The sequence below is a fragment of the Nonomuraea sp. B12E4 genome (assembly GCF_039871825.1).
GTDB lineage: Bacteria > Actinomycetota > Actinomycetes > Streptosporangiales > Streptosporangiaceae > Nonomuraea.
This window is the reverse complement of the sequence record NZ_JBDPME010000001.1, coordinates 792,813-1,019,374: the sequence shown is the minus strand read 5'-3', so window position 1 is coordinate 1,019,374 and position 226,562 is coordinate 792,813. Positions and strand designations below refer to the sequence as shown.

At 72.5% G+C, this 226,562-nt stretch carries 215 protein-coding genes and 1 pseudogene (2 of these 216 cut by a window edge); 109 read left to right on the top strand and 107 right to left on the bottom strand.

The window, feature by feature from the left end; genetic code table 11:
• From ABGB18_RS04725 to ABGB18_RS04715, 3 genes are all read left to right on the top strand, one after another.
• Positions 1-2,241: the 3' portion of a S8 family serine peptidase gene (locus tag ABGB18_RS04725; RefSeq protein WP_347694075.1), read on the top strand. 1,263 nt of this gene lie to the left of the window's left edge; only the last 2,241 of its 3,504 coding nucleotides appear in the window; its start codon lies off the left edge, out of view; the stop codon is at positions 2,239-2,241.
• A 158-nt stretch (positions 2,242-2,399) separates the two neighbouring features.
• Positions 2,400-3,962, top strand: a complete 1,563-nt coding sequence (locus tag ABGB18_RS04720) for a CocE/NonD family hydrolase (protein WP_347694074.1) — start codon at positions 2,400-2,402, stop codon at positions 3,960-3,962.
• Positions 3,944-4,903, top strand: a complete 960-nt coding sequence (locus tag ABGB18_RS04715; protein ID WP_347694073.1) for a WYL domain-containing protein — start codon at positions 3,944-3,946, stop codon at positions 4,901-4,903. Before ABGB18_RS04720 ends, ABGB18_RS04715 begins: the two co-directional genes overlap by 19 nt.
• On the opposite strand, the gene ABGB18_RS04710 is transcribed toward ABGB18_RS04715, so the two are convergent.
• Complete coding sequence (locus ABGB18_RS04710; protein WP_347694072.1) at positions 4,904-5,806, bottom strand: SDR family oxidoreductase; 903 nt, start codon at positions 5,804-5,806, stop codon at positions 4,904-4,906. It lies immediately after the preceding gene.
• 70 nt (positions 5,807-5,876) lie between these two features.
• Between ABGB18_RS04710 and ABGB18_RS04705 the strand changes: the two genes are divergently transcribed.
• The 5 genes from ABGB18_RS04705 to ABGB18_RS04685 all read left to right on the top strand — a co-directional run bounded on the left by ABGB18_RS04705 (position 5,877) and on the right by ABGB18_RS04685 (position 9,321).
• A complete protein-coding gene (locus ABGB18_RS04705) occupies positions 5,877-6,065 on the top strand; it encodes a hypothetical protein (protein ID WP_347694071.1) in 189 nt (62 codons plus the stop codon).
• 233 nt (positions 6,066-6,298) lie between these two features.
• On the top strand, positions 6,299-6,508 hold the full coding sequence (locus ABGB18_RS04700; protein WP_347694070.1) for a DUF3311 domain-containing protein: 210 nt from the start codon (positions 6,299-6,301) through the stop codon (positions 6,506-6,508).
• Positions 6,505-8,115, top strand: a complete 1,611-nt coding sequence (locus tag ABGB18_RS04695; RefSeq protein ID WP_347694069.1) for a sodium:solute symporter — start codon at positions 6,505-6,507, stop codon at positions 8,113-8,115. Before ABGB18_RS04700 ends, ABGB18_RS04695 begins: the two co-directional genes overlap by 4 nt.
• A 192-nt stretch (positions 8,116-8,307) precedes the next feature.
• Positions 8,308-9,090: a CPBP family intramembrane glutamic endopeptidase gene (locus ABGB18_RS04690; protein WP_347694068.1), complete on the top strand. Its 783-nt coding sequence runs from the start codon at positions 8,308-8,310 to the stop codon at positions 9,088-9,090.
• 42 nt (positions 9,091-9,132) lie between these two features.
• Positions 9,133-9,321, top strand: coding sequence for a hypothetical protein (locus tag ABGB18_RS04685; protein WP_347694067.1), 189 nt, complete (start codon positions 9,133-9,135; stop codon positions 9,319-9,321).
• Here ABGB18_RS04685 and ABGB18_RS04680 read toward each other — a convergent pair.
• Positions 9,275-9,883 carry a TetR/AcrR family transcriptional regulator gene (locus ABGB18_RS04680; protein ID WP_347694066.1) on the bottom strand — a complete coding sequence of 203 codons (609 nt, stop codon included), beginning with the start codon at positions 9,881-9,883 and terminating at the stop codon, positions 9,275-9,277. The genes ABGB18_RS04685 and ABGB18_RS04680 overlap by 47 nt on opposite strands.
• Before the next feature lie 131 nt (positions 9,884-10,014).
• Between ABGB18_RS04680 and ABGB18_RS04675 the strand changes: the two genes are divergently transcribed.
• The gene (locus ABGB18_RS04675; RefSeq protein WP_347694065.1) at positions 10,015-10,209 is read left to right on the top strand and encodes a zinc ribbon domain-containing protein; all 195 of its coding nucleotides are present in this window, start codon (positions 10,015-10,017) and stop codon (positions 10,207-10,209) included.
• A 40-nt stretch (positions 10,210-10,249) separates the two neighbouring features.
• On the opposite strand, the gene ABGB18_RS04670 is transcribed toward ABGB18_RS04675, so the two are convergent.
• Positions 10,250-10,705 (bottom strand): hypothetical protein, encoded by a 456-nt coding sequence (locus tag ABGB18_RS04670; RefSeq protein ID WP_347694064.1) that lies wholly within the window; start codon positions 10,703-10,705, stop codon positions 10,250-10,252.
• A 99-nt stretch (positions 10,706-10,804) separates the two neighbouring features.
• Here ABGB18_RS04670 and ABGB18_RS04665 point away from each other — a divergent pair, with 99 nt between their 5' ends.
• The 5 genes from ABGB18_RS04665 (at position 10,805) to ABGB18_RS04645 (ending at position 16,286) form a co-directional block, all read left to right on the top strand.
• The gene (locus tag ABGB18_RS04665) at positions 10,805-11,482 is read left to right on the top strand and encodes a class I SAM-dependent methyltransferase (protein WP_347694063.1); all 678 of its coding nucleotides are present in this window, start codon (positions 10,805-10,807) and stop codon (positions 11,480-11,482) included.
• A 155-nt stretch (positions 11,483-11,637) separates the two neighbouring features.
• Positions 11,638-12,408: a hypothetical protein gene (locus ABGB18_RS04660; protein ID WP_347694062.1), complete on the top strand. Its 771-nt coding sequence runs from the start codon at positions 11,638-11,640 to the stop codon at positions 12,406-12,408.
• Positions 12,409-12,445: 37 nt separating this feature from the next.
• A complete protein-coding gene (locus ABGB18_RS04655; RefSeq protein ID WP_347694061.1) occupies positions 12,446-13,555 on the top strand; it encodes a hypothetical protein in 1,110 nt (369 codons plus the stop codon).
• Positions 13,552-14,979 (top strand): hypothetical protein, encoded by a 1,428-nt coding sequence (locus ABGB18_RS04650; RefSeq protein ID WP_347694060.1) that lies wholly within the window; start codon positions 13,552-13,554, stop codon positions 14,977-14,979. Before ABGB18_RS04655 ends, ABGB18_RS04650 begins: the two co-directional genes overlap by 4 nt.
• A complete protein-coding gene (locus ABGB18_RS04645; protein WP_347694059.1) occupies positions 14,976-16,286 on the top strand; it encodes an AAA family ATPase in 1,311 nt (436 codons plus the stop codon). Before ABGB18_RS04650 ends, ABGB18_RS04645 begins: the two co-directional genes overlap by 4 nt.
• A gap of 234 nt (positions 16,287-16,520) precedes the next feature.
• On the opposite strand, the gene ABGB18_RS04640 is transcribed toward ABGB18_RS04645, so the two are convergent.
• On the bottom strand, positions 16,521-18,092 hold the full coding sequence (locus tag ABGB18_RS04640; RefSeq protein WP_347694058.1) for an MDR family MFS transporter: 1,572 nt from the start codon (positions 18,090-18,092) through the stop codon (positions 16,521-16,523).
• Between the two features lie 99 nt (positions 18,093-18,191).
• Here ABGB18_RS04640 and ABGB18_RS04635 point away from each other — a divergent pair, with 99 nt between their 5' ends.
• Positions 18,192-18,737 carry a helix-turn-helix domain-containing protein gene (locus tag ABGB18_RS04635; protein WP_347694057.1) on the top strand — a complete coding sequence of 182 codons (546 nt, stop codon included), beginning with the start codon at positions 18,192-18,194 and terminating at the stop codon, positions 18,735-18,737.
• 96 nt (positions 18,738-18,833) lie between these two features.
• A complete protein-coding gene (locus tag ABGB18_RS04630) occupies positions 18,834-19,271 on the top strand; it encodes an ATP-binding protein (RefSeq protein ID WP_347694056.1) in 438 nt (145 codons plus the stop codon).
• Positions 19,272-19,374: 103 nt separating this feature from the next.
• Here the strand turns inward: ABGB18_RS04630 and ABGB18_RS04625 are convergent, their stop codons facing one another.
• The 3 genes from ABGB18_RS04625 to ABGB18_RS04615 all read right to left on the bottom strand — a co-directional run bounded on the left by ABGB18_RS04625 (position 19,375) and on the right by ABGB18_RS04615 (position 22,022).
• Positions 19,375-19,752 carry a hypothetical protein gene (locus ABGB18_RS04625; protein ID WP_347694055.1) on the bottom strand — a complete coding sequence of 126 codons (378 nt, stop codon included), beginning with the start codon at positions 19,750-19,752 and terminating at the stop codon, positions 19,375-19,377.
• 68 nt (positions 19,753-19,820) lie between these two features.
• Positions 19,821-20,777 (bottom strand): Ppx/GppA phosphatase family protein, encoded by a 957-nt coding sequence (locus ABGB18_RS04620; RefSeq protein ID WP_347694054.1) that lies wholly within the window; start codon positions 20,775-20,777, stop codon positions 19,821-19,823.
• Between the two features lie 9 nt (positions 20,778-20,786).
• Positions 20,787-22,022, bottom strand: coding sequence for a cytochrome P450 (locus ABGB18_RS04615; protein WP_347694053.1), 1,236 nt, complete (start codon positions 22,020-22,022; stop codon positions 20,787-20,789).
• Positions 22,023-22,134: 112 nt separating this feature from the next.
• On the opposite strand from ABGB18_RS04615, the gene ABGB18_RS04610 reads away from it, so the two are divergent.
• Together ABGB18_RS04610 and ABGB18_RS04605 are read left to right on the top strand one after the other, a co-directional pair.
• On the top strand, positions 22,135-22,980 hold the full coding sequence (locus ABGB18_RS04610) for a formylglycine-generating enzyme family protein (protein ID WP_347694052.1): 846 nt from the start codon (positions 22,135-22,137) through the stop codon (positions 22,978-22,980).
• A gap of 4 nt (positions 22,981-22,984) precedes the next feature.
• Entirely contained in the window at positions 22,985-24,115 is a 1,131-nt protein-coding gene (locus ABGB18_RS04605; protein WP_347694051.1) for a UDP-N-acetylglucosamine--N-acetylmuramyl-(pentapeptide) pyrophosphoryl-undecaprenol N-acetylglucosamine transferase, read from the top strand.
• Positions 24,116-24,146: 31 nt separating this feature from the next.
• On the opposite strand, the gene ABGB18_RS04600 is transcribed toward ABGB18_RS04605, so the two are convergent.
• From ABGB18_RS04600 to ABGB18_RS04580, 5 genes are all read right to left on the bottom strand, one after another.
• The gene (locus ABGB18_RS04600; protein WP_347694050.1) at positions 24,147-24,893 is read right to left on the bottom strand and encodes a hypothetical protein; all 747 of its coding nucleotides are present in this window, start codon (positions 24,891-24,893) and stop codon (positions 24,147-24,149) included.
• 159 nt (positions 24,894-25,052) lie between these two features.
• Entirely contained in the window at positions 25,053-25,961 is a 909-nt protein-coding gene (locus tag ABGB18_RS04595; protein ID WP_347694049.1) for a hypothetical protein, read from the bottom strand.
• A gap of 33 nt (positions 25,962-25,994) precedes the next feature.
• The gene (locus tag ABGB18_RS04590) at positions 25,995-26,882 is read right to left on the bottom strand and encodes a hypothetical protein (protein WP_347694048.1); all 888 of its coding nucleotides are present in this window, start codon (positions 26,880-26,882) and stop codon (positions 25,995-25,997) included.
• 48 nt (positions 26,883-26,930) lie between these two features.
• Positions 26,931-27,218 carry an MMPL family transporter gene (locus ABGB18_RS04585; protein WP_347694299.1) on the bottom strand — a complete coding sequence of 96 codons (288 nt, stop codon included), beginning with the start codon at positions 27,216-27,218 and terminating at the stop codon, positions 26,931-26,933.
• Between the two features lie 71 nt (positions 27,219-27,289).
• Positions 27,290-28,087 (bottom strand): LLM class flavin-dependent oxidoreductase, encoded by a 798-nt coding sequence (locus tag ABGB18_RS04580; RefSeq protein WP_347694047.1) that lies wholly within the window; start codon positions 28,085-28,087, stop codon positions 27,290-27,292.
• Positions 28,088-28,141: 54 nt separating this feature from the next.
• Here ABGB18_RS04580 and ABGB18_RS04575 point away from each other — a divergent pair, with 54 nt between their 5' ends.
• Positions 28,142-28,372 carry a hypothetical protein gene (locus tag ABGB18_RS04575; protein WP_347694046.1) on the top strand — a complete coding sequence of 77 codons (231 nt, stop codon included), beginning with the start codon at positions 28,142-28,144 and terminating at the stop codon, positions 28,370-28,372.
• Positions 28,373-28,393: 21 nt separating this feature from the next.
• Here ABGB18_RS04575 and ABGB18_RS04570 read toward each other — a convergent pair whose 3' ends face one another.
• Both ABGB18_RS04570 and ABGB18_RS04565 read right to left on the bottom strand, forming a co-directional pair.
• On the bottom strand, positions 28,394-31,204 hold the full coding sequence (locus ABGB18_RS04570; protein WP_347694045.1) for an AAA family ATPase: 2,811 nt from the start codon (positions 31,202-31,204) through the stop codon (positions 28,394-28,396).
• 93 nt (positions 31,205-31,297) lie between these two features.
• Positions 31,298-33,163 (bottom strand): propionyl-CoA synthetase, encoded by a 1,866-nt coding sequence (locus ABGB18_RS04565; protein WP_347694044.1) that lies wholly within the window; start codon positions 33,161-33,163, stop codon positions 31,298-31,300.
• A 45-nt stretch (positions 33,164-33,208) separates the two neighbouring features.
• Here ABGB18_RS04565 and ABGB18_RS04560 point away from each other — a divergent pair, with 45 nt between their 5' ends.
• Positions 33,209-33,859, top strand: a complete 651-nt coding sequence (locus ABGB18_RS04560; protein ID WP_347694043.1) for a nucleotidyltransferase domain-containing protein — start codon at positions 33,209-33,211, stop codon at positions 33,857-33,859.
• A 28-nt stretch (positions 33,860-33,887) separates the two neighbouring features.
• Here the strand turns inward: ABGB18_RS04560 and ABGB18_RS04555 are convergent, their stop codons facing one another.
• Entirely contained in the window at positions 33,888-34,832 is a 945-nt protein-coding gene (locus ABGB18_RS04555) for a GNAT family N-acetyltransferase (RefSeq protein ID WP_347694042.1), read from the bottom strand.
• A 129-nt stretch (positions 34,833-34,961) separates the two neighbouring features.
• Between ABGB18_RS04555 and ABGB18_RS04550 the strand changes: the two genes are divergently transcribed.
• Together ABGB18_RS04550 and ABGB18_RS04545 are read left to right on the top strand one after the other, a co-directional pair.
• A complete protein-coding gene (locus ABGB18_RS04550; RefSeq protein WP_347694041.1) occupies positions 34,962-35,903 on the top strand; it encodes a hypothetical protein in 942 nt (313 codons plus the stop codon).
• Positions 35,904-35,997: 94 nt separating this feature from the next.
• On the top strand, positions 35,998-36,513 hold the full coding sequence (locus ABGB18_RS04545) for a hypothetical protein (protein WP_347694040.1): 516 nt from the start codon (positions 35,998-36,000) through the stop codon (positions 36,511-36,513).
• Between the two features lie 119 nt (positions 36,514-36,632).
• On the opposite strand, the gene ABGB18_RS04540 is transcribed toward ABGB18_RS04545, so the two are convergent.
• The gene (locus ABGB18_RS04540) at positions 36,633-37,427 is read right to left on the bottom strand and encodes a methyltransferase domain-containing protein (RefSeq protein ID WP_347694039.1); all 795 of its coding nucleotides are present in this window, start codon (positions 37,425-37,427) and stop codon (positions 36,633-36,635) included.
• Positions 37,428-37,563: 136 nt separating this feature from the next.
• On the opposite strand from ABGB18_RS04540, the gene def reads away from it, so the two are divergent.
• From def to ABGB18_RS04525, 3 genes are all read left to right on the top strand, one after another.
• Positions 37,564-38,175 (top strand): peptide deformylase, encoded by a 612-nt coding sequence (gene def, locus ABGB18_RS04535; protein ID WP_347694298.1) that lies wholly within the window; start codon positions 37,564-37,566, stop codon positions 38,173-38,175.
• Positions 38,176-38,305: 130 nt separating this feature from the next.
• Positions 38,306-38,734: a CBS domain-containing protein gene (locus tag ABGB18_RS04530; protein ID WP_347694038.1), complete on the top strand. Its 429-nt coding sequence runs from the start codon at positions 38,306-38,308 to the stop codon at positions 38,732-38,734.
• Positions 38,735-38,827: 93 nt separating this feature from the next.
• Positions 38,828-39,184 (top strand): MmcQ/YjbR family DNA-binding protein, encoded by a 357-nt coding sequence (locus ABGB18_RS04525; RefSeq protein ID WP_347694037.1) that lies wholly within the window; start codon positions 38,828-38,830, stop codon positions 39,182-39,184.
• A gap of 33 nt (positions 39,185-39,217) precedes the next feature.
• Here the strand turns inward: ABGB18_RS04525 and ABGB18_RS04520 are convergent, their stop codons facing one another.
• A complete protein-coding gene (locus ABGB18_RS04520) occupies positions 39,218-40,120 on the bottom strand; it encodes a hypothetical protein (protein WP_347694036.1) in 903 nt (300 codons plus the stop codon).
• Positions 40,121-40,228: 108 nt separating this feature from the next.
• Here ABGB18_RS04520 and ABGB18_RS04515 point away from each other — a divergent pair, with 108 nt between their 5' ends.
• The 8 genes from ABGB18_RS04515 to ABGB18_RS04480 all read left to right on the top strand — a co-directional run bounded on the left by ABGB18_RS04515 (position 40,229) and on the right by ABGB18_RS04480 (position 47,040).
• Complete coding sequence (locus tag ABGB18_RS04515) at positions 40,229-40,990, top strand: DeoR/GlpR family DNA-binding transcription regulator (protein WP_347694035.1); 762 nt, start codon at positions 40,229-40,231, stop codon at positions 40,988-40,990.
• The gene (pfkB, locus tag ABGB18_RS04510) at positions 40,987-41,943 is read left to right on the top strand and encodes a 1-phosphofructokinase (RefSeq protein ID WP_347694034.1); all 957 of its coding nucleotides are present in this window, start codon (positions 40,987-40,989) and stop codon (positions 41,941-41,943) included. Before ABGB18_RS04515 ends, pfkB begins: the two co-directional genes overlap by 4 nt.
• Positions 41,944-41,977: 34 nt before the next feature.
• A complete protein-coding gene (locus ABGB18_RS04505) occupies positions 41,978-43,168 on the top strand; it encodes a PTS mannitol transporter subunit IICB (protein WP_347694033.1) in 1,191 nt (396 codons plus the stop codon).
• Positions 43,169-43,170: 2 nt separating this feature from the next.
• Entirely contained in the window at positions 43,171-43,479 is a 309-nt protein-coding gene (locus ABGB18_RS04500) for a PTS lactose transporter subunit IIB (protein ID WP_347694032.1), read from the top strand.
• Positions 43,472-43,897 (top strand): PTS sugar transporter subunit IIA, encoded by a 426-nt coding sequence (locus ABGB18_RS04495; RefSeq protein ID WP_347694031.1) that lies wholly within the window; start codon positions 43,472-43,474, stop codon positions 43,895-43,897. The genes ABGB18_RS04500 and ABGB18_RS04495 overlap by 8 nt, the downstream gene beginning before the upstream one ends.
• Entirely contained in the window at positions 43,894-44,898 is a 1,005-nt protein-coding gene (locus ABGB18_RS04490) for a zinc-dependent dehydrogenase (RefSeq protein ID WP_347694030.1), read from the top strand. The genes ABGB18_RS04495 and ABGB18_RS04490 overlap by 4 nt, the downstream gene beginning before the upstream one ends.
• A 23-nt stretch (positions 44,899-44,921) precedes the next feature.
• Positions 44,922-45,203 (top strand): HPr family phosphocarrier protein, encoded by a 282-nt coding sequence (locus tag ABGB18_RS04485; protein ID WP_347694029.1) that lies wholly within the window; start codon positions 44,922-44,924, stop codon positions 45,201-45,203.
• A 265-nt stretch (positions 45,204-45,468) separates the two neighbouring features.
• On the top strand, positions 45,469-47,040 hold the full coding sequence (locus tag ABGB18_RS04480) for a putative PEP-binding protein (protein ID WP_347694028.1): 1,572 nt from the start codon (positions 45,469-45,471) through the stop codon (positions 47,038-47,040).
• 6 nt (positions 47,041-47,046) lie between these two features.
• Here ABGB18_RS04480 and ABGB18_RS04475 read toward each other — a convergent pair whose 3' ends face one another.
• Both ABGB18_RS04475 and ABGB18_RS04470 read right to left on the bottom strand, forming a co-directional pair.
• On the bottom strand, positions 47,047-48,081 hold the full coding sequence (locus ABGB18_RS04475; protein ID WP_347694027.1) for an aldo/keto reductase: 1,035 nt from the start codon (positions 48,079-48,081) through the stop codon (positions 47,047-47,049).
• A gap of 5 nt (positions 48,082-48,086) precedes the next feature.
• Complete coding sequence (locus ABGB18_RS04470; protein WP_347694026.1) at positions 48,087-48,728, bottom strand: NAD(P)H-binding protein; 642 nt, start codon at positions 48,726-48,728, stop codon at positions 48,087-48,089.
• 24 nt (positions 48,729-48,752) lie between these two features.
• On the opposite strand from ABGB18_RS04470, the gene ABGB18_RS04465 reads away from it, so the two are divergent.
• The 3 genes from ABGB18_RS04465 to ABGB18_RS04455 all read left to right on the top strand — a co-directional run bounded on the left by ABGB18_RS04465 (position 48,753) and on the right by ABGB18_RS04455 (position 52,569).
• Entirely contained in the window at positions 48,753-49,391 is a 639-nt protein-coding gene (locus tag ABGB18_RS04465) for an HAD family hydrolase (protein ID WP_347694025.1), read from the top strand.
• A 166-nt stretch (positions 49,392-49,557) separates the two neighbouring features.
• Entirely contained in the window at positions 49,558-50,982 is a 1,425-nt protein-coding gene (gndA, locus tag ABGB18_RS04460; RefSeq protein ID WP_347694024.1) for an NADP-dependent phosphogluconate dehydrogenase, read from the top strand.
• A 294-nt stretch (positions 50,983-51,276) separates the two neighbouring features.
• On the top strand, positions 51,277-52,569 hold the full coding sequence (locus ABGB18_RS04455; protein WP_347694023.1) for a HAMP domain-containing sensor histidine kinase: 1,293 nt from the start codon (positions 51,277-51,279) through the stop codon (positions 52,567-52,569).
• Between the two features lie 66 nt (positions 52,570-52,635).
• Here ABGB18_RS04455 and ABGB18_RS04450 read toward each other — a convergent pair whose 3' ends face one another.
• Positions 52,636-53,409: an acyl-CoA thioesterase domain-containing protein gene (locus ABGB18_RS04450; RefSeq protein ID WP_347694022.1), complete on the bottom strand. Its 774-nt coding sequence runs from the start codon at positions 53,407-53,409 to the stop codon at positions 52,636-52,638.
• Positions 53,410-53,420: 11 nt separating this feature from the next.
• Positions 53,421-54,359 (bottom strand): YafY family protein, encoded by a 939-nt coding sequence (locus tag ABGB18_RS04445; protein ID WP_347694021.1) that lies wholly within the window; start codon positions 54,357-54,359, stop codon positions 53,421-53,423.
• A 51-nt stretch (positions 54,360-54,410) separates the two neighbouring features.
• On the opposite strand from ABGB18_RS04445, the gene ABGB18_RS04440 reads away from it, so the two are divergent.
• The 4 genes from ABGB18_RS04440 (at position 54,411) to ABGB18_RS04425 (ending at position 58,179) form a co-directional block, all read left to right on the top strand.
• A complete protein-coding gene (locus tag ABGB18_RS04440) occupies positions 54,411-55,487 on the top strand; it encodes an epoxide hydrolase family protein (RefSeq protein ID WP_347694020.1) in 1,077 nt (358 codons plus the stop codon).
• Positions 55,488-55,569: 82 nt separating this feature from the next.
• A complete protein-coding gene (locus ABGB18_RS04435; RefSeq protein WP_347694019.1) occupies positions 55,570-55,998 on the top strand; it encodes a type II toxin-antitoxin system PemK/MazF family toxin in 429 nt (142 codons plus the stop codon).
• 189 nt (positions 55,999-56,187) lie between these two features.
• Positions 56,188-57,312, top strand: a complete 1,125-nt coding sequence (locus tag ABGB18_RS04430; RefSeq protein ID WP_347694018.1) for an FAD-dependent oxidoreductase — start codon at positions 56,188-56,190, stop codon at positions 57,310-57,312.
• Positions 57,313-57,390: 78 nt separating this feature from the next.
• Positions 57,391-58,179 carry a DUF3152 domain-containing protein gene (locus tag ABGB18_RS04425; protein ID WP_347694017.1) on the top strand — a complete coding sequence of 263 codons (789 nt, stop codon included), beginning with the start codon at positions 57,391-57,393 and terminating at the stop codon, positions 58,177-58,179.
• 98 nt (positions 58,180-58,277) lie between these two features.
• Here ABGB18_RS04425 and ABGB18_RS04420 read toward each other — a convergent pair whose 3' ends face one another.
• Positions 58,278-58,853, bottom strand: a complete 576-nt coding sequence (locus ABGB18_RS04420) for a helix-turn-helix domain-containing protein (RefSeq protein WP_347694016.1) — start codon at positions 58,851-58,853, stop codon at positions 58,278-58,280.
• A gap of 120 nt (positions 58,854-58,973) precedes the next feature.
• Between ABGB18_RS04420 and ABGB18_RS04415 the strand changes: the two genes are divergently transcribed.
• The 4 genes from ABGB18_RS04415 (at position 58,974) to ABGB18_RS04400 (ending at position 62,500) form a co-directional block, all read left to right on the top strand.
• Positions 58,974-59,762, top strand: a complete 789-nt coding sequence (locus tag ABGB18_RS04415; RefSeq protein WP_347694015.1) for an SDR family oxidoreductase — start codon at positions 58,974-58,976, stop codon at positions 59,760-59,762.
• 87 nt (positions 59,763-59,849) lie between these two features.
• Positions 59,850-60,971, top strand: coding sequence for an MBL fold metallo-hydrolase (locus tag ABGB18_RS04410; RefSeq protein WP_347694014.1), 1,122 nt, complete (start codon positions 59,850-59,852; stop codon positions 60,969-60,971).
• Positions 60,972-61,039: 68 nt separating this feature from the next.
• Entirely contained in the window at positions 61,040-61,966 is a 927-nt protein-coding gene (locus ABGB18_RS04405) for a pirin family protein (protein WP_347694013.1), read from the top strand.
• 201 nt (positions 61,967-62,167) lie between these two features.
• Complete coding sequence (locus ABGB18_RS04400) at positions 62,168-62,500, top strand: hypothetical protein (RefSeq protein WP_347694012.1); 333 nt, start codon at positions 62,168-62,170, stop codon at positions 62,498-62,500.
• A 102-nt stretch (positions 62,501-62,602) separates the two neighbouring features.
• Here ABGB18_RS04400 and ABGB18_RS04395 read toward each other — a convergent pair whose 3' ends face one another.
• Both ABGB18_RS04395 and ABGB18_RS04390 read right to left on the bottom strand, forming a co-directional pair.
• Complete coding sequence (locus tag ABGB18_RS04395) at positions 62,603-63,604, bottom strand: hypothetical protein (protein ID WP_347694011.1); 1,002 nt, start codon at positions 63,602-63,604, stop codon at positions 62,603-62,605.
• An 89-nt stretch (positions 63,605-63,693) separates the two neighbouring features.
• Complete coding sequence (locus ABGB18_RS04390) at positions 63,694-65,382, bottom strand: serine/threonine-protein kinase (protein WP_347694010.1); 1,689 nt, start codon at positions 65,380-65,382, stop codon at positions 63,694-63,696.
• 134 nt (positions 65,383-65,516) lie between these two features.
• Here ABGB18_RS04390 and ABGB18_RS04385 point away from each other — a divergent pair, with 134 nt between their 5' ends.
• The gene (locus ABGB18_RS04385) at positions 65,517-66,155 is read left to right on the top strand and encodes a GNAT family N-acetyltransferase (RefSeq protein ID WP_347694009.1); all 639 of its coding nucleotides are present in this window, start codon (positions 65,517-65,519) and stop codon (positions 66,153-66,155) included.
• A gap of 115 nt (positions 66,156-66,270) precedes the next feature.
• Here ABGB18_RS04385 and ABGB18_RS04380 read toward each other — a convergent pair whose 3' ends face one another.
• Positions 66,271-67,509 (bottom strand): substrate-binding domain-containing protein, encoded by a 1,239-nt coding sequence (locus ABGB18_RS04380; RefSeq protein ID WP_347694008.1) that lies wholly within the window; start codon positions 67,507-67,509, stop codon positions 66,271-66,273.
• Positions 67,493-69,931, bottom strand: a complete 2,439-nt coding sequence (locus ABGB18_RS04375) for a glycoside hydrolase family 3 N-terminal domain-containing protein (RefSeq protein WP_347694007.1) — start codon at positions 69,929-69,931, stop codon at positions 67,493-67,495. Before ABGB18_RS04375 ends, ABGB18_RS04380 begins: the two co-directional genes overlap by 17 nt.
• A 302-nt stretch (positions 69,932-70,233) precedes the next feature.
• On the opposite strand from ABGB18_RS04375, the gene ABGB18_RS04370 reads away from it, so the two are divergent.
• Genes ABGB18_RS04370 through ABGB18_RS04360 form a run of 3 tightly spaced genes read left to right on the top strand, consistent with a single transcriptional unit; the run spans position 70,234 to position 73,441 of the window.
• Complete coding sequence (locus tag ABGB18_RS04370) at positions 70,234-71,634, top strand: extracellular solute-binding protein (RefSeq protein ID WP_347694006.1); 1,401 nt, start codon at positions 70,234-70,236, stop codon at positions 71,632-71,634.
• The gene (locus ABGB18_RS04365; RefSeq protein ID WP_347694005.1) at positions 71,631-72,536 is read left to right on the top strand and encodes a sugar ABC transporter permease; all 906 of its coding nucleotides are present in this window, start codon (positions 71,631-71,633) and stop codon (positions 72,534-72,536) included. Before ABGB18_RS04370 ends, ABGB18_RS04365 begins: the two co-directional genes overlap by 4 nt.
• Before the next feature lie 5 nt (positions 72,537-72,541).
• Entirely contained in the window at positions 72,542-73,441 is a 900-nt protein-coding gene (locus tag ABGB18_RS04360) for a carbohydrate ABC transporter permease (protein WP_347694004.1), read from the top strand.
• Positions 73,442-73,465: 24 nt separating this feature from the next.
• Here the strand turns inward: ABGB18_RS04360 and ABGB18_RS04355 are convergent, their stop codons facing one another.
• From ABGB18_RS04355 to ABGB18_RS04340, 4 genes are all read right to left on the bottom strand, one after another.
• A complete protein-coding gene (locus ABGB18_RS04355) occupies positions 73,466-74,248 on the bottom strand; it encodes an aminoglycoside phosphotransferase family protein (protein ID WP_347694003.1) in 783 nt (260 codons plus the stop codon).
• A 92-nt stretch (positions 74,249-74,340) separates the two neighbouring features.
• Positions 74,341-74,901: a hypothetical protein gene (locus ABGB18_RS04350; RefSeq protein ID WP_347694002.1), complete on the bottom strand. Its 561-nt coding sequence runs from the start codon at positions 74,899-74,901 to the stop codon at positions 74,341-74,343.
• Between the two features lie 2 nt (positions 74,902-74,903).
• Positions 74,904-75,671: a hypothetical protein gene (locus ABGB18_RS04345; RefSeq protein ID WP_347694001.1), complete on the bottom strand. Its 768-nt coding sequence runs from the start codon at positions 75,669-75,671 to the stop codon at positions 74,904-74,906.
• A gap of 273 nt (positions 75,672-75,944) precedes the next feature.
• On the bottom strand, positions 75,945-76,979 hold the full coding sequence (locus ABGB18_RS04340; protein WP_347694000.1) for a sialidase family protein: 1,035 nt from the start codon (positions 76,977-76,979) through the stop codon (positions 75,945-75,947).
• Here ABGB18_RS04340 and ABGB18_RS04335 point away from each other — a divergent pair.
• A complete protein-coding gene (locus tag ABGB18_RS04335; RefSeq protein ID WP_347693999.1) occupies positions 76,963-77,349 on the top strand; it encodes a hypothetical protein in 387 nt (128 codons plus the stop codon). The two genes, ABGB18_RS04340 and ABGB18_RS04335, sit on opposite strands and share 17 nt — an antisense overlap.
• Before the next feature lie 245 nt (positions 77,350-77,594).
• Here the strand turns inward: ABGB18_RS04335 and ABGB18_RS04330 are convergent, their stop codons facing one another.
• Complete coding sequence (locus ABGB18_RS04330; RefSeq protein WP_347693998.1) at positions 77,595-77,912, bottom strand: hypothetical protein; 318 nt, start codon at positions 77,910-77,912, stop codon at positions 77,595-77,597.
• Positions 77,913-78,201: 289 nt separating this feature from the next.
• On the opposite strand from ABGB18_RS04330, the gene tuf reads away from it, so the two are divergent.
• Positions 78,202-79,368 (top strand): elongation factor Tu, encoded by a 1,167-nt coding sequence (gene tuf, locus ABGB18_RS04325; RefSeq protein ID WP_347693997.1) that lies wholly within the window; start codon positions 78,202-78,204, stop codon positions 79,366-79,368.
• A gap of 54 nt (positions 79,369-79,422) precedes the next feature.
• Here the strand turns inward: tuf and ABGB18_RS04320 are convergent, their stop codons facing one another.
• From ABGB18_RS04320 to ABGB18_RS04285, 8 genes are all read right to left on the bottom strand, one after another.
• Positions 79,423-82,296: a glycoside hydrolase family 2 TIM barrel-domain containing protein gene (locus tag ABGB18_RS04320; RefSeq protein WP_347693996.1), complete on the bottom strand. Its 2,874-nt coding sequence runs from the start codon at positions 82,294-82,296 to the stop codon at positions 79,423-79,425.
• A gap of 102 nt (positions 82,297-82,398) precedes the next feature.
• A complete protein-coding gene (locus tag ABGB18_RS04315; RefSeq protein WP_347693995.1) occupies positions 82,399-83,547 on the bottom strand; it encodes an amidohydrolase family protein in 1,149 nt (382 codons plus the stop codon).
• Positions 83,548-83,686: 139 nt separating this feature from the next.
• A complete protein-coding gene (locus ABGB18_RS04310) occupies positions 83,687-87,076 on the bottom strand; it encodes a phosphodiester glycosidase family protein (RefSeq protein ID WP_347693994.1) in 3,390 nt (1,129 codons plus the stop codon).
• 62 nt (positions 87,077-87,138) lie between these two features.
• On the bottom strand, positions 87,139-89,346 hold the full coding sequence (locus ABGB18_RS04305; protein ID WP_347693993.1) for a hypothetical protein: 2,208 nt from the start codon (positions 89,344-89,346) through the stop codon (positions 87,139-87,141).
• Between the two features lie 64 nt (positions 89,347-89,410).
• Entirely contained in the window at positions 89,411-91,783 is a 2,373-nt protein-coding gene (locus tag ABGB18_RS04300) for a hypothetical protein (protein ID WP_347693992.1), read from the bottom strand.
• Between the two features lie 65 nt (positions 91,784-91,848).
• Complete coding sequence (locus tag ABGB18_RS04295) at positions 91,849-92,724, bottom strand: carbohydrate ABC transporter permease (RefSeq protein WP_347693991.1); 876 nt, start codon at positions 92,722-92,724, stop codon at positions 91,849-91,851.
• Positions 92,721-93,710, bottom strand: coding sequence for a sugar ABC transporter permease (locus tag ABGB18_RS04290; RefSeq protein ID WP_347693990.1), 990 nt, complete (start codon positions 93,708-93,710; stop codon positions 92,721-92,723). The genes ABGB18_RS04295 and ABGB18_RS04290 overlap by 4 nt, the downstream gene beginning before the upstream one ends.
• A gap of 3 nt (positions 93,711-93,713) precedes the next feature.
• On the bottom strand, positions 93,714-95,000 hold the full coding sequence (locus ABGB18_RS04285) for an extracellular solute-binding protein (protein ID WP_347693989.1): 1,287 nt from the start codon (positions 94,998-95,000) through the stop codon (positions 93,714-93,716).
• A gap of 412 nt (positions 95,001-95,412) precedes the next feature.
• Here ABGB18_RS04285 and pulA point away from each other — a divergent pair, with 412 nt between their 5' ends.
• Entirely contained in the window at positions 95,413-98,223 is a 2,811-nt protein-coding gene (gene pulA, locus ABGB18_RS04280) for a pullulanase-type alpha-1,6-glucosidase (RefSeq protein WP_347693988.1), read from the top strand.
• 120 nt (positions 98,224-98,343) lie between these two features.
• Positions 98,344-98,988, top strand: a complete 645-nt coding sequence (locus tag ABGB18_RS04275) for a hypothetical protein (RefSeq protein WP_347693987.1) — start codon at positions 98,344-98,346, stop codon at positions 98,986-98,988.
• 12 nt (positions 98,989-99,000) lie between these two features.
• Here the strand turns inward: ABGB18_RS04275 and ABGB18_RS04270 are convergent, their stop codons facing one another.
• Positions 99,001-99,630 carry a Uma2 family endonuclease gene (locus ABGB18_RS04270; protein ID WP_347693986.1) on the bottom strand — a complete coding sequence of 210 codons (630 nt, stop codon included), beginning with the start codon at positions 99,628-99,630 and terminating at the stop codon, positions 99,001-99,003.
• A gap of 219 nt (positions 99,631-99,849) precedes the next feature.
• Between ABGB18_RS04270 and ABGB18_RS04265 the strand changes: the two genes are divergently transcribed.
• Positions 99,850-100,572: a VIT1/CCC1 transporter family protein gene (locus ABGB18_RS04265; protein WP_347693985.1), complete on the top strand. Its 723-nt coding sequence runs from the start codon at positions 99,850-99,852 to the stop codon at positions 100,570-100,572.
• Positions 100,573-100,590: 18 nt separating this feature from the next.
• On the opposite strand, the gene ABGB18_RS04260 is transcribed toward ABGB18_RS04265, so the two are convergent.
• From ABGB18_RS04260 to ABGB18_RS04240, 5 genes are all read right to left on the bottom strand, one after another.
• Positions 100,591-100,896: a LysE family transporter gene (locus ABGB18_RS04260; RefSeq protein ID WP_347693984.1), complete on the bottom strand. Its 306-nt coding sequence runs from the start codon at positions 100,894-100,896 to the stop codon at positions 100,591-100,593.
• 32 nt (positions 100,897-100,928) lie between these two features.
• Positions 100,929-101,279: a spore germination protein GerW family protein gene (locus tag ABGB18_RS04255; protein WP_347693983.1), complete on the bottom strand. Its 351-nt coding sequence runs from the start codon at positions 101,277-101,279 to the stop codon at positions 100,929-100,931.
• A 63-nt stretch (positions 101,280-101,342) separates the two neighbouring features.
• Complete coding sequence (gene zwf / locus ABGB18_RS04250) at positions 101,343-102,734, bottom strand: glucose-6-phosphate dehydrogenase (protein WP_347693982.1); 1,392 nt, start codon at positions 102,732-102,734, stop codon at positions 101,343-101,345.
• Between the two features lies 1 nt (position 102,735).
• A complete protein-coding gene (gene pgi, locus ABGB18_RS04245) occupies positions 102,736-104,367 on the bottom strand; it encodes a glucose-6-phosphate isomerase (RefSeq protein ID WP_347693981.1) in 1,632 nt (543 codons plus the stop codon).
• 97 nt (positions 104,368-104,464) lie between these two features.
• Positions 104,465-106,171, bottom strand: a complete 1,707-nt coding sequence (locus ABGB18_RS04240) for an IlvD/Edd family dehydratase (protein WP_347693980.1) — start codon at positions 106,169-106,171, stop codon at positions 104,465-104,467.
• 61 nt (positions 106,172-106,232) lie between these two features.
• Between ABGB18_RS04240 and ABGB18_RS04235 the strand changes: the two genes are divergently transcribed.
• The 12 genes from ABGB18_RS04235 (at position 106,233) to ABGB18_RS04180 (ending at position 120,522) form a co-directional block, all read left to right on the top strand.
• Positions 106,233-108,536 (top strand): phosphoketolase family protein, encoded by a 2,304-nt coding sequence (locus ABGB18_RS04235; protein WP_347693979.1) that lies wholly within the window; start codon positions 106,233-106,235, stop codon positions 108,534-108,536.
• The gene (locus ABGB18_RS04230; RefSeq protein ID WP_347693978.1) at positions 108,512-109,693 is read left to right on the top strand and encodes an acetate kinase; all 1,182 of its coding nucleotides are present in this window, start codon (positions 108,512-108,514) and stop codon (positions 109,691-109,693) included. Before ABGB18_RS04235 ends, ABGB18_RS04230 begins: the two co-directional genes overlap by 25 nt.
• Positions 109,694-109,939: 246 nt before the next feature.
• Positions 109,940-110,785: a PRC and DUF2382 domain-containing protein gene (locus ABGB18_RS04225; RefSeq protein ID WP_347693977.1), complete on the top strand. Its 846-nt coding sequence runs from the start codon at positions 109,940-109,942 to the stop codon at positions 110,783-110,785.
• 468 nt (positions 110,786-111,253) lie between these two features.
• On the top strand, positions 111,254-112,150 hold the full coding sequence (locus tag ABGB18_RS04220) for a hypothetical protein (protein ID WP_347693976.1): 897 nt from the start codon (positions 111,254-111,256) through the stop codon (positions 112,148-112,150).
• 85 nt (positions 112,151-112,235) lie between these two features.
• Positions 112,236-112,496, top strand: coding sequence for a hypothetical protein (locus tag ABGB18_RS04215; protein ID WP_347693975.1), 261 nt, complete (start codon positions 112,236-112,238; stop codon positions 112,494-112,496).
• Positions 112,497-112,554: 58 nt separating this feature from the next.
• Positions 112,555-113,955: an FAD-binding oxidoreductase gene (locus tag ABGB18_RS04210; RefSeq protein ID WP_347693974.1), complete on the top strand. Its 1,401-nt coding sequence runs from the start codon at positions 112,555-112,557 to the stop codon at positions 113,953-113,955.
• A gap of 195 nt (positions 113,956-114,150) precedes the next feature.
• Positions 114,151-115,677 carry an MFS transporter gene (locus ABGB18_RS04205; protein ID WP_347693973.1) on the top strand — a complete coding sequence of 509 codons (1,527 nt, stop codon included), beginning with the start codon at positions 114,151-114,153 and terminating at the stop codon, positions 115,675-115,677.
• A gap of 26 nt (positions 115,678-115,703) precedes the next feature.
• A complete protein-coding gene (locus tag ABGB18_RS04200) occupies positions 115,704-116,843 on the top strand; it encodes an FAD-dependent monooxygenase (RefSeq protein ID WP_347693972.1) in 1,140 nt (379 codons plus the stop codon).
• Positions 116,844-117,063: 220 nt separating this feature from the next.
• Positions 117,064-118,095 carry an acyl-CoA desaturase gene (locus tag ABGB18_RS04195; protein WP_347693971.1) on the top strand — a complete coding sequence of 344 codons (1,032 nt, stop codon included), beginning with the start codon at positions 117,064-117,066 and terminating at the stop codon, positions 118,093-118,095.
• A 151-nt stretch (positions 118,096-118,246) separates the two neighbouring features.
• A complete protein-coding gene (locus ABGB18_RS04190; protein WP_347693970.1) occupies positions 118,247-118,828 on the top strand; it encodes a hypothetical protein in 582 nt (193 codons plus the stop codon).
• A 97-nt stretch (positions 118,829-118,925) separates the two neighbouring features.
• Positions 118,926-119,540 carry a copper resistance protein CopC gene (locus tag ABGB18_RS04185; RefSeq protein ID WP_347693969.1) on the top strand — a complete coding sequence of 205 codons (615 nt, stop codon included), beginning with the start codon at positions 118,926-118,928 and terminating at the stop codon, positions 119,538-119,540.
• Positions 119,530-120,522 carry a hypothetical protein gene (locus ABGB18_RS04180; protein WP_347693967.1) on the top strand — a complete coding sequence of 331 codons (993 nt, stop codon included), beginning with the start codon at positions 119,530-119,532 and terminating at the stop codon, positions 120,520-120,522. The genes ABGB18_RS04185 and ABGB18_RS04180 overlap by 11 nt, the downstream gene beginning before the upstream one ends.
• 136 nt (positions 120,523-120,658) lie before the next feature.
• Here the strand turns inward: ABGB18_RS04180 and ABGB18_RS04175 are convergent, their stop codons facing one another.
• The 4 genes from ABGB18_RS04175 to fxlM form a co-directional block, all read right to left on the bottom strand.
• Positions 120,659-121,252, bottom strand: a complete 594-nt coding sequence (locus tag ABGB18_RS04175; RefSeq protein WP_347693966.1) for a pentapeptide repeat-containing protein — start codon at positions 121,250-121,252, stop codon at positions 120,659-120,661.
• A gap of 17 nt (positions 121,253-121,269) precedes the next feature.
• Positions 121,270-122,430, bottom strand: coding sequence for a cation:proton antiporter (locus ABGB18_RS04170; RefSeq protein WP_347693965.1), 1,161 nt, complete (start codon positions 122,428-122,430; stop codon positions 121,270-121,272).
• A gap of 9 nt (positions 122,431-122,439) precedes the next feature.
• Positions 122,440-122,922 carry a cation:proton antiporter regulatory subunit gene (locus ABGB18_RS04165; protein WP_347693964.1) on the bottom strand — a complete coding sequence of 161 codons (483 nt, stop codon included), beginning with the start codon at positions 122,920-122,922 and terminating at the stop codon, positions 122,440-122,442.
• A gap of 188 nt (positions 122,923-123,110) precedes the next feature.
• Positions 123,111-124,298, bottom strand: coding sequence for a methyltransferase, FxLD system (fxlM, locus tag ABGB18_RS04160; protein ID WP_347693963.1), 1,188 nt, complete (start codon positions 124,296-124,298; stop codon positions 123,111-123,113).
• Between the two features lie 149 nt (positions 124,299-124,447).
• On the opposite strand from fxlM, the gene ABGB18_RS04155 reads away from it, so the two are divergent.
• Positions 124,448-124,735 carry a Fe-S cluster assembly protein HesB gene (locus ABGB18_RS04155; protein ID WP_347693962.1) on the top strand — a complete coding sequence of 96 codons (288 nt, stop codon included), beginning with the start codon at positions 124,448-124,450 and terminating at the stop codon, positions 124,733-124,735.
• A gap of 46 nt (positions 124,736-124,781) precedes the next feature.
• On the opposite strand, the gene ABGB18_RS04150 is transcribed toward ABGB18_RS04155, so the two are convergent.
• Positions 124,782-125,762 carry an acetylxylan esterase gene (locus ABGB18_RS04150; RefSeq protein WP_347693961.1) on the bottom strand — a complete coding sequence of 327 codons (981 nt, stop codon included), beginning with the start codon at positions 125,760-125,762 and terminating at the stop codon, positions 124,782-124,784.
• 113 nt (positions 125,763-125,875) lie between these two features.
• Between ABGB18_RS04150 and ABGB18_RS04145 the strand changes: the two genes are divergently transcribed.
• Positions 125,876-126,166 (top strand): hypothetical protein, encoded by a 291-nt coding sequence (locus tag ABGB18_RS04145; protein ID WP_347693960.1) that lies wholly within the window; start codon positions 125,876-125,878, stop codon positions 126,164-126,166.
• Positions 126,167-126,270: 104 nt separating this feature from the next.
• Here the strand turns inward: ABGB18_RS04145 and ABGB18_RS04140 are convergent, their stop codons facing one another.
• The 3 genes from ABGB18_RS04140 to ABGB18_RS04130 all read right to left on the bottom strand — a co-directional run bounded on the left by ABGB18_RS04140 (position 126,271) and on the right by ABGB18_RS04130 (position 132,023).
• Positions 126,271-130,305: a hypothetical protein gene (locus tag ABGB18_RS04140; RefSeq protein ID WP_347693959.1), complete on the bottom strand. Its 4,035-nt coding sequence runs from the start codon at positions 130,303-130,305 to the stop codon at positions 126,271-126,273.
• 250 nt (positions 130,306-130,555) lie between these two features.
• Positions 130,556-130,888, bottom strand: coding sequence for a YnfA family protein (locus tag ABGB18_RS04135; RefSeq protein WP_347693958.1), 333 nt, complete (start codon positions 130,886-130,888; stop codon positions 130,556-130,558).
• A gap of 58 nt (positions 130,889-130,946) precedes the next feature.
• Positions 130,947-132,023, bottom strand: a complete 1,077-nt coding sequence (locus ABGB18_RS04130; protein WP_347693957.1) for an alcohol dehydrogenase catalytic domain-containing protein — start codon at positions 132,021-132,023, stop codon at positions 130,947-130,949.
• An 88-nt stretch (positions 132,024-132,111) separates the two neighbouring features.
• On the opposite strand from ABGB18_RS04130, the gene ABGB18_RS04125 reads away from it, so the two are divergent.
• Positions 132,112-132,684 (top strand): amino acid transporter, encoded by a 573-nt coding sequence (locus ABGB18_RS04125; protein ID WP_347693955.1) that lies wholly within the window; start codon positions 132,112-132,114, stop codon positions 132,682-132,684.
• A gap of 371 nt (positions 132,685-133,055) precedes the next feature.
• Positions 133,056-133,247 carry a DUF1918 domain-containing protein gene (locus tag ABGB18_RS04120; RefSeq protein WP_347693954.1) on the top strand — a complete coding sequence of 64 codons (192 nt, stop codon included), beginning with the start codon at positions 133,056-133,058 and terminating at the stop codon, positions 133,245-133,247.
• A gap of 185 nt (positions 133,248-133,432) precedes the next feature.
• Here ABGB18_RS04120 and ABGB18_RS04115 read toward each other — a convergent pair whose 3' ends face one another.
• Entirely contained in the window at positions 133,433-133,990 is a 558-nt protein-coding gene (locus ABGB18_RS04115; protein WP_347693953.1) for a hypothetical protein, read from the bottom strand.
• Between the two features lie 70 nt (positions 133,991-134,060).
• Here ABGB18_RS04115 and ABGB18_RS04110 point away from each other — a divergent pair, with 70 nt between their 5' ends.
• A complete protein-coding gene (locus tag ABGB18_RS04110; protein WP_347693952.1) occupies positions 134,061-134,789 on the top strand; it encodes an SDR family NAD(P)-dependent oxidoreductase in 729 nt (242 codons plus the stop codon).
• An 85-nt stretch (positions 134,790-134,874) separates the two neighbouring features.
• Positions 134,875-135,123, top strand: coding sequence for a hypothetical protein (locus ABGB18_RS04105; protein ID WP_347693951.1), 249 nt, complete (start codon positions 134,875-134,877; stop codon positions 135,121-135,123).
• A 139-nt stretch (positions 135,124-135,262) separates the two neighbouring features.
• On the opposite strand, the gene ABGB18_RS04100 is transcribed toward ABGB18_RS04105, so the two are convergent.
• The 5 genes from ABGB18_RS04100 to ABGB18_RS04080 all read right to left on the bottom strand — a co-directional run bounded on the left by ABGB18_RS04100 (position 135,263) and on the right by ABGB18_RS04080 (position 138,801).
• A complete protein-coding gene (locus ABGB18_RS04100) occupies positions 135,263-135,496 on the bottom strand; it encodes a hypothetical protein (protein WP_347693950.1) in 234 nt (77 codons plus the stop codon).
• A 396-nt stretch (positions 135,497-135,892) separates the two neighbouring features.
• On the bottom strand, positions 135,893-136,486 hold the full coding sequence (locus ABGB18_RS04095; protein WP_347693949.1) for a methyltransferase domain-containing protein: 594 nt from the start codon (positions 136,484-136,486) through the stop codon (positions 135,893-135,895).
• Positions 136,377-138,023, bottom strand: a complete 1,647-nt coding sequence (locus tag ABGB18_RS04090) for an IS200/IS605 family accessory protein TnpB-related protein (protein WP_347693948.1) — start codon at positions 138,021-138,023, stop codon at positions 136,377-136,379. The genes ABGB18_RS04095 and ABGB18_RS04090 overlap by 110 nt, the downstream gene beginning before the upstream one ends.
• Complete coding sequence (locus ABGB18_RS04085) at positions 138,016-138,594, bottom strand: IS607 family transposase (protein ID WP_347693947.1); 579 nt, start codon at positions 138,592-138,594, stop codon at positions 138,016-138,018. The genes ABGB18_RS04090 and ABGB18_RS04085 overlap by 8 nt, the downstream gene beginning before the upstream one ends.
• A gap of 33 nt (positions 138,595-138,627) precedes the next feature.
• Entirely contained in the window at positions 138,628-138,801 is a 174-nt protein-coding gene (locus tag ABGB18_RS04080; RefSeq protein WP_347693946.1) for a hypothetical protein, read from the bottom strand.
• Between the two features lie 85 nt (positions 138,802-138,886).
• Between ABGB18_RS04080 and ABGB18_RS04075 the strand changes: the two genes are divergently transcribed.
• Positions 138,887-139,648, top strand: coding sequence for an SDR family NAD(P)-dependent oxidoreductase (locus ABGB18_RS04075; protein ID WP_347693945.1), 762 nt, complete (start codon positions 138,887-138,889; stop codon positions 139,646-139,648).
• Positions 139,649-139,729: 81 nt separating this feature from the next.
• Here the strand turns inward: ABGB18_RS04075 and ABGB18_RS04070 are convergent, their stop codons facing one another.
• The 8 genes from ABGB18_RS04070 to ABGB18_RS04035 are packed head-to-tail and all read right to left on the bottom strand — an operon-like array spanning position 139,730 to position 148,339.
• On the bottom strand, positions 139,730-141,151 hold the full coding sequence (locus ABGB18_RS04070; RefSeq protein WP_347693944.1) for an aldehyde dehydrogenase family protein: 1,422 nt from the start codon (positions 141,149-141,151) through the stop codon (positions 139,730-139,732).
• On the bottom strand, positions 141,148-142,182 hold the full coding sequence (locus tag ABGB18_RS04065; protein WP_347693943.1) for a P1 family peptidase: 1,035 nt from the start codon (positions 142,180-142,182) through the stop codon (positions 141,148-141,150). Before ABGB18_RS04065 ends, ABGB18_RS04070 begins: the two co-directional genes overlap by 4 nt.
• Positions 142,182-143,360 (bottom strand): M20 family metallopeptidase, encoded by a 1,179-nt coding sequence (locus tag ABGB18_RS04060; protein WP_347693942.1) that lies wholly within the window; start codon positions 143,358-143,360, stop codon positions 142,182-142,184. The genes ABGB18_RS04065 and ABGB18_RS04060 overlap by 1 nt, the downstream gene beginning before the upstream one ends.
• Positions 143,357-144,157: an ATP-binding cassette domain-containing protein gene (locus ABGB18_RS04055; protein WP_347693941.1), complete on the bottom strand. Its 801-nt coding sequence runs from the start codon at positions 144,155-144,157 to the stop codon at positions 143,357-143,359. Before ABGB18_RS04055 ends, ABGB18_RS04060 begins: the two co-directional genes overlap by 4 nt.
• Complete coding sequence (locus tag ABGB18_RS04050) at positions 144,126-145,040, bottom strand: ABC transporter ATP-binding protein (RefSeq protein ID WP_347694297.1); 915 nt, start codon at positions 145,038-145,040, stop codon at positions 144,126-144,128. Before ABGB18_RS04050 ends, ABGB18_RS04055 begins: the two co-directional genes overlap by 32 nt.
• Before the next feature lie 2 nt (positions 145,041-145,042).
• Positions 145,043-145,903 (bottom strand): ABC transporter permease, encoded by an 861-nt coding sequence (locus ABGB18_RS04045; protein WP_347693940.1) that lies wholly within the window; start codon positions 145,901-145,903, stop codon positions 145,043-145,045.
• On the bottom strand, positions 145,900-146,838 hold the full coding sequence (locus ABGB18_RS04040; protein WP_347693939.1) for an ABC transporter permease: 939 nt from the start codon (positions 146,836-146,838) through the stop codon (positions 145,900-145,902). The genes ABGB18_RS04045 and ABGB18_RS04040 overlap by 4 nt, the downstream gene beginning before the upstream one ends.
• Positions 146,839-146,845: 7 nt before the next feature.
• Positions 146,846-148,339 (bottom strand): ABC transporter substrate-binding protein, encoded by a 1,494-nt coding sequence (locus ABGB18_RS04035; RefSeq protein WP_347693938.1) that lies wholly within the window; start codon positions 148,337-148,339, stop codon positions 146,846-146,848.
• 88 nt (positions 148,340-148,427) lie between these two features.
• Between ABGB18_RS04035 and ABGB18_RS04030 the strand changes: the two genes are divergently transcribed.
• From ABGB18_RS04030 to ABGB18_RS04015, 4 genes are all read left to right on the top strand, one after another.
• Positions 148,428-149,180 (top strand): FadR/GntR family transcriptional regulator, encoded by a 753-nt coding sequence (locus ABGB18_RS04030; RefSeq protein ID WP_347693937.1) that lies wholly within the window; start codon positions 148,428-148,430, stop codon positions 149,178-149,180.
• A gap of 30 nt (positions 149,181-149,210) precedes the next feature.
• A complete protein-coding gene (locus ABGB18_RS04025) occupies positions 149,211-150,167 on the top strand; it encodes an adenylate/guanylate cyclase domain-containing protein (protein ID WP_347694296.1) in 957 nt (318 codons plus the stop codon).
• A 161-nt stretch (positions 150,168-150,328) separates the two neighbouring features.
• Positions 150,329-151,846: an acyl-CoA synthetase gene (locus ABGB18_RS04020; protein WP_347693936.1), complete on the top strand. Its 1,518-nt coding sequence runs from the start codon at positions 150,329-150,331 to the stop codon at positions 151,844-151,846.
• Positions 151,847-151,972: 126 nt separating this feature from the next.
• The gene (locus tag ABGB18_RS04015; RefSeq protein WP_347693935.1) at positions 151,973-152,614 is read left to right on the top strand and encodes an SAM-dependent methyltransferase; all 642 of its coding nucleotides are present in this window, start codon (positions 151,973-151,975) and stop codon (positions 152,612-152,614) included.
• Here ABGB18_RS04015 and ABGB18_RS04010 read toward each other — a convergent pair.
• A complete protein-coding gene (locus ABGB18_RS04010) occupies positions 152,611-152,925 on the bottom strand; it encodes a DUF6596 domain-containing protein (RefSeq protein ID WP_347693934.1) in 315 nt (104 codons plus the stop codon). The genes ABGB18_RS04015 and ABGB18_RS04010 overlap by 4 nt on opposite strands.
• Positions 152,926-153,082: 157 nt before the next feature.
• Here ABGB18_RS04010 and ABGB18_RS04005 point away from each other — a divergent pair, with 157 nt between their 5' ends.
• Positions 153,083-153,619, top strand: a complete 537-nt coding sequence (locus ABGB18_RS04005) for a hypothetical protein (protein WP_347693933.1) — start codon at positions 153,083-153,085, stop codon at positions 153,617-153,619.
• Here the strand turns inward: ABGB18_RS04005 and ABGB18_RS04000 are convergent.
• From ABGB18_RS04000 to ABGB18_RS03980, 5 genes are all read right to left on the bottom strand, one after another.
• The gene (locus ABGB18_RS04000; protein WP_347693932.1) at positions 153,603-155,249 is read right to left on the bottom strand and encodes a benzoate-CoA ligase family protein; all 1,647 of its coding nucleotides are present in this window, start codon (positions 155,247-155,249) and stop codon (positions 153,603-153,605) included. The genes ABGB18_RS04005 and ABGB18_RS04000 overlap by 17 nt on opposite strands.
• Positions 155,250-155,356: 107 nt before the next feature.
• Positions 155,357-156,193 (bottom strand): NUDIX domain-containing protein, encoded by an 837-nt coding sequence (locus ABGB18_RS03995; RefSeq protein WP_347693931.1) that lies wholly within the window; start codon positions 156,191-156,193, stop codon positions 155,357-155,359.
• 78 nt (positions 156,194-156,271) lie between these two features.
• Positions 156,272-157,903: an anibiotic ABC transporter efflux pump gene (locus ABGB18_RS03990; RefSeq protein ID WP_347693930.1), complete on the bottom strand. Its 1,632-nt coding sequence runs from the start codon at positions 157,901-157,903 to the stop codon at positions 156,272-156,274.
• Positions 157,900-158,793 (bottom strand): ABC transporter ATP-binding protein, encoded by an 894-nt coding sequence (locus ABGB18_RS03985; protein ID WP_347693929.1) that lies wholly within the window; start codon positions 158,791-158,793, stop codon positions 157,900-157,902. The genes ABGB18_RS03990 and ABGB18_RS03985 overlap by 4 nt, the downstream gene beginning before the upstream one ends.
• Before the next feature lie 35 nt (positions 158,794-158,828).
• The gene (locus ABGB18_RS03980; protein ID WP_347693928.1) at positions 158,829-159,665 is read right to left on the bottom strand and encodes an oxidoreductase; all 837 of its coding nucleotides are present in this window, start codon (positions 159,663-159,665) and stop codon (positions 158,829-158,831) included.
• On the opposite strand from ABGB18_RS03980, the pseudogene ABGB18_RS03975 reads away from it, so the two are divergent.
• Positions 159,622-160,083, top strand: a pseudogene (locus tag ABGB18_RS03975) (helix-turn-helix domain-containing protein); the annotation flags it as partial. The gene ABGB18_RS03980 and the pseudogene ABGB18_RS03975 sit on opposite strands and share 44 nt — an antisense overlap.
• Positions 160,084-160,724: 641 nt before the next feature.
• The gene (locus tag ABGB18_RS03970; RefSeq protein WP_347693927.1) at positions 160,725-161,909 is read left to right on the top strand and encodes a glycosyltransferase; all 1,185 of its coding nucleotides are present in this window, start codon (positions 160,725-160,727) and stop codon (positions 161,907-161,909) included.
• A gap of 76 nt (positions 161,910-161,985) precedes the next feature.
• Here the strand turns inward: ABGB18_RS03970 and ABGB18_RS03965 are convergent, their stop codons facing one another.
• Positions 161,986-162,714 carry an SDR family NAD(P)-dependent oxidoreductase gene (locus ABGB18_RS03965; RefSeq protein WP_347693926.1) on the bottom strand — a complete coding sequence of 243 codons (729 nt, stop codon included), beginning with the start codon at positions 162,712-162,714 and terminating at the stop codon, positions 161,986-161,988.
• 131 nt (positions 162,715-162,845) lie between these two features.
• Between ABGB18_RS03965 and ABGB18_RS03960 the strand changes: the two genes are divergently transcribed.
• The 4 genes from ABGB18_RS03960 (at position 162,846) to ABGB18_RS03945 (ending at position 165,608) form a co-directional block, all read left to right on the top strand.
• Complete coding sequence (locus tag ABGB18_RS03960; RefSeq protein ID WP_347693925.1) at positions 162,846-163,121, top strand: glycerophosphodiester phosphodiesterase family protein; 276 nt, start codon at positions 162,846-162,848, stop codon at positions 163,119-163,121.
• Positions 163,122-163,191: 70 nt separating this feature from the next.
• Positions 163,192-164,595, top strand: coding sequence for a tetratricopeptide repeat protein (locus ABGB18_RS03955; protein ID WP_347693924.1), 1,404 nt, complete (start codon positions 163,192-163,194; stop codon positions 164,593-164,595).
• Between the two features lie 50 nt (positions 164,596-164,645).
• Positions 164,646-165,212, top strand: a complete 567-nt coding sequence (locus tag ABGB18_RS03950; protein WP_347693923.1) for a TetR/AcrR family transcriptional regulator — start codon at positions 164,646-164,648, stop codon at positions 165,210-165,212.
• Between the two features lie 3 nt (positions 165,213-165,215).
• Complete coding sequence (locus ABGB18_RS03945) at positions 165,216-165,608, top strand: tautomerase family protein (protein WP_347693922.1); 393 nt, start codon at positions 165,216-165,218, stop codon at positions 165,606-165,608.
• Here the strand turns inward: ABGB18_RS03945 and ABGB18_RS03940 are convergent.
• Entirely contained in the window at positions 165,605-166,063 is a 459-nt protein-coding gene (locus tag ABGB18_RS03940; protein ID WP_347693921.1) for an SRPBCC family protein, read from the bottom strand. The two genes, ABGB18_RS03945 and ABGB18_RS03940, sit on opposite strands and share 4 nt — an antisense overlap.
• Before the next feature lie 149 nt (positions 166,064-166,212).
• On the opposite strand from ABGB18_RS03940, the gene ABGB18_RS03935 reads away from it, so the two are divergent.
• A complete protein-coding gene (locus tag ABGB18_RS03935; RefSeq protein WP_347693920.1) occupies positions 166,213-167,046 on the top strand; it encodes a PIG-L family deacetylase in 834 nt (277 codons plus the stop codon).
• A 91-nt stretch (positions 167,047-167,137) separates the two neighbouring features.
• Here ABGB18_RS03935 and ABGB18_RS03930 read toward each other — a convergent pair whose 3' ends face one another.
• The gene (locus tag ABGB18_RS03930) at positions 167,138-168,103 is read right to left on the bottom strand and encodes a helix-turn-helix domain-containing protein (protein ID WP_347693919.1); all 966 of its coding nucleotides are present in this window, start codon (positions 168,101-168,103) and stop codon (positions 167,138-167,140) included.
• A gap of 133 nt (positions 168,104-168,236) precedes the next feature.
• Between ABGB18_RS03930 and ABGB18_RS03925 the strand changes: the two genes are divergently transcribed.
• Entirely contained in the window at positions 168,237-171,680 is a 3,444-nt protein-coding gene (locus ABGB18_RS03925; RefSeq protein ID WP_347693918.1) for a S8 family serine peptidase, read from the top strand.
• 162 nt (positions 171,681-171,842) lie between these two features.
• Here ABGB18_RS03925 and ABGB18_RS03920 read toward each other — a convergent pair whose 3' ends face one another.
• From ABGB18_RS03920 to ABGB18_RS03905, 4 genes are all read right to left on the bottom strand, one after another.
• Positions 171,843-172,865: a LacI family DNA-binding transcriptional regulator gene (locus ABGB18_RS03920; RefSeq protein ID WP_347693917.1), complete on the bottom strand. Its 1,023-nt coding sequence runs from the start codon at positions 172,863-172,865 to the stop codon at positions 171,843-171,845.
• Between the two features lie 168 nt (positions 172,866-173,033).
• Positions 173,034-173,861, bottom strand: a complete 828-nt coding sequence (locus ABGB18_RS03915; RefSeq protein ID WP_347693916.1) for an ATP-binding cassette domain-containing protein — start codon at positions 173,859-173,861, stop codon at positions 173,034-173,036.
• The gene (locus ABGB18_RS03910; RefSeq protein WP_347693915.1) at positions 173,858-174,820 is read right to left on the bottom strand and encodes an ABC transporter permease; all 963 of its coding nucleotides are present in this window, start codon (positions 174,818-174,820) and stop codon (positions 173,858-173,860) included. Before ABGB18_RS03910 ends, ABGB18_RS03915 begins: the two co-directional genes overlap by 4 nt.
• Before the next feature lie 14 nt (positions 174,821-174,834).
• Positions 174,835-175,833, bottom strand: coding sequence for a sugar ABC transporter substrate-binding protein (locus tag ABGB18_RS03905; protein ID WP_347693914.1), 999 nt, complete (start codon positions 175,831-175,833; stop codon positions 174,835-174,837).
• Positions 175,834-175,985: 152 nt separating this feature from the next.
• Between ABGB18_RS03905 and ABGB18_RS03900 the strand changes: the two genes are divergently transcribed.
• On the top strand, positions 175,986-176,960 hold the full coding sequence (locus ABGB18_RS03900) for a carbohydrate kinase (protein WP_347693912.1): 975 nt from the start codon (positions 175,986-175,988) through the stop codon (positions 176,958-176,960).
• A gap of 74 nt (positions 176,961-177,034) precedes the next feature.
• Here ABGB18_RS03900 and ABGB18_RS03895 read toward each other — a convergent pair whose 3' ends face one another.
• Genes ABGB18_RS03895 through ABGB18_RS03880 form a run of 4 tightly spaced genes read right to left on the bottom strand, consistent with a single transcriptional unit; the run spans position 177,035 to position 185,035 of the window.
• The gene (locus ABGB18_RS03895) at positions 177,035-178,213 is read right to left on the bottom strand and encodes a TIGR02679 family protein (RefSeq protein ID WP_347693911.1); all 1,179 of its coding nucleotides are present in this window, start codon (positions 178,211-178,213) and stop codon (positions 177,035-177,037) included.
• Positions 178,210-182,283: a TIGR02680 family protein gene (locus ABGB18_RS03890; protein WP_347693910.1), complete on the bottom strand. Its 4,074-nt coding sequence runs from the start codon at positions 182,281-182,283 to the stop codon at positions 178,210-178,212. The genes ABGB18_RS03895 and ABGB18_RS03890 overlap by 4 nt, the downstream gene beginning before the upstream one ends.
• Positions 182,283-183,497 carry a TIGR02678 family protein gene (locus ABGB18_RS03885; RefSeq protein ID WP_347693909.1) on the bottom strand — a complete coding sequence of 405 codons (1,215 nt, stop codon included), beginning with the start codon at positions 183,495-183,497 and terminating at the stop codon, positions 182,283-182,285. The genes ABGB18_RS03890 and ABGB18_RS03885 overlap by 1 nt, the downstream gene beginning before the upstream one ends.
• Positions 183,494-185,035, bottom strand: coding sequence for a TIGR02677 family protein (locus tag ABGB18_RS03880; RefSeq protein WP_347693908.1), 1,542 nt, complete (start codon positions 185,033-185,035; stop codon positions 183,494-183,496). Before ABGB18_RS03880 ends, ABGB18_RS03885 begins: the two co-directional genes overlap by 4 nt.
• Positions 185,036-185,160: 125 nt before the next feature.
• Between ABGB18_RS03880 and ABGB18_RS03875 the strand changes: the two genes are divergently transcribed.
• Positions 185,161-185,580 (top strand): SRPBCC family protein, encoded by a 420-nt coding sequence (locus tag ABGB18_RS03875; protein ID WP_347693907.1) that lies wholly within the window; start codon positions 185,161-185,163, stop codon positions 185,578-185,580.
• A 5-nt stretch (positions 185,581-185,585) separates the two neighbouring features.
• On the opposite strand, the gene ABGB18_RS03870 is transcribed toward ABGB18_RS03875, so the two are convergent.
• The 3 genes from ABGB18_RS03870 to ABGB18_RS03860 are packed head-to-tail and all read right to left on the bottom strand — an operon-like array spanning position 185,586 to position 187,374.
• The gene (locus ABGB18_RS03870) at positions 185,586-186,083 is read right to left on the bottom strand and encodes an NUDIX hydrolase (RefSeq protein WP_347693906.1); all 498 of its coding nucleotides are present in this window, start codon (positions 186,081-186,083) and stop codon (positions 185,586-185,588) included.
• Positions 186,084-186,139: 56 nt separating this feature from the next.
• Positions 186,140-186,823 carry a hypothetical protein gene (locus ABGB18_RS03865; RefSeq protein ID WP_347693905.1) on the bottom strand — a complete coding sequence of 228 codons (684 nt, stop codon included), beginning with the start codon at positions 186,821-186,823 and terminating at the stop codon, positions 186,140-186,142.
• A gap of 2 nt (positions 186,824-186,825) precedes the next feature.
• Positions 186,826-187,374 carry an RNA polymerase sigma factor gene (locus ABGB18_RS03860; RefSeq protein ID WP_347693904.1) on the bottom strand — a complete coding sequence of 183 codons (549 nt, stop codon included), beginning with the start codon at positions 187,372-187,374 and terminating at the stop codon, positions 186,826-186,828.
• A gap of 90 nt (positions 187,375-187,464) precedes the next feature.
• Here ABGB18_RS03860 and ABGB18_RS03855 point away from each other — a divergent pair, with 90 nt between their 5' ends.
• Entirely contained in the window at positions 187,465-187,689 is a 225-nt protein-coding gene (locus ABGB18_RS03855) for a type II toxin-antitoxin system VapB family antitoxin (protein ID WP_347693903.1), read from the top strand.
• Positions 187,686-188,087, top strand: a complete 402-nt coding sequence (locus tag ABGB18_RS03850; RefSeq protein WP_347693902.1) for a PIN domain nuclease — start codon at positions 187,686-187,688, stop codon at positions 188,085-188,087. Before ABGB18_RS03855 ends, ABGB18_RS03850 begins: the two co-directional genes overlap by 4 nt.
• 172 nt (positions 188,088-188,259) lie before the next feature.
• On the opposite strand, the gene ABGB18_RS03845 is transcribed toward ABGB18_RS03850, so the two are convergent.
• Genes ABGB18_RS03845 through ABGB18_RS03830 form a run of 4 tightly spaced genes read right to left on the bottom strand, consistent with a single transcriptional unit; the run spans position 188,260 to position 192,352 of the window.
• Complete coding sequence (locus ABGB18_RS03845) at positions 188,260-188,826, bottom strand: DUF6328 family protein (protein ID WP_347693901.1); 567 nt, start codon at positions 188,824-188,826, stop codon at positions 188,260-188,262.
• A 45-nt stretch (positions 188,827-188,871) separates the two neighbouring features.
• The gene (locus tag ABGB18_RS03840) at positions 188,872-190,902 is read right to left on the bottom strand and encodes a xanthine dehydrogenase family protein molybdopterin-binding subunit (protein WP_347693900.1); all 2,031 of its coding nucleotides are present in this window, start codon (positions 190,900-190,902) and stop codon (positions 188,872-188,874) included.
• Positions 190,899-191,867, bottom strand: a complete 969-nt coding sequence (locus ABGB18_RS03835; RefSeq protein WP_347693899.1) for a xanthine dehydrogenase family protein subunit M — start codon at positions 191,865-191,867, stop codon at positions 190,899-190,901. The genes ABGB18_RS03840 and ABGB18_RS03835 overlap by 4 nt, the downstream gene beginning before the upstream one ends.
• Complete coding sequence (locus tag ABGB18_RS03830) at positions 191,864-192,352, bottom strand: 2Fe-2S iron-sulfur cluster-binding protein (RefSeq protein WP_347693898.1); 489 nt, start codon at positions 192,350-192,352, stop codon at positions 191,864-191,866. Before ABGB18_RS03830 ends, ABGB18_RS03835 begins: the two co-directional genes overlap by 4 nt.
• Before the next feature lie 125 nt (positions 192,353-192,477).
• On the opposite strand from ABGB18_RS03830, the gene ABGB18_RS03825 reads away from it, so the two are divergent.
• From ABGB18_RS03825 to ABGB18_RS03810, 4 genes are all read left to right on the top strand, one after another.
• A complete protein-coding gene (locus tag ABGB18_RS03825) occupies positions 192,478-193,623 on the top strand; it encodes an acetate/propionate family kinase (protein ID WP_347693896.1) in 1,146 nt (381 codons plus the stop codon).
• Positions 193,620-194,882 carry an erythromycin esterase family protein gene (locus ABGB18_RS03820; protein ID WP_347693895.1) on the top strand — a complete coding sequence of 421 codons (1,263 nt, stop codon included), beginning with the start codon at positions 193,620-193,622 and terminating at the stop codon, positions 194,880-194,882. Before ABGB18_RS03825 ends, ABGB18_RS03820 begins: the two co-directional genes overlap by 4 nt.
• Before the next feature lie 34 nt (positions 194,883-194,916).
• Entirely contained in the window at positions 194,917-197,070 is a 2,154-nt protein-coding gene (locus tag ABGB18_RS03815; RefSeq protein ID WP_347693894.1) for an ATP-dependent RecD-like DNA helicase, read from the top strand.
• A gap of 103 nt (positions 197,071-197,173) precedes the next feature.
• Positions 197,174-198,154, top strand: coding sequence for a pyridoxal-phosphate dependent enzyme (locus tag ABGB18_RS03810; protein WP_347693893.1), 981 nt, complete (start codon positions 197,174-197,176; stop codon positions 198,152-198,154).
• 92 nt (positions 198,155-198,246) lie between these two features.
• Here the strand turns inward: ABGB18_RS03810 and ABGB18_RS03805 are convergent, their stop codons facing one another.
• A complete protein-coding gene (locus ABGB18_RS03805) occupies positions 198,247-198,480 on the bottom strand; it encodes a hypothetical protein (protein WP_347693892.1) in 234 nt (77 codons plus the stop codon).
• A 127-nt stretch (positions 198,481-198,607) separates the two neighbouring features.
• Here ABGB18_RS03805 and ABGB18_RS03800 point away from each other — a divergent pair, with 127 nt between their 5' ends.
• The 3 genes from ABGB18_RS03800 to ABGB18_RS03790 all read left to right on the top strand — a co-directional run bounded on the left by ABGB18_RS03800 (position 198,608) and on the right by ABGB18_RS03790 (position 200,400).
• The gene (locus ABGB18_RS03800; RefSeq protein WP_347693891.1) at positions 198,608-199,495 is read left to right on the top strand and encodes an ADP-ribosylglycohydrolase family protein; all 888 of its coding nucleotides are present in this window, start codon (positions 198,608-198,610) and stop codon (positions 199,493-199,495) included.
• Between the two features lie 44 nt (positions 199,496-199,539).
• On the top strand, positions 199,540-200,082 hold the full coding sequence (locus tag ABGB18_RS03795; protein WP_347693890.1) for an RNA 2'-phosphotransferase: 543 nt from the start codon (positions 199,540-199,542) through the stop codon (positions 200,080-200,082).
• A 69-nt stretch (positions 200,083-200,151) separates the two neighbouring features.
• Entirely contained in the window at positions 200,152-200,400 is a 249-nt protein-coding gene (locus ABGB18_RS03790) for a hypothetical protein (RefSeq protein ID WP_347693889.1), read from the top strand.
• A gap of 32 nt (positions 200,401-200,432) precedes the next feature.
• Here ABGB18_RS03790 and ABGB18_RS03785 read toward each other — a convergent pair whose 3' ends face one another.
• The gene (locus ABGB18_RS03785; protein WP_347693888.1) at positions 200,433-201,014 is read right to left on the bottom strand and encodes an NADAR family protein; all 582 of its coding nucleotides are present in this window, start codon (positions 201,012-201,014) and stop codon (positions 200,433-200,435) included.
• Positions 201,015-201,144: 130 nt separating this feature from the next.
• Here ABGB18_RS03785 and ABGB18_RS03780 point away from each other — a divergent pair, with 130 nt between their 5' ends.
• The 5 genes from ABGB18_RS03780 to ABGB18_RS03760 all read left to right on the top strand — a co-directional run bounded on the left by ABGB18_RS03780 (position 201,145) and on the right by ABGB18_RS03760 (position 204,387).
• Positions 201,145-201,369: a DUF2945 domain-containing protein gene (locus ABGB18_RS03780; RefSeq protein ID WP_347693887.1), complete on the top strand. Its 225-nt coding sequence runs from the start codon at positions 201,145-201,147 to the stop codon at positions 201,367-201,369.
• Entirely contained in the window at positions 201,366-201,692 is a 327-nt protein-coding gene (locus tag ABGB18_RS03775) for a DUF3140 domain-containing protein (RefSeq protein ID WP_347693886.1), read from the top strand. The genes ABGB18_RS03780 and ABGB18_RS03775 overlap by 4 nt, the downstream gene beginning before the upstream one ends.
• A gap of 231 nt (positions 201,693-201,923) precedes the next feature.
• Complete coding sequence (locus ABGB18_RS03770; protein WP_347693885.1) at positions 201,924-203,273, top strand: potassium transporter TrkG; 1,350 nt, start codon at positions 201,924-201,926, stop codon at positions 203,271-203,273.
• Positions 203,266-203,922, top strand: coding sequence for a TrkA family potassium uptake protein (locus tag ABGB18_RS03765; protein ID WP_347693884.1), 657 nt, complete (start codon positions 203,266-203,268; stop codon positions 203,920-203,922). The genes ABGB18_RS03770 and ABGB18_RS03765 overlap by 8 nt, the downstream gene beginning before the upstream one ends.
• Before the next feature lie 63 nt (positions 203,923-203,985).
• A complete protein-coding gene (locus ABGB18_RS03760) occupies positions 203,986-204,387 on the top strand; it encodes an STAS domain-containing protein (RefSeq protein WP_347693883.1) in 402 nt (133 codons plus the stop codon).
• A 171-nt stretch (positions 204,388-204,558) separates the two neighbouring features.
• Here the strand turns inward: ABGB18_RS03760 and ABGB18_RS03755 are convergent, their stop codons facing one another.
• The 5 genes from ABGB18_RS03755 to ABGB18_RS03735 all read right to left on the bottom strand — a co-directional run bounded on the left by ABGB18_RS03755 (position 204,559) and on the right by ABGB18_RS03735 (position 210,628).
• Positions 204,559-205,266 (bottom strand): hypothetical protein, encoded by a 708-nt coding sequence (locus ABGB18_RS03755; protein WP_347693882.1) that lies wholly within the window; start codon positions 205,264-205,266, stop codon positions 204,559-204,561.
• Between the two features lie 92 nt (positions 205,267-205,358).
• On the bottom strand, positions 205,359-207,911 hold the full coding sequence (locus ABGB18_RS03750; RefSeq protein WP_347693881.1) for a CHAT domain-containing protein: 2,553 nt from the start codon (positions 207,909-207,911) through the stop codon (positions 205,359-205,361).
• A 16-nt stretch (positions 207,912-207,927) separates the two neighbouring features.
• A complete protein-coding gene (locus ABGB18_RS03745; RefSeq protein WP_347693880.1) occupies positions 207,928-208,425 on the bottom strand; it encodes a hypothetical protein in 498 nt (165 codons plus the stop codon).
• Positions 208,425-209,012 carry a sigma-70 family RNA polymerase sigma factor gene (locus tag ABGB18_RS03740; RefSeq protein WP_347693879.1) on the bottom strand — a complete coding sequence of 196 codons (588 nt, stop codon included), beginning with the start codon at positions 209,010-209,012 and terminating at the stop codon, positions 208,425-208,427. Before ABGB18_RS03740 ends, ABGB18_RS03745 begins: the two co-directional genes overlap by 1 nt.
• 17 nt (positions 209,013-209,029) lie before the next feature.
• Positions 209,030-210,628 (bottom strand): S8/S53 family peptidase, encoded by a 1,599-nt coding sequence (locus ABGB18_RS03735; protein WP_347693878.1) that lies wholly within the window; start codon positions 210,626-210,628, stop codon positions 209,030-209,032.
• On the opposite strand from ABGB18_RS03735, the gene ABGB18_RS03730 reads away from it, so the two are divergent.
• Positions 210,555-210,986 (top strand): carbohydrate binding domain-containing protein, encoded by a 432-nt coding sequence (locus ABGB18_RS03730; protein WP_347693877.1) that lies wholly within the window; start codon positions 210,555-210,557, stop codon positions 210,984-210,986. The genes ABGB18_RS03735 and ABGB18_RS03730 overlap by 74 nt on opposite strands.
• On the opposite strand, the gene ABGB18_RS03725 is transcribed toward ABGB18_RS03730, so the two are convergent.
• Complete coding sequence (locus ABGB18_RS03725; protein WP_347693876.1) at positions 210,983-211,159, bottom strand: hypothetical protein; 177 nt, start codon at positions 211,157-211,159, stop codon at positions 210,983-210,985. The two genes, ABGB18_RS03730 and ABGB18_RS03725, sit on opposite strands and share 4 nt — an antisense overlap.
• On the opposite strand from ABGB18_RS03725, the gene ABGB18_RS03720 reads away from it, so the two are divergent.
• From ABGB18_RS03720 to ABGB18_RS03700, 5 genes are all read left to right on the top strand, one after another.
• The gene (locus ABGB18_RS03720) at positions 211,130-211,579 is read left to right on the top strand and encodes a hypothetical protein (protein WP_347693875.1); all 450 of its coding nucleotides are present in this window, start codon (positions 211,130-211,132) and stop codon (positions 211,577-211,579) included. The two genes, ABGB18_RS03725 and ABGB18_RS03720, sit on opposite strands and share 30 nt — an antisense overlap.
• A gap of 38 nt (positions 211,580-211,617) precedes the next feature.
• Complete coding sequence (locus tag ABGB18_RS03715) at positions 211,618-212,058, top strand: helix-turn-helix domain-containing protein (RefSeq protein WP_347693874.1); 441 nt, start codon at positions 211,618-211,620, stop codon at positions 212,056-212,058.
• Positions 212,059-212,146: 88 nt separating this feature from the next.
• On the top strand, positions 212,147-212,593 hold the full coding sequence (locus tag ABGB18_RS03710; protein WP_347693873.1) for a hypothetical protein: 447 nt from the start codon (positions 212,147-212,149) through the stop codon (positions 212,591-212,593).
• 121 nt (positions 212,594-212,714) lie between these two features.
• Entirely contained in the window at positions 212,715-213,689 is a 975-nt protein-coding gene (locus ABGB18_RS03705; protein WP_347693872.1) for an aldo/keto reductase, read from the top strand.
• 123 nt (positions 213,690-213,812) lie between these two features.
• Positions 213,813-214,823: an ABC transporter permease gene (locus tag ABGB18_RS03700; protein ID WP_347693871.1), complete on the top strand. Its 1,011-nt coding sequence runs from the start codon at positions 213,813-213,815 to the stop codon at positions 214,821-214,823.
• A 196-nt stretch (positions 214,824-215,019) separates the two neighbouring features.
• Here the strand turns inward: ABGB18_RS03700 and ABGB18_RS03695 are convergent, their stop codons facing one another.
• Positions 215,020-216,138 (bottom strand): epoxide hydrolase family protein, encoded by a 1,119-nt coding sequence (locus ABGB18_RS03695; protein ID WP_347693870.1) that lies wholly within the window; start codon positions 216,136-216,138, stop codon positions 215,020-215,022.
• Between the two features lie 457 nt (positions 216,139-216,595).
• Here ABGB18_RS03695 and ABGB18_RS03690 point away from each other — a divergent pair, with 457 nt between their 5' ends.
• Together ABGB18_RS03690 and ABGB18_RS03685 are read left to right on the top strand one after the other, a co-directional pair.
• Positions 216,596-217,438, top strand: coding sequence for a hypothetical protein (locus tag ABGB18_RS03690; RefSeq protein WP_347693869.1), 843 nt, complete (start codon positions 216,596-216,598; stop codon positions 217,436-217,438).
• Positions 217,439-217,486: 48 nt separating this feature from the next.
• Entirely contained in the window at positions 217,487-217,684 is a 198-nt protein-coding gene (locus tag ABGB18_RS03685) for a hypothetical protein (protein ID WP_347693868.1), read from the top strand.
• 63 nt (positions 217,685-217,747) lie between these two features.
• Here the strand turns inward: ABGB18_RS03685 and ABGB18_RS03680 are convergent, their stop codons facing one another.
• The 7 genes from ABGB18_RS03680 to kdpB all read right to left on the bottom strand — a co-directional run.
• Entirely contained in the window at positions 217,748-219,112 is a 1,365-nt protein-coding gene (locus tag ABGB18_RS03680; protein WP_347693867.1) for an acyltransferase, read from the bottom strand.
• 186 nt (positions 219,113-219,298) lie between these two features.
• Positions 219,299-219,718 (bottom strand): hypothetical protein, encoded by a 420-nt coding sequence (locus ABGB18_RS03675; protein WP_347693866.1) that lies wholly within the window; start codon positions 219,716-219,718, stop codon positions 219,299-219,301.
• A gap of 156 nt (positions 219,719-219,874) precedes the next feature.
• Complete coding sequence (locus tag ABGB18_RS03670; protein WP_347693865.1) at positions 219,875-220,441, bottom strand: hypothetical protein; 567 nt, start codon at positions 220,439-220,441, stop codon at positions 219,875-219,877.
• A complete protein-coding gene (locus ABGB18_RS03665; RefSeq protein ID WP_347693864.1) occupies positions 220,438-221,106 on the bottom strand; it encodes a response regulator in 669 nt (222 codons plus the stop codon). Before ABGB18_RS03665 ends, ABGB18_RS03670 begins: the two co-directional genes overlap by 4 nt.
• Before the next feature lie 4 nt (positions 221,107-221,110).
• Positions 221,111-223,648 (bottom strand): ATP-binding protein, encoded by a 2,538-nt coding sequence (locus ABGB18_RS03660; protein WP_347693863.1) that lies wholly within the window; start codon positions 223,646-223,648, stop codon positions 221,111-221,113.
• On the bottom strand, positions 223,645-224,505 hold the full coding sequence (locus ABGB18_RS03655) for a potassium-transporting ATPase subunit C (protein WP_347693862.1): 861 nt from the start codon (positions 224,503-224,505) through the stop codon (positions 223,645-223,647). Before ABGB18_RS03655 ends, ABGB18_RS03660 begins: the two co-directional genes overlap by 4 nt.
• Positions 224,506-226,562, bottom strand: the 3' portion of a protein-coding gene (kdpB, locus tag ABGB18_RS03650; protein WP_347693861.1) for a potassium-transporting ATPase subunit KdpB. The gene runs 58 nt beyond the window's last position; the window shows 2,057 of its 2,115 coding nt (coding positions 59-2,115); the start codon falls outside the window, past its right edge — the gene reads right to left on this strand; the stop codon is at positions 224,506-224,508.

The window sequence follows — 226,562 nt, the reverse complement described above, 5'->3', positions numbered from 1 at the left end:
CCCGGCCTGCAGAACCAGGTGGAGGCCACCCGGCCGCTGCTGGACACCACCGCCATCGACGTCAACGACACGAGCTGCGGCGGCACCGCCACCGACAACAACGTCTGGGGCGAGGGCAGACTCGACACCTACGCCGCCGTCCAGGCGGCCCCCGACGAGGGGCTGGGCGACCTGGCCGGCACCGTGACGGCGGGCGGCGCGCCGCTGGCCGGGGCGACGATCACGGTGTCGGGCCCGCTGAGCCGCACCGTGGAGACCGGCGCGGACGGCACGTACGCCATCCCGCGCCTGCTGCCCGGCGCGTACGAGGTCAGCGCCGGGAAGTTCGGCTACGACCGGGCCACCGCGATCGCCACGATCACCGCGGAGCAGTCCACGACCTCCGACCTGACCATGACCGTACAGCCGAGCGGTGTGGTCACGGGCACGGTCAGCACGGCCGGCACGCCGGAGCCCGGCGCGGCGGTCGAGGCGGCCGGCACGCCGGTGCGGGCGGTCACCGACGCCGCCGGCCGCTACCGCCTGACGCTGCCGCACGGCTCCTACGACCTGCGCGTCTCGCCCGGGTCACGCTGCTCCAGCGGCACCACGGCGGCCGTCGCGGTCGCCGGTGACGTGACCAGGGACATCGAGCTGCCGCTGCGCGGCGACGGCTTCGGCTACACCTGCCGGAGCGGCACGCAGGCCTACGTGGCCGGCACCGAGAAGCTGGCGCTGACCGGCGACGACGAGGCCGTGCAGGTGACGCTGCCGTTCCAGGTCCCCTTCTACGGCGCCGGCCAGGGCCGGGCGTGGATCGCCACGAACGGCTTCGTCACGTTCGCCAACGACCGGGTCGTCACGGCCAGCAACGGCCGGCTCCCGACCACCGGCACCCCCAACAACGCGGTCTACCCGTACTGGGACGACCTCGTGGTGGACTCCCAGGCCGGAATCTACACGGCGGTGACGGGCACCGCGCCGCACCGCACGTACGTCGTCGAGTGGCGCAACGTCCTCTTCTACAACACCACCGACCAGCGGGTGTCGTTCGCGGCGCTGCTGGGCGAGGACGGCTCGGTCGGCTTCCGGTACAAGGACATCGAGACCGAGCGCGAGCAGGGCACCAGCGCCACGATCGGCGTGGAGAACGCGGCCGGCGACGACGCGCTGCTCTACTCCTACGAGGAGCCGGTGATGTCCACCGGGCAGAGCCTGGCGTTCACCGCCAGCCGGCACGGCCTGGTGACCGGCGTGGTCACCGACGCCAACGACGGCCGGCCGCTGGCCGGGGCGACGGTGAAGGTGGGCGACGTGGCCACCTTGACCACCGCCGAGGACGGCACGTTCTACGGCCAGGTGCTGGCGGGCGACTACGAGGTCGTGGTGTCCAAGGAGCACTACGGCACCTTCACCCAGGACGCCACGGTCGCGCCCACCACGGTGACGCGCATCGACACGGCGCTGGTCACCGGCCAGGTGAGCGCGTCGGTCGCGGAGCTGACCGTGGTGATGCCGGCCGGCGCGACCCGCACCAGGACGCTGCGGCTGACGAACCTGGGCTCGCCCACGCCGTACACGGTGACCGCCGAGCCGTGGTTCGCCGTGACCCCGACGGCCGGCGAGCTGGCCAAGGGGCAGGGGGTGACGCTGACGGCGACGGTCTCCAGCGCCGGCGTCGCGCCCGGCACGACGCGCCAGGGCACGCTGCTGGTAGAATCGGCCAGCGGCCGGCAGCCGGCCATCGAGATCAAGGTGACGGTCGTGGTGCCCAAGCATCAGGTGGCCATCGACGTCGGCGCGACCAGGAACGTGACCGACTCCGCCGGTGACACCTGGACGCCGGACCGCAGGTACACCACGGGCGGGTACGGCTACATCACCAACCAGAACCGGACGGCGAGCACGTCCAGGACGATCCGCGGCACCGAGGACCAGACGCTGTTCAGGACGGCCCGGGAGAGCATGCTCGAATACCGGTTCGACAACGTGCCCGCCGGGACGTACACGGTCGAGCTTGACTTCGCCGACATCAAGAGCACGAAGCCGGGCAGGCGCGTCTTCGACGTGCTGGCCGAGGGACAACTGGCCATCCCGGCGCTCGACCTCGCCCTGGAGGCGGGCACCTACACGGCCGTGAGCAGGCAGTACACGGTCAAGGTGACCGACGGGCAGCTCAACGTGCGTTTCGCCACCCGGCAGGGCGAGACGATCGTCAACGCGGTACGCATCTCGGAGCGCCCCGACCGGGCGATCCCGTAACGACCGGTGCCCGCCCCTCGGTGGGGCGGGCACGCCGGTTCGCCGTCCGGCTCGGCCGATGCCTTTAGGGGTGCCCCCGGGCTACCGCACCCCGGGAGGCATCTGTTACTGGTTAGTACATGAGACGTGTGCGGCGCCAGCGTGATATCCCCGTGCCGATGCCTGACGGCGTGACGCTGCTGGCCGATCACTACGCTCCGGCCGGTGGCGAGCGGGCCCCCGTCATCCTGATGCGCTCCCCGTACGGCCGGCGTGGCCTGCTCGGCCTGGTCCACGGGCGCGCCTTCGCCCGGCAGGGCTTCCACGTGGTGATCCAGAGCTGCCGCGGCGGCTTCGGCTCGGGCGGCCTGCTCGACCCGCTCGGCGACGAGCACGACGACGGCCTGGCCACCATCGCCTGGATGCGCGAGCAGCCCTGGTACGGCGGCTCGTTCGCGATGTTCGGCCCCTCCTACCTCGGCTACACGCAGTGGTCCGTCGCGCCCTACGCCGGGCCGGAGCTGAAGGCCCTGGCCACGCAGATCACCGCGTCGCAGTTCAGGGACGCGGCCTACGTGGGCGGCGCGTTCGCGCTGGAGTCGGCGCTGAGCTGGACCACGCTGACCGACGTCATGTCCCGCCCCCTCGTCGGCGGGGCGGCGGCATGGACGGCGCCGCGGCTCACCCGCAAGGCGGTCCTGTCCGGCCGCCCGGTGGCCGAGCTGGACCTGGTCTCGGCCGGGCGCCCGCTCCCCTTCTACCAGAACCTGCTCGCCCATCACACCGACCCCGCTGTGCCGTACTGGGACAAGCGTGACTTCTCACCGATGGTGGGCGAGGTGGACGCCGCGGTCACGATGCTGGGCGGCTGGTACGACGTGTTCCTGCCCTGGCAGCTCAAGGACTACGCGGCGATGCGGGCGGCGGGGCGGCGACCTTACCTGACGATCGGGCCCTGGTACCACGTGGACACCCGGCACGGGCGGCCCGCGCTGGCCGAGGCGATCGCCTGGTTCCGCGCCCACCTGCTGGGCGACCACTCCGGGCTGCGGCCGGACCCCGTGCGGCTCTACGTGACGGGGGCCGAGGAGTGGCGCGACTACCCCGACTGGCCGGTGCCAGGCATGCGGGAGCAGCGCTGGCACCTGCAGCACGGGTTCGGGCTCGGGACGCGGGCACCGCACGCGGCCGAGCCGGACCGCTTCCGCTACCACCCCGACCATCCGACGCCGGTGCTCGGCGGTCCCGTGCTGCTCGGCGACTCCCGGCCGCGTGACCAGCGGCGCCTGGAACAGCGCCGTGACGTGCTGGTCTACAGCTCGGCCGCGCTGGAGTCGGACGTGGAGATGATCGGCCCGGTACGCGCCGAGCTGTTCGTACGGTCCAGCACCCCGTACGTGGACGTGGTGGTCCGGGTGTGCGACGTGCTCCCGGACGGGCACTCCTACAACGTGTGCGAGGGCGTGCGGCGGCTCGGCCCCCAGGATGGGATCATGGGCACCATGGGAGACGGCGTGCGCCGGGTCGAGGTGGACCTGTGGCCGATCGGGCACCGGTTCAGGCGGGACCACCGGATCAGGGTGCACGTGGCGGCGGGGGCCTACCCGACGATCGCCCGCAACCACGGCACCGGCGACCCGCTCGGCGCGGGCGGCGCGATGGTGCCCGCCGACGTCGAGGTGTTCCACTCGCCCGACCGCCCCTCCGCGGTGGTGCTGCCGCTGTGCGCGCCTCGCGGCTGATGTCGCTGGTCCTGCTGCTGCAGGGCCGCGGCGGGATGACGGCGGGAGAGCTGGCCAAGGAGCTGGAGGTGTCCGAGCGCACGGTGCACCGCGACGTGCTCGCGCTGTCGGAGGCGGGCGTGCCCGTCTACGCCGACCGGGGGCGGGGCGGCGGCTACCGGCTGCTGGACGGCTACCGTACGCGGCTGACCGGGCTCGGCCGGGCCGAGGCCGAGGCGCTGTTCCTGTCGGGGGTGCCGGCGGCGCTGCGCGAGATGGGGCTGGAGGAGGTGGCGGCCACGGCCCGGCTGAAGGCCGCCGCCGCGCTCTCCCCCGCCCTGCGGGACGCGCCCGCGGTCGCCGCGCAGCGCTTCCACCTGGACGCGCCCGGCTGGTGCGCGGCCGACGATCCGCCGCCGGCCGCGCTGGCGCCGCTGGCCGCGCTGGCGCCGCTGGCCAGGGCCGTGTGGAACGACCAGCGTGTCTCGGCGCTCTACCGGGACAAGCGGCGCGCGCTGGAGCCGTACGGGCTGGTGCTCAAGGCGGGCGCCTGGTATCTGGCGGCCCGGCTCGGGACCCGGTTCCTGATCTTCCGGGTGCACCGGTTCGGCGAGATCTCCGTACTCGCCGAGTCCTTCGACCGCGATCCGGGCTTCGACCTGGCCGCCTTCTGGGCCGGGCAGTCGGCGGAGTTCTCGCGCTCGCTGCTGCGGGACGTGATCACTTTACGGCTCAGCGAGTCCGGGCTGCGGATGCTGCGGCACGTCGCCGACCCGGCGGCGCTCGACGACGCGCTGGCCTCGGCGCAGCCGGACGGCACCGTACGGCTGGCGGTGGAGTCGCTGCCCGTGGCCTACTCGCAGGTGCTGCGGTTCGGGCCGGAGGCCGAGGTGCTCGGCCCGCCGGAGCTGCGGGCGATGGTCACCGAGGCCGCCGCCCGCATGTCCGCGCTCTACAAATGACTACCGGTAGCTTTGCGGGGCGGCCTCCCCACCTGCTTCCAGGACTTCGCGGATGTAGCGCCACACCTGCGGGCGGCTGCCGTCCACGTCCGTGAGCCCGTATGCCTCGGCCACGTCACCGCTCTCCACCGACCGGCCCGACCAGCGCCGCCTGTCCGGGTCGGCGGCGATGGCGGCCACCCCGCGGCCGACGTAGGCGGGGGTCTCGGAGACCATCCAGGCCCTGGCGTGCTCGGGGTCCAGCTTGGCCTCCCGCCAGTTGTCCTCGGTGACGCCGAAGTTCTCCAGCATGGCCTCCGAGCGCAGGAAGCCCGGCGTGATCGCCAGCCCCGTGCCGCCGTACGGGCGCAGCTCCTTCGACCAGGCGAAGCCGAGGCGGTTCACCGCCACCTTGGCCAGGTCGTAGTAGACGTTCTCGCGGTAGTGGGTCTCGTTGTGGGACCAGGTGCCGTCGGTGACCTCCACCACCAGCCCGCCCTCGTGCTCGATGAGCAGCGGGAGCAGGTGGCGGCTGGTGATGATGTGGGTGTCGACGGCCAGCCTGAGCAGCCTGAAGCCCTTGTCCATGTCGTGTTTCCAGACGGGGGTGTCCCACTCCCACAGGTGGTCGCCGCCCCACACGTCGTTGACCAGCACGTCGAGCCGGCCCTGCTCGCTCCGTACGCGCCCGGCCAGCGCCGCGACCTGGCCGGGGTCCAGGTGGTCGGTCTGGACCGCGATGCCCGTGCCCCCGGCCGCCGTCACCAGGTCGGCCGTCTCCTCGATGGTCTCGGGCCGGTTCATCTCCGAGCGCCGCTCGCGTGTGCTCCTGCCCGTGCAGTAGACCGTCGCGCCGGCCGCTCCCAGCGCGACCGCAATGCCTCGTCCCGTTCCGCGGGTCGCCCCCGCCACCACAGCAATCATGGGACCGATCGTCTCCCGGATACCGGACACCTCATGTCATGTTTTCCAGGGGGCCCTGTGAGACGTCGGCGTGCCGCTCAACCACGACGACAGCGAGTCCGGCGTGGCGCCGGAGCTCCACGACGGCGTGTTCATCCGTTCCATCTACGTCAAGGACCCCGACGGGGTGCTGGCCGAGTTCGCCGCCTGGACGCGCCGGATCGGCGGGCCGGATGACGTGCGGCACGAGCCGAGGACGGCTGCGGACCGGACCGTGTGACCGTTCGGCGCGCGGCACCGACCATTCGGCGATCGGCGAGGACGATCGCGGTGTTCCCGCGACTACAGTGCCGGCGTCGGCGTCTCGCATGCCGAGAGCCAATCTCAACATTTAGGCCAAACCGTAATGTGTTGGACGTTGGGTTTAATATCACCCGGCAGCTAATCTCCCTCCATTGACTAGCCGTCAGGGACCGGTCACATCCGGCTCCTGATCCATTCATCGGAGGGTCGATGACTACCGGGGAACCCGGTCAGCCGCGGACCGACCGCAGCCCATGGAACTGGCTGCTGGTCCTGCCGATCGTGCTGCCGCTGTGCACGTTCCTGTTCAACGCCGACGAGCCCCGCCTCCTGGGCTTCCCGCTCTTCTACTGGCTGCAGCTCGCGTTCATCATCGTGGGCGTCGCCAGCACGACGCTCGTCTACAGGATGACCAAGTGAGCCGGCACACGACCGAGCTGGTCGTCTTCATCCTGCTGTTCCTGCTGGTCAGCGGCATGGGGTTCGTGGCCTCGCGGTGGCGGCGGCCGAACGACCTGGCCAGCCTGCACGAGTGGGGCCTCGGCGGGCGGAGCTTCGGCTCGTGGATCACCTGGTTCCTGGTCGGCGGTGACCTCTACACGGCCTACACGTTCGTGGCCGTGCCCGCGCTGGTGTTCAGCTCGGGGGCGCTGGGGTTCTACGCGCTGCCGTACACCGTGGTGGTCTATCCGCTGGTGTTCCTGGTGCTGGCGCGCATGTGGTCGGTGTCACACGTGCACGGGTTCGTCACGCCGGCCGACTTCGTCCGGGCCCGGTTCGGCTCGCCGACGCTGGCGCTGGCCATCGCGATCACCGGGCTGGTGGCGACCATGCCGTACATCGCGCTGCAACTCGTCGGCATCGAGGCCGTGCTGAAGGCGATGGGCATCACCGGGCACCTGCCGATCATCATCGCGTTCGCGATCCTGGCGGCCTACACCTACCAGTCGGGGCTGCGCGCGCCCGCGCTGATCGCGTTCGTGAAGGACGCGCTCATCTACATCGTGATCCTGGTGGCGGTCCTCTACATCCCCGCCAGGCTGGGCGGCTGGGGCGCCATCTTCGACGCGGCCGGGCAGAAGTTCGCGGCCACGCCCGCTCCGGGTGACGGCGTCATCCTCAACGGCGGCAACCAGGTGCAGTACGTCACGCTGGCCTTCGGCTCGGCGCTGGCCCTGTTCCTCTACCCGCACAGCCTCACCGGCGTGCTCGCCTCCAAGAACCGCAACGTCATCAAGCGCAACATGTCGGCGCTGCCCGCCTACAGCTTCCTGCTCGGCCTGATCGCGCTGCTCGGCTTCATGGCCATCGCGGCGGGCACCAAGCCGGTCGTCGGCGCCAACGGCAAGCCGGACACCAACACCATCGTGCCGATGCTGTTCGACCAGATGTTCCCCGACTGGTTCACCGGCGTCGCCTACGCGGCGGTCGGCATCGGCGCCCTGGTCCCGGCGGCCATCATGTCGATCGCGGCGGCGAACCTGTTCACCCGCAACATCTACCGCGAATACCTCAACAAGAACGCCTCCGACGCCCAGGAGGCCAAGGTCTCCAAGCTGGTGTCGCTGGTGGTCAAGGTGGGCGCGGTGCTGTGCATCCTGCTGCTCGACCCGCAGTTCTCGATCGACCTGCAGCTCATCGGCGGCGTGATCATCCTGCAGACGCTGCCGGCGGTGGCGCTGGGCCTGTACACGCGCTGGTTCCACAAGGGCGGTCTGATCGCGGGCTGGGCGGCCGGGCTGGCGGCCGGCATGTGGATGCTCTACCTGATCCCGAACCCGGCCAGCGGCAAGGCGCACTTCGGCGGCTCGGCGTTCGGCCTGCAGAACCTGGGCTTCGACACCACCATGACGATCTACGCCGGGTTCCTGGCGCTGGCGGTCAACCTGGTGGTGGCGGTGCTCGCCACGCTGGCGTTCCGCGCGGCCAAGGTGGCCGAGGGCGAGGACGGGACCCGGCGCCGCGACTACTTCGCGGACGAGGGCGACCCCGACGTCAAGGACCTGGACCTGGCCGGCTCGCACTGACCGAACCCCCCTGGCCGGTCCCCCTGCCCGGCCCCCACTGTCCGGCCCCCACTGTCCGGCCCTCACTGACCGGCGCTGTTCGATCGTTCCCCGTCCGGGTCTGGGTCCGGCCCGGGCGGGGACTCCCTCCGTGCCCCGCCCCCGACAGGGGTCTTTATGCGGGTCCGATCTTGGAGCGGCTAGTCTGCGGCCATGCGGACAGACTCTCCCTCTGCGCCGGCCCCGATGCTCGGGCCGCGGCTCATCCGGGCCGAGGTCATCGCCGTGCTGTCGGTCTCGCTCGGCGCCAGCGCGCTGGTGGCGTTCGTACGGCTGGTCGGCGCGCTCACGGCCCCGAAGGAGCTGAAGAGCCAGCAGGCCGTGCTCGTCGGCTCGATGGCGCCGGGGCGGCCCTGGCTGGACCTGACGTTGCAGCTCGTCCAGATCGCGATCGCCGTGGCGCCCGTGGGGCTGGTGGCGTACCTGATGGTGCGCTCGGGCGAGTCGCTGCGGACGATCGGCACGGACTTCCGGCAGCCGGGGCGCGACCTGCTGCGCGGGGCGGTGCTCGCGGCCGTGATCGGCGGCTCGGGACTGGCCTTCTACCTCGCGGTGTGGGCGTTCGGAGTGAACCTCACGGTCGTCGCCGGCGCGCTGCCGGACGTGTGGTGGCAGGTGCCGGTGCTGCTGCTCGCCGCGGCGCAGAACGGGGTGCTGGAGGAGGTGGTGGTCGCCGGATACCTGCTGCACCGGCTGGGGCAGGCCGGGTGGGGGCCGTGGCGGGCCCTCGTGGTGTCGTCGCTGTTGCGGGGGTCGTACCACCTGTATCAGGGTTTCGGGGGCTTCGCCGGGAACGTGGTGATGGGGCTGGTGTTCGGGCGGATGTACCAACGGTGGGGGCGCGCGATGCCGCTGATCGTGGCGCACACGGTCATCGACGCCGTGGCCTTCGTCGGGTACGCCTTCCTGCGCGGCAAGGTGAGCTGGCTGCCCTGAGCCCGCCCGGCCGGGTGACCCGGCTGCCCCGAGCGGGAGGCGTTGCGGTGGTGGGAGACGTTCGGGGTGCTGAAGTGGGGGATCATCTGCGTCATGCAGACCATGCGCCACCTGCGCGGCGGCGCCCGCTCGGTGGAGCTGGCGGCGATCGGGCGCCGGGTGTGCGAGAACGAGTGGGACCTGCTCAGGATGTTGCCGCCGCCCGGCGGCCGCTCCCGTCCCGCTGGCTGAGCGCGGCGGCGATCACGTCGACCAGGCCCTCCACCACCTGGGCGCGGTCCACCTCCGGATGGTCGAGCCACCAGTCGCCGGTCGACTGCACCATGCCGACGAACGCGTGCCCGAGCACCTGCGCCCGCACCGGGTCGGGGACCGCGTGCTCGGCCGCCAGCACGCCGCCGAGCTCCTCGCCCAGGCCGCGCACCAGCGAGGTCATGTGGGAGCGGATCCTGGCGTCCTCGGCGCCGGCCCGGTGCACCAGGAACCGGTAGAGGTTGAGGTTGGCCGAGACCAGGTCGAGGTAGACGCCGATGGCCTCCCTGGCCCTGGCCCGCAGGTCGGCCCCCGCCTTGGCGATCTTGGGCCGGAGCTGGGCGATGACCGTGCGTACGTGCCGGTCGGCCAGCGCCTGGTAGAGGCCGCTCTTGTCGCCGAAGTGGCGGTAGAGGATGGGCTTGGTGATGCCCGCCTCGGCGGCGATGGCCGCCATGGACACCTCGGGGCCGCCGCTGAGGATGACCCGGTCGGCGGCGTCGAGCAGCGCCCTGCGCCGGTCCGGATCCCGTCCACTCACCGACTACCTGCAGCGTGGAGGCTCCGTCCTTCAGGGCGGGGAGGAAATGCGGAACGGTGGGTCACGAGGGTCCCCTGATTTTGTCGGTGACGTTCTGTAGTTTGGTCGGCATGTCGCGTTAGGCGTGCGGGGTGGTGGATCGGGAGGCGCGTGAGAGCCAAGCGCGTTTCCGGTGCCGGTCCTGCGGTCATGCGGGCAACGCTGATGTGAACGCGGCGCGGAACATCGCACACGCGGCAGGGCATGCCGTGTCCGCACGGGGAGGCCCGCCGTTGGGCGAGCCGGCGAACCGTGAACCTCAACACGCTCTCCTCCTGGTGGGGTGAGTGTGGTTGGAATCCCCCGTCCTTCAGGCGGGGGAGGATGTCAACCGCTCAGGATAGATCGCAACCGGCCGGGCAGCAGCGCCGAGAGCACCAGGAGCGCGCCGATGAGCGCGTAGAGGCCGCTCGCGCCGGCCAGGGTGCCCGGGGGCTCGCCGGCCTCGGCCCAGGGCGCGCCGGGTTGCGACCACGGCAGGCCGCCCGCGCGCGACCAGGGCAGGCTGCCCGCCGCCCCGAGCGCGGCGTCCAGGTCCAGGGCGAACAGGACTCCGGCGGCGGCCAGCGGCAGGCCGCAGGCGAGCGCGGCCGGGGGCCAGGCGGTCAGGAGGACGACGATGGCGGCCACCGCCGCCAGATAGCCGAGGCCGGCCGGTGCCGGGCCGAACGTGGCGTTGCCCACGCGCAGGGCCCTGGCGGCCGCTTCGGCCAGGTAGTAGACGGGGGCGAGGGCGGCCAGGCCGGCGAGGGCGCCCGTCAGGCGGCGGATCTCGGAGGTCACAGCGGTCTTCGTCCCCGCCTCTGCCTGCGATTACGCACCGTATCGAGGAGGTGAGGGATTCGTTCGGCATCGCGTAGATCCGGGGGTTATGTTCGGATCATGCGTAATGTTGGCACGGGCCCCGGGCCCATCACCCCCGACGGATCGCCCGTCGACTTCTACAGCTTGCTGCCGCCGGGCGCCGAGCCCGACCTCGTCGCCCAGGTGACCCCCGCCGGCGGCTCCATCCTTGAGCTGGGCGCGGGCGTCGGGCGCGTCACGCATGCCCTGGTCGAGAACGGCTTCGAGGTCGTGGCCGTGGACGAGTCGGCCGAGATGCTGGCCCGCGTGCGCGGCGCGGAAACCGTGCTGGGGCGGGTCCAGAGCCTGCGGCTCGACCGGCGGTTCGACACCGTCATGCTGGCCTCTCAGCTCGTGAACACCGTGGACGACCTGTCCCGGCGGGAGCTGCTCGGGACGTGCGCGCGGCACGTCAAGTCCGGGGGCTCCGTGCTGATCCAGTGGATGCCCGCCGAGGCGCACGACCGGTGGCACGTGGGGATGGGACGGCAGGACGGCGACTTCACGATCACCATGGACGCGGTGGCGGAGGTCTCGCCGGGAATCTTTCACGCGACCATGCGCTACGGCTATGGCCAGGACAAGGTGTGGACGCAGTCGTTCGCGTCCAAGCGGCTCACGGACGACCAGTTGGCGGCCGATCTGGCGGCCGAGGGGCTCCGGCTGGACCGGTTCCTCACCGAGGACCGGATGTGGGTGGTGGCCACGACCGCCTGACCGAGGGACGGATGCCGACGCCGTGGCCGGGTGACGCGGGCCCGCGGCCGGGCCGGCGGGTGTGCCCGGCGGACGGCTTTACGCCGTAGATCACGTGATCGCGTCGATAGCGCGAAATTACTGGAAAATACTGGGACTGTTGATACGCTCGCGCCATGAGTGACCGGCTGGACGAGCTCGAGCGGCGGATCGACGGGTTGCGGGCCGGGGTGCGCAAGGCCATGCGGCACCGCGACGCGGCCGCCGCCCGCACGCTGCGGGCCGAGCTGCGCTCGGCCGAACGCGCCTGGGACGCCCTCGTGAGCGGCGGGCAGCCGGAGATCAAGGCGGAGGCGCCGCGCCTGGTCACCGTGCGCGAGCAGGCGCACCAGGGGTTGCGCCTGCTGGGGGCGGCCGCGCAGCCGAGGCTCGTCGTGGCCGTCAGCGACGCGTTCTTCGGCGGCACGATCCGCAGCGCCCAGCTCACCAGCCTGCGCCGGGACGAGGAACGCTCGTTCAGGTCCTCGCCGTTCGGGCGGCCGTACTATCTGTGCGCCGCCCTGACCGACCGCCTCTCCCCCGCCCGCGGCCTGCTCACCCTCAGCACCTGGCCGCTGGAGCGGCGCGTCGTCGGCCCCCTCAGCCCTCGCGTCGACTTCCTGACCTGCGCCATCGCGGTGGCCGAGCACGACCAGGGCGACGGCCGGGCGGCCCGATTACTGGTCAGGATGGCCAGGAACATCCCCGGCGCCACCGACGGCACGTTCGGCCCGCCGGACCCCGTCCGGGTGGCCGAGGCGGCCCGCGCCGAGCTGCGGGTGCACGCCGGGCGCGACACGCGGGACCGCGCCGAGCTGGCAGAACGCGCGACGGCGCAGCTAGGTGACGTCGCCCGCCTGTTCGGTGCCGCTACGCTCAGCACGATCATGAAGGAGAAAGCCAAGTGAGCGGCTCGAAGCGCGAAGCCGACCGTGAGGGCGCGTCGTGAGCGCGCAGCGGCGTCTCGACGCGTTGCGGGGCACGACCCCGCCGCGCCCGCACGACGCCCGTGCCATCGCGGCGCTGGCCGCCAATCCCGGGTGCACCCGCCGCGCGCTCATGGACGGCGCCGGCATCGACAAGGACGCCGCCGCCCGGCACCTGGGGTTCCCCGCGCCGTTCGGGCAGTCGCCGTTCGCGATCACCCGCGGCAACGTGTTCGAGGGGCTGGTCAAGGCCGACGGGTGCGCGGAGCTGCTGCGGATGCTGCGCGAGGCGCTGGGGCTGCCGATCGCCGAGGTCGCCTACCACGACGTGGAGAACGTCGGCGCCCATCTGCGCCACGCCCACACCAGGGCGCTGATCGACCGCGCGGCGGCCGGCGGCCAGGACGCGGGCACCCTGTACGACCACCCGCTGTTCACCCTGGAGATCGCCGGGCACACCGCCTATCTGGAGCCGGACGTCGTGGCGTTCCAGCTCGGCGGCCGGTTCCACATCGTGGAGATCAAGTCGTTCGCGGTGATCGACGGCCAGGCCGACCCGGCGGCGGTGGCGGCGGCCGCGCGGCAGGCGGCCGTCTACGTGCTGGCGCTGCGCACGCTGCTGGAGGAGCTGGGCCACGACCCGCTGAAGGTCGCGCACGAGGTGGTGCTGGTCTGCCCGGAGAACTTCGCCAACCGGCCCGTCGCGACCCTCGTCGACGTCCGCAAGCAGCTCGCCGTGCTGCGCCGCCAGCTCACCCGGATGACCTCGCTCGACCGGCTGCTGTCGGGAGTGCCCGAGGAGGTCACGTTCGACCTGCGGCCGGACGAGGACGGGCGGCCCACCAGGCCGGTGGCGGAGCTGGCCGACGCGCTGCGCACGGCCACGGCCCGGTACGCGCCCGACTGCCTGTCCACCTGCGACCTGTGCTTCTTCTGCCGGGACGAGGCCCGCCAGGAGGGCGCCTCCGACCTGCTGGGCCGCCAGGTGCGCGACGAGCTGGGCGGGGTGGCCTCGGTGGCGGAGGCGCTCGGCCTGGCCGAGGGCACCCGGGACCCCGCCGCGGGTCAGGAGGAGATCGCCCGGCTGCTCCGCAACGCCGAACGCCTGCGCCGGGAGTGCCTCACGTGAGCCTGCTGACCTCGCTGGCCCGGCTGCGGGCCCTGGAGGAGGGCATCGCGCAGCCCGTCGCGACCGTCAGGCACTGCCATCTGTCGGCGCGGCCGATGGTGTTCGTGCCGCTCAAGCTGTCGGGCGAGGCCGCCGCGCCGCTGGCCGCCATGCTCGGCACGGATCGCGAACGGCCCCGGCTGCTCGTGGTGACCCAGCCGCGCAACCGGGACCTGCGCTTCGCCTGGGCCGCCGAGCTGGCCGGGGTGCTGCTGCCGTACGTCGAGAGCTTCCTCGCCGACACCGAGACGGTGGAGCGCAGGAACGCCGACCCCTACGAGCGGGCCATGGACGCGCCGCAGCTCGTCGTGCCGAACCAGGGGGGCGTGGCCTTCACCCGGCTGCTCGGCCGCTCGACGCGTTTCCGCCGGGCCGACGGGCCCCACCCGGTGCCGGAGGCGGTGCCGCTGCTGGGGCGGTGGCTGACCTATTTCGGGGAGCGGGCGGCGTACCCGGGCTCGGCCCTGATGCTGGCCGCGACCGAGGAGCTGGGCCGGCACTGGGCGAGTGGGCAGAGCGGGCTGGAGGACGCCAACCTGGCGGCGCTGCTCGGCTGGATCACCACCGGGCCGAGCGACGAGGCCGAGGATCCCCTCCTCTGGCCACCCGCCGGGCCCGCGACCGATCCCGGGTTCGACGCGGAGGTGCTGGCGCCGGCGATCGAGCGCGGGAAGCCCGAGCGCATCGCCGAGGCGTTGCGCACGCAGCTCGAACCCACCTGGCGGCTCATGTGGCAGGCGATCGACCTGCTCGCCGGGCTGCCCGCGGGCGCGAGCGTGGCCCAGCGGTGGGAGCAGGACCGGGGCTCGTTCAGCGGCATGGCGACGCATCTGGCCGAGGGCACGCCGCCGCAGCCCCGGCGTGACGGCGCCGTGGCCGCCGCGGCCAAGCTGGCCCGCATGGAGCGCGCCCAGGCCGCCTACGACGTGCAGCGCGCCTACGACGACCCGCTCGTGATGGCCGAATACCGGCTGACCGGCGAGGCGTTCGCGGGCGAGGTGGTCGAGACCGACCCGGACAACATCGAGGGCGAGGGCCGCTCGCGCAAGCTCCGCCCGCTGGTGGTGATCAAGACCGACGATCCGGTACGCCTGCCGCCCGGCGCGTCCCTGGGCACCCCGCAACGCCGTGCCCAGGGCGCCGAGCTGGTGTCGGCGGGCGAGGGGCTCGCCACCGTGAAGATCACCAAGGGCATGGGCCGGGGCCGGACGGCGGCTCCCGGCGCCGTGCCGGAGGTGGGTGAGCGGGTCTGCTACACCTCGCTGACCGACGACTTCCAGGGCTCGCCCAACCTCCCCGACGCCGAGGCCACGCCGTGGACCCACGGCGGACCGCCGCAGGACTACGTGCCCGACGACGAGGACGCCCAGGAGGAGTGGTCGTGAACCCGCCGACCGGAGCCGGCGGCCTGGACCAGGACGTCCGGCCGGAACAGGTCATCAGGGACGTCCTGGCCGACCTGCCCCGTCATCGCGGTGTGGTGGTGGACTCGCCGCCGGGGGCGGGCAAGTCCACGCTGGTCGTACGCGCCGCCGCGCACATCGCGGCCACCGGCGAGCCGCTGATGATCGTCGCCCAGACCAACGAGCAGGTCGACGACCTGGTGACCAGGATCTCGGGCAAGCACCCGCACCTGAGCGTGGGACGGCTGTCGGCGAGCGGCTACGTGCCGCCGCTGCGCATGCTGGAGCTGCCCGGGGTGCGGTTCGGCACCAGGATCCAGGATCTCGGCGATCCGGACATCGTCATCGCCACCGCCGACAAGTGGGCCTGGATCGCGGGCCGGGTGTGGCCGTGGGCGATCGTGGACGAGGCGTACCAGATGCGGTCGGACAAGCTGCTGCGGATCGCGGGGTTGTTCGAGCGGGCGTTGTTCGTGGGCGATCCTGGGCAGCTCGACCCGTTCTCGATCGTGGACGGCGACCGCTGGTCGGGGTTGTCCTGGGATCCGCTGCAGAGCGCGGTGTCGGTGCTGCTGCGGCACAATCCGGACCTGCCGGTGCACCGGCTGCCGGTGTCGTGGCGGCTGCCGGCGTCGGCCGCGCCCGTGGTGTCGCGGGCGTTCTATCCGTTCACCGGGTTCCGGGCGGGCACCTCCGAAGGGGAGCGGCGGCTGGAGCTGGCCACGGGCGGCATGGGGACCGTGCACGACCGGGCGCTGGAGGAGGCCGCCCGGTCGGGGTGGGCGCTGCTGGAGCTGCCGAACCGGCACACCGTGCGTACGGACGGGGAGGCCGTCCAGGCGGTGGCGCTGCTGGCGGAGCGGCTGCTGCAGCGGGGCGCGGTGGCGAGCTCGGAGCAGGGCGAGCGCCCGGTGACGGCCGACCGCATCGCCGTCGGGGCCGCCCACCGGGACCAGGTGGCCGCCATCCGCGCCGCCGGGCTGCCCTCCGAGATCACCGTGGACACCGCCAACCGGCTGCAGGGCCGCGAGTACGACGTGACGATCGTGCTGCACCCGCTGTCGGGGCGGCGCGACGCCACGGCCTTCCACCTGGAGTCGGGCCGGCTGTGCGTGCTGGCGTCCCGGCACCGGCACGCGTGCGTGGTGGTGGCCCGGGCGGGCATCGCCGAGCTGCTCGACGCGCACCCGTCGGCCGAGCCGGTGCAGCTCGGGGTGCCGGTGAAGTTCCCGGACGGCTGGGAGGCGAACCAGTCGGTCCTGGACCACCTGGCCCACCACCGCGTCTGATCCGCAACCGCTCGCCCTCACCCGGCACCACGGTTCGGGCCCGGCACCACCTGCGTGACCGGAAGCCCGGCGTGGCGGCCGGTCCCGGGCGGGGTCGGACGCGCAGGTGGCGGCGCCAGACGTCGATGGCCATGATCGCGCGCATCCCCGCCGACTCGTACAGCCCCAGCGCCGGGGTCGCGTTGACGCCCTACGTGCGCGGCCTGTGCCAGCTCACCGCGCTCGACCGGCTCTTCAGCTTGCCGCCGGGGTGGCCTGCTCCTCCTTGACGGCGTCCACGGACGGGGCCCCGCGCAGCGGGATCTCCTTGACGAACGCCGCCAGCAGCGGCACCAGGATCGCGAACAGGATCGCCCATCCGAAGACCCCGGTCAGCGAGCTGGACAGCGACTCCAGCAGGCCGGTGTGCATGGCCGGCGGCATCTGCTCCAGCATCTCCGGATCCATCTGGGCGCCGCCCCGGGACAGCTTCTCGCCCGCCTCCGGGCCGAACCTGTCGGTCAGCTCCGACAGGAGCCGGTTGTTGAAGATCGCGCCGAACAGCGACACGCCGAACGAGCCGCCGATCGACCGGAAGAACGTGCTCGCGCTGCTGGCGACGCCGAGGTCCTTCTGCTCCACGCTGTTCTGGGCGATCAGCAGCGTGGTCTGCATGAGGAAGCCCATGCCGAGGCCCAGCACGGCGATGTGCACGCCGGTCAGCCAGGCTGGGGTGGACACGTCCATGGTGGACAGCAGCCACATGCCCGCGGCCATGCCGACACCGCCGACGATCGGGTAGATCTTGTACTTGCCGGTGCTGGTGATGGCCTTGCCCACGAACAGCGACACGACCATGGAGGCCGCCATCATGGGCAGCAGCAGCAGGCCGGAGTTGGTGGCGGTGGCACCCTGCACCATCTGCTGGAACACCGGCAGGAAGTTGATCGCGCCGAACATGGCGAAGCCGAGCAGGAAGCCGATGGCCGAGATCAGCGTGAAGTTGCGGTTGCGGAAGAGCTGCAGCGGCAGGATCGGCTCCTCCATCCGGCGCTCCACCAGGATGAAGGCCACCAGCGTGACCACGGCGAGCGCGGCCAGGGACAGGATCTGCCAGGAGCCCCAGGCGTAGTCGTTGCCGCCCCAGGTGGTGATGAGCACCATGGCGGTGATGCTGATGGACAGCAGCAGCGCGCCCGGCCAGTCGATCCGTACCTTGTTGTGCAGCTTGGGCAGGTGCAGCTTCAGCACCAGCAGCACGAGCGCGACCGCGCCGACCGGCAGGTTGACGTAGAAGGCCCAGCGCCAGTCGAGGTTGTCGGTGATGAACCCGCCGACCAGCGGGCCCGCGATCATCGCCAGCGACATGACGCCGGCCATGATGCCGGTGTACTGGCCGCGCTCGCGCGGCGGCACCAGGTCGCCGATGATCGCCATGACGTTGACCATCAGGCCGCCCGCGCCCAGCCCCTGCACCGCGCGGAACGCGATGAGCTGGGCCATGCCGTTCTCCGGGCCGCCGAGCATCGAGGAGCCGGCCATGCCGCAGAGGGCGGAGCCGGCCATGAAGATGACGATCGAGACGATGAAGATGCTCTTACGGCCGTACAGGTCTCCGATCTTCCCCCAGATCGGGGTGGAGACGGTCGTGCCCAGCACATACGCCGTCACGACCCACGACATGTGCGCTAAGCCGCCGAACTCGATCAGGATCTTCGGCATGGCCGTGCCCACGACCATGTTGTCCAGCATCGCCAGCATCATCGCCAGCAGCAGCCCCGGCAGGACGACCATGACCTCCCGGCGTCGTCCGACTGCCTCCGCCACCACACACCCCCATGTAGACCCGTTGCTTACTTGCCGACCGGCAAGCATAGAATAAGGTAAATACTTACTTGTCGGCCGTCAAGTCGAAAAGGTGCAATTGTGCGGGAAGACACGCGAGCCCGGATCCAGGAGATCGCACTGCGGCTCTTCACTGAGCAGGGCTACGAGGCGACGTCCCTGCGCGAGATCGCCGAGGAGCTCGGCGTGACGAAGGCCGCCCTCTACTACCACTTCAAGACCAAGGACGACATCGTCACGAGCCTGGTCGATCTGCGCGTCGCCGAGCTGGAGGGGTTGCTCGAGTGGGCCAGGGGCCAGGAGAAGACCACGGAGATGCGGCGGGAGCTGCTGCGGCGCTACGCGGAGCAGCTCACGATGCCGCGCTATCTGCAGGTGGCGAGGTTCCTGGAGCGCAACCAGACGGCGCTGCGCAACCATCCGAAGCTCGCCAAGATGCGCGAGACGATGATCACCCTGTCGGCGGAGATGTGCGAGCCGGGGGCGCCGGCCACCGAGCGCATCATCCACTCGCTGGCGTTCTTCGCGATCCACGCGGGCAAGTGGCTGACGATGGAGGGCGAGTTCAGCGACGAGGAGATCGACAAGGCCTCCATGGAGGTGGCCCTCCGGCTGCTTGACCTGTAATTTTTCGGACATAACGCCATAAAAAAGGACGATTAGAATATCGGATCGAGGGGAGAACCAGTCGGGTACCGCACGCATCCAATGGGAGGAGACGCGGTGGAGACCACGATAGCTCTCCGACTGCCCAGGGATGCGGCGAGCGTTCCGCTGGTCAGGCAGATGCTTGAGGTCACGTTGCGGTCACTCGGCGTCGAGCAACAGGTCCGCGACGACATCGAGCTGATGCTGACCGAGGCGTGCTCCAACGTGATCAAGCACGCGGACCCGAGCGACTGCTACCGGGTCAGCGCGGCACTCTTCGATCACATGTGCATCATCAAGGTCGTCGATGCCGGCGGCGGGTTCGATCCGCGCGCGATCGTGGAACCGGAGCCGATTGCCGATCACGGCCGGGGACTGCAGATCATGCGGGCACTCGCCGATGACATCCGATTCACCAACAGAGCGCAGAAGGGGGCGGTGGTCTGTTTGGAGAAGAGGCTCCGGTATGTGCCCGGCGCGGCCGGCCCGCACCTCATGAGCATGCCGGCCTGACCCGTCGTCCGGCCTGACATCCGGGCCGTCACAGGACGCCGGCCGAGCGGCCCGGCCAGTCGAGAGCCCTCCCCCGACCCGGGCCGGGTCGGCTGTCGGCCGTTCAGATGCCGATGCTGCGCCGTACCGTGCGGCGGCCGTGGGCCCGCGGGCCGCCGCCGGCACCGCCCCCCACACTGCCGTCGGCGCCGGGGCTGTGGGGCCGTGGCCGGGCGCCTCCGAGGTGGAGCCTGCGACGCACCCCGGGGATGCCACCGGTGAGCTGCGCCCGCAGCCGCTCGGGCGCCGTGTCCGCGCTGAACTTCAGCGTCAGCCGGGCCCGGCCGCGGGTCAGCCGCCGCCACAACGCCTGCCAGTCCGCCATCGACCCGGCCAGCGCCGCGAAAGTCGCCAGGGCCGCCACGGCGATGACCAGTACGGCCAGGACAATGAGGACCAGAACCACCGTCAGGGAGCCGATGATGCCGAGCACTGCCACCATTCGGCGGAAAATGCCCGCTCACCGGCAGTTCATGCAAAGGTTTCGCAAATCGTAGGGATAGATCGCGCTTACCCCGGCCCGCCGTTGAGCTCCAGCCGTCCCGGCATGATGTCGAGCCGGCGCAGTATCACTCCCTCACGCAACGCCCACGGGCACACCTCGAGCCGGTCCACCTCGAACAGGTCCATGGCCGCGTCGGCGACCACCGCCCCGGCCGCGAGCTGTGCCGCCCGGCCCTCGGACACGCCCGGCAGGTCGGCCCGCTCCGCGGAGTCCATGGTGGTGAGCTTGACCGCCCAGTCGGCCATGTCCTGCCGCGACAGCGAGCGCGAGACGTAGGGACCGTCGTTGGAGGGCGCGGCCCCGGCGATCCTGGCGAGCTGCTTGAACGTCTTCGAGGTGGCGACCGCCCGGTTGGCCTCGCCGTAACGGGCGATGCCGCCGACCGTGCGGGCGATCTCGGTGCGTACGTGCTTGCGCAGCTTGCGCACCTCCTCCGCGGACGGCGGGTCGCCGGTGAACCAGTCGCGCGTCAGCCGCCCGGCACCCAGCGGCAGCGAGGCGGCCACGTCGGGCTCCTCGTCCACTCCCGCGGCGATCTCCAGCGAGCCGCCCCCGATGTCGAAGGCCAGCAGCCGCCCCGACGACCACCCGAACCACCGGCGCACGGCCAGGAACGTCAGCCTGGCCTCGTCGCGCCCGGACAGCACCTCGATGTGCGATCCGCAGCGCGCGTCGATCTCGGCGAGCACCTGCTCGCCGTTGGCGGCCTCGCGCACGGCGGAGGTGGCGAAGGCCAGCACTTCCTCCACGCCCTTGTCCTCGGCCAGCCGCATCGCCTCTCCGACGAACTCGCAGAGCCGCTCGACGCCTCTGGCCGCCAGCCGGTTTTCCCCGTCGAGGTATTCCGTCAGGCGCAGATCGACCTTGTGAGAATAGGCAGGCATGGGCCGGGCGCCCCGATGGGCGTCGACGACCAGTAAATGGACGGTGTTCGAACCGATGTCCAGCACGCCGAGTCGCATGGGAAAACGCTACCGGTCTGCCGCTTTTACGGCGAAACGGAGTCTGAAATGGTCGAGGATGGCGGGCAGTGGCGGCGCCGGCGCCGCGTACGGCCGGATCGAGCGCCCGCGCAGGAGGGCACCCAGCAGCGTGGCGGCGGTGAAGAGCACGAGATCCTCCCCAGGGCAGCGGGCGAACCCGACGCTGAACGGCACGCCCGCCCAGACGTCCTCCTCGCCGAGCCACAGCTCGGGGCGGAAGACGTCGCCGGGCTCCGCCCTGTTGACGTACGGGCAATAGACGACCACGACTGTGCCCTCGGGCAGGTTCCAACGGGTCGGGCCCGTGATGTCACGTACGATCGCGAGCGTGGTGGGCCACAGCCGCACGGACTCCAGCACGGCGGCCCGCAGGTGTTCGGGCCACCGGCCGGGGTCGCGCGGGCCCGGATGGCTGGTCAGCAGCGCGAGCGCCCGGTAGGCGGCCATGCCGGCCGCGTCGAAGGCGAACAGCCAGTGCGGCGCCTGACCCTCGGCGTGCACGTCGGCCGCCGCGTGGGTGCCGGCGAGCGCGGCCGCCAGGCTGCCCGGCTCGGCCCGCGTCAGGTGCCGGGCGAGCCGGCGCCGGAAGGCGCTGAGCACGTCGATGCGGTGGCCGCGCAAATAGGACCAGTTGGCGTCGCGGCGCAGCCGGTCGAGCTGCCGGGTGAGCGTCACGTCGTCACGGGCGTGGTCGCCGAGCACGATACGGCGCACGATCCGCCAGTGCGCGGCGTGGAAGCGCGGCCAGGTGAGGATCCCGTCGCGGGGCAGCGTGGCGGCCTCCTCCTCGATCACCCGGGTGAACGAGCCGAAGTCCGAGCACACCACCTGCTCGTTCAGGGCGCGCCGCCGCTCGCGCAGCTCGCGTTCGGGGGTGATGAGCACGGAGTCGGGCGCGAAGTGGCCGAGCGCGCCGCGCTTCTCCCTGTTGGCCGGGGTGAAGACCCGGTCTTCGAGCACCTCGCGCACGTCCCGCGAGGCCAGTGGCAACATCGCCCAGCCCCGTTTCGGCACGCGGACCAGCAGCGGCCCGTCGCCGTGCTCGGCGCGCAGCCGGTGCAGCAGCCGGATCGCCCGCCCGTCGGCGTCGGCCAGCCCGGCCAGCCGCACCGCGGGCGGACGCCGCACGATGACGCCCTGGGCGACGGTGGGGAGAACCAGGGTGGTGGCCAGAGCGAGCGTCTGCGCGGCCGTGACCTGAGGCAGCCGCGTGATCGTGGGCATGCTTCAGGGACTACCCTTCGGGGGGAGTCGTGACACTTTGGGGGGATCCTTGAGCGCTTGTTGTGGTCCGAGCCGGGACGCCGCCTCCGAGGCGCCTCCGGAGACCGCCGCGATGACCGTGCGGCGCCAGGCACCACGCGGCATGGTACGCATTCCCGGCGGCACGTTCCTCATGGGCGGCGACGACCCGGACGGCCGGCCCGAGGACGGCGAGGGACCGGTGCGGGAGGTCCGGCTGGACCCGTTCATGATCGATCCGGCGTGCGTGACGAACGCGCAGTTCGCCACGTTCGTCAAGGAGACCGGCTACGTCACCGAGGCCGAGCGGATCGGCTGGTCCTTCGTGTTCGCGCGGTTCGCCACGGGCGGCGTGATGGACGCGGGCGTGCCGGGGGCACCCTGGTGGGCGGGGGTCGAGGCGGCCACGTGGCGCACCCCGGAGGGACCCGGCTCCTCGATCGGCGACCGGCAGAACCATCCCGTGGTGCACGTGTCGTGGCACGACGCGAACGCGTACGCCACCTGGGCCGGCAAGCGGCTGCCCACGGAGGCGGAGTGGGAGATGGCGGCCCGCGGCGGCCTGTCACGGATGAAATACCCGTGGGGGGACGAGCTGGCGCCCAAAGGGCGGCAGCGGTGCAACATCTGGCAGGGCCACTTCCCGACCGCGCCGAGCAGGGGCACGATGCCGGTGAAGTCGTTCCAGCCCAACGGCTACGGCCTCTACAACGTCTCCGGCAACGTGTGGGAGTGGACCACCGACTGGTGGGGCACGAGCTGGGAGCCCTCCGCCGACAACCCCACGGGCCCCGCCGAGGGCACGGCGAAGGTGATCCGCGGCGGCTCCTACATGTGCCACGACTCCTACTGCAACCGCTACCGGGTGGCCGCCCGCACCTCGAACACGCCGGACTCCTCGACCGGGCACACCGGTTTCCGCTGCGCGGCCCTACTCTGATCGCATGTCACGAACCCTGCGACTGTTGATCACCGGCGGCGGCACCGGTGGTCACACCTATCCGGCCCTGACGACCCTGTCGGCCGTCCAGCGACGTCAGGTGCCGCACGACGTGCTCTGGGTGGGCACCGCGGGCGGCCTGGAGGCCCGGATCACGGCCGAGCACGGCATCCCGTTCAAGGCGATCACCACGGGCAAGCTGCGGCGCCGCCCCAATCTCAAGGAGCTGGGCACCAACATCGCCGACGTGTTCCGCATCCCGGTCGGGGTGTTCCAGGCGGTGGGGCACGCCGCCCGCTACCTGCCCGACGTGGTGCTGTCGACCGGGGGCTATGTCGCGGTGCCGATCGGGGTGGCGGCCAAGCTGATCCGCCGGCCGCTGGTCATGCACGAGCAGACGACCGTGGTGGGGCTCGCCAACCGCATCCTGGCCAGGCTGGCCACCAGCATCGCACTGTCGCACGAGTCCTCGCTGCAATACCTGCCCGCCGCCGCCAGGGAGAAGGCCGTGGTGACGGGCAATCCGATCCGGCCGGAGCTGCTGCAGGGCAACCGGGCGGCGGCCTACGACCTGTTCGGGCTGACGTTCGAGGTGCCGCTGATCTACGTGACCGGCGGGGCGCAGGGCAGCAAGCAGATCAACACGCTCATCGCGGAGATCCTGCCGCGGCTGCTGCCGCACGCGCAGCTCGTGCACCAGTGCGGGCCCGCCTGGATCGACCAGATGCGGGCCGTCGCGCTGCCGCCCGACCTGGCCGACCGCTACCACCCGGTGCCGTACGTCGGCGCGGAGCTCGCCGACCTGTTCGCCGCGGCCGACGTGGTGATCTCGCGCAGCGGGGCGGGCACGGTGTCCGAGCTGACCGCGATCGGCAAGCCCTCCGTGCTGATCCCACTGATCCCGACGGGCGGGGACGAGCAGCGCAAGAACGCGGCCTACCTGGTCTCGGCGGGGGCGGCGCGGGCGCTGCTGGAGCCGCATCCGACGGGCGAGCAGTTGCTGGCCGAGCTGATGCCGCTGCTGGCCGACCCCGAGCTGCGCTCGTCGATGGGGCAGGCCGCGGCCGCGCTGGGCCGGCTGGACGCCGCCGACGCCCTCTGCGACGTCCTCCTGAAGGCCGCGCAGGTCGCCTGACAGGCGGGACACATCACCGGGCCGGCGCGGCTCAGGGCTCCAGATGTCGGAACGCCTCGTGGGCGGAGCTCACGCTCCGCCTCAGCGCCTGTTCGAGCCGGTCGGCGTCGTCGGCGAGGCGCTCCAGCTCCGGCACGACGAAGGCGTCCGCCCCGGTCTCGGCCACCAGTTCCTCATACTGGTGCAGCCGGCCGCGCAGCTCCGCGATCTGTTGGTGGGCCAGGAAGGCGCGCTCGGCCTCGGTGACGTTGGCCGCATAACGTTCCAGCGCCTCGACACGGGCCAGGACGGCCTCCTCGCTGCTGTCCAGGGCCCTGGCGAGGGGTTCGGCCACGGCCGCGACCTCGGGCGTGAGGCCCTTGGAGACGGTCTCCCTGTGCTTGGTCCGCAGGTCCGACAGCTTGGCCAGCAACCGGGCGATCTCCCACTCCTGCGCGGGCAGCATCACCGCGTTGCGCACGTCGTCCAGCAGGCCCTCGGCGTTGACCCGGGAGTTCGTCACGGCGCCGATGGCCGCCTGGGCGCGGGCGAGCAGCCTGCCGGAGGACTCGTCGAGGTCGTCCAGGAGCACGTAGCGGCCCTCGTACCAGCGCAGTTGCTCGTAGACGTCGCGTTCGTACTCGTCCTGCTCGTCCCCGGGAAGGTCGTTGCGGACGAACATGATGATGACGAACGGGATGCCGAGCAGGATCGCCATCAGCAGGCCGAGTCCCCTGCCCAGCAGTCCGCTGCCGGTCATCAGCCCGAAGAACACCACCGTACCGATGACCGCGGTCATGCGATATTGCGCGCTCGAGACGGCTCTGCGCGATCTGGGGGCCCAGCCCTGGCGTATCTTGATCAGAACTCGCCGGCTGTCCCTGAGAACGTGAGCGTCGTCCGGCGGCACCGCAGGGTCCACTACCACATCCGCCACACAACCGGATACTAGGCCAAATTAGCTGCGAAGGTGGCGAAACGCCTCATGAGCAGAGCTGACACTGTCGCGTAACGCCTGCTCAAGGCGGTCGGCGTCGTCCGACAACCTGCTCAGCTCGGGCACCGCCGACTGGTCGGCGCCCGACTCCGCGAGCAGTTCCTCGTAGCGGGGCAGCCGGGCGCTGAGGCGTTCGATCTGGCTCCTGGCGCGGTAGGCGGCCTCGGCCTCGGCCACGTGGCCGGCGTAGCGCTCCAGGGCCTCCACCCGGGCCAGCACCGCCCGATGGCTGCTGTCGAGGGCGTGGGCGAGGGGCTCGGCGACGGCGGCCACCTCGGGGACGACGCCCTCGGAGACGACCTCCTGGTGGTCGGCGCGCAGGTCCGACAGCTTGGCCAGCAGCCGGGCGATCTCCCACTCCTGGGCCGGGAGCATGACCGCGTTGCGCACGTCGTCCAGCAGGCCCTCGGCGTTGACGCTGGAGCCCATGACCTGGTCGATGGCCACCTGGGCGCGGGACATCAGGCTCCTGGCCGGGTCGTCGAGGCGCTCGCGCAGCACGTAGCGGCCCTCGTTCGCGGTCGCGGCGGCGTGCACCTCGTGTTCGAGGGCGCGCCTGCGTTCCACCTCGGCGTCGGGCCGGGGCCTGAGCAGCACGCTGACGATCAGCAGCGCGGCGGCCGTCATGATCACCACGAAGGGCGTGTAGCGTTCGGCGACGAACAGGGCCAGGCCATACACGACCGCGGCCACGGCCGTCAAGGTCGCCACCAGCCGGGACACGGCGCCGGCCGCCGGGCTGGGGCGCCGGTGCTCGGGCGCCCAGCCCGACTGGATGCGCAGGAGAAGTTTGCGATGGTCACGGAGCAGGGAAGCGACGTGGTCGGGCACCGCCGGATCGACTATCACCTTCGCATGACGTCCGGGCACATAATCGATCCTATGTGCCTGTCTGTCTGAGTGTCAGCCTTCCAAGTAGCGGAAAGCCTCGTGGGCGGACTCGACGCTGCGCCGTAGCGTGCGTTCCAGCACGTCGGCGTCCTCGGCCAGCCGATCGATCTCGGGCACGGCCAGCGCGTCCGCGCCCGACTCGGCCAGCAGCTCCTCGTAGCGCGGCAGCCGGGCGCGCAGCTCCTCGATCTGGCCGCGGGCGTGGTAGGCGCGCTCGGCCTCGGCCACGTGGCCGGCGTACCGTTCCAGCGCCTCGACGCGGGCGACCACGGCGGCCTCGCTGTTGCTCAGCGCCCGCTCCAGCGGCTCGATCACCGCGGCCACCTCCGGCGCGATGCCCCTGGCCAGCAGCTCCCGGTGCTCCAGGCGCAGGGCCGACAGCTTGGCCAGCAACCGGGCGATGTCCCACTCCTGCGTGGGCAGCATCACGGCGTTGCGGGCGTCGTCGAGCAGTCCTTCGGCGTTGACGTGGGAGCGCAGCACGGACCCGATGGCCCGCTGCGCCCTGACCAGCACCGCCCTGGCCTCCTGGTCGAAGTCCTCGGCCAGCAGGTAGCGGCCGTCGTACCAGCGGGCCCGCTCGTACACGCCGCGTTCGTGCGACCGGTCGTCCTCGGTCACCTCGCTCATGGAGGCGATCTTCACCAGGACGATGAACACGTACGTGCCGAGCAGCACGAACCCGGCCGGCGCGTACTGTGAGGCCAGCAGGACGGCCATGAGCGCGATCACGATGGGCGTGGCGGCCAGCAGCAGGGCACTGGACGGGCTCTTGCGGCGGGCGGGGGGCGTCTCGGCGGGCGGCACCCAACCGGCCCTGACCCTGGACAGTAAGGGGCCGTTGGCACGCAGCAGTCCGGCAACTTCCGGAGGAACTCCCGGATCGACGACCACACCCACGCTCTGTCCTGGCACCCTGGCGCCCCCAACGCTCGCGATGTTCGGATATTACGTGCCATTCCGCCTGAGTGTCAGCCTCCGAAAGGACAGGCTGGGAAACCAACCGTTGCGCTCACCGAGCACTTCCATGACGGCAGGCACCAGGATCAGGCGCACCACAGTGGCGTCCACCAGCACCGCAGCCGCCAATCCCACACCCATGACGCGCAGGGCGCGCTCGTCGGAGGTGCCGAACGCGGCGAAGACGCAAAACATGATCGTAGCCGCGGCGGTCATGACCCGGGCGGTCGCGGCGGGCCCGTTCGCGACCGCCCGGGTGTTGTCGCCGTTCCTCAGCTACTTCTCCCTCATTGAACCGGTACGCCGCACACCGGGCCCGGCGTGCGGCGTACCGGGCCGTCGCGAGGTCAGTCCTTGCCGACGAGCGCGCCGACCTCGGCGGCCATGCGCACGAAGCCCTCCGGGTCGGGCTCGTCGCCCGCCGGTTCCAGCACCACGTGGTCGGCGCCCGCCCGCGCCCACTCCCGGGCCATCCCGGCGACCTCCTCCAGATCGCCTCCCCGGGGCTGGACGTAGGCGATCAGCGGGTGGGGGTCCGTGCGGCCGGCCGCCGCCCGGCCCTCGTCCACCAGCCGCCGCGCCTCCCGTACCTGGTCGAGGGACATGCCCGAGTGCAGGACGGTGCCGTCGGCCGCCTCGCCGGCCAGCCTCAGCGTGCGCGGGCCGGTGGCCGCCGTGACCACGGGCGGCGGCGTGCGCGGCGGCCAGTCGAGGGCGACCGCGTCGAGCCGGACGTAGCGGCCCTCGGCGGTGACCTCCTGCCCGCCCAGCAGCGCCCGGAGCGCGTCGAGGTGCTCGCGCAGGAGCGTCAGCGGCGACTCCGCCCGCGCCCCCACCTGCGCCATCCAGTGCTGCACCCCGTGCCCGACGCCTACCGTCACCCGGCCGGGGAACAGCCGGTGCAGGGTCGCCACCTCCATGGCCGTCAGGGCGACGTTGCGCAGGGGCACCGGCAGCACGCCGATCGCGATCCGCAACCGCTCGGTCCAGGCCAGGGCCGCGGCCGCCGTCGCGATGCCGCTCTCCAGGAAGCAGTCCTCCCACAGCCACAACTCCGCCAGCCCGGCGTCCTCGGCGGCGCGCACCACGGAACGCAGGCGCTCGGGCGGAAGCTGGGGCCGGAATATCGCACCTATCACCGTCATCCTCGGATCATTCCCCAGAGTGACCGCCGACGGCAAAACCGCCCGGGGGCCGGCGTGGGCGGCCAGGAACGGCAGCACGTGCGGCAGGACGTCCGGGTGCACGCGCTCGGCCGGCGGGCCAGCGGACCGACCCGCCCATGCCGGAGCGGGCGGGGGGTGCGGCTGGTGCGGAACCTGGTGGAGAACGCCGTCCGGCACAACCACCCCAAGGGCGCCCGGCCGCGGGACGAGGGCGGGCTGACGATCACCGTGGAGCTACCGGTCGATCCGGCGGCGGCACCCTGAGCCGCGCTGGGGGCGCCTGTCTCATCCCGTGCTCTGGTGCAGCTCCCAGAGCACCGTCTCCGGGACGCCGGCCTTGACGAGCTGCTCCCACGTGGCCATCCGGTCCACCGGATCGGCGAGCAGCACGTGCAACAGCGGCCGCAGCACCTCGTGGTCGGCCCCGTCCTCGGTCCACATCGCCCCCACCGCCCGGTACAGGGCGGGCGAGCGCACCGCCACCGTCCGCGCCAGCTCCTCCAGGATCCCGACCCGATCCCGGTAGGGCAGGTTGCGGCCCTCGCCCAGGGCCCGCAGGAGCAGGTCCAGCAGCCTGCGGTGGCGTGGCGTGTGACCGGTGGCGACCGCCACCACCACGTCCCCGAGCCCGGCGGTCTCCGCGCCCCCGAGCACCACGTCCTCCCGTCCCCCTTCGACCACCCGGTGCGCCGACAGCGCGGTGACCAGCCCGGTCCAGCCCTCCAGCCCGAGCTCGCCCTTCCACAGATGGGTGAACGCGGACCACCGCTCCAGGTGATCGGGCTCCGGCAGCAGCGACGAGACGGCGACCGGCTGTTCGGAGGCGGCCACGATCAGCAGGGTGAGGTTGGCGGAGTAGGCGGCCAGCCGCCGGGTCGTCGTGTGCCGCACCGGCCGGAAGGCGGTGAAGTGGCGCCGCGGCCGCTCGTGCAGGGACCGGCGCAGCAGCCCGGTCAGCAGGCCCACGCACCGCTCCCGGACCGCGGAGGGCACCTCGTCCAGCAGCTCCAGGATGAACCCGATCGTCGGCCCGCGCTCGGCCAGGCACGAGTGGGAGGTGACCGCGTACAGCAGGTCGTCGTCCACGCTCTGCACGATGGCGAGCGGCTCGTCGCCGGCCAGGCGGCGGCGCCGGTCGAGGTCGCGCAGCGCGTACATGGTCAGCCAGGCCAGCAGGAAGTCGCCGAAGGTGGCGTGCAGGAACGCGTGGCCGTTGCGGCGGACGAAGAAGAACCGCTCGGTGACCCGGCGCGCCCAGTCGACCCCCTCCTCGCCCGGGTCGTCCTCACCACCGTGGCGCAGCGCGGGCACGTCCCGGTCGAGGTCCGCGTCGGTGATGACCTGGCGGCCGCGGGCGAGCATGGACAGCGCGACCGTGCCGAGCAGGACGAGCTCCTGGTCGATGGCGACCCGCTGGACGCCGCCGGTCTCGCGTTCGGTGTAGTCGCGCAGCAGCACCTCGTACAGGCGGGCGCGGCCGAGCGGGCCGTGGTCGCGCTGCAGCGCGTTGCTGCCCGCGTCGTAGAGCGCGAGCAGCAGCAGGAGCAGCGGGTGCCGGGCCATCTCGCCGTGGCCGAGCGCCGTGTCGGCGGGCAGCGGCTTGAGGTCGCGGCGGGCCAGCAGGGCGCGGTTGGCCTGGTCCCAGATGTCCAGCCACTGGCGTACCTGCTCGTCCGCGAACGGCTGGAGCTGCAGCGCCAGCAGCCCGCGCGGTAACCTGATCCGGTCGGCGACCACCGTGCGGCTGGTCACGATCACCACGGCGGGCCGCCCCTGCTCGCCCTCCCCGGTCTGAAACTCCTGGACGCGTTCCAGGTAGTCGTAGCGGTTGGCGCCGCCCTGGACCAGCTCGTCGAGCCCGTCCAGCAGGATCACCGGCATCGCGCCGTCGCCGGCCGTCACCAGGTCGGCGTAGGTGACCTCCTCCCCGAGCACCGCCCGTACGGCCTGCTCGATGTGCTCGGTGACGGACGCCCGCGCCGTCACGCTCTGCAGCTCCACCCGGATCGGCAGGAACTCCGACCTGGCCAGCCGCGCGGCGAGCACCTCGGCCAGCTTGGTCTTGCCGGCGCCGGGCTCGCCCAGCACCAGCAGCGGCGCCTGGGTGGCGCGCAGCGAGGTGAGGTGGCCCACCAGGAACGCCTCGGTGTCCGGCAGCAGCCGCTGGTCGTCCCACCAGGCGCGCAGCGCGGGCGTGGACTCGCGGGTCAGCTCGGCGACCCGGCAGCGGGGGCTGAGGTAGCCCTCGCCGAGCAGCGGCAGCGACACGTCCTCCGGGTGCTTGCCGGCCAGAAGCAGCGGCTGGTCGAGCGCGTTCGCGGCCATTCGCACCCGGTGGATCACCGGGCGGTCGCCGACCCGGGGCGGGGCCAGCTCGGCCAGTAACCAGGCCACCCGCGACAGCGCCGTGGCGGGCGCGGGCTGCTCCGTGACGAGGCTGCGCACCCCGAACTCGTGGCTGTCGAGCGCCAGCGACCGGTAGTCCTCGTCGTAGATGCGCAGCGCGTGCGCGGGCGGCCCCTCGGCGAGCATGCGGGGCAGCAGGATCTGGTCGTCCACCGGCAGCTCGTCCCAGACCGCCAGGCCGCCGACGTAACCGGCCATGGCCTCCGACATGCGCAGGAAGGCACGTTCCACGGCCTGCCGGGTCTCCGCGTACGGCAGATGCGGCTCGGGCGTCGGCAGCCGGTCGAGCAGCAGCCCCGCCACCAGCCGGGCGAACCGCTCGCGGGTGGGCACCCCGTGCGAGATCGTGTCGCCGCGGTCGAGCCGATCGAGCGTGAACGGCAGCTTGGCCTCGCCGAGCGCCTCGAAGTACGCCGAGACGACGATCACCGCGTGCGCCGCGGCCAGCCGCTGCGTGCGGGTGAACCGGTCCACGCCGCTCTTCAGCTCCGGCAGGCGGCGTATGACGTCCTCGCCGTAGCGGACGATGCCCTCGCGCATGTCGCGCAGGCCCATCACGAGCTGCCCGCCGCCGGCCAGCGCCCAGCCGGTGCGCTTGGCGGCCGCGGAGAACCCGACCACCTTGACGAGCCTGCCGTCCTTGCATCCGAGAATCCTCAGGGCGTCGGCGTAGCTCGGGGTTTCGATCATGGCCTTCTCCCTGGGACCGGGATGTCCCATCATCCGCCGTACGCCGCGGTCGTGCAGGCCCTTGGCGCCGACGATCCGAACGTTACTCGCGTGTCATGTTCCCTTCATCGCCTGGGCGATCTCCGGCAACGCCGCCGGATCCTCGATCGTCGAGGGGGTGGCGTACGGCCTCCCGTCGGCGATGTCGCGCATCGTGGCCCGCAGGATCTTGCCGGAGCGGGTCTTCGGCAGCCGGGAGACGACCACCGCGCGGCGGAAGGCCGCCACCGGGCCGATCCGCTCGCGCATCAGGGCGGTCAGCTCGCGTTCGAGGTCGGCGGGGTCGCGCTCGGAGCCCGCCTTCAGCACCACGAACCCGACCGGGAGCTGGCCCTTGAGCTCGTCGGCGACGCCGATCACCGCGCACTCGGCCACGTCCGGGTGGGAGGCGATGACCTCCTCCATCGAGCCGGTGGAGAGCCGGTGCCCGGCCACATTGATCACGTCGTCGATGCGGCCCATGACGTAGAGGTAGCCGTCGTCGTCCAGGTGGCCGCCGTCGCCCGTCAGGTAGTGGCCCGGGTAGCGCTCCAGGTAGGAGCGGGCGAAGCGGGCCTCGTCGCGGTAGAGGGTGGGCAGCGAGCCCGGCGGGAGCGGCAGCCTGACCGTGACCGCTCCGTCCACGCCCGGCGGGCACTCCTTGCCGTCGGGGTCGAGGACGCGGATGTCCCAGCCGGGGGCCGGTTTGGTGGGCGAGCCGGGCTTGATGGGCAGGGTCTCGATGCCGACGCAGTTCGCGGCCATCGGCCAGCCGGTCTCCGTCTGCCACCAGTGGTCGATGACGGGGATGCCGAGCAGGTCGGAGGCCCAGTGGTAGGTGTCGGGGTCGAGCCGCTCGCCGGCCAGGAACAGATGCCGCAATCCCGACAAATCCCATTTTTTCGCGAAACTTCCGGATGGGTCCTCTTTCTTGATGGCCCTGATCGCGGTCGGCGCGGTGAACAGCGTGCGCACCCCGTGCGTGGCCACCACCCGCCAGAACGCGCCGGGGTCGGGGGTGCCGACCGGCTTGCCCTCGTACAGCACGGTGGTGCAGCCCGCCAGCAGCGGCGCGTACACGATGTAGGAGTGCCCCACCACCCAGCCCACGTCGGAGGCCGCCCAGTAGACCTCACCGGGGGCGGCGCCGTAGACGCCCGCCATGCTCCAGTGCAGCGCCACCGCGTGGCCGCCGTTGTCGCGCACCACGCCCTTGGGCGAGCCGGTGGTGCCGGAGGTGTAGAGGATGTAGAGCGGGTCGGTGGCCGGCACGCTCACGCAGCCGGCCGGGCGGGCGTCCCGCACGGCCTCCGCCCAGTCGAGGTCGCGCCCCTCGGCCAGCTCCGCCACGCACTGGGGCCGCTGCAGGATCACGCACCGCTCGGGCCGGTGCTCCGCCTGCGCCAGCGCCGCGTCCAGCAGCGGTTTGTACGCCACCACCCGCGCCGGCTCGACCCCGCACGACGCCGAGAGGATCACCTTCGGCCTGGCGTGGTCGATGCGCACCGCCAGCTCCCCGGCCGCGAACCCGCCGAACACCACCGAGTGCACCGCCCCGAGCCGCGCGCAGGCCAGCATCGCGACCACGGCCTCCGGCACCATCGGCAGGTAGATCACCACGGTGTCCCCGGCCCGCACGCCGAGACCGCGGAGCATGCCCGCTGTCCTGGCCACCTCGTCGAGCAGCTCGGCGTAGGTGATCGTACGCACCACGCCGGTGACCGGGCTGTCGTGGATGAGGGCCGCCTGCCCGCCGCGGCCCGCCGCCACGTGCCGGTCGACCGCGTTGTGACAGGTGTTCAGCCGCCCGTCGGGGAACCAGCGGCCCTCCCCGTGGACCGTGGCGGGTGCCACGTCCCAGTCGATGCCCCGTGCCGCCTCCGCCCAGAATTCGCCGGGCCGCTGGATGCTCCTCTGATAAACCTCGTCATAACCGCCCACTTATCGATCAGACCAGCCGCCGGGCCCATCACGCAAGATATTCGGGTGAGCGATGACTTGATCCTTTCCGTTGTGATGGGTTCGCGGGCGTACGGGCTCGACACGGCCGGCTCCGACGTGGACCGGCGCGGGGTGTTCGTGGCGCCGACGGCCGCGTTCTGGCGGCTGGACAAACCGGCCACCCACCGGGACGGGCCGCGGCCCGAGGAGTTCTCGTGGGAGGTCGAGCGGTTCTGCGGGCTCGCCCTCGACGCGAACCCGACGGTCCTGGAATGCCTCTGGTCCCCCGTCGTGGAGGTGGTCACTCCCGCCGGGCAGCGGTTGCGCGACCTGCGCGAGGCGTTCGTGTCGGAGCGGGCCCTGCGGTCGTTCGCCGGATACGCCGAGGACCAGTTCCGCCGCATCGACCCGGCCGCGCCCCGGTGGAAGCAGGCCATGCACATGATCCGCCTGCTGATCAGCGGCCTGCACCTGGCGCGGCACGGGGAGCCGCTGGTCCGGGTCGGGCCGCACCGGGAGCGGCTGCTGGCGATCAGGCGCGGCGAGCTGCCGTGGGCGGAGGTGGACGCCTGGCGGGCCGCCCTGTCGGCGGAGCTGTCGGCCGTGATGACCGGAGCCCCGGGCACGCTGCCCGCCCGGCCCGACCGCGAGCGGGTGGAGGAGTTCCTGGTCGGCGTGCGGAGGGAGAACCTGTGACCGGAGCCCCGGGCGGGGCCCCGCGGTGTCAGGTGGCCGTGGGATCCGCCGACAGGACCAGCCTGATGGCGTGGTTGCGGTAGCCCGCTCGTTCGAAAGCCCTGGCCATCGGGATGTTGCCGCGGTCGGTGTCCGCCCGGATGCGCTGGACGCCGCGTTGGGCGTGGCTGCGGGTGATCTCGGCGAGGAGGTCGTCCACGTAGCCGCGGCCGCGGTGTTCGGGCACCACGCCGAGATAGCCGACCACCGGCCCGGCGTCGTTGGCCGACGGCAGGGCCACCCCCACCAGTTCGTCCCCGTCCTGGGTGTGGGCCAGGCGCCACCACGACCGCCGGCCGGGCATGGACCTGTAGTCCCGCACGTCCTCGCGGGCCTGCGCCACCGGGTCCATGGTGACCAGCGCCTGGCGCGTGGCGAAGTCCAGGGTGCCGACGGCCACGCGCCGGAACGCCGCCACGAACGCCTCGTCGTCGTCATCGCCGCGGAACACCAGCCGCTTCGAGGGCGCCGGCACGGCCTCGTCGGCCGTCCACTCGTAGCGCAGGCGCTCCAGTTCCTCGGTCAGCCCGGCGCGGCCCGCGGCCTCCTGCCGCCAGGAGACGGCCGCCGCCTGGCGCGAGGTGTCGCGCCAGGCGTTGGTGAGGAAGATGTGGTACTCCGGCCTGTGGCCGAACGCGGTGTGGGCCCGGCTCAGCAGCTCGGCGGCCAGGCCCACGCGGTCCCCGACGGACGGGCGGACGTACAGGCAGTCCATGGCCAGCGGGTGGGCGCCGTCCGGGAAGCTCCACCAGACGGCCCGGGCCAGGATCTCGCCGCTCTCCTCGTCCACGGCGAGCCAGATGCGGTCGAAACGGTAGTTGCCGCTCTCCAGGTACGAGAGCAACCGGTCGGGGTGAGCCCAGCTGATGGACTCGTCCACGACGCAGCCGAGCAACCGGTCTAGATCGGCCTCGACAGCGGTGCGGAAACGCATGATTCCTCCGAGAAGCAGAAGTGGGCGCGGTGAGCGCCCGGAACAGTGCCGCACATCTCAGCGCCTCCTTTCTTCCGACTTTTCGGCGTCAGCGGCACTCTAGCCGAAATATCGCGACAGGATGGGCTCGTGAGGTCCTACGACGACGACACGCTGCCCCTGCAACCGCCGATCCGGCTGCCCGGTGCGGCCACGCTCGCGGCGGCCGTCCGCGCCGCTCCCCTGGCCGGTGGGGTCCTGAAGGACGAGCTCAAGGCGGAGGAGAGCGACGACGCTGAGGTGCTGGCCGCCTGGGCGGAGCACTGCCGTGAGCGCCTGGCCGCCGACGAGGGGCTGCTGCTGGAGCTCATCAGGATGTTCCTGTCCCGGGAGCCGCTCACGGGCGATGTGCCCGAGCCGCTGGCGGGGCTGGGGCTGGTACGGCAGGCGGAGCCGTACACGCTGAGCTGGCTCGGCCTGTGGACGGCGCGGCGGATCATCGCCGAGACCACCGGGCAGGACATCCCGGTCATGGGCTCGCTCGCGGACGGCGACGCGGCGGCGCTGCTGCACGGCCTGCGCTCCTACCCCGAGGCCGAGCGGGCCGAGGAGCTGGCCGGGTGGCTGAAGGAGCGGGAGACCGGCGCGGCGGAGATCGCCGCGGCGCTCGCCACGGTGAGCCCGCTGAGCCGGGCGGTCGGCGTGGAGCTGCTGTCGTCGGCGCTCGGCGACGCGGGCCGGCGGGCGCTCTCCGGGCTGCTGGAGGAGCCGAAACTCGGCGCGGTGATCGCCGCCAGGACCGGGCGGGAGGAGCGGCAGCCCGCGCCGGAGGAGATCTCCTGGGTGCTGGTGGACATGGCGGCGGCGCTGCTGGAGTTCGGCGGGGAGACGGGCGAGGTGATCGATTCGATCGCCCTGGGGATGGACGCCGAGGAACAGGCCGGCACGATCGCGATCCTGGCGTTCGGCGACCATCCGTGGACGGGGCGGGTGCTGCGGGTGTTCATCGACCATCATCCGGACGAGAAGGTCGCGGCGGCGGCTCGCAAGGCGTTGCGCCGGTTGCACGGCCTGGCCGACGTGCGGGGCTGAGCGTCCCGGCGGGAGCCGGCCCGAAGGGGCGGGCGCCCTGAACGGTGGGCGGCCGGGAGGCGAGTTCCGGCGGGTGAGCGGTAGAGTCGGGCCAGTGACCAAGCATGCGATCTCCCCGCAGAGCGGCGTCCTGGGTGAGACGTTCGCCTGTGACTGCGGCACCGTGCTGGCCGGACGGATGACGGCCGAGCTGCACGCCGCCGAGAACGGCCTGTGCTCCGCCTGCCTCGGCTCGACCGAGGAGCAGCTCGCGCCCGGGCTGTTGCGCGGCTGCTCGGCCTGCGTGGGGACCGGCCGCCGCAAGGAGCAGATCACCTGGCAGCTCGCCTACGCCGAGGCCGAGCAGCTCATCACGATGTCGGTGGTGCGCGGCATCGTGTCGGGCTTCGACGGGCCGTTCCGCCTGTCGGAGATCGCCGACACGGTCCGGGCCTCGCTGGGGCTGCCCACGGGCCGCATGCCCGTCGGCCCCCGGGTGCGCGACCTGCTGCTGCGGATGCAGGCCGAGGGCGAGATCACCATGCTGTCGGCGCCCGACGAGATGGTCGGCACGGACATGGTCCTCTACCGCGACCCCCAGTGGCAGCGCGCCCGCACCCTCGGCCTCTAGCCTCCACCCCCACGTCGGGCCCCTGGCCGTCCCGCGAGCCGCGCCTCTGATCACCGCCCGCACGCCGCGCCCTTCGACCATTGCCCGCACGCCGGCCCCTTGGCGGGGCGGGTGGGTCCTCAGGCGCGGCAGAGGAGCTCGCCGTGCAGGAGGGACAGCCAGCCGTCGTCCGCGGCCGCCCACTCCAGCCAGCCCTCCGAGATGCGCCGCAGGTCAGCCTCCGTGGCGGCGCCGGTGGCCAGGGCCTGCTCGGCCATGGCGGAGCGCAGGACCCGCTCCGCCCACATCCCGCCCCACCAGGACCGGTCGGCGGGCGTGGCGAAGCACCAGGTCGAGGAGGTGGCGGTGATGTCCTCGAATCCCGCCGCGCGGGCCCACGACAGCAGCCGCCGCCCGGCGTCCGGCTCGCCGCCGTTGCTCCGCGCGATCCGCTGGTACAGCGCCATCCACTCATCCAGCGCCGGCAACCGCGGATACCAGGCGAAGGCCGAGTAGTCGCTGTCGCGCACCGCCACGAGCCCGGTGGGCCTGGTCACCCTGCGCATCTCGGACAGCGCCCGCACCGGGTCGCCGACGTGCTGCAGCACCTGGTGCGCGTGCGTCACCCAGAACGTGTCGTCCGGGAAGTCCAGCGCCAGCACATCGGCCACCGCGAAGTCCACGTTCGCCAGCCCCCTGCCGGACACCTCGGCCCTGGCGAGTGCGAGCGCGTCGGCGCTCACCTCGGAGGCCGTCACCCGCCCCACCCGGGCGGCCAGGTCGGCGGTGATGGTGCCCGGCCCGCTGCCCACGTCCAGGACGGTCATGTGCGGCTGGAGGTGGGGCAGCAGGAACGCCGCCGAGTTCTCGGCGGTGCGCCAGCGGTGCGAACGCAGCACCGACTCGTGGTGGCCATGCGTGTAAACGACATCCATGTCAGGAACTCCTTCGGCTTGCCCGCCCACCCTATCGTCATCTCACGATTCAAGAGAGAATGTCTTGATATATGGGATACATTTGATCATTTACACTTGTTGCGGCATATTCGCAATTTCAGGAGGGGCATTGGCCGTGGGAGAGGTCCGGCCGATCGTGCACGTCGGCGATCCGGTGCTGCATCACCCGTGCGAGCCGGTCACCCGGTTCGACGACGACCTGGCGAGCCTGGTCGACGACATGTTCGCCAGCATGTACGCGGCGGAGGGCGTGGGCCTGGCGGCCAACCAGATCGGCGTGCCGCTGCGGGTGTTCGTCTACGACTGCCCGGACGCGGACGGGGAACGCCACAAGGGCGTCGTGGTCAACCCGGCCCTGGAGCTCCCGGGGCTCGGCGAGCGCCGGCTCGACACCGGCGACGAGGGCTGCCTGTCGGTGCCCGGCCAGTACGCGCCCCTGCCCCGCGCCGACCACGCCACCGTGCGCGGGTTCGACGCGGCGGGCGAGGCCGTCACCGTCGAGGGCACGGGGCTGCTCGCGCGCTGCCTCCAGCACGAGACCGACCACCTCGACGGCCATCTCTACATCGACCGCCTGCCGGCCAAGCGGCGCAAGCAGGTGCTGGCCGCGTACGAGGAGGCACGGTCCTCCGCTGTCGCTGACAAATCACCTCGTAGCCGCCCTCCGGCCAAGGCGCCTGACACGGCGCCGACGCCCGTGGCCCGGCCCCGAACTGCGGGCCGGTGAGCCGGGCCCGTGGGCCGGGCCGGTAGGTCAGGACGAGCCGGGCCGGTAGTCGGGCTCGTGCCCGGGTAGGGGGGGTTCGGCACCGATCGACGGCATCCGATCGGCGGCACCCGATCGACTGGGAGGAACCATGGCCGAGACCGTGGTGAAGACCGTGGCGGATGTGATGACGACGCATCCCGCGACGGTGGAGGCCGACCAGCCCGTGGCCGTGGCCGCCTCGCTCATGCGCGACCATGACACCGGCTGCCTGATCGTCAACCAGAACGGCCGCATGCACGGCATCATCACCGACCGCGACATCACCGTGCGCGTGGTCGCCGCCGACAAGTGCTGCCAGACGCCGGTACGCGAGGCGTGCAGCCCATCGGTCGAGGCCATCGGCCCCGACACCACCCTCGACCAGGCGGTCCGGTTGATGCGCTCGCACGCCGTACGCCGCCTGCCGGTGGTCGAGGACGGCCGCGCCGTGGGCATCGTCAGCCTCGGCGACCTCGCCCTCGAACGCGACCCGGACTCCGCGCTGGCCGGCATCTCGGCCGCCGCGGCGAACAGATAGCGGCCAACAGATAGCGGCAGGCGGAGAGCGTCCGGCAGCTGGCGGCCCATCGACAGCGGCCGATCTGTCGCCGCCAGGCGGTAGCGTGGCCGGGTGGTCACCGTCGACGATGTGCGCCGCTTCGCGCGCACCCTCCCGCGTACTTCGGAGCATTTGATCAGAGATCGGGTCAAGTTCCGGGTCGGCAAGATCGTTTATGTGGCGTTCTCGCGTGACGAGACGCTGATGGGGTTCGGGTTCCCGAAGGAGGAGCGGGCGGCCCTGGTGGCGGCCGAGCCGGACAGGTTCCTCCTGCCGCGCGAGTCCGATCTGCGTTTCAACTGGGTGGTCGCCCGCCTGGACGCGCTGGAGGAGGAGGAGATGCGCGAGCTGGTGCTGGAGGCGTGGCGCATGTGCGTGCCCAAGAAAGTACGCCTGGAGCAGCAGCGGCTCGCCGAACAGGGCAGGTGAGCACGCCCGCGCCGCCTCACCCGGTGACCGCGCCTACGAGACGCCGCGGTAGAGGTCCCTGGCCAGGGTGGTGACGCGCTTGACCGAGGAGCTCCATGTGGCGCCCACCGGGTGGGCCGTCAGCAGCGCCATGACGTAGCGCTCGTCCCTGCCCACCAGGCCGGTGGTGTGCAGCACGGGACGTCCGTAGTCGGGCACGCCGGAGCCGATGGCGTGCTGGGCGACCCAGGAGACGGGCGCGCTGGTGGCCCTGACGTCGCACCTGACCGGCGGCCTCGTACCGAACCCGGACCAGCCCTGCTTGACCGCCCACGGCCGCGGCAGCGCGTCGGGGATGCCGAAGGTCTGGTCGAAGCCGTCGGTCCCGCACGGCGTGGACCGCCGCAGGTGCCCCAGGATCGTGTCCCTGACCTTGTGCTCGGCCCGGTCGAGCAGGTAGCGGTAGGTACGCACGATGTCGTACGCGCTGAGCGAGGTGTAACCCCAGAACCCCGGCTTGCCGGCAGGCGGCGGCGCGGTGTCGGACAGGCCGAGCTTGCGGGCCGTCCTGACGATGATCTGCCCCTTGCCACCGCGGTTCCAGAACGTGGTGGCCGCGTCGTCGTCGCTGGACCGCAACATGACCTTCAGCAGCTTGGCGTCGGCCGCGGGGACACTCTTGCGCCGCTCCAGGTAGTCGATCGCGATCAGGATCTTGACGACCGAGGCCGAGCGGTATTTCCGGTGCGCGTTCCTGGCGGCCACGAACTTGCCGGCCCGCCGGTCGAACGCCACCCACCCCGCCGTCGTCCCCACCGGCACCTTGGGCGGCCGGGCGGCCGCCCCGGGAGCGGACCCGCCGGCGGCCACGGAAGGGGACACGGCCGCCCGGGCGGGAGCCGCGAGGGCGGCGAGGACGAGGGGCCCGCTCAGAAGCAGGGGGGCGAGAGGCTTCATTCGCATTCGCCTATAACTACCAGATTCCCCCATTCTACCCTTGACCTTCCAAAGTAAGCGGGTATAAACACAGAGGAAACCAACCCGAAACGGCGGTGAACCAACATCGTGTACGCCGAGGAGCGGCACCAGGAGATCCTGCGCAGGGCACGGACGGCGGGCCGGGTCGACGTGGTCACACTGGCCACCGAGCTGGAGGTGACCACCGAGACGATCCGCCGCGATCTCACCTCGCTGGAGCGGGCGGGCGTGCTGCGCCGGGTGCACGGCGGCGCGATCCCCGTGGAGCGGCTCGGGTTCGAGCCCGCGCTGGCCGCCCGCGACGAGGTGATGACCGCCGAGAAGGAGCGCATCGCCAAGGCCGCGCTGGCCGAGCTCCCGGAGGACGGATCGGTGATCATCGACGCGGGCACCACCACGGGCCGCCTGGTCCAGGTGCTGCCGGCCGACCGGGAGCTCACCGTCGTGGTCAACTCGCCGCCGCTGGCCACGATGCTGGCCGCGCGCCCCAACCTGCACGTGATCATGCTGGGCGGCCGGGTGCGCGGCAAGACGCTGGCCACGGTCGACGACTGGGCGCTGCGCCCGCTGGCCCGTCTCAACGTGGACGTGGCGTTCATGGCGGCCAACGGCTGCGCGCCCGCCCGCGGCCTGACCACGCCGGACCCGGCCGAGGCGGCGATCAAGCGGGCGATGATCAAGGCGGCGCAGCGCAGCGTGCTGCTGGCCGACCACACGAAGTTCACCAACACCTACCTGGCCAGGTTCGCCGACCTGAGCGAGATCGACGTGGTGATCAGCGACTCCGGGCTGGACGTGACGCTGGCGGCCGACCTGGCGGCGATGGGCCCGGAGGTGATCAGGGCGTGATCCTGACCCTGACGCTGAACCCGAGCCTCGACCGCACCATCGAGATCGCCGCGCTGGACCGGGGCACGGTGATCCGCGCGGCCGCGGCCCACCTCGACCCGGGCGGCAAGGGCGTCAACGTCTCGCGCGCCCTGCTCGCCAACGCGGTGGCCGGCCGCGCGGTGGTGCCGTTCGGCGGGGACGAGGGCAGGCAGCTCGTCCGCCTGCTGGCCGCGGAGGGGCTCGACATGGTCACCGTCCCGGTGTCGGGCAGGACCCGCTCGAATGTCACCCTGGCCGAGCCCGACGGCACCATCACCAAGATCAACGAGCCCGGCACGGCGCTGTCGCCGGCGGAGCTGGACACGATCGCCGAGGCGGTCCTGGCCGAGGCGCACTCCGACGGCAAGGGAGCCGACTGGGTGGTCGCCTCCGGCAGCCTGCCTCCGGAGGTCCCCGCCGACGTCTACGCCCGGCTCTGCCGCAGGTTCGCCGGGGCGGGCATCCACGTGGCCGTCGACACCAGCGGCCCGGCGCTGGGCCAGGCGCTCGGCGCCGCGCCCGCCCTGGTCAAGCCCAATCTGGAGGAGCTGCGCGGGGCCACCGGCATGCCCATCCGCAGCCTCGGCGACGTGGTGGAGGCGGCGGGTAAGCTGCGCGCGGCGGGGGCGCGTACCGTGCTGGCCAGCCTGGGCGCCGACGGCGCCGTCCTGGTCGAGGAGGGCGGCGTCTGGCACGGCGAGGCCCCCGTGACCGGGCCGCGCAGCTCCGTCGGCGCCGGGGACGCCATGCTGGCCGGTTTCCTGGCCGGGGGTGCCCTGGGTCCGCGGGCGCTGGCGCGAGCGCTGGCCTGGGGGGCCGCCGCCGTGCGCCTGCCCGGCAGCCGGATGCCGGGCCCCGGCGACCTCGACCCGGGCGGGGTCACCGTGGGCCCGCCCGATCCCGGCCGCCCCCTCACCGCGAGCGACCGCTGATCCGCCGCTCACCCCCCCCAGAAGGAGCAAGTCCATGGCCGACACTTACACACCCCCGGTCACCGGGACCGGCGTCAAGGCCACCATCCAGCGCATCGGCGGCCACCTGGCCGGCATGATCATGCCCAACATCGGCGCGTTCATCGCCTGGGGCCTGATCACCGCGCTCTTCATCCCGACCGGCTGGCTCCCCAACGAGACGCTGGCGAAGATGGTCAGCCCGATCATCTCGACCCTGTTGCCGGTGCTGATCGCCTATACCGGCGGCCGGATGGTGCACGGGCAGCGGGGCGCGGTCGTGGGCGCGGTGGCGGTGATGGGCGTCGTGGTGGGTACGGATGCTCCGATGTTCCTCGGCGCCATGATCATCGGTCCGCTCACCGCGTTGATCCTGAAATATGTGGACAAGTTCACGGAGCAGCGGACCAAGGCCGGCTTCGAGATGCTGGTGGACAACTTCACCGCCGGCATCGTGGGCGGCGCGATGGCCGTGGTCGGGATGCTGGGCATCGGCCCGATCGTGGAGGCGGTCACCACGGCCGCGGGCAACGCGGTGGGCTGGCTGATCAGCCACAACCTGCTGCCGGTGGCCTCCGTGCTGATCGAGCCGGCCAAGGTGCTGTTCCTGAACAACGCCGTCAACCACGGCGTGCTGAGCCCGCTCGGCGTGGCCGAGGCCGCCGAGCACGGCAAGTCGATCCTGTTCATGCTGGAGTCGAACCCGGGTCCCGGGCTGGGGCTGCTGCTGGCGTACCTGCTGTTCGGGCCGCGGGCGCTGCGGCCCAGCGCGCCCGCCGCGACGATCATCCACTTCTTCGGCGGCATCCACGAGATCTACTTCCCGTACGTGCTCATGAAGCCGCGCCTCATCCTGGCCGTCATCGCGGGCGGCGCGGCAGGGGTGTTCACGTTCATGGTCACCGGCGCTGGGCTGGTCGCCACCCCGTCGCCGGGCAGCATCTTCGCCTACATCGCGGTCACCCCGAGGGGCGGGTGGCTCGGCTCCAGCCTGGGCATCCTGGTGGCCACCGCGGTGTCGTTCGCCGTCGCCGCCGTACTGCTCGGTTTCGGCAGGGGCGAGAAGGAAGAGCCCGCCGAGCCGGCCGAGACCGGCACCGCCGCCGCTGGGCACACCGGAACCGGGCACACCGGCACTGGGCACACCGGCACTGGGCAGACCCGCACCGAGCAGAACGCCACCGAACCCGCGACCAAGGAGGCCTGAGCATGGCCGGCATCGACAGCAAGGACATCAAGAAGATCATCGTGGCCTGCGACGCCGGGATGGGCAGCAGCGTGATGCTCGCCTCCCAGCTCCGCAAGCAGCTCAAGGAGACCGGCGTCAGCGTCGAGCACACCCCGGTCAACTCCATTCCCGCCGACGCCGACGTGGTGGTGTGCCACGCCGGGCTGGCCGCCCGGGCCAGGGCGGCGGCGCCGGGGAAGGTGCTGGTGTCGTTCCAGGTCTTCCTCGGGGACCCGGCGGTGACCCGGCTGGTGTCCACGATCAAGAGCGGCGGCACGGTCGATGCGTGACGGCCTGCTCGACCCCCGGGCGGTGCTGCTGCACGAGAGCGCGCCCGACCGGGACGCGGCCATCCGCCGGTGCGGGCGGGCGCTGGTCGAGGTGGGTGCGGTCGCGGAGCCGTACATCGCGGCGATGCTCGAACGCGAGCGGACCATCTCCACGTACGTCGGCGAGGGCATGGCCATCCCGCATGGCACGAACGCGTCCAAGGAGGACATCAAGCACGACGCGATCTGCGTGGTGCGCTTCCCCGGCGGGGTGGACTGGGACGGCGAGCTCGTCACGCTCTGCGTCGGCATCGCGGCCCGGGGCGACGGGCACGTGCCGCTGCTGGCGGCGGTGGCCGAGATCCTGCTCGACCCGGACCGCGCCAGGACGTTGCGGGAGGCCACGGAGGTCTCCCAGATACTGGAGGAACTGTCATGAGGGTCGCCAGATTCCACGCTCCCGGCGACATCAGGATCGAGGACGCGCCCGAGCCGGCCGCCGGGCCCGGAGAGCTGAAGATCCGGGTGCGCAACTGCTCGACGTGCGGCACCGACGCCAAGATCTACAAGTTCGGGCACCACCACATCAGGCCGCCCCGGGTGATGGGCCACGAGATCGCCGGCGAGGTCGTGGACACGGGCGCGCGGGTGCAGGTGATCGCGGCGATCCCGTGCGGCTCGTGCCACGAGTGCCGGCACGGCCGCCAGACCGTCTGCCCGAACCAGGAGTCGATGGGCTACCACTACGACGGCGGCTTCGCCGAGTACCTGATCGTCCCCGCGAAGGTGCTGGCCGTGAACGGCGTCAACGCCGTCCCGGACGGGGTCGGCTTCGCGGAGGCGTCGATGGCCGAGCCGCTCGCGTGCGTGCTGAACGGCCAGTCGCTGGCACGCGTCGGGCCGGGGGACGACGTCGTGGTCATGGGCGCGGGCCCGATCGGCTGCCTGCACGCGCGGCTGGCGCGGGCCCGCGGCGCCGCCCGGGTCTTCCTGGTGGACGTCAACGCGGACCGGCTGGCGCTGGCCGCCGACCTGGTACGCCCCGACGCCGCCATCGACACCGACGCCGTCGAGCAGGTGCTGAAGCTGACCGGCGGCCGGGGCGCCGACGTGGTGATCACGGCGGCCGCGTCCGGCGCGGCCCAGGAGCAGGCGGTACGGATGGCGGCCCGGCAGGGGCGCATCAGCTTCTTCGGCGGCCTGCCCAAGGACGACCCGGTCATCGCGCTGGACGCCAACCTGGTGCATTACCGTGAGCTGACCATCGTGGGCGCGAACGGCTCCAGCCCGGCGCACAACGCCGAGGCGCTGCGGCTGGTGGCCGAGGGGGCGGTGCCGGTGTCGGACCTGATCACCCACCGGCTGCCGCTGTCGCGGGTGCTCGACGGGATCGGCCTCGTCAGCCGCGGCGAGGCCATCAAGGTCACCATCGAGCCCTGATCCGATCGGGAGGTTGACGAAGAATGGCACATCGTACGGTGGTCGTGGCCTCGGCCAGCGGCCTGCACGCGCGGCCCGCCAAGCTGTTCGTGCAGGCGGCGATGCGGCTGGGGGTGCCGGTGACGATCCGGCTGGGCGACAAGTCGGTCCCGGCCAAGAGCATGCTCGGGGTGCTGTCGCTGGGCGCGGCCCGGGGGGCGGAGGTCACCCTGGAGGCCGACGGGCCGGGGGCCGACCAGGCCCTGGACACGCTGGCGGCGCTGCTCTCCCGCGACCTGGACACGGAAGAGGCCCTCGATGGCTGACCCCACCCCTCACCCTCCCGAGAAAACCCCCCGTCCTTCCGAGGAAACCCCTCGCCTCGCCTCCGGCACCCCTTTGACCCCCGGCACCCACACCTCTGACACCCCTTCCCGCTCCAGCACCGCCACCTCCGACGCCCCTTCCCGTCCCGGTGCTCCGGCCTCCGACGCCGCTTCCGGCCTTGGCGGTGCCGGTCCGGACAGCGGCTCCGGAGCTGAGGCTGCGGCCGGGAGCGGGACCGGGAGCGAGACCGGGCTCGGGGGGCGGTTGGGTGGCCTGGGGGTCAGTGCGGGGCGGGCGGCGGGGCCGGTGATCCGGATGGCCGGGCCGCCGGTGCTGCCGCCACCCCGCGCGGTCCTGGACGCCGCCACCGAGGTGGCCGTCGTGGGCAAGGCGCTGGCGGCGGTGGCCGCCGAGCTCGACCGGCGGGCCGCCGCCGCGACCGGGGAGGCCGGCGAGATCCTGGAGGCGCTGGCCATGATGGCCGCCGACCCCATGCTGCTGGAGGAGGCCGAGCGGCGGGCGGGCGGGGGCGCGGACGCGGCCCACGCCCTGGACGAAGCCTTCGCGGGGCATCGGGAGGCGCTGGCCGCGCTCGGCGGCCACCTCGCGGAACGGGCCGCCGACCTGGACGACCTCAAGGACCGGGCGGTGGCGTACGCGCTCGACCTGCCCATGCCCGGCCTGCCCGACCCCGGCCACCCGTACGTGCTGGTGGCCGCCGACCTGTCCCCCGCCGACACCGCGGGCCTCGGCCCCGACGTGCTGGCCCTGGTCACCGAGCGCGGCGGGCCGACGAGCCACACCGCGATCCTGGCCAGGGGCCGGGGCCTGCCCGCCGTGGTGGCCTGCGCGGGCGTCATGGACATCGCCGACGGCACGGTCATCGGGGTGGACGGCGGCACCGGCGAGATCACGGTCGGCCTGACCGAGGAGGAGGCGGCCGCCGTCAGGGAGGGCGACCGCGCGGAGCGCGCCCTGCCGGCGGCGAGCGCCGGGCCCGGCAGGACCGCCGACGGGCATCCGGTGAAGCTGATGCTCAACATCGGCTCGGCCGCGGATCTGCGGCCGGGCGCGGAGGGGGTCGGACTGTTCAGGACGGAGTTCCTGTTCCTCGACCGCGCCCTGGCGCCGTCGTTCGAGGAGCAGGTGGCCGCGTATGCGGAGGTGTTCCGGCAGGCGGAGGACGTGATCGTGCGCACGCTCGACGCGGGCACCGACAAGCCGCTGCCCTTCCTGGGCCTGCCGGAGGAGCAGAACCCGGCCCTGGGCGTACGCGGTCTGCGGGTGGACCGGCTGCTGCCCGAGGTGCTGGACACCCAGCTCGACGCGATCGCCGAGGCGGCCCGCGCGACCCGCACGCAGGCGTGGGTGATGGCACCCATGGTCACCACCCCGGCGGAGGCCGCCGGGTTCGCCCGCCGGGCCAGGGACCGGGGCATCGCCAGGGTGGGGGCGATGGTCGAGGTCCCGGCCGCGGCGCTGCGGGCGGCCTCGCTGCTGCGGGAGGTGGACTTTCTCAGCATCGGCACCAACGACCTGGCCCAGTACACGTTCGCCGCCGACCGGCAGCACGCGGACCTGGCCGACCTGCTCGACCCCGGCCAGCCCGCGCTGCTCGAACTGGTCGCCATGTGCGCGGAGGCGGGACGGGCGGCGGGCAAGCCGGTCGGGGTGTGCGGCGAGGCGGCGGGCGACCCGCGGCTGGCGCCGCTGCTGGTCGGCCTGGGGGTCACGAGCCTGTCCATGGCCCCGATGGCCGTCCCGCCGGTGCGAGCGGCACTGGCCGCCCGCACCCTGGCCGAGTGCGCCGAACAGGCCCGCGCCGCGCTGGCCTGAGACCTGTCAGATCCGGCGGCGCAGGCTCGCGTCCGTCAGCTCCGGGGGCTCCCAGCCCGCGTCGGCCGGGTTGAGGGTGACGCCGGGCGGCACGATCTCGTCGATCCGATCGAGCACGTCGTCCGTCAGGCGCACGTGGGCGGCGGTGAGCTGGCTCTCCAGGTGCTCCATGGTGCGCGGCCCGACGATGGCCGAGGTCACCGCCCGGTGCCTGATGGTGAACGCCAGCGACAGCTCGATCAGCGTGATCCCGGCCTCCTCCGCCAGCACGGCGAGCCGCTCGACGGCCGCCAGCTTACGCTGGTTGGCCTCCAGCGTCATGTCGTAACGCTGCGGCAGGATCGCGGACCTGCGGGTCTGCGGCAGATCGCGGCCCTCGCGGTAGCGCCCGGTCAGCCAGCCGCCGGCCAGCGGGCTCCACGCGATGACGCCCATGCCGTATTTCTCGGCCACCGGCAGCACGTCGGCCTCGATGCCGCGCACGAGCGGCGAGTAGGGTGGCTGCTCGCACACGAACCGCTCCAGCGAGCGCCGCTCGGAGGCCCACTGGGCCTCGACCATGCGGTGCGCGGGAAAGGTGGAGCTGCCGATGTAGCGGACCTTGCCCTGACGGACGAGGTCGGTGAGCGCGCCGAGGGTCTCGTCGATGTCGGTGCCGGGGTCGGGCCGGTGGATCTGGTAGAGGTCGATCCAGTCGGTGCCGAGGCGGCGCAGGCTGTTCTCGACGGCCTGGAAGATCCAGCGGCGGGAGCCGCCCCGCTGGTTGGGGCCCTCGCCCATGACGCCGTGGCACTTGGTGGCCAGCACCACATCGTCGCGCTTGCCGGACTTGGCCAGCGCCCGGCCGACGAACTCCTCCGACTGGCCCTGGGAGTAGACGTCGGCGGTGTCGATGAAGTTGACGCCCGAGTCGAGCGCCCGGTCGATGATCCGGGCCGACTCGTCGGGGTCGGGCTCGCCCCAGCCGCCGAACATCATCGCGCCGAGGCACAGCGGGCTGACCCTGAGGCCAGTACGTCCGAGTATGCGATATTCCGTCACGTCTCTCACCCTGTCTTTAGCAGGTCGGCGATGGGCGTGTCTCCGGAGACGAGTTCCAGCGTCTTCCCGGTGGTCGTGGAGTCGTCGAGCAGCGCCTCGATGACGGCCGCCACGTCCTCGCGGGGGACCGCGCCGGGCGGCACCTGGGGCGCCAGCCGGACCAGGCCCGTGCCGGGCTCGTCGGTCAGCCTCCCGGGACGCAGGATCGTCCAGGCGAGGTCACGGGCCCGCAGGTCGGCCTCGGCGGCGGTCTTGGCGGCGATGTACGCGGCCCAGACCTCGTCGCGGCCGGCCGCGGGCGGCTTACCCGCTCCCATGGAGGAGATCTGGATGAACCTCCCCACACCCGCCTGCTCGGCGGCCTCGGCCAGCAGCACCGAGGCGCCCCGGTCCACGGTGTCCTTGCGGGCCGCCCCGCTGCCGGGCCCGGCGCCCGCCGCGAACACCACGGCGTCGGCCCCCCTGATGACCGCGACTACCTCGTCCACCGTGGCCCGCTCCAGATCGCACACCACGGCCTCACCCCCCGAGGCCCTGACATCGGCGACGTGGGCGGGGTTGCGCACCAGGCCCACCGCCCCCGATTTCAGGCGTTCCACCAGGCGGAGTGCGATCTTCCCGTGGCCACCCGCGATGACGATCCGCATAACCACCCATGGTGTCATGGACCCATGACCGACTACCCGCAAGCCCCCACCCCCGCGTTCCTGTTCGACCTGGACGGGACGCTGATCGACAGCGTCTACCAGCACGTCATCGCGTGGCGCCAGGCGCTGTCCGGCATGGGGATAGACCTGTCGGTGTGGCGCATCCACCGGCGCATCGGCATGAGCGGCGGGCTGTTCGTCAGCGCGCTGCTACGCGAGACAGGTCTCAAACTGACGCGGGAGCAGATCAACGAGCTGCAGACGACGCACGCGGACGCGTACGAGCAGCAGGTGAGCTCCGTCAGGCCGCTGCCGGGCGCCTGCGAGCTGCTGTCCGAGCTGACCTCACGCGGCGTGCCGTGGGCCATCGCCACCAGCGGATACGCCCGCACGGCCCGGCTCGCGCTGGGCATGCTGGGCCTGCCGGAGGACACCCCGATGGTCACCCGGGACCTGGTGCGCCGGGCCAAGCCGGACCCCGACCTGTTCCTGGCCGGCGCGGCCGTGGTGGGAGTGGATCCGCGGCACGCCATGGTGGTGGGCGACAGCGTCTGGGACCTGCTGGCCGCCCGCCGGGCCGGGGCGCTCGGTATCGGACTGCAGTCCGGGGGGGTATGGCAGGGACGAACTCGAACGCGCGGGGGCGTTCAGGGTCTACGCTGACCCGGCGGACATGCTGGACAGGTTGGACGAGCTCGGGGTGCGTCAGAGCGACTGATCCAGGAATATCCCGCCGAACCACCCGGCTGGACCATGCGTACCAGTGCGTTCGCACGCAGCGGTTGTCATGGCGTTCACACGCAGCGGTTTCCCCGCAGAGGAGCTAGAGATGGATTTGGCAGACATCGGCGTCACCGGGCTGGCGACCATGGGGCGCAACCTGGCCCGTAACCTGGCCAGGCACGGATACGCGGTGGCCGTGCACAACCGGTCGTTCGCGCGGACGCAGCAGCTCATGCAGGAGTTCGGCGGGGAGGGCACGTTCCTGCCGTCGGAGGAGATGGCCGCCTTCGTCGCCTCGCTGAAGCGTCCGCGGCGGGCGATCATCATGGTCAAGGCGGGCGCGGGCACCGACGCCGTGATCAACGAGCTCGCCGACCTGATGGAGCCGGGCGACATGATCGTGGACGGCGGCAACGCGCACTTCGAGGACACCCGGCGGCGCGAGGCCGCGCTGCGCGAGCGGGGCCTCCACTTCGTCGGCACCGGCATCTCCGGCGGCGAGGAGGGCGCGCTGCTGGGGCCGAGCATCATGCCGGGCGGGTCGAAGGAGTCCTGGGAGGCGCTCGGGCCGATCCTGCAGGACATCTCGGCCAAGGTGGACGGGGTGCCATGTTCGGTGCACGTTGGCCCCGACGGTGCCGGTCATTTCGTGAAAATGGTCCACAACGGCATCGAATACTCGGACATGCAGCTCATCGCCGAGTCCTACGACCTGCTGCGCCAGGCCCTCGGCGCCGCCCCGGCCGAGCTGGCCGAGGTCTTCCGCGAGTGGAACCGGGGGGACCTGGACTCCTACCTGATCGAGATCACCGCCGAGGTGCTGGAGCAGGTGGACGCGGAGACGGGCAAGCCGTTCGTGGACGTGGTGGTGGACCAGGCCGAGCAGAAGGGCACCGGCCGCTGGACCGTGCAGAGCGCGCTCGACCTGGGCGTCCCGGTGACGGGCATCGCGGAGGCCGTCTTCGCCCGCGCGCTGTCGGGCCACCCGGAGCAGCGCGCCGCCGCCGCGCAGCTCGAAGGCCCGAACGTGTCCGGGGACGGCGCGCGCGAGCTGGTGGACGACGTCCGGCAGGCCCTGTACGCCTCCAAGATCGTCGCCTACGCCCAGGGCTTCGACCAGATGGCCGCCGCCTCGAAGGAGTACGGCTGGGACATCGACCTCGGCGCGATGGCCACGATCTGGCGCGGCGGGTGCATCATCCGGGCCAAGTTCCTGGACCGCATCCGCTCCGCCTACGACGCCAACCCGGAGCTGCCGACGCTCCTGGCCGACCCGACCTTCGCCGACGTGCTGAACTCGGCGCAGGAGGCGTGGCGGCGGGTGGTGACCACGGCCGTGCGGATCGGCGTGCCCACGCCGGGCTTCTCCTCGGCGCTGGCCTACTACGACGGGCTGCGGCGCGATCGGCTGCCGGCGGCCCTGGTCCAGGGGTTGCGGGACTTCTTCGGGGCGCACACGTACCAGCGGGTCGACAAGGAGGGCGCCTACCACACGGACTGGTCCGGCGACCGTACGGAACGCTCCGCGTAACACCCCCCGCGACGCGGGCCGCACCGGGCGCGGCCCGTGTCCCAGGGGGCGCTCGCGTGTCCGGGGGCGCGGTTCGCGCCTCGCTGGAGCAGGGTCAGAGGGCTTGACCAGGTCTTGGGATCGACCATGCCAACAATCGCCCGAACCCTTCACAGTCGGCTACGGCTCATGTGCTCGACTGACTGGGGGGATTGCACTATGACTACCCGGCGCCGCATTTCGATAACGATGCGCATCACCCTGTTCACAGGAGTGGTGGCGACCCTTCTGTCAGCACTTCTGGCCGTGACCCTCATGATCGCGTTTCATCGATACGCCACGGGCTCGCTCATCGAGGAGATCACGGCGGCCGGCGGGCGGGTGGCCAGCGAGGTGGAGCGCCGCGAGCTGGAGACGCCACTCGTCCAGCACCGGGACCGCAACATGCAGGTCGTCGACCCAGGGGGGGTGGTCGTCGCCACGACACCGCAGTTGCGGGGCAAACCGGTGATGGCCGACTTCACCACCGACAGCAGGAACATCGTCAGTTCCGTCGTGTGCGGCGGTGTCTTCCCCGACGGGGAGTGTGACATCGTGGTCGCCCAGTCGGCGCACCGGGACGGCCGGGACTGGACGATCTACAGTTCCTCCCCCACGATCCCGCCGTACGTCGCCCCGTGGCTGGCCGGGGTCGTGGGCGGCACCGCCGTCGTGATGGCCGCGGCCATCACCTACCTGGGCCGCCGGGTCGTGGCCGCCTGTCTGCGGCCGGTGGAGGGCATCAGGGCGGAGCTGGACAAGGTCAACCATTCCTGTCCCGACCGCCGGGTCCCGTTTCCGCCCGCCCAGGACGAGATCCACGACCTGGCCGACAGCGTCAACCGGACGCTGAGCCGCCTGCAGGCCGCGATGGCGCAGCAGCGCCAGTTCAGCTCGGACGCCTCCCATGAGCTGCGCAGCCCCATCGCCGCGATCCGCGCCGAGGTCGAGGACGCCCTGCGGGCCCCCGAGGAGACGAGCCTGCGCAAGGTGGGCACCACCGTTCTGGGCAGCCTGGAGCGGCTGGAGGGCATCGTGGCCGACCTGCTGACCATCGCCAGGCTGGACGGCGTGGACAACGGCAGCCCGGGTAGAAAGGAGCCGATCGACCTGGCCCGGCTGGTGACGGACGTATGCCGGCAGCGCCCCCAAGCGGGCAAGACCTTCGAGTACGACCTCCACCCCGGCGTGACGGTGATCGGCGACCGGGCGCAGTTGTCGCGCCTGCTCACCAACCTGATCGACAACGCCGAGCGGCACGCCGCCAGCACCATCACCGTCCACGTGCGCCATGAGCCCAGCGCCCGGCGCGACATCCACCGCTTCCCGCACGGGATCGCCCGGATGGAGGTGATCGACAACGGTCCCGGCATCGATCCGGACAAGCGGGAGCTGGTCTTCCAGCGGTTCGCCCGGCTGGACACCGCCCGAGCCCGGGCCGCCGGGGGCACCGGCCTGGGCCTGCCGATCGCCCGCCAGATCGCCGAGGCGCACAAGGGCAGCCTCCAGATCGAGGACCACCCGCACGGCACCCGGTTCGTCCTCTGCCTGCCCGCCACCCAGCCCTAGCGACGGCCGTCCCCTGCCCGCCACACCGGCCCAGCGACGACTGACCCCTGGCTGCCCGCCCCGGGCTCAGCGGCCGGGGAGGGGTGCGGGGTTGGCCACGGCCGTCACCAGGCAGAACCCGAACGGCCCCGTCGTGTCGTGCAGGGTGACCTGACCCGTCGCCACCCCGGCGGCATTCAGGTGGCCGGTGGCCTCGACGCCGACGAGGTCGCCCTCGGGGAGCCGGGCCAGCGTCAGCGTGTAGTCGGCGTTGATGAAGCGCAGCCCGTCCGTCGCGGTGTTGCTGAGCGGGCTGGCGAAGTCGGCGGCCAGCGCCGCGCGGACGAACGGCGTCACCGGCTCCTCGTCCACCAGCGGGTGCGCCTCCCGCAGCCACACCCGCCCCGGCCCCGGCTCGCCCCAGCCGGTCACGCGCCACAGGTCGAACGGCGGCGTCCATTCCGTCCCCCTGACCGGCGGCCCGGCCGGCGGCGGCGCGTCCCACGCGGGCGTGACGAGGGACTGCGTGCCCTCGGGCGGCTCCCCCCGGCGCAGCAGCACGACGCCGGCCCGCCCGATCACCCCCTGGTCGGTGGAGATCGTCGCGTCGGCGACCCGGATCCGGCGCCCGTCCCTGACCAGGGCCGTCTCCACCGTGACGGGCAGCATCGGGCTGCTGCGGAACAGATCGACGGTCAACCGGGCGAACTGCAGGTCCGGCTCCCCGTACCGCTGCTCGATGGCCCGCGCGGCCAGCCCGCCGAGCAGGCGGCCGTGGAGCATGTCGGGGGACCAGGGGCCGCGGGCGTGCGGCGCGGGGACGAGCTCGTCCCGCTTCTGGGTGAAGAAGGCTGACGACACAGAACCAGATTCTAGAGCCCTGTCAGGCGTTTCCCGAGGGCGCGCAGGCTCTCCTTCAGCTCCACCGGTTCGAGCACCTCGAAGTCGACGTCGAGGAAGGCCACCACCACGGCCATCGGATGCAGGGCGTCGCCGCGCAGGGTGAGCAGGCACGTGTCCTCGTCCACCGGCTCCACCACGCCCGAGGTCAGGCCCGTCAGGCCGGCGGCGGGAGCGTGGATCAGGAAGCGGCCCTCGATCGGCCACATCTCGCGGGTCAGGCGGTTCTGTACCCAGGCGGCCACGTCGGCCTCGGGTGGTTCGCGGGGGATGAAGCGGGGGCCGTTCGGGGTGCGCAGGCGGATCCGGTCGGCGCGGTAGGTACGCCAGCCGTCCCGGTCGACGTCCCATCCGACGAGATACCAGCGGTTGCCCCTGCTGACGAGGCTGTGCGGCTCGGCCTTGCGGGACTCGCACGCGCCGTGGTGGTCGGTGTAGTCGAAGCGGAGCTGCTCGCGGTCGCGGCAGGCGGCGGCCACCCGGCTGAGCAGGTCGGCGTCCACGGTCGGGCCCTCCCGGTTGATCCGCACCATGTGCTCCTGCACCGCGCTCACCCGATGGCGCAGGCGGGCGGGCAGCACCTGTTCGAGCTTGGCCAGCGCGCGCACGGAGGTCTCCTCGATGCCGGTCACCGTGCCGTTCGCGGCGATGCGCAGGCCGACCGCGACCGCCACGGCCTCCTCGTCGTCGAGCAGCAGCGGCGGCAGCTCGGCGCCCGCGCCCAGCCGGTAGCCGCCGGCCACGCCGGGCGTCGAGCCGACCGGGTAGCCGAGCTCGCGCAGCCGCTCGACGTCGCGGCGCACGGTCCGCGGGGCGACGCCGAGCCGCTCCGCCAGCTCGGCGCCGCGCCAGTCGCGCCTGGTCTGCAGCAGGGACAGCAGGCGTAGCAATCTTGCCGAGGTGTCCAGCACACCCCCATTGTGGCCCGAATCTGACCGCATAGGTGCCTAACGTCCGTCTGCATGGACACTTTCGTCATCGACATATCGCAGGACCGCCTCGACGATCTGCGGGCTCGCCTCGCCCGTACCTGCTGGCCCGACGCCCTCGACGGGGTCGGCTGGTCGTACGGGGTGCCGCCGGGAGCGGTGCGGGAGCTGGCGGCGTACTGGCTCGACGGTTACTCCTGGCGTGCTCACGAGGCCAGGCTCAACGAGCTGCCGCAGTACACGACCCGGATCGACGGGCAGCTCGTGCATTTCGCGCACGTGCGCTCGGCCCGGCCGGGGGCGTTGCCGCTGGTGCTGACGCACGGGTGGCCGAGCACGTTCGCGGACTTCTCGCGTGTGGCCGGGCCGCTCAGCCGGGACTTCCACCTGGTGATCCCGTCCATCCCCGGCTTCGCCTGCTCCGGGCCGACGACGGAGCCGGGCTGGGGCGTGCGGCGGGTCGCCGCCGCCTGGGCGGAGCTGATGGACCGGCTCGGTTACGACCGCTACGGCTCCCACGGCGGCGACTTCGGCTCCCTGGTCTCCCCCGCGCTCGCCCGGCTGGCGCCGGACCGGGTGGTGGGCGTGCACGTGAACGCCCTGACCGCCTTCGTCACGGACGACATGTCGGGGCTGACGGAGGCCGAGGTGGCGCGGGCGCGCGGGGTCGAGCGCTGGCGCGCGGAGTTCTCCGGGTACGCCGCCATCCAGGGCACCAGGCCGCAGACCCTCGCCTACGCCCTGGCCGACTCCCCCGCCGGGCTGCTCGCCTGGACCCTCGACGCCTTCGCCTCCTGGGGCCGCGACGCCGGTGGGGTGCCCGCCGACGACCTCCTGACCGACGTCAGCCTCGCCTGGCTCACCGGCACGGCCGGGTCGTCCACCCGCATCTACCGGGAGAGCGGCGCGGACTGGGCGCCGCCCGCCACGCCCGGGACGACGCCGACGGGCGTGGCCGTCTTCCCGGGGGACAGCACGGTCAGGCGGTACGCCGAGCGGGCGCACAACGTCGTGCACTGGTCGGAGTTCCAGCAGGGCGGGCATCATGCCGCGTTGCAGGCCCCGGCGCTGCTGGCGGACGACATCAGGACGTTCTTCTCGGGCCTCTGAGCCCTGCCCTTCTCGGGCCTCTGAGCCCTGCCGCCGCCCGGCTCGGGTGGATTTCGCCGCCCTGCCCCCGTAGGCTCCCCCAATGCGTGATCCAGGTGAGGACCCCCGGCCGGCCCGGGGCGCGGTACGCGAGATCCATGTGCTCAACGGGCCCGCCACCCTGGCGTACTCCCCCGACCTCGACGGCATGGCCGACCCCGGCGAGATCGTGTGGGCCTGGGTGCCGTACGAGGAGGACCCGTCACGGGGCAAGGACCGCCCGCTGCTGGTGGTGGGCCGTACCGGGCGCCGGCTGCTCGGCATGATGCTGTCCAGCAAGGGCGACGACGGGCCCGACTGGCTGGAGCTGGGCGCGTGGGGACGCGACGACCGGGTGTCCTACGTGCGGCTGGACCGGGTGTTCGTGCTGGACGAGGACGGCATCCGGCGCGAGGGCGCGGTGCTCGACGGGGAGCGGTTCGCCCGGGTGGCGGCCAGGCTCATGAAGACGCACGGCTGGGGCGCCGGCTGAGCCGCACCGCCACGATCACCTGCGCGAACGCCGCGCCCGGGCCCGACACGAACGGCTCGCCCCGATCCGGCGCGCACGGCTCATCCCGGCCCGGCGCGAACGGCGCGTCCCGGCCCGGCGCGGCCCGGTTTCCGCGCAGGGCCCGGCCCGGGCATCGGTCGAGGTCAACAGGCTGAAATCATGGGATCCATGCGTGTTGTGGTGATCGGAAGCGGCATCGTCGGAGCCGGCGCGGCCTACTACCTGAGCGATCGGGGCGCGTCGGTGACCGTCGTGGACGGCGGCTACCAGGGCGAGGCGACGCAGGCGGGCGCGGGCATCGTGTGCCCGTGGGTGGACCATCCGGAGGACGACGACTGGTACCGGCTGAACCGCGAGGGCGCGCGCCACTACCCGGGGCTGGTGGAGGCGCTGGGCGAGGACATCGGATACGCCAAGGTGGGCGCCCTGCTGGTGGCCGAGGACCCGGCCGACCTGGAGCCCGTACGCGCCCTGCTGCGCCGCCGCCACGCCGCCGCGCCCGAAATGGGGGACGTCGTCGACGTCGACACCCCGGCCGAGTTGTTCCCGCCGCTGTCCGACACGCTGAGGGCGATCCTGGTCCCCGGCGCGGCCCGGGTGGACGGCCGCACGGTGCGTGACGCCCTGCTGGCCGCCGCCGTCGCCCGGGGCGCCCACGTGCGTACGGCCACCGCGACGCTCACCCCCGGAGGCCGGGTGCTCGCGCACGTCCTGACGGGATCCGACGGCCCGCGCCAGGACGCCGGCGAGTCCCCGGCGGGGCCGGGCGAGCCGCTCGACGCCGACGTGGTGATCGTCGCCGCCGGAGCCTGGACGGGCGAGGTGTGCCGGCCGCTCGGCGTCGAGCTGCCGGTGTTCCCGAGGCGGGGCCAGATCCTGCACGCCACCCTGGAGGGCGTCGACACCGCGTGGTGGCCGATGGTGCTGCCCCGGACCGGCCCGTACCTGCTGGGCTTCCCCGACTCGCGGGTGGTGATCGGCGCGACCGTGGAGGACGTCGGGTTCGCGCCTCGGGTCACGATGGGCGGGCTGGCCGAGGTGCTCGACGCGGGCCTGCGGCTGGCGCCGGGCCTGGCCGCCGCCACGGTGTCGGAGACCCGGGTCGGGCTGCGCCCGGTCTACGCCCCCGGCCCGGCCCTCATCGGCCGGCTCACCCCGCGGGTGGTGGTGGCGACGGGGCTGAGCGCGTACGGGCTGACGGCGGGCCCGGTCACCGGCAAAATCGTCGCCGCCCTGGCCCTCGGCGAGGAGCCCCCGATCGACATCACCCCGTACGCGCCGCCCACCGCCTGACCGGCTCTCCATCCCGGCTGCCGGCCCCTGCCCGACAAGCGTGACAAGCAGCAACGTAGGATCAGTTTTCTCCCCACTGTGACTCGTGGGGAGGCCACGTTGCCGCTGTTCGCGCCGCCGGCGCCACTGGTCCTGCCGCTCCTGCTGGTCGTGCTGCTGGTGCCGGCCGGTTGCGGCACCGCGCCGTCCCCGCCTCCCACGGCCGCGCCCTCCACGCCCTCCACGCCCTCCACGCCCTCCACGCCCGCGCCGCCCCCGCCCTCCCCCACGCCCCGGCAGCGTGCCCGCCCGCCGGAGCCGGAGGTGCGGGTGCCGTTCGCGGCCTCGGGCACGTACGCCGTCGTGCCCGGCGGCGCCCCCGCCCGGCCCGGCCGGGGCGAGGTGGTGCGCTATCTGGTGGAGGTCGAGCGCGGCCTGCCGTTCGACCCGGACGCGTTCGCGGCCGCCGTGCACCGCACGCTCAACGACGTCCGCGGCTGGGCCCGCTTCCGGCGCGTCGACCACGGGCCGGTACGGGTGCGCGTCGCCCTGTCCAGCCCCCGCCTCACCATCCGGGAATGCCTCCCACTGCGCACCGGCGGCGAGCTCTCCTGCTGGAACGGCACCCGCTCGATCATCAACGCCCGCCGCTGGGCGAAGGGCGTCCCCCAGTACGACGGCGACCTGGCCGCCTACCGCCACTACGTCATCAACCACGAGGTCGGCCACAGCCTGGGCCACGACCACCGCCCCTGCCCCGGCCCCGGCCACCTCGCCCCGGTCATGACGCAGCAGTCGAAGTCGCTGGGCCGCTGCCGCCCCAACCCCTGGCCCTTCCCGGGCCGCCGGCCCGAGGAACCGGACCAGGCCGACGCCCGCCGCCCGTGACCACCGGAGCCGGCTGGGCCCCTGGCCCGCGGGCGGCGCCTGTCATGAGCGGGGCCGGCTGAGCCCTGGCCCGTGCCGACGCCCGTGACCCACCAGGGCTAACTGAGCCCCTGGCCCGTGCCGACGCCGCGGAGCAGCGTGTCCACCAGGCGGGTGGCCATGGCGTCGGCGTCTCCGTCGCGGCTTTCCGCCGCCTCGTGGATCAGCGCGTAGTAGACCCGCCGGGCCCACTCGGGGTCCACGTCGGCCCGCAGCACCCCCGTATCCCGCGCCCGCTGGAAGAGCCGCGAGCAGCGCTCCTCGACGTCCGCGTGCACCCTGGCCACCTCGGGGTCGTCCGACAGCGCCCGGCTCATCGCGAACCCCCAGTCGAGCTTGACCCGCAGCACGTTGGCGGTGGCCTGGTAGAGCGCGACCAGCGGCGGCGTGCTGTCGGGGTTGGCCGCCTCCACGGCGGCGGCGAACTGCCGGGTCGCCCACGCGGCCATCGCGCCCACCAGCGCCTCCCGCGAGGCGAACCGCCGGTGCACGGTCGTGCGCGCCACCCCGGCCGCCTCGGCGATCTGCTCCATGCTGGCCGCCGGATTCCTGCTCAGCACCCGCTCGGCCGCCTCCAGGATCGTACGCACCGTGCGCTCGGCATCGGAGCGTAGCGCCCGCGTCGTCTCACTCACATCCGACAGGCTACTCCACCGTTCCCATTCCGCGGTCAACTTGCATCACTCATGTTGCAAGTCTATGGTTTAGGGCGTCCAGTAAGACGCAATTCTTGCTCCGAGAACGAAGGAACTGTCATGGACATGCGACTCACCGGCGGCACCGCCGTCGTCACCGGCGCGAGCAGGGGCCTCGGACTGGCCATCGTGCGAGCGCTCATCGCCGAGGGAATGCGCGTCGTGGCCGCCGCGCGGACGATCTCCCCCGCCCTGAAGGAGAGCGGCGCCACGGTGGTGACGGCCGACCTGTCCACCGCCGGCGGCCCCGCCGAGGTGATCGAACGGGCGCTGGCCGAACTGGGCGAGATCGACCTGCTGGTCAACAACGTGGGCGGCGGCGACGGGGGCGAGGGCCAGACGGACGGCTTCCTCGGCTTCGACGACGAGGCATGGCGCAGCACGTACGACCTGAACTTCCTGAGCGCCGTGCGCGCCACCCGCGCCGCCCTGCCGAGTCTGCTGCGGCGTGGCGGCACCGTGATCAACATGTCCTCCATGGGGGCGCGGATGCCGCAGTCGGGCCCGATGCCGTACACGACGTCCAAGGCGGCGCTGACGGCGTTCGGCAAGGCGCTGGCCGAGGAGTTCGGCCCGCAGGGGGTGCGGGTCGCCACGGTCTCGCCGGGGGCGGTGCGCACGTCGCTGTGGGAGGACCCGAACGGGTACGGCGCGGCGGTGGCGGCCGCGCACGGGATGGAGCACGAGCAGTTCCTGGCGGGGCTGCCGTCGAACGCCGGAATGACGACCGGTAGGTTCATCGAACCGGAGGAGGTCGCCGCGCTGGTGACGTACCTGGCCTCGCCGCATGCCGGGAGCATCAGCGGCGCCGACTACGTCATCGACGGCGGATCCATCAAAACAACCTGAACTATCGCGATATATCGTAGAAAAAACACTTGGGGATCCCGCCCGGCTGGGGGGCGGGACGCACAGATTTCCTGGGGAGTGTGGGCTATGGCAGGCAAGCGGACGGCGTGGCGGATCCTCACGGGCGGCGCGGCCCTGGCCGCGGCGGGCTGGGCGTTGCGCGAGGTGCCCGCCGAGCTGGGGGTGCGGCCGCTGACGTCGGGGCCCGAGCGGGCGGCCAGGATGCGGCGCTCGCCGCAGTTCCGGGACGGTGTGTTCGTCAACACCATGCCGGAGCAGGGCCACGCGATGACCACCCCGCCCGTGAGCCTGATCGGCGAGCTGGCCAAGGACAAGGAGCGCCGCCGGCCCGCCGGTCACGTCCCGCTGCGCTTCCCACCGGCCACCCCGCCACCCGCCGACGGCCTGCGCACGGTCTGGTACGGCCACGCCTCCACGCTGGTGGAGATCGAGGGCAGGCGGGTGCTGTTCGACCCGGTGTGGAGCAGGCGGCCCTCCCCCGCGCAGTTCGCCGGGCCCAGGCGGCACCATCCGGTGCCCGTTGAGCTCACCGAACTGCCGCAGGTCGACGCCATCGCCATCTCCCACGACCACTACGACCATCTGGACATGGCCACCGTGCGGTCGCTGACGCGTACCCAGAAGGCGCCCTTCCTGGTGCCGCTGGGCATCGGGGCGCATCTGGAGCGGTGGGGCGTGCCCGCGTACCGGATCGTCGAGCTCGACTGGGAGGAGGAGGCCGAGGTGGCGGGGCTGCGGTTCGTGGCCGCCGCCGCGCGGCACTTCTCGGGGCGGGCGTTCACCCGGAATGACACCTTGTGGGGGTCGTGGGTCGTGGCCGGGGCGAGCAAGCGGGTGTTCTACGCGGGTGACTCCGGATATTTCTCGGGATATCGCGGTATCGGGGCGGCTTACGGGCCGTTCGACCTGACTCTGATGCCGATCGGCGCCTACAGCCCCGCCTGGCCGGACATCCACATGAACCCGGAGGAGGCCGTCAACGCCCACCTCGATCTGGGCGGCGAGCTGCTGCTTCCGGTGCACTGGGCGACGTTCACGCTGGCCCTGCACCCGTGGGCGGAGCCGGTGGAGCGGCTGTGGCGGGAGGCCAAGGCGCGCGACGTCAAGATCGTGGTGCCGCGCCCCGGCGAGGGCGTCGACACCGCCGACGCCCCTCCCGTGGACGGCTGGTGGGAGACCCTGAGCTGACAGCCCCTCCCCGGCCGGAGGCCCCTGGCCGGCGGGCTCCCGGCCGCCGGACCCCGTACAGTCTTCTGGTGAGCAACCTGGAGCTTGATCCGCGGGAGATCCGCTGCGGCACCGACGCCGGCACGGACGGCGAGGTGCTGCCGGGCCGTGAGGTGCCGCTGGGCGGGCCGCGTGCCATGTCGGTGAGCCGGACGCTGCCGGGCGCGCACCGGCGCATGATCGGCGCATGGTGCTTCGTGGACGCCTACGGCCCGCAGCGGGCCGCCATGCGGGTGCCGCCGCACCCGCACACCGGCCTGCAGACGGTGAGCTGGCTGGTCGAGGGCGAGGTGCTGCACCTCGACAGCCTGGGCAGCCGGCGGCACATCCGCCCCGGGCAGCTCAACCTGATGACCGCCGGCCGGGGCATCTCACACTCCGAGGAGTCGCCGGAGACGGTGTTGCACGGGGTGCAGTTGTGGGTGGCGCTGCCCGGCGAGCACCGGCACGTGGACCCCGGGTTCGAGCACCATCCGAGCCTGCCCGTGGTCTCGGGGCCCGGCTTCGAGGCGACCGTCGTCATGGGGACGCTCGGCGGCGCGTCCTCACCCGCCACCGCCTACAGCCCGCTCGTGGGCGCCGAGATCACCGTGGACGGCGCGGGCCGGGTGCCCCTGTCGGCCGGCTTCGAGCACGGGCTGCTGCTCGACGGCACGATCGAGGGGCTGGAACGGGGCTCGATGGTGTATCACGCACCGGGGCGGGACGAGCTGCGGCTGGCCGGGCGCGGGCGGATGCTGCTGATCGGCGGCGAGCCGTTCGGCGAGGAGATCGTCATGTGGTGGAACTTCGTCGGCCGCACCCACGACGAGATCGCCGCGTTCCGGGCGGAGTGGATGGACGGCCTGGACTCCGGCACCTCCGCCTTCGGCTCGGTCGCCGGATTCGACGGCCCTCCGCTGCCCGCCCCCGTCCTGCCCGGCACCCGCCTCAAACCCCGCGGCCGCGTACGCTAGCCCCTTCGCAGCACCCGGTGCCCGCACCCAAGACGGGCAGGCAGGACGGATGGCTGGTTGCGTTGCGTGTGGGCGTGGAGACGCCGACGCCGCCCCAGCATATGCGGATTATGAGGGCCGAATCTTACAAACGACTTTCACAGGGCACGATCAGCCGCCATTACTCTCCGAAGCCGATCGATCACTATTAGGCTTCTCCGCATGTCCGTCACGCTCGATCAGCTCGACCGTCGCGTCACTCACCTGGAGCGACACACCGAAGACATCCGCGCGATCTCATCCGACGTGTCCAAGCTCTTGGACAGAACCGACGAGATCCTTGTGACCCTGGAGGAGCACACACAATCGATCGCCAAGCTCGAAGAAGAGGTCGACGGACTCGATACGCGCACAGCGGGTCTGGAGACACAGATGACGGGCCTGGAGACGCGGATGACGGGCCTGGAGGTCACGCAGACCCGCATGTTCACGGCCCTGTTCACGCACCTCGGCATCCCGATCCCCTCGGGAGATGAAGCAGCGGGTCTCAACTGACCATCGCAGCGTGCCCCCGACCCTGTACGGGGGCACACCCCTTGATCAGGCCGGTCGTCGCATCCCACCAGAGCTCCCGAGGAACAACCCGGCGGCACCCCGCTACTGCACCGAAATGTGCGGGTGATCGTAGTGGTTGGCCGTCGTGCCGCCGCGATCGGACATCATCCGCCAGCCGCCCGTCCTGACGTGCCAGATGCGCTGCCGGTAGATGATGTACATGATCCCCAGCCGCTTGGCGTTCTTGATCGCCCACTCGGCGATCTCGTCACCGCGTTTCAGCTCCTCGCCGGATGGCATCGCACCGCCCCGGCTCAGCATGAAGTCGCAGGCCCGTCCCAGCGGATGCTCACCACCGTCCTGGATGGCCCGGTAACACCCGACCCCGTACGGCACCTCGAACCGCTGCTCGATGAGCATCTTGACCAGCCGCATCCTGGGCGTGATGTTGTCGGCTCCCTCGGGAAGCTGCGGCACCCACGTGCCGTCGGGCCGCCGTACCCCCGGTGCCGTGTAGAGCTGGTCGATCTTGTCCTTGATGCGCTCGATCGTCTTCTCGGCCTTGTCCTTGCGTTCCTCCAGCTCGTCGACCGTCCGGGCGAGCTCCCCGGCGCGGGCGGCGGACTCGTCCTTGGCCCGCTGGTGGTCGTCTCTGACCTGGGCGTACCCGCGTAGCCGGGCGTCCTGGAGCGTGATGAGGTGCTGGGTGAGCGCCATCCCGCCGAGGAGGGCGGAGGGGTCAGGGGCGCCGGCCAGCAGGGCGATCTGGTCGGGTTGGCCGCTGGTGTACTGGGCGACGGCCATGGTCCTGAGCGCGACGGACTCGCGGTCGTACACCTCCTGGGCGACGGCCAACTTCTCGCGTGCCGATTTTTCGGCTTTTTCAGCTTTCTGCTGGGAAATGCGGCTGTTGTAGTAGTCGGCGATGAGCTTGTCCGACTCCTTCTGGAGATCGGTCAGTTCCTTCTTGAGCTGGTTCACCGTCGGTTTGGGCTCGGCCCGAGCCATGGTCTCGCCTCCGGCCAGCATGAGCCCCGTGGTGAGGGCCGCGACGAAGGTCCGCGCCGGGCTGGGCAACCGGCCGGTGGGAGGCGCAACCGCCACACTTCTCCTTACCAAGAGCCGCAGGGCGGTTCCGGTCGGGAGCTATTCGGTCCGGCTGACGCCCTCTATCCCACGCCGATGGTAGGGGATCACACGTCTCCGCACTTCATTTCCGATTTTTCGGTATCTCGCCGCCGCCGTACCCTTCGAGCCACGATCTGCCGGCCGAGCAGCGCCGAGCCCGGCACCACCACCAGGCCCAGCAGGCTGGAGCCGAGCCCCAGTCCCACGTCGGCGTCCAGCAGCCCGTCGCCTTCCCCGCTGAGAATCGGCACGTTGAGCGACACCTTCACGGACACGGAGACGAGCGGCTCCCTCTCCCTGGCGGGCGGCGGCGTCTCCGGGTCCGGCGGCCGCGTGGCCGGCGGCTGGGTGGGGGACGGATCGTCGCCGGGCGGGGAGGTCGTGGGCGGCCTGGTCGTGGGCGGGGCGGTCGTGGGCGGGGCGGTGGTGGGCGGGCGCGTGGTCGCGGGCGTACTCGGACGGGTGATGGTCGGTCGGGAGGTCGGTCGAGAGGTCCGTGTCGGCGTCCGAGTCGGCTCGCGCGTGCCGCGCGGCGGCGGCTCCATCCTGGCTCTCGTCGGCAGGGGCCGCCCCTCGGGCGGCACGGCCGGGTCCGTACCGGGCTGGTCCGCGTGCGTGACGGGCGGCGTCTCCCTGAGGGAGGCCGGAGGCGTGCTGCTCGGAGACGGCTCGGGGGGCGCGGACGTCGGCGGGGCGGGCGGCTCGGTGAGCGACGGCACGGTCCGTACGGGCGGGAGGGCGACACCGCTCTCGGGCTCCGGCGTGTCCCCCAGGATCACGAACGCCGACACCACCGCCGCGGTGGTCGCCAGCACCAGCCCGCCCGTCACCGCGAGCTTGGACGCCGGCGTGAGCGCGCTGTGGAACAGGCTGGTGCCGCCGTTCGCGGCCGCCTGCGGCTTTGGCAGCAGCGCGGCGAGCGGCAGCGTCAGGATCCCGAGCCCGGTCCGTCCGCGCAGCTCCCATTCGTCCCCGTACGCGTCGCGCGCGACCTCCTCCAGCTCGGCCAGGAACGCCTCCGCCGACTCCGGCCGGTCGCCGGGCTCCTTGGCCAGGCCGTGCTGGACGATCGGGCGCAGCGGCTCCTCGACGTCCTCCACCGGAGGCGGGGCGTGCTGGTGCTGGTAGGCGAGGGCGGCCACGTTCTCGCCCTGGAAGGCCCGGTGCCCGGTCAGGCACTCGAAGAACACCAGCGTCGCGGCGTAGACGTCGGTCTCCGGGCCGGCCGGGGCGTCGTCCCACTGCTCGGGCGCCATGTAGGTGGGGGTGCCGACGAGGGCGCCGGTCTCCCCGGAGTGCGCGGCGACGCCGAAGTCGACGAGTTTGCTGTCGCCGTCCTGAGTGATGATCACGTTCTCCGGCTTGAAGTCACGGTGCACGACCCCGCGCCGGTGGGCCTCGGCCAGTCCGAGCAGCGCCCCCTTCAGCACCGCGAGTGCGGACTCGGCGCCGGTCCCGCCCTCGTGCTCCAGCAACCGCCGTAACGTGACGCCGTCCACCAGCTCCATCACGATGACGGCGTCGTCCCCGGCCTCGACGTAGTCCAGCAGGCGAGCGGTGTACGGGCTGTCGATCTCCCGGATGACCTGGGCCTCCGCCCGGAACCTCGCGACGAACTCGGGATCCTGGCGCAGCGCCTCGGACAGGTGCTTGATCGCGACCGCCAGCCCGTCCGAGTCCCGTACGGCGAGCATCACCCGGCCTGTCCCACCGTGCCCGAGTTCCCGGATCTCGGTGTAGCCGGGAACTTCCATCTGGGACCTCCTGACCGGATAAAGATCCTAATGTCAGGAAGCTAACCGGTGTAACGCCATGTGTCGACCCCCTTCGCTCGAGTGACCACGCCCCTGCCGCAATCGATATTTTTACTACTCCCTATAGTAGGCTCGTGTCGATCACTGATCATCTCCGCCGCTGGCTCGGCGCCTGGCCTCCCACCGAAAGGCTGCTGGTCACCGGTTCGCAACAGCGCACCATCCCCGCCTGGGACGGCCGCGTCCACCCGGCGCTGGGCGTCGGTACACCCGACGGCGCGGTCCTGTCGGTGCCGCCCGAGCACGTGGACCAGGTGGCCGCCGCCCGCACGCGCGCGGAGGTCCCCAAACTGGTCGGATACGGCGAGCGCGCCTGGTTCGAGGCCGTCTACCGCTGGACCGACAGCCCGGCCCCGCTGGCGGACGCCGGGCAGTGGCTGCCCGCCACGGCCCCCGGCGTTCCCGACTGGCTGTTCCCGTTCGGCGGTGAGGTGCTGGTGGCCGTGGATCCCGAGACGGGCCGGCATCTCGCCGGGGTGGGGATCAAGCGGCACGACGCGTACGGGTGCGAACTGTCGGTGGTGACGTCCCCGGCGGCGCGCGGGCGGGGACTGGCCCGGCGGCTGGTGGCCCAGGCTGCGCGGCGGGTGCTGGACGAGGGGGCGGTGCCGACGTACATGCACGCCGCCACGAACACCGCCTCGGCCGCCGTCGCCACGGCCGCCGGCTTCCCCGACCGCGGCTGGACCGCCTTCGGCGTGGCCGAAAAATAACCGAACGCTCCCTGCCCGCCCCGCCTGCCCGGCGCCGATCACGACTACCTCGGTCTCCTCCACGATCCGTGAAACCCCGGGCGGCTCCTCCTCTTCCCGCCGGCCGCGTGAACCCCTAGGCGTGGCGATCGGGTGCGGACTTCCCTTCCGCCGCGGCCGCCCTGGTGGACGGCTTGCGTGACACACGGGACGACCTGGGGATCGACGGCGGAGAAGCCGGAACGGCCGGCGGGACCGGCGTGACATGCTCGGGCGCCGCGCCGGCGGCCCCCGCGCCGGTCCGCGAGGCCGGCACGGGGGCCGACCCAGGGGGCGGCACGGGGGCCGTCGAGCCGCGGACCACCAGCTCGGTGGCCAGTTCCATGTGGTGGGACTCGATCCGCTCCCCCGCCACCAGCCGCAGCGCCGTCCGCAGCGCGACCCCGCCCATCTCCCGCAACGGCTGCCGGACCGTGGTCAGCGGCGGCGAGGCCATCTGGGCGATCTGCGTGTCGTCGAAACCCACGATGCTGAGGTCCTCGGGAATGCGCAGCCCCCGGGCCCGGGCCGCCTCCATGATGCCGAGCGCCATCTCGTCGCTGCCCGCGAAGATGGCCGTCGGCGCCACCGGCAGGTCGAGCACGGCCGCCCCGCCCACCACCCCGTCGTGATACCGGAAGTGCCCCGCCTGCACGTAGCCGGGCGGCACGACCGCGCCCTCGGCCTCCATGGCGGCCCGGTAGCCGTGCAGCCGCGCCTGGTTGCAGGCGGCCGGCGCCGGGCCCCCGACGTACGCGATGCGCCGGTGGCCGAGCGACAGCAGGTGATGGGTGGCGGCCAGCCCGCCGGCGAAGTTGGTCGAGCCGATGCTGGTCACCCGGGTCCGCGGCAGGTTCAGCGGGTCGATCACGACCAGCGGCAGCCGGGCACGCGACAGCGCCGCGAGCTGCCGGCCGGTCAGCTCGCTGGTGACGGCGATGAGCGCCCGCCGCCCGGCGGCGGCCAGGTCGCGGGCCCATCCGACGGTGCGGTCCGTGCCCTTCCTGATGCTGACGACGACCCCGACCCCGGCCTCCGCCCCGGCCGCCACCGCCCCCTGGATGATCTCGGTCGAGTACGCGTTCAGGTACGTGTCGAACTGAACCTCGATGGAGGCCACCCCGGCCTTCTCGGTCCGCCGGGGCGCGGGGGCGACGTACTCGTGCTGCTGCAGCAGCGACTGCACCAGCGACCGGGTGGCGGGAGCCACGTCGCTGCGCCCGTTGAGCACCTTGGACACGGTCGCCACGGACACGCCCGCCGAGGCCGCGACGGTCGCCAGCGTCGCCCGCCTGGGGCCGACCGGCGCCGCGGCGCGCCTAGGACTGTCCGGCATCTCCACCCCCCAAACCTGGCCGGCGGGCCGGGGAGCCCACCTCCACCGGTGTGGCGAGCCTCCGCCCACGGCCGACGTGCCGCGCGGGGCCGGTCAATCGTATGCTGCCCCGGCACGGCAGCTCCGCGGCGGAGGTGCCGACGAGCACCTCGACGTCCCCGGGCTCGACGATCCGCCGCAGGTCGCGCCCGGTGAACGCGGTCCGGTCGGCGTGCACCCGGAAGCACACGCCGGTGCTCTCACCGGGCTCCAGGCACACCCGGGCGAACCCGGCGAGCTGCCGGACCGGCCGGGTGACCTGGGCGAGCACGTCGTGCAGGTAGAGCTGGACGACCTCCGTGCCCGCCCGGTCGCCGGTGTTGCGCACGCTGACGGACACGGTGAACTCCCCGTCGGTGGGCACCTCGGTGTCGCTGATCCGCAGGTCGCCGACCTCGAAGGTGGTGTAGGAGGCGCCGTACCCGAACGGGAACAGCGGCGTCGGGTCGAGGTTGCTGATGCCGTGGCTGTCGGCCCCGAGCGGCGGCTGCAGGTAGGTGCCCGGCTGGCCGCCCGGCGAGCGGGGGATCTGCACGGGCAGCCGGCCGCCGGGCTGGACCCGGCCGGAGAGCACCCCGGCGATCGCCGCCCCGCCCTCCTCGCCCGGCATGAACGCCTGCACGAGCGCGGCGGCGCCGGCGTGCGTGTCGCCCAGCGCGTACGGGCGGCCGGAGACGACCACCACGACGACCGGCGTGCCGGTGGCGAAGAGCTCGGCCAGCAGGTCGGCCTGCACGCCGGGCAGCCGCAGGTCCTCGGCGTCGCACCCCTCGCCCGAGGTGCCCAGCCCGAACAGGCCTGCCAGGTCGCCCACGACGGCCACGCACAGGTCGGCCGCGCCCGCCGCGGCCACCGCGGCGGGGAAGCCGGAGCGGTCGCCGCCGCGTACGTCGCAGCCGCGCTCGTGGGAGATCTCGGTCCCGGGCAGTTCGGCGCGCAGGGCGTCGAGCACGCTGGGCGCCTCGATGCCGAGCCCGAGCCGGGGGTGGCGGGGCAGCACGTGGTTGGGGAAGGCGTAGCAGCCCATGAAGGTCCGGGGGTCATCCGCGCCGGGCCCGACGACGGCGATCCGGCCGGGCGCGGTGCGGCCCGCGCCGATCAGCGGCAGGGCGGTCCCGGCGTCGAGCAGGATGACGGACTGCTCGGCCATCTCGCGTGCCAGGTCCCGGTTGGCCGGCGAGTCCAGGTCCACGCCGCCGGCGGCGGCGACCGAGCCCTCCGGGGTCCAGCCGGGGTCGAGCAGCCCGAGTTGGACCTTCTGTGTGAGCAGGCGGCGGGCCGCCCGGTCGATCAGCGACTCCGGCAGCTCTCCCCGCCGCACCCGCTCCACCAGGTGCGGCCCGAAGCCGAGCCGGTCCGGCAGCTCGACGTCGATCCCGGCGACCAGCGCCAGCTCCCCGGCCTCGTCGGTGTCGGCCGCGATCTGGTGCATCGTGGCAAGGAACGGGATCGCCCAGTAGTCCGACACGACCGTCCCGGTGAACCCCCACTCCTCCCGTAGCACCTCGGTCAGCAGCCACGTGTCGGCCCCCGCCGGCACGCCGTCCACGTCGGAGTAGGCGTTCATCACCGAGCGCGCCCCGCCCAGCGCGATGGCGGCCTCGAACGGCGGCAGGATCATGTCCATCAGCTCCCGCCGTCCCATCGGCACGGGGCCGTGGTTCCTGGCGGCCCGCGAGGCGGAGTAGCCGGCGAAGTGCTTGAGGGTGGCGACGACCCCGGCGCTCTCCAGCCCGCGCACGTAGGCGGCGCCCAGCATCGAGACGAGGTACGGGTCCTCGCCCATGGTCTCCTCGACCCGCCCCCACCGGTAGTCGCGCACCACGTCCAGCACCGGCGACAGCCCCTGGTGCACGCCCACAGCGGCCATGTCCCGCCCGATGGCCGCGGCCATGCGCTCCACCAGGCCGGGGTCGAACGTGGCGGCCCAGGCGATGGCGGCCGGGTAGACGGTCGCGCCGTAAGTGGTGAAACCGGTCAGGCACTCCTCGTGCACGATCGCCGGGATGCCCAGCCGGGAGCTCTCGACGACCGCGCGCTGCAGCCGCGCCACCTCCGCGGCGCCCTCGGACGCGCTCACGGGCGCGCTGCCGAACACCCGGGTCAGGTGGCCGATGCCGGACCGGATCGCCTCCTCCCACGGGACCGTGCCCGAGGCGGCGAAAACGTCCTGCATCGGTGCCACGTTCAACGTGTCGGCGTCCGGCTCGGGCGCCTCGTCCAGCATCTCGTTGCCGATCCACCGGCTGCCGAGCTGGCCGACCTTTTCCTCCAGGGTCAACTCCCCGAGGAGAGCCTCGACTCGCTCGGCCACGGGAAGCGCCGGGTCCTGCCACGGGCGAAGGACCTGGTCCGCCGCGGGAGTCCGATCAAGAGCCGTCATGTGCTCTCCTTTTAAGTCCGCTGTCGCAAGCTTTTCGAAATATTTCGACCGCCGGACGACATCGCGCCGAAACTACAGGGCCGGCCCGAAAATGACCAGCAGCCCGGGCCAGAGTACTTTACACGCGCCTATACCAAGGTGGAGAGTGGTTTCCCAGCGACACTCTTGACACGTCGTAAGCCGAAACCTAGATTGGCGACCCCCGCGGTCATGTCGAAAAAGTTTCGGAGAGCTGACCCAAGGAGGACTGGAAAAGTGGCATCGGCAGGTGCCAGTCCCCCGACCGCCGGCCACCACATCGGATGATCAACGAGCCGCTCCCCCAGCAGCGGCGTTCGAGTACGGAGATCAGCGTGGAGTCCAGGAGTTCTTCTCGCCGCACCTTCCTCACCATGTCGATGGGCCTGCCCCTGGGCGCCGCGTTGGCCGCCTGCGGCACCTCCGGGCCGACCCGGCCGGGCGCGACCAGCAGCGCCAGTGGGGGTGGCGGCACCACCGCCACCTACTGGTACCTGTCGACCCAGCCGCAAGAGGGCGTGCGCACCAGGACCATGGAGCGCTTCAACAAGGCCAACCCCACCGGCCAGCTCGTGGGGACGACCTTCCAGAACGACGCCTTCAAGACGAAGATCAAGACGGCCATCGGGGCCGGCCAGGCGCCCACGCTCATCTGGGGCTGGGGCGGCGGCACACTGCGCAGTTACGTGCAGGCGGGCCAGGTCGAGGACCTGACCTCGTGGTTCGACCAGAACGCCGCCGTCAAGGACCGGCTGTTCCCCTCCTCCTTCGGCGCCGCCACCATCGACGGCAAGATCTACGCGATGCCGTGCGAGACGATGCAGCCGATCGTCCTCTACTACGACAAGCGGGCCTTCGACAAGATCAAGGCCGCGCCGCCCCAGACCTGGGGCGACATCATGGACCTGGTGCCCAAGTTCAACGCCGCGGGCATCGCGCCGTTCTCGCTCGGCGGTCAGTCACGCTGGACCAACATGATGTGGCTGGAGTTCCTCTTCGACCGCATCGGCGGACCCGAGGTGTTCCAGGCCGTGTTCGACGCCGAGAAGGACGCCTGGTCCAACCCGGTCGCCCTCGACGCCCTCACCAAGGTGCAGGACCTGGTCAAGGCGAACGGCTTCATCAAGGGCTTCTCCTCGATCACCGCGGACTCCAACGCCGACCAGGCCGTGCTCTACACCGGCAAGGCCGCGATGATGCTGCACGGCGGCTGGACGTACGGCGGCATGTCCACCGACGGCGGCGACTTCGTCTCGGGCGGCCACCTCGGCTACATGAACTTCCCGCCGGTCGACGGCGGCAAGGGCGATCCCAGCAACACCGTCGGCAACCCCGGCCAGTACCTGTCGATCTCCTCCCAGGCGACCCCGGAGCAGAAGGAGATCGCCAAGAAGTTCTTCTCCACCGAGTTGATGAGCGACGCGGCGGTGAAGGACTGGGTCGGCACCGGTGCGGTGCCGATCGTCAAGGGCGCCGACGCCGCGTTCGGCGGCGCCAAGGACGCCGAGTTCCTGAAGTTCGTCTACGGCATCGCCGTCAACGCCAAGTCCTTCGCCCAGTCCTGGGACCAGGCGCTCAGCCCCACGGCCGCCGAGGTGCTGCTGGACAACATCGCCAAGCTGTTCCAGCTGTCGATCTCGCCGCAACAGTTCGCGACCAACATGAACGCGGTCATCGGCAAGTGAGCGCACCCGCGACCACCGTCCCGCGAGGGAGTGCCCGGCGTGGCTCCCTCGCGTGGCTGGCCGTCCCCGCGCTGTTGTTCTTCGTCACCTTCGGGGTGATCCCACTGGTGGGCGTGCTGGTGCTCAGCCTCACCTCCTGGGACGGGCTCGGTGACATCCACTTCGCCGGCCTGGAGAGCTGGCGGGCCATCCTCGGTGACCCCGGGCTGCCGCACGCGCTGTGGGTGACCTTCCTGGTGATGGCCGCGTCCTGGGCGGTGCAGACCCCGGCGAGCATCCTGATGGGCGTGTTCCTGGCCGGCCCGCAGCGCTACCGGGCGCTCCTGTCGGTGCTGTACTTCGTGCCGCTGCTGCTCAGCCACGCCGCCGTGGCGATCACGTACAAGGCGCTGCTGGACCCGAACTTCGGGCTCGGGCCGGGGCTGAACCTGTCGCTGCTCACGCAGGACTGGCTGGGCGAGCCCTGGCTCGCCTTCGGCGTGGTGATCTTCGTGGTGTCCTGGCAGTTCATCCCGTTCCACGCGCTGATCTACCAGGGCGGGGTACGCCAGATCCCGCGCTCGATGTACGAGGCCGCCGAGATCGACGGCGCCGGCCGGGTGCGCAAGTTCTTCAGCATCACCCTGCCGCAGCTCAAGTACACGATCATCACCTCGTCCACCCTCATGGTGGTCGGCTCGCTGACCTTCTTCGACCTGATCTGGCTGCTGACCGCCGGCGGACCGGGCGACGCCACCCGGGTGCTCGCCGTGGAAATGTACAAGAGGGGTTTCCAGGCCAACCTCATGGGTCCGGCCAGTGTCATCGCCGTCATCCTGGTTCTCGTGGGCCTCGCGCTGGCGTTGCTCCTGCGCCGGATCGGCGGCCGGGACGCCTCGCACAGCCAGATGGAAGGGGCCTGACCTCAATGGCGACCATCCTCAGCACCGGCCCGGAGCGGACGGCGCCCGAGCGGCCGCGGCCGTGGAGCGGGCCCGGCCGGGCCACCGCGCGCCCCAACTGGCTGGGCGGCCTGACGGCCTGGATCTGGCTGGCGATCGTGATCGTGCCCATCTACTGGATCGTCATCACCAGTTTCAAGACGCAGTCCAACTACTACGCCGAGCATCCGTTCGTGCCGCCGACCGAGCCGACGCTGGCCAACTACCGGATGGTCATCGAGGCCGGCTTCGCCCAGTATTTCGTGAACAGCCTGATCACCACGGTGGGCGCCGTGGTGCCCGCCGTGCTGTTCAGCTTCATGGCGGCGTACGCGATCGTGCGCAGCAGCAGCGTGAGCAGGTTCCTGCGCTGGACGAACTCGCTCTTCCTGATGGGGCTGGCGATCCCGCTGCAGGCGACGATCATCCCGGTCTACCTGATCATCATCCGGTTGCACCTCTATGACTCGCTGCCGGCGCTGATCCTGCCGTCGATCGCCTTCGCCATCCCCCTGTCGGTGCTGATCCTGGCGAACTTCATCCGCGACGTGCCCAAGGAGCTGTTCGACTCGATGCGGATCGACGGCGCCGGGGAACAGGTGACGCTGTGGCGGCTGGCGTTCCCGCTGACCCGGCCGGCCGTGGTGACGGTGACGGTCTACAACGCGCTGACGATCTGGAACGGGTTTCTGCTGCCGCTGGTCCTCACCCAGAGCCCGGACAAACGCACGCTGCCGCTCGCGCTGGCGAACTTCCAGGGCCAGTACACCGTCAACGTGCCCGCCGTGCTCGCCTCCGTCGTGCTCACCACGCTGCCCATCGTGCTGCTGTACGTGATGGGCCGCCGCCAACTCCTCAGCGGCCTGACCGCGGGATTCAGCAAGTAACGCCGCCCAACCCGGCCCGGCCGCTCACCCGCGCTGCCGCGGCACGGGTGTCAGCGTGGCCCGGTGGCGGGCGAGGTGGTCGAGGTCCGCGCGGTAGAGCGTGTCGTCGCCGCGGGCGATGTGGCCCGCGAAGGCCTCGTCGCCCGCGGCGGCCCGCTCGTGCATGTGGCGGACCAGATGCGCCAGCCGTTCCCGCGCCGTCTCGACCAGGGCGCCCCTGTCCTGTTCGCCGAGCCCGTAGGCGTCGGCGAACAGCCGAACCCGGCGTGCCTGCTCCGCCACGGGCACGCCGTCCGCGTGCCGCGGATCGCCGAGCGGCACGAACCGGTAGGCGGCGTAGGACACGTCCCAGATCCGCGGCCCCGGATGCGCGGTGTCGAAGTCGATGAACGCGACCGGCCGCCCCTCCCGGAACACGCAGTTGTACGTCGCCACGTCCCCATGGCAGACGACCTCGGCCGGGCTCCGTGGCGGGAAATACCACTCCATATCCGGATTTTTCGGGAAATCAAGGGTGGCGTCGTGGAACTCCCGCAACAGCCCACCGGCGGCCACCAGCGCGCCGTCCGTCCGGGCCCACTCCGGCAGCGGATGGCCGGGCACCTCGCCGGGCACGAAGTCCAGGATCTCCCGCCCCGCGCCGTCGACACCGTGGCACCGCGGCGCACCGGTGAACCCGCGCGCCGCCAGATGCTCCAGCAGGGCGTGCACGGCCGGCGTCCACGGGCCCACCGGCCGCCGCACCGTGCCGCCGATCCGGACGACGTGGTTGACGCCCCCGCCCGCCAGCACCTCTTCTTCGGCCATCGCCCCTCCCCGGCATGATCCCCTGATCCGCCGGCCAGTCTGCCACGCGCCGTGCCAGCGGGCCGGCCAGGGGTCAGGGGACCGGCCGGGACCTACCGCCGCGCCCGGAACGCCACGGCCGTCGTCGAGGAGATGGCCGTCACCACCACCACGGTGAGCAGCACGGTGGCCAGGGGGTTTCTGCGCCGGCCCCAGGCGGCCGGGGCCATGACGTGCGACCGGGCCGGCACCACCCGGGTCGGGGTCGGGGAAGGCGTCGGCGTCGGGATGCGGAACGGCGTCACCCGGGGCCCGGGCAGCCCGGGGGCGGCGCGCCGCGGCCGCTTGCGCGGGCACTCGCCCACCACGACCTGGCCCATGCACACCGCGTCCCGGTAGACGGTCACCCGGGGCAGCCTCACCTTGGGCGCATGGCGGCGGGCGCTGGGCGGGACCGAGATCGATACCCTGGGGACGGGCTCCCGCCACGTCTTCACCCTGGGGACCGACACCCTGGGCCCCACGGTCACACCCTTGGGGGGTGCGGGCGGGGCGGGCGGGCGTACGGACACGCGCGGCACCGGGCGGGGCTCCCGCTCGGCCGTCGCCGGACCCGCGGCGCCCGCCGCCAGCAGGGCGGCGGCCAGCAGCAGCGGCGCTCGCCTGACCGCCACGGTCACATCCCCCCGGCGATGCGCGCGAACTCCTGCATCGCCCCCTGGAACGCCTGGGGCCCGACGGCCAGCGGCCCATCGAAGGCGCGCGAGATGTCCCACGTCAGGAAGACGCCGAAGCCGAGCAGCCCCGCCATCGCCACCAGCGGCGCGATCGCCATCCCGCGCGGCCTGGCCCCGGCCAGGAACGGGAAGACGATGACCACCGCCGCGGTGAGGATCGTCAGGTACAGCAGCCCGATCGGGGGTGTCGCGGCGGCGTCGGCGGTGCGCTGGGCGCGGGCGGCGGAGACGGCCCCGATGTGCTCCAGCACGGTGGCCTTGGCATCCTCCTCCGCGTCGCCGCGCGCACCCAGCGCGTTGACCCGCCCGCGCAGCTCGTCCATCTTGGCCGCGCCGACGGGGTGCATCCGGCCCTCGGCCATGAGCGGCCACTCGTCCCTGATCACGAAGGCGACGTAGTCGCGCAGCGCCGTGCGCACCTCCTGCGGCGCGGTGCCGGGCAGGCTCTCGGCCGCCCAGTAGGCGTCGATCGCGGACTGGCTCTCGGCGTGGGTGTTGAGACGGGCCGCGTCGGCGGTGGTCCACGGCACGATGATCGCGATCGCGAACACCAGCAGGAACATGGCCGACAGCATCGCCCCAGCGTGCGCGGCGGACGGCCCGTTGGGATCGCGGTCCTCGTCGGCCTGCTTGACCTTCCTGAACACGAGCGCGGTGAGCGCCACCCCGCCCACCGCCGCCAAGATCGAGAGTATGTACGCCACCATGAAGATCTCCCGAACCCCCTCGAATACACAGTGTCACATTACTATCACACAGTGCATTGATGGCGTCAGGCTCGGACAGGCAAAGTCCCGGCAAACCTATGTACGTGCATATATCCGGCCGCCTGCGGGACCGGTACGGCCCACGCCGGCCACCCGCTCGACCGCCCCGGGGCGACCGCCCCGGGGCGACCGCCGGACGCGGCGCCGGCGTGGCGAGGACCCTCGCGGCACTCCGATGTTCCGGGCCCCGCCCGGGCGCCGGGTCCGGCGGGCTCAGCGCAGGCCGATGCCGCTCTCCCAGAACCAGTTCCAGCGGATCTCGTCCCGGAAGCGGTTCACGCCCGCCTCGTAGAGCACGCCGATCGCGCCGTCGCCGATGAGCGTCATGTCGGAGTAGCCGGCGTGGTCGTCGTCGATGCGGATACCGGCGGGGCCGGCGGAGCCGTCCCAGTGACGCCAGGTGGCGCCCTCGTCGAAGGAGGAGCGCACGTTCATGCCCACGGCGTTGTTGTCGGTCTTCGGGGTGGCGGGGGCGGACAGCAGGATCCGGGTGTACGGGCCGCCGCTCCCTCGCTGGCGGAGCAGGGCGGGATGGGTGGGCGGGGCGGTGATGGCGCTGTCGGCCCGGAAGTCGCCGTCGAAGGTGAGGCCGCCGTCGGTGCTGACGCCGCGGGCCAGGCCGCGCACGGAGGTCTGGTCGGGGACCGCGCCGTTGCGGGCGATCACGAGGATGCTCCCGTCGGTCCGCTCGACCAGGGTCTGCTCGCCGAGTCTCAGCACCGACTTGTCGTAGGTCGCGGTCGCGCCGATCTTCCAGGTCGTGCCGAGATCATCGCTGTAGACGAGCCGTACGCTCTGCCGGCCGCCGATGCCGAAGTAGACGGGCACGACCAGCCGTCCCCGGTGGTCGGGGTGGGTGAGCTCGATGCCGTGCCCCGGCCCGGTGGCGAACCAGTCGCCGGCGCCCGCGGGCGCCTTGATCACCCCCGACAGGTCCTTCGGCGCCGACCAGGTCTGCCCGTCGTTGGTGCTGACCTGGACCTTCGGGACGCGGGGCGTGGTCTGGGTGGCGGTCGGCTCGGAGGTCGTGAACAGGAACACCGGCCCCGATGAGTGCGCGACCACCGTCGCGTTGCCCTGCAGCGCCGCGCCCGAGGTGCTGGCGAGGACCGTCCTGCTCGCCTGCCACGTGCGGCCGTGGTCGATGGAGCGCCGCATCACGACGTCGAACGCGCCATGGTCGGCGCAGTCGTTGCGGTTGCGCCGCTCGGCGAACGCGAGCAGCACGTCCTTGCTGGTCCTGACCACGGCGGGAAGCCGGAAGCAGGTCGTCGACCCGCCGTCGGAGGAGGACCGCCACAGGGTCTGCCGGTGGAAGGAACGGGTGGGCGGCTGGGCGGCCACGACGGCCGCAGGTGACGCGGGCGACGACTCGGGCGACGCCGGTGAGGCCGGTGAGGCCGGTGAGGCCGCGGGCGATGACGCCGGCGACGTCAATGAGCCCGCGGGTGACGCGGGTGACGCGGGTGATGACGTGGCCGATGCCGGTGGTGCGGTGGTCGCGACGGCTGCCGCGGGCAGGGCGGTGGTCGTCACCACCACCGCCGTTCCGATCGTGGCGCCTAAGGTCCGTAACGTTGGCATGGATGCCTCCAAGGTCGGGTCCGGGCCGCCATGATCTCAACCGCCGGCTCCGTGATCCACCCCCGGCGGGACATCGAATCGCGTAACGGTGTGTGATGGTTTGCGGCGCGCTGGCGGGGGCGACCGTGGCGGGGCTGGTGCTGGCGGCGCTGCCGGGGCCGTGCGTGATGGAGGTCTTCCGCGACGGGCGCAGTTCCCTCGACGGCGGTGTGACGGCGGCGGCGGTGCGCGCCCGTCTGGCCGCCCGCTTCTCCCGCGGCCGTTACCGCACGCCCGAGGTCACGGTGCCGCTGGTCGCCGGCCGCGCCCCACGCGCCGGACGTCACCCCGGTGCCCCGCCGACGAGGGCGCCCGGTACCTGGCCCGGTCGACGCGCCGGCGGGCCCGTACGTGGTCGCCGAGCGCGTGGTGGGCCTGCCCGAGCCCGTGATGGGCGCGGGCCTGCTCGTCTCGTTCGCCGATCTCCAATCCCGCCCGCCTGGCCAGGCCGAAGATTCTCCTAGGACGCCGGAACGGCTTCCGGGGTGCGCGGTGGGCACCGGCCGGTGGGTCGTCCTGGCGGCGGCGTTCGCCATGGCGCCCCTGGACGGGCCGCATCTCCGACGCCGGTGCGCGCGTGTCCAGGAGGGGCCTCAGCCTGGGTCCGCGGGCCGCGGGCCGCCCGGGGAATATTCCGTTGCCCCCGGGCGCTGATCGCCGCACCATGTTCCTCATGTCCCTGCGCGTCCGCCACACCGCACCCGCACTGCCGGGTGCGTTCGGGCGTGCCCGCGACGGCCTGGAGCGCTGACCTCTTCCCGTAAGTCCTGTGGTGACCCGGCGGGGGGAGGTGGACGGCCCCTGACGGGTCACGCGAGACAACCAGGCGATTCTGAGGGAAGAAACCATGGCCAAGCAGGCCTACGTACGGAACAAGCCGCATCTCAACATCGGCACCATGGGGCATGTCGACCACGGCAAGACCACCTTGACCGCGGCGATCACCAAGGTGCTCGCGGCGCGGGGGCAGGCCACGTACACGCCGTTCGAGCGGATCGACCGGACCCCGGAGGAGGCCTCCAGGGGGATCACGATCAACATCTCGCACGTCGAGTACGAGACCGCCACCCGGCACTACGCCCACGTGGACATGCCGGGGCACGCCGACTACGTGAAGAACATGATCACGGGGGCGGCGCAGCTCGACGGGGCGATCCTCGTCGTGTCCGCGCACGACGGGATCATGCCGCAGACCAGGGAGCACGTGCTGCTGGCCCGGCGGGTCGGCGTCGAGCACCTGGTCGTGGCCGTCAACAAGGCCGACGGCGCCGACCCGGAGCTGACCGACCTGGTCGAGCTGGAGCTGCAGGACATGCTGGGCGAGCACGGCTACCACGGCGTGCCGATGGTCCGGGTGTCCGGGCTGCGCGCGCTGGAGGGCGACCCGTTCTGGACGGCGTCCGTCGAGGCGCTGCTCCAGGCGGTGGACGAGCACATCCCCGTGCCGATCCGGTACGTGGACGCGCCGTTCCTCATGCCGGTCGAGAACGTGCTGACGGTCACCGGCCGCGGCACGGTCGTCACCGGGGCCATCGAGCGCGGCTCGGTCCGGGTCGGCGACACGGTGGAGGCCGCCGGCCTCGGCGACGGGTTCAGCGCGGTCGTGACCGGCGTGGAGACGTTCGCCAAGACGATGGAGCGCGGCGAGGCCGGGGACAACGCCGCCGTGCTGCTGCGCGGGGTGCGCCGCGAGCAGGTACGGCGGGGCATGGTGCTGGCCGAGCCGGGCAGCCAGCGGGCCCGCACGTCCTTCACCGCCCGCGTCTACCTCCTGACCCCCGAGGAGGGCGGGCGGCGCCGGCCGATCGCGTCCGGCTACCGGCCGCAGTTCTACCTGCGCACCACCGACGTGCCGGGCGAGCTGACCCTGTCCGGGCCGGCCAGGCCGGGTGACACGGTGGAGGCGGAGGTCGAGCTGGGCAGGGCGGTGGCGCTCGAACCCGGTCTCGGCTTCGCGATCCGCGAGGGCGGGCTGACGGTCGGCGCAGGCACGATCCTCACCGTGCCCGGCTGAGGCCGGTGCCTCACGGGTCCGGGGCCCGCGAACTCCGCGGGCCCCGGCCGACTGTCAGCTCGTCGTTCCCGGGTCGAAGCGCAGGGCGAAGGTGGCCCGGCGGGCGCGCAGCTCGTACCGGGGCAGCGGCCCCGGGCCGCACGTGGCGGTGCCGATGCCCTGGTGGGCGAGGTCCAGGTGGAGGTGCACCCGCTCCCCGGGCACCAGGTCCGGCCGGTGGCGGGCGGCGTCCAGCTCCTCGGTGCTCCACGGCCGCGCCGTCATCCCGAACACCGGCTCACCGGACACCCGGAAGCCGCCGAAGTCGGCCCAGCGCACCTCGGCCCGGTGCCCGTTCTCCTGCGGGAACACGTAGGGCGTCTGCAGGTCCTCGACCGTCGCCGACCAGCGGCCCACCCGGGCGGCCATCCCCGTGTCCGGGTAGGCCTCGCCGGGCCCGCACCCGAACCAGGTGACCTGCCGCACCCCGTGCGGGATGGACATCGTCAGGCCGAGCCGCGGGATCGGGTCCGGCCAGTCGCCCTCGGGCTCGACGTCCACCTCCAGCCGCAACCCGCCGTCGAACGTCCACCGGTACGTGGCCCGCATCCCGAGGTCGGTGGCCGCCGGCGCGACCCGGGTCCGGACGGTCAGCCCGTCGTCGAGCTCGACGGCGTCCACCCGGTGGGTGAGCCGGTGCAGGCCCAGCGCACGCCACCGCGCGGCGAGCCCGCCGTAGGTGTCGTTGTCGGTCGGCGCCCGCCACAGGTCCAGCCGGGGCCCGTCGATCTCCAGCCCGAACAGCCGCGCGAGCCGTCCCGTCCCCGGGTCGAAGGCGGAGTCCCCGGCGGTGATCTCGCCGCCGTCGCGCACGAACGCCGGGCCTCCGGCCGCGCCCGCCGACCCGCCGTCGCGCACGAACGCCGCGGCCGCGCCCGCCGACCCGCCGGTGCGGGCAGGCGGCGGTGCCAGGAGCGTCTGCCCCCACGCCACCTCGTGGCCCGCCCCGGCCCACGGCTGATCGGCGGCCAGCACGGCGCGTACGGTCAGCCACCGCTCCCCGTCCCCGGCGGGCAGGTCGGGCAGCTTGACCTCGCCGCCCCCGGCGGGCACCGCCAGCCGGTGCCCGGCCCGCTCCTCCGCCGAATCCCCAGGAAGCCCCGCCGATTCCCCGGCCGATTCCCCGGCCGATTCCACCGTGACGACGAGCTCCAGGTGGGCCAGGTCCGCGAAGTCGTAGCAGTTGACGACCCGCACCACCCCGTCCAGGAACTCGAACTTGAGCGGCTCGTACACCTTCTTCAGGTCCAGCAGGCCGGGCGAGGGCGTCCGGTCGGGAAACACGAGCCCGTCGATCACGAAGTTCCCGTCGTGCACGGGCTCGCCGTAGTCGCCCCCGTAGGCGTACTCGTGGGCGGGATGCGCGAGCCCGTGATCGATCCACTCCCAGATGAACCCGCCGGCCAGCCGCGGGTAGCGCTCGAACAGCTCCTGGTACTCCGCGAGCCCGCCGGGCCCGTTGCCCATGGCGTGGCCGTACTCGCACTGCAGGAACGGCATCGCCCGCCGCCGCGCGTCGAGGTCCGGGTCGTCCAGCGGGTCCTCCGCCATCCGGCCGATGGCCTCGACCTCGGCGTGGGAGGCGTACATGCGGGAGTAGACGTCGGTGTGCGCGCAGGACCGGTCGCCCTCGTAGTGCAGCGGCCGGGACGGGTCGCGTTCGCGGGCCCAGTCCGCCATGACGGCCAGGTTCCGGCCGGCCCCGGCCTCGTTGCCGAGCGACCACATGATGACGCTGGGGTGGTTCTTGTCGCGTTCGACCATGCGGCGCATGCGGTCAAGCAGGGCCTCGGCGTAGCGGGGGTCGTCGGTGGGGTTGGCCCGCCAGCCGACCTGGCCGAAGCCGTGCGTCTCCAGGTCGCACTCGTCGATCACCCACAGGCCCAGCTCGTCGCACAGGTCCAGGAAGTCCGGATGCGGCGGGTAGTGGCTGGTCCGGACGGCGTTGATGTTGTGCCGCTTCATCAGCAGCACGTCCTGGCGCATGGTCTCGTACGGGACGGCGCGGCCGTGCTCGGGGTGGAACTCGTGCCGGTTCACGCCCTTGAGCAGGATCGGGCGGCCGTTGGCGAGCAGCACGCCGTCCACGATGGAGATCGTACGGAAGCCGACGCGCAGGCGTACCGACTCCTCGGGGCAGGTCACGACGGCGTCGTACAGGCGGGGGGCCTCGGCCGTCCACGGCTCCACGTCGAGGGTGACCTCGGTGCCGGGCTCCAGGTCCGCGACGCCGAGCTCGGGCACGCTCAGCCGGCCCGGCCCCTCGAAGGCGAGCGTGCCGCGCCCGTCCCGGTAGGAGGCGCGGACGAAGACGTCGGCGGTGGAGCGGGTGAGCGTGACGTCGCGGAAGATGCCGGGCAGCCACCACATGTCCTGGTCTTCCAGGTAGCTGGCGGCCGACCACTGGTGCACCCGCACGGCGAGCACGTTGCGTCCCGGGCGCAGCCACGGCCCGGCGTCGAACTCGACGGGCAGCCGGCTGCCCGTGGTGAAGCCCAGCTCGTGACCGTTCAGCCAGATCCGGGCGAAGGAGTCCACGCCCTCGAACCGCAGCCGGCCGCCCGTCCACTCCGCGGGCAGGTCGAACGCCCGCCGGTAGTCGCCCGTGGGGTTCTCGTCGGGGACGTGCGGCGGGTCGACGGGGAAGGGGAAGGGGACGTTGGTGTAGGCGGGGGCGCCGTGGCCGTGCAGCGGCCAGTGGGCGGGGACGGGCAGGTCGTCCCAGGAGGCGTCGTCGAAGTCGGGGCGGGCGAAGTCGTCGGGGACGGTCGCGGTGGGTGACAGGCGGAAGCGCCATATCCCGTTGAGGTCGAGGGCGGGGGCGTCGGAGCGGAGAGCCGCCCGGGGTTCGAGTCGGCCCGAACCGGGCGTGAAAGTTTCGGGATCCATCGTCGCCGAGCCTAGAGGTTGGCGATGGTTTCGTCATCGATGAGATTGGTGCCCGTTTATTTCGCGGCCGGTGATCGCCGCGGGTGGGGATGCCCGGTCCGGTCACGTACCCAGGTCGTACACCCGGCGGGCGTTCTCGGCGCCCACCATCGAGACCACCCGCACCGCCTGCGCGAGCGACCACTCCCCCGCGTCCACGAACCCGCCCAGCACCCGCTCCATCGCCCGCCGCCACAGATGCGCCCCGAGGTAGTGCAACTCGGCCGGCCCCCAGGCGTCGGAGGAGAACAGCACCTTGGCGAACGGCGCCACCTCCAGGCTCTCGGCCACCAGCGCCGCGCTGCGCGCCCCCGAGTAGTTGAGGCCCAGCCCCACGTCGAAATACACATTTGGGTAGGCGTGCGCCAGGAACCCGGCATGCCGATGGTAGGGATAGCAGTGCAGCAACAGCAGCGGCACCCCGGTCGGCTCGGCCAGCTCGATCAGTCCGCGCAGCAGCAGCGGATCCGACCGGCGCAGGTCCACCTCCGGGTCGCCGTAGCCGATGTGAAACTGCAGCGGCAGCCCCCGGTCGAGACCGGCCCAGATCAGGTGCCGCAGCAGCACGGGGTCGTCGAGCCGGCCGCCGCCCGCGGCCAGCCAGCGCCCGGCCGCCTCGGTGACCTCCTCGCGCCCCGGCGGCGCGGGGTCGAAGTCGAGCCCGTGCCGGTAGGCGGCGATGGTCTTGAGCCCGCGGGCCGTACGGCTGCGCTCCCACAGCTCCTCCGCGAACCGCCCGGCGAACGCGGCGGCCTCGCAGCCCATGGCGGCGACCCGCTCGGCCACGGCCTCCAGGCGCACCACCTCGTCGGCGGGCACCCCGGTGATCTCGGCCATCCCGGACGGCCCGAGGATCTCCTCGCCGCGATGACCGGTCTCGACCAGGAAGTGCCCGACGCCGCTCGCGCCGAGCAGCAGCCGGTTGACCTCGTCGGTGCCGAGCCTGGCGCGCCTGGCCAGGTATTCCTCGGGGGTGCAGTGCGGCTCCAGCCCGAGCACGGGCGCGCAGTGGCGCAGGATGGCGTAGCCGACCTGGGAGTCGAACTGGGTCATCCAATCGGGCACCGGCCGGTCGGACTCGGTGATCAGCTCCTCGAAGGCGTTGCGTGACAGGTCCTTCGAGGAGGCGCCGTGCACGTGGTGGTCGACCAGCGGCAGCCCTTCGACGGCGCGTACGAGCCCGGCGGGCACGAGGTCGAGCTCAGCGGACATCGGCGGGCCCCCAACCACTCACGAGCGAACGTCCTCCCCCCGGTCACCCCGGTCTCGTACCCGCGCCCGGGGGCGGTGAACACCCGGACGCGCCCCGCGGGACGTTCGCCGTCCCGCGGGGCCCGGGCAGGGGAACGGGTCAGGCGGCGGCCCTGGACGTGAGCGCCACCTGCGCCTGCCGCGTCACGCCGCTGACCGTGACGGCCACCGTGACGCGTCCCTTGCGCAGCGCCGTCAGCGTGCCCGTCGCCGGGTCGAGCGCGGCGACGTCCCGGGGCCTGGCGGTCCGGGCGCTGCCGATGTGCAGGTCGGGCGAGCCCGACCACGTCACCGAGACCGGGTACGCGGCGGGCACCGTCCTGCCGCCCTGCTCGACCGCGGCCGTCACGGTCGCGGGCGAGCCGACGCCTACCGAGGCCGGGACGGTGAGCGTGAGGTCGTCCACGTGCGGGCGCACCTGCGTGCCGATCCACTCGGGCGCGTCGGCGAACCAGTCGCGCCGGACGTGCTCGGCCTCGGACTTCGACACCGGGTCCACGCCCCACAGCGACCAGCCGGTGAAGCCGCCGTCGCCGGGAGCGGTGGCGGGGGTCTTGCCGGAGTTGCCGTTGACGAAGTACGGCACCGCGTCCACCCGCTCGGCGTGGAAGGTCCCCACGTGCGCCCCGATGTAGGCGGCCCCCTTGCCGGTCGTGCGCTGGAAGTCGGCCAGCCAGCCCTCCACGAGCGCGGCCTCCTTACGGTCGCCGAGCTGGCTGGCCTTGGCGGGCAGGGGGTCGCGCGGCGGCACGTGGAACAGCACCGCGACCGACCCCACCGACGGGTCCTTCGCCGCCTTGTCCAGCTCCGAGCGCAGCATGGCCACCTGGTCGAAACCGCCGCCCCGCAGGCTCAGGCGCGAGGTGTCCAGGGTGACGAAGCGGGTGCCCTTGTGGTCGAAGGTCCGGTACGTGTCCCCGAAGACGGCCTTGAAGTTGTCGATCTGGCCGCCCATCACCTCATGGTTACCCGGGACGTAGTGATATTTCAGCTTCCCGCCTAGTTCCTCGTCGAGGACCTTCTTGGCCAGCGCGAAGTCCTCCGGGGACGCCTCGTCCACCAGGTCACCGTTGATCACCAGGAAGTCGGGCTTGGCCGCCTTGATCTCCTGGAGCGTGCGGCGGGCGTTCCGCACCAGATCGCTGTCCGGGTCCCGGGCCACGAACTGGGCGTCCGACATGACCGCGAACCGCCACGGCATCTTCGACACCTCCGCCTTGACCACCGGGTCGGCGGCCTTCGGCGCGGCGGGCGCCGACACCGACGGCGGCACCTTGGCGACCAGGCCGTCGATGAGGATCTCGTTGGTGTACGAGGCGGCGGCCTTGGTCTCGGCCACGTAGAAGCGGCGGAGCCTGAGCGGGTGGTTGATGCCCGCCGGCACCGGGAACTCGACGTACCTCCAGCCGGTCCACGTCATGTACGGCCCGCGCAGGATCTGCGACTGCCCGAGCGCGTCGTAGAACTCCAGGCTCGGCCACTCCCCCTTGCCGGTGGAGTTGATCCACAGCCCGAACGCCTGCGGCTGCCCGTCCACCACGATCTGCTGCGGCGGGCTGGCGTAGGCGGCCCGGGTGGCGGTGGAGGTGGTGAAGTCGTAGGACAGCTTGAGCCCGCCGCCGCTCTGGCCGGGCGCGGCGCCCAGCGAGCCGGTGGCGCGGGCGGCGGCGAAGGCCCAGGAGCCGGCGTCCTCGAAGTCGGCGACCGGCTTGGTCTCCAGGCCGACGGTCACCGGCACGGCGGCGCTGATCTCGCCGACCTTGGCGGTGATCAGCCCGGAGCCGGTGGCCTGCCTGGCCTTGACGGTGAAGTAGCCCTCCTCGGCGGCGGTCACCTCGAACAGGTTCCGGTCGTAGTCGAGCGTGAGGTCGCCGGGCTCGATGGGCGCGGAGTTGCCGTTGTGGTCGTAGCCGACCACGCCGAACGTCGCGGTGCCGTTCGCGCCCTGCATGCCGAGCCGGTCGGCGGTGGTGCCGAGCCGCTGGAGGGGCTGCAGGACGGTCAGGTCGAGGGTGCCCCTGGCCTTGCCGCGCGAGGCGGTGACGGTGGTCGGGCCGGGCACCAGGGCGTGGAACCTGCCGTCGCGGATGACGCCGTGCACCGCCGGGTTCGCCCGCCAGGAGGGGGCGCCGGCGGCGGGGCCGTACGTCTCGTCGTACCCGGCGGCGGTCAGGCGCCTGGTGAGGCCGGGAAAGACGCGGTCGGGGCGGCCGCCGGGAACGGGGCCGAGCCCGGGCGCGCGGGCCGGGTCGGTGGCGGTCTCCAGCCAGAAGCCCTTGAGCTTGCCGCTGCCCTCGGGCGCGTAGAGGGCCAGGCCGTTGGGCACGTGCCGCTCGCCGCCGTCGGAGGGGCTGTTCTCCACCTGGACGTCGGCGGAGCCGGGCTCGCGGGCGAGCATGGTGGACGAGCCGCCGCCGTCGAGGTTGAGCGCGTTCGCGGCGCCGAGCTCGATCATCATCTCGGCCAGCTCGTTGAGGGTGACGCCGCGGCTGTCGACCTGGCGGCCGTCCACGGTCAGCAGGTACATCTTCCGGCCGTCGGCGGAGAACCCGACGGCGGTACGGGGGTGCGCGGCGGTGTCGGTGGAGTTCTGCACCACGCCGTCCTTGACCAGCACCCAGTTGCCGCCGACGGCCGCCTTGACCTGGCTGCCCTCCGAGGACTTCGGCTGGTATCTCACGTCCACCCGGTCGCCGGCCTTCAGCGCGGCCAGCCGGGCGGCCCCGGCGTCCCGGCCGAGCAGGACGGAGGTCCCGGCGGGAATGGGGCCGGTGCCGGCGGCGCCGCGTACCTCGGTGACCACCCCGTCGGCCAGCACGACCTCGGTGACGGACGCGGCGCCCTCGACGGCTCGGGCCCGGTTGTAGGAGCCCCACAGCGGCGTGAACAGGCCGATGCCGCCGCTCTGGATGATCTGGTTGAACTGGGTGAGCGCGATCGGCGCGCCGCCGGCCGGCGTGGCGGTGCCCTCGAAGTACATCTTGAGCACGCGCCCGACGCCGTCGCCGGTGATCGCGACGGCGTTCTCGTGGCCGGCGACCGGCGACTGGACGAGATCGCCGTTCTGCACGCCGATGCCCTGGGCGGCGCCGGAGTTGTTGATGTCGAAGAAGTCGCCGTTGACGGCCGCGACGGCGTGGGAGCGCTTGGCGGGGCCGGACAGCGGCTCGGTCTTGGAGACCTCGCCGGAGAAGACGTAGTCGGCCCGCGCGCCGCCGAGGTCGGCGGTGACGGCGTCCGCGCGCAGCCAGCCGAGCGCGTCATAGGTGTCGAACGAGGTCAGCGAGATGCCCGGGGCGACCGGCCGGGTCCTCTTGGCCGTCTCCAGCTTCTGCCCGGCCTCCTGGGCGAGCAGCGTGGACGGCGGCGGGTAGGACGACGCCTGGAGCGCGTCCTCTGCGGGAGCTGCGGGGTCGGCCTGCGCGGGCGCGGCCGTCAGGGCCACCGGGGCTAATAAGAGCGCGGCGGCCAGCAATCGGAGGGTCTGCACGACCGAACTCAATCGCCCGTGGTTATAACTTTCAAGTCTTGTCGGTGAACTAAAAGATAATTTCAGATCTTGGACGGCTGCAGATCGCCCGGCGGCGACGAGTCCGGCGAATCGGAGGACTCCGCCGGCTCCGGCGACTCCAGCCCGTCACCCGACTCCATGGCGCGGACCCCGGCGTGCAGCACGAGCGGCACCGAGAGCGCCACCACCATGGACAGCACGGCCGTGCCCGAGTCGTTGACCAGCATGCCGATGACCCCGCTGGCCAGGGCTCCGATGAGCCCGGCACGCAACATGGGCGCCCGCGCGAACGCCTTGGGCACCGCGCCCGCGCTCACCCTGCCCGGCCGCAGCACCGCGAACACCAGGAAGATCATCCCGGCCAGCACGATCGGCATGAGGTTCGGCGAGAGCATGGTGTTGAGCATGGCGCCCAGCTTGCGCCCGATCATGGGCAGGAACGTCCCGTCGATCACCTGCCCCACGAACCGGCCCAGGTGGGTCTGTGTCGCGGGCGGCCGCATGAAGTCGAGCACCGCGATGATCGACACCAGCACCCCGCCCAGCACGCAGAACCCGGCCAGCTTCAGCAGCGACACCCGCCGGCCCGCCACCAGCAGCGCGACCACGGCGATGCCCGGCACGAACGCGATCACGCCGCCGAAGTCGCTGCCCACCCCGGGCCAGCCCGCCAGCAGCATCGCGACCACGCCGAGCCCCACCACGACGGCCACCGCCGCGTTCCTGCGCCCGGCGCGTACGAGGTGCTCGGCGGCGATGGCGGTGGCCGTCAGCACGGAGGTGGCCAGCAGCGCGAACGGGATGTTCGCCAGCCCGTAGTAGCGCCCGCCGACCACGGCCGTGTAGCCCATCAGGCTGTTGAACTGCAGCGTCGTCCCGGTCAGCAGATCCCCCACCAGGATGGCGGCGGTGATCACGGCCACGGCGGCGGGCGGCCCGAGCGGGTCGCGCCGCCACGGCCCGGCCAGCGCGATCGTGGCGATGAGCGCCGTGATCGCCAGCACCCCGGCGACCGCCGTGGGGATGAGGTACGGGCCGCGGTCCCACGGCAGCAGGTTGACCGCGTACGTGGAGACGGGAATCGCGGCGAGCGCGATGGCGGCCGAGCCGATCAGCCGGAGCCGGCGGCGGCGCGACAGCAGGAAGTAGGCCAGCACGTAGAAGCCCACCTGGAGCACGGCGAACGAGGTGAAGAACACGCCGGTGGCACCGCGTACGGACACGCCCGCCAGGTCGTCCCTGCGCAGGTCGGCGGGCGTGGTGGCAGGGCCGAGCCGCCACCGCTGCCCGACCACGGTGGGCGGCGCCGCGATGCCCGCGGCGGCGAGGACCGTGGGCGTGATGTCGGGCAGGACGACGAGGTCGTCCCTCCTGGTGGAGTTCGTCCCGACGGCCGGCCCGGCCACCCCGCTGGACACCCCGCCGGACCGCTGAGCCGCCCCGCCGGGCTGCCGGGGTGTCCCGCTGGAGGCGCCCGAGGTGCTCGCGCGCTTCCACATCGCCACCCGCAGGTGCGGCACGGAGCCGTGGTCGCTGATACCGGCCAGCACGATCTCGGCGCCCGGGGGCAGCCGGTCCAGCACCGTGCCGATCTGGGCGTCGGCCTCGCGGGCCAGCGCCCGCCGCCGCTCCGGCGCGATCGCCTCGGGCTCCTGCGGCAGCTTGCCGTCCACCAGGTAGGGCCGTACCAGCGTGTCCACGTCCACCGCCAGCACCCGGCAGCGTGACCAGTCGGCCAGCCGGCCAGGCTCGCTCGCGTACAGGTCGACCTTGCCCGTCCGGTCGGCCAGACCCAGCGCCGCGCCGCGGCCGACGGCGGCCGTGCACTGGCCGGCGGCGTGCACGGCCTCGCCGAGCGTGCCCGCGTAGGTCCCGTCACGTGTGCCGAGCAGGCCGGGGACCTCGGCGACGACCGCCCCCGCGCCCTGCGCCACCGGCTCGGGCGGCAGCCCGCACCGCTGACCGACGGCCGAGCGCACGCCCGCCGACACGGTCAGCCATCCGTCGTACGGGCAGGCCAGGGTGCCCACGGTCTTGACCGACACCGACCCGAGCCCGCTCTGCCCCGCCAGCCGCCACAGGCGCGGCGTGTCACGGGCGTCGACGTCCGACCACAGCAGGCCCGGCACCCCGATGAACGCCACCCGGCCCGCCTCGGCCGCGTGGGCCTCCGCGTGGGCCTCCGCGTGGACGGGCGGTGCCGCCCACCACAGACCGGACGCGACCAGCAGCAGCAACACCCATCTCACCGTCGGCCCCCGCGTGTCTTCGGAAAGGTCCTGGAGTCCCCGGAAACCCTACAGCGGGGCCCGCTCAGACGGCGGGTTTCGCGGTGATCAACCGTGCCAGCGCCTCGTCGTAGGAGGGCTCCAGCCAGTAGTCCGAGTGCCAGCGGGCGGCCGGCAGCGGCTGCCCGGGCCGGGCCGGCAGCGGATCCCAGCAGAACCGGTCCACGCCGTCCTCGCCCGCCTGCCCGCCCTCCGGGGCCCCCTTCACCGGTGCCGCGCCGTCCGCGCCCTCGCCCACCGGAACCGCCGGCACCGCCGCGGCCTTCGCGGCCTTCGCTGTGGCGAGCGGATCGACCTGCCGGAAGGCCGGCCCGCCGATCGGGTCGCTGAGCCGGTAGAGGTTGCACCAGGTCACGGCCGTACGCACGGCTGACAGGCCGGCGTCGCCGAAGTAGGCGGGGAAGAAGACGGCGTACAGGCGGCGCAGCGGCGAGCCGTGGGTGAGCAGCCGCACCCGGTGCCGCAGCTCGGACCCCAGTTGCGGCACCAGGGCGGCGGCGATGACGGCGCCCTGGCTGTGCCCGGACAGCACGACCTCGTCCCGATCGGTCCTGGCCAGGTCGCCGACGCGGGCCATCAGCTCGGGCATGACGCGTTCGGTGTAGCAGGGCGGCGCCAGCGGGTGCACGGCCCGGGGCCAGAAGGTGGAGATGTCCCACAGGATGCCGATCGTCCTGCGCAGCCTCGGATCGTGGTACGTCCGCCGGCCCAGCAGCACCAGCCCGAGGACGAAGGCGGTCATGGCCCAGCTCCCGAGCGTGGCGAGCAGCCCCGCGATCCCCCCGTCCGGAGTGATCAGGCGGAACCGGTCGATCGCGGTCACCGCCAGGGTTCCGGCCACCCCGATCCCGGTGAGCACCCCGAGCACCAGCCCGGCCCGGTCGGTGAGCGCGGCCAGCGACCACATGCGCGCGACCGTGACGCAGTCGCGCCCGCCGTAGTACGGCTGCAGCTCGGGCGCGAGCCGGCGCGCCTGGCTCTCCCGGATCCGCCACAGGACGAGCGCGAGGGTGGCGAACCCCACCGCCAGCAGCGGCACCAGGGCCGCCGTCCACCAGACCGGGTCGTCGAGGAAGAGCCTGCGGCCGAGCGGGTCGGGCGCGGCCGACGTGCCGGGCACGCCGAAGAACGTGGCGGTCCAGAACAGCACGCCGAGCGCCAGCCCGTTGGCGCTGCCCGCGGCCGCCATCAGCACGAACCAGGCGGCCATCCCGCACAGCGGCCGCCGCCCGGCCATGGTCCGGTCCATGCGGGCCAGCACACCGGTGGTGACCAGGATGAACAGCCCGAGCGCGACGGTGAGCGCGAGCTGGAACGATCCGAACCCGCCGCCGGGAAGCTGCCGCGCCGCCGGCCCGGCGGGCATCCCGGCCAGGGCCAGCCCGATCGTGGCGGCGAGCACGGCCAGCGTGGCCACGCGCAACGCCCGGCAGGCCGGGGTGAGCCAGCCGGGCGCCGACTCGCCGGAGTGCGGGTCCACCCGCCGGGCGATCCACGGCAGCGCCACGAGCACCGCGGCGGCCAGTTGCACGCCCCCGTTGGCCACGGTCAGGACGAGGCCGCGCGTGGTGCCCGCGAACGGGGCCGACACGGCCAGCCCGATGGTGGCCAGGGCGAAGCAGACGTGCACCACCCGCAGCCGCCACACCGGCGCGCCGCCGTGCCACAATCGCGGCCGCGCCAGCAGCACCCCGGCACGCTCGCCGCCGGCCGGCGGCGGAACCGCGTGCCGCCCACCGCCCGGCGGGGGAACCGTGCGCTCGTCGCCGGCCGGCGGCGGGACCATGCGCTCGTCGCGGCGCCAGGTGTGCCGGGCGGCCCACCAGAGCAGGGCGACGAGCAGCAGCGGCACCAGCGCCGTGACAGCCAGCCGCTTCGACGGCTCGTCCCCCCACAGCGTGCCCAGCCAGTGCACCCAGCCGGGCGCGGTGGGGCGGGTGCAGGCCCGGCCGGCGGCGGTGCACTGCCAGCCGACGAGGTCCACGCCGGCCCGGGTGACGGCGCCGACGAGCGTGCCGGTGAGCAGCAGGGCGAACAGCCGCAGCGCCGCCTCCGTCGCGTGCCGCAGCCGGCGCCCGCCGGGCGGCCGGGGCAGCATGAAGTACGACACGTTGGCCAGTGAGAACGGCAGCAGCAGCAACCACAGCGCGATCGCCCTGCCGCCGGAGGTGAGGCCGCCCCACGCGTACGCCTCCCGACGGCGGGTGTCCGGCACGTCCGCGTGGTCGCCGGCCGGCGGCCCGGAGGCCCACCAGCGCCGGTAGAAGCCGGTGATGCCGTCACCGGCGACGAGCCTGGGGTGGGGGTGGTTGAGGATGCCCTCCGGCGGGGTGCCTGAGGCGCCGTGCACGCGTAGCTCGGTCACACCTCCGCGGGTCTCGTCCAGGAATCCGTCCATGTCCTCAGGATCCTGCGACCATGGCCGTCACGTAGGGTATTTGAAGTATTACTCCGCGATGAACGTCAGGATTTCGTGGCGCCCGCGGTGAGGCCGGTGACGAGGTGGCGCTGCACCAGCAGGAAGACCGCCCCGGCCGGGAGCGCGATGAGCACGGCCGAGGCCGTCATCAGTCCCCAGTCGGACCAGTGCAGGCCGACGAACTGCTGCAGCCCGACGCCCAGGGTGCGCTTGTCCTCCTGGGTCATGAAGACGGTGGCGTAGCCCACCTCTCCCCAGGCCGTCATGAAGCAGTAGAAGGCGGTCACCGCGACGCCCGGCCGGGCCAGCGGCAGCACGACCCGCCAGAAGGCGCCGAACGGGGTCAGCCCGTCCACCATCGCGGCCTGGTCGATCTCGATCGGCACGGTGTCGAAGTAGCTCTTCATCATCCAGGCGCAGAACGGCACCGCGATCGTCATGTACGCGATCACCAGGCCCGGGATCTGGTTGAGCAGCCCCAGCCGGGCCATCAGGTTGAACAGCGGCACGATGAGGATCGCCACCGGGAACATCTGGGTGACCAGCAGCAGCCACATCACGCCGCGGTGGCCGGGGAAGCGGAACCTGCTGACCGCGTAGCCGGTGCTGGCCGCCAGGAACACACCGAGCACCATGGTCAGCCCGGCGGTCAGCACGCTGTTGAGCAGCCACTGCGGGAACTCGGTGCCGGTCAGCACCCGGACGTAGTTGTCGAGCGAGGTGTCGTTGAAGAGCTGCAGCTCCGCCGACAGCCAGCTGTTCCGCGGTTTGAGCGAGGTCAGCACCAGCCAGACGACCGGGAACAGGGAGATGGCCACCGCGATGAGCAGCCCCGCGTGCAGCCCGATGGAGGCCAGCGGGCCGCGCTCGCCGCGCGGGCGCGGGCGGGGCGCGCGGACGGTGTTCGCCGGGGAGGTCACCAGGGGTCTCCTTGGGAGCGCAGGGTGCGGCGGTAGCCGAGGGCGAGCACCACGAGCATGGCCAGGATGATCACGCCCCAGGCGGCCGAGCCGGCGTAGTCGCGGATCCCGGTGAAGGCCTCGCGGAAGGCGTAGGTGACCAGGATCTCGGTCTCGCTGCCCGGCCCGCCCCCGGTGATCAGGAAGATGATGGGGAACATGTTGAACGTCCAGATCGTGCCGAGCAGGACCACGGTACTGGAGACCTGGCGCAGCCCGGGCAGCGTGATCGCGGTGAACCGCTGCCAGGCGGAGGCGCCGTCCACCTCGGCCGCCTCGTAGAGCTCGGCGGGGATGGACTGCAGGCCGCCGAGCAGGGCGACCATCATGAACGGCACGCCGATCCAGACGTTGACCGCGATCACCGCGATCTTGGCCGTGGCCGGGTCGTCCAGCCAGCCCACTCCGGACAGGCCGGCCAGCTTCAGGAAGCCGTTGATCACGCCGTAGTCGCTGTTGTAGAGGTAGCGCCAGATGAAGGCGGCCACGAACGCGGGGACGGCCCAGGGCAGGATCAGCAGCACCCGGTAGAGGGAGCGCAGGCGGAGCCTGCGGTTGAGCATCAGGGCCAGCCCGAGCCCGATGCCGTAGTGCAGGCTCACGCAGGCGACCGTCCAGACGACGGTCCACAGCAGCTTGTCCCAGAACAGGTCGCTGGTGAGGATCCGCAGGTAGTTGTCCAGGCCGACGAACTCGTAGGTGGCGGGGATGACGTTGACCCCGATGGTGCGGCCGATGGTGGCCTCCGTCGCGTCCGTCAGCGACAGGTACACCCCCCACACCAGCGGCCAGCCGATCAGGACCAGCATCACGACGGCCGCCGGCGCGATCATCGCCCAGGCGTACCAGTGGGTCGACATCGACCGCCGCAGCGGGCCCGGCCCGTCGGGGCGCCCGCCGCGGGCGGAGGCGCCCGCGGCCTGTACGCCTCCGGTGGAGACCGCCACCTGTCAGCTCCAGTCCTTCATGATCCCGCGGTACTGCTCGTCGACCCGCTTGAGCATGTCCGCGGGCGCGGACTCGCCGCCCACGAGTGCCTGGTAGCCCTCCAGCAGCGGCTGGAAGAGCTGCCCGCCCTCGGGGATCCACGGGCGGGGCACGGCCGTGTCCATGATCGGCTTGAACACCGCCACGTCCGCGTTGCCCTGGACGGCGGGGTCGGCGTAGGCGGAGGTACGGGTGGGCAGCAGGCTGACCTCCTTGGCGATCTTCGCCTGCGCCTGGGCCGTGGTCATGAACCGGACGAACTCGTACGCCGCCGGGATGTTCTTCGACCCGGCGTAGATCGCCAGGTTCCAGCCGCCGGTGGGCGCGGCGGCCTTGACCGAGCCGGCCGGGACGGGGGCGATGCCCAGGTTGGCCTTGTCCTGGAACTCCTTGCCCTGGTGGATCTCCGAGAGCGCCCACGGCCCGTTGTAGATCATCGCCGCCTTGCCCTCCTTCAGGGCGGTCATGGCGTTGGCGTAGCTCTCCGTGGTGGCGGGCTTGGGCGCGGCGCCGGAGCTGATGAGGTCGGCCACGGCCTGAATGGCCTTCACGTTCGCCGGCGAGTTGACCACGATCTTCTTGTTCGCCACGTCCAGCAGGTCGCCGCCCTCACCGTAGATGAACGGCAGCAGGAAGTAGGAGTCCACGTTGAGCGCGAGCCCGGCCGCACCGGTCTTGGTCTTGACGTCGAGGGCGGTCTGCTTCAGCTCGGCGACGGTGGCCGGCGGCGTCTCGTGCCCGGCCTCCTTCAACAGCCGCTTGTTGTAGATCAACGCCAGCGTGTCGGTCACCTGGGGCACGGCGTAGGTCTTGCCGTTGAACTTGGTGCTGGACAACGGCCCGGGCAGGAAGTCGTCCGGCCGGTCCACCGCGCGGCTGCCGTCCAGTGGCTGCAGGTAGCCCAGCGCGGCGAACTGCGAGGTCCAGGCCACCTCCGAGCGGATCACGTCCGGCGCCCCCGATCCGGCCTGAGCGGCGGTCTGGAACTGGTTCTGCGCCTGGTCCGACGGCACGTTCACATAGTTGACCTTGATCTGCGGATGCTGTGCCTCGAACTCCTTGATCAACGCCTGGAACGTCGGCCCCTCGCTGTCCGGGCGCGTCGTGTCCCACCACGTCACCTCGCCCTTGATCTGCGACGGGTCGGAAACCGCCGGGGCGGTGCTCGCGGTCTCGCCACCGCCGCCGCACGCGGAGATCGTCAGAGTGAATGCCGCGACGGCCGCCACGGCCGGTAAGAGTCGTCGCATGTCCCTTTCCTCACTGCCGGAGTACGCCGGAGGTTACGCCGACGTGACGTCCACCGGTAGATCAGGACGCAAGGTTTCCGCAAGTTGTTACATTGATCCACCCGCGTGCCCGAGCCGGTCCCGTGGCCTGCGCCTTCGATGTTTCCGCAGGTAGCGGTAGATTTCTCCGCATTGTGCACCGGGGCCTGCGGCGCGTCTGCTGGCGCGCGGGCCAGGAAGTCGTTTGGGCCGTTGCAGAAATTTCCAGAAAGTATTGCAAAGATCAGCTTTGGTGAGTAATTTCCGGGCAACACCCTCGACGTCATGACGTGTGGAGGCCGCGGTGATCTGGCCGTCATCCCCCGCTCCCCGGCCGCTCAGGGTCGTCCCTCCCACCCCCCCGGCCCGCGCGTCGAAGCCTCTGCCGATCGCCGTGCTTGCCGTCGTGCTGGCCGCCGCGGGGATCGCCGGCGCCCCGCCCGCGGCCGCGGCGGAGATCCGCGCCACCGCGCATCACCGCCTCTCAAGCGGGAACGACCATCGCTGGGGCGCCGCCGGACCAGCCGCCGGGGCCTCCCCCGCGCGGCCGCCGGCCGGCGACGGGGCCGTGTCCGGAGTGCCACGCGCCGAGGGGGCGAGGAGCCTGACCCACACCATCCAGCGGAGCGACGACACGGACGCGCCCGCCGACCTGGCCGAGGCCAGAGCCCACTGGATCGACCGCGACACGGTGGCCTGGCAGACCGACCCCGCCCTGCGGCACGCGCTCGCCTTCAGCCCCGGAGGGGACATCGCCGTCGGCGCCGGCGGCCTGACCGGGCACCCGCGGACCATCAGGCTGACCCCGGGCACGCTGAGCGACGAGCAGAAACGCCGGTGGCCGCACCTGGCCGCGTACACCGCGCTGAAGGTGGACCGGCGCGACGCCGGCCTGGTGCGGCGGGCGCTGCGCGGCCAGGTCGTGGCCGTCGCCCGCGACGCCGAGGGCGCGCTGCGGGCGGCGACGGGCGTGCAGATCCCCGGGGTGCTCGACGACGTGTACGCCGCGGCGGCCACCGCCCCGCTCGGCCCGGCCGGGCGGGTGGCCCCGCGGCTGGCCCTGTGGGCGCCGACCGCGCAGCGGGTGGAACTGGCCCTGTACGGGCGCTCGCGCACGGTCCACCCGATGCGGCGCGACGACGCAACCGGCATCTGGTCGGTGCGCGGGCTCCCGGACTGGATGGGGCGCGAGTACACCTTCCTGGTCACCGTCTACTCCCCTGGCGCCGGCAAGGTCGTCACCAACGAGGTCACCGACCCCTACAGCCTGGCCGTCACCCCGGACGGGAAGCGCGGCAGGCTGGTGAGCCTGGACAGCGCGGCGCTCAAGCCGCCCGGCTGGGACCGGCTGGCCAAGCCCGCCGCCGTGCCCCAGGACCGGGCGTCGATCTACGAGCTGCACGTGCGTGACTTCTCCGCCTCCGACGCGAGCGTCCCGGCCGGGCGGCGCGGCACGTACGCGGCCTTCGGCGGGGACTCGGCCGGGATGCGCGAGTTGCGGGTGCTGGCCGCGGACGGGCTGACGCACGTGCACCTGCTGCCGGTGTTCGACTTCGCCACGGTCCCCGAGCGCGCGGCGGACCGGACCGAGCCGGACTGCGACCTGGCGGCCCTGCCGCCCGACTCCGAGCTCCAGCAGGAGTGCGTGGCGCGCACGGCCGCGACCGACTCCTTCAACTGGGGATACGACCCGCTGCACTACACCGTGCCGGAGGGCTCCTACGCGACCGACCCGGACGAGCGGACCAGGCAGTTCAGGGGCATGGTCGCCGGGCTCAACCGGGCGGGACTGCGCGTGGTCATGGACGTGGTCTACAACCACACCCACTCCACCGGCGTGCTCGACCCGATCGTGCCCGGCTACTACCACCGGCTGCTGGACGACGGCACGGTGGCCACCTCCACCTGCTGCGCCAACACCGCCCCGGAACACGCCATGATGGGCAGGCTGATCGTCGACTCGGTCGTCACCTGGGCCCGCCAGTACAAGATCGACGGCTTCCGCTTCGACCTCATGGGCCACCACCCCAAGGCCAACCTGCTCGCCGTGCGCCGCGCCCTCGACGCGCTGACCGTGGCCGAGGACGGCGTGGACGGCTCCTCGATCATCCTGTACGGCGAGGGCTGGAACTTCGGCGAGGTGGCGGACGACGCCAGGTTCGAGCAGGCCACGCAGGCCAACCTGGCGGGCACCGGCATCGGCACGTTCACCGACCGGCTGCGGGACGCGGTGCGCGGTGGCGGCCCGTTCGACGCCGACCCGCGCGTGCAGGGGTTCGGCTCCGGCCTGGCGGGCGCGCCCAACGGCGCCCCGGCCAACGGCACGGCCGAGCAGCAGCGGGCCCGGCTGGCGGCCTACACGGACCTCATCAAGGTGGGCCTGACCGGTAACCTGCGCGACTACGTGCTGCCCTCGGGCAAGAAGGGCTCGGAGATCGACTACAACGGCTCGCCCGCGGGGTACACGGCCGCGCCCGGGGAGGCGGTGACGTACGTGGACGCGCACGACAACGAGACGCTGTTCGACGCGCTGGCCTACAAGCTGCCGCAGGCCACGCCGATGGCCGACCGGGTGCGCATGCAGGCGCTGTCGCTGGCCACGGCGGTGCTGGCGCAGGGGACGACGTTCGTGCACGCGGGCAGCGAGCGGTTGCGGTCCAAGTCGCTCGACCGCAACTCCTACGACTCGGGCGACTGGTTCAACCGGCTGCTGTGGGACTGCGCGGCGGGCAACGGCTTCGGCGCGGGGCTGCCGCCCCGGGCCGACAACGCCGGCAAATGGCCGTACGCCCGGCCGCTGCTCGCCGACCCGGCACTGCGGCCCGGCTGCGCGGCCATCCAGGCCGCCCGGGCCAGGTACGGCGAGCTGCTGCGGATCAGGGCCTCGACGCCCGCCTTCGCGCTGGGGTCCCTCTCCGAGGTGCAGCGGCGGCTGACGTTCCCGGACGCGGCGGCCGAGGGGGTGATCGCCATGCGCATAGACACGACGGGGCTGGATCCGCGATGGAAGTCGGTCACCGTCGTGTTCAACGCGACGCCTTCGGCCTGCGCGCAGGTGATGGAGTCGCTGGCCGGGCAGGAGGTTTCGCTCCATCCCGTACAGGCCGGATCCGATGATCCGGTCGTGCGCCGGTCGTCGTTCGATCCGGCCTCCGGCACGCTCACGGTGCCGGCGCGCACGGTCGCGGTGTTCGTCCAGTCCTGACAGGGGAAGGAACAACAGGAAAGACGCCCATCACTGGCGTCAGCGCGTACATCGGCGCAGACTGGAAAGACCGCTATCGCGTGGATCAGTGGAGCATCCGTGGACAATCACCTTGATCACATGCCGGTTCTGTCCCGCGGCAGGCATCGCAACCCGAAGCGCGGCGCCTGCTTCATGGAGCTGGCCTCCTATCTGGCCGGGGAGCGGTGGAGCGACCATCCGTCCTGCACGCACCCGCTGCTGGCCGCGCTCGCCCGCCTCGTCAACGACAACACCAGCGACGAGAGCCGGGCCAAGCTCGTCCGGCTGGTGCCGTCGATCATCGGCCTGGCCACCGACGACCTGCGCGTGGACGCGCGGATCGCGCTGCGCTGCGCCACGACGGCGCTGCCGGTGGCGGCGGCCGAGCGCCAGCTCGCGCTGGCGGTGTCGGTGCTGGCGGCGGAGGAGATGCTGGCCCGCCTCGACGGCGCCCCGTCGGGACGGCTCAGCGCGGAGAGCCGGCGGGCGATGGCGGAGGTGCCGCACGCGGCCGAGCAGGCCAGGCGCTTCAGCCGCGCGGCCCGGATCACCCACAAGGGCTTCCGCCGGTACGCCGCCCCGAACGCGGTGCAGCTCGCGGTCGTGGGCATCGTCCAGGCCTGCATCCCGGACCCGGACTCGCTCCTGCGCCGCCTCCTGGAGGACACCATCACCGACTGCATCACCCTGATCCACGGCCCCCAGCCGGCGATCCCCACCACCCCGGCCCCGATCCACGCCTGACCCCGGGCCGGCTCAGCTTTTGCGGCGGCCGGCCAGGAGCGCGGGATCGAAGGAGACCGGGAACGGCCGGGACAAGTGGAGGGTCTCGCCTGCCCCGGCCGCGGTAGCGAGCTCGTAGCGCCCGCTGACAAGGTGAAAGACCTCCACCCGAGGCGCGCCCTGTCCTTCGAGCTCGACGCGGATGAAGACGGGGATGCCTGCCGCGGCGTATTTCGGCGGCTTGATCTCGTAATCGCGCTTCTTGTTGCCGATCCCCGGGCTCACGACTTCCGCCACTGCCACCACTTCGGGGAACGAGACAGCCTGGATTCCGGAGAACATCGCATCCGCGTCCGCGACCACGACGTCGGGAATCAAGCCGTCCTCCCCCACCACCACTCCGACCGCTTCGGCCACCTCCAGATGGTCCGGCATGGCGTCATCCAGTAGGCGCACCAACCGCTTGGCGCAGATGGCGTGATTGGGGGCGGGCACACCGTGCACCACGAAACTCCCGTCGATCAACTCGATGCGCTCCCCGGTCTGGGGCAGCTTGAGCCAGTCGTCGACGGTGTAACCAGTGGGGCGACCGAGCGGGAAAAGCAGCGCCTCGCGAGGAGGCGGATGCGCGACCAGCCAACCCTCGATCGGCAGGGCACTCATGTCCTCGCCACCTTCCATAACCCGAGTCTCGCATGCCGCACACGTTCGCGGCCATACGCATTCGCACGATCACACCGAGTGACGAGATGACCTTACTGGACCCTGACCGCTGCCATGGCCTCTTTAGAACATCGCAGGTCAGGCAAGGCTTTCCTGCGTTGCGTGGGCTTCTCCGGATCCCTACATTTGCTGAGCTGATGTTCGTAAATGGAGGGGCTTATGACTATCGAGCTCACCCGGCCGTACTCCGCTGAGAAGCACCACAGTCACCGTGATGTCACCGGTGGCTGGTTGCGGCCGGCGGTGTTCGGGGCGATGGACGGGCTGGTGTCCAATTTCGCGTTGATCGCCGGGGTCGTGGGGGCGGCGGGGGCCGGGCGCGGGGCGGTGCTGGCCGGGTTCGCGGGGTTGATCGCCGGGGCGTGTTCCATGGCGGCCGGGGAGTACACGTCGGTCAAGTCGCAGACCGAGCTGATGCGGGCCGAGATCGCCATCGAGCGGCGGGAGCTGGCCCGCGATCCCGAGGGCGAGCAGGCCGAGCTGGCGGCGCTCTACCGGGCGCGGGGGCTGGATCCGGACCTGGCGAGCCGGGTGGCCGCCGGGTTGTCGACCAATCCCGAGCAGGCGCTGCGGGTGCACGTGCGGGAGGAGCTGGGGGTGGATCCGGACGACCTGCCCTCGCCCCACGTGGCGGCCGCGTCGTCGTTCTGCGCGTTCGCCACGGGGGCGCTGGTGCCGCTGGCGCCGTTCCTGTTCGGGGCGTCCGGGCTGGTGGTGACCCTGGTGCTGAGCGTGGCGGCGTTGTTCGGGTTCGGGGCGGTGGTGGCGCGGATGACGGCGCGGCCGTGGTGGCTGGGCGGGGTGCGGCAGTTGGTGCTGGGGGTCGGCGCCGCGGCCGTCACGTTCGGGCTGGGGCAGTTGCTCGGCGTGGCCGTGTCATGAGCGTGATGTGAGGGCCGCTCAGGCACGGGCGGCGGTGGCGAGTTTGAGGCCGAGGGCGATGAGGGCCGCGCCCGTGAGGCCGTCGATCGTCCTGCGCACGGCCGGCCGGTCGAACAGCCTGCGGAGCGCGCCGACCACGTTGGCCACCACGAGGAACCCCACCCACACGAACACCCCCACGGAGATCCCGGCCGCGGCCGCCATGCCGTGGCGCCGCCCGGACACGGCCGAGCGGCGCACGACGACCGCGAAGTCGGGGCCGGGTGACATGGCTCCGAGCATCACAACCCCGCCGAAGGCGGCTATTTGCGTCAAAGAGGTCATGGCGTCCACCTTATGAGGCGGGCACCACGGCCTCAGCGCTTGTGGCGCTTCTTGATCAGCGTACGCAGGGTCAGCAGCAGCACGACGGCCACGATCTGGCCGGCGAGCACGACGCGGTTGACGTCGACGGCGGGCCGCCAGTGCGCGTCGCCGTCCTTGAGCACATAGACCCCCGCGGGCGTGGCGATGAGCCCGAACCCGCCGCCGCTGCCGGTGCCCTCCCCGTTCTTCTCCCCCTTGCTCTGGCCCTGACCGCCCCCGCCGCCCTGGGAGACCCGGGCGACGGGGATGACGACGACGTCCCCCTGCTGGATCGGCTCGCCGAAGACGCGTTTGACGGTGGCGGCGTCCTTCGAGCGCTCCATCAGCTCCATGATGTCCATCCCCCCATCCTCGCCCTCGGCCGCCCGCCTGGCCACCGGCGCCCACCTGGGGGAAGGCGACCGCTACTCGAACGCGGTCGAGATCTCGTGCCACCCGCCCGGCGGGATCTTCGCCGCCGGCTCGGGCCCCCACGTCCCCGGCTCGTACGGCAGCGGCTGATCAGGCAGGTCGAGCACCCGGTGCAGGATCCGCCACGACTCGTCCACCAGGTCGAACCGGGCGAACCTGCGCGGGTCGCCGCTGAGGGCGTCGGTCAGGATCCGCACGTAGGCGGCCTCCATCGGACCGAGCACCTTGGTGAAGTCGACGCTGACCGGCACGGGCCTGGTCTGCTGCTTGCCGGGCTCCTTGGCCAGCAGGTCGAACGTCACCCCGGCGTCCGGCTGCAGCCGGAACCTGATGAGGTTGGGCCCGGTCGGCTCGGCGCCGCCGCGGAACATCGTCACCGGCGGTTTGCGCAGCTCGGCGACGACCTCCAGGTCGGTGGTGGGCAGCGCCTTGCCGGAGCGGATGCACCAGGGCACCCCGGCCCAGCGCCAGTTGTCGATGTGGGCGCGCATGGCGACGTACGTCTCGGTGGTGGAGCCGGGGCGGACACCGTCGGTGTCGAGGTAGCCGGTGTACTGGCCGCGTACGACGTCGGACGGGTCGATGGCCTGGACGGCGCGCAGCACCCGCCACTTCTCGTCGAGCTGGGCGCGGGCGTCGGTGGACGGCGGCGGGTCCATCGCGAGGATGGCCAGGAGCTGCAGCAGGTGGTTCTGGACCACGTCGCGGATGGTGCCGTTGGCGTCGTAGAAGGCGCCACGGTCGCGTACGTCGAAGTCCTCGGCCATGGTGATCTGGATGCTGCGGACGTGGTGGCGGTTCCAGATGGGCTCCAGCAGCGTGTTCGCGAAGCGGAACACCATGAGGTCCTCGACCGGCTCCTTGCCCAGGAAGTGGTCGACCCGCCGCAGGTGGTCCTCGTCGAAGTGGCGCAGCAGCTCGTCGTTGAGCTTGCGGGCCGAGGCGAGGTCGTGCCCGAAGGGCTTCTCCACCACGAGCCGCGCCTCACGGTTGAGCCCCTCCCCCGCCAGCCCCTCGGCGACCACCGAGAACAGCGACGGCGGCACCGCCAGATAGTGGACCAGGAAGCCGAGGCCGCCCGCCTCCTCGCGCAGCCTGGCGAACGTCGCCGGGTCGCGGTAGTCGCCCGCGACCAGGCGCAGGTTGCCGGCCAGCCGCTGGAAGGCCGCGTCACCGGCCTCGCCGCCCACGGCCTCGCGGACGTGCTCGCGCAGCCCATCGAGGTCCAGGTCGGTCTTGGCCACGCCGATGATCGGCAGGTCGAGCCGCTTGTCGGCGATCAGCCGGTAGAGGGCGGGCAGGACCATCTTGCGCGCCAGGTCGCCGGTGACTCCGAACAGGACGAGTGCGCCGGCGTCCCGCGCGTCCCCCGATGCGTGCCCCACCTCAGATCCGCCTCCCCCGCAACTCGCGGTATCTGCGGACGAGCCGCTCGGTGGAGGCGTCCGGCAGCTCGGCCGGCGGATCCTCGGAGGTGAGCGCGGGCGCGAGGTCGAGCGCCATCTTCTTGCCCAGCTCGACGCCCCACTGGTCGAAGGAGTCGACGCCCCAGATGGTGCCCTCGACGAAGACGACGTGCTCGTAGAGGGCGACGAGCTGGCCGAGCGTGGCCGGGGTCAGCTTGGGCGCGAGGATCGTGGAGGTGGGGCGGTTGCCGGGCATCACCTTGTGCGGCACGATCTCCGGCGGCGTGCCCTCGGCCGCGATCTCCTCGGCGGTCTTGCCGAACGCCAGCGCCGAGGTCTGGGCCAGCAGGTTGGCGGTGAGCTGGTCGTGCATGCCCGCGCGGTCGTCGAACGGCTCGGCGAAGCCGATGAAGTCGGCGGGCACGAGCCGGGTGCCCTGGTGCAGGAGCTGGTAGAAGGCGTGCTTCCCGTTGGTGCCGGGCTCGCCCCAGAAGATCTCGCCGGTCTGGGCGGTGACCGCGGTGCCGTCGGCGCGTACGGACTTGCCGTTGGACTCCATCGTGAGCTGCTGCAGGTAGGCGGGGAAGCGGTGCAGCCGCTGGCTGTAGGGCAGGACGGCGCGGGTCTCGGCGCCGAAGAAGTCGTTGTACCAGACGCCGAGCAGGCCCATCAGGACCGGCATGTTGGCCCGGAACGGGGCGGTGCGGAAGTGCTGGTCCATGGCGTGGAACCCGGCGAGCATCTCGCGGAACCGGGCGGGCCCGACGGCGATCATCAAGGAGAGGCCGATGGCGCCGTCGTAGGAGTAGCGGCCGCCGACCCAGTCCCAGAAGCCGAACATGTTGTCGGTGTCGATGCCGAACTCGGCGACCTTCTCGGCGTTGGTGGAGACGGCCACGAAGTGCCGGGACACCGCGTCGGCGCCGAGCGCGCCGACCAGCCACTGGCGCGCGACCCGGGCGTTGGTGAGCGTCTCCAGCGTGGTGAACGTCTTGGAGCTCACCACGAACAGCGTCGTCGCGGGGTCGAGGCCGGCGAGGTTGCCGGTGATGTCGGCCGGGTCGATGTTGGAGACGAACCTGGCCTTGATGCCCGCGTCGGCGTAGTCGCGCAGCGCCTCGTAGGCCATGGCGGGGCCGAGGTCGGAGCCGCCGATGCCGATGTTGACGACGGTCTCGATCGGCCGCCCGGTGGCGCCCGTCCACTCCTGGGACCTGACCCGGTCGGCGAAGGCGCTCATCTTGGCCAGCACGGCGTGCACGTCGGCCACGACGTCCTGCCCGTCCACGACGAGGCCGGCCTCCCGCGGCAGGCGCAGCGCGACGTGCAGGACGGCGCGGTCCTCGCTGACGTTGATGTGCTCGCCGCGGAACATGGCCTCGATCCTGTCGCGCAGCCCCGCGCGCTCGGCCAGCCCCACCAGCAGGTCGATGGTCTCCTGCGTGGCGCGGTGCTTGGCGTAGTCGAGGTAGAGGTCGCCGGCGGTCACCGTCATGCGCTCGGCACGGCCCGGGTCCTCGGCGAACAGCTCGCGCAGCCGCCTGCCCTTCAGCTCCTCGTAATGCTTGGCCAGGGCCGCCCATTCGTGACTCTGGGTGATGTCGCCGTTCACGCTCTTTCCTCCTCCGATCGCCAACCGATCACCATCGTCCCGTAACCCCGTACCCCCCGATGCGCATTCCGCCCGCCGCGGGGAGGACTCTTTGCCTTCAGTGGGACTCGCGGCCCACCTGGTCGCCGCTGGACCCGATGAGGAAGTCCAGGTCGGCGCCGCGGTCAGCCTGGGTGACGTGCTCGACGTAGAGGCGTTCCCAGCCGCGCGCGGGGCTCGCGTAGCCGGTGGTGACGGGCTCCCTGGCGGCCAGCTCGGCCGCGGGCAGGTCCACGTCGAGCCGCCTGCCCGGCACGTCCAGCACGATCGGGTCGCCGGTGCGCACCCTGGCCAGCGGCCCGCCGGCCGCCGCCTCGGGCGCGGTGTGCAGCACGACCGTGCCGTACGCGGTGCCGCTCATGCGGGCGTCGCTGATGCGCACCATGTCGCGTACGCCCTTGGCCAGCAGCTTCTCCGGCAGCGGCAGGTTGCCGACCTCGGGCATGCCCGGGTAGCCCTTGGGCCCGCAGCCGCGCAGCACCAGCACCGACGTCTCGTCCACGTCCAGGTCGGGCGAGTCGAGCCGGGCGTAGACGTCCTCGACGCTGTCGAAGACCACGGCCCGGCCGCGGTGCCGGAGCAGCTCGGGTGAGGCGGCGGCCGGCTTGATCACGGCGCCGCCGGGCGCGAGGTTGCCGCGCAGCACCGCGATGCCCGCGTCGGGCAGCAGCGGGTCGGCGCGGCGCCGGATGACGCTCTCGTCCCAGATCTCGGCCCCGGCCAGGTGCTCGACGAGCGGCCGCCCGGTGACCGTGATCGCCTCGGGGTCGAGCAGGTCCTCGACCTCCTTGAGCACGGCGGCCAGCCCGCCCGCGCGGAAGAGGTCGTCCATGAGGTGCCGCCCGGCCGGCTGGAGGTCCACCAGCAGCGGCACCCCGGCGCCGATGCGGTCGAAGTCGTCCAGGCTCAGGTCCACGCCGAGCCGGCCGGCGATGGCCAGCAGGTGCACGACGGCGTTGGTGGAGCCGCCGATCGCGGCCAGGGTGACGATGGCGTTGCGGAACGCGCCCCTGGTCATGACCTGGCTCGGCCGGCGGCCCTGCTCGACGAGGTCCACGACGTGGCGGCCGGTCTCGTGGGCGCGTTCGAGCAGGCGGTTGTCGGGGGCGGGGGTGCCGGCGGTGCCGGGCAGCGTCATGCCGAGCGCCTCGGCCATGCAGGCCATGGTGGAGGCGGTGCCCATGGTGTTGCAGTGACCGCGGCTGCGGATCATGGAGGACTCGGACTCCAGGAACGCCTCGCAGGAGAGCGTTCCCGCGCGTACCTCCTCACTGAGCCGCCATACGTCGGTGCCGCAGCCGAGCGGGGCGCCGCGGAAGTGCCCGGTCAGCATGGGGCCGCCGGGCACCACGACGGCGGGCAGGTCCACGGAGGAGGCGGCCATGAGCAGCGACGGGATGGTCTTGTCGCAGCCGCCGAGCAGCACGACGCCGTCGATCGGGTTGGCGCGCAGCATCTCCTCGGTGGCCATGGCGGCCAGGTTGCGCCAGAGCATCGCGGTGGGGCGCACGTTCGTCTCGCCGAGGGAGACGACGGGCAGGTTGAGCGGCACGCCGCCGGCCTCCCACACGCCGTTCATGACGCGCTGGGCCACCTCGTTCAGGTGGGAGTTGCAAGGGGTGAGGTCGGAGGCGGTGTTGGCGATGGCGATGTGCGGCTTGCCGCCCTCGAACGCCTCACGCGGCAGGCCGCGCCGCATCCAAGCCCGGTGAATGTAGGAGTTGCGATCGTTCCCCGAATACCAATGCGAACTCCTGAATTCCATGTCTGGCACCTTATCGGGGCTTTTGGGATTCAGCGCGTCAGGGGGAGGAAGCACCAAGAGCATGGAGCTCATCGACGCGTACTGGCGGGCGGCGAACTACCTGTCCGTCGGGCAGATCTACCTGCTGGACAACCCTCTGCTGACCGAACCGTTGCGGCCGGAGCACATCAAGCCACGCCTGCTCGGCCACTGGGGCACCACACCCGGGCTGAACTTCTGCTTCGCCCACCTCAACCGGATCATCGCCGAGCGCGACCAGGACATGATCTATATCGCGGGTCCGGGCCACGGCGGTCCCGCCGCGGTGGCGCACGCCTGGCTGGAGGGGACGTACTCCGAGCGTTATCCGGCCGTCTCGCAGGACGCCGAGGGCATGCGGCGGCTGTTCCGCCAGTTCTCCTTCCCCGGCGGGATCCCCAGCCACGTCGCCCCGGAGACGCCCGGATCCATCCACGAGGGCGGCGAGCTGGGCTACTCGCTCGCGCACGCCTTCGGGGCCGCGTTCGACAACCCGGGCCTGGTGGTGGCGTGCGTCGTGGGCGACGGGGAGGCCGAGACGGGGCCGCTGGCGGCGAGCTGGCATTCGAACAAGTTCGTGGACCGGCGGCGGGACGGGGTCGTGCTGCCCATCCTCCACCTGAACGGCTACAAGATCGCCAACCCGACCGTGCTCGCCCGCATCCCCTTCGAGGAGCTGGTCAAGCTCATGGAGGGGCACGGCTACCGCCCGCACCTGGTGGGCCCCGACCACGCGGAGATGGCCGGCACCCTCGACACGGTCTTCGACGAGATCGCCGCCTACCGCGACGGCCGGGCCGACCGGCTGCCGATGATCATTCTGCGTACGCCGAAGGGGTGGACCGGGCCCCGTGAGGTGGACGGCAAGCCGGTGGAGGGCACCTGGCGGGCGCACCAGGTGCCGCTGGCCCGGGTGCGCGAGGACCCCACCCACCTGGCCATGCTGGAGCAGTGGATGCGCTCGTACCGGCCCGGGGAGCTGTTCGACGGGGACGGGCGGCCGGTCGGCGGGATCCTGCGGACGGTGCCGCGCGGCCCGCGCAGGATGAGCGCCAACCCGCACGCCAACGGCGGTGAGCTGCTCAGGCCGCTGCGGCTGCCGGACTTCCGCCGGCTGGCGGTGGAGGTCAAGGCGCCGGCCGGGCAGTCGACCGAGCCCACCCGGATGTTCGGCGGGCTGCTGCGCGACGTGATCGCCGCCAATCCGGACAACTTCCGGCTGATGGGCCCGGACGAGACCGAGTCCAACCGGCTGTCGGAGGTGTTCGAGGTCACCGACCGGGCGTGGGACGCCGCCGTCGAGCCGACCGACGAGCACCTGGCCGCCGACGGGCGGGTGATGGAGGTGCTGAGCGAGCATCTGTGCCAGGGCTGGCTGGAGGGCTATCTGCTGACCGGCCGGCACGGGCTGTTCAACTGCTACGAGGCGTTCATCCACATCGTCGACGCCATGTTCAACCAGCACGCCAAGTGGCTGGAGACGTCGCGGAAGATCCCCTGGCGGCGGCCGGTGGCGTCGCTGACGTACCTGCTGTCGTCGCACGTCTGGCGGCAGGACCACAACGGGTTCAGCCACCAGGACCCGGGGTTCCTGGACGTGGTGATCAACAAGAAGGCTTCCGTGGTGCGGGTGTACCTGCCGCCGGACGCGAACACGCTGCTGTCCGTCGGCGACCACTGCCTGCGCTCGCGCGACTACGTGAACGTGATCGTGGCCGGCAAGCAGCCGGTGCTGGACCTGTTCACCATGGACGAGGCCATCGCGCACTGCACCCGCGGGCTGGGCATCCTGCCGTGGGCCTCGACCGACCGGGGCCTGGAGCCGGACGTGGTGCTGGCCTGCGCGGGCGACGTACCGACCCTGGAGACGCTGGCCGCCGCCGCGATCCTGCACGAGCACCTGCCCGAGCTGAAGGTACGGGTGGTCAATGTGGTGGACCTGATGCGGCTGCAGCCGCCGACCGAGCATCCGCACGGCATGCCGGACGCCGAGTTCGACGCGCTGTTCACCACGGACAGGCCGGTCGTCTTCAACTTCCACGGCTACCCCTCGCTCATCCACCAGCTCACCTACCGCCGCCACGGCCACGAGCACATGCACGTGCGCGGCTACAAGGAGGAGGGCACCACGACGACGCCGTTCGACATGTGCATGCTCAACGACATCGACCGCTACCACCTGGTGCTCGACGTGATCGACCGGGTCCCGGGCCTCCGCGCCACGCAGGCGCACCTGCGCCAGCGGATGACCGACGCCCGGCTGGAGGCCCGCGCCTACACGCGGGAACACGGCGAGGACCTGCCGGAGATCAGGACGTGGACGTGGCCGGCCGCATTCTCGTCCTGAACACGGGGTCGTCGTCCATCAAGTACGAGCTGGTGGACACCGGCAGCCGCGCCCGCCCGGCCCGGGGGCTGGTCGAACGCGTCGGCGAGGAGCACGGGCTGCTCACGCACCACCCGGGCGTCGGGCCGCCCTACCGGCGCGCGGCGCGCTTTCCCGGGCACGGCGAGGGGCTGGCCGCGGTCCTCGCGGCGTTCGAGGCGGCCGGGCCCGAGCTGGACCCGGTCGCGGTCGGGCACCGGGTGGTGCACGGCGGCACCAGGTTCGCCGGGGCCGTGCTCGTGGACGACGCGGTGATCAAGGCCATCGAGGAGCTCGCGCCGCTGGCGCCGCTGCACAATCCGGTCAACCTCGCCGGGATCCGGGTGGCGCGAAAGGCGTTTCCCGGGGTGCCGCAGGTGGCGGTGTTCGACACGGCGTTCCAGCTCACGCTGACGCCGGCGGCGTACACGTACGCGGTGCCGCGTGACTGGCGCGAGCGGCTCGGCGTGCGGCGCTTCGGCTTCCACGGCACCTCCTGCGCCTACGTCTCCCGCCGCGCCGCCGCCTTCCTCGGCCGCGACCCCGCCGGGCTGAACCTGGTCGTGCTGCACCTGGGCAACGGCGCCAGCGCGACGGCGATCTCGGGCGGGCGCAGCGTGGACACCTCCATGGGCATGACGCCGCTGGAGGGGCTGGTCATGGGCACGCGCTCGGGTGACGTCGATCCGGCGCTGGGCGGCTACCTGGCGCGCGTGGACGGGCTGGACGCGCGGGAGGTGGAGGAGGCGCTCGACCGCCACAGCGGCCTGCTCGCGCTGACCGGGACGGGCGACATGCGAGAGGTACGCGCCCGCGACGACCCCGAGGCCGAGCTGGCCCTGGAGATCTACACCCGGCGCGTCCGCAAGTACGTGGGGGCCTACTACGCGCTGCTCGGGCGGGTGGACGCGGTCGTGTTCACCGGCGGGGTGGGCGAGCACGACGCCGCCACCCGCGCCGCCGCCCTGGCGGGGCTCGACCGGCTGGGCATCGCGGTCGACCCGGCACGCAACGAGGCCGCCTCGACGGCCGAGCGCGCGGTCTCGCCCCCGGGCGCCGAGGTGGCGGTGCTGGTCATCCCGACGGACGAGGAAGGGGAGATCGCCCGCCAGGCCCTGGCGCTGCTCGCGGCCTCATGACCGTCGCCATGGCATGGCGCCGCTCAGGCTTCATGACCCTCGCCACGGCATGGCGCCGCTCGTCTCCCACGGGCGCCGTCAAGCCCACCGCCTGGTGGTGCGGCGGAGGCCGGTGGGGCTGGAGTGGCGCACGGGACGCCGCCGAATTGGGGAAAAGCTGCCCTAACTGGACGTGCTCTTGTAGCGATTTAGGGTATTTGTCCCTTTTGAACCCGGAACTAACACATCGGGGGGATCGTCGTGGCTATGGAAACAGAGATCCGCAACCTGCTCGACTGCCACATGGTGGGTTCGGATGGAGAGCCGATCGGCAAGGTAGGCCAGGTCTACCTCAACGATCGCACGGGGGAACCGGAGTGGGTGACCGTGCGCACAGGGTTCTTCGGCATGAAGCAGACCTTCGTGCCGCTGGCCAACGCGCGCCGCTCGGGCGAGGAGATCCGGGTCCCCTTCGACAGGGAGATGATCAGGGGAGCGCCGAACATCGACGTGGACGGCCGCCTGTCCCTGCAGGAAGAGGCCGACCTCTACCGCTACTACGGCATGCGGGCTTCCGGCGTCCCGCAGCAGCGCGCCGGCGAGCCGCGGACGCGAGGGCCGTACACGGGCGAGCAGTTCGAGGAGCGGCCCGCTCCCGGTGAGCGCATCGAGGAACGGAGCGTTCCCGGCCGGCCGCTCGGCGGCCTCGCCGACGAGCGGGACATCGAGATGACGGTGTCGGAAGAGCGCCTGCGCATCGGCAAGGAGAGCAGGGAGACGGGCCGCGTACGCCTGCACAAGTACGTCGAGACCGAGCACGTCACCGAGCGGATCCCGCTCACGCACGAGGAACTCGTGATCGAGCGCGAGCCCATCAGCGACGGGGAGACCGCCGCGCCGCGGGAGATCTGCGAGGAAGAGCGGCAGATGATCCTGCACGAGGAGCGCCCGGTCGTCGGCAAGGAGACCAGGCCGGTCGAGCGCGTCCACATCCACAAGCGGGACGTGCACCGCGAGGAGACCGTGGAGGGCCAGGTCCGGCGGGAGCGGCTCGAGATCGACGAGGAGGGGATCACCAGAGGCGAGAGCGAGGGCATGCCGCCGGAGCGGTGAACACCCGGTGGAGTCGCGCGGGGGTGCCGGACGGCGCCCCCGCTCATACTGCCGGGCGGACCGATCCGGTCTGGTTACCAAGCAGTGTCGATGTGGTAAGCCCCTGATCCACGCGGACTGCCAGGAGTGCTCCGACCGCAGGCGGTAACCGCCTCCCGCCTGCGGCCCGGCCCCGGAACACGACCGTCCCCACCCCCTGCGACCACGGCTTCGATCACCGGCCGGGCCCCCGCGCCCCCCGCCCCCGCGCCTGCCCGGCCGCCGCCCGCCCGCGCCCGGAAACGCCGCGTTCACCTGCGGGAAGGTGCCCGTTCACGCCTTCACCCGCGCCGGCGGCAGGGGATCCATCTTGTATTCGTTAAGTGTCAGTTGACAGGAACCCGCCCCATAACGACGATCGGGGGCGTAGGCATTAAGTGTGAATTTACGTAGACCGAGCCGGGCCCACGGGTCAGGAGGTGGCCTCAGATGAGCATCGAGCCGAGGGCGAAAGTGGCCCCAGAGCGCGTGCTGCCAGGCCCGGTGCCCATGGCGCCGGAGACGGCCGCGCAGCAACGGGTGGTGCGGCGGATCTGCGCCAGGGTGGCGCCGGAGGACATGGAGGTCGGCGTCGGCGAACTGCCTCCGGGCGGCCTGCAGGTGTGGATCGACACCCCGGCCCCGCTCGGCACGCAGGAGTCCTGGGTGCTGCACCACCGCATGGCCCGCGAGGTGGCGCTGGTCGGCTGGCACTGCGAGGCCGACGCCGACCGCCTGCTGGTGCTCGGCTGGAGCGCCGCCTGCCTGCACAACCGCGTACGCCTGCTGCAGAGCGGGCTGCGCCGGCTGTCCGACTTCGAGCACACCGCCCAGCGGGCCGTGCAGCTCGACGGGCACAGCCCGGACGACCAGTCCCCCGCGGACGTCGCCGCGGTCGTCTGCGAGTCGATCGGGCGGCGGCTGCGCTGGCCCGAGCGGCTGGCCGAGCTCGCCGGCTACGACCGCAACTCCAGCCTGCCCCACCTGCAGCTCCTGCTGGCCCAGGTCGCCGGCCTGGAGTCGAAGGTCGCCGACGTCTGCGAGGAGCACCTCGTCATGGCGCGGGTGCTGGCGCGGGCCGTCTGCGAGCACTACGCACGCCACTCCGACCTGCGCCGCGCGCAGAAGGAAGTACTGGCCGAGACCCGCCGATGGGTGCACGCCAGCTCCATGATCCGTGACTCGGCCGGCCCACGACCGAGCTCCCCCAGCGGTGGCCGTCCCCACATGGGGCTGGCCGAGCGCCGCATCGCCGCGAGCGTCATCAACCACGGCACGCCACGGGCCACCCCCGTGACCGCCGTTCGCCGGGCCGGACACCTCGGCCAGGAGAAGGACGCCCGCTGACCATCCGGCCGCTCAACGGCGAGCGGTCGCCCGGAAAACCCCACACCCGCATCCGGCCACCAGAATCCGGTAGGAGAGCTCCGTCATGCGAACCCCCCCGCACCTGCCCGCCCGATCCAGGCGCGAGCCTCGTGACACCGACACCGCCAGAGCCCGCCGCCACCCCTACGGCCTGCACGAGGTCCCCGTGCAGGCGGCTCCGCGCGGCACGCTCGACCTCCCCGACGCCGTCCCCGGCCTGCCCGCCGAACCCGACGTGTACGTCGAGCAGCGGCTGCTCGGCATCAGGGAAATGTCCAACCAGGCCATCGGCTCCATCGACGACCTGCTCCAGCACACTGCCTGAAGTGTGCCCCAGCGGCTCCTGGACGGGAGCCGGCACAGCGATATCTCAGAGGAGAGTCATGCAGGGACTGTCGCGGCTGGAGCTGAGGCCGCGTGACGTCGGGGGTCACCAGCCACGCTCCATTGCGGGCACGGAAGCACCGCGCACCTTGGACGAGGTACGCGCACTCGTACGGCGGGCCATGGTCACCAAGAGCCGCCTGTACCCGGTCAGCACCGGCCGGAACTGGGGCATGGGTTCCGCCATGCCGGTGACCGACGACAACGTGGTCGTCGACCTCGGCGGCATGAACCGCATCCGCAGCCTCGACCTGGAGGCCGGCTTCGCCGTCATCGAACCGGGAGTGACCCAGGCGCAGCTCGCCGAGGTGCTGCGTGACACCCCGTGGATGCTGAACGTCACCGCCTCCTGCGCCGACACCTCCGTCGTCGGCAACGCCCTCGACCGCGGCGACGGCTGCGTGCGCTCCCGGGTGCACGACGTGGCCGGGATCGAGGCCGTACTGGCGGACGGCAGCGTGGTCACCACCGGCGGGCTGGACCCGGCCGGGCGCTACCACGGGCGGGTCGCCGGGCCCGACCTGACGGCCGCGTTCGTCCAGCACAACCTGGGCGTCGTCACCGCCATGGCGATCGCGCTGGTGCCACGCCCGCAGACCATCGCGCTGGTGCACGGCCGGATCCAGCGAGACCAGGTCGGCATGGCGGTCGGCGCGGTCACGAACTTCCTGCGCCGCGGCAACCCGGCCGAGGGGCTGCTGCGGGTGCGCGAGCTGTCGCTCGTGCCCAGCCACGGCGACTGGGCGCTGCCCCCGGGCGTCGATCCGGACCTGTTCACCATCCTGGGGCCGCTCATGGGCAGCGACGCCACGGTGGAGCTGGCCGAGGAGCTGCTGCGCAAGGCCCTCATCGAGGTGGAGGGCGCCGAGGCGGTGCGCGTCGTGGACGCCGCCGAGGTCGGCCCGGACGACCCGCTCTACGCCCGGGCGCTCATGGCGCAGGGCATCCCCACCTGCCTGGGGGTGCGCAACGCGCTCGGCGTGGCCTCGTGCGACCAGATCGACGAGGGCGGGATGGGCTTCCTGGCGCTGCTGCCGCTGATGCCCATGCACGCCCGCAGGACCGAGCACATCCTGGCCGCGCTCCAGACGGCCGTGGACGCGCACACCACCGCCCTCATGGTCGAGTGGAACCTCGTCAGCCGGCACCTGGCCAACGGCGTCATCCAGATCTTCTTCGAGCGCGGCGCGCCCGACGCGCCCCACCGGGCGCACCAGCTCCGCAACGACGGCAACTGCCTGCTGCGCGGGCACGGATGCGCCATCTACCGCTCCGACATCGACCATGCCGCCGCCGACGTCTGGTCCGAGACCAGCACCGCCGGCCTGGGCATGCTGCACCGGCTCAAGACGGCGCTCGACCCGGACGGCCTGCTCTCGCCCGGCCGCTACGGCGCCTGAAACAGCACCAGACCCACTGGACCTGATCGCCCGGGCCTGACCGGCCCGGCCGGCGGGTCCGGCCCACGTGTCCGAACCCGCCGGTCGCACAGCCGGAGTGTGCCGGTCGGCGGAGACAATTCATCGCTTGGAGGTGACCACGTGCGTTCGTCACCAGCGCGGGGGACGAGCACCGTAGACCGCCGTCACGGAATCATGCTGAGGCTGGTCGGCGCGGGTGTCATGTTGACGGTGATGGCCGACACCACGGCCACCACCCTGGCGGTCGGAGTGCTGCGATATACGCCGGCGGGCGCCGGCATGCCGCTCGGCGACCTGGTCTGGCTGACCAGCGCGGCGTTCATCCCGATCGCGGCGCTGCTGGCCACCGCCGGCCGGTGGGCCGACCTGTTCGGCCGGCGCCGGGTACTGGCCGTCGGGCTGGTGGTGTTCGTCCTGGGCGGGATCGCCACGGTCACCGTGGACTCCTGGTCGTACGTGCTGGCCGCACGCGCGGTCCAGGGCGCCGGTGCCGCGGCGATGATCCCGGCCAGCCTCGGGCTGCTGCTCGGCGAGCTGCCGGAGTCGCAGCGGCGGGGCGCCATCGCCCTGTGGAGCTCGGCCTCCGGGCTGGGCTGCCTGCTCATGCAGGCGGGCGGCGGCTGGCTGGCCGCCACCGTCGACTGGCGGGCCCTGTTCGTCCCCGACGTCGTCATCGGCGTCGTGCTCCTGATCGCCTGCACCGGGCTGCCGTCGGGCAAGCGGGCCACGGCCAGGGGCCTGCCGGACATGCTCGGCGCCTGGCTGCTCGCCGCCGGCATCGCGGTGATCGTGCTGGCCATCTCCAAGGCCATGGCCTGGGGCACGGACGTGCTGTGGCTGGCGCTGGCCGCCATCGCGCTGCTGGGCGGCGCGCTCGCGCAGGCCAGGCACCACCGCCTGCCCGCGATCGACCTCGCGCTGTGGCGGCGGCCCCGGTTCGTCTGGGGCTGGCTGGCCACGTGGTGCTTCGGCGCGCTGTCGTTCGGCCTGCTGACCGTGCAGCCGCTCTACCTGCTCCACCTGGGTTACCCCATGCTGGAAGTGGCGATGTGGCTGACCCCCACGTCGGTGGCCGTCGTCGTGACGAGCTACCTGGCCGGCAAGCTCATGAAGCGGGTCGGCGCGTACGGCCTGATCTACGCCGGCTCCCTGCTCTGCGGCGGCGCCTGCGTGCTCGTGCTGACGCAGGCCGGGCCCACCGTGTGGGGCCTGATCGCCAGCGTCGTGGTCGGCGTGGGCGTCGGCGCGCTCGCGCCCGGCACGTCGGTGGCCACCACCCTGGCCGCCCGCCCCCACCAGTACGCCTCCGCCGTCGGCGCCGCCACCATGGCCCGCATGGTCGGCGGGGCCGTGGGCGTCGCCGTCGTCTCGGTCGTCATCGACCACCCGTTCATGACCGGCCCGTTCGCGGGCCTGGCCGGAGCGCTCGCCATGTGCGTGGCCATCTCCGTGCTGATCGGCGCGATAGCCCTCACCAAGATCACCCGGCTGCGGACCGACCCCGGCGACGTCATGATCAAGGTGCCGCGCCGGATGCTGCTCGAGTTGCGCATGACTCTCGCGACGGTCGCCGCGGAGGCAGACGCCTTGCTGCCAGTCGAGACCCGCACACCTCCCATCGACACCCCCCTGGACCGTGTCCCGCGGCCGCGGACGGCCGAACCCGGCCCGCTCGCCGGCACCCACGGGCACACGCACTAGTACAACCATTCGAAAGGGCTCTCGTCATGGCAACCACATCCTGCGACGTAGCCATCGTCGGCGCCGGTCTCGGCGGCTGCTTCCTGGCTCTGTTACTGGGCCGCCGCGGCCGTCACGTCGTCGTCATCGAGCAGGCTCCCTCCGTACCGAGCGCGGGCGCCGACTTCCTCAAGCCGCCTGGTCTGCGGGTGCTGGCGCGGCACGGACTGGCGCACCTCATCGAACGCCATGGCCTCAGACGCGACATCATCCGCTACTACCACGACGGTGAGCCGATCCAGGAGTGCCGCTTCCCCGACGGCGGCTTCCTCATCCGTCCCTACCGCGAGCTGGTGGAGCTCATCTACACCAGTTGCGCGATGGAGGGGGTGGAGTTCCGGTTCGACGCCAGCATCGACGACATCGTGTTCGGCGACGGTCACATCCAGGAGCTGGCGCTGTCCAACGGGGACCGGCTGCGGGCCGGCGTCGTGATCGGCGCCGACGGCACCAAGTCCGCGATCCGCCAGGCACTCGACATCGAGCAGCGCTCGATACCGTACGAGCGGCTGCTGATGCGGGTGGCCACCGTGCCGCTGAGCGCCAGCGTGGCCCGGCTCAACCGGCTCTACTTCAGCTCGGAAGGCTGGCTCACCTACCTGTACCCGATCAACCGGGACGAGGCCAGGGTGTTCGTCGGCCTGCCGCCGGAGGACGACAAGGAGATCTTCCAGGACGGCATCCCCACGCTGCTCGACGAGCTGAAGAAGTTCGTCACCGACAGCTCGGACGCCTTCAACTCCCTGCAGCCGGCCACCTGGCAGCGGATCAAGGTCTCCTCGCTGCGGGTGAGCGCCTACCACAAGGGCAACGCGGCGCTGCTGGGCTCGGCGGCGTTCGCCTGCCACCCGATGACCGGCATGGGCATGAGCTACACGCTGCACGACGCCGAACTGCTGGCCGACGTCATCTGCGCGGCCGGCGACGACCGCGGCCTGCTCGACCGGCTGCTCTACGCCCGCTACGAGCCTCGCCGGCACGCCCACCGGCAGCTCATCGACTACGGTGACGCCCTGGCCGCGACCTTCCGCGACAGGGACGCCTACCTGGCCGCCTTCCGCCCGGACCTGCACATCCACGGCGAGGCGGCCGCGCCGGCGGAGCCGCCGGTCCTGCAACCGATCTGAGCCGGGTCCCCCGCCGCCCGCCCTTCCCACCAGGTGAGGTCGTCCAGTGCCATGCTGAGGGCGGTGGACCGGCCCGATCCCCCAGGCGGCGGGGGCACCCCTGCGGTGGGGCGTGCCCTACCGCGAGAACGGGTGACAGCGGGGGTCCGCCCGGCACCGGGTCTTCGCGATGCTGATGCGAGATCACTACGACTCGTCGGCATCGGAGACAACTGTGCCTGTGTTGGACCCATCCCTCGCCCCCGCGTCAGCCAGGAGAGGCAGCGACTTCGCGCGGCTGTCGCGCCGGATCGCCGAGGAGGGCCTGCTGGACAGGCGCCCCGGCTACTACGCGATACGGATCGGCCTGGTCGGGGGCCTGTTCGCGGGGAGCTGGGCGCTTTTCGCGGCGGTCGGGGACTCCTGGTGGCAGCTCCCGGTCGCGGTGCTGCTGGCGGTGGCCTTCGCCCAGGTCACGCTGCTGGCGCACGACCTGGCGCACGGGCAGATCGCCCGGTCCCGGCGGACGAGCAGGATCGCCGGGCTGCTGGTGGGCAACCTGGCCGTCGGCCTCAGCTACGGCTGGTGGATGGACAAGCACACCCGCCACCACGCCAACCCCAACCACGAGGAGCGCGACCCCGACGTCGCGCCCGACGTCCTGATCTGGTCGGAGCGGCAGGCCGCGGCGGCCCGCGGGATCCCCCGGTTCATCGGGCGGTGGCAGGCGTTCCTGTTCTTCCCGCTGCTCACCCTCGAAGGGGTGAACCTGAAGGTGGCGAGCTTCCGGGCGCTGCGCCGCCCGTCGCTCAAGAGCCGGAAGGTCGAGGGGCTGCTGCTGGGCGGGCACGTCGCGGCGTACCTGGGGGCGCTGTTCCTGGTGCTGCCGCCGGGGAGGGCGCTGCTGTTCCTGGCCGTGCACCAGGCGTGTTACGGCGTCTATCTGGGCTGCGCCTTCGCGCCCAACCACAAGGGCATGCCGGTGCTCACCTCGCGGGACGACCTGGACTTCCTCCGCCGCCAGGTGCTGACCTCCCGGAACGTGCGCGGCGGGCTGCTGACCGACCTCGCGCTCGGCGGCCTCAACCTGCAGATCGAGCACCATCTGTTCCCCAGCATGCCCAGCGCGAACCTGCGCCGGGCGCGGCCCATCGTCCGGGACCACTGCCGCTCGCTCGGTGTCGAGTACACCGAGTGCGGGCTGCTGGAATCCTGGGGGATGGCGCTGCGCCACCTGCACGAGGTGGGCAGGCCGCTGCGCGCCAGGACGTGACGACCAGCTCCGTCCCGTCGTGGTCCTCCCGGACCTGATGGCCCGCCTCGGCCAGGATGAGACGCGGCGCGAGCTGGACGCGGCGCGGATGGTCTCCCAGGAGCGTCATGGACCTACGGGACCGGCCGACCCCTGTGTAAGGATGGCGACTGTGTCCACGGTTTCGCCGGTCCCGGTCGCCGCGGCCGCGTTGCGGCTGTCGCGGGCCGTCGTGTTCGCCACGGTCTGCGGGGCCGTGTCGGCGGGAGGGCACGTGCTGGCCGGGGGCGGGCCGGTGCCGTTCGGGGTCTACCTGGCCGGGGTGCTGGCCGCGTTCGGGCTGGCGTGGCTGATCGACGGGCGCGAGCGCGGGCCCGCGGCCGTGCTGGCCGCGACCGTGGGCACCCAGATGGTGCTGCACCAGCTCTTCGAGCGGGTGGCGCCGGCTCCGGGCGGCGGTCCCGGGCACGCGCACCCGGCGCTCGGCATGGCGCTGGCGCATCTCACGGTGGCGGCGCTGACGGCATGGTGGCTGCACCGCGGCGAGCGCGCCCTGTGGCTGATGATCCGCCTGCACGCCGCGCCGCCGATCGGGTGGCTGCCCGTGTGCCGGCCGGCGATGGGCGCCGTCGCGCCCGGCGCGGAGGCCGCCCCGTCGTGGCGGCCGGTGACCCGCGACGTGCCCGCCTTCGCGGGCAGGACCGTCTCCCCCGCCGTGAGCAGGCGAGGACCGCCCCGCGCGCCGAGGCGTTGAAGTCCTTCGGCGTCCTTCTCGGGCGCGTCTTTCCCTGCCTGTGCTCCGGACGCCGCCACGGGCGCGGTCCGGAAGATTCTTCTGGAGATCGGTCCTCATGACATTCCCGCAGCGGAGCATCCGCAAGGCGGCGCTCGCGGTGCTCGCCTGTGCCCTTTTCCTGGCTCTTCCCGCCTCGCCGGCCCTGGCCCACGACGCGCTCAAGCGCAGCTCGCCGGCCAGGAACGCGCGGGTCGCCTCGGTCGGCCAGATCGAGCTCGAGTTCTCCGCCGGCGTCAAGTTCCCGTTCGTCCTGCTGCACGACGCGGCGGGCAAGCGGATCGCGATCGGCGAGCCGCGCACCTCGGGGCATCTGGTGCTCGCCGAAGTCCCGCAACCGCTCGCGCCGGGCGCGTACGTGATCGCCTGGCGGGTGGTCTCCTCCGACGGGCATCCCATCGAGGGCGAAATCCCCTTCAGCGTGAAAGGATCACCCTCAGCCCCGGCTTCGTCCTCGCCGGCCGGCGGGGCAGCCACCGGCGAGCCGTCGCCGGCGGCGGCCGTGCCGACCCCGGCCGCGGCCGGATCCGCCGCGGCGGCCGAGACGTCCGCCTCCGCGGGCGTTCCCGGCTGGATCTGGGGCGGGCTGGCGGTGCTTGTCGTGCTGGGCGCGTTCGTTCTGATCCGGACCGCGCGCCGCGGCCCTGACCGGGAGGACGTGGATGCGGATTGAGCAGGCCAGGCAGGTCGCGCGCCGGTGGGTGCGGGAGCACGGCGCCGGGCTTCCCGGGTTCGGCGGGGCCTTCCTCACCGGCTCCGTGCTGTGGGCCGAAGACCCCGGCGCGGAGCTCGCCCCGACCACCGACGTGGACGTCGTCCTGATCCAGGATCCACCGGAAGGCATCGGGAAGTTCCGCTACGAGGGGGTGCTGATCGAGGTCTCCGCCATCGCCGAGCTCGGCTCCACCCACGACGTGCTGAGCGACTACCATCTGGCCGGCGCCTTCCACCTGCCCTGCGTGCTGGCCGACCCGGCCGGCCGGCTCGGTGAGCTGCAGCGGGTGGTGGCCCGCGACTTCGCCGAGCGGCCGTGGATCCTGGCCCGCTGCACCGACGCGATGGACCGGGTGCGCGGGTGGATCATCGGCATGGACGAGTCCGCGCCGCTGACCGAGCAGGTGACCTCGTGGCTGTTCGGCACCGGGGTGACCACGCACGTGCTGCTGGTCGCCGGGCTGCGCAACCCCACCGTGCGCCGCCGGTACGCCGCCGTGCGCGAGCTGCTGGCCGCGCACGGGCGGCTGGACTTCCACGAGAGCCTGCTCGACCTGCTGGGCTGCGCCGAGCTGGCCCCGGTCCGGGTGGAGCGGCACCTGGCCGCGCTGGAGAAGGTGTTCGACGCCACCTCGGATCTGCGGGCGCCCTCCTACCGGTTCGACAGCGACATCACGCCGGTGGCGCGGCCGCTCGCCATCGACGGCAGCCGCGAGCTCATCGGGCGCGGGCTGCACAGGGAGGCCGTGTTCTGGCTGGTGGCCACGTACGCGCGGTGCCTGGCCAAGCGGGCGGCGGCGGGGGCGAGCGGCTACGAGGACGGCTTCCTGGAGCTGCTGGCCGATCTCGGAGTGGTCTCCTTCGCCGACCGCCGCCGCCGCGGCGACCGCGTGCTGGCCGCCCTTCCCGGGGTGTGGCAGACGGCCATGGCGCTGTGCTGACAGGTCAGCGGCCGTCCAGCAGGTGGATGTCGTCGCCGTGGATGTCGGGGCTGCGGTCCACCTCGCCGATGAAGTCATAGCGTCGAATACCTGGCCAAGGCGGCCGGCGGCGGCCAGAGGTCGCCGCCGAGCACGCCTAGTCGCGCACCTCCAAGCCCAGGGCGGTGGCGAGGACCGTGGCCTGGAAGGGGTCGATGATCGCGCCCTTGATCGTGACGGTGTGCGGGTCGAGCGTGCTCAGGTCGCTGCCGCGCAGGTCGCACCGGGCCAGGTCGGCCTCGCGCAGCACCGCCCCCGACAGGTCGCAACGCCGTAGCTCGGCGCCCGCGAGCCGGGCGCCGGTCAGGTCGGCCTCGCGCAGCCGGACGTCGTGGAAGGCGCTGCCGCGCAGCTCGGCGCCGCGCAGGCCGGCGAAGGACCAGTCGCCGCCCTCGACCTTCAGCAGTCCGTAGGTGCACCGGTCGAACTCGCTTCCGGTCAGCTTGCAGCCCTCGAACGTCGCGTCGAAGAGCGAGCACCGGGTGAAGGTGCAGTTGAGGAAGCGCGCCTCGCGGTGCTCGGACACGTTGAACCGCACATTGCTGAAGTGACACTCCTCGAACGAGGAGCCGTGGTCGACGAGCTCGGTCAGGTCCACGTCCTGGAACAGCACCCGCCGGTGTGTCTCCCCCGAGATCTCGAGAGCGTCCCAGTCTTCCGCCCAGATCGTCTTCTCCGTGGGGTGAGCCATGCGAACAAGCTAGCGGATCAGGCCCGTTTCGCGATGGCCTCGATGAGGGGTTGCACGAGCTTGGCCGCCAGCGGGCCGAACGCGGCCAGGATGAGGACGTACGCCGCCGCGAGGGCGCCCAGGTCGGGATGGACGCCCGCGCCGACGGCCAGACCGGCGATGACGATGTTGAACTCGCCGCGCGGGATGAGCGCGATGCCCGCCCGCGCCTGGCCGGCCTTGGCGATGCCCGCCCGCCGGGCCGCGTACACGCCGGTGAGCAGCTTGGTGATCATGCTGACCAGGGCCAGCAGCGCGGCCAGCCCGGCCACCGGAAGGATCTTCGCCGGGTCGGTCTGGAAGCCGAAGAACACGAAGAACACCGCCGCGAACAGGTCCCGCAGCGGCTCCAGCAGCGCCCGCGCGTCGTGGGCGAGCTGCCCGGACAGCGCGATCCCGACCAGGAACGCGCCGACCGCCGCCGACACCTGCAACTGCTGGGCCAGCCCGGCCACCAGCAGCGCCAGCCCGACCACCTTGAGCAGCAGCACCTCCGAGTTCGGGCTGGACACGAACGCCTCGATGAACCGGCCGAAGCGCAGCGCCACGACCAGCACCACGCTCACGGTCAGCAGCGCGATCCCCACCGAGACGGCGCCGCTGGCCAGGCTCAGCCCGGCCAGCATGGTGGTCAGGACGGGCAGGTAGATCGCCATCGTCAGGTCTTCGAACACCAGCAGGGACAGCACCGTGGGCGTCTCCCTGTTGCCGATCCACCCCAGGTCGGACAGCACCTTGGCGGTGATGCCGGAGGAGGTGGCGTACGTGACGCCGGCCATGGCCACGGCCGCCACCGGGCCCCAGCCCAGCAGCAGCGCGCAGACGGCGCCGGGGGCGGCGTTGAGCACGAGGTCCACGATGCCCGCGCGGGCGTTGCTCGTCAGGCTCGTGACGAGCTCGTCGGCGTTGTACTCCAGGCCCAGCGTGAGCAGCAGCAGGACGACGCCCAGCTCCGCACCGACGGAGATGAACTCCTCGCTGGTCGCCAGCGGCAGCACGCCGCCGGTCCCGAACGCGAGACCGGCGATGAGGTAGAGAGGGATGGGGGAGATCCCCGCTCGCAGCGCCAGCGCGCCGAGGACCCCCAGCCCCAGCAGGACAGCACCGAACTCCAGGAAGATCACCGCGGTGTCGTGCAACCCGCGGCCCTACCCCTCGGCCAGGATGTCGGCGACCTCTGCCGTGCTGTCCTCACTGCCCACCACGACGACGACGTCACCGGCGGCGAACACGAACTCGGGCCCGGGGCTGGCGAACACCCGTCCGCCGCGGACGACGGCGACGATCGAGGCGCTCGTACGGGTCCGCACACGCGCCTCGCCCATCGGGCGATCGGAGTACGGGGACCCCTCCGGGATGGGCAACTGCACGCTGACCAGGCCCTCCACCTGCTGGTGCAGCGCGTTGAGCCGGGCCACGATGCGGGGGGCGCCGAGCAGCTCGGCCAGGGCGTCGGCCTCCTCGTCGTTGAGCTTGACCGTCTGGCACGCGCGGTCGGGATCGTCCTTGTCGTAGATCACCAGGTCCCGCCGCCCGGTGCGATGGGACACGACGCCGACCCGCTGCCCCTTACGGGTGGTGAAGTCGTGCCGCAATCCGATCCCTGGCAGTGCTGTCTGTTCGACCTCCACCTATCCCACCCGTCCAGATCCAGATCTTTCTGGACAACCCTATCAATTGTCCCGTTCCTGGAAACTGCATGTGTTTTGGGGTTTTGCGATGCCGAGGGCGCGTGTCACCCCGCCCAGCCGAGCCACGCAGAGGGAGGCCCACTCGTAGGGGCCGGCCACCAGCTCGGTCCCGGCGACGCCGGCGCGCGCTAGGGGAAGCTCAGCACCAGCTTGGTGTGGCGCTTGCCGATGACCGCGCCCGCGTCTGGGCCCGTGCGTGGGCCTGGGCCCGGGGTCGGGGTGGGGGCCTCGTACGCCTCGATCCGGAGGTCCTCCGCCTCCGGCCGGCCCGCCTGGTCCCACGCGCCGATGTGCCCGGCCAGCTCGGCCGCCAGCCTGGCGCCGCCGGCTCCGTGGCCGCGGGCCACCAGCGTCCGCTCCGCCGCGAGCAGCGCGATGCCGTCGCCTTCGACGATCCCGGCGGTCACGCCGTATCCGCGGCCCAGCTTCCCGCTCAGCACGCACCAGCGGGGCTCGTGCAGCGCCAGCCACAACGACAGGCCCGTGCCCATCGCGGGCGATGACATGTCCACCTTCGTGGCGATGTCGGTGGAGGCGGCGTCGAGGGCGGTCAGCACGTCGCCGATCTCGCGCGGCTCCGGCAGCGCCAGAACCAGGTCGGGGTCGCGGCTCAGCACCAGCGTCACCTCGGGCCCGGCGAACGGCCCGCGCATGCGCATGAACCCGCATGGCACCACCGACCGGCTGACCCAGTGCCCGCCGCTCCGCTCCATGGCCACGGAGACCTGCATGCCGCGCAGGTCGAGCGGCACCACCAGCCGCCCGTCGTCCTTGAGCTGCTCCAGCCAGGCGGGGGCGAGGTCCCACACCCCGACGGTGGCGATCATCCGGTCGTACGGGGCCCGCTCGGGCCATCCCGCCGCCCCATCGGCGCACACCACCTCCACCGGCGAGGAGGTCCCCGCGGCCGACAGGTGCCGCCTGGCCCCCGCCACGACGTCGTCGTCGATGTCCACGCTCACCACGTGCCCGCCGGGCACCACGAGGTGGGCCAGCAGCGCCGCGTTGTAGCCGGTGCCCGCGCCGATCTCCAGCACCCGGTGGCCGGGCGCCACGCCGAGCTGGTCGAGCATGGCGGCCATGATCGCGGGCTGCGACGAGGAGCTGATCGGCCGGCCCTCGTCGTCGCGCTTGGTGACGATGGCCTCGTCGCGGTAGGCCTCCTCCGGGTCCATGTCGGGCAGGAAGAGGTGGCGGGGCACCGCGAGCATCGCCGCCGCCACGGGCTCGCCGACCTCCTGGCGCTCCTTCAGCAGCGCCACCAGCGCGTGTCGCCGCGCCGCGTGGCCTGCCTCATGGTCCGCCTCGTGGTCCATGGCCCCATTGTCCTCCGGCGGCGGCCCGTCCGCCTGTGACACGCGATTTCCGGGGAATTATTGGTAAAGAACCGGTCAAGGAGGGTTGAGGCCACGAGTAACGGGCAGGGCAGGCAACTCATGTATGTCGAACGTGAGGAGGAGCCGTAGTGCTCACCCTGACAGCTAACGCCGCCCAGGCGATTCGCGATCTGACCGCGTCCGCGCCCGAGCCTTCCCAGAGCGGGATTCGCATCTCGTCTCAGGGAGAGGGTGCGAGCTCGCTCACCCTGACGCTGGCTACCGCCCCGGAGCCGGCCGACGAGGTGGTCGAGGCCGAGGGGGCGCGGGTCTATCTCGATCCCGTCGCCGCGAGCGTGCTGGAGGACAAGTCACTGGACGCCGGGGCCGACGACCAAGGGAGCGTGTCCTTCCTGGTGAAGGAGCAGCCGGTCTGAGCGCGGCCCCGCCGTGCCGGCACCATCCGGCACGGCGGGAGACCGCTCAGCCGTCGGCGAGCAGCTTGTGCACGTAGCGGAGCTGCTCCTCCGACTGGAAGCCGCCACCGCCCTCGTGGTTGTTCCAGGGCCAGACCGTGATCTCCTTGGGGCCCTGCCAGTGGTTGTAGGCGGCGAACACCGTGGACGGCGGGCAGACGTCGTCCATCAGCGCCACCGAGTACAGCGCGGGCACCCTGCCGCGGGCCGCGAAGTTCAGCCCGTCGAAGTACGACAGCGTGCGGAACACCTGCTCGGCGCTGTTGCGCTGGGTGGACAGGAACCGGACCAGCTCCTGGTACGGATCCCGCCCGGTGATCTCCACGGCCCGCCGGAAGTGGGTCAGGAACGGCACGTCGATCAGTGCCGCCTTGACCGTGGGGTGCAGGACGGCCGTGGCCTGGGCGATCCCGCCGCCCTGGCTGCCGCCCGAGACGACGATGCGGCGCGCGTCGACCGCCGGGTGGGCGGCGGCCACGTCCACGGCCCGGACCGCGTCGGTGAACACCCGCCGGTAGTAGTAGTCGTCGGGGTCGAGGATGCCGCGGGTCATCATGCCCGGCGCCTGCGGCGAGGCGCTGCCGTGCGGGTCTCCGGTCGCGCCGGGGCTGTGCGGGTTGGCACCGCCGTGGCCCCTGGTCTCCATGACGAACACCGCGTATCCGGCCGCCGGCCACATCAGGTGGTCCTTGGGGAACCCGCGGCCGCCGCTGTAACCGATGTAGTGCATGACGCACGGGACCGGCCCCGCCACGCCGCGGGGCACCAGGAACCAGCCGTTGATCCGGTGCCCGCCCCAGCCGGCGTACGAGACGTCGTACACGTCCACGGCGGTGAAGGGCAGGTCGTGGGGAACGTACTCGGCGGCGAGGTCGATCCCGCCGGCCTCGGCCAGGGTACGGGCCCAGAACGCGTCGAAGTCGGCGGGCTCGTCGCGGTCGGGGAGGTAGCGGCGCAGTTCCTCGAGGGGCAGGTCGAACAGTGGCACAAGATCTCCAACCTGTAGATAAGGATGATGACATTTCACCTCATCAGGTAGGAAGGCGCTATCCCACTGCCCAGGCCAGGCGAGAGCCGCTGGAGGCGGGGTAGAGGGCCCGCGTGAGCCAATACCTGATAGAAGTCCCCTACTCGCATCTCTATCCCGGGCTGATCCTGGACGCCCCGGCCGGCGCCGATGACTTCCTGGTGCTCTTCGGGGACGACTCCGAGTCCAGAGCACAACTGATCAGCGACGGCACCGGCCGCCCGGTGCTCCGCATGGGCGGCTACATGACGGCCACGGGCACGGTCATCGACGAGCGCCTGTGGACCGTGCGCGAGTCCGTACGCCATGGCGACCGCGTCCACCTCCGCCTGGGCGACCCGCTCTTCGACCCGCCCGCCCACTGAGCCGGGCGGTCCGGCCGGACCGCCACCCCGGGGGCCCACGGCAGGTCCGACCACGGCCGGCCGGCGGGCGTCCCGGGCCCGGTCAGCGGGGCGTCACGGGACGCTCACCGGGCGTCCGGGCGGGACGGCTCGGACGGCTCGCACGAACCGGCCTCGGCGCCCGCCACCTTCCACTCCGCGCCCGGGAACGGGCTCATGAAGTGGGTCAGCAGGTCCACCGCGTAGTCCGGCACCTGACCGCCCGGGTCCAGCAGCGAGATCATCTGCGGCCCGTCGGCGCCGCGCAGCGTGATCGAGTTGCCACCGTCGGCCGCGAAGCCCGGCTTGGCGTCCACGGTCACGCACGCCAGGCTGATCCCGGCGGCCTCGATCTCCTGCTTGGCCCCGATGCGGCGCATCCGCTGGTCGTAGCGGCGCAGGGCGAGCGAGCGGGTACGGGTGAGGCGTACCGAGTCCCGGAAGACGTCGTTGCCGATCTCCCTGCTCAGCCTGATCTGCAGGGAGACGTCGGGCCGCAGGTCCACACCCTTGGCGGCGATCTTGAGCCGCCCATAGTTCCCCTCGAAGCCGGGCGCGACGTAGCCGAGGACCCGGGGCGCCTTGAGGCCGAAGGGCACCTTGCCCGGCCGCACACGCAGCCACGACATGCGCTCGATGGACAGGCCGACGTCCTTCACCGCGCTCGGCCCCAGCCCGAACCGGCCGCCCACGTTGTAGGTGAGGAAGCCCTTGGTGTACGCGACCTCCTTGCTCACGGCGATGCGCTGGGCGGCCATCGGGTCCATCCGCAGCCCCGCGCGCAGCGACATCCGGCCCGTGGGCACGGGCTTGGACACCAGGTTGAGTGACAGGTCGGGATTGAGGCGGATCGTGGTGTCGGCGGCGAGGTTCTCGACCGCCAGCGCCACGTCGCCGAGGCGGCCCTTCGGGTCCACCAGGCCGCCCCCGACGTCGAGGGAGCCGTCGAGGGTGTTCACGCCGCCCACCGCCTTGTAGGTGAGGGCGGGCACCCTCAGCCCGGTGCCCGTGGCGTCGGCGTCCACCCCGAACACGGCGGGCACGTCGGACAAGCGCAGCTCCCCGGTGCCCTTCCCGGCCAGGGTGACCTTGGCGGTCAGGCTCTTGACGGCCGCGGAGTTCGTCACGCGGACGCGGGTCTTGGCGCCGTACGTGCCGCGTACGTCCACCGACGCGGGCACCGGGTCGATGACGACCTGCCCGCGCACCCCCGCCGCCTCGGCCTGCACGTCGAGCGCGCCGAGCGTGGCCGCGGGCTCGATGCGGTAGCCGGCCCGCACCGAGTTGCCCCGCGCCACCTCGAACGGCCCGAGCGCCATGCTGGTGATCTTGGACGGCAGCCCGGTGAGCGTGGCCCTGGCCTTGATCGGCACCGGCGACAGGACGCTGCTGGCCAGGTAGACCCCCAGGTCGGGGCGCCGGGGACGGAACCCGGAGAAGGCGAACGTCCGGCCCGCCAGGTCCACCGACACCTGGTCGGGCAGCCCGGACACGTCCAGGTAACCCTGCAGGCCGAAGCAGCCGCGCTGGGCCACGCAGAACGGCCCCTGGGCACAACCCGGCGACCCGGCCGCGCACCCGCCGTCCACCAGGGACACGCCGCTCGGCACCGCGGGGGCGGCCCGCATGCGCGACAGCGCGCCCGTCTTGCCCAGCCAGGCGCGGGCCCGCACGTCCAGGTTCGAGCCCTGGTAGGTGAGCTTGCCGCCGGCGGCGGAGACCGACAGGCGGCCGGGCACCGGGCCGAGCGTGCCGATCAGGCCGAACCGGGTGTCACCCCGGGTGACGTCGGCGTCCACGGCCAGCTGCTGCCGGGCGGAGCGGAAGTCGGCGTCGAACCCCTGCTCCGCCGGGCTGAACTCGACCTGCGAGAGCCCCTTGACCAGCACGCTGGCGTCCAGGTCGCCGGAGCCCTGGTCGTAGTGGGCCGACAGGTGCGGGCCGGTGGGCGCGGTGGCGCCGTCGTGGTTGGTGACGGCCAGCGCCGCCGACCCGACCGGGCCGGACAGGCCGCGGAACCGGTACGAGCCGGCCTTCCAGGAGGCGTCGAGCTTGGCCGGGACGTCGGTCACCTCGGCGGCGGCCCGGACGTACCGGCCGGCCAGCTTGGCCCTGGCCAGGGCGGAGACCCTGGCGACCGGGCCGTCCGAGGTCCAGGTGAGCGTCCCCGCGCCGGTGTCGGCGGTCAGTTCGGCCCGCTTGCGCACGCCCTCCACGGTCGCCCGCAGGTCCTCACCGGTCCCTGCGGTGGTTACGTTGGCTTTATTGGCATAAATCCGGACCTGCTGGAGCTTGCCGGACGTGGCCACCTTGAGCGCCGACCGCTCGCCCAGCTCCCACGAGGCCGAGACGTCGTCCCGCACGCCGAGCACGGTGCCGTCGATGGTGGGGCCGGACTTGCGGTTGGCGTAGGCGGCGCGCAGCCTGCTGATCACGCCGGTGGCCTTGTAGACGGCCTTCCTGGCGGCCGGGTCGATCGTGACGTCCACGGTGGAGGGCGTGTTCGAGATCTCCATCCGGGTCACGTGGACGCCGTCGACGGTGGCCGCGGCCACGAACGACCGGTCGCTCGCGGCCGCCTTCAGGTGGGCGTGCGGCGTGGCCCCGTACGAGACGTCGAAGCCGGACAGTCCCGACACCAGCCCCGACATGCCCAGGGCGGAGCCGTTCTTGATCATGGTGACGTGGCTGCCGGGCGGGCTGGAGATCGCGCCCCCGCCGCGCTGCAGCACCACCGCGAACCTGCCCACGGGCGAGCTCATCGTCTGCGTGACGCGGTGCGCGTCCGGGTCGTTGACCATGCGCACCTTCGCGGGCAGGTCGCTCAGCTCGGCCTTCAGCACGGTCTTGGCGGCGGCGCGGTCGAAATAGGTCAGCTTCGCCACCCCGGCCCCGGGACGGCCCGCGTCGACCGACAGGGTCTGCTTGCCCTTCGCGGCGGCGTACTTGGCGGTGAAGGTCTGCGGCACCTTCTGCAGTTCGGCGCTCAGCGCGCGGGACAGGTGGCCGCCGCGGTAGGTGAAGTGGTGCAGACTGGCGCTCGCGATCGGTGACGGGCTGGCGAAGTGGAGCTCGGTGCCCGACAGGCGTACCTCGGCGCGGGTGGCCATCCGGTCGAGCACGGCCTCGGTGAACCGCTGGCCCGACACGGCCAGCGCCTCCAGCCGGGCGGGGGCGGAGGCGGTGACGTCCAGGGCGGGCGTGCCGAGGGTGGCGTTCACGGTGAGCCGCTCGGTGGCGGGGGTCTGGCGCAGGCTGACCGCGGTGCGCCCGGTCAGACCCGCGATCATGGCCGCGGACTCCCCCGGCTCCGTACGCTTGAGCTCCGCCTTGACCCGCTTGCCCGCCAGGTCCACGGTGAACGTTCCCTGGTCGGAGCGCGACAGCGACGACCCGCGGTGCAGCCCGTCGAATCCGACGGACACCTTGCCGTCGTACTCGGCCCAGACCTGCGCCCGGAGGTTCTCCTTCGACAGCCGCCTGACGGCGAACCCGAGCCCGACCGAGCCCTCGCCGCCGGCCGCGGGCACCAGGTCGGCGGCCAGGTCGGGCATGGCGTCGCCGGTCACGTCGGCCGCCACCGGCAGGCCGACCGGCCGGGCGATCGAGCAGGACACCGGCACGGCCTCGCTCTCCACGCACAGCCGGTACGTCAGCCCCGGCGCGGCCTTGCCGAGCACGTCGAACTCCCGCACCACCGAGGCCAGCGGCTTCAGCAAAGCCAGCGTCTGCGCCTGGGAGGTGTCCGGCAGCACCTTGCCGACCGCTGGGGCCTTCCCGCCCAGGCCCTGCTCCTGCTGGACGGCGGCGGCCGCGGCGGTGACCTCGTTGACCAGCCGGGGGCCGGCGGGCGTGGTCACCTCGGGCGCGTCGGGCCCGACGCGTTCGTTCCCGGCGGGCCGGGCGGCGATCGAGGGCCCGGTCGGGACGCTCACTTCGGCGGCCGGCGGCTCCTGCACGGCAGGCACCGGCCGCACCTTCGCCGTCTGCTGAGCCGACGCCTGATGCGCCGTTGAGACGTGCGTGGCCCGGCTCTGGGCCTGGGCGGCGGACGGCAGCGCCACCAGGACTGCGCTGGCGACGGTCATCGAAGCGAGCACGCGCAGGAGGGCGTGCGGCATGTAACGTTCTCCCCCGGACCGGTGTAAATTATCCCATCAGAAACAATGGTCACGAGATGACCACATGTCATCACTGATAGTCAAACCACCTGGCACATGGGACTCCAATTTCTCCGGAGTCACAGCCCCCGCTACGGGGACCGGCGGGGCCACCAGCCCGGCACGTGAGCGCGGTAGACGTCGTAGTGAGAGCCGAATTTCCGGTTTGAGAAGCGACCGGCGGCAGCGTCAAGAGGGGGCGGCGGGCGGCTCAGCTTCGCGGGGCGTACATGATGACGGCCACGCCCACCAGGCAGATCAGCGCGCCGATCACGTCCCACCGGTCCGGGCGGAAGCCGTCCGCCACCATGCCCCACACCAGGGACCCGGCCACGAAGACGCCACCGTAGGCGGCCAGCACACGGCCGAAGTCGGCGTCGGGCTGAAAGGTGGCGACGAAGCCGTAGGCGGCGAGGGCGAGGATCCCCGCGACGACCCACCACAGGCCGCGTTGCTCCCGCCAGCCCTGCCAGACCAGCCAGGCCCCGCCGATCTCGGCGACGGCGGCGAGCAGGAACAGGGCGATTGAACGCAGCACGGTCATGGCGCTCACGATACGAGCGCGCCGGGTCCGCCAGTCCGGGGAGGAGGGGATCCGTCCGTCAGAGGAGTCGGGGGTCGACGTGGATCTTCGGTGCGTCGCCCCACTCCGGTCGCCGCTCCCCCGCCAGTACGGCGGCCGCCTCGCCCAGGGCGACGGCGGCCGCGATCAGCGGGCGGGGATCGACCTGGCGGGAGGCGTACAGGTCGGCGGTCCCGGCGAGCCCGCCCGAGGCGCTGAGGACGCCGACGGCGGTGACGTCCTTGAGCACCATCCGCCGCGTGTCGAGCCTGCTCGGCTCCGCCGACAGCCCGATGAACACCACGTGCCGGCCGGGTTCGACGAGGTCCAGCGCGAGCGCGGGCGAGCCGGCGCCGTTCGAGGCATCGATCACGGCATCGAACCTCAACGAATCACCAAGCCCCACACCGCCCCTCTCCAGACCCACCCCTCCCTTCCCCGTTCCTTCATCCGGGGGCGGGGGTGACGTCCAGGTGCGGGTGAAGCCCAGGGAGCGGGCGAAGGCGAGCGAGCGTTCGGTCACCCCCAGGAGGTGGACCTCCACCCCCTGGGCCGCCGCCATCAGTGCCGCCAGCAGCCCGATCGTGCCCGGCCCGATCACCAGGAGCCGCTCGCCGGGCGCGAGTGCGGCGGCCTGTACGGCACGCAGCGCGTTCCCGCCCTGCTCCACCAGGGCGCCGAGCGCCGGATCGACCGTGTCGGGCAGCGGCAGCAGCGCGCGAACGGGCACGGGCAGGCGTTCGGCCAGCGCGCCGGGCCAGCCATGACGGATGCCGATCTCGTACCGGTCGGCGCAGAGGTGCTGCCTGCCGGACCCGCACCGGGCGCACCGCCCGCACCCGAGCATCGTGTCGCCCGTGACGCGCCGCCCCAGCCAGGCGGGATCGACGCCGTCGCCGACCTCGCACACGGTCCCGGCCCACTCGTGCCCGATCCGTACGGGATAGCGGGCCTCGCCGGTGCGCAGGTAGGCCATCGCGCCGGAGAAGACCTCGGCATCGGTTCCGCACACCCCGGCCCGCTCGACCTCGACCACCACCTCGTCCGGGCCGGCCACCGGCGGATCGACCTCCTGGACCTCCGCGCGTCCTGGACCGGTGATGACGAAGGCACGCATGGCGGCTGACGTTACCCCAGCCCGGACAAGCGTGCATGATTGCCAGATGGCGACACGTATCGAAACACCGTGGGGACCCTGGGAGGCCATGCCTCTGGCGTCGGCCGTCGAACTGTTCCGGCAGGCGGCGGTCCCGTGGTGGGTGAGCGGCGGGTACGCGATCGAGCTCGCCGTGGGCCGCTCCTACCGGGATCACGGAGACCTGGACGTCTCGCTGCTGCGCAGGGACCAGCTCGCGGTGCGCCGCCTGCTGTCCGCCTGGGACTGCCACGTGGCCGACTCAGGAACGCTGCGACCGTGGCCGCCGGACGAGGCGCTGCCGGAGACGGCCTACGACATCTGGGTACGCGAGCACCCCGGCGGCCCCTGGCGGTTCCAGCTCATGCTGGACGAGGCCGACGGCGCCGACTGGATCTACCGCCGCGACCCCCGCATCCGCCGCGAACTGGCCACGCTGACGATCGAGGAGCCGGGTTTCCACCGCCTCGCCCCGGAGGTACAGCTCCTCTACAAGTCCAAGGGCCCGCGCCCGAAGGACGAACAGGACTTCACCGAGGTCCTCCCCACACTGACCGAGGACCAGCGGCACTGGCTGGACACGGCCCTACAGCTCACCCACCCCACACACCCATGGCGCGGGCCACTGCACACCCAGCCGTGAGGCGGGAGGCGGGAGGCGGCCTGAGCATGCGGGCCGCAGAACGTGTGAGGACCCGGGCCGTGAGAGCCCGGGAACGTGGAGCGGCGCGAGTCCCGGGCTCACGGCGGCAAGTCTCCGGCGATCCGCCCCCGCGAACCGCCTGGGCACGCGGGGCGGCGCGCTCGGCGGTGGGGCGAGGCCGGGACGCTCGGGGCGGTGCGAGGCCGGGGCGCTCGGCGGTGGGGTGCCGACGGTCGGGGCGAGCCCGTCGAGGGGCTCCGGTAAGGAGCCGCTCGCAAGTGGCGCGGCCTGTCGCCTTCCCGAGTCGGCCGCTCTCGTGCACTGTGGGATGGAATCTCAAGTTGCCACAGCCCGGCGGAGAGGACCCCATCATGCAGGCGAACGTCGGTGACATGCTGATCATCCATGGTCACGTCGTCGGCCAGCGGGACCGGAAGGGCGAGATCATCGAGATCCGGGGCCCTGCAGGGTCACCGCCCTACCTCGTCCGCTTCGAGGACGGGCACGAGCAACTCATGTTCCCCGGCCCGGACGCGGTGGTCCAACCGGCCACGACCGACTAACCACTTTCCGGCCACGACCAACTAACCGGCCACTCCCGGACATGTCCCGCTGACCACTTCCCGGCCATACCGAATGGTCGCTCTCCAGCCGGCCATGCCTGGCAAACCTCTCCCGAGCCATGCCCGGGAGGCCCCATTCCGGCCATGCCCTGCCCGCATAACTCTTTCCGGCCAGGTCCCAGCAGTTACTCCCGGCCCGTTTGCATCCCACTGCTTTCGAGGTCGGCGAGGGCACGCAGGGCCTCATTGACGTCACCGCCCGAGCCGGCCGCGATCTCGTTGCCCGCCGCGTCGCGGGCGATGGCGGCGACCACCCCGTCCGCCAGGCGGGCCAGGGTGATGGTGGTGCCGTCGGACAGCAGTTCGTCGGCACCAGGCCGACGCCGGGAGGCGGGCCTGGTCAGCAGGTGCCGGGCCGCGACCAGCCCGGCGACCGGGGTGCGGTGCCGGCCCAGCAGCGCGGGCGACTCCCCGTACGGCTGCGCCACCTGCCGCACGAGGTCGCCGAGCTTGGAGCGGGCCGTCGAAAGCGGCACGAGGGGCAGGCCGCTCAGCAACCCGGACACTTCGGACAGCGGGACCAGCGCGGCCCATTCCCAGCGCTCGCGGGTGATCAGCGTGGTCCCGCCGTTCCTGGCGGCCTTGACGAGTGTGCCCCAGCGGGCCCGGGCGTCCTCCACCCCGACCGGAGGGCCGAAGCGCGCCTCCAGCTCTTCGTACGGGGGCCGATCGGTGTTGATCATTAGAGGATCGTAAGGCGCCTTACGGAATTTTCGCAAGCCGCCTTACGAAAAAGCAGGGCGAGGATGGCTGGTGGCGTCAGAGCGAGTGGGGCCGGGAGCGGAGGTGGCCATGCGTCTCATGGAGCAGCGGACGATCCTCATCACGGGCGCGACCGACGGCCTCGGCCGGGCGCTGGCGGCCGACCTCGCCGGGCGGGGCGCCACCGTGCTCGTTCACGGCCGCAATGAGCGGCGCGGGCAGGACACCTTGGACGAGATCCGGGAGCGGGTCCCGGGCGCCCAACTGCACTGCTACCGGGCCGATCTGGCCTCGCTCGACGAGGTACGCGAGTTCGCAGCGGCCGTGGAAGGCGAGCACAAGACGCTCGACACGCTGGCCAACAATGCGGGCATCGGGTCCACCGTGCCCGGGGGCGGGGTGCGGCAGGAGAGCGTGGAGGGCCACGAGCTCCGGTTCGCGGTCAACTACCTGGCCGGATACCTGCTCACCCGGTTGCTGCTGCCGGTGCTGCGCGCGGCGGCTCCGTCGCGGATCGTGAACGTCAGCAGCCTGGGTCAGACGCCGATCGACTTCGGTGACGTGATGCTCGCCAAGGACTACAGCGGGGTGCGGGCCTACTGCCAGAGCAAGCTGGCGCAGGTCATGTTCCCGGCCGCTGAAAGCCAGCCGGCCGGTAAAGCCGTCGGCCCAGCCTGCGCAAGTTCGAACCTTGCACCCGCCACCAGCAGTAAGTGCAGCTCAGAGGCCCAACGGAGCCTCTTCTGCATTTCAGGGGTGTGCAGCCGGATGCCGCCGTGAGCGGGCCCGCCCAGGCCGAGGGGCGTGGTGGCGGTGCCGTACCGGCAAAAGGGCTCCTATGCGGGAGGAGGGTAAAGGCGCCCACGTGAGCAGGCCGGACCGCCGCGAAATGGCGTACGTCGAGCGTGAACACCTCCGTGGCCTTCAAGCGCTCGGCTATAGCCACGACCGAGGCGTCAACTGCGCCGAGTGGGAAGTCCGCATACCGTTCGACCAGCACGGCAACTCTGGAAAGATCACGCTTGGTCAGCTCGACGAGCGTGAAGACGTCCGACTCGAGAGCGCGAGAAACGCAGCCTCCGGCGCAGCGCCGCCGAATCGCGAAATCATATAGCACACTTCCGCTGCGACGAAGCTGGGGACGAGGAACTCACTGCGCGCGTCGTGGAGGCGCTGGAACTCACTAACACAGCGTTCGGGATGGGCATCGTCAGCGAGTGCGGCGGCCACGAGCGGGCCGGTGCCGACGACGATCACGCCTCGCGTCCGAAGCCCTCAGCAAGAATCCCCTCGATACGCTCGGAAACATCCGAGCGGCCGGCATGGACGGAGCCGAAGAGCGCCGGAGGCCACGACTCGCTCTCGGTGTGCTCGGAGGAATGAACAAGCCGCAGCATATGCGTGCGGATCTCCCGGAGCTGGTCTCCGGTGAGTTGGCCGACCAGCCGATGCAGGTCCTCGTACTCTTCAGGTGCAGCAGCCGCCATGACTCTGATTCTACGTGCTGTAACCGATCGATTCCAAGCCGTGCAATAATCTCGCCGACTCACGCCGAGCAGCTAGGCTTCGGCGCAGGTCAAGGGCGCTGTGAAGCGGAAATGGTCACGCGCTGTAAAGCCGTCGGTCCGGCCTACGCAAGTTCGGACCTTGCACCTGCCACATGAGCCAAGAGAGGCCCGTTACCAGCGAAACGCAGTGACGGGCCCGGATCTACATGCCCGATTATCACCAGAGGCCTCTCGGGGCAAGATCCGGGATGTGCAGGGGATGAGCTTTCCACCTGGTCGAGCGAGTCAGGCAGTTGCCCAGGTCGGAGGTGGCTTCCGGCCAAGGGCTTCGGCCCCTGCAAAGTCGACCGTCGCCTCTGCGGCGCTGATCGGTCCCTACGTCAGGGCCACCACCGCGTAGCGCTCGTCGTCGATCTCCTTGCCCCACAGCATCGGGTCCGGCAGCGGATCGACGTGGATCTCGGCGACGAGCGGCCGTAACGCCGTCACCAGGTCGACCGCACGCACCCCGACCGCCCAGGGCAGCTCACCGCCCGAGCCGCCACCCGAATCACCGCCCAAGCCACCACCCGAGCCGCTGCCTGTGTTGCTGCCTGTGTTGCTGCCTGAGTCCGCCCATGGGCTCCAGCGGCCCTCGATCAGCACCAAGCGCCCGCCGGGGCGGAGTAACCCCTTCCAGTGGGCCAGGGCCACCTGTGGGGTGGGGATGGTGGCCCACAGGAGGTGGCGGGCGAGCAGCACGTCGAAGCGCCGGTCTCCGACCGGTGGCTGGGCCGCGTCTCCGAGCAGGATGGACGCGTCGGTTCCCGCCAGCTTGGCGCGGGCCCGCGCACCATCCGGGGTGCCAGGTCCACCGTTCCTAAAGACTGAGCGGGAGTGAGCCCTGTTGCCAGAACCCGTGCTCAGCCGAACGCCCCGAACGGTCTTGGACGTTCTGGTCCACCGCGTTCCTACTGCGTCCGGTCCCATCGGCTTGGAGCCGTGGTCCGGGTACGCGGGGGCGGTTTCCCTCGCGCCCCCGGACACGCAGCCCGGCCTGGACGGTCCGATGCCCACGACGATCGCTCTGGTCGTCGTGGGGCGGTGCCGTCCGTCGCCGGATCGCATGCCCAAGAGCCCGCCTTCCGATCGCCACCGCTGCGGCGGCATGCCGGCTGGTCTTACGGTTCTTGCCGGTGAGGGGCTTCTGCCAGTGCTCAGCCCCCCACACGCTGGTGTAGGCCGGGTCCACGGCGATCACGCCGATACCGGCCTCAGCGCACATGCTCAGCAGCCGTGCGCGAAGTCTCCCGGTCGGCATACCGGAGATGAGCTGCCGGAACCGCTTCCCACGTCCGTGCTTCTCCCGGGTCTTGGAGTCGGCGAAATCGAGATCTTCGATGGCGATCGCCTGCATGCCCGTGGACCGAGCCCAGCGCAGCAGCCGGGTGAGGGCGTGCCGGACCTGAGCATCCCGGTGGGTGGCCGAGCCCGACAGGTAGTAGTCGAAACGGCACGGTGCACCGATCGGGTTGCCGTGCTCGTCCAGCCGCCAGGCGGCCAGATGGTCGGCGTTCGTATCGACGCCGACGACTCCACCGGCGCGCAAGGCATCGAGCGGAACGACGGGCAGGTCCTTGCGGGTCCAGGAGGCGTCCAGGTACCAGCGGTTGCGGGTCACGTCGAGGTGAATACGGTAGGCGACGGCCCGGTTGGCCGCGATCCGGTCGCACCACTCTGTGCCCCGGTGCGGGAAGGCCACCTTCGCGGCCAGGACGTACCGGCCGTGCCGGGCGTTGGCCAGGTGGGCAAGCGGTGCGGGCAGCTTGATGCCGACCTCACCGTCAGGGGTGACGCGGATCGTCTCGTTGCCGAACCTTTTACCGGACTCCCCGTCGGCGGTCAGGAACCAGCGGGCGGCTTCCCACTCGACACGCCACTGCTCGAGGGTCTTATGCGCGGCGGTGAGGTTGTGGCGCTGCTTCAGCAACCGGCGGCCCCCGCGCACGACGGACACCCGCCCAGCTTCACGCTCCGCACTGACGCGCTCGTACGCTCGCTCAAGGATCGCCAAGCGGCGCGCCTTGTGGAACCACTCCTTCTTCGACCGGTAGCCGCCCGGCTGCCGCTTGGAGCCCTTCTCACCGATCGGCAGCGACAGGCGGTGCCGGAGGGTGCAGATACCAGCGTCGAGAGATTGGAGATGCCGCCATTGGGCGCGGCGGGACAGTCCCCACTGGTCGTGAGTCTGGGCGGTGATCGAACCAGCCCAACGCGACGACGAATCGGCCGTCAGGTCCCGCTTACGGGCGGCCCACGTGTCCGTAGAGTGGCCCAGGCCGTCACGGCAACGCCGGGCAAGGTCGCGGGAGGCCAGACGGCCGTTGTGCTCGCCGACCAGCCGCAGAACCTTCACATCCTCGGCGGTAAGGCCCTTGAGCCGGTCCCGGATCGACACGCCCGACGGCCCGTCAGCGACGTACGGCCGGGCGATCCGCCTGAGCGGTTTCTTGTCCGGATCAGCCACGTTCGGCTGCCTCAAGGGCCTTGTGCGCGCGGTTCTTCGCCGACCGGCGACCATACAGGCGGGCGCAGAACGAGGTCAGGACCTCCATGATGTCCTGCACCAGATCATCCTCGACCTCGCCCTCGACCTCACCGTCATCGAGGACAACGAGACGGCGACCGGACGCGGACAGAGCCGCTTGGACCAGTTCGACGTTCATCCGGCCAAGCCGGTCCTTGTGCTCGACCACGACCGTGGTCACCGCCGGGTCGGCCAGGAGCCGCTGCACCTTCGGCCGTCCACCGGTCATGCCCGAGGCGATCTCCGACTCCACCCGCACGACCCGGTGGCCTGTGGTCGCCGCCCAGTGGGTCAGCCGGGCCATCTGGCGTTCCAGGTCGGCCTTGTGGTCAGGGGAGGAGACGCGGGCATACAGGCCCAGCGTTTCCGGCACGGCGCTGGCCTCGATGTTCACCAGGATCGTGCGCGGCCCGACCCGCTGAGCGGGCACGGGCAGCGTCCCCTCACGAAACCACTTGTATGCGGTCTGAGGGTGAATGCCCTGTGCTCGTGCCCACTCGGTCAGGTTCACGCGACGATCATATCGATGTAATCGATCTAACACTCACTCAATCGACCTTGGAGGCGAACAGTTGAATGCCCCGGTCGAGCATGTCGAGTTGCCCGGAGGGCAGCCGTCGGCCCAGGCGGCCTGGACCGAGGGGTCGCGCAGGCCGTGGTCGGCCTCCTCGTCGAAGGTGTCGGCGGCGGCGTCCCAGATCGCGGCGATGCTCTTCATGCCGTACAGATTGCCCGCCGCCGCTGACATTTCCGCGGTCCGGCACCTGGTGCACTGGTCAGACCAGTCGCTAAGGTTGCGTCTCATGGGATATGACGCGTTGTTCCGCCTCGACGGGCGGCGGGCCGTGGTGATCGGAGCCGGGAGCGGGATCGGCCGGGAAGCGGCGCTGGCGCTGGCCGCCCATGGGGCCGACGTGGTGTGCGCGGACCTCGACCCGGACGCGGCGGAGAAGACCGCCGCCGGGTGCGGCGGGTCCGCCCGGCGGGTCGACGTGCTGGACGACGCGGCGGTGCGCGACCTGGCCGCCGCCGAACCGGCCGACGTGCTGGTGTTCACGGCGGCCACGAACGTGCGCAAGCGGCTGCTCGACTACTCCGGTGAGGAGTTCGAGCGGGTGGTGAACCTCAATCTGCGGGCCTCGTTCGACGTGGTACGCGCGTTCGGGGCGGGCATGGTCGAGCGGGGGCGCGGGTCGATCATCGGGTTCGCGTCGATCCGGGCGTCCGTCACCGAGCCGGGGCAGGGCGTCTACTCCGCCACCAAGGCGGGGCTGGTGCAGTTGCTGCGGACGGCGGCGGCCGAGTTCGGGCCGAGCGGGGTGCGGGTCAACGCCGTCGCGCCGGGCGTCGTGGAGACGCCGCTGACCCGGCAGATCAAGGACAACCCCGGCTGGTACGCCGCGTACGCAGCCAAGAGCGCCCTCGGCCGGTGGGCGGCGGCCGAGGAGATGGCCGGGGCGGTGGTCTACCTGGCGGGCGACGCGGCCAGCTTCGTGACCGGCTCGGTGCTGTACGTGGACGGCGGCTGGACCGCCGTGGACGGCCGCTTCGACCCACCGAACTGAACCCGGAGGGCGGGGCGCCCGCGCGTGAACGACTGCCGGGCGGGCGCCCTCCGCCCGTCACGATCGCGCGATGGGCCGCGGTTACGGACGGATGATGGCCATCCTGGTGACGGTCAGCTCCTCGATGGCGAAGCGCGGGCCCTCGCGTCCGATGCCCGAGTCCTTGACACCGCCGTAGGGCATGTTGTCCGCCCTGAACCCCGGCACCTCGTTCACCACGACTCCCCCGGCGTCGATCCGCTCGATCGCCGCGAACGCGGTGGCCAGCGACCGGGTGAAGACCGCCACGTGCAGCCCGTACCGCGACTTGTTGACGGCGGCGAAGGCGGTGTCGAGGTCGGGCACCGAGCGCACGCACACGACGGGCCCGAAGATCTCCTCGTCCCACGCCGCCGCCCCGTCCGGCACGCCGGCGAGCACGGTGGGCGCGATGGCGCGGCCGTCGCGGTGCCCGCCCGTGAGCGGCTCGGCCCCGGAAGCGGCGACCCACTCCAGGACGCGGTCCGTGGCGGGCCCGTCGATGAGCGGGGCCACCCGGGTCTCGGGCAGCCGGGGGTCGCCGACCGCGACGTCCTTGACGCGCTCGGCCAGCAGGGACAGGAACGCCTCGCGTACGGGCTCCTCGACCAGCACCCGCTGCACCGAGATGCACGCCTGGCCGGAGGCGTAGTAGCCGCCCCGCACGACCGCGTCCGCGGCGGCCTCCAGGTCGGCGTCGGCCGCCACCACGAGAGCGGCGTTCGACCCGAGCTCCAGCAGGACCTTGGTGGGGGCGGCGTTGCGCGCGATGGCGTGGCCGGCGGCGGCCGAGCCGGTGAAGGAGACCGCGCCGATCCTGCGGTCCTCCACGAGCCTCCGGCCGACCTCGACGTCGCCGGTGACGAGCTGTACGGCCCCCGCGGGCAGCGCGTCGCGCAGCAGGTGCACCAGCCAGAGGGTGGCCAGCGGGGTCGCCGGCGCGGGCTTGACGATCACCGGGCAACCGGCGGCCACGGACGGGGCGATCTTGTGGGCGGCCAGCAGCAGCGGGTAGTTGTAGCCGGTGATCCCGACGACGACGCCGACCGGCCGGCGCGTCCAGAACCCCACCAGGCCCTCGCCCGACGGCAGCAGGTCCAGCGGCACGGTCTCGCCGTGCAGCCGGGCGACCTCCTCGGCGGCCGTGGTCAGCGTGACGAGCGTCCTGGCCACCTCGACCCTGCAGTCCACCAGCGGCTTGCCGGTCTCCAGCACCAGCAGCCGCTCGAAGTCCTCCTGCCGGTCCCGCAGGGTGTCGTGGGCCCGCATGAGGGCGGCGCGGCGGGCGTGCGAGGGCAGCGCGGCCATGGCGGGGGCCGCGGCCAGCGCCGCGTCCAGGGCCGCCGCGGCGAGCTCGGGCGTGCCCAGCGGGGCCCTGGCGACCAGGGATCCGTCGTAGGGGAAGACCACGTCGGTGGTGCCTTCGGTCTCCACCCATCCGTCCCCGATGGGCAGCCCGGAGGGCCATTCGGTGGTCACGGTCATGATCGCCCTCCTGTGGCGCTCGGGAACACGTCGAGGTACGCGGGCGCGCCCTCGCGACCGGTGGCGGCCAGTACGGCGTGCGCGACGGCCCTGCTGAACACGTCGGCCGCCGCCGCCAGCGCGTCCTGGAAGGTGTCGTGACCGGGGGCGGGGCGGGCGCAGGTGGCCAGGGCGAAGATGGTGTCGCCGTCGGTCATGGTGTGCGCGGGCCGGATGGCCCTGGCCAGGCCGTCGTGGGCCACCCCGGCGAGCCTGCCGCACTGGGCCTTGGTGAGGTCCAGGTCCGTGGCCACCACGCCGATGGTGGTGTTGAAGGACGGCTGGTGCTCGGGACGCCAGCCCTCGACCTCGTGCGCGGCGGGCGGCCGGAGGTGGGCGAACTCGCCGGGCAACCCGTATCTGGCGCCGGCGAGGGTGCCGTCGGCCGGGTCGAGGACGGAGCCCGCGGGGTTGGCCACGGCCAGGGCGGCGACGGTGGCGCCGCCCTGCAGGACGACGCTGGCCGTGCCCACGCCGCCGGCCAGCGCCCCGGCCGTCGCCCCGGTGCCGGCCCCGATGGAGCCGCTCGCCGTCGGAGGCGTCGTGTCCGGGCGCGGGTGCGCGGCGGCGTCGTAGGCGGCGCCGCCCAGGGCGGCGTCCGGGGTGGCGCGGAACGTTCCGCCCTGGCCCAGGTCGAAGATGACGGCCGCGGGGACGATCGGCACCACGCCGCCCGCCACCGGGTAGCCGACGCCCGCGTCCGCGAGCCGGTCCACCACCCCGCAGGCGGCCGCCAGCCCGTACGCGCTGCCGCCCGTCAGCACCACGGCGTGCACCCGCTGCACCAGGTTGCGCGGGTCGAGCAGCTCGGTCTCCCGGGTGCCGGGTGCGGCCCCGCGCACGTCCACCCCCGCCACGGCGCCGTCGGCGGGCGCCAGCACGACGGTGGTGCCGGTCCGGTGGCCGCCGCCGACCCGCTGGGCGTGCCCGACCCGCAGCCCGGCCACGTCCACCAGCGAGTTCGTCGGCCCCGGCCGCGCCGGAGGCTCCATCAGTAGTCCCCGTTCAGGAAACGCCGCGCGGCCTCGGCGAACACCCGGGTGCACCGGACGATCTCGGCCACCTCGACGAACTCGTCCGCCTGGTGCGCGATCCACTTCCCGCCGGGCCCGTACACGACCGAGGGGATCCCGCCCCAGTGCGTCAGCACGGTCCCGTCCGTCGAGCCCGGCACCCCGCCGTACACCGGCTCCTCCCCCGTCACCGAGCGGTGGGCGGCGGCCAGCGCGGCCACCACCGGGTCGGAGGTGGGCACGTCCACCGGCGGCCGGTCCACCAGGATCGACACCTCGGAGGAGATCCCTTCCTGTGCGGCGAGCGCGGCCACCCGGCCGGCGACGACCTTGTGCTCGACCCCGGGGATCGTCCGCACGTCCACGAAGACCGAGGCCACGGCGGGGATCACGTTGACCTGCTCCTCCGAGCCGGCCCGCAGCACGGTGGGGGTGACGTACACCTCGCCGAGGTGCTCGTGCGCCGGGTGCCGCGCCTGCAGCTCGTCCTGCAGCGTCCCGAGGCCCGCCAGCAGGGCGCCCGCGGCGGGGATGGGGTTGCGGCCGTGCTGCGGCATGGCGCCGTGCGCCATCTTGCCGGTGAGGTCCACCCGCAGCCGCAGCGCTCCCTTGGCCACGGCGCAGATCTCCCCGGCCTCCGGCTCGGCCACGATCGCGCCGTCCACGTCGGCCGTCAGCCCCTGGGAGACGAAGTGGTGGGCGCCGAGCATGAGGCCCTCCTCGTCGGCCAGCGCGCACACCTTGATCCGCCCCGGGAACGATCCAGCGAGCTGCAGCGCGCGGGTGGCGTAGAGGGTGGCGGCCAGGCCCGACTTCATGTCGGCGCTGCCCCGCCCCCACAGCCGCCCGTCCCGGATCTCGCCGCCGAACGGGTCCACGGTCCAGGTGGACAGGTCGCCCTCGGTGACGACGTCCGTGTGGCCCTCGAACATCAGCGTGGGCCCGTCCCCGCCGCCGCCCTCGACCACGGCCACCACGTTCGGCCTGCCGGGCGCGGCCTCGGACACCTCCGGCCGCCACCCCCACTCGCGCATCTTCGCCTCGACCAGCTCGGCGGCGGGCCGCTCGTCGCGGCCCCGCATCGGGTCGTTGGTGCTGGGAATCCGCACCAGCGCCTGGGTGAAGGCCACCACGCCCTCGGCATCGACCTCGATCAAAGCAGTCCCTCCAGAGTCGGTACGGCCTCCAGCAACGTACGCGTGTAGGGGTGGGCGGGCGCGGCCCAGACGTCGTCCACCGGCCCGCTCTCCACGATCTCGCCCTCGCTCATGACCGCGACCGTCTCGCACACGTGCCGCACCACGGACAGGTCGTGCGAGACGAACACCAGCGTCAGCCCCAGCTCGTCGGCCAGGTCGGCCAGCAGGTTGAGGATCTGCCCGCGGACGGAGACGTCCAGGGCGCTGACGGGCTCGTCGGCGACCAGCACCTTCGGCCGGGGCGCGAGCGCGCGGGCGATGGCGATGCGCTGCCGCTGCCCGCCGGAGAACTGGTGCGGGTACCGGCCGGCGGCCGAGGCGGGCAGCCCGACCGCCTCCAGCAACTCGGCCACCCGGTCGCCGGCGGGCAGGCCGAGCGCGGTGAGCGGCTCGGCGACGAGGTCGCGGACCCGCATGCGGGGGTCGAGCGAGCTCATCGGGTCCTGGAAGACGATCTGCAGGTTCTCGCGCAGGAAGCGCAGCCGCCGCTCCGGCAGGCCGGTGATCTCCCGCCCGTCGAAGCGGATGGAGCCGCCGGTGGGCTGGTCGAGCCCGCACAGCAGGCGCAGCAACGTGGACTTGCCCGAGCCGGACTCGCCGACGATGCCGTACCGCTCGCCGCGGTGCACGGTCAGCGACACCTCGCGCAGCGCGCGCACGTCGGCGCCGGGCCTGGTGAGCGAGGTGCGGGGCCGGCGGTAGACGCGGCTGAGGTCGCGGGCCTCAATCAGCGGGGTGCCAGCATGCGTGGGCATGTCCGTCTCCTGTCAGCGCCGGGACCTGCTCGCACGCGGGGGTGGTGTGCGGGCAGCGGTTCCTGAACACGCAGCCGCCGGGGAAGTGGCCGGCCGGGGGGACGCTGCCCTTGATGGTGGGCAGCCGGGTGCCGCGCGGGGTGAGCCTGGAGGCGGCCAGCAGGCCCTCCGTGTAGCGGTGGCGGGGGCGGGTGAACACCTCGCGGATGGGGCCGCTCTCGACGACGCGGCCGCCGTACATTACCAGGACCCGCTCGCAGACGGAGGCCACGACGGCCAGGTCGTGGGTGATGAACAGCAGCGCGGGCGCGACGTCCGCGATGAGCTCCAGCATCTGCTTCTGCACGGTGACGTCGAGCGCGGTGGTGGGCTCGTCGCAGATGAGCAGCCGGGGCTCGTTGGCCAGCGCGATGGCGAGCATGACGCGCTGGCGCTGGCCGCCGGAGAGCTGGTGCGGGTAGGCGCGGAAGATCTGTTCGGGATCGGGCAGCCGCACGCGTCCGAGCAGGTCGAGCGCCCGCGCCCGGGCCTCGGGGCGGGGGCGGCCGTGCAGGGTCAGGACCTCGGCCACCTGGGCGCCGACGCGCATGAGCGGGTTCAGCGCGGTCATGGGCTCCTGGAAGACCATGGACAGGTCACGGCCGCGCAGGTCCTTGATCCGGCTCTCGGGCACGCCGACCAGGTCGCGCTCGCCCAGCCGGGCGGTGCCGGAGGCGGTGACACCCTCGGGGAGCAGTCCCATGAGCGACAGCGCGGTGAGCGACTTGCCGGACCCGGACTCGCCGATCAGCCCGACCCGCTCGCCGGGCGCGATCGAGAACGACACCTCGTGCACGAGCTCGGCGGAGTCCGCCCGCACGGTCAGGCCCTCAACGCTCAGCATGGTCACCGGGTCGCTCCGTTCGCGGGCGGCTCGGCCTGCTCCCTGATCCGCCTGAGCCGGGGGTCCAGGTGGTCGCGCAGGCCGTCGCCCAGCAGGTTGAAGCCGAGCACGGCCAGCGCGATGGCCAGGCCGGGCCAGAGCGCCAGGCGCGGGGTGGAGAACAGCAGCTCCTGCGACTCCTGCAGCATCCGCCCCCACGACGGGGTGGGCGGCCGGGTGCCGAAGCCGAGGAACGACAGCGCCGCCTCGGCCAGGATGGCGATGGCGAACGACACCGACGCCTGGACGATCAGCACCGAGGAGATGTTCGGCAGCACGTGCCGTACGGCGATGGCCGGGCGCCGCCGCCCGGCGGCCCGGGCGGCGAGGATGTAGTCGGTCACCATGACCTGGAGGGTGGCCGCGCGGGCCACCCGGGCGAACGCGGGCACGGTGGCCACCCCGATCGCGATCATCGCGGTGAGCGTGCCCGCCCCGTAGACCGCGCCGAGCATGACGGCCAGCAGCAGGGCGGGGAAGGCGAACACGAGGTCGTTGACCCGCATGATCAGCTCCGACAGCCAGCCGCGCGGGGTCATCCCGGCGACCAGGCCGAGCGGCACGCCCAGCACGGCGGCGATGCCGACGGCCACGACGCCCACGTAGAGGGTGGTGCGGGCGCCGACCATGAGCTGGCTGAAGGTGTCGCGGCCGAACTTGTCGGCCCCGAGCGGGTAGCCGCCGCCCGGCTCGCGCAGCTTGCGCGCCGCGTCCACGAGCGTCGGGTCGTGCGGCGTCCAGAAGAACGACACCACCGCGGCCAGCGCCACCAGCGCCACGAGCACGGCGCCGACCAGCAGCGCGACGTTGACCCGGCCCTTCATCGCAGCCTCGGGTCGAGCAGGTGGTAGGCCACGTCCACCACGAAGTTGATCAGCAGCACGGCCGCCACCAATACCATCACCACTCCTTGGACGAGCAGCAGGTCGCGCCCGGCCACGCCGTTGAGCAGCAGGTCGCCCAGCCCCGGGATGACGAAGACCCGCTCGACCACGACCGCGCCGATGAGCAGTGTGGCCAGTTGCAGCCCGAGCACGGTGACGACCGGGATGGAGGCGTTGCGAAGGCCGTGCCGCCACAGCGCGCCGGTGCTGCCCCGGCCCTTGGCGCGGGCGGTGCGCAGGTAGTCCTCGCGCATCACGTCGAGCACGGCGCTGCGCACGTAGCGGGTGAGCACGGCGCCCTGGACGATCCCGAGCGACAGCCATGGCAGCAGCAGGCTGCGCAGCCACTCCGCCGGGTTCTCCGCGATGGGCACGTAGCCGCCGGACGGCAGTGCCTGGGCCTGCACCGCGAACACGAACACCAGCAGGATGCCCGCCAGGAACGCCGGGAGGGCGATGCCGATCTGGCTGGCCGCGCTGATGAGCGCGCCGAGCGGGTTGCGGTGGTGCACGGCGGCGAACGTGCCGAGCGGCACCGCGACCAGCAGCGCCACGATCATGCCGCCGAGCACCAGCACGGCGGTCACGGCGAGCCGGTCGCCGATCTGCGGGCCGATGGGCGAGCTGGTGACGTAGGAGATGCCGAAGTCACCGTGCAGGAGCCCGCCGAACCAGTCGAGGAACTGCACGACGGGAGCCCGGTCGGTGCCGAACTGCCGGCGCAGCCCGGCGACCGCCTCGGGCGTGGCGTTGACGCCCAGGGCGATCTCCGCCGGGTCTCCGGGCAGCAGCGCCATGAAGGCGAAGACCACGACCGCGGCCACGGCGGTGCCGGCGACCAGCACCGCCAGGCGCTTGATCAGGTACACGATCATGTCGGGGTCACTGTTTGGCGAGCGCGGTGAAGTCGAAGGACTCCGCGATGGCGTTCTTCGGCAGCCCGGTGACGCCCTTCTTCGCCACGATCAGGTTGGGGAACAGGAACAGCCAGTCGGCCGCGGCGTCGTCGGACAGGAGCTTGGCGGCCTGCTTGAGGTCGTCGGTCTGTTCCTGCTCGGTGCCCTCGTCGGCGGCGGCGAGCAGCTTGCCGAACTCGGGGTTGTCGTAATGGAAGTAGTACGACTTATCGGCAAAAATCCCCATATCCCGGGGCTCGACGTGGTTGATGATGGAAAGGTCGTAGTCGCCCTTCGTGAACACCTGGTCCAGCCAGCGGGCCGGGAACTCCAGCGGCTCGATCTCGGCCGTGATGCCCACCTGCGCGAGCTGCGACTTGACGACCTGCGCGCTCGCGACCGCGTACGGCAGGTTGGGGATGCGCATCTTCACGCTGTACGTCTTGCCGCCGAGCAGTTGCCTGGCCTTGGCCGGGTCGTAGGGGTAGTCGCCGGTGCGGTCCTCGTACCAGGGGTCGGTGGGCGGCACCATCGTGCCGATCTGCTCCCCGCGCCCGGCCCAGGCCGTCTCCAGCAGCGCCTTGTGGTCGATGGCGTGCCTGACGGCCTGGCGGACGTTCTTGTCGCTGAAGGGCGGGCGGCCGTTGTTCATCGACAGCACGACCTCGCCGTTGGTGGTGCCCTCGATGGTCTGGAAGCGGTTGGGGTCGGCGAACTGCTGCAGCGACTCGGGCGCCTGCACGCTGGAGATGACGTCGATGCCGCCGGTCAGCAACGCGTTGTTCATCGCCGTGGCGTCCTTGAAGTATTTCAGGGTGACCGTCGGCAGCTTCGGCTTCGTCCCCCAGTAGGCGGGGTTGGGGTGGAGCTGGATGGAGTCGCCGCGCCGCCAGGCGCCCAGCACGTACGGGCCGGTGCCGACGGGCTTGTTGGCCAGGTCGGCCACGCCGGTGCGGCTGAACATGGCGCCGAGCCTGGTCGCCATCGAGTAGAGGAAGCCGTTGCTGGGCCGCTTGAGCGTGACGACGGCGGTGGAGTCGTCCTTCTTCTCCACCTTGTCGACCACGTCGAGCTGCGACTTGATCTTGAGCTTCCAGTCCGTCCGCACCCGGTCGAGCGAGAAGACCACGTCGTCGGCCGTGAACGGCGCGCCGCTGCTGAACTTCACGTCCCTGCGCAGCGTGAACGTATAGGTCTTACGGTCGGCGGAGATGTCCCACTTCTCCGCGAGCAACGGCACGATCTTGCCGTCCTGGCCGAGCTTGACCAGGCCCTCGTAGACATTGACGAGTAACGCCTGCGGGATGGCCGCGCCCTCGGTCGAGGTGAAGTCGAGGTTCGCGGGCTCGGCCACGAACCCGACGGACAACGACCGGGCCTGGGGGGTGCCTGTTCCGCCGCCACCGCCGGCACCGCCGCCGCAGGCGGCCATGGCCAGCAGGAGACCGCCGGCGGCGATCCAGGTGCCGATTCGCCTCATCTCTTACAGCCTCCTGGCTAGTGCACTGGTCGGACCAGTAGGCTACGCACATTGCCAGTCGGCGGCGGCTCAGGTCAAGGGGGATTGCATGGGTGGTCCGCGCTTCGAGCCGGTGCGTGCCGTGCGCGCGTACGAGCGGGTCGTCGAGCAGGTCGAGGAGGCCATCGAGAGCGGCTCCCTGTCCCCGGGCCAGCGGCTGCCCAGCGAGCGGGAGCTGATGGTGCAGTTCTCCGTCAGCCGCTCGACCGTGCGCGAGGCGCTGCGGGTGCTGCAGGCGCGCGGCCTGGTCCGATCGCGGCCCGGCGATCCGAACGGGGCGGAGGTGCTGCCGTTCACGCCCGCCGCGTTACACAAGTCGATGACCACGCTGGCCAGGGTGGCGGAGCTGTCGCTGGCCGAGCTGGTGCAGTTCAGGATGGTGCTGGACTCCTCGGCCATCCTGCTGGCCACGCGGCTGCGCGGCGAGGAGCAGCTCGCCGAGATGGACGCGGCCGTGGCACGCATGCGGGAGGCGGTGGAGGCCGGCCACGACGCGTTCGGGGCGGCCGACGTGGCCTTCCACGACGCGGTGGCCAGGGCGAGCGGCAACAAGCTGATCCAGGTCTGCACCGACGTGGTCCGCTCGATCGTGCTGGGCCTGATCTCGGAGAAGATCGCCGCCGCGCCCGACCGGGTGGCGCTGATGCGGCAGAGCATCAGGCACCACGAGGACGTGGTCGCGGCCGTACGCGCCGGGGACGGCCCGCTGGCGGCACGCCTGTCGAGAAAGGCGATGTACGACTACTACGCCGGCTACGTTCCGGCCGACGAGCGTTCCGCCCTGCGGGCGCTCCTGGAGTGATCTGGCCCACAGGGTGTTATCTTGGCGCCCGTGGATGGGGACGGGGTGCTGGAGACCTTCCTGCGCGCGCCGCGCCGCTACACCAGCCACCAGGTCGCCGAGATGGCGGGGGTGCCGGTCTATCGCGCGCGGCGGTTCTGGCGTGCCCTGGGTTTCGCGAACGTGGCCGACGACGCGGTCGAGTTCACCGACGCCGACGTCGAGGCGCTCAAGACGCTGGTCGGCATGGTCACCTCGGGCGTCTACGACGAGGAGCACGTGCTGCTGCTGGCCCGCTCGCTCGGCACGGCCACCACCCGGCTCGCCGAGTCCCAGGCCGAGCTGGGCGTCGAGGCGCTCGACGGGGCGGGTGTGCCGCTCGCGGAGCGGCCGCGGGCCTGGCGCAGGCGGGCCGAGCGGGTGGTGCCTGACCTGGCGCGGCTGCTGGTCTACGCCTGGCAGCGGCAGCTCGCCGTGGCCGCCGGGCGCATCGCCGCCCAGGACATGAGCGCCGTACGCCTGTCGGTCGGGTTCGCCGACCTGGTCGCCTTCACCCGGCTGAGCAGGCAGATCACGGCCGCCGAGCTGGCCCGGCTGATCGACGGCTTCGAGGGCCGCTCGGCCGACATCGTGACCGACACCGGCGGCCGGGTGATCAAGACGCTGGGCGACTCGGTGCTGTTCGTGGCCGACCAGTCGCACGTGGCGGTGGAGATCGGCCTGCGGCTGCTGGAGACGCACAAGCGCGGCAGGGACATGCCCGAGCTCCGGGTGGGGCTCGCCTCCGGGCCGGTGATCTGGCGCATGGGCGACGTGTTCGGCACCACGGTCAACCTGGCCAGCAGGCTCACGGCGCTGGCGCTGCCCGGCACGGTGCTGGCCGATCCGGAGCTGGCCGAGGAGCTGGAGGGCGATCGGGCCTTCCGGCTGCGGGCGGTGGACCGGCTGTCGGTGCGGGGGCTGGGCGAGCTGGCGCCGTTCACGGTCATGCGCGCCGGCTCGCACTGACGCCAGGCTCGCGCGGGTCTCGCGGGCCGCGCCGCGCTGACCTCCCGCCTGCTCACGGGCTCGCGTCGCGGTCGGCGCGACGCGGGAGGCGGCGGCTCGCGGTGGTCTTCACAGGTTAGGATCACCCGAACATCGTTCTGCCCACAATCGGAGGGTGTCGGATGATTCGTCAGCATGCCATCGGTGACCTGCTGCGGCGCTCGGCCGCGCGCTACCCCGCCAAGACCGCCGTCGTCTACGGCGACCTGCGCCAGAGCTACGCCGACCTGGACCTGACGGTCAACCGCACGGCCAACGCGCTGGCGGCCCGCGGGGTGGGCAAGGGCGACAGGTTCGCGTTGTTCAGCCACAACAACCACGCGTTCGTGGTGACGTACCTGGCCCTGGCGCGGCTGGGGGCGATCTCCGTGCCGATCAACTTCATGCTGGGGGCCGAGGAGGTCGCGTACGTGCTGGAGCACTCCGGCGCCACCGGCATGCTGGCGGAGGAGGCGCTGCTGCCGGTCGCCGCGGCGGCGGCGGGGCCCGCGGTGTCGGTGCGCGGCGTGATCGGCTCGGCCGGGGGCTGGGAGCCGTTCGCCGCCTGGGCGGCCTTCGAGGACGCCGCCGAGCCGGGTGTGGAGGTCGCCGACGACGACCCGATCCAGCTCATGTACACCAGCGGCACCGAGTCCCGCCCCAAGGGCGCCACGCTGTCGAGCCGCGGCCTGATCTCCCAGTACGTCACGTGCCTGGTGGACGGCGAGATGCGGCACGACGACGTCGAGGTGCACGCCCTGCCGCTCTATCACTGCGCGCAACTGCACTGCTTCCTGACGCCCGGCCTCTACGTGGGCGCCACCAACATCATCCTGCCCGGCGCCGACCCGGGCACGATCCTGGCCACGATCGAGGGCGAGCGCGCCACGAAGCTGTTCTGCCCGCCCACCGTCTGGATCGGCCTGCTGCGCCACCCGTCCTTCGGCCGCCGGGACCTGTCGTCGCTGCGCAAGGGCTACTACGGCGCCTCGATCATGCCGGTGGAGGTGCTGAAGGAGATCGCCGCGCGGCTGCCGGACGTGCGCCTGTTCAACTTCTACGGCCAGACCGAGATGGCGCCCGTGGCCACGATCCTCGGCCCGGACGAGCAGCTCACCCGGCTCGGCTCGGCCGGGCGTGCCGCGCTGAACGTCGAGACCAGGATCGTGGACGACGCGGACCGGCCGGTGCCGCCCGGCGTGGTCGGCGAGATCGTGCACCGCGGCCCGCACGCCATGCTCGGCTACTGGAACGACCCGGCCACGACCGAGGTGGCCTTCCGCGGCGGCTGGTTCCACAGCGGCGACCTGGGCGTCATGGACGCCGACGGCTACCTGGCGGTCGTGGACCGGAAGAAGGACATGATCAAGACGGGTGGCGAGAACGTGGCCAGCCGCGAGGTGGAGGAGGTCATCTACCAGCATCCGGCGGTCGCGGAGGCGGCGGTGTTCGGGGTGCCGGACGCGAAGTGGGTGGAGGCGGTGACGGCCGCGGTGGTGCTGCGGGAGGGCGGCGGGGTGACCGCGGAGGAGCTGATCGGGTTCCTGCGGGGGCGGCTGGCCGCGTTCAAGACGCCCAAGCGGGTGGTGTTCGTGGAGTCGCTGCCGAAGAACGCCTCCGGCAAGGTGCTCAAGCGCGAGCTGCGCGCCCTGTTCGGCTGACGCGTTTCCCCGGCGTCACCTGGGACGATCTGCTCCGCGGCGCAGGCGTACCACTTCGCTCAGCGGGCATTCCCTTTCGGCGACGACTTCAGGGACGCGGCGCGCGTCCCACCGAGAGGGGGCCGCATGCCGAGCCTGCCCGAGATCATGCACCGTGCGTTCTTCCGGGCGCTGTCCCTGCTGTCACCGGCGGGGCAGGAGGTGGTCCTGCGCCGCTACTTCGACTGGCGGCACCGGGTCCCCGATCCGTGGCGGCTCGCGACCGACGGCTACGAGCAGGAGAAATACCGCTCGACGCTCAGGCAGCTCCCGGCCCGGCCCTATCGGCGGATCATCGAGGTGGGCTGCAGCGAGGGGGTGTTCACCCGGGCGCTCGCGGCGGCCTACCCCGAGGCCGAGATCATCGGGGTGGACGTGTCGGAGCGGGCGCTCGCGCGGGCCCGGCGGCGGGTTCCGGAGGACGGGCGGGTGCGTTTCATCCGGGCCGACATCCTCACCCACCGGGCCGAGCCCCGCTTCGACCTGGTGTTCTGCTCCGAGACGCTCTACTACCTGGGCCGCCACGAGCGGCTGTGCCGCGCCTCGGCGCAGCTCGGCGGCCTGCTCGGGCCCGGCGGCGTGCTGGTGGCGGTGCATCCCTGGCCCGAGGCCGCCCGGCTGCACCGCTATCTGGACGCGCACGCGTCGCTGTCCCGCCTCACCGAGCAGGTCCACACGGCCTGCGCGCGACCATTCGCGGTCACCGTCTACGGCACGCGACCGGGCTAGCCGTCAGCCTTCGCCGGGGCTTCGAGGGCCGCCAGGCGGCGGCGCAGGTGGGCGCGTTCGGGCTCGGCGCCGGCCAGTTCGAGTGCCCGGCGGTAGGCCGCGTAGGGGCCGGGCGGGCCGCCGGTCAGCGCGGCCCGCACCAGGGAGAGCCCTTCCTCGATCATCGAACGGTCCCAGCGGCCGCGGTCCTGCTCGTCCAGCAGCACGAGTTCGCCACCCGCTCCGGTACGGGCCGCGCGCCGCGCGTGGATCAGCAGCATCAGCGCGAGCAGGCCCGCGACCTCGCGTTGGGTGGGCAGCAGGATGTCCACGAACGGGATGCGCCCCGATGGACACCGGCCGGACGGAATTTTCGGGTGAAGGGAGATGCCGTACGAGTCCGGTAATGTCCGCTGCCATGGCAGACGACCCCAGGCGCGATTCCCCGCCGCTTCCCGTTTCCGCCCCGGTGGCACTCGGCGGGGACGCATGACGCGGGATCTGACGGACGAGGTCCTCGCGCTCCTGGCCCCCCACGTGCCGCGCCGTCCGTTCTGGGCCCTGGACTGGGCGGTGATCGAGACGGAGGTGGGCCACCGGCTGCCCACCGACTACAAGCGGTTGTGCGACCACCTGCCGCCCGGTCGTTTCCGGGACTTCCTCTGGCTGCGGCACCCGCTCGGCTCCCACGGCGGCGGCCTGCTCGGCGAGGAGGCGGAGCTGATCGACACGGTCCGGGAGCTGGCCGGCGTCTCCGAGTGGGAGAACATCCCCGGGGACCTGGACGCGGCCACGATCCCCGGCCTGCTGTATCCGTGCCTGCTCACCGACAACGGCGACACCGGCTACTGGCTCGCCGCCGGCGACGACCCCGACGCCTGGACCATCGTCCTCCACGTGGGCAAGGAGCTCTTCAGCGGCCAGGGCACCGGCCTGTCGGAGCTCCTGCACGACTTCCTCACCGACGAGGAGTTCTTCGGCAGCGTCCTGTCCGGTGACGAGCCCCTCTTCACCTCTGACCTGTGACCCGCCGGTGGGCGACGCGTGCCCGGCCTCTCTGGGCTTCGCGCTTGCTCAGCAGCTCGGCGGCGATGCGGCGGACGACCACGCGCTGGATCTTCCCGGTCGCCGTCTTGGGCAGCTCGTCCAGGACCAGCACCTCGCGCGGGCGTTTGAACGAGGCCAGGCCGTCCCGGCAGAAGGCGACGAGTTCGGCGGCGTCCACCGCCCGGCCCGGGGCGGAGACCACGCACGCCACCGGCTTCTCCAGCCCCTCGCCGTCGATGTAGGCCACGACGGCGCACTCGCCGACCGACGCGTGCTGCAGCAGCCGGCCCTCGACCTCCATCGGCGACACCCAGATGCCGCCCGACTTGATCATGTCGTTGGAGCGGCCCAGGCACTGGTAGAAGCCGTCCTCGCCGCGGATGTACGTGTCGCCCGTGCGCAGCCACTCGCCCTGGAACACCTGGCGGGTGGTGGCCGAGCGGCACCAGTAGCCGTCGGCCACGGAGTCGCCGCGGACGTACAGGTGGCCGGGCTCGCCGTCCTTGACGGGGGCGCCGAAGTCGTCGAGCAGCTTGGCCTCGTACCCCGGCACGACGGTCCCGGAGCTGCCGGGGCGCACCTGGCCAGGGCGGTTGGAGATGAAGATGTGCAGCGCCTCGGTGGAGCCGAGGCCGTCGAGGATGTCGGTGCCGAAGCGGCCGGTGAACCGGCGGTAGATCTCGGCGGGCAGGGCCTCGCCCGCCGAGACGGACAGGCGTACCGACTGGAAGGCGGTGTCGGGCGCGTCCGCGGCGAGGAGCGCGGCGAAGAACGTGGGGCCCGCGAAGAACAGCGTCGGCCGGTGCTCGCTCACGCCGGCCAGCACTCCGGCGGGCGTGGGGCGGGCCGGGTCGAGGATGGTGGTGGCGCCGGCGGCCAGCGGGAAGAACATGGAGTTGCCGATGCCGTAGGCGAAGAACAGCCTGGCCACGGAGAGGCACCGGTCCTCCGGGCGGATGCCCAGGACCTGGCGGCCGTAGGTCTCATAGACGTCCCGGATGGCGCCGTGGCGGTGCATGGCGGCCTTGGGCGCGCCGGTGGTGCCCGAGGTGTAGAGCCACAGGGCGGGGGAATCGCGCCAGGTGTCGTACGCGGGGGCGGGCCCTCCGCCGGTCTCCGTCAGGTCGGACCAGCGGCGGATGCTCACCTCGGAGGTCCCGCCGGATCGCCCGGCCGGGTCGCCCGGCGCAGTCCCGGCGGCGTCCGTGAGCACGAGCACCTCCACCTCGGGCGCTTCGAGCAGCGCCTCCCGCACGGTCGGCTCGAACTCGGGCGTGGCCACGACGACCCGCGCCCGCGAGTCCCGGACCAGCGCCCCCAGCTCGGCGCCGTTGTACATGGTGGACACCGGTACGGCCACCGCGCCCATCCGCATGACGGCCAGGATGGTGATCACCGTCTCGGGCCGGTCCGACATGACCAGCAGCACCCGCTCCTCGGGCCTGACGCCCACGTTCCGTAACCCGGCGGCCAGGGCGGCGACGTGCGCGGCGAGCTGCGCGTAGGTCGCCGCGCCCGCGGGGCCGGTGAGCGCGACGTGATCCCCTCGGCCTGCCTCGACCTGGCGGTCCACGAGATAGACGCTGGCGTTGAACGACTCGGACGTCATTGGCCGACCTCATCCGCAGGCGGACATGTGTAGAGAAATCTTCTACACAGGGACGATGCCCCGTCAATGACTTGTAGCATTGCCGGGGCTCCCGCCCGTGACCCGCGTCAGTCTTCCGCCGGCCATCCGTGGAGGGCGAGCGGAACGCGGTCGAGGATGTGCGCGATGGCCGCCGCCGGATAGTCGATCATGTCGGGTGGCAGGGCGTTCATGGGCCACCAGGCGAGTTCTGAGCATTTGTCCGGCTCGGCGTTGTAAGGCTCGCCGGCCCAGGTGCCGGTGCTGAAGAACAGGCCGAGACGTTCGGGGGCGCGGTGCATGACGTGGACCAGGGTCAGGTGGGCGGGGTCGATCGTCACGCCCAGCTCCTCCTTCGCCTCCCGGACGGCCGCGCCGGCCACCGATTCGCCCGCCTCGAGGTGGCCGGCGGGCAGGTGCCACAGGCCGTCGCCGTAACCGGTGCCGGAGCGCCTGCCGAGCAGCACCTCGCCGCCCGCGGCGGCAGGACCGGGGGCGTGGCGGCGCAGCAGGATGTGCACGTCGACGATGGGCCGGAAACGGTCGGCCGCCACCGGTTCGGGAGCCGGATCGAAGCCGGGGGTGGTGGGTGACGGGGCCGGGCGGCGGTCGAGGGCCTGGATCCATTTCACGGCCACGGCGGCCGCCTGGACGAGTTCGGCGCGCAGCCGGTCCGGGTCCGACTCCGCGAACGCCTCCAGGATCTCCTCGGCCAGGATGTGCCGCCAGGTCAGGGTGCCGGCCCTGGCGGAATCCTCCGTCTCCTGGCGGGCCTGGTCCGAGTCGGTCTCCCGCGCCGGGCCGCCGGTCCCGTCGGGGAGCACCTGCATGCCGAATTTCGCGTCCTGGGCCGACCGCTCCGCCGCCACGTCCGCCAGAACCCTCGCCAGCGAGCCCGGTACGCCCGCGTCCCCGTCGTGTATCACCGTCCCAGTGTGACGCAGGGGACTCGCCGGCTCGGACCGCCGACCTCGATGGCGGTAAACCGCAAACGCGGGCGCCGCTCAGCCGGTGGTGAGGTCGCGGCGGCGCAGGCCGTACAGGCCGAGGGCCGTCAGGATCGCGGCGAGTGCGGTCAGCACCGCCATGGCCACCGGGGCGGACGCGCTCAGCGGGGTCCAGGGCAGGTGGGACAGCACCGAGGTGTCGACCACCCAGTCCGGCAGGCCCGCGTACGGCCCCAGGACCGTCACGAACCCGCTGTACACGAGCACGACCCAGGCCAGGCCGAGGGCCCGCGGGGCCAGCCCCAGCAGCGCGGCCGGGACGGCGAGCAGCACCAGCATCTCCGGGACGCGGACCAGGCTCGCCCGGGTGGCCTCGCCCACGTAGGCGGGATCGCCCGTCGACAGGGCGGCGCCGGCGCCGAGCCCGGCTCCGTACACCGCCGGCAGGACCACCACGGCCAGGGCGGAGACCAGCAGCCACGCCCCGAACCAGGACACTCTGCCGGTCGGCCCGGCCAGCACGGGACCGGTACGGCCGCGCACCTCCTCCGTCCGGAGCCGTAGCACCGACAGCACCGCGAAGACGGCCGTGTAGAGGGAACCGGTGAACACCATGAGGCCGATCCAGGCTCGCCCGGAGTCCGCCCCGGCCGAGAAGACGGGCAGGTCGGTGGTCAGCATGCCGCCGGTCATGGCCCCGAGGACGAGGCCGACGGCCAGGTACGCGGCCGCCCACCAGCCGACGGCCGCCCGCTGGAGCCGCAGCGCGAGCGTGAACGGCGAGCGCACCCAGGCAGGCGCCGTGGCGCGGCCGGGACGTGGGGCCACCAGGGAGGCGCCGAGGTCGCGGCGCTCCGCCAGCGCGTACGCGCCCGCGACCAGGAGCCCGGCGAGCAGGACCGGCAGGCCGAGCGGCCACCAGCGCTCGTCGGCCAGCACCCGGGTCTGCTGCGGCCAGCCGATCGGCGACAGCCAGAACAGCGGGCCGCCTTCCCGGCTCTGCAGCGCTCCCGCCCCGCGCAGCATCCAGGCCCCGGCGAGCGCCACGCCCGCGAGCCCGGCAGCCCCTCTGGGGTGCTCGGTGACCTGGGCGGTGACCGCGGTGAGCGCGCCGAACACCAGCCCGGCCGCGGCGAGGGAGGCGCCGAACAGCAGCGCGCTGCCGGCGGGGAAGCCCGCGGCGGCCGCCGCGGCGGCGGTGCAGAGCGCGAGGGCGGCGTTGCCGGCCAGCGCGAGGAGCAGCGCCGCGGTGAGCTGGGCGTGCCGGCCCACGACGGCCGCCCGGATGAGCTCGGCCCGGCCGCTCTGCTCCTCCGCCCGGGTGTGCCGGGTGACGAGCAGCAGGCTCATCAGCGCGGCGGCCAGCAGGAACTCCACCCAGTAGGCGACCAGGAAGTACTGCTGCGAGGTGCCGGCCGTGTCCCCGAAGACGGGCCCGGCCAGGGCCTTCATGAACGAGCCCTGGACCATCCGGGTGGCCTCGTACCTGGCCTCCGGCGTCGGGGCGACGACGGTCGTGGCCGCGCCGTAGAAGCGCGGGACGAGGGCCGTGATGCCGAGCACCCACAGGGGCAGCTTGATCCGGTCGCGGCGCAGCGCCAGCCGGAACATCGCGCCGGTGCCGGTCAGGGGGGCGCCCGCCGCTCGCGATCCGGTGCGGCCACGCGCCCGGGACAGCGTGGCGGTCATGCCGCCGCCCCGTTCCCGTAGTGCCGGAGCATGAGCTCCTCAAGTGTCGGCGGGTGGCTGACCAGCGAGCGGACGCCGAACCCGGCCAGGTGCCGGACCGCGGTGTCGAGGTGCCGGGCGTCCACGCTGAACCGCACGGTCCCGTCCACGGCCTCCGGCTCGTGGACGCCGGGGAGCAGGTCGAGGCCGGTGACCGGGACGGCCGTGCTCGCCTCGATCGTCGTGCGGGTCAGGTGCCGCAGCTCCGCGAGCGTCCCCGACTCCACGGCCCGCCCGTCCCGGATGATGGTGATCCGGTCGGCGAGCCTCTCGACCTCGGCGAGGATGTGGCTGGACAGCAGGATGGTACGGCCGGCGTCCTTGGCCTCCGTGACGACCTGCTGGAACACCGCCTCCATCAGCGGGTCCAGACCGCTCGTCGGCTCGTCCAGGATCAGCAGCTCCACGTCGGCGGCCAGCGCGGCGACGAGGGCGACCTTCTGGCGGTTGCCCTTGGAGTAGGTACGGGCCTTCTTCTTCGGATCGAGCCCGAACCGCTCGACCAACGCGTCCCGGCGCCCGGGGTCGAGCCCGCCGCGCAGCCGGCCGAGCAGGTCGATGGCCTCGCCTCCGGTGAGGTTGGGCCACAGCTCCACGTCTCCCGGCACGTACGCGAGCCGCCGGTGCAGCGTGACGGCGTCCGCCCAGGGGTCGCCGCCCAGCAGCCTGGCGCTGCCGGAGGTGGCCCGCACCAGGCCCAGCAGGATGCGGATGGCGGTGCTCTTCCCCGCGCCGTTGGGGCCCAGAAGGCCGTGCACCTCCCCGGCGGCCACGGTGAGGTCGAGCCCGTCGAGCGCGCGGGCCCGCCCGTAGGCCTTGACGAGCCCGGAAACGGCGATGGCAGGGGTCATGGGTTTCTCCGATGGCGGGTGTGGTGGGATGCGGCTCATCGCCGTGCCGGTTCCGCGGCCCGGGTCACCGCCGCGTCGAATTCGCGGTCGGTGAGGGTTCTGCCCAGGTTGAGGAGTTCCTCGGCCCGCCAGCCCACGACGTAGCGGGTCTCCGGCCGGGCCGACTCGACGGCCTGCCGGATGGTGACCGCGACCACCTCGGGGTCCGAGGCCGGGCCGTCCCCGGCCGCTCGCGTCTCGGCCGCGTGCGCCATGGCCTCGGCCTGCTGCCGGTAGGCGCCGCTCCCGGAGATCTCGCGGAGCTGGCGCGCGGTCCCGGCCTCGAAGTCGGTCTTGATGATGCCGGGCTGGACGACGACGACGTCGATGCCGAAGGCCCCGACCTCCATGCGCAGGGTGTCGGAGAAGGCCTCCAGGGCGTGCTTGGAGGCGTAGTACCAGGCGCCGAGCGGCAGGGCGATCTCGCCGCCGACCGAGGACACGTTGACGATGACGCCCGAGCCCCGCTCCCGCATGTGCGGCAGCACGAGTTGCGCCAGCCGGGCCGGCGCGAACACGTTGACCTCGAACTCGGCGCGCGCCATCGCCAGGGGCGTGTCCTCGACGGCGCCGTGGAGCACGGCTCCGGCGTTGTTCACCAGGACGTCGATGCGCTGGTGCGCGTCCAGGACGGTACGGACGGCCCGTTGGAGGTCTTCCTCCTCGGTCACGTCCATCGGCAGGGCGTGGCCTCCGGCCTCCTGGATCGCCGCCATCCGGTGGACCCGGCGCGCCGCGCCGTAGACGGTGTGGCCGGCGCGCAGGAGCTCGAGCGCGGTGGCGTGGCCGATGCCGGACGAGGCACCGGTGACGAGACAGATCTTGGCGGTCATGGCAGGTCCCTCCGCGGAACGACGATCGTTCACGCAAGGGGAAACGCTACGGATGCGTTTGGGAATTCAGCAAGCCAGAAAGCCTGTTTCAGCAGGTCATAGGCGTTCAAGTGGCGCAATAGCGAGTGCTGGAAATGCAACACCTCGCTGCCGATTGTCACAATCGGTGCTCTCGGCCGCATACTTGTGCGGACGCGACGACCAACCGCCGGGAGGGCGTATGCCGGGAGGCCACCTGACGTACGAGGATCGCCGCAAGATCGCCGAAGGGCTGGCGGAAGGGCTCAGCTACGCGGAGATCGCCCGGCGGCTGGGACGGCCGAGATCGACGGTCGGCCGCGAGATCGCCCGCAACGGCGGCCCGCACGCCTACCGCGCGGCCCGGGCGCAGCAGGCCACCGGATGGCGCGCCCGCCGCCGGATCCCGCCACCGAGCGCCCCGGCGGCCCCGGACACCGGCGCGCGCGACCCCCGGGCGGTGCGGGAGCTGGAGGAGAAGCTCACCGCGATGCTGACCGAGGGCGGCGGGGTGCCGATGATGGCGGGCAGGGTGATGGCCTGCCTGCTCACCAGCGACTCCGGCCACCGGACCGTGGCCGAGCTGGTCGAGTGGCTGCAGGTCAGCCCCGCCTCGATCTCCAAGGCCGTCCGCTGGCTCGACGGCGTCAACCTCCTCAGGCGCGAGCGCGAGGACCGGCGCGAGCGCTACTTCGTCGACGAGGACGTCTGGTACCGGGCGTGGGTGCTGAACAGCCGCACGATGACGAAATACGCCGACACGACGGAGGAAGGCGTCGAGGTCCTCGGCGCCCACTCCCCGGCCAGCGCCCGGCTCCGGGCCGCGAGCCGGTTCTTCCGGCTCCTCAGCCGCGACATGGCCCAGGCGGCCGAGCACTACCGGCAGATCGCCTCCGCCCCGGGAACCGCCCCCTCCTGATCGCGGCCGGGCCGAAACTCCGCGGACCGCTCGGGGCCGCTCCGGTAGTGAGGCCGCCACTCCAGGTAACCTAGGGTTCCAGGATGCGTCGGGTGTCCGGATTCGGGGGGAAGGGAGCCGGCGTGCGTGTGTTGTGCACCGTCACGGGGTCGATGTCACACGCCCGGGCCATGTTGCCGCTGGTGTCGGCGCTGGCGGAGGCCGGGCACGAGGTGCTGGTCGCGGCGCCGGAGCTGCCCGCGCCCATGCTGTCGGGCCCGGCGGTGACGGTCGCCCCGATCATGGGCGACCCGGCCGGCCACACTCCCCTCACGCCGTGCCCGATCGACGAGTTGTGGTTCAAGATCTTCATGGGGCCGCTGCTGATGGCGGACTTCGCGGCGCTGATGCCCCTCGCCCGGGACTTCCGGCCCGACCTGATCGTGCGCGACGGCGGTGAGCTGGCGGGCCGGCTGGTGGCCGAGGCGCTCGGCGTGCCGCTCGTGGTCGCGCCCTCGGGCGCCGCCAACCACATCAACCCGGCCATCCTGCTGCCCGTGCTCAACGAGCGCCGTGCGCGGCTCGGGCTGCCCCGGGCCACCGAGCCGTACGCCGTCAACGGGTTCGGCCGGCTCGACTGCATGCCGCCCGAATACTCCTTCGACGCCTACCCGGCCAAGCGCACGCTCCTCTACCGGCAGCCCGCCGTCGTCGACCCGTCGGAGTCGTGCCTGGAGGAGTGGGCGGGCGACCTGCGCACCGGCCGGCCGCTCGTGCTGGCCTCCGTGGGCACCGTGCTGCCGCACCTGCCGCACCTGCCGCCGCCGCGGCCCGACGGGGCCACGCCGGACCGGCTCTTCCAGACCGTGGAGCTGCTCGACGCCATCATCACCGGGTTGTCGCGGCTGGACTGCCACGCGCTCGTCGCCACCGGGGGCCTGCCGGTGCAGGCGCCGCCGCCGGGGAGCGACGTCCGCGTCGTGGCGCGTTTCCCGCAGCCCACGCTGCTGCCCTACGCGCGGCTGTTCGTCACGCACGGCGGCTACAACAGCGTCCGGGAGGCCGTGGCGGCGGGCGTCCCCATGGCGGTGCTGCCGCGCTTCGGCGACCAGCCCCGCAACGCCGAGCGGATCCGGCGGCTCGGGCTGGGCGACCGCCTGCCCGGCGACGACCCCGCCACCATCTCGGCCACGTGCCGCCGCCTGCTCGGCGACTCACGGACGATCGCCCAGGCCCTCAACGCCCGGCAGCGCATGCTCGCCCTGCCCCCGGTCGAGACGATCGTCACCGACCTCGAACAGGCGGCCCGCTCCGGCGCCACGTCCTGAGCGGCGGCCGTGGGGCGGGCGAGCGGCGCGGAGTCCCGGCGTCTCGGGCCGCGGGCTCACGGCGTCGGGGCGGTCGTCAGCGTGGGTAGGCGCCGCCGTCCACGCTCATCACCTGGCTGGTGACGAAACCGTTGCCCAGGACGGCCATCGCCAGGTCGGCCACCTCCTCGGGCCGCCCGTACCGCCCCACCGGCAGGTCGCCCGGGTCGGCCGTGGCGGGCAGCATGCCGGTGTCCTCGATGAACGCGGGTGCCAGGGCGTTCACGGTCACGCCGCGCCGGGCCACCCGCGCGGCCAGGAAGTGGACCAGGGCGTGCAGCCCGGCCTTGGAGGCCGCGTAGTGCGGGCCGACGACGCCGCCGGTGAAGCCCGCGACCGACGACATGAACAGCACCCGCCCGAACCCCCGCTCCGCCATCCCCGGCAGCGCCCGCTGGGCCAGCAGAAAGGGCGCCCGCAGGTTGACGGCCATCGTCCGCTCCCACGTGGCGGGGTCCACGTCGGTGTAGTCCCGCTGGACGGCGTAGCCGGCGTTGGCGATCAGCAGGTCGACCGGGCCGAGCGTCTCGGCCGTGGCGCCCAGCAGGGCGGTCGGCACCTGGGGATCGGCCAGGTCGCCCGGGAACGCGACCGCCTCCACGCCCGCGGCCCGCGACTCGGAAACCAGCTCGTCGGCCTGGCGGGCGCGGGAGCCGTACGTGAAGGCCGTTCGCACCCCTGCGGCGATGAGCCGGTGCCCGAGCGCCCGCCCGATGCCGCCGGACGCGCCGGTCAGCAGGGCCACGCGGCCATTGAGATCGGTCATGTCCCCCAATCTTCCACGGGACGGTGCCGATCATCCGCACCGGGACCCTGTGTCCGCCTGTCGCTGGAGGAGCCGCTGCTGGAGGTGCTGGACCGGCATCGCGTGCGCAAGGCGTACATCCAGTCCTTCGATTGCCCCAGGACGCCTCCGGCCGGACCACGCAGCCCACGACGCTGGTCTCCGACGCCCACCGCAGGCGGCTCGACGTGCACGTCTGGACGGTACGCAACGAGAACTCCCGGCTCCCCGCCGACTACCGGCTGGGCGACCCGGCGAGCCCGGCCTACCCGCGGGCGACCGGTGACGTGATGGGCTGGCTGTCGCGGCTCATCGACCTCGGCATCGACGGCGCGTTCTGTGACGACCCGTCCATGGGCCGGGCCGTGGTGGCCCGCCGCTCGCTCTGAGCACGGCCCTTTCCCTTCACGCACGGCGGCGGCCCCTATTTCCCACCGGGCCGGTGGGTACATTGGTCCGGTGACCACCGACCAGCACGGCCTGGCGATGACCGGGGCCGGCACCGCCGCCGCACAGCACTACGACCGGGCGATCGACGAGCTGCTGCACTTCCGGGTGGAGGTCGCCGCCGAGACGAAGGCGGCGCTGGCCGAGTCGCCCGGTTTCACGATGGCCAACGTCCTGTCGGCGTATCTGGGGCTGCTGACCACCGAGGCGGAGGACGCCCGCAAGGCGCGGGCGCGGTTCGGGGCCTACCGCCGCGCAACCGACGGGGCGGCCCTGCTCCCCCGCGAGCGCGCGCACGTCGCGGCCGTCCAGGCCCTGCTCGACGGCGACTTCCTGACGTGCGGGGCACTGCTCGGCGAGATCACCGTGGAGCATCCGCGTGACGCGCTGGCGCTGGCCGTCGGCCACCAGATCGACTTCTTCACCGGCGACGCGCGCTCGCTGCGCGACCGGATCGGCGGCGCGCTGTCCGCCTGGCGGGAGGACGACCGGCACTTCGGCCACCTGCTCGGCATGTACGCCTTCGGCCTGGAGGAGGCCGGGCACTACGACCGCTCCGAGGAGGTGGGGCTGCGCGCGGTGGAGCTCAACCCGCGTGACGTGTGGGGCATCCACGCGGTGGTGCACACCTACGAGATGCAGGGGCGCTTCGGCGACGGCCTGCGCTACCTCGACGCGCGGACGCGGGACTGGTCCACGGGCACCTTCTTCAACATCCACAACTGGTGGCACTACAGCCTGTACGCCCTGGAGTCCGGCGACGTGCCGCGGGCACTGGCGATCTACGACTCGGTGCTGGCCGGCGGGCGGTCCTGCATGGAGCTGCTCGACGCCGCCGCCCTGCTCTGGCGGCTCCACCTGGAGGGCTCCGGCCAGCCGGAACGCTGGCTCGCCCTGGCCGAGGCGTGGCCGCCGCTGGTGGCCGAGCCGTTCTACGCGTTCAACGACATGCACGCGGTCATGTCGTACGTGGGCGCGGGGCGGGTCGCGGACGCGGAGAAGCTGATCGCGGCGCGGGAGGCATACGTGCTGGAGCCGCGCCCGGGGGTCACGAACCTGGACATGACACTCCAGATCGGGCTGCCGGTGTGCCGTGCCGTCGTGGCCTTCGGCCGGGGCGACCACGCGTCGGTGCTGGATCTGCTCCTTCCGATCAGGCACCGGATCAACGAGTTCGGCGGCAGCCACGCGCAGCGGGACGCGGTCCAGCGGACCCTCCTGGAGGCCGCCCTGCGGGCGGGGCGGCTGGACGTGGCCAGGATGCTGGTGAGCGAGCGGATCAACATACGGCCGTGCAGCCCGTACAACTGGCTCAAGCAGGCGGCCCTGGCCGACCTGCTCGGCGAGCACGGCGCGGCGGCCGCGGCCCGCGTCCGCGCGGACGACCTGGCCCGCGCCGGCGGTCGGGCCACGTAGGAGCCGGGCCCACGACATCCGGGCCGCTCTGTACCTACTAGTATGTAGGCATGGACACGAGGGAACGGCTCATCGAGAGCACCCGCGAGCTGCTGTGGGAACGCGGCTACGTGGGCACGAGCCCCAAGGCCATCCAGCAGCGGTCGGGCGCGGGCCAAGGCAGTATGTACCACCACTTCTCCGGCAAACCCGACCTGGCGCTGGCCGCGATCACCCGCAGCGCGGAGGAGCTGAGGGAAAGGGCCGAGGCCGCTTTCACCGGACCCGGCAGCGTGGTCCAGCGGGTGACCGCCTACCTGCGCCGCGAGCGGGACGCGCTGAAGGGCTGCCCGGTGGGCCGCCTCACCCAGGACCCCGACGTCATGGCCGACCCGGTGCTGCGCAAGCCGGTCGAGGAGACGTTCGCCTGGCTCGCCGGCCGGCTGGCCGGGCTGCTCGCACAGGGCCGCGAGGACGGCGAGCTGGACACCGCGCTCGACCCCGCCGCCACGGCCGCCGCGCTGGTCGCCGTGGTGCAGGGCGGCTACGTGCTGGCCCGCGCCACCGGCCGGTCCGACGCGTACGCCACGGCCGTCGACGGCGCCCTCGGCCTGCTGACCCACTCGAAAGGAAGATGAACCATGCCCTTCGTCCGCATCGACACGCTCCGGAGCGACGCCGGACGCCTCGACGCGCTCGGCCGCGCCGTGCACGACGCCCTCGTGGAGACCGTCGGCGTCCCGGCCGACGACTACTTCCAGGTCGTGACCGGCCACGACGGCACCACCGGCACCCTGCGGTACGGCACCTTCCCCGACATGGCCCGCGACGACGGCGTGGTGTTCGTCGCGATCACCATGCGCTCAGGCCGCACGCCCGCCCAGAAGCAGGCCATGTACCGGCGCATCGCCGACCTCGCCCACGAGTACGCGGGCACGGAGCCACGCAACGTGCTCATCAGCGTGACCGAGAACGAGTCGATCGACTGGTCCTTCGGCAACGGGGTGGCCCAGTATGTGGCCTCCCCCCTCTAGTCCGACCCGACCAGCTTGGCGAGGTTGTCCAGGGCCATCCGGGTGCCGGTCTCGTTGTCGGCGGCGGGCACGACGTCGGGGATCCCCTCGTGCAGAATGCTCACCTCGGTGCCCCCGTCCATCTCGCTCAGCGTCGTCGTCATCGTCATCTCGCCGCGCAGCGCCGGATCCCCCGTCTCGAACTCGAACACCTCGACCACCCGCTCGCCCGGCACAAGCCGGACAAAGCGCCCGTGGTAGGTGTCGGTGTGCGCCGCCGACTTGCCGGTTTCGGTCGGTACGTCGTAGGTGAGCGACACCCGGAACGCACCGCCTTCACGGGCGTCGAACTCATGCACATGGGAGCTCATACCCTCCGGCGCCCGCCACCGGGCGATCGCGTCCGCGTCGACGAGCGCCCGATAGACGGCCTGCGGCGGCGCGCTGATACGCCGGGAAACCTCCGTCGAATACACGTTCCCACCTTACGGCCTTCCCGCGCCCGGCCACAGGGACCGACGGCAACCGCCCGCGCAGGGGACTTTCGGGATTGCCGGGAATCCGCCCGGCAGACGAGCAGGTGGCGGTCCCGCGATTGTCGGGGGTGGGGGCTAGGGTTCGAGCCATGGAACGCCAACTGACTTTGATGGTCGTGCACGCCCACCCTGACGACGAGTGCCTGAGCACGGGCGGCATTCTCGCTCGTTACACCGACGAGGGCATCCGCACGGTTCTGGTCACCTGCACCAACGGCGAGCAGGGGGACGGCCAGGACGGTGTCAAGCCGGGCGAGGCCGGACATGATCCCGAGGCCGTGGCCGAGCGGCGGCTGGGCGAGTTGCGGGAGTCGGTCGCGCACCTGGGCATCGACCATCTGGAATTGCTCGGTTATCGTGACTCCGGCATGGAGGGCTGGGACACCAACGCCCATCCCGACGCGTTCGCCAACGTGCCGGTCGAGGCGGCCGCGGCGCGGCTGGCGGCGCTGATGGAGCACTACCGGCCGCAGGTCGTGGTGACCTACGACGAGACGGGTGGCAGTGGCTACAACCACCCGGATCACGTGCAGACCCACCGCGTCACGGTGGCGGCCACCGAGCTGACCGACATTCCCGACAAGCTCTACTACACGGCCATCCCCCGGGCCGCGATCAAGCGGATGTTCGAGCTGATGCGCGACAGCGGGCTCGACCTCGGCGACTTCCAGCCCTCCGACGACTTCGGCACCCCCGATGAGCGGATCACCAGCGTCGTCGACATCAGCCCCTACGTCGAGCGCAAGCTCAAGGCCCTCAAGGCGCACGAGAGCCAGGGAGAGAACATCTTCCTCCTGCGCATGCCGGAGGAGGCGCAGCAGCAGGCGTTCTCCCACGAAGCCTTCGAGCGCAAGCTGAGCAAGGTGGGCGCCCCCGCCCACGAGGAGGACCTGTTCGCGGGCCTGCGCAACAGCGACGGCTAGCTTCCGGCCCCTCCCCCGCCGCCGTAAGACCCGCTCTGCTTCCCCCTCAGGAAACCACCACCTATTACCTGAGAGGGAAGCGGAAAATCCGTCAGATCCAGCCGCGGCGGGTCGCCTCCATGGCGACCTGGAAGCGGGTCTGGGCACCCAGCCGGCGCATCAGCTTCGTGAGGTGGCGTTGCACCGTGCGCTCGCTCCACCCCAGGGCCCGGCTGGCGGCCTTGTCCGTCGCGCCCGACGCCAGCAACGTCAGCAGCCGCTCCTCATCCTCCGACAGCTCCCCGCCCGGAGCGGTCAGCCGCACCGGGACGCTGCGCTCCCACAACGCCTCGAACAACGCCACCAGCGCGTCCAGCAGAGGCGACGGATGGATCAGGTACGACGCCGTGACCACGCTGTCGCCCGCCCGCAGCAGCGGGATGATGGCCAGCCGGTCGTCGGAGATGGCCAGCTTCATCGGCAGGTTCGCGGCGATCCTGGCCTGCTCCCCATGCTGCATGCCGGCCGTGACGTCCTCCAGCCAGCCCGGCAGCTCCAGCACGCTGGTGTCGTAGATGACGCGGTACTTCACGCCGCGCCGCAGGAGGTTGAGCTCGATCGGGTTGGACTCGGCGTGCTGCCGCGGAGCCGCGTACGGCGGGCGGTCGAAGCCGCGCATCTGCGCCCGCGTGTCCTGCTGCATCTGCACCCACCGGTGGTTGACCTCGTCCCGGCCCGAGACCACCTCGATCAGCTCGCCGGGGTGGGCGAAGCGGGTGTTGGCGCGGTAGACGTCCATCAGCGCCCGGATGTGCGCACGCACGCCGTCCAGCTCGCGTTCGCGCTCCCGCAGGATGGCCTCCAGGCTGCTGTCCGGCGAGACGGCGACGTAGCGGGTGGGCCGGCCGGTCGCGCGGGTGGCCAGGCCCAGCTCGACCAGCGACTGCAGGATCCGCCGGGCCGCCGAGGCCGGCAGGTGGCAGTCGTGCACGATCTCCGCCACCGTCGCCTGGGTCCGGCTGACCAGGGCGTCGTAGACCTCCTCGTCCTGGTGGCCGAGCCCGATCGCCTCCAGCACCGCGCCCTCCTCGTGTCGGGTTTACGTCACATGACCGAAACTCGTCATCAACTTAGCTTGTCAGCAAAGATCGGATGATGTCAGCGTTCATACGCACCAATGGCCCATGAGGCCACAGGAACGAAGGAGCGTCATGCCGCTGTCCCCCCGCCGAACAACCCCCGGGCGAGGCCTGGTCACAGCCGCCTTATCCGCCGTCGTGCTGGTGTTCGGGACGTTCGCCGCGAGCCCCGCGACGGCCGCGCCCATCGCGCCCATCGCCTCGAACACCACCGCAGGCGGGGCCGCCGCGGAGCCGGAGCCGGCGCCGAAGATCGACCCCAAGCTGACCGCGAACCTGCGAGGCGGCGGCGTCGAGGCGGCCGTCGTGCTGCGCGGCGCGCCGCGCCTGCCGGCGCTGAAGTCCCGCGCCGAGGCACGGGCCGCGCTCTCGGCGAGTGTCAAGCCCGCGCAGGACCCGGTGGTCCAGCTCGTCGAGTCGCGCGGCGACCAGGTGCTCAACACGTTCTGGCTGAAGAACATGGTCCTGGTACGCGCCACGCCCGCCACCCTGAAGGCCCTGGCCGAGCTGGACGTGGTCGAGCGGATCATCCCCAACTTCACCCTGACCGCCCCCGAGCCCCAGCGCGGCCCGGAGGCCGGGAAGGCGGCCGAGCAGACCGCCTGGGGCGTACGGAAGATCGGCGCCGACAAGGTGCAGAGCTCCGGAATCACCGGCACGGGCGTGCGGGTGGCCGTGCTCGACACGGGCATCGACCTCACCCACCCCGATCTGAAGGGCAAGCTCGTCTCCGATGACGCGGCGGACGCCCGGCACCCGGGCGGCTGGATCGAGTTCGACGCCGACGGCAAGCCGGTGGCCTCCGAGCCGCACGACAGCGCCTACCACGGCACGCACGTGGCGGGCACGATCGCGGGCGGGAACGCCTCCGGCACGCAGATCGGTGTCGCGCCCGGCGCCGAGCTGATGGCCGGGCTGGTCATCCCGGGCGGCTCGGGAACGCTCGCGCAGGTCATCGCCGGCATGCAGTGGGCGGTCGCGCCGTTCGCCGCCGACGGCAGCCCGGCGGGCGAGCCGGCCGACGTGGTGAGCATGTCGCTGGGCGGCGAGGGCTACTCCGGCGAGCTGATCGAGCCCGCCAGGAACATCTACCTGGCCGGCGCGTTCCCCTCCTTCGCCATCGGCAACGACTGCGCGGCCGGGTCGTCGGCCAGCCCGGGCAACGTGTACGAGGCCGTGGCCGTGGGCGCGACCGACGCCGACGACACCGTGCCGGACTTCTCCTGCGGCGGCGTCGTCACGCGTACCGACTGGATCGACGCGCCGGCGGAATGGCCGGACTCGTACGTCGTACCGGATGTGGCGGCGCCCGGCGTGGACGTGCTGTCCTCGATGCCCGGCGGCGAGTACGCGCTGCTGAGCGGCACCTCGATGGCCACCCCGCACGTGTCCGGCACGGTCGCCCTCATGCTGCAGGCCCGCCCGGACCTGACGGTGGACGGCGCGCTGGAGATCCTGCAGGGCACGTCGTTCTCCGACGACCGCTACGGCCCGCGCCCGAACCCGCGGATCGGCCGGGGCCGTATCGACGCGGCCGCCGCGGTCGCGGAGGCGGCGCTGGAGAGCGGCGTGCGCGGCACCGTCACCGACGAGCGCACCCGCCGCCCGCTGGCCGGCGTGACGGTCGCCCGCCCGGACGGCCGCAAGGCGGTGACGGACGCCGCCGGGCGCTTCGAGCTGCGGCTGGCCCCGGGCAGGTACGAGCTGACGCTGTCCAGGTTCGGCTATGAGACGCGCTCGGAGAGCGTACGCGTCCAGGCCGATCGGTTCTCCGGCGCACGCGTCGAGCTGGACCGGACCCGCTGGGGCACGATCTCGGGCCGGGTGGTGTACGAGCCGACCGGCTCGACGGTGCCCGGCGCCAGGGTCTCGGTGCTCGGCGTGCCCGACCCGCTGGCCGCGACGACCGACGGCAACGGCCGGTACACCATCAAGGACGTGCCCTACGGCGACTACGAGGTCTCCGCGAACGCGCCCGGGGTGTCACGGTCGGAGCCGGTAGCGGTGGCGGTGGGCAGGCGGAAGGGCGAGGCGGACGTGAGCCTGCCGCGGGCGCCGGACACCGACCGGGTGTCGCTGGGCACCGACGGGCGGCAGGGCAACCACGAGGCGTGGTGGCCGGAGCTGAGCGGCGACGGCACCGTGGTGGTGTTCGCCAGCCCCGCCTCGAACCTCGGCGACGACGACACCAACGGTGAGCTGGACATCTTCGCCACCGACCTGCGTACCCGGGTGACCGAGCGGGTCTCGGTGCCCTCCGGCGGCGGTCTGTCCGACTCGTTCTCGGTGTCGCCGACGATCAGCCGGGACGGGCGCCTGGCCGGGTTCGGCAGCGGGGCCACCAACCTGGTGCCCGGCGACACCAACGGCCAGACCGACGCCTTCGTGCACGACCGGCGGACCGGGAAGACGGAGATGATCTCGGTGTCGTCCGAGGGCGTCATGGGTGACGGGCTGTCCGGTGCGCCGCGGTTCAGCGCGGACGGCCGGTACGCGATCTTCAACAGCGACGCGACCAACCTGGTGCCCGGCGACACGAACGACAAGACCGACGCCTTCCTGCGCGACCGGCAGGCGGGCACGACCGAGCGCGTCTCCGTCGGCCCGGACGGCGCCCAGCTCGACGGGTACTCGCGGGAGGCGACGATCAGCGCCGACGGCCGGTACGTGGCCTTCCAGAGCAGCGCCGCCACACTGGCCCCCGGGGACGCGAACGGCGACGGCAACGACGTCTTCGTCCTGGACCGGCAGACCGGCACGGTCAGGCGGATCACCGGGCCGCACCCGGACACCGAGAGCACCGGGCCGGTGATCAGCGCGAACGGGACCGCGGTGGCCTTCACCAACGGCGTGGGCCTCGGCCAGCTCTACGTCCAGGACCTGACGACCGGCAAGACCGACCTCGTCTCGGCGGCGCTGAACGGCGGCGGCTCCACGGGCATGTCATTCGCCCCCTCGCTCAGCGCCGACGGCCGTACGGTCGCCTTCTACGGCGACGGTGGCGACATCGTCAGCGGCGACGCCAACGGGCGCAACGACGTGTTCGTGCGCGACGTCGCGGCCGGGACCACCGAGCGCGTCTCCACCGCGCCGCGCGGAGCCGAGGGCGACGGCTGGGCGGACCTGCCGTCGATCAGCGAGGACGGGCGGTACGTGGTCTTCGAGAGCGACTCGGGGAACCTGGTCGAGGGCGACACCAACAGGCGCTTCGACGTGTTCGTGCACGACCGGGTGGCCGGCCCCGAGGCGCTGTTCACGGTGAGCGACCTGGAGGTCACACCACCCGTCTCGCGCTCCGGGCGGGTCCGGGTGCGGGCCTCGGTGAAGAACGTGGGCGAGCTGGCGGGCGAGTACGACGCGGTGCTGCGGATCAACGGTGAGGAGGAACAGCACACGAGCGTCTCGTTGCGCAACGGGCGGAGCACGCGGATCTCGTTCGACGTGCGGCGCGCCGAGCCCGGCACGTACGGGGTGACGCTCGGGCCGCTCGCGGGCCAGTTCACCGTCGGACACTGACCACCCGAAGCCCAGGAACCACCCGGCCTGAGGGGAGCCCCTCCAACCGGGCGACCCCCAGCAAGGGGGCCGCCCAGCCGGGCCACCTCCACCAAGGGGCGCCCTCCAGCCGGGCGACCCCGCTCAAGGGGAGCCGCCCAGCGTAGGCGGCTCCCCGCTCGTTCACCGAGCCGGCGGCGGCAGCTCGCCCGAGCCCCGGACCAGCAGCCGGGTCGGCACCAGCGACCGGCGGGCCCCGGACCGGTCGCCGTCCAGCCGCGACAGCACCAGCTCCGCCGCCGCCGTCCCCATCCCCGCCGGATCCTGGGCCACCACCGTCAGCGGCGGATCGAGCACCTCGGCCAGCGGCAGGTCGTCGAACCCGACGAGCGCCACGTCCCGCCGCCCCGCCCGCGACAGCGCCAGCACCGCGCCCATCGACGCGAGGTTGTTGGCCGCGAACAGCGCCGTCGGCGGATCGGCCAGCGCCAGCAGCCGCAGGGTGGCGCCGGCCGCGGCCTCCTGGTCGTGACCGGCCTCCACCAGCGCGCGCTCGAACGGCAGCCCCGCCCGGCCGAGGGCGTCGCGGTAGCCCTGGAGCCGTTCGCGGCGGGTGTAGAGGGTGGCGGGCAGGTCGCCGACGAACCCGATCCTGCGGTGGCCGTACGCGATCAGGTGGGCGACACCGGCCCGGGCGCCCTCCCGGTTGGCGCTGACCACGCTGTCGGCCCGCAGCCCGACGGCCGGCCGGTCGAGGAAGACGATCGGCAGGCCCGCCACCCGCTCGGCGCGCAGGTGGCGGTGGTCGCCGGCGGCCGAGGGAACGATCATGAGCGCGCTCACCCGGCGGGCCAGGAACGTGGCGATCAGCGACTGCTCCAGCTCGGCCGTCTCGCTGGAGGAGCCCACGATGAGGGTGAGGCCATGGGCGCGGACGGCACTCTCGATGCCGCCCGCGACCATGCCGAAGAACGGGTTGCCCATCTCGGGGATGACCAGCCCGACGGCGGCGTCCCGGGCGCCGACCCGCATGTTGCGGGCCATCAGGTTCGGCTGGTAGCCCAGTTTGCGGACCGCCGCCATGACGCGTTCGCGGGTCTCCACCGCGACCGGTCCGTCGTCGTTGAGCACCCGCGAGACGGTCTTCGCCGTGACCCCCACCTCGCGGGCCACATCGGTCATCGTGGGACGCCGCATCGCGCTCATCGAATCCTCTTGAGCGTCGAGGCGCCCGGGGAGCAGGCGCTTGACCCACGCGGCGATGACCGACCCCGTCGGGCCGCGGCGCATAACCGTTTGAGCGGTCCCCCGTCCCCCGCCCTGACCGGGACGGCGGCCGGAAGCTCCGGCTTCAGCCGTGGACAGGAAGACACGCTAGTGACCCGTCAGGCCGATCGCCTTCGCCGCGCCCTGGTCCGCCACCACGGCCCTGCCCTCCGACACCTGGAGGGCGCCGGTCATGATGGCCACCACCTCCGCCATGCTGTGCTCGCCGGGGACGATCTCGGCGACCCTGCGGCCGAGGCGCTGGACGTGGACGCGGTCGGCGATCTCGAACACGTGCGGCATGTTGTGGCTGATCAGCACCACCGGAGTGCCCCGGTCACGGACCCGCCTGATCATGTCGAGCACCTGGCCGGACTCCTTGACCCCGAGCGCCGCCGTGGGCTCGTCCATGACGACGACGTGCGTCGCCCAGGCCACCGCCCTGGCCACGGCCACGCCCTGGCGCTGCCCGCCCGACAACGACTCGACCGGCTGGGTGAGCGAGCGCAGCCCGATCTTGAGCTCGGCCATGTGCCGCGCCGACTCCTCGCGCATGCGCTTCTTGTCCAGCATCCGGAAGACCCGGCCGAGCACGCCCGGCTTGCGCACCTCCCTGCCCAGGAACATGTTGGTCGCGATGTCCAGCGAGGCCGCGACCGCCAGGTCCTGGTAGACGGTCTCGATGCCGTGCCGGCGGGCGTCCAGCGGGTCGCGGAAGCGCACCGGCTCGCCGTCGAGCCGGATCTCGCCCGCGTCGGGCTGGAGCGCGCCGGTCAGCGCCTTGATCAGGCTCGTCTTGCCCGCGCCGTTGTCGCCGATGACCGCGAGCACCTCGCCGGGCCGCAGGTCGAAGTCGGCGCCGTCGAGCGCGGTCACGTGACCGTACCGCTTGACCAGGCCGCGGGCCTGGAGGACCGGGGTCTCGGGGCTCGTCATCGGTTCCTCCTGCGGGAGAGCTGGTCGACGGCGACGGCGAGGATCACCAGGATGCCGGTGATGAGCGTCTGGTAGATCGACGGTACGCCCATGAGCTGCAGGCCGTTGCGGAACACCCCCACGATGAGCGCCCCGATCAGGGTGCCGAGCACCATCCCGCGGCCGCCGAACAGGCTGGTCCCGCCGAGCACGACCGCGGTGATGCTGTCCAGGTTGTCGGTCTGGCCGGCCTGCGGGTCCCCCACGCCGGTACGGGAGACGAGCAGCAGGGCGGCGATGCCGTACACGAAGCCGGCCAGCGTGTAGATGCCGACGGTCAGGCGGCGCGTCCTGATGCCGGTCAGGCGGGCCACCTCGGGGCTGTTGCCGAGCGCGTACACGTGGCGGCCCCACGCGGTGGACCCCAGCAGGTACGCGAACAGCAGGAACAGCAGGATCGTCAGCAGCGAGCCGTAGGTGACGTTCGTCTGGCCGAGCCGGAACGTCTGCCCGAGGACCGTCAGCGGCGCGGGCAGGTCCGTGACCGTCTGCTCGCCGGAGTAGATGTGGGTCAGCGCGAAGACCACGTTCAGCATGCCGAGCGTCACGATGAACGGCGGCAGCGAGATCCGCGTCACCAGCAGCCCGTTGACCAGCCCGAACGCGGCGCACACGGCGAGCCCGGCGGCGATGGCGAGCAGCGCGGGCAGGCCGCCGTCCACGGCCAGCTTGGTCATCACGATGCCGCCGAACGCCATGATCGCGCCGTTGGCCAGGTCGATGCCCGCGGTGAGGATGATGAGCGTCTGCCCGATGGCCAGCGTGCCGACCACCATGACCTGCTGGATGATCAGGGAGAAGTTGGGCCCGGTGAAGAACTGGCCGGTGTTCAGCCCGAAGAACAGGCAGGCCAGCAGGAGCGCGGCCAGCGGACCGGCCACGGGGGTGCTGATCAGGCGGCGCGGCAGCGTCGCTTCCATCACGGTCACGCTGCTCAGCCCCAGCAGTTGGCCAGGCCGAAGGCGGTGTCCTGGGCCTGGACGCCGGCGACCGCCTTGTCGGTGATCAGGGTGACGCCGGTGTCGGTGTAGCCGCTGGCCTTCTGCCCGTTCCTGGCGAACGCGGCCACGGCCTTGACGCCGTCTTCGGCCATCTTGAGCGGGTACTGCTGGCTGGTGGCGGCGATCTGCCCCGACCGCACGGCCTTGGTGCCGGTGCAGCCGCCGTCCACGGACACGATCAGCACGTCCTTCTCGCGGCCCTTGGCCTTCAGCGCCGTGTACGCGCCCAGCGCGGCGGGCTCGTTGATGGTGTAGACGAGGTTGATGTCGGGGACCTTCTGCAGGCAGTTCTCCATGGCGGTCTGGCCCTTGGCCTGGTCGCCCCGGGTGTCCTGGGAGCAGACGACGGACGGGTCTCCCGACTGGATCCCGAATCCCTTGAGGAAGCCGTCGTGCCTGAGCTGCCCCACCGTGATGCCGGGCGCCAGGTCGAGCGTGGCGATCTTGGCGGGTTTGCCGGCCATGGCGGCCTTGGCGTACTGGCCGATGAGTTCGCCCGCCTTGAAGTTGTCGGTCGCGAACAGCGCGTCGGTGGCCTCCTGCGGCTGGGTGGGGGTGTCGAGCGCGATGACCAGGACGCCGGCGTCGCGGGCCTTCTTGATGGCCGGGACGATGGCCTTGGTGTCGCTCGGGGTGATGAGCAGGCCCTTCACGCCGGCGGCGACCATGTTCTCGATGGCCGTCACCTGGGAGGCGTTGTCGCCGTCGAACTTGCCGGCCGCGCTCATCAGCTCCATGCCGCCGGCCTCGGCGGCCTTCTCGGCGCCTTCCTTCATCTTGACGAAGAACGGGTTGGTCTCGGTCTTGGTGATCAGTCCGACCTTGGGCTTGGCGGCGGCGCCCTGGCCGCCGCCGCCGTTGCCGCCGCAACCCGCGGCACCGGTGACGATCAGGGTGGTGGTGAGGAGGCCGGCCGAAAGCTTTGTCTTCATGGGCGGTGTCCCATCAGCGCGAGTCCTCGATGTCATCGTTGACATATGTCAACGTTGACATCAGCCGTGCTGCGATGATGGGCTCCGATTCCGGGTGCGTCAATGCCTCCGTGCCGTAAACGAATCGGCAAAACACCGGAAAGGCAGGTTCGATGATCGCTGTCCTGGGCGAGTGCGTCGCCGACGGCTTCACCGAGCGGCACCCCGGCCCGAGCCGCGACGGGGCGGCGGGGCTGGAGTTGCGGGTGCTGCCCGGCGGCGGGCCGGCGAACACGGCGGTGGCGCTGGCCCGGCTGGGCACGCCCACCCGCTTCCTGGGCCGCGTCTCCGGCGACGTGTTCGGCGCGCTGTTCCGCGACCACCTCACCGCCTCGGGCGTGGACCTGACGGCCTCCGTCACGGCCGGCGAGCCCAGCACGCTGGCCGTGGCCGCGCTCGACGCCCGGGGCCAGGCCGAGTACACCTTCTACGCCGAGGGCACCGCCGACTGGCAGTGGACCCCGCAGGAGCTGGACCCGGGGCGGCTCGGCCCGGTCTCCTGCCTGCACACCGGCTCGCTGGCACTGGTCAGGCCGCCGGGGCGGGCGGCGGTGGAGCGGTTCGCCCGGTCCGCCGCCGGGCACGCCACGATCTCGGTCGACCCCAATGTCCGCCCCAGCCTCGCCGCCGCCGACGACTACCAGGTGGCCCGGTGGTGCGAGTGGGCCGACATCCTCCGGCTCAGCACCGATGACCTGGCGTTCCTGCTGCCCGGGGTGCCGATGGAGAGCGCCTGCGACACCTGGCACGCCGCCGGCGCCCGCCTGGTCGTCATCACCAGGGGCGCGGACGGCGCGCTGGTGTCCCTGGACGGCGAGCGGGACACCGTGCGGGCGCCGGAGGCCGAGGTCGTGGACACGGTCGGCGCGGGTGACGCGTTCACGGCGGGCCTGCTGCACGACCTCGGCTCGAAGGGCCTCCTCGGCGGGCGACTGGACGGGCTGGACCTCGCGACGGCGGTGGCGGCGGCGGAGTTCGCCGCCGAGGTGGCGGCGCTGACCTGCGCCGTCCCGGGCGCCGACCCGCCCTGGGCCGGCGCGCTCAGGAACCGGCGGGCTCAGGCAGAGGCCCCCGGGTCCCAGCCGTAGGTGTCGGCGGCACGCCTGGGCGCGAGCCGGGCGCCCTCCGGGACCACCGAGGCGAACGAGCGTGACCTTCCCCGTCACGCCAGGTCGTCGAGCAGCCGCTCCGCGACCAGTTCCTCCGGGACTGCCAGCCCGCGTGATCGCATGGCCGGACCGAGCTCCGGATCCCACGGCGCGTCGCTCACCCGCCCCGCCTCCGGCCCGCGGGTGGCGGCTCGTTCGCCGAGGGCGCGCAGGTAGTCGGCGGCGGACATGCGCCACGGCTCGGCGCCTGTCTTGGCCATCGTGTAGGCGGCGATCCGCAGGCCCTCCCCGTCGAAGTCCCCGTGGTAGCGCAGCCGGGTGCCGGGCAGCGAGCGGAGCAGGCGGATCGCGGCGCTGTTCGGCCAGCCGGAGGTGCACACCACGGGCGGGCAGGCGGCGGCGTACCGCTGCCAGGCGAGCGCCAGCATGGTCGGGTTCTCCACCACCCAGACGTCGGGCTCGGGCAGGCGCAGCTCTGTCACCTCCTGGAGTTGCGCGAGCGTGATCACGCTCGGCCGGCCGTCCCAGACGCGCAGCACCCGGGCCAGCGCCGCGTCCCCCGCCGGTCGTAATCCGGCGGTCAGCACGGTCGTGGACAGGGCGTCACAGGCCACCCCCGCCCGCTCCCACAGAGCCCGGCGCGCCTGCGCCCCCTCCGGGGCGGGCACGTCGTAGAGCACCGACAGGGCCTTCATGACCAGCGACGACAGCCGGGTGCCGTCGTCGAGGGCGTGCGGGTCGCCGGTGACGCCTGCCGCCAGCGCCGCCAGCGGGCGTCCTGCGGCGGGCAGCGCGGCGAGCACCGCCAGAGCCTGCCCGAGCAGGTCGCGCCCCGCCCGCGCGGCGGACAGCGCCAGCAGCGCGGGCTCGGCCACGACCACCGGGTGGGAGGCGAACCAGTCGGCCAGCTCCTGGCGCTCGACCTGCCGCTCCGCCCGTCTGCGCCGACGGTCGTCGAGCGGCCCGGCGATCTGCTCGGTGGCGGTACGCACGTCGAGCCCGCCGAGTGCCCTTTCGAGCCGGGCCACGTCGAGCGTGACCGCCGGCCCGGGGTAACGGTCGAGCCCGAGCAGGTCGGCGACCGCGGCCTGCTCCTCGGCCCCCAGGCCGCTCACCCGGACCCGGCTGACCTGGCGTCCCGAGGACAGCCGCTCATGCAGCGCCCGCCACACCGGCCGTAGACCCGCCGCCCGCAACCGCTCGGGAACCCGCGGCGGCTCTGGTGCGGTCATTCGGCCGGGACCGTTCGGTAGCCGTTCCACACGAACCGCGCCGTCGTCACCGCGTCGTCCCCGTCGCCCGTGATGAGCTGGTGGATCGCGATCCCGTCCAGCTCCCGATATTCGCACCATTCGTGGTCCGACGTCAGCACGAGATCCAGCCCCAGGTTCACCAGCAGGTCGAACACCTGCCCCCGGTTGGTCTTGTCCACCCCCACGAACACCTCGTCCAGCAGGATGAACCGCGGGCACCCCGGATCGGTCTGGTAGTGCGCGGCCACGGCGGCGAACAGGGGCAGGTGCAGCGCGATCGCCTTCTCCCCGCCCGACAGCGCCCCGTGCAGCTTCCTGGTGAGGTCCTGCCACCCCTGCCCGTCCCCCCGGTCCAGCTTGACCGTGAACCGGTGCCAGGCCGTGTAGTCGAGCACCTTCATGAGCTGGTCCTCCCAGCTCGCGGAGGAGTTGTCGGCGCGGGCCTCCTCCACCCGGTCCCGGAAGAAGACGTACAGGGCCTCCTTGTCCTCGGCGCTCAGCCCGGCCGGGTCGCGCAGTAGCAGGTCGCGGGCCGCGCGGGTGCCCGGCGACTGGGCGGCGTCCACCTGCCACACCAGCCGCACCGCCACCCGGGAGGCGGTGCGGACCCGTTCGAGCCGCTGGTTCATGCCTTCCACCAGCGCCGTCGCCTGCCTGATCCGGTCGGCCAGATGCCGCCGCGTGTCCCCCGCCAAGGTCCGGTCGAACAGGTCCCGCTCCGCCTCCGTGATGTCCGAACGCCGGTCGTCGCACTCTTTCCGCAGCGCCGCGCTGAGCGCCGCCGCCCCCGCCCGAACGCCGTTGACGGTGGCGGTCAGCACCTGCACGTCCTCCTCGGGCGCCAGCTCCAGGTCCGCCCGGTCGGCCAGGATCTCCCTGGCGTGGTGGAAGGCGTCCTGCAGCCGCGCCTCGGCCTCCCTGACGTTCTTGTGCTCGTACGGCACCGCCGACAGCCGCTCGGCGACGGCCCTGGCCGACTCCAGCACGGCCCGCACCCCGGCGCCGGCGGGGAGCCCCACGGTGACCCGGGCGTCGACCGGCAGGTGCCCGGCCGCCAGGCGGCGGAACCGGTCGGACACCTCGTCGCGCACCCGCCCCGCCTCCGCGTGCCGGTCCTCGGCGATGCCGAGCTCGCCCTTGAGCCGGCCGAGCCGGGCGTTGAGCCGGGCCAGGCCGTCGTTGACCGACTTGATCAGGCGGCGGCAGGTCTGGTAGGAGGTCTGGACCTGCTGAAGTTGTTCGAGGACGCGCAGGTGCTCGACGCCGACCGTGGACTCGACGGCGGCCAGCTTCTCGGCGAGCACGACGGCGGCGGACGCGGCCTCCTCGGCGCGTTCGACGCCCGAGACGGCGAGCTCCTGGTATTCGCGGGCGGTCTCGGCGGCGTGCCCGGCGCGCTCCGCGGCGGCCCGGGTGTCGGCGCGGCGGTCGTGCCAGACGGTGCCGGTCGTCTCGGCGGTGCGCAGCGCCTCCTCCAGGTTGTCCAGGGCGGCGTGCGCGGTGGGCAGGGCGTGGGTGGCCGCGAGCTCGGTGAGCCGCCGCAGCGACCGGCCGACCTCCTGCTCCCGCTCGTGCAGCCGCTGCTCGCACACGCTGAGCTGGTCTTCGAGCAGGGCCACCCGCTTCACCGCGGTGTCGAGCGCCCGCATCGCGTCGGCGTACGGCTTCCTGTCGGGCCTGCGCCGCAGCTCGGCGGCCAGCGTGTCGCGGTCGCCCGCGACGCCGGCGAGCAGGTGGTCGCACTCGGCGATGCGGCCCGCCAGCTCGCCGAGCTGGTCGTCCAGCTCGGCGATGCGGCGCCGCCTGGCGCGTTCGCGGGCGGTGGCGCCGATGTAGGAGGGCTCGGGCTTGACCCAGCGGCCCGCGGCGGGGCCGAGCCGCCAGGTGCCGTCGGCGCCGACGGCCGCGGGGTGGTCGACGCCGATCGCGGAGGGCGCGAAGGCGATCCCGGAGAGCACCGCCTCGGCGTCGACCGGCGAGTCCGCCTCCGTGAACAGCACGTGGGCCAGGCTGTAGCCGGGCGCGGGCCTGGCCAGCGCGGCCACGGCGAACGCGTCGTGCTCGCCCGGGTCGAACCCGCCGTCCGGGCGCAGCCACAGGTCCAGCAGCCCGGCGGCTTCGAGCGCGGCCTCCACCCCGGCCTGGGCGACGGGGTCGAGCCCGGACCTGAACCCCACCGCCCGCCACAGCGGAGCGCCCGGGCGGTCCTGCCTGGCCGCGGGGGCTCGGGTGTGCGGGGCGGGCGGTTCGAGCGGGGTCTGGTCGCCCAGTCCCTCGCGTTCGCCGGCCAGCTCGGCGCGCTCGGCCAGCAGGCGCTCGCGCAGTCCGGTCAGGTGCTGCTCCCGGGCGGCCAGCTCGACGGCGGCGGCCGTGCGGGCGTTGCCCACCAGCTCGTCGGCCTCCTCGAACCGGTCCACCGCACCCGCCAGCTCCTCCGGGTCGAACCGGAGCCGGACGCACCCGGCGGCCCACTCCGCCAGGGCCGCCGACAGGTTCTGGGCCTGCTCGTCCCTGATGCGCTCGGCCTGGTCGTGGACGGTCTGGGCGACGGCGAGGTCGTCGCGGGCGCGGTCGCGGTCCTGCTCGGCGGAGGTGCGGCGGTTGATCGCCTCGTCGTGCGCCACCGCCCCGGCCCTGACCTCCCGGATCTGGGCGGCGCGGCTGATGACGGCGGCCCGCAACAACTCCCGAGCCCGGTGCACACTCTCCCCGCTGTCACGCCCGCCCGCGTCCCTCCCGCTCTCGGCCGTGCCCGGGACCGGGTCCGGCTCGGCGGTGGCGCGCTCGCTCTCCTCGTGCACGCCGAGCAGCCCGGCGCGTTCGGCCGCCTGGCGGGCCTCGGTCCTGGCGCGGTCGGCGAGGCGCTCGGACGTGCGGGCTTCCGCGGCGGCGTGGGCGGACAGCTCCTGCTTGGCGGCGGCCGAGCGGGCCGCGATCCCGGCCTGGTCGCGCAGCCGGGCGGCCCCCTCGTGGGCGGCGGCGGCCTCGGTGCGGAGCCGGTGCAGCTCGCCGCCGGCCCGGTAGGCCTCGCTCTCCTTGAGCCCGTCGATCTGCGCGGCCAGGGCCAGCTCCCGAGCCTCCTCCTCGGCCAGCCGTACGGCGGCCGTCTCAAGCTCCTGGTCGGCCTCCTTGAGCGCCTCCCGCTTGGCCTTGGCCTCGGCGGCCAGCGAGTCCATGGCGTATCCGGCGGACGTCACGGCCGCGGCGGCGGCCCGCAGGACGCGTTGGGCGTAGCCGCGCTGCCGGTTGGCGAGCCGGTCGGCCTCCTCCACGTCGCGGTCGAGCAGGCGCAGCTCCTCGCGCTGCCGGTCGAGGCGTTCGAAACCCTCGGCGATCTCGTGGATCTCGCCTTCGCCGAGCGGCGGCAGGGCGCTGGACAGCAGGTCGGACAGCAGCCCGGGGTCGAGCCGCTCGGACAGCTTGGGGGTGCGGAGCTGGCGCAGGGCGGTCAGGAGCGAGTCGTAGCGCTGCTCATTGAGCGCCCGGTAGAGCGTCTGGCGTACGACGGTGCGGTAGGCCTCGGCCGACTCGTGCACCTTGCCGGACGTGCCGATCTCGTCGATGAGCTGGGCCTTGGTCAGCGGCTGGCCGCCGTCGCCGCTGAGCCGGATGCCGTCGGAGGTGTCCACGCGGCATTCGGTGGTGAAGTAGGCGGCCGTGACGCTCCTGGTGTGGATGGTGGCCTGGAGCCGGGCACCGCAGGTGAACCAGCGGCCGTCGGCGTGCCGGAACTCCAGCCACACGTATCCGACCCGGGTGGTGCCGGTGGCGCCGTCGCCCATCAGGTTCCAGTGCATGGTGCGCTCGGTGCCGCCGAACGTGGACAGCCTGCTGGGCTTGAGGCTGGCGTCGAGCACGAACGGCAGGAGCAGCTCCAGGACCTTGGACTTGCCGCTGCCGTTGGGGCCGCGCAGCAGCAGCCTGCCCCGGTGGAACTCGAACACCTCGTCGTAGTAGCGCCACACGTTCAGGATCCCCGCGCGTACGGGCGTCCAGCGCTGGTCCATCCCCTGGACGGCGCGGGTGAGGGACAGCTCGGTAACGGTCATCAATCCTCCTCGACTGCCGTGCCGCGCTCGACCCGGTAGCGGGCCGCGGCGGGCAGGGCGGCGACCTGGTCACCCGTGCGGCGGGCCAGCCCGAACAACGCGAGCACCTCCAGCGCGTCGGCCGCCAGCCGCGGCCCGCCGCCGTCCGATTGGTATGCCTTGGCCCACTGCGGGAACCGGCGCAGCAGCTCGGCCGCCTCGGCGTCGAGCCGGGCGGCGGTCACGGGCCCGGCGGAGACGAGCAGGTCGAGCAGGAGCAGCGCGGCCACCTTGGCGTGGCTGCCGTCGTCGGGGAACCTGGTGTCCGTGGCGGTGGCCTCGGCGTCGATGAGCAGGAACCCCTCGGCGCGCTCTTCGAGCACGAACCCGGCCTCCTCGGCGGCCCGCCGGATGATCTGGCGACCGGTGAGCGAGGCGGCGTAGGCGGCCTGGGCCGGGGTCAGCTCGTCACGGTAGACCACGGGCTCGTCCAGCAGGCGGCGGATGAGGGAGTGCCGGGCCCACAGGTTGCGCTGGGTCTCGGTCGGCTCGTCACCGCCGTAACGGGCCTCCACGGTGAGCGCGGCGAGCAGCCCGGGACCGGCCGGATCCGCCGGATCGGTCGCGGCGGCGAGCCGGGACGGGGGCACCGGGGCGGCGAGCAGGCGGATCACACGGGTGGTGTCCACCCGGTAGAGCACCTTGGCGTCCTCGTCGGCGAGGTAGGAGTCGGTGGCGCCGTCCATGGCGGTGACCGCGCCGTAATGTTCGAGCAGCTTGAGCGCGTCGACGAAGGCCGCCCGCTCGTCCGCCCGCACCGGGTCGAACCCGGGCACCCCGGCCTCCACCGCGGCCGCCTGGACCACGCGCCGGGCCAGCATGCCGATCGTGGTGACCGGCGAGGTGAGCAGCTCGGCCGCGCACAGGCACAACAACGTGTACCGGCGGCGGTCGAACGGAGCCCTGGTCGTGCGGCGGCGCCGGGCGGGCCGGGTGGCGACCGGCTCGGACCTGATCTTGACCAGCCGGGCGTAGCCCTGGCGCGGCTCCACCACCAGCCGCCAGCCACAGAAGTAGTCGAACCACTGCGTCAGCGGCTGCCGCCGTTTCCTGATCACGTCGAAGGCGGCGGGGTCGTCGTGCAGGGAGACGAGCGGCTGCCCGAGCAGGGTCCTGATCGCCCGCGCGATCTCCTCCTTCTCGGCCTTGACGAGCTGGTTGGCGAGACTGCTCATGCGCCCGCCGCCTCCTCGCGCGCGGTGCCGAGCATGCGCACGTCGATCAGGTAGTCGGGCCCCCGGAACCACCCCTCCGAGGTGCGCAGCACCGCCACCGCGCCGTCGTCGGGAGGCCTCAGCACGATCTCCACCCGCCCGTCCGAGGTGACGGCCCGGCGGAACCCGATCGTGTCGGGGCGCTCGGCCAGCGCCCGCCCGAGCAGGTCGAGCAGCCGCCCGAACGCCTCGTGATCGAGCTCGCCGAACTGCGACAGCCGCGTGGCCCCGGTGGTGGCCAGCGCCGCCCAGGCCGCCTCCAGCTCAGCGCGTTCCTTCTCGGCGCGGGCCCGGCGCTCGGCGCGCAGCGCCACCACGTCGCGGACCTTCCCCGTGCGTCCCATCCGCTCGGTGCGGCCCCGGGAGCGCAGCAGCGCCGACACCGCGACCGGCTCGGCCTCCGCCCACGGCACCCCGGCCGGGATGAGCTCGGCGTCGGCGTGCCCGAGATGCGCGTGCCGGGCGGGCCCGAGCCCGAAAGCGGCGTCCCACAGCCGGTGCGCGTCGTCCTCGCCGGGCGCGGTGGCGAACCACCGGGCCAGCGTACGGAAGTCGGCGGCGGCGCTGGAGGAGCGGCGGCGCGAGTCGGTGATCCGGTCGAGCACCTGCAGCAACGACACGATGGCACGCCGCGCCACGTCGTGCAGCTGCCGCACCCGCGGCACTCCTCCCTCCTCGGGGGCGAACCAGAGCAGCAACCCCTCCCAGCGGGCCGCCCGCGCGGCGAGCCAGGGGGTGGCGTGATCGGCGCCGGGCACCTTGGGCAGGTCGGCCCCGTCGAGCGCCCGCGCGTGCAGCACGCTCACCCCGTGCCCGGCCACCCCGCTCAGCGCGGCCGCGATGGTGTCGCCCCGCTGCTCCAGGTTGGTCACGAACTCCTGCAGATAGGCCACCGTGGCCGCCTTGACCTCGTGGAAGGTGGTCAGGTCGGTGCCCTCGACGCGCAGCAGCCGCTGCAGCTCGCCGTTGAACTGCTTGGTGTTGTTGCGCAGCCCGTCGAGATGCCCCTCCAGCTCCTGCAGGCTGGTGAAGATCCGCCGGTTGCGCCCGGGGTCGGGGTCGCGCAGCAGCCCCTCCAGCTCGCCCAGCCGGTCGGCGATCGCGTCGAGCACCGCGGTCTGCAGCGCCCCGGCCGAGGCCAGCATGCCCATCGCGTGCTGCACCCCGGCGAAGGCCGCCTCGCCCCGTTTGGTCAGCGAATATTGCAGGTTCTTCCGCTCGTACTCCTCGGCGGTGGCGAAGCTGCCGGCGTGGTTGAAGATCACGTCGAGCAGCTCCCACCCGACGAGCTGCTTGAGCGTGCCGGCCAGGTCCTGCTCGCCGACCGGCGCGTACCACCCGACCACGCGCAGCCGCTCGCGCACCTCCTCGACGGTCAGCGCCGTCTCCAGCCGCTCGTTGGCCTCACCGAAGGCATAGAGGACCGCGGTGTGCAGATCTGCCCGCTCGGTGGTGGTGAACCGGAACATCTCCGGCGGCACGCGCGGCAGCTCCGCCATCTCCTCGCTCCCCTCGCCCTACGACCTACGACAACCGCCACCGTAGCGGGAGACTCCGACGCTCCGGCTCCAGTTTGCGAGCAGATCACCCGGGTAGTGCGGGCAGCGGGAGATCGGGGGGTGTGATGGCGGAGTTCGAAGCGACGCGCGGAATGCCGGCGGACAGCACGATCGTGTACGGCATCGCATCCGATGTGGAGATCATGGACCGGTGGCTGCCGCAGGGCCTGTCGGTGCACGACAGCGGCCCGGGCACGCTCGAGGCCGGGGGCGAGCTGATCCCCGGAAGCGGGCGGCACGAGGGCCTGTTCCGTGCCTCGCCGGACCAGCTCCGGGTCGAGTGGGGCGGCCGGGACCACCCCGGTTACGCGGGCTGGCTGCAGGTGTCGGACGCGGCCGGCGGGACGAGCGAGGTGACGGTGCACATCTCTCTGCTCGACGAGCCCGACACGGGAGCGCGGGCGGACGAGGTGCGCGGCCTGCTCGACCGCTCCCTCGACCGACTGGCCGACGAGGTGTCCGCCCGATCCTCCGGCCCCGGGTGAGGCGGCTACCGGTGCCGGCCGTTCGTCCCCGCGATGGGAAGGGGCAGGCCGTGCTCCAGGTAGACCGTCTCCCCTGAGTCGCGGGCGCCGGCGGCGGCCTTCACCCGGCGGGCGAGCCGCTCGATCAGCAGCCCGTCCAACTCCTCGACGCGACGGAACTCGTACGCGCCGATCTCATGGTCGGCGAACCTGATCCGCCCGAGCGTCCCGGCGTCGAGGACGCCGCCGTCGAATACGAACAGCACCCTGTCCCCCCGCAGCGGGCGCGGCGCCCAGTCCACCACGAGCAACCGGCCGATGGGCGGCCGGATGCCCAGCTCCTCCTCCACCTCACGCACACACGCCTGGTGCGGCGTCTCCCCCGGCTCGACGAGCCCGCCCGGGATGTCCAGCTCGGGCTTGTAGGTGGGCCGGACGATCATCACCCGGCCGCGTTCGTCGGAGAACAGCGCCCCGGCGGCGGCGGCGGCCCGCGCGACCGGAATCCTCTCTTGATCGCTCACGCCCTCGAACATACGCGAGCGACCCCGTCCGGCCGGCCGCCGGGCAGGACCGTCCCTCAATTCGCGTCCGCGACGGGCGTGCACGGCCGCACGGGCGCGCCCGCCCGGGCCAGGAAGGCGCCGAGCCTCCAGGGCACGGCCGGGTTCTGATTGTCGCGGAACTCCAGGACGAGCGTCTCGTCCGGCTCGATGTGCTCCGGGTGGATCCCGATCGTCCGGATGGAGAGCGGCCCGGTGGCCTTGGCCGAACGCCAGCCCTCGCGGGCCCGCCTCAGCTCTTCCGGCGAGTCGAAGGGCGGCCCGTCGTAGGCACCGTCCACGCTGGCGAATCGGGGGCCCTCGCACCGCGTGTGCGGCGCCAGGAAGGTCACGTCGGCCTTGACGCCGACCGCGCCCAGATCGGCCTCCAGCCCTTCGGGGTCGCGTAGTTCGTTGATGGTCACGGTGATCGTGCCGTCGGGGTTCTCGCCCACCGCGTACGCGGGCGTCCCGGGTGTGACGACCGCCGACGCGACGCCCGCCGCCGCCACGACACCGGCCGCGACCACCAGCCGGGGCACGGTGACGACGCGCCGACGGGCGGTGCCGGCGCCGGGGCGGGGCACGGTGACGCCATGCCGGCGGGCGGTGCCGGCGTCCGGGCGGGCGCGCATCCCGTCGAGCAGCCGCCGCCTGGCTCCGGCGAGGTCGCCCGGCTCGGCCGGCGGAACGGTATCCCACATGGCCTTCAAGGGGTCCATCGTCATTCTCCTCTTTCCAGCGCTTGACGGATCTGGGCACGGGCCCGGTTGAGCCGCGAGGCGACGGTGCCCGGCGGGATGGCGAGCGCGTCGGCGACCTCCTGGTAGCTGAGCTCGGCCCAGGCGACGAGGAGCAGCACGTCGCGATCGGCCCGTTTGAGCCTCAGCAGTGCCCGCGCCAGCGGCCGGTTGACCGCCAGGGTGTTGAGCCCGTCCTCGACCTGCGGGCCCGGTATCTCCGCCGGGTGCACGCCGCTGCGGAGGTAGGCGCGGTAGAGGGCCGCCTCGGTGCGCCGCCGCTTGCCGATCAGGTTGGAGGCGATGCCGTACAGCCACGGGCGGGCGTCGGGGTGGCCGCCGTCATAGCCGCCCCGTTGCTGGAAGGCGGCCAGGAACGTGTCTGCCACCACGTCCTCGGCCTCGCTCGGGCCCAGCCGCCTGGTCACGTAGCGGTGCAGCAGCGGCGCGTGCCGGTCGAACAGCACGGCGAAGGTCTCGGGCTCGCGCAGCGACCGCTCGATGAGGGTCGCGTCGTCGAGTTCCGCGGGCATCCGACCTGGGAGGTGACCCTGCAATCCGCAGGGCATGGGGCCACAGTCCTTGATATACTTATCTGAGATCGTATATATAGGAGCGACGCCGTGACCAAGACCCTGATCGACCTGGATGACGAGGCTCTGGCCGAGGCCGCGAGGCTGCTCGGCACCTCATCCAAGAAAGACACGGTCAACGCCGCCCTGCGAGAGATCATCGATCGACGTCGGCGGGCTGCGGCCGTCGCCCGCATGCGCGCGATGGTCGCAGCGGGTGAGATCGACTTCTCCGTCATCGACAAGGACAACGCCTCACACCAGGACGTGGTGTGACGGAGCTCTATCTCATCGACACCAGCGCCCTGGTCCGCTTCTACCGTGGTCAGGTCGGCGCGGAATGGGATCAGATCGTCGCTGCCGGACTCGTCGGTATATGCGAGCCCGTCAGGCAGGAGTATCTCCGAGCCGTCGGCGGTCGGCCGGCCTTCTACGAAGCCGGGAATCTCCTCCAGGAAACCTTCCCGTACTACGTGATCCCTGATTCGGCTTGGCACGAGACGGGCGAGTTGCAGCGCGAACTCGCCGACAAAGGGTGGCACCAAAGCGCCTCTCCGGTGGATCTTCTCATGGCGACAACGGCTCGGCATCACAAACTCACCGTGTTGCACGCCGACAGCGACTTCGAGACGATCGCCCGCATGACCGGGCAGCCCGTGCGATGGATCAGCTGATTTGAGTCTCCCGGCCACCAGGCAGCACGTCTCTCGGCCCACGGGCTGATCGACCGCTATTTGATCACGGCCAAGGCCCCGAAGCCGGGCGCCAGGTCCGACAGCACCGTCGCCGGTCCGCGCCAGGGGCTGGCGACGTTCGGGCCGACCCGGGCCGTGCCCGCGTGGCGGCCTACTCGGGGGTGCCGCCCTCACTCGCCGGCGACGGCACGGCGCTCCCGGCCGAGGAATCGGAGGAGTCGGAGGAGTCGGAGGAGCCCGGCGGGTCCGTGGAGTCCGCGGGCGGCTGATCGTCCGAGCGGCTCAGCGCCGCCTGGCCGAACCACGTCCACAGGGCCAGGGCGGCGAGCACGCCCGCGGTGACGACCGCCAGCGTGGCGTGGAACAGGTAGTCGATCACGAGCATGGTCGCCGTCGTCATCGACACGGCCAGGGCGAGCGCGCCGAGGAGGCCGTAGGAGTTGGAGCGGCGCACCAGGGTCTCCTTGCGGCCCTGCCGGAACAGCACGCGGTGCTGCGCGGTCGGCGCGATGTAGCAGATCGACGCGATCGCGGCGCTGACCAGCGCCACGTAGAACAGCCACCGGTCCGTCAGGTCCAGGCGGGAGAAGCCCGGGGAGAACGGCACGGTCAGCAGGAACGCGAACAGCACCTGCACCCCGGTGACCGCCACCCTGGCGCCCTGCAGCAACTCCACGAAGTTGCGGTCCGCCCGCTGGCCGTCCGACTCGTTTCTCAATGTCGCCTCCCTGCCGAGAGACTCCCCCTTCCTCCCCAAGGGTGGCTAAAACCTCGGCATGAGGATCTTGGCCGGGGTGATGGGGAGGTCGCGCACCCGGTGGCCGGTGGCGTGGAACACGGCGTTGCCGATGGCGGCGGCCGTGCCGACGATGCCGATCTCGCCGATGCCCTTGCTGCCCATCGGGTTGAGGCCCTCGTCCTCCTCCTCCAGCCAGACGGCCTCGATGCCGGGCACGTCGGCGTTGGCGGGGATGTGGTACTGGGCCAGGTCGCGCCGGAGGAAGCCGCCGAACTCCTCGTCGGTGTAGGTCTCCTCCATCAGCGCCATCCCCAGCCCCATCGTCATGCCGCCGATGAACTGCGACCTGGCGAGCGTGGCGTCCATGATGTGCCCGGCGGCGAACACCCCGAGCAGGCGGGACACCCGCACCTCGCCGGTGACGGCGTTGACCCGGGCCTCGGCGAACTGGGCACCGAAGGCGTGCCGGGCCATCTCGGCGTCCCGCGCGATCTCCTCCGCGGTGTCGGCGTGACCCTCCTTGCCGTCGCGCTGGAAGTCCTCGCAGGCGCGGAAGACGGCCGAGCCCCACGAGGCGGTGCCCATGGAGCCGCCGGCGAGGAACGCGTCCGGCAGGTCGCTGTCGCCGATCTCGACGTGCACCCGGGCGGGGTCGACGCCGAGCGCCTCCGCCGCGATCTTGGTGAGCACGGTACGCGCGCCGGTGCCGATGTCGGCGGCGGCGATCTGGACCAGGAACTCGCCGTTCTGCGCGGCGACCACGGCCTTGGACGGCATGCGCCTGGCCGGGTAGGTGCAGGCGGCGACCCCGGTGCCGATCAGCCATTCCCCGTCGCGCCGGACGCCCGGCTCCGGGTCGCGGCGTTCCCAGTCGAAGCGGCGGGCGCCCTCGCGCAGGCAGCCGACCAGGTCGCGGGAGCTGAACGGCAGGCCGCTGTCCGGCTCGGTCTCGGGGTCGTTGAGCACGCGCAGCTCGATCGGGTCGAGGCCGGCGGCGTAGGCCAGCTCGTCCATGGCGGACTCCAGGGCGTACATGCCGGGGCACTCCCCCGGGGCGCGCATCCACGACGGGGTGGCCACGTCCAGCCGGACCAGCCGGTGCGCGGTGTGCAGCGCGGGCGTGCCGTACATGACGCGGGCCGGGACCGCGGTCTGCTCGGCGAACTCCTCCACCGTGGAGCTCTGCTCGTAGGCCACGTGCTCCAGCGCCGTGAGCCGGCCGTCCGCGTCCGCGCCGAGCCGCAGCCGCTGGATGGTGGGCGTGCGGTAGCCGGTGACGTCGTACATCTGGTGCCGGGTCAGCGCGATCTTGACGGGGCGGCCGGTCTCCCTGGCGGCCATGGCGGCCAGCACGGCCTGTGGCCTGGTGGTGCCCTTGCAGCCGAAGCCGCCGCCGACGTGCCGGGCCACCACCCGTACCGCGTCCGGCGGCAGGCCGAACGTCCTGGCGATGATGTCGCGGCCGCTCGAAGCCCCCTGCGAGGTGTCGTACACCATGAGCCTGCCGAGGTCGTCCCAGTAGGCCAGGCTGGCGTGCGGCTCCATCGGGTTGTTGTGCAGGACCGGGGTGGTGTAGGTGACCTCGATGGTGGTCGCGGCGGCGGCCAGCCCGGCTTCGACGTCGCCGTGCCCGGTGTCGGAGGGGAAGCCGGGGTTGACGGTCTTGGGCCGGTAGAGGCCGGGATGCTCCGCGCTGAGGTGCACGTCGTGAGCCTGCGGCTGGTACTCGACGCGCACCGCCGCGGCGGCGGCGCGGGCGTTCTCGTAGGTGTCGGCGACGACGGCGGCGACGATCTGGCCGCGGTAGGCGACCTCGCGGCTCTGGAACAGCGCCAGCTCGCCCTCGGCCTCCGGGGCCAGCTCGGGCGGCCGCTCGCTGGACAGCACGGCCAGCACGCCGGGCATGGCGAGCGCCTCGCGGTCGTCCACGCGGGCGATGCGGCCCTTGGCCACCAGCGACTGCACGGGGTAGGCGTACGTGACGCCCTCGACCGGGTATTCGGCCGCGTACGTGGCCAGCCCCGTGACCTTGACGCGGCCCTCGATGCGGTTCACGAGGCCAGCTCCTCCAGCGTGCGGACGATCAGGTTGCGGGCCAGCGGCACCTTGAAGGCGTTGCGCGGAAGCGGCCGGGCCGCCTCCAGCTCGGCCTCGGCGGCGGCCAGGAACGCCTCGCCGGTCGCCGGCCCGCCGATCAGCGCCTCCTCGGCGCGCTCGGCCCGCCACGGGACGTGCGCCACCCCGCCGAGCGCGATCCGGCAGTCGCCGACGACGCCGTCGCGCAGGTCGAGCACCGCGGCGATGGAGACCAGGGCGAACGCGAACGACGCCCGCTCGCGCACCTTGCGGTAGGCGGACGGCCCCGGCGGCGGCGCGGGCAGCTCCACGGCCGTGATCAGGTCGCCGGGCTCCAGCACCGTGTCGCGCTCGGGCGTGTCGCCGGGCAGGCGGTGCAGGCCGGGCATGGGGATGACGCGGTCGCCGCCGGGGCCCGTCACGTGCACCTCGGCACCCAGCGCGGCCAGCGCGACGGCCATGTCCGAGGGGTGGGTGGCCACGCAGGAATCGGAGGCGCCGAGGATGGCGTGGTTGGCGTGGTCGCCCTCGATCGCCGGGCAGCCGGTGCCGGGCTGCCGCTTGTTGCAGGGCCTGGTCACGTCCTGGAAGTAGCCGCAGCGGGTGCGTTGCAGCAGGTTGCCGCCGATCGTGGCCATGTTCCTGACCTGGCCGGAGGCTCCGGTCAGGACCGCGCGGGCGAGCATCGGGTAGCGGAGGCGGAGCAGCGGGTGGGCCGCCAGGTCGCTGTTGCGCACGGCGGCCCCGATGCGGAGCCGGTCGCCGTCCGGCTCGATCGTGTCCAGCGGGAGGCGGCTGACGTCCACCAGGCGGCCGGGCTCGGCGACGCCCAGGCGCATGAGGTCCACCAGGTTGGTGCCGCCGCCCAGGTACATGGTGCCCGGCGCGAACCGGCGCACCGCGTCCGCGGGGCTGGCCGCGCGGACGTACTCGAACTGCCTCATGGCGTCACCTCGGCGATCGCGCTGACGATGTTGGGGTAGGCGCCGCACCTGCACAGGTTGCCGCTCATCCGCTCCCTGATCTCCGCGGGCGTCAGGTCGGGGTCGGCGCGGAGGTCGTCGGTGACGGCGCTCGGCCCTGGCTCGCCGAGCATCCCGGCCGCCGAGCAGAGCTGTCCCGGCGTGCAGTAACCGCACTGGAAGGCGTCGTGCTCGATGAAGGCGGCCTGCAGCGGGTGCAGCGCGTCACCGTCGGCCAGCCCCTCGACCGTGACGATCTCCGAGCCGTCCATCGCCACCGCCAGCGCCAGGCAGGAGTTGGCCCGCCGCCCGTCGATCAGGACCGTGCAGGCCCCGCACTGCCCGTGGTCGCACCCCTTCTTCGGGCCGATCAGCGCCAGCCGTTCGCGCAGCAGGTCGAGCAGCGACATCCGGGGATCCACGTCGACCGCGCGGGTCGCGCCGTTGACCTGCAAGGTGATGTTCATGGCGCTCGCCTACCCGACCTCCTGACGGAAGAACCCCCGGGTCCGGTAAATCCCGTCGGCTGTTCGTGGCCATAAGTCCGTTTTGCGAAGCCGGTGAGGGGTAGCCAGGGCGGCGGAGGAGGGGCATGAGCCGAGCGATGGACGAGCAGACGACGGAGTCGGCGGCGATCCTCACGGTCAACGCCGGGTCGTCCAGCCTGCGTCTCGACGTCGTGCAGGGCGGCTGCGTCCTGGACAGCGTCCGCGCCCAGCGCGCCATGGATCCGGGGGCGGCCGGGGAGGAGCTGTCGGCGTTCCTCGGCGGCCATTTCGACCGGGACATCAGGGCGGTGGCGCACCGGATCGTGCACGGCGGCGACGTCGTTCGCGGGCCGGCCGTGGCCGATGACGAGACCGCCGCGGCGCTGGACGGCATCACCGATCTCGCGCCGCTGCACCTGCCACCGGCGCTGGCGCTGCTGGCGGCGGCCCGCGAGCAGTTGCCCGCCGTGCCGCACGTGCTCTGCCCCGACACGGCCTTCCACACCGGCCTGCCGGACGCGGCGGCCGTCTACGCCCTGCCGCAGGAGTGGCGCGACCGGTACGGCCTGCGCCGCTACGGCTTCCACGGCCTGTCCTACGCCTGGGCCGTAGACCGGGTGGCCGAGCTGCTCGGCCGGCCGGTCGCCGAGCTGGACCTGGTGCTGGCGCATCTGGGCGGCGGCTGCTCGGTGTGCGCGGTGTCGGGCGGGCGCAGCCTGGACACGTCGATGGGGTTCACGCCGCTGGACGGGCTGCCCATGAGCAGGCGCTCGGGCAGCGTGGATCCGGGAATGCTGCTGTGGCTGCTGTCCCGGGGCCGCCTGTCGGCCGAGGAACTGGGCGAGGGGCTGACACAGCGGTCGGGGCTGCTCGGCCTGTCGGGCGGCCGCTCGGGCGACACGCGCGACCTGGTCGCGGCCGAACGGGACGGGGACACGGCCGCCGCGCTGGCGCTGGCGGTGTTCGCCCACCGGGTGAGCCGTGAGATCGCCGCCGCGGCCACCTCGCTGGCCCGGGTTGACGCGCTGGTGTTCACCGGGGAGATCGGCTGGGACCAGCCCGAGGTGCGCGAGGCCGTCTGCCGCCGCCTCGGGCTGCTCGGCCTCCGGCCTCCGGCGCACGGCAACCGGGCCGACGACGGCCTTGTCAGCGCGTACGACGCCGCCGTCCCCGTGCTGGTTATCCAGGTACGGGAGGAGCTCCAACTCGCCCGCGAATGCCTGCGGATGCTCGCGGAGGAGGACGAATGACCGAGCTCGACGTCCGGCGGTCCGCCCTGCCGCTCGCCGGGGTGAAGGACCTCGACCCGCTGCTCGAACGCATCGGGGACGCCACGTTCGTACTGATCGGCGAGGCCAGCCACGGCACTCACGACTTCTACGCCTGGCGGGCGGAGCTGACCCGCCGGCTGATCGCCGAGAGGGGGTTCGGGTTCGTGGGGGTCGAGGGCGACTGGCCCGACTGCGAGCGTGTGCACCGGGCCGTCACCTCCGACGTGGACCCCTTCGAGGCGATCTACGGCTTCCGCCGCTGGCCGACGTTCATGTGGGCGAACGAGGAGGTCGTCGAGTTCTGCCGCTGGCTGCGCCGCTGGAACGCCGAACGCCCGCCGGACAAGCGCTGCGGCTTCCACGGCCTGGACGTCTACAGCCTGTGGGACTCCCTGCGCGCCGTGCGCCGCTACGCCGCCGTCAACCTGCCGGACGAGCTGGAGGCGGTGATGAAGGCCCTGTACTGCTTCGAGGCCTACGGCCACGACCCGCAGCAGTACGGCCTGGCCACCCGGATCGTCCCGGAGGCCTGCGAGGACGAGGTGGTGAACCTGCTCTCCGCCATCGCCGGCACGGCGCCCGCCGACGAGGGCGGCTTCGGTGTGCGCCAGAACGCGGAGGTCGTGGCCGGGGCCGAGCGCTACTACCGGGCCCTGGTCGGCGGCGGCCCGCAGTCGTGGAACGTCAGGGACGTCCACATGACCGACACCATGGACCGGCTGGCCGACTTCCACGGCGCCAAGGGCGTGGTGTGGGCGCACAACACGCACGTCGGGGACGCCCGCGCCACCGACATGGCCGCCGCGGGCATGACCACCCTCGGGCAGCTCGCCCGCGAGCGGCACGGCCAGGACGCCGTGCTGGTGGGGTTCGCCTCCTACCGGGGCAGCGTGGTGGCGGCCGAGCGGTGGGGCGCGCAGCATCACGTCATGCGAGTCCCGCCGGCCCGCCCGGCCTCGCTGGAGTCACTGCTGCACGAGGCGCTGCCCGGCCGCACGTCGCTGTTCCTGGTCCCGCCGCCCGGCCTGCGGCCCGACTGGTACGACGAGCCGCTCGGGCACCGCGCGATCGGCGTGGTCTACCGTCCCGAGCTCGACCGCTCGGCCAACTACGTGCCCACCCTCGCCGGCCGCCGCTACGACGCGCTCATCTGGGTGGACGAGTCCAGGGCCCTGCATCCGCTGCACGGCGAGCCCTGGGACGACGCCGAACCGGAAACCTACCCGACCGCGATGTGACCGTTTGTCGGTGGCGAGTGGTTGGATCTCTGCTGTGGAGGCGTCGGTCGAGCAGCTCGTCTACGTCCGGGAGGACGAATACACCGTCGCGCGCATGAGCGCCGACGGGATGGCCGATTTCGTGGCCACCGGGCGCGCTCTGGCAGGGGTGCAGCCGGGCGAGACGTTGCGGCTGTTCGGCGAGTGGAGCAGGCACCCGCGGCACGGCAGGCGGTTCGCGGCGACCGGGTGCGATCGGGTGACGCCGTCGTCGGTGCGGGCGATCCGGATCTACCTGGGGTCGGGGCTGGTCAGGGGGATCGGGCCGCGGCTGGCGTACGCGATCGTCGACCACTTCGGGGAGGCCACCCTCAAGGTGATCGACGCCGAGCCGCAGCGGCTCACCGAGGTCGTCAACATCGGGCCGCTGCGGCAGGCGCAGATCGTACAGGCGTGGCAGGAGCAGAAGGCGATCGCCGCGCTGATGGTGACGCTGCAGGGGCTCGGGGTCAGCCCGCTGCTGGCGGCGAAGATCTACCAGGTGTTCGGGCAGGACGCCGACGAGGTGCTGGCCACCGACCCCTACCGGCTGATCGGGCGGGTCAGGGGGATCGCCTTCCGCATCGCCGACCGGATCGCGCTGCAGGCCGGGGTGCCCGAGCGCAGCCCCGAGCGGGTCAAGGCGGCGCTGCTCGACCGGCTGGAGGCGGCGGGCAGCCGCGACGGCCACTGCTTCCTGCCGGTGACCACCCTGGTCAGGGAGGCGGCCGAGCTGATCGAGCAGGAGCAGGATCTGGTCCGGCCGATGGTCGACGCGCTCGTCGCCGACCGCCGCGTGGTCCTGGAGACCGCCCCTTCCGGGCATCCGGCCGCGTCCGGGCAGGCCGAGCAGATCGTGGTCTTCGCCAAGCACGTGCACAGCCGGGAGGTGGCGCTCACCGCCGAGCTGACCAGGCTGGCGGGGGCCCGCTCGACGCTGCCGCTGCGGGCCTTCCGCGACGACCCCACGCTCCACGACGACCAGCGCGCGGCCGTCAACATGGCGCTTACCAGCACCGTCTCCATCCTCACCGGCGGGCCCGGGGTCGGCAAGAGCCACACGGTGAAGGCCATCGCGGCCACCGTCAGGGCCGCCGGCGGCACCGTCACGCTGGCCGCGCCCACCGGTAAGGCGGCCAAGCGGCTGTCCGAGCTGACCGGCCTGCCCGCGATGACCGTGCACCGCATGCTCGCCCAGCGGCCCGACCCCGACCCCGAGACGCTCTTCGACGAGCGGCCCTCGCAGGCCGACCTGATCGTGGTGGACGAGGCGTCCATGCTCGACCTGCACCTGGCCACCCGGCTCGCCGCGGCCGTGCCGTCGGGCAGCCACCTGCTGCTCATCGGCGACAGCGACCAGCTCCCGAGCATCGGGCCCGGCGACGTGCTGGCCGACCTGCTGCGGGTCACCACGATCCCGCGGGTCCAGCTCACCCACGTCTTCCGGCAGGCGGGTGGCAGCGGCATCGTGGAGGCCGCCCACCGCATCCGCAACGGCCGCATGCCGGTGACGCCGGGGCGGGGCGGGTTCTGGTTCGAGGAGCTCGACGACCCCGAGCAGGTGGCCAGGCGGGTGGCCCACCTGGCGATGGTGGCGATCCCACGCAAGCAGAACGTCGAGCCCGACCAGGTGCAGGTGTTGTGCCCGATGCGCAAGGGAGACACGGGCGCCACCGCGCTCGGACGGCTGATCCAGGACCGGCTCAACCCGGCCGCCGACGACAAGCCCGAGCACTGGTCGGGGGCGTCGGTGTTCCGGGTGGGCGACCGGGTGATGCCGATCCGCAACAACTACGACAAGGGGGTCTTCAACGGGGAGACGGGCACGGTGACGGGGGTCGACCGGACGGAGCGGACGATCGAGATCCGCACCGACGACGGGGAGAGCGTGACCTACGGGTTCGACGAGCTCGACGACCTGACGCACGCCTACGCGATCAGCGTGCACCGGTCGCAGGGCAGCGAATACCCGTTCGTGGTCGCGCCGATCGTGGCCGAGTCCGGCGGGATCATGCTGCGCCGCAAGCTGCTCTACACGCTGGTGACCCGGGCCAAGGCGTGGGTGGTCCTGGTGGGGCAGCGCGAGGCGCTGGAGCTGGCGGTGCACCGGCTGGGCCACCGCCGCAACACCGGCCTCGCCCGCCGCCTGTCCCTCAGCCTGGACTTCTGACCGGTCGGCCTCCTGGAGATGGCCGAGGAGGCGGCGGTACCGGCACAGGTCGCCGGTCGTGCGCCCCGATGGAACAGCGCCGGCGACGCTACGCTGCTGTGTCATGCAGGAGACGCGTCTCGACACCGCTCGGATCCGGGCGGCTCGCCAGGTGATCGATCCGATCTTCCTCGACACCCCGCTGTACCGCTGCGAGGCGCTGGAGCCCGACCTCGGGTGCACGGTGAGCATCAAGCTCGAAACGGCGAACCCGGTACGCAGCTTCAAGGGCCGCGGCACCGAGTTGGTCGCGAGCCTGCTCGCCGGCAATGGCTCGCGAGCCGTCGTGTGCGCCAGCGCGGGCAACCTCGGCCAGGCCCTCGCCTGGTCCGGTCGCCGAAGGGGGCTCGACGTCACCGTCGTGGCATCCCGCTTCGCGCCCGCGGCCAAACTTGATCGCATGCGCGCGCTGGGCGCCAGGTTGGAGCTGGTGGACGGCGACTTCGACACGGCCCGTGAGCGGGCGGCGGACATCGCGCGGCACGACGGCATCCGGCTGGTCGAAGACAGCCTGGACATCGAGACCTGTGAGGGCGCGGCGACCATCGGCCTGGAGCTGGTGGCCACCGCGCCGCCGTTCGACGCCGTCCTGATCGCTCTGGGCGGCGGGGCCCTGGCCACCGGCGTGGGTCATGTGGTGAAGGCCCTGGCGCCCGGCGTCGAGGTGATCTGCGTCCAGCCGCTGGGCGCACCGGCGATGACACGTTCGTGGCGCCAGCGGCGGGTCGTCACCACCGACTCAACCGACACCATCGCCGACGGCGTCGCCGGCCGATGTCCCATCCCGGCCGTCCTGGACGACCTCCTCGTGGTCGCCGACGACGCCGTCCTGGTCCAGGAGTCGTCGATCATCACCGGTATGCGGATGCTCCTCGACCACGCCGGCCTCGTCGTCGAACCGTCGGCCGCGCTCGGCATCGCGGCGATCCTCGAAGACCGTGACCGCTTCGCCGGCCGGCACGTCGTCACCATCGTGTGCGGCAGCAACGTCAACCTGGACGCCTACCACCGCTGGATCGGTGCGGCCCCCGGCCACGAATCCTGACAACTGCCAGCCGGAGATGGCGGCCCTGGGCCGTGTCCGGGTCAGGCGGCGCCCGCCGGCGACACCCTCGAACGCCCGCCCGCGTCCCTCCCCTACACCGCGCGGCACCACCGGTCCCGAGCGGGCCCGGCTCGAAAGCGGCCCAACAGCCCGCTACCAGCAGACCGTCCCTGAGCCGGCCGGCCTCCGAACAGCCCTTTGAGCACCTGGACGACCTTCCGAGGGTCGTGCCCGAACGTCTGCGTGATCGGCCCCTCATCCATCTTCTGCCGCACCTGGTCGCGGATCCTGGTGACGTCCGGCACGAAGTCGTCGGCCTCGGTCACGTGTCCCTCCCTTTCCCCCGGAGAGGAGTTCTCCCTGGTCAAAGGTAACTTTGGGCCGGCTTCCAGCCGGGCTGCGACACCCTGGGCAGGCGTCGCGGCCGGTGAACGCATGCCATGATGATCGGAGATGCCAACGATTTCCTTGATCCGGAGCACTGCCTCCCTCCACGGACTTCTCGTGGGCGACGCGCTCGGTTCCCAGTTCTTCGTCCCCGGCAACCGCCAGGCCCTCACCGGCCGTACGCTGCCACCCGGGCCGTGGCAGTGGACCGACGACACCGAGATGGCCTGCTCGGTCCACCGCGTCCTGGCCGCCCACGGCCAGATCGACCAGGACCGGCTGGCCGAGAGCTTCGCCGTCCACCACGACTTCGACCGGGGTTACGGCCCGGCGACCAATCGCATGCTCCGCCTCGTACGGGAGGGCGGGGACTGGCGGGCGCTGGCCTCGGAGCTGTTCGACGGCAGGGGCTCGTGGGGCAACGGCGCCGCCATGCGGGTGGCGCCGCTGGGCGCGTGGTTCGCCGACGACCTGCCCATGGCGGCGGCGCAGGCGCGCCTGTCGGCCGAGGTCACGCACACGCATCCGGAGGCCGTGGCGGGAGCGGTCGCGGTGGCGGTGGCCGCCGCCGTCCGCGCGGCCCAGGACCGGCTGACTCCCGGCAGGTTCGTCGACCAGATCCTCGAACACACCCCGCCCGGCATGGTCCGAGACGGCATCGCCCAGGCCCGGCGGCTGCTGACCATCGGCGACCCCGTGCTCGCCGCGCACGCCCTCGGCAACGGCCGCGCGGTCTCGGCGCAGGACACCGTGCCGTTCACCGTCTGGGCCGCCGCCCGCCACCTCGACGACTACGCCGCCGCCCTGTGGAGCACGGCCACGGCGGGCGGGGACATCGACACGACGTGCGCGATCGTGGGCGGGATCCTCGGCACCAGGACGGCGCCGCCGGCACAGTGGCTGCGACTGTGCGAGCCACCGCCCGGCTGGGCCGAGGTGCAACCGCCCGCCTGATATCGGCTGGAAACGGGCTCGGCGGGTGCGGGAGCATGGCGGCGATGGACGAACGCCGGATGATCCGAATCTCGAAATACCTCGCCCGCCACCTGCGGCACGACCCGCAGCGCATCGGGATCACGCTCGACGCCAACGGCTGGGTGCCGGTGGACGTGCTGCTGCGGGCCGCCGCCACACACGGCTTCCCGATCACGCCCGCCGAGTTGTGGCAGGTCGTGGAAGGCAACGACAAGCGGCGCTACGTGCTGGAGGACGGGCGGATCCGGGCCAGCCAGGGACATTCGGTACCGGTGGAGCTCGGCCTGCCCACGGTCGAGCCGCCCGAGGTGCTCTACCACGGCACCGTGGGGCGGTTCCTGGCGGCGATCAGGCGGGAGGGGCTGCGGCGGATGTCCCGGCAGCACGTCCACCTGTCCCCGGACCGCGAGACGGCGACCCGGGTGGGGGCACGCCGGGGCGTACCCGTGATCTTGACGGTCGGGGCGGCGGCGATGCACCGCGACGGACGCCCGTTCTGGCTCAGCGCCAACGGCGTCTGGCTGACCGATCACGTCCCGCCCGCCTTCCTGCGCTTCCCTGACTGAGGCCGCTCTCCTTCCGAGAGCGGTCCCGATCCACGCCATCGACGAACGCCTCGGCCTCGCCTGCTGTTCATGGACATGCGAGCCGAGCGGACCAACTCCGGCCGGCCGGATCCTGGAGGTCTCACCGGGCCCGAGCTGGGCGGCGGCGAGCTGCTGGAGCAGCTCGCGCACCTGCGCGAGGCCGGTCCGCACAACCTGGCGCGCGTGGTGGCCGAGGCCGCGCCGCGCGACGACGACGCCGAGTTCGAGCAGGGCCTGGCCGCCTTGCTCGACGGGCACGGAAGGTCGCTTCGCCACGCCGGTGAAGCGCGGCGGTGAGGCGAGCGCGCGGCCCTCGGCGTACGGAGACGCTACTGTGACGTCTCCTGGGCGGCGAGCGCGCCGCGGGCGGCCATCAGGGCGAAGCCGAGCAGGTTGAGGCCGCGCCAGGTGGCGGGTGAGGCGGCCCGTTCGTCGTCGGCGGCCAGGCCGATGCCCCACACCCTGTCCAGCGGGCTGGCCTCCACCAGCACCCGGTTCGAGGTGCCCAGCAGGAACGCGGCGAGGTCGGCATGCTGCCCGAACTTGGCGAGGCTCCCCCGTACCACGATGCCGAAGCGGCGCGCGTTCCACACCGCCTCGTCGAAGTCCCGTACGGTGCGGCCGAGCTTCTTGGCCTCGCCCGGGTGCCCGGCCGCGAGGATCTTGCCCGCGCTCTCCTCATCCCCGAACAGCCACGCCTTGTGCGCCATCATGTAGTGCTCTGCCGAGGCGAACGTGTGCCCGTCCGCGTCGAACGTCACCGGCCACCACTGGCTGAGGCAGCCCGGCCCGGCACCGCCGTCACGCGCAGGCCGATGCCCCCAGAAATACAGATATTTCAGCTTTTGTCCTGCTTGTTCCGCCGCGATGGCCTCGTCAACCGTCCCAGGCAGGGGGAGTTCGTCGGACATGTCCCTATGGTGCCCCAACGGGGGTTCACGCCGACGCCCGAAACGCGGGGCAGCGCCGACCACCCCAGGGTAAAGAAAACCATTCCTGGCCCGGCGGCTGTGCGGGAGGCCGGCGGGTAGCCCGGGTCACATGGGCAGGAAGAAGAAGGAGCCGTCCGCGGGCGACGAGGTGAGCTGGCGGACCCACGGCTCGACCGCGAAGGGCAAGGTGGAGAAGAAGATCACCAAGCGGCAGCAGGAGGCCGGCCGCACCGTGGCCGCCGCCCCCGAGGACCCCCAGTACGTCGTACGCAGCGAGAAGAGCGGCCGCAAGGCCGTGCACAAGCCGTCGGCGCTGCGCAGGGAGCGCGAATGAGCGACGACCGGCAGAAGGTCGCGGCCGAGTTCGGCGAGGCCGTGAACATGAGCGCCAAGGAGCTGGAACGCTGGCTCGCCAGCGACGAGTCCAGGGACGCCGGCCAGCGGGACGGGGGCGAATCGGTCGGGCACGAGTCCGGCAGGAAGATCGTCAAGCTGCTCCAGATGCGCAAGTCGGACTGGACCGACCAGGACTACGCGCACATGAGGAAGGTGGTCGGCTACATCCGGCGGCATCTCGCCCAGCGCCCCTCCGGTGACGTCACGGAGACCCGGTGGCGTTACTCGCTGATGAACTGGGGCCACGACCCGCTCAAATAGCCCGCTCACACCACAGGGAACCCGACGTCATGCGGACGCCCGGGGCCGAACGCGCGCAGGCCAGGCGTCAAGAACGCGTGGTTTTCACGTCAAGGCGGCGTTGATGCGCTGGCACGCCCCGAGGCTGTTACGGTAGTTCGCGGTGCGCCGGGAAGTCTGGTCGGCAGAGTTGCCGGCTGCTGTCCCCCCGGAGGCGTTCTCGATGCGTGAGCAGAGTGGCGGAGCCCGTTGATGAGCGTGCTGCCCCCGTTCTTAGCCAGGTTCCGGCATCCCGCTCAGGTCGTGGCCGTCGGGTTCGGCCTGGCCATCGCGATCGGCACCGGCCTGTTGTCTCTCCCGATCGCGACCGCGGCCGGGGAGCCCGCGGACTGGGTGGTCGCCCTGTTCACCGCGACCTCGGCCGTCTCCGTGACCGGGCTGGTGGTGGTGGACACCGAGTCGCACTGGTCGGGGTTCGGCGAGGTGGTGCTGGCCGGGCTGGTCCAGATGGGCGGCCTGGGGATCATGACGATGGCCACCCTGTTCACCCTGCTGATCTCGGGCCGCCTTGGCCTGCGGGCCAGGATCGCGGCCCAGGCCGAGACCAAGACGCTGAGCATGAGCGACGTGCGCCGGGTCGTGACCAGGGTGGTGCTGTTCAGCCTGGTGTGCGAGACGATGACCGCCGCCGTGCTCACCGCCCGGTTCGTCATCGGTTATGGCGAGACGTTCGGCCGCGCGGTCTACCTGGGCGCCTTCCACTCGGTCATGGCCTTCAACAACGCCGGGTTCGCGCTGTGGCCCGACAGCCTCATCCGGTTCGTCAGCGACCCGTGGATCTGTCTGACCATCGCGGCCGCGGTCATCGTCGGCGGACTGGGCTTCCCCGTGGTGTTCGAGCTGGCCCGCTCCTGGCGGCACCCGCGCAAGTGGACGGTGCTGACCAGGGTGACCGTGGGCGTGACCGCGACCCTGCTGGTGCTGGGCACACTGGTCTTCCTGATGACGGAGTGGCGCAACCCCCGGACGCTGGGGGCGCTCGACGACTCCGGCAAGCTGCTGGCGGCGTTCTTCACCTCGGTCATGCCGCGCTCGGCCGGGTTCAACTCCCTGGACATCTCCCAGATGTATCCGTCGAGCTGGCTGGCCACCGACCTGCTGATGTTCATCGGCGGCGGCAGCGCGGGCACCGCGGGCGGCCTGAAGGTGACCACGCTCGGGCTGCTGGCCTTCGTCGTGTGGGCCGAGATGCGCGGGGAGAGCCGGGTGAACATCGGTCACCGCAGGCTCCCCGAGGCCACGCAGCGCCAGGCCGTCACGATCACGGTGCTGGGCGTGACGCTGGTGGCCGTGTCCACGTACGTGCTGCTCGCGATCACCCCGCACGGCCTGGACCAGGTGCTGTTCGAGGTGGTGGCGGCGTTCGGCACGGCGGGGCTGTCCACCGGCGTCACCGCGAGCCTGGGCACGGCCGGGCACCTGCTGCTGGCGCTGCTGATGTTCGTCGGCCGGATCGGCCCGCTCACGGTGGGCTCGGCGCTGGCACTGAACAGGCGCACCCGCCATTACGAACTACCCGAGGAGCGAGTGATCGTTGGCTGAGCACAATCCCGTCGTGGTGATCGGCCTGGGCAGGTTCGGCACGTCGCTGGCCCTGGAGCTGATCAGGCGCGGCACCGAGGTGCTGGCCATCGACCACCGGCCCAAGATCACGCAGGCGCTGGCCGGGCAGGTCACCCAGATCGCGACCGCGGACGCCACCGACATGGAGGCGCTGCGCCAGCTCGGCGTGCCCGACTTCTACCGGGCGGTGGTGGCCGTGGGCAGCGACATCGAGGCCAGCATCCTGACCACGTCGCTGCTGGCCGAGCTGGAGATCAACGACATCTGGGCCAAGGCCGTGAGCACCCAGCACGGCCGCATCCTGAGCCGCATCGGCGCGCATCACGTCGTCTTCCCCGAGCACGACATGGGCGAGCGGGTGGCCCACCTGGTGAGCGGGCGGATGCTCGACTACATGCAGGTGGACGCCAACTTCGCGCTGGTCAAGACGACCCCGCCGAAGGAGTACGTGGGCGTCCCGCTCGGCCGCTCCAACCTGCGCCGCAAATACGGTGTCACCATCGTGGCGGTCAAGCCGCCCGGCGAGGAGTTCACTTACGCCACCGCCGACACCGAGCTGTCCTACGGCGACGTGATCATCGTCTCCGGCCGCACCACCGAGGTCGAGCGCTTCGCGGAGCTGCCCTGAGCCGGTGACCGCCGCCCAGGCTGTGACCGCCGTGCACAGGTTCGGGCCGGCTCCCCGTCATGGGTGGCCTCATGCCCGGGCCCGCGGCGCGAGAGCCGGGCCGTCCCGGCCCCGCATGGCCGTCCGGCGCATCAGCGCCTGTCCGGCGCGATGGTGATCTCGGTGAGCGGCGAACTGGACGCCACCAACCGCGCGCAGCTCGAGACCTATCTCCGCGAGGTCCGGCCGAGGCACGGGGCGCGGCTGGTGTTCGACCTGTCGCGAGTGCCGTTCATGGACAGCTCGGGCCTGCATGTGCTGCTGATGTGCGCCACCGACTGTCTCAAGAACGGCGGCACCGTGCACCTGGCGGCCGTGCAGCCGCTGCCGGCCCGCCTGTTCGAGATCACCGGCATCCTGACCCACGTGCCGGTGCACGACACCCTCGAAGAAGCCGTCACCTCCGCCAAGGAACGCTCTATCTAGACCCAGAGCGGCCCGGCCGCCTCTCGCGCCCACGCCCAGGACCGCCCGCAGGCGATCGCCAAGCGCGGCGGGGCCACCCTCGACCACCGCCTCGACGACCTGCTCATCCACTGCGACTCCGGCACCGACGACGACCCTGCCTCATCGGCGTCTGCCTCCGCTGACCAGCCGTCACAGCGCGAGGGCGGGGGCCACCCGGGCGGATCCGATGCCGCGGTCGGCCCGGCCGAGCCGGAAGCGCACCTTGCCCTTGAGCACCGTGCCGGACTCGGCCATGCCGTCGACCAGCCCCTCGCCGGGGAACAACGTGAACGTCCAGCGCTGGTTGGTCTCGCAGTCGGGCAGGTCGGCGCCGCACTGCAGGACCCGCGCCCCCCAGAGCTGACGGATCATCAGCGCCCTGGTGTCGGCCCCGCCGACCGTGAACGCCTCGGCCTGCCCGTTGACCACCTGGTTGTGGCTGCCCAGCGAGGGCCCGTAGGCCCCGGTGACGGTGGCCACCGGGGTCCAGGGCAGTTCGCCGGGCACGCCGAGCACGCCGGCGGCCAGCCGGTCGTCGAACACGTCGGCGGTGGGCGTGCCGAGCTGGTCTCTCCTGGTGCCGGGGGGCACCGGCCGCCGGGTGTCCAGGCAGCGCGGGTCCGGCACCAGGAGGACGCCGTAGATCGTCTCATCGGCGAAGCGCGCCGAGGCGAAGTGCTCGCGCAGGGCGCACACCGCGTGCTCGGCCCGCGCCCAGAGGTCGTCGCCGAAGGTCTGCTCCAGATAGACCCGCGAGATCGCGGGCAACCCCGCGGCCCGCACCGTCCCGGCCACCGACGCGCACCGCGCCCATCCGGACGCGGCCAGTCTCGCGATCTGCTCCTCCTTGAACGACATCCGATCCCCCGCTCGGTCGTCCTCCCCACGACCCTACCGACGGCCACCGACCATAAACGCGCGGGCCACCCGGCCCCGAAGACGACCGGCGATCAGCCCGCGCCGAAGCACACGAACGCGGCCGCGGGCTCATCCGCCGACGCCGCCGCCAGCGCGTCGGCCGGGCGCACGCCCGCGGCGACGTCCCTGTGGTAGGCCATCATGATCCGCCCGGCCGCCTGGTCGGGCACCCGGGTGAGGCTGGAGATGACGGTGGACGTGCCCAGGTAGAGCAGCGCCGCGGTGAAGCCGAGCAGCTCGTCGCCCGCCCGTACCACCGCCTGCCCCACGTCGCACGCCGACAGGACGACGTGCCTCGGCGCCCGGTCGAGGCGCTGCAGGTCGTAGGCCATGAGCGGGCCGTCGGCCAGGTCGAGGCGGGAGAAGAAGACGTTCTCGCGCTCGTGGTGCCCGTGCGTGGCGAAGTGGGCGAAGGACGCGCCATCGAGCGCGTCGAGGGTGGCCGACACGGTGGCCAGCTTGCCCTTGAGCCGCCTCGCCTTGGGGTGCACGGTCCCGAGCTGCTCGATCTCCGCCTCGGCGTGTTCGAGGTCGGGCCCGGCGACCAGCACCGAGGAGCCGGCGTCGGGCTCGTACGAGGAGCGCGTCCGCCGCGCCGACGACCAGGCCAGCGCGGACGGCGCCACCATCACCGGCCGGCCGCGCAGGCCGGGCAGCAGTCCCCACGGCACCGCGGACAGGCCCCTGGTGGGCACGATCACGATCCCGCGCACCCCGGCCAGCTCCGCCCGCAGGGGCGCGATCACCGCGTCGGCGACGATCCCGAGCTGCCGCCGGGCGGAGGCCTCGATCACGGCCCGCATCGCCGGCCGCAGGATGCGCCCGGCCTGCGCGTTGAGGTCGCCGGCCAGCCGCCGCGCGGCCTCGGCCACCGCCTCGTACGCGCTGAGCTGGTGCAGCCGGCACCGCCCGTCGCCGAGCGTCAGAGCCAGCAGCCGGCCTCCCACGGCGAAGAGGCTGACCATGGCGCAGCCGTCGGCCGCCAGATCGGACTCCACGGAGCGGGTGGAGGCCAGGGCGAGGCCGGGCCCGGCGCCGGGGAGCTGCCAGCCGCGTTCCCTGATCACCTGTTCGAGTTCGAGGCAGCGTTTGCGCAGCTCGGGCCGGCGCCGCCCGGCGGCCTCGTCGGCGTGCATGCGCTGGGCGAGCTGGCGCAGCTCGGCCAGCGCCTCGGCGGTCCGCTCGTCCTCGGGGGCGTGCGGCGGCCGGTAGCGGAAGGCCTGCGCGCGGCAGCGCTCCGACCAGGTGAAGACGTGCCGTGCCGAGCCGCCGGCCAGGGCCGTGGTCAGGCCGTGGGCGGCCAGGTCGGCGCCGAGGGCGGTGACGCCGGTCAGCATGTCGAGACTGCCCAGCGTGCCGCGGTGGGAGTGGATGAGCGCCAGGCCCGCGCGTACCCTGCGCAGGGCGGGGCCGCGCCGCCCGTGCGCGCCGGCCAGCTCGGCCGCCGCGAGGTGGCGCATCAGCCGCACGTCGAGGGGCGCGCCGCGGGCGGCGGGGTTCGCGGCCGCGGCGGCGGCCTCGGGCAGGCGGCCGGCGGCGACCAGCGCCCGGATCGAGACCAGCCGGGCCATCTCGGCCTCGCCGGGCATGCCGAGCCCGGCGAACCGGCTGGACAGGTCGGCCGCCCGCCGGGCGACGGAGCCCGGCCTGGCCGTCTCCGCGGACTCGCAGCGCAGGCGCATGAGGACCGCCCGCAGCGCCCAGGCGGTGCTGTCTCGGCGCCAGAAGTGCAGCTCCGCCCGCCGGGCCCAGGTGCGCGCCTCGGCCACGCGGCCGGCGTCCAGGGCGCACTGCGCGCGGGCCAGCTCGGCCTCGGCGTAGTCCTGCATCAGCCGCTGCTTGCGGAAGCCGTCGATGGCCCGGTCGAGGGTGCGCCCGGCCTCGTCGGTCAGCCCCACGGCCAGCAGCGCGCGGGCCCGGTCGAGCGCGAGCACCGGCAGGAAGCCGGGATTGACGTCCCGGTAGAGCGGCTCGACCCGGGCGAACCCGGCCAGAGCCGCCGGCACGTCGCCGAGCAGCAGGTCGCAGTAGCCGTCGTTGTGCAGGGCCTTGGCCGCGAGCACCTCGTGGCCGTGGGCGTGCGCGATCTGCGCGCTCCTGCGGGCGTCGTCCCTGGCCGGCCGGACGCGCCCGGTCATGAGGTGGATGACGGAGCGGTTGAGCAGCACCCTGGCCAGCTCGACCTGGTCGTGGTCGATCAGCATCGGGGCGGCCAGGTCCAGCTCCCGCAGGGCGAGCGCGTTGGAGCCGGTGCGCAGGTGCATCAGGCCGCGCTGGGCGTGCACGATGGCCAGCTCCGCGGGCGGCGCGCAGCGCTGGGCCTGATCCAGCAGGTCCATGCCGAGCCCGGTGCGGCCCTGCTCGGCCTCCGCGTGCGCGAGGCTGGTCAGCAGCCGGGCGAGCAGCCCGTCCTGCCCGGGGGTGGCGGCCCCGGACGTGGCGGCGCCCCAGCCGAGCAGCGCCAGGCCCTGCCGCAACCGGCGGGCGGCCAGCGCCGGACGGCCGTTGTCGGTCGCCTCGACACTGAGCTTGTGCAGGCGCTCCACTCTCTCCCGCAGCGGCGCGACCGGCCCGGTTTCCTGCAATCCCGCCTCGCGGTGGTCAGAGGATGAGTGAGGGCGTCACCGCCAGTATCGTCGCCCGCGCCGGATCATCAAGCCCCTGCCGCACCACGAGTTGCGACAGTCCCCGGGGGACCGCGTCGAGAACGAACCTGCCCTGGTCGTCGGCCCTGACGGTGGTCGTGCCCCCGCTGGTGCGCAGCTCCACCAGGTGGTCGCCGGGCGGGGCCAGCCAGCCGTCCACGCGGACGGCGCCCCCGTCGCGAGCGCTCACGCTGATCATGATGGTGAGGATCTCGCTGTCGAAGGTGATCGTCCGGCTCTCCTCCCCGCCGCGGACGCCGGCCGGGAGCACCGCGTCCTCGTACGGCCGCAGGATCTCGAAGTCCGGCGACTCCAGGGCCAGGGCGAACTGCAGGCGTTCGACCAGAGTGGTGGGGACGGGGTCGACGAGACCGTAGACTTCGGCGATCCCATCGATGAGGACCTGGTCCTCGGGGGTGAAGTGGGGCGAGTTGCTCCCATCTTCCGTGTTCATCAGGAGCTCCAATCCGGGTCCTCCGCGAGCAGGCGGCGTAGCTTCGCGAAGCAACGTCCCCGTGTGGGCCCGATGCTGCCCATCGGCATGCCCAGTGCTGCGGCGACGTCGTCGTAGTGCGGACGAGGCACGAAGGCGACGATCCTGAGCAGCTCGCCACACCGTTTGGGCAGGCTCTCGACCGCGGTCCAGAGGGCGCGGCGGCGCTCGTCGTCCACCAGGAGCTCGTCGGGGGTGAGGACGCCGTCCGGCAGCTCCTCGAACGTGTCGTCACCCGGGAGTTCGTCCCTGCGGGCGGCGGCGCTGACCCGCCAGGCCTCGCGGCGAGTCGTGGTGACGAGCCATTCGATCAGCGCGCCGGGGGCGGCGATGGTGTGCAGGCGGCGCAGCAGGATCAGCCAGGTCGTCTGGATCACGTCCTCGGCCGCCTGGGGGTTCAGGCCCTGGTTCCTGGCGGTGTGCCAGAGCACGGGTGTGAGCTCGGCGACGATCGCGTCCAGGGCCTCCCGCTTGCCCTGGCGCGCCTCGACGAGCAGGGCGGCGAGCCGGTCGCGGCGCTGGCCGCGACCGGTTGGCGCGTTGTCCACCGCTGGATCACCGGCCATCAGATGGGGACGACTTCCGGGCGCACGACCGGGTCGTTGATCATCATCTCGACCACCGACGAGGCCCGCTTGACCGGATCGGCGCCCACCTGGCCGACGGTCTTGGTCAGCTCGGCGGCGATGCAGCCGGCGACGATCGGCACGGCGAACGACGTGCCGCTCCAGCCGCAGAACGGCCCCACGGCGTCCATGTCCAGTGAGGCGCGCTCGCCGGTGGCGAGCGCCGCGTTCTGGGCTCCCTGGAACTGGGGCGGGAAGGTGCTGACGACCAGCGCGCCGGGAGCGCGCCACCGCACGGCGGGGTGCTCGTTGCTGAAGATCGCGACCGTGCCGTCGGGGTTCTTGGCGGCGACGCCGATCATGGGGGCCAGCGGCGGCCCCGGCACGGCGGTCTCGGACAGCGCGGCGAGGTAGAACGGCCTGGTGGTGGCGTAGTTGCCGGCGGCGTTGACCACGATGACGCCGCGCGCCCGCAACTGGTTGACCTTGTCGAACAGCGCCCGCATGGCCGCGTCGCCCGCCTCGGAGAAGCCGCCGAAAGAGCAGCACAGCACGTCCACCGGCTCGCCGTGGTCCAGCCGCCACAGCAGGCGGTCGAGCGCGGCGTGCAGGGCCTCGCCGGGGACGACGCCGTCGCTGTGCATGACCTTGTACATGAGGACCCGGGCGTCGGGCGCGATCTGGGCGATGAGGCCGGCCAGCATGAGGCCGTGCCCGGCGTGCGAGTTGAGCGTGCCGAGCAGCGGGTTGGCCGGCTGGCCGTCGTCCTCGTAGCCGACGAGCCGGGCGATGTCGCGGTCGGCGTACTCCGGGTGGGCCTCCTCGATCTGCCGCTGCCCGTCGGGATCGACGGACAGGAACGCGTCGGGATCCGTCACCGGCCGGAACCACGGGTGGTGCTTGGCCACGCCGGTATCCAGCGTCACCACCGTGATCCTGGGCCCGCCGAGCTCTTCGAGCGACCGGCGGGGCGGCGGCCCCGCCACCACGGTCACCGGGATGCGGCCGTATCCCGGCCGGACCCGCATGCCCGGCTCGTCCGCCACCGCGTGCCCGCTGGTGGCGGGCTCGCCGCCGAGGTCGAGGGAGCCGATCCCGCTGGTGGCCGACCCCACGAACAGGTGGTCCAGCGAGATGGCGGCCAGCTCCGCCCGGCCCGCCCGGTCCGCGGGCTCCCTGCCGAGCGCCCTGCGCAGGACCCGCAGCGCGTACCAGGCGTCCACGTCGACGTCCTGGCGGCTGCCGTCGAGCTCCAGCACGGCCGGCATCCACACGGTCTCGGGGCCGTACTCCCTGCCGCGGGCGCGCTCGACGCTCACCGGGGACAGCCGCAGCCCCGGCTCCGACAGCGCGCCGTCGATCCAGCGGACCGAGTCGTCGGAGACCAGCGCCCGGCCGGGGACCAGCAGCACGTTCGCGCGGTAGACCGTGGAATCCGGCCGGCGCTCGCCCGCGTCCAGTGGCCCGGCCCAGGGGTCGAGGATCCTGGCGCCGTGCCGGTCCAGGACCTCTCGGGGAAGGGTGATGCCCTGCCAGGGCCGCCCGAACGGTTCGGTGCTGCCCTGCGTCTGTGAATCGGGGATGTACTCGATGGTCATTGCGCCGTCTCCGTTCGTCCCTCTGTGGCCTACGAGGGCGGAGCCCCGGCTGCGATACGCGGATAAGGTAACGGAAATATCACGATCTATCTGCCGGGCTTCCCGGACAGCCCCGAACATCCACTACGGCATCGGCGGCACCTGGACGGCGGTGCCGGGCGTGGCCATGGAGAGCGCGTGCGCCGGCTGGTTCAGGAAGGTCATCGACCTGGGCCCGGCGGCGACGTTCGAGGTGACGTTCGGCAACGGCGCCGGCTCGTGGGACAACAACGGCGGCCGCGACTACACGCTCGGCACCGGCGTGAGCACGGTCGCGAACGGCGTCGTGACCGCCGGGGCGGCGAACCCCTGCGGTTAGTCCCGCGCCGCCGGATCCACGCCGCGCAGCATCATCCCCTGCCCCCTGGACCGGTGCACCTCGTCGGCGGGCCGGTCCTCGGGGTCGCGGAACTGGATGAGCAGGGTCGTCCGCGCCTCGTCCGCCCGGTTGACCCCGGACCCGTGCACGGTGAGATAGGTGAGGAACAGCACGTCCCCCGCCTCGGCCTCGACGGGGACCGCCGACGGCTCGCCAAGGTCAAGGGCAAGCAGTACGTCCGGATGGTGGTGGACTACAAGCCGGTCCTGCGCTCCGGCCTCTACATCGGCGCCCAGGTTCTCATGTGGTCGTTCAAGACCACGGGCCTGGACCCCTCGACCCACCCGTACAGCTACGACGGCGCGATGGGCAGCGGCTACCACGAGGTCACCTACCTCGACCCGGCCACCCTGCTGCCCGCCTACGCCGAGATCGAGCAGACCCCGGTGCTGGACGACAACGGGAAGCCGCGCTCGGACAGCGGCTGGCACAAGGTACGCGTCGAATACCACCAACCCGGGAAGCTGCCCAAGATGAAGGCGACCGGCGTGCCGACCCCGCCGAAGCTCACCTGGCCCCGCGACAAGGGGTGACGGGGCGGCCTCCCGAGCCGGTGCGGGACACTGGGGAGATGACCGACGACCGCCCCGGCCCGCCCGTGACCAGCGTCTCCATCATCCTGCTCACCCTGGCGCGCAGGATCGAGACCGAACTCGGCGCCGCCCTGGCGCCACTCGACCTGACGGTCAGCAAGCTCGGGCTGCTCGGCCACATCGCGAGCGTGCCCGGGGTGTCGTTCAGCGACCTGGCCCGGATGTCGGGCACCACGGTGCAGAGCGTGCACACCGCGGTGAAGGCGCTGGTCGCCGCCGGGCTCGTGCGTGACAGCACCGCCCGGGCGGGCTCCGCGTCCCGCATCGAGACCACGCCCGCGGGCGCCTCCCTGCTCGACCGGGCGCGGGACGTGCTGGCCGGGGTGGACGAGCGGTTGTTCGGCGCGGACGCGGATCCGATCCAGCGGCGGATCGCCACCGCCACCCTGGCCGCCTTCCAGGACGAGCCGATGTCCTGAGCGCGCCCTGCCGCACACCCCCTTCAGGGAGGCTGAAGCTTGTCTGCTAGGCTTCAGCTTGCCTGAAGGTTGCGTGACAGGAGGTCCGATGGAGAAGGCATTGTTGTCGGTGCACGTGCTGGCCGCGATCGTGTTCGTGGGAGGGTCGGCCGTGGCGACAAGCCTGTTCCCCCGCTACGCGCCCGTCGCCGCCTCGGCAGGAACGACCGGCGGGGGCGAGCGCGACCGGGCCGTGGCCGCCCTGCTGCACCGCATCAGCCGGGGTTACGGCATCGCCGGCATCGTCGTGCCGGTGGCCGGGATCGTGCTGGGGATCGTCCAGGGCCGGATGGGCGAGATCTGGCTCAACATCTCCCTGGTCCTGACCATCGTCGCGGGCGGCCTGCTCGCCCTGCTGATCTGCCCGCGCCAGCGCGACGCCCTCGCCACGCCTGGTGGCACCGAGCCGCTGCGCTCGCTGAGCATGCTCGCCGGGATCTACAACCTGCTCTGGGCGATCGTCGTCGTCCTGATGATCGCCCGCCCGGGAGCCTGACCCCGGAGCCTGACCCCCAGAGCCTGACCCGGGAGCCTGGCCCGGGCCGGGCCCCGGTGGCGCGCGGCGGGAAAGCTGCTTTACTGGGGTCCGGTAATTTCAGTATGTGGGAAGGTATTTCTTGAACTACGAACGCCAGCCGTACAGAAGATGTGGCCGCAGCGGACTGCTCCTGCCCGCCGTGTCGCTCGGCCTGTGGCACAACTTCGGCGGCGGTAAGTCGCTCGACAGCCAGCGTGCCATCTTCCATAAGGCGCTCGATCTCGGCATCACCCATTTCGACATCGCCGACCGGTACGGCCCGCCGCTGGGCGCCGCCGAGTCCACCTTCAACCGGCTGCTGCCCCGGTCGCTGCGTGACGAGGTCGTGGTGACCACCAAGGGCAGCAACCCCATGTGGGACGGCCCGTACGGCAAGGGCAACTCGCGCAAGCACCTGCTGGCCACCCTCGACCGCTCACTGACCCGGCTCGGCCTCGACCACGTCGACATCTACTACCTGCACCGCGACGACGAGGAGACGCCGCTGGAGGAGCAGGTCGCCACCCTCGACCACATGGTCCGCAGCGGCAAGGTGCTGTACGTCGGCGTGTCCAACTTCTCCCCCGAGCGCACCGAGCAGGCCGCCCGCCTGCTGCGCGGTCTCGGCACCCCGCTGCTGGTCCACCAGCCCTCCTACTCACTGCTCAACCGCTGGATCGAGCGGTCCCTGCTGGGCGTGCTGGAGCAGGAGGGGGTCGGCTGCGTCGTCTACTCCCCGCTGGCGCAGGGCCTGCTCACCGACCGCTACCTGGACGGCATCCCCGCCGACTCGCGGGCGGCGGAGGGCCGGTTCCTCACCGCGGACCGGGTCACGCCGCAGGTGCTGGACTTCGTGCGCGCGCTCTCCGCGGTGGCCACGGCACGCGGCCAGTCGGTGGCCCAGCTCGCCCTGGCCTGGGCGCTGCAGGACTCCCGGATCACCTCGGTCCTCGTCGGCGCCTCCAGCCCCGAGCAGCTTGAGGCCAACGTGGCCGCCGTCGACCGCCTGGACTTCACCGACGACGAGCTGGCGGCCATCGACCGGGCCGCCAAGGAGTCGGGCGTCGAGGTCTGAGCGCACCGCCCGTGACGCGGGGCGCGCCTCCCGCGTCACGGGCACCCCTTGAATGGCCTCGCAAGCCGTCACGGCCCGGATGTCAGCGGCCGGGAGCCGGCGCCACCTGCCTAGCGTGGGCGCATGCGCGAATGGTGGGCGGCCTTCCGGCGATCGCCGTACTTCCCGGCGACCGTCCTGGTGCTGATCCTGGCCGTGGGGGCGGGGGCCTTCGCCGGGTCGTACACGTACGCCATGGCGGCCCCGGCCCCGCACCACATCCCCGTGGCGGTGGTCGGCGCCACCCACGAGACCGCCGAGGGGAAGGCCTTCACCCTCGGGCTGGAGCGGGTCATGGCCGCCTCCCTCGACCTGAGGTACATGGCCACCCGCGCCGAGGCCATGCGGGCCATCGAGCGGCAGCAGGTCTACGCCGCGGTGCTGGTGCGGGGGCAGGCGATCGAGATGGACGTGTCGAGCGCGTCGGGCGCGTCGGTGGCGATGCTGCTCACCGAGCAGGCCCCGAAGGTCGCCGCGCGGGCGGGACGGCCGCTCACGATCCGCGACGTCAAGCCGCTGCAGCAGGCGGACCCGCGCGGCCTGGCGCTCTTCTACATCACGGTCGCCGCCGTGGTCATCGGATTCACCGGAGCCGGCCAGCTCAGCCGCAACGCCCCCGACCTCAACGCCGGCGAGCGCATCGCGTTCACCGTGGCGTACGCGGTCACCGGCGCGTTCGCCATCGTCGTGATCGTGGACTGGCTGCTCGGCGCGCTGCGGCTGCCGGTGCTGGAGTCGTGGTTCATCCTGGCGCTGACCATGTTCACCTCGGGAATGGTGTTCACGATGTTCAACACCTTCCTCGGGCGCTGGTCGCTGGTGCCCACCTGGGCCCTGATGGTGCTGCTCGGCAACCCGTCCTCGGGCGGGGCCGTGGCCTGGCCGCTGCTGCCCTCGCCGCTCAGCTTCATCGGGCGCTGGCTGCCGCCGGGGGCGTCGGTCAACGCCCAGCACACCGCCGTCTACTTCCCCGGGCACCAGTCCATGACGCCGTTCCTGGTGCTGGGCGGGTGGGCGCTGGTGTCGTGCGCCATCTTCCTGATCTGGCGCCACCGGCATCCCGGCGGCCGTCCGGCCGAGCCCGTGAGCGAATAGCCGCCGGCCAAGGGACACGGAGAGCGTGAGTGGTGGATCACCGTGTCGTATCTGTCCCGGCTCGCCCACTTCAACCGACGGCATCCGGGGAGCCCCGACATCATTACGGCCCCTGGGCCGCGGGCCACGCCACCCCTTCTGCCGGCACATCCTGGTCTACGACGCCCCCGCCGGACGCGCCGAAGTCTGACGCCGCTCAGCGCAGGCCGGTGAAGAACGCGCGGACGTCGGCGACGAACGCCTCCGGCTGCTCCAGGGCGGCGAACGTGCCGCCCCGCTCGTGCTCCACCCAGCCGACGATGTTGTTGTCACGCTCGGCGAAGCGCCGGATCGGCCGCAGGATGTCCTTGGGGAAGACCGAGATCGACGTCGGCACCGTGGCGGGCTTGAGCTCCCACTCGACGCTGGTGTCCTGGTCGGTGTCGGGGGTCTCGACGAACGAGCGGGCGGCCGAGCCGGCGGTGTTGGTCAGCCAGTAGAGCATGACCGTGGTGAGCAGCCGGTCGGTGTCGATCTCCGCGTCGCTCCACTCGTGGTAGACGCTCGCGAACCAGGCCAGCAGCGCCACCGGGGAGTCGGCCATGCCGTAGGCGAAGGTCTGCGGCCGGGCCGACTGGATGAGCTTGTAGCCGTACTGGCTGGTCGGATATCGCTCGCGGAAGGCCATGCGCTCCTGCTCGGCCTCGCTCAGGTCGTCGAGCTCGCCGGGCGCGCCGATGGGGAAGCAGATGATGCCGTTGCCGTGCATCCCGGCGACCCGCTCGGGGGCCAGTACGCCGATCTCGCGCGAGATCCAGGTGCCCCAGTCGCCGCCCTGCACGCCGAAACGCGGGTGACCGAGCCGGGTCATGAGCTCCAGCCAGGCGCGGGCGATGCGGGTGGAGCCCCAGCCGGTCTCGCGCGTGGGACCCGACAGGCCGTAGCCCGGCAGGGACGGGATGACCAGGTGGAAGTCCCGGCTGAGCGGCTCGATCACGTCGAGGTACTCCACCGGCGAGCTGGGCCAGCCGTGGGTGATCAGCAGCGGCAGGGCGTCGGGCCGGGCGGAGCGGACGTGGAGGAAGTGCACCCACTGCCCGTCGATCTCGGTGCGGAACTGGTCGTGCCGGTTCAGCTCGGCCTGCGCGGCGGGCCAGTCGTAGCCGGTACGCCAGTGCTCGACCAGGTGCTTAAGGCGGTCCAGCGGGACACCGTACCGCCAGCCGAGGCCGGGCACCTCGTCCGGCCAGCGCACCCGGTCGAGCCGCGCGCGCAGGTCGTCCAGGTCGTCCTGGGCTGCTTCAAGGAGGAAGGGCCGGATGTCATGAGAAGTCACGATCTCTCCCTGGTCGCGATGTCGTATCGCGTACCGTACAGCATACGGTTCACTTCTCACAAAGTTCCGGCGATCTCGCCGAACACCCCGGCCCTGGCGTCCATGAGCCCTTGGCCCGCCGGGGGAACACCTCACGTCGAGCCTCGCGCCCCGGAGGTCACCGGCTGTTCGCCGCCGTGCTCGTCCTGGCCGCGCCTCGGCCAGCAGCGCCGTCCCCGCTTCCGTGGGCCGGACCCCGGTGCTCGTGCGGACCAGCTGCCATCACATCCCCGGACGGGCGGCGGACTCGGTTAGGGGCGCTTGGGCTCGTAGTGCAGCGCGGTGATCCCGCACTCGAACGCCCGCCCGCTGACAGGTCAGCGAGTCTCTGGAGCACTTCAAGGAGGCGGCCCGGCGCGCCCCCACCGCCTCGGCCGCCGCCGCGGACCTCCGCACCGCCGCCCAGGTCGTGTACGCGGTGGGGCTCGCCCATGGGGCGTTCGACCTCCTCCTGGAGTCCGCCGCGCGGGCGGCGGACGACCACGGCGCCCAGGCCATCGCCCTCGCCCAGGCCGTGGTCACAGCCCGCAGGTTCACCTCGGGCTTCCCCGGCCCGATCCCCCACCTGCGGCTGCGCGCCTTGCTGGATCAGGCGACCACGATCGTCGATCCCGCGACGGCTGGGACGGCCCATGGCGGCCTGACTGTGAGCGGGACGGTCGACGACGGCGGGCTGGTGGCGGGCGGTTCCACCGGCGGCGACCGATTGTATCGAGCGGCCGCGGGCGGGCTGGTGGTGGGCGGGAAGGGGGTCGAGGGGGCCGGTGGCGGTGTGGTGGACGCTCATCCGGCCGCTGCGAGCGCCTGGTGTGCGCGTTCGCCTCAGGTCTCGCCCGATCCGGTGCTCGCCGAGGCGGCCGTGGCGGCGGCGCGGGTCACCGGGGATCCCGTGATCATCAGCGCCGCAATGGACGCGACCGGCACGCTGGCGATCCGCGCGGGCCGGTTCCGGACGGCGTACCGTATCGCCCGGGAGCGGCTGGCGCTGGTGGAGGCGATGGACCGCCGTCACCCGGCCTCCGCGGCGGAGATCCTCGACTCCTTCCACAACGCCTGGCTCTGCGCGTTCGCCGCCGGTGATTTGCTCGCGGCGCTGTCCACGGCCGAGTTGATCGCCGGTGACGCACACGGGTCGTGGAGCCGGGAGCCCTGGACGTCGTGGAGGAGCTGGCGGCCCTGGTTGGCCGGGCCTTTTCCGGGTCTCCCACCGGGTGGCCTGCCGCCTATGCACGCGCCGCCGGGGCCGAGTTGGCCGTGCTGAGCAGCCTGCCTGACGCGGACCGTCGCCTGGCCGCCGCCGCGACGGCCGGTGAGAACGACTGGGCCGCCGGCCGCCTGCCTGGCCCGCGCCCGGGGCCGCCGGCACGGCGACGCCGACGCCTACCGGGAAGCGTTGCGGGAGTGGAGCCGCATCGACGCGTGGTTCGAGCGGGAGCACACCTCGGGGCTGCTCGCCGCCGGTCCACGCCGCCGGCAGGACACCGGTGACGATCTCCCGGGGCGTTAGCCCGGGCGAAAGCTCGACGGACTGCCGGCTGATCATCCGGCAAGGTCACGTTGGGGTAGCCTGTCACAGTCTGGGCCGAGGCCGGGCCGCGCGGCCCGGGGTGGGACTGCTCCGGGCGAGCCGCAGGGCGGCGGCCCCGGCGAAGTACACCACCAGCGCCACCGTGGGCTGGCCGGCCGGGCCGTGGTGCCCGGGGCCCGCCATGGCGATGCCGAGGAGCCCGGCCAGTACCCCGGCCATGCCCGCGGCGGTGAGAAGCCCCGCCCCGCGTCCCGGCTCGTGGTACGGACGGATGCGCTGCTCCACAGGTCCGAACAACATGACCAGCACCCCGAGGAACACCCCGAGCACGGCGAGCCAGGGCAGGCGCAGCAGGAACCAGGGCACCGACGCGGGCGGGGGCTGCGGGAACACCCCCGTCGCGTACAGCGCCAGGACGCCGAACACGACGGCGGTCATGTGCCACAGGAACACCGTCATGATCACCGAGTTGATCGCGACGACCACCGTCCACGGGCGTACGTCGCTCAACCACCGGTTGACCGGGCCGTGCAGCAGCAGCGCGAACCCGGTCTGGGCCGTGGCCAGGGCCAGCAGGGCGAGGGTGGGCGGCGAGGTGTTCTGGATCTCCTGCCCCGCCACGGCCACCATGCTGACCGGGTACGGGCCCCACACGGTGAGTCCCACCAGCGCGGCCGTCCCGCCGAGGGCCAGCGGCAGCGCCACCGCCGGACGGGCCGGCAGGCGCCCGTCCCGCCAGGCGAAGCCGAGCTGGTGAATCGCCAGCCACGCGAACAGGAAGTTGCCCTCTCCCCCGTGCGGGACACGCCACACCAGCCGGGCCATATCGCCCGCGCCGACCAGGACGAGCAGGGCGACCGGTACGGCCAGCCCGAACCGCTCGTGGAGCGCGTACGTCACGGGGGTCAGGACGACCACCGCCAGGTACGCCACCAGGAACCACAGCGGGATCCCGGCCACCCAGGTGGCCAGGCCGACAAGCGCGGGATCGGCCCCCACCGCCCCGGCCGCCAGGGCCACCGCGGTGAGCACGATCAGCAGCATGGTGGTGGGCCGTACCAGCCGTTCGGTACGGCGCAGCATCCAGCCGGTGACGCCGCCGCCACGGCGCCGGTGGGCGGCGAGCGAGGCGGCGTTGGCGAAGCCGCCGACCAGGAAGAAGATCGGCATGACCTGGAACAGCCAGGTCAGCGGGCGGGTCCAGGGCACCAGGTCCAGGACGCTGGCCCCGTGCAGCCCGCCGTCGTGGGTGATCTGCACGGTCAGCCAGTGGCCGGTCACCACGGCGATGATCGCCATGGCGCGCAGGAAGTCGATGTGGCGGTCCCGGCGCGCGGGCGTCCGCTCGGCCTTACACCGCAGCCCCCGCACCGCCCGCCGGAAGACCGCCAAGGTGTCCGGGTTCATACGCACTCCGGATTCACGTGCGATCCGGAACTCACGTCCTGTACGGGGTTCAGGTCCGGCACGGGTTCATCCGAGGTCCGGGCTCGTGCGGAAGCGGGCCGTGGCCCGGCCCCCGCGCTCGACCATGCCGGACCCCCGTACTCGACTATGTGGAGGTCTTACCCCAGCTCAGCGGCGGGAAGCCCCTCAGCGGCGGGGGACGGGCCGGGCGTGTGCGCGCCGGAGGATGATGGGTGTCCGGTGGTGGGGCGCCCGCGACCGTGCGGGCGGCCGCGGAAGCCGGCGGTGGCGGGCGCGGAGTGCGGCCCAGGCGCAGCCCGCGAGCGCCGAGGCCGCGAACGCGCCCAACCGGTACAGGTCGTCCGCCCCGAACGCCAGCTCACCCTTTCCGTACACCAGGAACCCGGTCGCGAAGCACCAGGTCACCCCGCCCGTCGCCAGAGCGGGGAGGCAGCGCCGCGCCCACACCCCGAACAGGCCGACGGCCATCACCATCAGGGCGACGCGGGCCACGGTTCCGGTGAAGGTGAGCGCGGCCGTGACACAGGCGCCGATCGCCAAGCCGAATCCAACAGGAAGCAGCACTTCCGCGCGATGCCCGGACATCGACCCTCCCTTTCAACGGCCATCCGCCAAGTCACAACACGCAGGGCGGTGTGGGGGTGCCGTTTCCTACGACATTCATGCGCATTCACCACGGGCGCTGACGTCTTCCAGACGCGCGGCACCCGCCTCGCCTGCCTGGACGCGTCCTGCCGCCCGTCAGCAGGGGTGCCGGTGATCGCGCCACTCCTGATCCCAGCTCGCGACCGCCCGGCGGGCAAGCCACCACGCGTGCCACGCGGGTACGGCCAGCCAGGCCAGTATCCCGGCGGGAAGCGCGGCGAGCAGGAAGCCGAACACGACCTCCACCGCCCCGACCGGCCGCGGCGCGGGCCGTCCCCGGCCGTCGAGCCAGATCCGGACGGTCCTGTCCGACACCCGCTCCAGCGGCCGGCGCGCCCAGCCGCTGCGCCGCCCGCCGTCCCAGGTGACGCGGGCCACGATGGCCCGCTCGTCCAGGACCCGGGCGATGACCTGGTGGTGCGTGGCGGCGTAGGACTCCCGCGCGGCCCGGAGGGCGGCCAGCGCCGGCGCCCCGGCCAGCAGCGCGACGAACACGGCGATGAGCAGGGCTACGCGCCGGGTGACGGGTCGTGCGGCGGGGCGGGCGGCACACCGCCCATCGGGCCGTACGACAGACCCGGTGTCCGGCTCGGCGGGCCCGCCGGGAGGGTGGAGGCGGGGCCGGGTGGTGGGGCGGAAGGGGTTCCGGCGGCGTGGGGTCATGGCTTGAAGCGGTAGCCCATGCCGGGTTCGGTGATCAGGTGAGCGGGGTGGGCGGGGTCGCGTTCGAGTTTGCGGCGGATCTGGGCCATGTACTGGCGCAGGTAGTGGGTCTCCTTGACGAACTTGGCGCCCCAGACCTCGGTGAGGATCTGCCGCTGGCTAATCAGCTTGCCCGGATGGCGCAGCAGCAGCTCCAGGATGTGCCACTCCGTCGGTGTCAGCCGTACGTCACCGGAGATCGTCTTGCTGGTCAGATCGACGATGTGGTCACCGAGCTCGATGCGGGCCAGCTCGGCGTCCTGGATGAAGGCGCGCCGGGTCACCGCGCGTACCCGGGCCAGCAGTTCGTCGATACCGAAGGGCTTGGTGACGTAGTCGTCGGCGCCGGCGTCCAGGGCCTCGATCTTGTCCTGGTTGCCGGCCCGGCCGGACAGGACGATGATCGGGATGGTGGTCCAGCCGCGCAGCCCGTGGATGACGTCCACCCCGTCCAGGTCGGGCAGCCCGAGGTCGAGGATGACCAGGTCGGGCGCATGGTCGACGGCCTCCCGGAGTGCCGAGGCGCCGTCGCCGGCGACGGCCACCTCGTAGTGGCGGGCGGCCAGGTTGATGCGCAGCGCGCGCAGGATCTGCGGTTCGTCGTCCACGACGAGGATGCGGGTCACGGCGTCACCGCCGGGCCGCGATGGGCAATGTGAGTCTCATGGTGAGACCTCCCCCTGGTGTCTCTTCGGGTAGCAAAGTGCCACCCATCGCCTCGGTGAGGCCGCGGGACAGGGCCAGGCCCAGCCCGACCCCCGAGTGGTTGTCGCGGTCGCCGAGCCGCTGGAACGGCTGGAAGACGCGGTCGTGGTCCTCGGGCGGAATGCCGGGCCCGCGGTCCATCACGCGGATTTCCACGCGGTCGCCGTGCCAGCTCGCGGTGATCAGTACGGGCTGGTCCGGCGGGCTGTAGCGGACGGCGTTCGCCATGAGGTTGACCAGCACCCGCTCCAGCAGCGTGGGGTCGGCGAGGATCTCCGGCAGTTCGACGGAGATGTCGCCCTCGACGCGGTCGCGCAGCGGGCCCAGGTCGTCGATGGCGCGCGGCACGACCTCCTCCAGGGCCAGCGGCTGCGGGGTCGCGCCGAGCACGCCGGCCTGCAGGCGGCTCATGTCGAGCAGGTTCGCCACCAGCCGGCCCAGCTTGTCCAGCGATTCCTGCGCGGTGGCCAGAAGCTCGGCGCGGTCGTGGTCGCTCCACGTGACGTCGGTGTTGCCCAGGCTCTCGACCGCCGCCCTGGCGGAGGCGAGCGGCGTGCGCAGGTCGTGGCTGACGGCGGCGAGCAGCGCGGTGCGCATCTTGTCGGCCTCGGCCAGCGGGCGGGCCTGCTCGGCGGCCTCCTGGAGCCGTTCCTGGCGCAGCGCGACGGCGGCCTCGGCGGCGAACGCCTCCAGCACCGTACGATCGGCGGCGTCCAGCAGCCCGCCCTGGGCGGCCAGGATCATGTCGTCGTCGATGACCACGTCGGTGTCGGACTGGCCGGGGCAGGTGGACGGGGCGCCGCCGGAGGTGGCCACGATACGCCAGGCGCCGGGGTCCGACTGGTCGTCGGGGGTGCGGGCGGCCTCGGACCGGCGTTCCAGCAGGGTGACGGAGGTCAGGCCGAACGTCTCCCGGGTACGTTCCAGCAGCGACGGCACCGCCGACTGGCCGCGCAGCACGTGCCCGGCCAGGGTGGACAGCAGCTCGGCGTCGGCGCTGGCGCGGGCGGCCTCCCGGGTCCGGTGGGCGGCGATGTCCACGATGGTGGAGACCGCGGCCGCCACCACCACGAAGACCAGCAGCGCGAACAGGTTCTCCGGGTCGTTGATGGTGAACTCGCCGATCGGCGGCGTGAAGAACCAGTTGAGCAGCAGCGACCCGCCGACCGCCGCGGTGATGGCCGGCCACATGCCACCGGCCAGCGCGACCCCGACGGTCAGCGTGAGGAAGAACAGGATCTCGCTGGGCAGCGACACCACGTCCCGGAACGGGACCAGCGCCGCGGTCAGCAGCGGCATCCCGGCCACTGCCAGCGCCCAGCCGGTCAGCCGCCGCTTGCGGGTCAGCGCGGCCCGCGTACGAGCCGGGCGGCGCCGCCCCTTCTTGGCCTCGTCGTGGGTGATCATGTGTACGTCGATGGAGCCGGAGCGGGCGGTGGTCTCGACCCCGACGCCGCGCGAGAAGATCTGCGCGAACCGGCCGCGCCTGGAGGCGCCGAGGACGAGCTGGGTGGCGTTGACGCCGCGGGCGAAGTCCAGCAGGGCGCGCGGGATGTCGTCGCCGACGACCTGGTGGTAGGTGCCGCCCATGCTCTCCACCAGGGTGCGCTGGCGGGCCAGGCTGGCCGGGTCGGCTCCGGCCAGCCCGTCGGCGCTGGTGACGTGGACGGCGAGCAGGTCGGCGCCCTTGGTGCGGGCGGCGATGCGGGCGGCCCGGCGTACCAGCGTGTCGCCTTCCGGGCCGCCGGTGAGCGCGACCACCACCCGCTCGCGGGCCTCCCAGGTGGAGGCGATGCCGTGCTCGGCGCGGTAGTGGTCGAGCTGGTCGTCCACCTTGCCCGCGACCCACAGCAACGCCAGCTCGCGCAGGGCGGTGAGGTTGCCGACGCGGAAGTAGTTGGACAGCGCGGCGTCGACCTTGGCCGGGGCGTAGACGTTGCCGTGCGCCATGCGGCGGCGCAGCGCCTCGGGCGACATGTCCACCAGCTCGACCTGGTCGGCCCGCCGCACCACCTCGTCGGGTACGGTCTCCCGCTGCGGCACCCCGGTGATCTCCTGGACGACGTCGTTGACCGACTCCAGGTGCTGGATGTTGACCGTGGAGACGACGTCGATGCCGGCGTCCAGGAGCTGGTCGATGTCCTGCCAGCGCTTGACGTTCTTCGAGCCCGGCACGTTGGTGTGGGCCAGCTCGTCGACCAGCGCGACCCTGGGCTCGCGGGCGAGCACCGCCGCCACGTCCAGTTCGGTGAACGTCGCGCCCCGGTGCGTCACCGTCCTGCGCGGGATCACCTCCATGCCCTCCAGGAGGGCGGTGGTGCGGGGGCGGCCGTGGGTCTCGACGAGACCCACGACCACGTCCCGGCCGCGCTCGCGCGCCCTGCGGCCCTCGCTCAGCATCGCGTACGTCTTGCCGACCCCGGGGGCCGCCCCGAGGTAGACCCGCAGGCGGCCTCGTCTCATGACCCGTCGAGCGCCAGGTTGAGTTCGAGCACGTTGACCGCGGGTTCGCCCATGAAGCCGAGCGCCCGGCCGGTGGTGTGCTCGTCGATCAGCGTTTTGACCTGGTCGACGGCCATCCCCCTGGCCTTGGCCACGCGCGGTGCCTGCAACTCGGCGTAGGCCACGGAGATGTGCGGGTCCAGGCCGGAGCCGCTGGCCGTGACCGCGTCGGCGGGCACGGCGGGCGTTCCGGCCTCGCCCCGGACCGGGACCGTCCGGCCGGCCGCGTAGTCCTCACCTGGCTTCCCGCATTCCACCTTCTTGCCCTGGTAGTCGGCGATGAAGGGGGTGGCGGGGCAGGCCTGGTTGACGCTGACGGCGCGGTCGGGGAAGACCTTCAGCACCGCGCCCACCCCGTCGGGGGTGCAGTACGGCCGGGCGCCGCTGACGCCCTCCAGCTCGCCGACCGCCTTGGAACGGGCGCAGACCTGGGTGAGCAGCGACTGCTTGCCCTCGTCCGGGTTGCCCTCCTCGTCCTTGGCACCCGGCACCGGCAGGGTGTCCACGACGTCCTCCGGGCCCAGGTTGCTGGCCGAGGTGGAGGTCGGGTCGTAGCCGTCACCGGCCGCGGACGGCCGGGACTGGAAGTACTTCCCGATCGGGTTGCCGTCGGCGTCGGTGAAGGACTGGCCGATGATCGAGCTGCCCACGTCCTTGCCGCCGGCCTGGATGATGGAGCCGTTGGCGTTGCCATTGAACAGGGCCTGCGCCACGCCGGTCGTGACCAGCGGGTAGATCAGTCCGAGCAGCACGGTCAGGACCACGACCGCCCGGATCGCGGCGACGTGCTGGCGGATCCAGCTCGGTAGGCGTTCCATTTATGACATCCCCGGAAGGAACTGGACCAGCAGGTCGATGAGCTTGATGCCGATGAACGGGACGATGATCCCGCCCAGGCCGTACATGTACAGGTTGCGGGACAGCAGCTTGGAGGCGCTGGAGGGCCGGTAGCGCACGCCTTTCAGGGCCAGCGGGATCAGCGCGATGATGACGATCGCGTTGAAGATCACCGCGGACAGGACCGCCGACTGCGGACTCGACAGGCGCATGATGTTCAGCGCGTCCAGGCCCGGATAGACCGCCGCGAACATCGCGGGGATGATCGCGAAATACTTGGCGATGTCGTTGGCGATCGAGAACGTCGTCAGCGCGCCTCTCGTGATCAGGAGTTGCTTGCCGATCTCGACGATCTCGATGAGCTTGGTCGGGTTGGAGTCCAGGTCCACCATGTTCCCGGCCTCCTTGGCGGCCGAGGTGCCGGTGTTCATCGCCACGCCGACGTCGGACTGGGCGAGCGCGGGGGCGTCGTTGGTGCCGTCGCCGGTCATCGCGACCAGCCGGCCGCCCTCCTGCTCCTTCCTGATCAGCGCCAGCTTGTCCTCGGGGGTGGCCTCGGCCAGGAAGTCGTCCACCCCGGCCTCGTTGGCGATGGCCTGGGCGGTCAGCGGGTTGTCGCCGGTGATCATGACAGTGCGGATGCCCATCCGGCGCATCTCGTCGAACCGCTCCCGCATGCCCGCCTTGACCACGTCCTTGAGATGGATCACGCCGAGCACCCGGCCCCGCTCGGCCACCACGAGGGGGGTGCCGCCGGAGGCGGAGATGCCGTCCACGATCGCGCCGACCTCCTCGGTCGGGTGGCCGCCGGCGTCGCGTACCCATTTCATGACGGCGGTGGCGGCACCCTTGCGCACCTGCCGCTCACCCAGGTTCACCCCGGACATGCGGGTCTGCGCGGTGAACGGCACCCACTCGGCGCCGTGGATCTCACGCTCACGCAGGCCGTGGCGTTCCTTGGCGAACACCACGATCGAGCGGCCCTCGGGGGTCTCGTCGGCCAGGCTGGACAACTGGGCGGCCTCGGCCAACTGCTGCTCGGTGACGCCGGCCACCGGCACGAACTCGCCGGCCTGCCGGTTGCCCAGGGTGATGGTGCCGGTCTTGTCCAGCAGCAGCGTGGACACGTCACCGGCGGCCTCCACCGCCCGGCCCGACATCGCCAGGACGTTGCGCTGCACCAGGCGGTCCATGCCGGCGATGCCGATGGCCGACAGCAGCGCGCCGATGGTGGTCGGGATCAGGCAGACGATCAGCGAGACCAGGACGACGCCGGTGACGCCGTCGCCGGTGAGCGCGATGGAGTCGGCCACGCCCGGGTTGATGAGCTTGGAGTAGATGGCCAGCGGCTGCATGGTGACCGTGGCGACCAGGAAGATGATCGTCAGGGCGGCCAGCAGGATGTTCAGGGCGATCTCGTTGGGGGTCTTCTGCCGGTTGGCGCCCTCGACCAGGGCGATCATCCGGTCGATGAAGCTCTCGCCGGGCTTCTGGGTGATCTGGACGATGATCCGGTCGGACAGCACCTTCGTGCCGCCGGTGACCGCCGACCGGTCGCCGCCGGACTCCCGGATCACCGGGGCGGACTCGCCGGTGATGGCCGACTCGTCCACGCTGGCGATGCCGTCGATCACGTCGCCGTCGCCCGGGATGACCTCCCCGGCCTCGACGATCACGAAGTCGCCCTGGCCGAGCTCGGCCGCACCGACCACGTCCCAGTCGGCGGAGGTACGGCTCCGCAGCCGGCGGGCGGTCGTGTCGCGCTTGGCCGCGCGCAGCGTGGCGGCCTGCGCCTTGCCCCGGCCCTCGGCCACGGCCTCGGCCAGGTTGGCGAAGACCACGGTCAGCCACAGCCACACCACGATGGCCCAGGCGAAGAACGACGGGTCGGCGATCGCCAGCACCGTGGTGAACGCCGCACCGATCTCGACGATGAACATGACGGGGTTACGCCACAGGGTGACCGGGTTGAGCTTCTTCAGCGCGTCCGGCAGCGACGTGATGAGCTGTTTGGGGTCCAGCAGGCCGCCGCCGACCC

What these genes read in the sequence shown, in the direction of transcription:
- ABGB18_RS04720 (WP_347694074.1), top strand. Translation starts at nt 2,400, where the DNA reads ATGCCTGACGGCGTGACGCTGCTGGCCGATCACTACGCTCCGGCCGGT.
- ABGB18_RS04710 (WP_347694072.1), bottom strand. Translation starts at nt 5,806, where the DNA reads ATGATTGCTGTGGTGGCGGGGGCGACCCGCGGAACGGGACGAGGCATT.
- ABGB18_RS04700 (WP_347694070.1), top strand. Translation starts at nt 6,299, where the DNA reads ATGACTACCGGGGAACCCGGTCAGCCGCGGACCGACCGCAGCCCATGG.
- ABGB18_RS04690 (WP_347694068.1), top strand. Translation starts at nt 8,308, where the DNA reads ATGCGGACAGACTCTCCCTCTGCGCCGGCCCCGATGCTCGGGCCGCGG.
- ABGB18_RS04665 (WP_347694063.1), top strand. Translation starts at nt 10,805, where the DNA reads ATGCGTAATGTTGGCACGGGCCCCGGGCCCATCACCCCCGACGGATCG.
- ABGB18_RS04660 (WP_347694062.1), top strand. Translation starts at nt 11,638, where the DNA reads ATGAGTGACCGGCTGGACGAGCTCGAGCGGCGGATCGACGGGTTGCGG.
- ABGB18_RS04625 (WP_347694055.1), bottom strand. Translation starts at nt 19,752, where the DNA reads ATGGTGGCAGTGCTCGGCATCATCGGCTCCCTGACGGTGGTTCTGGTC.
- ABGB18_RS04620 (WP_347694054.1), bottom strand. Translation starts at nt 20,777, where the DNA reads ATGCGACTCGGCGTGCTGGACATCGGTTCGAACACCGTCCATTTACTG.
- ABGB18_RS04615 (WP_347694053.1), bottom strand. Translation starts at nt 22,022, where the DNA reads ATGCCCACGATCACGCGGCTGCCTCAGGTCACGGCCGCGCAGACGCTC.
- ABGB18_RS04610 (WP_347694052.1), top strand. Translation starts at nt 22,135, where the DNA reads ATGACCGTGCGGCGCCAGGCACCACGCGGCATGGTACGCATTCCCGGC.
- ABGB18_RS04605 (WP_347694051.1), top strand. Translation starts at nt 22,985, where the DNA reads ATGTCACGAACCCTGCGACTGTTGATCACCGGCGGCGGCACCGGTGGT.
- ABGB18_RS04600 (WP_347694050.1), bottom strand. Translation starts at nt 24,893, where the DNA reads ATGACCGCGGTCATCGGTACGGTGGTGTTCTTCGGGCTGATGACCGGC.
- ABGB18_RS04580 (WP_347694047.1), bottom strand. Translation starts at nt 28,087, where the DNA reads ATGACGGTGATAGGTGCGATATTCCGGCCCCAGCTTCCGCCCGAGCGC.
- ABGB18_RS04570 (WP_347694045.1), bottom strand. Translation starts at nt 31,204, where the DNA reads ATGATCGAAACCCCGAGCTACGCCGACGCCCTGAGGATTCTCGGATGC.
- ABGB18_RS04555 (WP_347694042.1), bottom strand. Translation starts at nt 34,832, where the DNA reads ATGCGTTTCCGCACCGCTGTCGAGGCCGATCTAGACCGGTTGCTCGGC.
- ABGB18_RS04540 (WP_347694039.1), bottom strand. Translation starts at nt 37,427, where the DNA reads ATGGATGTCGTTTACACGCATGGCCACCACGAGTCGGTGCTGCGTTCG.
- ABGB18_RS04530 (WP_347694038.1), top strand. Translation starts at nt 38,306, where the DNA reads ATGGCCGAGACCGTGGTGAAGACCGTGGCGGATGTGATGACGACGCAT.
- ABGB18_RS04520 (WP_347694036.1), bottom strand. Translation starts at nt 40,120, where the DNA reads ATGAAGCCTCTCGCCCCCCTGCTTCTGAGCGGGCCCCTCGTCCTCGCC.
- ABGB18_RS04505 (WP_347694033.1), top strand. Translation starts at nt 41,978, where the DNA reads ATGGCCGACACTTACACACCCCCGGTCACCGGGACCGGCGTCAAGGCC.
- ABGB18_RS04500 (WP_347694032.1), top strand. Translation starts at nt 43,171, where the DNA reads ATGGCCGGCATCGACAGCAAGGACATCAAGAAGATCATCGTGGCCTGC.
- ABGB18_RS04495 (WP_347694031.1), top strand. Translation starts at nt 43,472, where the DNA reads ATGCGTGACGGCCTGCTCGACCCCCGGGCGGTGCTGCTGCACGAGAGC.
- ABGB18_RS04490 (WP_347694030.1), top strand. Translation starts at nt 43,894, where the DNA reads ATGAGGGTCGCCAGATTCCACGCTCCCGGCGACATCAGGATCGAGGAC.
- ABGB18_RS04485 (WP_347694029.1), top strand. Translation starts at nt 44,922, where the DNA reads ATGGCACATCGTACGGTGGTCGTGGCCTCGGCCAGCGGCCTGCACGCG.
- ABGB18_RS04470 (WP_347694026.1), bottom strand. Translation starts at nt 48,728, where the DNA reads ATGCGGATCGTCATCGCGGGTGGCCACGGGAAGATCGCACTCCGCCTG.
- ABGB18_RS04465 (WP_347694025.1), top strand. Translation starts at nt 48,753, where the DNA reads ATGACCGACTACCCGCAAGCCCCCACCCCCGCGTTCCTGTTCGACCTG.
- gndA (WP_347694024.1), top strand. Translation starts at nt 49,558, where the DNA reads ATGGATTTGGCAGACATCGGCGTCACCGGGCTGGCGACCATGGGGCGC.
- ABGB18_RS04455 (WP_347694023.1), top strand. Translation starts at nt 51,277, where the DNA reads ATGATCGCGTTTCATCGATACGCCACGGGCTCGCTCATCGAGGAGATC.
- ABGB18_RS04440 (WP_347694020.1), top strand. Translation starts at nt 54,411, where the DNA reads ATGGACACTTTCGTCATCGACATATCGCAGGACCGCCTCGACGATCTG.
- ABGB18_RS04435 (WP_347694019.1), top strand. Translation starts at nt 55,570, where the DNA reads ATGCGTGATCCAGGTGAGGACCCCCGGCCGGCCCGGGGCGCGGTACGC.
- ABGB18_RS04430 (WP_347694018.1), top strand. Translation starts at nt 56,188, where the DNA reads ATGCGTGTTGTGGTGATCGGAAGCGGCATCGTCGGAGCCGGCGCGGCC.
- ABGB18_RS04415 (WP_347694015.1), top strand. Translation starts at nt 58,974, where the DNA reads ATGGACATGCGACTCACCGGCGGCACCGCCGTCGTCACCGGCGCGAGC.
- ABGB18_RS04410 (WP_347694014.1), top strand. Translation starts at nt 59,850, where the DNA reads ATGGCAGGCAAGCGGACGGCGTGGCGGATCCTCACGGGCGGCGCGGCC.
- ABGB18_RS04400 (WP_347694012.1), top strand. Translation starts at nt 62,168, where the DNA reads ATGTCCGTCACGCTCGATCAGCTCGACCGTCGCGTCACTCACCTGGAG.
- ABGB18_RS04390 (WP_347694010.1), bottom strand. Translation starts at nt 65,382, where the DNA reads ATGGAAGTTCCCGGCTACACCGAGATCCGGGAACTCGGGCACGGTGGG.
- ABGB18_RS04380 (WP_347694008.1), bottom strand. Translation starts at nt 67,509, where the DNA reads ATGCCGGACAGTCCTAGGCGCGCCGCGGCGCCGGTCGGCCCCAGGCGG.
- ABGB18_RS04375 (WP_347694007.1), bottom strand. Translation starts at nt 69,931, where the DNA reads ATGACGGCTCTTGATCGGACTCCCGCGGCGGACCAGGTCCTTCGCCCG.
- ABGB18_RS04370 (WP_347694006.1), top strand. Translation starts at nt 70,234, where the DNA reads ATGATCAACGAGCCGCTCCCCCAGCAGCGGCGTTCGAGTACGGAGATC.
- ABGB18_RS04360 (WP_347694004.1), top strand. Translation starts at nt 72,542, where the DNA reads ATGGCGACCATCCTCAGCACCGGCCCGGAGCGGACGGCGCCCGAGCGG.
- ABGB18_RS04355 (WP_347694003.1), bottom strand. Translation starts at nt 74,248, where the DNA reads ATGGCCGAAGAAGAGGTGCTGGCGGGCGGGGGCGTCAACCACGTCGTC.
- ABGB18_RS04345 (WP_347694001.1), bottom strand. Translation starts at nt 75,671, where the DNA reads ATGGTGGCGTACATACTCTCGATCTTGGCGGCGGTGGGCGGGGTGGCG.
- ABGB18_RS04330 (WP_347693998.1), bottom strand. Translation starts at nt 77,912, where the DNA reads ATGCGGCCCGTCCAGGGGCGCCATGGCGAACGCCGCCGCCAGGACGAC.
- tuf (WP_347693997.1), top strand. Translation starts at nt 78,202, where the DNA reads ATGGCCAAGCAGGCCTACGTACGGAACAAGCCGCATCTCAACATCGGC.
- ABGB18_RS04320 (WP_347693996.1), bottom strand. Translation starts at nt 82,296, where the DNA reads ATGGATCCCGAAACTTTCACGCCCGGTTCGGGCCGACTCGAACCCCGG.
- ABGB18_RS04315 (WP_347693995.1), bottom strand. Translation starts at nt 83,547, where the DNA reads ATGTCCGCTGAGCTCGACCTCGTGCCCGCCGGGCTCGTACGCGCCGTC.
- ABGB18_RS04300 (WP_347693992.1), bottom strand. Translation starts at nt 91,783, where the DNA reads ATGGACGGATTCCTGGACGAGACCCGCGGAGGTGTGACCGAGCTACGC.
- ABGB18_RS04285 (WP_347693989.1), bottom strand. Translation starts at nt 95,000, where the DNA reads ATGCGACGACTCTTACCGGCCGTGGCGGCCGTCGCGGCATTCACTCTG.
- ABGB18_RS04275 (WP_347693987.1), top strand. Translation starts at nt 98,344, where the DNA reads ATGCCGGTTCTGTCCCGCGGCAGGCATCGCAACCCGAAGCGCGGCGCC.
- ABGB18_RS04270 (WP_347693986.1), bottom strand. Translation starts at nt 99,630, where the DNA reads ATGAGTGCCCTGCCGATCGAGGGTTGGCTGGTCGCGCATCCGCCTCCT.
- ABGB18_RS04265 (WP_347693985.1), top strand. Translation starts at nt 99,850, where the DNA reads ATGACTATCGAGCTCACCCGGCCGTACTCCGCTGAGAAGCACCACAGT.
- ABGB18_RS04260 (WP_347693984.1), bottom strand. Translation starts at nt 100,896, where the DNA reads ATGACCTCTTTGACGCAAATAGCCGCCTTCGGCGGGGTTGTGATGCTC.
- ABGB18_RS04255 (WP_347693983.1), bottom strand. Translation starts at nt 101,279, where the DNA reads ATGGACATCATGGAGCTGATGGAGCGCTCGAAGGACGCCGCCACCGTC.
- ABGB18_RS04240 (WP_347693980.1), bottom strand. Translation starts at nt 106,171, where the DNA reads ATGGAATTCAGGAGTTCGCATTGGTATTCGGGGAACGATCGCAACTCC.
- ABGB18_RS04235 (WP_347693979.1), top strand. Translation starts at nt 106,233, where the DNA reads ATGGAGCTCATCGACGCGTACTGGCGGGCGGCGAACTACCTGTCCGTC.
- ABGB18_RS04225 (WP_347693977.1), top strand. Translation starts at nt 109,940, where the DNA reads ATGGAAACAGAGATCCGCAACCTGCTCGACTGCCACATGGTGGGTTCG.
- ABGB18_RS04220 (WP_347693976.1), top strand. Translation starts at nt 111,254, where the DNA reads ATGAGCATCGAGCCGAGGGCGAAAGTGGCCCCAGAGCGCGTGCTGCCA.
- ABGB18_RS04215 (WP_347693975.1), top strand. Translation starts at nt 112,236, where the DNA reads ATGCGAACCCCCCCGCACCTGCCCGCCCGATCCAGGCGCGAGCCTCGT.
- ABGB18_RS04210 (WP_347693974.1), top strand. Translation starts at nt 112,555, where the DNA reads ATGCAGGGACTGTCGCGGCTGGAGCTGAGGCCGCGTGACGTCGGGGGT.
- ABGB18_RS04205 (WP_347693973.1), top strand. Translation starts at nt 114,151, where the DNA reads ATGCTGAGGCTGGTCGGCGCGGGTGTCATGTTGACGGTGATGGCCGAC.
- ABGB18_RS04200 (WP_347693972.1), top strand. Translation starts at nt 115,704, where the DNA reads ATGGCAACCACATCCTGCGACGTAGCCATCGTCGGCGCCGGTCTCGGC.
- ABGB18_RS04185 (WP_347693969.1), top strand. Translation starts at nt 118,926, where the DNA reads ATGACATTCCCGCAGCGGAGCATCCGCAAGGCGGCGCTCGCGGTGCTC.
- ABGB18_RS04180 (WP_347693967.1), top strand. Translation starts at nt 119,530, where the DNA reads ATGCGGATTGAGCAGGCCAGGCAGGTCGCGCGCCGGTGGGTGCGGGAG.
- ABGB18_RS04175 (WP_347693966.1), bottom strand. Translation starts at nt 121,252, where the DNA reads ATGGCTCACCCCACGGAGAAGACGATCTGGGCGGAAGACTGGGACGCT.
- fxlM (WP_347693963.1), bottom strand. Translation starts at nt 124,298, where the DNA reads ATGGACCACGAGGCGGACCATGAGGCAGGCCACGCGGCGCGGCGACAC.
- ABGB18_RS04140 (WP_347693959.1), bottom strand. Translation starts at nt 130,305, where the DNA reads ATGCCGCACGCCCTCCTGCGCGTGCTCGCTTCGATGACCGTCGCCAGC.
- ABGB18_RS04135 (WP_347693958.1), bottom strand. Translation starts at nt 130,888, where the DNA reads ATGACCGTGCTGCGTTCAATCGCCCTGTTCCTGCTCGCCGCCGTCGCC.
- ABGB18_RS04130 (WP_347693957.1), bottom strand. Translation starts at nt 132,023, where the DNA reads ATGCGTGCCTTCGTCATCACCGGTCCAGGACGCGCGGAGGTCCAGGAG.
- ABGB18_RS04125 (WP_347693955.1), top strand. Translation starts at nt 132,112, where the DNA reads ATGCCTCTGGCGTCGGCCGTCGAACTGTTCCGGCAGGCGGCGGTCCCG.
- ABGB18_RS04120 (WP_347693954.1), top strand. Translation starts at nt 133,056, where the DNA reads ATGCAGGCGAACGTCGGTGACATGCTGATCATCCATGGTCACGTCGTC.
- ABGB18_RS04115 (WP_347693953.1), bottom strand. Translation starts at nt 133,990, where the DNA reads ATGATCAACACCGATCGGCCCCCGTACGAAGAGCTGGAGGCGCGCTTC.
- ABGB18_RS04100 (WP_347693950.1), bottom strand. Translation starts at nt 135,496, where the DNA reads ATGGCGGCTGCTGCACCTGAAGAGTACGAGGACCTGCATCGGCTGGTC.
- ABGB18_RS04095 (WP_347693949.1), bottom strand. Translation starts at nt 136,486, where the DNA reads ATGGGACCGGACGCAGTAGGAACGCGGTGGACCAGAACGTCCAAGACC.
- ABGB18_RS04080 (WP_347693946.1), bottom strand. Translation starts at nt 138,801, where the DNA reads ATGAAGAGCATCGCCGCGATCTGGGACGCCGCCGCCGACACCTTCGAC.
- ABGB18_RS04075 (WP_347693945.1), top strand. Translation starts at nt 138,887, where the DNA reads ATGGGATATGACGCGTTGTTCCGCCTCGACGGGCGGCGGGCCGTGGTG.
- ABGB18_RS04070 (WP_347693944.1), bottom strand. Translation starts at nt 141,151, where the DNA reads ATGACCGTGACCACCGAATGGCCCTCCGGGCTGCCCATCGGGGACGGA.
- ABGB18_RS04065 (WP_347693943.1), bottom strand. Translation starts at nt 142,182, where the DNA reads ATGGAGCCTCCGGCGCGGCCGGGGCCGACGAACTCGCTGGTGGACGTG.
- ABGB18_RS04055 (WP_347693941.1), bottom strand. Translation starts at nt 144,157, where the DNA reads ATGCCCACGCATGCTGGCACCCCGCTGATTGAGGCCCGCGACCTCAGC.
- ABGB18_RS04050 (WP_347694297.1), bottom strand. Translation starts at nt 145,040, where the DNA reads ATGCTGAGCGTTGAGGGCCTGACCGTGCGGGCGGACTCCGCCGAGCTC.
- ABGB18_RS04045 (WP_347693940.1), bottom strand. Translation starts at nt 145,903, where the DNA reads ATGAAGGGCCGGGTCAACGTCGCGCTGCTGGTCGGCGCCGTGCTCGTG.
- ABGB18_RS04040 (WP_347693939.1), bottom strand. Translation starts at nt 146,838, where the DNA reads ATGATCGTGTACCTGATCAAGCGCCTGGCGGTGCTGGTCGCCGGCACC.
- ABGB18_RS04035 (WP_347693938.1), bottom strand. Translation starts at nt 148,339, where the DNA reads ATGAGGCGAATCGGCACCTGGATCGCCGCCGGCGGTCTCCTGCTGGCC.
- ABGB18_RS04030 (WP_347693937.1), top strand. Translation starts at nt 148,428, where the DNA reads ATGGGTGGTCCGCGCTTCGAGCCGGTGCGTGCCGTGCGCGCGTACGAG.
- ABGB18_RS04020 (WP_347693936.1), top strand. Translation starts at nt 150,329, where the DNA reads ATGATTCGTCAGCATGCCATCGGTGACCTGCTGCGGCGCTCGGCCGCG.
- ABGB18_RS04015 (WP_347693935.1), top strand. Translation starts at nt 151,973, where the DNA reads ATGCCGAGCCTGCCCGAGATCATGCACCGTGCGTTCTTCCGGGCGCTG.
- ABGB18_RS04005 (WP_347693933.1), top strand. Translation starts at nt 153,083, where the DNA reads ATGACGCGGGATCTGACGGACGAGGTCCTCGCGCTCCTGGCCCCCCAC.
- ABGB18_RS04000 (WP_347693932.1), bottom strand. Translation starts at nt 155,249, where the DNA reads ATGACGTCCGAGTCGTTCAACGCCAGCGTCTATCTCGTGGACCGCCAG.
- ABGB18_RS03990 (WP_347693930.1), bottom strand. Translation starts at nt 157,903, where the DNA reads ATGACCGCCACGCTGTCCCGGGCGCGTGGCCGCACCGGATCGCGAGCG.
- ABGB18_RS03985 (WP_347693929.1), bottom strand. Translation starts at nt 158,793, where the DNA reads ATGACCCCTGCCATCGCCGTTTCCGGGCTCGTCAAGGCCTACGGGCGG.
- ABGB18_RS03980 (WP_347693928.1), bottom strand. Translation starts at nt 159,665, where the DNA reads ATGACCGCCAAGATCTGTCTCGTCACCGGTGCCTCGTCCGGCATCGGC.
- ABGB18_RS03965 (WP_347693926.1), bottom strand. Translation starts at nt 162,714, where the DNA reads ATGACCGATCTCAATGGCCGCGTGGCCCTGCTGACCGGCGCGTCCGGC.
- ABGB18_RS03950 (WP_347693923.1), top strand. Translation starts at nt 164,646, where the DNA reads ATGGACACGAGGGAACGGCTCATCGAGAGCACCCGCGAGCTGCTGTGG.
- ABGB18_RS03945 (WP_347693922.1), top strand. Translation starts at nt 165,216, where the DNA reads ATGCCCTTCGTCCGCATCGACACGCTCCGGAGCGACGCCGGACGCCTC.
- ABGB18_RS03935 (WP_347693920.1), top strand. Translation starts at nt 166,213, where the DNA reads ATGGAACGCCAACTGACTTTGATGGTCGTGCACGCCCACCCTGACGAC.
- ABGB18_RS03925 (WP_347693918.1), top strand. Translation starts at nt 168,237, where the DNA reads ATGCCGCTGTCCCCCCGCCGAACAACCCCCGGGCGAGGCCTGGTCACA.
- ABGB18_RS03920 (WP_347693917.1), bottom strand. Translation starts at nt 172,865, where the DNA reads ATGAGCGCGATGCGGCGTCCCACGATGACCGATGTGGCCCGCGAGGTG.
- ABGB18_RS03915 (WP_347693916.1), bottom strand. Translation starts at nt 173,861, where the DNA reads ATGACGAGCCCCGAGACCCCGGTCCTCCAGGCCCGCGGCCTGGTCAAG.
- ABGB18_RS03910 (WP_347693915.1), bottom strand. Translation starts at nt 174,820, where the DNA reads ATGGAAGCGACGCTGCCGCGCCGCCTGATCAGCACCCCCGTGGCCGGT.
- ABGB18_RS03905 (WP_347693914.1), bottom strand. Translation starts at nt 175,833, where the DNA reads ATGAAGACAAAGCTTTCGGCCGGCCTCCTCACCACCACCCTGATCGTC.
- ABGB18_RS03900 (WP_347693912.1), top strand. Translation starts at nt 175,986, where the DNA reads ATGATCGCTGTCCTGGGCGAGTGCGTCGCCGACGGCTTCACCGAGCGG.
- ABGB18_RS03895 (WP_347693911.1), bottom strand. Translation starts at nt 178,213, where the DNA reads ATGACCGCACCAGAGCCGCCGCGGGTTCCCGAGCGGTTGCGGGCGGCG.
- ABGB18_RS03890 (WP_347693910.1), bottom strand. Translation starts at nt 182,283, where the DNA reads ATGACCGTTACCGAGCTGTCCCTCACCCGCGCCGTCCAGGGGATGGAC.
- ABGB18_RS03885 (WP_347693909.1), bottom strand. Translation starts at nt 183,497, where the DNA reads ATGAGCAGTCTCGCCAACCAGCTCGTCAAGGCCGAGAAGGAGGAGATC.
- ABGB18_RS03880 (WP_347693908.1), bottom strand. Translation starts at nt 185,035, where the DNA reads ATGGCGGAGCTGCCGCGCGTGCCGCCGGAGATGTTCCGGTTCACCACC.
- ABGB18_RS03875 (WP_347693907.1), top strand. Translation starts at nt 185,161, where the DNA reads ATGGCGGAGTTCGAAGCGACGCGCGGAATGCCGGCGGACAGCACGATC.
- ABGB18_RS03865 (WP_347693905.1), bottom strand. Translation starts at nt 186,823, where the DNA reads ATGGACCCCTTGAAGGCCATGTGGGATACCGTTCCGCCGGCCGAGCCG.
- ABGB18_RS03860 (WP_347693904.1), bottom strand. Translation starts at nt 187,374, where the DNA reads ATGCCCGCGGAACTCGACGACGCGACCCTCATCGAGCGGTCGCTGCGC.
- ABGB18_RS03835 (WP_347693899.1), bottom strand. Translation starts at nt 191,867, where the DNA reads ATGAGGCAGTTCGAGTACGTCCGCGCGGCCAGCCCCGCGGACGCGGTG.
- ABGB18_RS03830 (WP_347693898.1), bottom strand. Translation starts at nt 192,352, where the DNA reads ATGAACATCACCTTGCAGGTCAACGGCGCGACCCGCGCGGTCGACGTG.
- ABGB18_RS03825 (WP_347693896.1), top strand. Translation starts at nt 192,478, where the DNA reads ATGAGCCGAGCGATGGACGAGCAGACGACGGAGTCGGCGGCGATCCTC.
- ABGB18_RS03820 (WP_347693895.1), top strand. Translation starts at nt 193,620, where the DNA reads ATGACCGAGCTCGACGTCCGGCGGTCCGCCCTGCCGCTCGCCGGGGTG.
- ABGB18_RS03810 (WP_347693893.1), top strand. Translation starts at nt 197,174, where the DNA reads ATGCAGGAGACGCGTCTCGACACCGCTCGGATCCGGGCGGCTCGCCAG.
- ABGB18_RS03800 (WP_347693891.1), top strand. Translation starts at nt 198,608, where the DNA reads ATGCCAACGATTTCCTTGATCCGGAGCACTGCCTCCCTCCACGGACTT.
- ABGB18_RS03795 (WP_347693890.1), top strand. Translation starts at nt 199,540, where the DNA reads ATGGACGAACGCCGGATGATCCGAATCTCGAAATACCTCGCCCGCCAC.
- ABGB18_RS03790 (WP_347693889.1), top strand. Translation starts at nt 200,152, where the DNA reads ATGGACATGCGAGCCGAGCGGACCAACTCCGGCCGGCCGGATCCTGGA.
- ABGB18_RS03785 (WP_347693888.1), bottom strand. Translation starts at nt 201,014, where the DNA reads ATGTCCGACGAACTCCCCCTGCCTGGGACGGTTGACGAGGCCATCGCG.
- ABGB18_RS03780 (WP_347693887.1), top strand. Translation starts at nt 201,145, where the DNA reads ATGGGCAGGAAGAAGAAGGAGCCGTCCGCGGGCGACGAGGTGAGCTGG.
- ABGB18_RS03775 (WP_347693886.1), top strand. Translation starts at nt 201,366, where the DNA reads ATGAGCGACGACCGGCAGAAGGTCGCGGCCGAGTTCGGCGAGGCCGTG.
- ABGB18_RS03770 (WP_347693885.1), top strand. Translation starts at nt 201,924, where the DNA reads ATGAGCGTGCTGCCCCCGTTCTTAGCCAGGTTCCGGCATCCCGCTCAG.
- ABGB18_RS03755 (WP_347693882.1), bottom strand. Translation starts at nt 205,266, where the DNA reads ATGTCGTTCAAGGAGGAGCAGATCGCGAGACTGGCCGCGTCCGGATGG.
- ABGB18_RS03745 (WP_347693880.1), bottom strand. Translation starts at nt 208,425, where the DNA reads ATGAACACGGAAGATGGGAGCAACTCGCCCCACTTCACCCCCGAGGAC.
- ABGB18_RS03730 (WP_347693877.1), top strand. Translation starts at nt 210,555, where the DNA reads ATGCCCTGCCAGGGCCGCCCGAACGGTTCGGTGCTGCCCTGCGTCTGT.
- ABGB18_RS03735 (WP_347693878.1), bottom strand. Translation starts at nt 210,628, where the DNA reads ATGACCATCGAGTACATCCCCGATTCACAGACGCAGGGCAGCACCGAA.
- ABGB18_RS03715 (WP_347693874.1), top strand. Translation starts at nt 211,618, where the DNA reads ATGACCGACGACCGCCCCGGCCCGCCCGTGACCAGCGTCTCCATCATC.
- ABGB18_RS03710 (WP_347693873.1), top strand. Translation starts at nt 212,147, where the DNA reads ATGGAGAAGGCATTGTTGTCGGTGCACGTGCTGGCCGCGATCGTGTTC.
- ABGB18_RS03700 (WP_347693871.1), top strand. Translation starts at nt 213,813, where the DNA reads ATGCGCGAATGGTGGGCGGCCTTCCGGCGATCGCCGTACTTCCCGGCG.
- ABGB18_RS03680 (WP_347693867.1), bottom strand. Translation starts at nt 219,112, where the DNA reads ATGAACCCGGACACCTTGGCGGTCTTCCGGCGGGCGGTGCGGGGGCTG.
- ABGB18_RS03675 (WP_347693866.1), bottom strand. Translation starts at nt 219,718, where the DNA reads ATGTCCGGGCATCGCGCGGAAGTGCTGCTTCCTGTTGGATTCGGCTTG.
- ABGB18_RS03670 (WP_347693865.1), bottom strand. Translation starts at nt 220,441, where the DNA reads ATGACCCCACGCCGCCGGAACCCCTTCCGCCCCACCACCCGGCCCCGC.
- ABGB18_RS03660 (WP_347693863.1), bottom strand. Translation starts at nt 223,648, where the DNA reads ATGAGACGAGGCCGCCTGCGGGTCTACCTCGGGGCGGCCCCCGGGGTC.
- ABGB18_RS03655 (WP_347693862.1), bottom strand. Translation starts at nt 224,505, where the DNA reads ATGGAACGCCTACCGAGCTGGATCCGCCAGCACGTCGCCGCGATCCGG.